Origin of the sequence: Halalkalibaculum roseum (assembly GCF_011059145.1) — a bacterium.
Classification (GTDB): domain Bacteria; phylum Bacteroidota; class Rhodothermia; order Balneolales; family Balneolaceae; genus Halalkalibaculum; species Halalkalibaculum roseum.
The window spans coordinates 576,716-807,401 of sequence record NZ_JAALLT010000001.1 but is presented as its reverse complement, the minus strand read 5'-3'; the positions used below and the strand labels follow the sequence as shown (position 1 = coordinate 807,401).

At 43.6% G+C, this 230,686-nt stretch carries 195 protein-coding genes and 5 tRNA genes (1 of these 200 only partly in view); 112 read left to right on the top strand and 88 right to left on the bottom strand.

All coding sequences use genetic code 11. The annotated features are described in order from the left end of the window. Window positions 1–868, top strand: partial view of a cyanophycinase gene (locus G3570_RS03315; protein ID WP_165139132.1) — the 3' portion only. 17 nt of this gene lie to the left of the window's left edge; the window shows 868 of its 885 coding nt (coding positions 18–885); its start codon lies beyond the left edge, outside the window; its stop codon occupies window positions 866–868. Here the strand turns inward: G3570_RS03315 and G3570_RS03310 are convergent. Then, entirely contained in the window at window positions 852–1,772 is a 921-nt protein-coding gene (locus G3570_RS03310; RefSeq protein WP_165139130.1) for an isoaspartyl peptidase/L-asparaginase family protein, read from the bottom strand. The genes G3570_RS03315 and G3570_RS03310 overlap by 17 nt on opposite strands. Before the next feature lie 333 nt (window positions 1,773–2,105). Between G3570_RS03310 and G3570_RS03305 the strand changes: the two genes are divergently transcribed. The 6 genes from G3570_RS03305 to G3570_RS03280 all read left to right on the top strand — a co-directional run bounded on the left by G3570_RS03305 (window position 2,106) and on the right by G3570_RS03280 (window position 7,798). Next, window positions 2,106–2,564 (top strand): sll1863 family stress response protein, encoded by a 459-nt coding sequence (locus G3570_RS03305; RefSeq protein ID WP_165139128.1) that lies wholly within the window; start codon window positions 2,106–2,108, stop codon window positions 2,562–2,564. 24 nt (window positions 2,565–2,588) lie between these two features. Beyond that, on the top strand, window positions 2,589–2,744 hold the full coding sequence (locus tag G3570_RS03300; protein ID WP_165139126.1) for a lmo0937 family membrane protein: 156 nt from the start codon (window positions 2,589–2,591) through the stop codon (window positions 2,742–2,744). Between the two features lie 159 nt (window positions 2,745–2,903). Then, entirely contained in the window at window positions 2,904–3,185 is a 282-nt protein-coding gene (locus tag G3570_RS03295) for a YtxH domain-containing protein (RefSeq protein WP_165139124.1), read from the top strand. Window positions 3,186–3,588: 403 nt separating this feature from the next. After that, on the top strand, window positions 3,589–4,683 hold the full coding sequence (locus G3570_RS03290) for a DUF2914 domain-containing protein (RefSeq protein ID WP_165139122.1): 1,095 nt from the start codon (window positions 3,589–3,591) through the stop codon (window positions 4,681–4,683). Window positions 4,684–4,905: 222 nt separating this feature from the next. Then, window positions 4,906–5,574, top strand: a complete 669-nt coding sequence (locus G3570_RS03285; protein ID WP_165139120.1) for a hypothetical protein — start codon at window positions 4,906–4,908, stop codon at window positions 5,572–5,574. 802 nt (window positions 5,575–6,376) lie between these two features. After that, window positions 6,377–7,798 (top strand): CARDB domain-containing protein, encoded by a 1,422-nt coding sequence (locus tag G3570_RS03280; protein ID WP_165139118.1) that lies wholly within the window; start codon window positions 6,377–6,379, stop codon window positions 7,796–7,798. Between the two features lie 457 nt (window positions 7,799–8,255). Here G3570_RS03280 and G3570_RS03275 read toward each other — a convergent pair whose 3' ends face one another. Then, window positions 8,256–8,453 carry an endonuclease V gene (locus tag G3570_RS03275; protein ID WP_165139116.1) on the bottom strand — a complete coding sequence of 66 codons (198 nt, stop codon included), beginning with the start codon at window positions 8,451–8,453 and terminating at the stop codon, window positions 8,256–8,258. A 249-nt stretch (window positions 8,454–8,702) separates the two neighbouring features. Then, window positions 8,703–10,052 carry an OmpA family protein gene (locus G3570_RS03270; RefSeq protein WP_165139114.1) on the bottom strand — a complete coding sequence of 450 codons (1,350 nt, stop codon included), beginning with the start codon at window positions 10,050–10,052 and terminating at the stop codon, window positions 8,703–8,705. Between the two features lie 502 nt (window positions 10,053–10,554). Here G3570_RS03270 and G3570_RS03265 point away from each other — a divergent pair. Continuing rightward, window positions 10,555–10,932 (top strand): hypothetical protein, encoded by a 378-nt coding sequence (locus G3570_RS03265; protein ID WP_165139112.1) that lies wholly within the window; start codon window positions 10,555–10,557, stop codon window positions 10,930–10,932. Window positions 10,933–11,091: 159 nt separating this feature from the next. Beyond that, window positions 11,092–11,256: a lmo0937 family membrane protein gene (locus tag G3570_RS03260; protein ID WP_165139110.1), complete on the top strand. Its 165-nt coding sequence runs from the start codon at window positions 11,092–11,094 to the stop codon at window positions 11,254–11,256. Window positions 11,257–11,330: 74 nt separating this feature from the next. On the opposite strand, the gene G3570_RS03255 is transcribed toward G3570_RS03260, so the two are convergent. Then, window positions 11,331–13,145 (bottom strand): SLC13 family permease, encoded by a 1,815-nt coding sequence (locus G3570_RS03255; protein WP_165139109.1) that lies wholly within the window; start codon window positions 13,143–13,145, stop codon window positions 11,331–11,333. A 523-nt stretch (window positions 13,146–13,668) separates the two neighbouring features. On the opposite strand from G3570_RS03255, the gene G3570_RS03250 reads away from it, so the two are divergent. The 3 genes from G3570_RS03250 to G3570_RS03240 all read left to right on the top strand — a co-directional run bounded on the left by G3570_RS03250 (window position 13,669) and on the right by G3570_RS03240 (window position 15,445). After that, window positions 13,669–13,881, top strand: a complete 213-nt coding sequence (locus tag G3570_RS03250) for a cold-shock protein (protein WP_165139107.1) — start codon at window positions 13,669–13,671, stop codon at window positions 13,879–13,881. 101 nt (window positions 13,882–13,982) lie between these two features. Beyond that, a complete protein-coding gene (locus G3570_RS03245; protein ID WP_165139105.1) occupies window positions 13,983–14,882 on the top strand; it encodes a class I SAM-dependent methyltransferase in 900 nt (299 codons plus the stop codon). A gap of 476 nt (window positions 14,883–15,358) precedes the next feature. Then, window positions 15,359–15,445, top strand: a tRNA-Leu gene (locus G3570_RS03240). Between the two features lie 77 nt (window positions 15,446–15,522). On the opposite strand, the gene G3570_RS03235 is transcribed toward G3570_RS03240, so the two are convergent. The 10 genes from G3570_RS03235 to G3570_RS03190 form a co-directional block, all read right to left on the bottom strand. Next, on the bottom strand, window positions 15,523–16,584 hold the full coding sequence (locus G3570_RS03235; protein WP_165139103.1) for a hypothetical protein: 1,062 nt from the start codon (window positions 16,582–16,584) through the stop codon (window positions 15,523–15,525). Window position 16,585: 1 nt separating this feature from the next. Next, entirely contained in the window at window positions 16,586–17,827 is a 1,242-nt protein-coding gene (locus tag G3570_RS03230; RefSeq protein ID WP_165139101.1) for a hypothetical protein, read from the bottom strand. A gap of 56 nt (window positions 17,828–17,883) precedes the next feature. After that, on the bottom strand, window positions 17,884–18,714 hold the full coding sequence (locus G3570_RS03225) for a reverse transcriptase family protein (protein ID WP_165139099.1): 831 nt from the start codon (window positions 18,712–18,714) through the stop codon (window positions 17,884–17,886). After that, window positions 18,711–19,019, bottom strand: a complete 309-nt coding sequence (locus G3570_RS03220; RefSeq protein ID WP_165139097.1) for a helix-turn-helix domain-containing protein — start codon at window positions 19,017–19,019, stop codon at window positions 18,711–18,713. Before G3570_RS03220 ends, G3570_RS03225 begins: the two co-directional genes overlap by 4 nt. 687 nt (window positions 19,020–19,706) lie before the next feature. After that, on the bottom strand, window positions 19,707–19,964 hold the full coding sequence (locus G3570_RS03215) for a hypothetical protein (RefSeq protein ID WP_165139095.1): 258 nt from the start codon (window positions 19,962–19,964) through the stop codon (window positions 19,707–19,709). A gap of 198 nt (window positions 19,965–20,162) precedes the next feature. Beyond that, window positions 20,163–20,327, bottom strand: coding sequence for a hypothetical protein (locus G3570_RS03210; RefSeq protein WP_165139093.1), 165 nt, complete (start codon window positions 20,325–20,327; stop codon window positions 20,163–20,165). A 24-nt stretch (window positions 20,328–20,351) separates the two neighbouring features. Further along, window positions 20,352–20,744: a rolling circle replication-associated protein gene (locus G3570_RS03205; RefSeq protein WP_165139091.1), complete on the bottom strand. Its 393-nt coding sequence runs from the start codon at window positions 20,742–20,744 to the stop codon at window positions 20,352–20,354. A gap of 303 nt (window positions 20,745–21,047) precedes the next feature. Beyond that, window positions 21,048–21,326: a helix-turn-helix domain-containing protein gene (locus G3570_RS03200; RefSeq protein ID WP_165139090.1), complete on the bottom strand. Its 279-nt coding sequence runs from the start codon at window positions 21,324–21,326 to the stop codon at window positions 21,048–21,050. 112 nt (window positions 21,327–21,438) lie between these two features. Then, window positions 21,439–22,368 (bottom strand): hypothetical protein, encoded by a 930-nt coding sequence (locus tag G3570_RS03195; RefSeq protein WP_165139088.1) that lies wholly within the window; start codon window positions 22,366–22,368, stop codon window positions 21,439–21,441. Between the two features lies 1 nt (window position 22,369). Beyond that, window positions 22,370–23,608: a site-specific integrase gene (locus G3570_RS03190; protein WP_165139086.1), complete on the bottom strand. Its 1,239-nt coding sequence runs from the start codon at window positions 23,606–23,608 to the stop codon at window positions 22,370–22,372. 305 nt (window positions 23,609–23,913) lie between these two features. On the opposite strand from G3570_RS03190, the gene G3570_RS03185 reads away from it, so the two are divergent. Continuing rightward, window positions 23,914–23,987: transfer RNA gene (locus tag G3570_RS03185), tRNA-Ile, on the top strand. 278 nt (window positions 23,988–24,265) lie between these two features. Further along, a complete protein-coding gene (locus G3570_RS03180) occupies window positions 24,266–25,417 on the top strand; it encodes a tyrosine-type recombinase/integrase (RefSeq protein ID WP_165139084.1) in 1,152 nt (383 codons plus the stop codon). A 37-nt stretch (window positions 25,418–25,454) separates the two neighbouring features. Here the strand turns inward: G3570_RS03180 and G3570_RS03175 are convergent, their stop codons facing one another. From G3570_RS03175 to G3570_RS03145, 7 genes are all read right to left on the bottom strand, one after another. Then, window positions 25,455–25,805, bottom strand: a complete 351-nt coding sequence (locus G3570_RS03175; protein ID WP_165139082.1) for a hypothetical protein — start codon at window positions 25,803–25,805, stop codon at window positions 25,455–25,457. Window positions 25,806–26,500: 695 nt separating this feature from the next. After that, window positions 26,501–27,328, bottom strand: coding sequence for a hypothetical protein (locus tag G3570_RS03170; RefSeq protein ID WP_165139080.1), 828 nt, complete (start codon window positions 27,326–27,328; stop codon window positions 26,501–26,503). A gap of 1,241 nt (window positions 27,329–28,569) precedes the next feature. After that, window positions 28,570–28,815 (bottom strand): hypothetical protein, encoded by a 246-nt coding sequence (locus G3570_RS03165; RefSeq protein WP_165139078.1) that lies wholly within the window; start codon window positions 28,813–28,815, stop codon window positions 28,570–28,572. 180 nt (window positions 28,816–28,995) lie between these two features. Then, complete coding sequence (locus G3570_RS03160; protein ID WP_165139076.1) at window positions 28,996–29,265, bottom strand: hypothetical protein; 270 nt, start codon at window positions 29,263–29,265, stop codon at window positions 28,996–28,998. A gap of 195 nt (window positions 29,266–29,460) precedes the next feature. Next, complete coding sequence (locus tag G3570_RS03155; protein WP_249066617.1) at window positions 29,461–30,138, bottom strand: hypothetical protein; 678 nt, start codon at window positions 30,136–30,138, stop codon at window positions 29,461–29,463. 149 nt (window positions 30,139–30,287) lie between these two features. After that, window positions 30,288–30,974: a DUF6090 family protein gene (locus G3570_RS03150; RefSeq protein WP_165139072.1), complete on the bottom strand. Its 687-nt coding sequence runs from the start codon at window positions 30,972–30,974 to the stop codon at window positions 30,288–30,290. A gap of 40 nt (window positions 30,975–31,014) precedes the next feature. Beyond that, a complete protein-coding gene (locus G3570_RS03145) occupies window positions 31,015–34,566 on the bottom strand; it encodes a two-component regulator propeller domain-containing protein (protein WP_165139070.1) in 3,552 nt (1,183 codons plus the stop codon). A gap of 923 nt (window positions 34,567–35,489) precedes the next feature. Between G3570_RS03145 and G3570_RS03140 the strand changes: the two genes are divergently transcribed. From G3570_RS03140 to G3570_RS03130, 3 genes are read left to right on the top strand one after another with little or no spacing between them, the layout of a single operon-like run. Beyond that, on the top strand, window positions 35,490–36,578 hold the full coding sequence (locus G3570_RS03140) for a sensor histidine kinase (protein ID WP_165139068.1): 1,089 nt from the start codon (window positions 35,490–35,492) through the stop codon (window positions 36,576–36,578). Continuing rightward, window positions 36,575–37,021: a response regulator gene (locus tag G3570_RS03135; RefSeq protein WP_165139066.1), complete on the top strand. Its 447-nt coding sequence runs from the start codon at window positions 36,575–36,577 to the stop codon at window positions 37,019–37,021. Before G3570_RS03140 ends, G3570_RS03135 begins: the two co-directional genes overlap by 4 nt. Then, window positions 37,011–40,661: a PAS domain S-box protein gene (locus G3570_RS03130; RefSeq protein WP_165139064.1), complete on the top strand. Its 3,651-nt coding sequence runs from the start codon at window positions 37,011–37,013 to the stop codon at window positions 40,659–40,661. Before G3570_RS03135 ends, G3570_RS03130 begins: the two co-directional genes overlap by 11 nt. Before the next feature lie 432 nt (window positions 40,662–41,093). Here G3570_RS03130 and G3570_RS03125 read toward each other — a convergent pair whose 3' ends face one another. The 3 genes from G3570_RS03125 to G3570_RS03115 form a co-directional block, all read right to left on the bottom strand. Further along, window positions 41,094–43,463: a tetratricopeptide repeat protein gene (locus G3570_RS03125; protein ID WP_165139062.1), complete on the bottom strand. Its 2,370-nt coding sequence runs from the start codon at window positions 43,461–43,463 to the stop codon at window positions 41,094–41,096. 443 nt (window positions 43,464–43,906) lie between these two features. Beyond that, window positions 43,907–45,082 (bottom strand): cystathionine gamma-synthase family protein, encoded by a 1,176-nt coding sequence (locus tag G3570_RS03120; protein ID WP_165139060.1) that lies wholly within the window; start codon window positions 45,080–45,082, stop codon window positions 43,907–43,909. Window positions 45,083–45,093: 11 nt separating this feature from the next. After that, window positions 45,094–46,230 carry an amidohydrolase gene (locus G3570_RS03115; RefSeq protein ID WP_165139058.1) on the bottom strand — a complete coding sequence of 379 codons (1,137 nt, stop codon included), beginning with the start codon at window positions 46,228–46,230 and terminating at the stop codon, window positions 45,094–45,096. A gap of 2,028 nt (window positions 46,231–48,258) precedes the next feature. Between G3570_RS03115 and G3570_RS03110 the strand changes: the two genes are divergently transcribed. Together G3570_RS03110 and G3570_RS03105 are read left to right on the top strand one after the other, a co-directional pair. Continuing rightward, window positions 48,259–49,470, top strand: a complete 1,212-nt coding sequence (locus tag G3570_RS03110) for a sensor histidine kinase (protein WP_165139056.1) — start codon at window positions 48,259–48,261, stop codon at window positions 49,468–49,470. Further along, window positions 49,460–49,894: a response regulator gene (locus G3570_RS03105; protein ID WP_165139054.1), complete on the top strand. Its 435-nt coding sequence runs from the start codon at window positions 49,460–49,462 to the stop codon at window positions 49,892–49,894. The genes G3570_RS03110 and G3570_RS03105 overlap by 11 nt, the downstream gene beginning before the upstream one ends. Before the next feature lie 12 nt (window positions 49,895–49,906). On the opposite strand, the gene G3570_RS03100 is transcribed toward G3570_RS03105, so the two are convergent. After that, window positions 49,907–50,992 (bottom strand): hypothetical protein, encoded by a 1,086-nt coding sequence (locus G3570_RS03100; protein WP_165139052.1) that lies wholly within the window; start codon window positions 50,990–50,992, stop codon window positions 49,907–49,909. A gap of 262 nt (window positions 50,993–51,254) precedes the next feature. On the opposite strand from G3570_RS03100, the gene G3570_RS03095 reads away from it, so the two are divergent. Both G3570_RS03095 and G3570_RS03090 read left to right on the top strand, forming a co-directional pair. After that, window positions 51,255–51,434, top strand: coding sequence for a hypothetical protein (locus G3570_RS03095; protein ID WP_165139050.1), 180 nt, complete (start codon window positions 51,255–51,257; stop codon window positions 51,432–51,434). Between the two features lie 455 nt (window positions 51,435–51,889). After that, window positions 51,890–55,870 carry a PAS domain S-box protein gene (locus G3570_RS03090; RefSeq protein WP_165139048.1) on the top strand — a complete coding sequence of 1,327 codons (3,981 nt, stop codon included), beginning with the start codon at window positions 51,890–51,892 and terminating at the stop codon, window positions 55,868–55,870. 157 nt (window positions 55,871–56,027) lie between these two features. Here the strand turns inward: G3570_RS03090 and G3570_RS03085 are convergent, their stop codons facing one another. Beyond that, window positions 56,028–56,402 carry a response regulator gene (locus G3570_RS03085; RefSeq protein WP_165139046.1) on the bottom strand — a complete coding sequence of 125 codons (375 nt, stop codon included), beginning with the start codon at window positions 56,400–56,402 and terminating at the stop codon, window positions 56,028–56,030. A gap of 291 nt (window positions 56,403–56,693) precedes the next feature. On the opposite strand from G3570_RS03085, the gene G3570_RS03080 reads away from it, so the two are divergent. After that, window positions 56,694–57,266 (top strand): hypothetical protein, encoded by a 573-nt coding sequence (locus G3570_RS03080; protein WP_249066615.1) that lies wholly within the window; start codon window positions 56,694–56,696, stop codon window positions 57,264–57,266. A gap of 70 nt (window positions 57,267–57,336) precedes the next feature. Then, a complete protein-coding gene (locus G3570_RS03075; protein ID WP_165139042.1) occupies window positions 57,337–58,557 on the top strand; it encodes a GAF domain-containing sensor histidine kinase in 1,221 nt (406 codons plus the stop codon). 53 nt (window positions 58,558–58,610) lie between these two features. Here G3570_RS03075 and G3570_RS03070 read toward each other — a convergent pair whose 3' ends face one another. Beyond that, window positions 58,611–58,982, bottom strand: a complete 372-nt coding sequence (locus G3570_RS03070; RefSeq protein WP_165139040.1) for a response regulator transcription factor — start codon at window positions 58,980–58,982, stop codon at window positions 58,611–58,613. A 337-nt stretch (window positions 58,983–59,319) separates the two neighbouring features. Between G3570_RS03070 and G3570_RS03065 the strand changes: the two genes are divergently transcribed. The 3 genes from G3570_RS03065 to G3570_RS03055 all read left to right on the top strand — a co-directional run bounded on the left by G3570_RS03065 (window position 59,320) and on the right by G3570_RS03055 (window position 61,546). Continuing rightward, window positions 59,320–60,060: a hypothetical protein gene (locus tag G3570_RS03065; RefSeq protein ID WP_165139038.1), complete on the top strand. Its 741-nt coding sequence runs from the start codon at window positions 59,320–59,322 to the stop codon at window positions 60,058–60,060. A gap of 98 nt (window positions 60,061–60,158) precedes the next feature. Next, window positions 60,159–61,094, top strand: a complete 936-nt coding sequence (locus tag G3570_RS03060) for a YqaJ viral recombinase family nuclease (protein ID WP_165139036.1) — start codon at window positions 60,159–60,161, stop codon at window positions 61,092–61,094. 20 nt (window positions 61,095–61,114) lie between these two features. Continuing rightward, on the top strand, window positions 61,115–61,546 hold the full coding sequence (locus G3570_RS03055; RefSeq protein ID WP_165139034.1) for a phage replication initiation protein, NGO0469 family: 432 nt from the start codon (window positions 61,115–61,117) through the stop codon (window positions 61,544–61,546). A gap of 438 nt (window positions 61,547–61,984) precedes the next feature. Here G3570_RS03055 and G3570_RS03050 read toward each other — a convergent pair whose 3' ends face one another. After that, window positions 61,985–62,194, bottom strand: coding sequence for a YgaP family membrane protein (locus G3570_RS03050; RefSeq protein ID WP_165139032.1), 210 nt, complete (start codon window positions 62,192–62,194; stop codon window positions 61,985–61,987). Between the two features lie 427 nt (window positions 62,195–62,621). On the opposite strand from G3570_RS03050, the gene G3570_RS03045 reads away from it, so the two are divergent. From G3570_RS03045 to G3570_RS03020, 6 genes are all read left to right on the top strand, one after another. Continuing rightward, a complete protein-coding gene (locus G3570_RS03045; protein ID WP_165139030.1) occupies window positions 62,622–65,192 on the top strand; it encodes a family 20 glycosylhydrolase in 2,571 nt (856 codons plus the stop codon). Between the two features lie 162 nt (window positions 65,193–65,354). Next, window positions 65,355–66,554, top strand: a complete 1,200-nt coding sequence (locus tag G3570_RS03040; protein WP_165139028.1) for a YaiO family outer membrane beta-barrel protein — start codon at window positions 65,355–65,357, stop codon at window positions 66,552–66,554. 446 nt (window positions 66,555–67,000) lie between these two features. Continuing rightward, complete coding sequence (locus G3570_RS03035; RefSeq protein WP_249066613.1) at window positions 67,001–67,381, top strand: response regulator; 381 nt, start codon at window positions 67,001–67,003, stop codon at window positions 67,379–67,381. 77 nt (window positions 67,382–67,458) lie between these two features. Further along, window positions 67,459–69,495, top strand: a complete 2,037-nt coding sequence (locus G3570_RS03030) for a M1 family metallopeptidase (RefSeq protein WP_165139026.1) — start codon at window positions 67,459–67,461, stop codon at window positions 69,493–69,495. A gap of 161 nt (window positions 69,496–69,656) precedes the next feature. Continuing rightward, window positions 69,657–71,354, top strand: a complete 1,698-nt coding sequence (locus G3570_RS03025) for a sensor histidine kinase (protein WP_165139024.1) — start codon at window positions 69,657–69,659, stop codon at window positions 71,352–71,354. After that, entirely contained in the window at window positions 71,344–72,048 is a 705-nt protein-coding gene (locus G3570_RS03020; RefSeq protein WP_165139022.1) for a response regulator transcription factor, read from the top strand. The genes G3570_RS03025 and G3570_RS03020 overlap by 11 nt, the downstream gene beginning before the upstream one ends. A 109-nt stretch (window positions 72,049–72,157) precedes the next feature. On the opposite strand, the gene G3570_RS03015 is transcribed toward G3570_RS03020, so the two are convergent. Then, window positions 72,158–72,718 (bottom strand): NADPH-dependent FMN reductase, encoded by a 561-nt coding sequence (locus G3570_RS03015; protein ID WP_165139020.1) that lies wholly within the window; start codon window positions 72,716–72,718, stop codon window positions 72,158–72,160. 236 nt (window positions 72,719–72,954) lie between these two features. On the opposite strand from G3570_RS03015, the gene G3570_RS03010 reads away from it, so the two are divergent. After that, complete coding sequence (locus G3570_RS03010) at window positions 72,955–74,382, top strand: ammonium transporter (RefSeq protein WP_165139018.1); 1,428 nt, start codon at window positions 72,955–72,957, stop codon at window positions 74,380–74,382. 448 nt (window positions 74,383–74,830) lie between these two features. Here the strand turns inward: G3570_RS03010 and G3570_RS03005 are convergent, their stop codons facing one another. From G3570_RS03005 to G3570_RS02995, 3 genes are all read right to left on the bottom strand, one after another. After that, window positions 74,831–76,210 (bottom strand): replication-associated recombination protein A, encoded by a 1,380-nt coding sequence (locus G3570_RS03005; RefSeq protein ID WP_165139016.1) that lies wholly within the window; start codon window positions 76,208–76,210, stop codon window positions 74,831–74,833. Between the two features lie 129 nt (window positions 76,211–76,339). Then, window positions 76,340–77,890, bottom strand: a complete 1,551-nt coding sequence (locus tag G3570_RS03000) for an acyl-CoA carboxylase subunit beta (RefSeq protein ID WP_165139014.1) — start codon at window positions 77,888–77,890, stop codon at window positions 76,340–76,342. A gap of 72 nt (window positions 77,891–77,962) precedes the next feature. Beyond that, window positions 77,963–79,732, bottom strand: coding sequence for a midas domain-containing protein (locus G3570_RS02995; RefSeq protein WP_165139012.1), 1,770 nt, complete (start codon window positions 79,730–79,732; stop codon window positions 77,963–77,965). Window positions 79,733–79,882: 150 nt separating this feature from the next. On the opposite strand from G3570_RS02995, the gene G3570_RS02990 reads away from it, so the two are divergent. Beyond that, entirely contained in the window at window positions 79,883–80,518 is a 636-nt protein-coding gene (locus G3570_RS02990) for an ABC transporter ATP-binding protein (protein WP_165139010.1), read from the top strand. Window positions 80,519–80,881: 363 nt separating this feature from the next. Here G3570_RS02990 and G3570_RS02985 read toward each other — a convergent pair whose 3' ends face one another. Together G3570_RS02985 and G3570_RS02980 are read right to left on the bottom strand one after the other, a co-directional pair. Continuing rightward, on the bottom strand, window positions 80,882–81,778 hold the full coding sequence (locus tag G3570_RS02985; protein WP_165139008.1) for an MBL fold metallo-hydrolase: 897 nt from the start codon (window positions 81,776–81,778) through the stop codon (window positions 80,882–80,884). 249 nt (window positions 81,779–82,027) lie between these two features. Beyond that, window positions 82,028–82,402: a co-chaperone GroES gene (locus G3570_RS02980; RefSeq protein ID WP_165139006.1), complete on the bottom strand. Its 375-nt coding sequence runs from the start codon at window positions 82,400–82,402 to the stop codon at window positions 82,028–82,030. A gap of 138 nt (window positions 82,403–82,540) precedes the next feature. On the opposite strand from G3570_RS02980, the gene G3570_RS02975 reads away from it, so the two are divergent. After that, window positions 82,541–83,392 (top strand): SDR family oxidoreductase, encoded by an 852-nt coding sequence (locus G3570_RS02975; RefSeq protein WP_165139517.1) that lies wholly within the window; start codon window positions 82,541–82,543, stop codon window positions 83,390–83,392. Between the two features lie 22 nt (window positions 83,393–83,414). Here G3570_RS02975 and G3570_RS02970 read toward each other — a convergent pair whose 3' ends face one another. After that, the gene (locus G3570_RS02970; protein WP_165139004.1) at window positions 83,415–84,227 is read right to left on the bottom strand and encodes a tetratricopeptide repeat protein; all 813 of its coding nucleotides are present in this window, start codon (window positions 84,225–84,227) and stop codon (window positions 83,415–83,417) included. Between the two features lie 138 nt (window positions 84,228–84,365). Then, window positions 84,366–84,863, bottom strand: a complete 498-nt coding sequence (locus G3570_RS02965; protein ID WP_165139002.1) for a hypothetical protein — start codon at window positions 84,861–84,863, stop codon at window positions 84,366–84,368. Between the two features lie 560 nt (window positions 84,864–85,423). Between G3570_RS02965 and G3570_RS02960 the strand changes: the two genes are divergently transcribed. The 3 genes from G3570_RS02960 to G3570_RS02950 all read left to right on the top strand — a co-directional run bounded on the left by G3570_RS02960 (window position 85,424) and on the right by G3570_RS02950 (window position 86,637). Then, window positions 85,424–85,606, top strand: coding sequence for a hypothetical protein (locus G3570_RS02960; protein ID WP_165139000.1), 183 nt, complete (start codon window positions 85,424–85,426; stop codon window positions 85,604–85,606). Between the two features lie 99 nt (window positions 85,607–85,705). Continuing rightward, window positions 85,706–86,128: a hypothetical protein gene (locus G3570_RS02955; RefSeq protein ID WP_165138998.1), complete on the top strand. Its 423-nt coding sequence runs from the start codon at window positions 85,706–85,708 to the stop codon at window positions 86,126–86,128. A gap of 47 nt (window positions 86,129–86,175) precedes the next feature. Next, complete coding sequence (locus G3570_RS02950) at window positions 86,176–86,637, top strand: hypothetical protein (protein ID WP_282958215.1); 462 nt, start codon at window positions 86,176–86,178, stop codon at window positions 86,635–86,637. 668 nt (window positions 86,638–87,305) lie between these two features. Here the strand turns inward: G3570_RS02950 and G3570_RS02945 are convergent. The 15 genes from G3570_RS02945 to uvrA all read right to left on the bottom strand — a co-directional run bounded on the left by G3570_RS02945 (window position 87,306) and on the right by uvrA (window position 103,650). Continuing rightward, window positions 87,306–87,382: transfer RNA gene (locus G3570_RS02945), tRNA-Pro, on the bottom strand. Between the two features lie 312 nt (window positions 87,383–87,694). Further along, window positions 87,695–88,099 (bottom strand): methylmalonyl-CoA epimerase, encoded by a 405-nt coding sequence (gene mce / locus G3570_RS02940; protein WP_165138994.1) that lies wholly within the window; start codon window positions 88,097–88,099, stop codon window positions 87,695–87,697. Window positions 88,100–88,172: 73 nt separating this feature from the next. Further along, complete coding sequence (gene serA / locus G3570_RS02935) at window positions 88,173–89,768, bottom strand: phosphoglycerate dehydrogenase (RefSeq protein WP_165138992.1); 1,596 nt, start codon at window positions 89,766–89,768, stop codon at window positions 88,173–88,175. 12 nt (window positions 89,769–89,780) lie between these two features. Beyond that, a complete protein-coding gene (gene yihA, locus G3570_RS02930; protein WP_165138990.1) occupies window positions 89,781–90,371 on the bottom strand; it encodes a ribosome biogenesis GTP-binding protein YihA/YsxC in 591 nt (196 codons plus the stop codon). Next, window positions 90,371–91,873, bottom strand: a complete 1,503-nt coding sequence (gene purF, locus G3570_RS02925; RefSeq protein ID WP_165139515.1) for an amidophosphoribosyltransferase — start codon at window positions 91,871–91,873, stop codon at window positions 90,371–90,373. The genes yihA and purF overlap by 1 nt, the downstream gene beginning before the upstream one ends. 201 nt (window positions 91,874–92,074) lie before the next feature. Then, complete coding sequence (locus tag G3570_RS02920; RefSeq protein WP_165138988.1) at window positions 92,075–92,758, bottom strand: hypothetical protein; 684 nt, start codon at window positions 92,756–92,758, stop codon at window positions 92,075–92,077. Between the two features lie 872 nt (window positions 92,759–93,630). Next, window positions 93,631–93,702 (bottom strand) — tRNA-Gly (locus tag G3570_RS02915). Window positions 93,703–93,897: 195 nt separating this feature from the next. Beyond that, on the bottom strand, window positions 93,898–94,356 hold the full coding sequence (locus G3570_RS02910) for a cupin domain-containing protein (protein WP_165138986.1): 459 nt from the start codon (window positions 94,354–94,356) through the stop codon (window positions 93,898–93,900). A 12-nt stretch (window positions 94,357–94,368) separates the two neighbouring features. Then, window positions 94,369–95,472 carry a RuBisCO large subunit C-terminal-like domain-containing protein gene (locus tag G3570_RS02905; RefSeq protein WP_165138984.1) on the bottom strand — a complete coding sequence of 368 codons (1,104 nt, stop codon included), beginning with the start codon at window positions 95,470–95,472 and terminating at the stop codon, window positions 94,369–94,371. A gap of 74 nt (window positions 95,473–95,546) precedes the next feature. Beyond that, window positions 95,547–96,824, bottom strand: a complete 1,278-nt coding sequence (locus G3570_RS02900) for an adenylosuccinate synthase (protein WP_165138982.1) — start codon at window positions 96,822–96,824, stop codon at window positions 95,547–95,549. A gap of 73 nt (window positions 96,825–96,897) precedes the next feature. Further along, window positions 96,898–97,251, bottom strand: a complete 354-nt coding sequence (locus G3570_RS02895; RefSeq protein WP_165138980.1) for an STAS domain-containing protein — start codon at window positions 97,249–97,251, stop codon at window positions 96,898–96,900. A 33-nt stretch (window positions 97,252–97,284) separates the two neighbouring features. Beyond that, entirely contained in the window at window positions 97,285–98,199 is a 915-nt protein-coding gene (secF, locus tag G3570_RS02890) for a protein translocase subunit SecF (protein WP_165138978.1), read from the bottom strand. A 39-nt stretch (window positions 98,200–98,238) separates the two neighbouring features. After that, window positions 98,239–100,065: a protein translocase subunit SecD gene (gene secD, locus G3570_RS02885; protein ID WP_165138976.1), complete on the bottom strand. Its 1,827-nt coding sequence runs from the start codon at window positions 100,063–100,065 to the stop codon at window positions 98,239–98,241. Between the two features lie 93 nt (window positions 100,066–100,158). Further along, complete coding sequence (locus G3570_RS02880) at window positions 100,159–100,707, bottom strand: hypothetical protein (RefSeq protein ID WP_165138974.1); 549 nt, start codon at window positions 100,705–100,707, stop codon at window positions 100,159–100,161. Window positions 100,708–100,800: 93 nt separating this feature from the next. Next, complete coding sequence (gene uvrA, locus G3570_RS02875; protein WP_165138972.1) at window positions 100,801–103,650, bottom strand: excinuclease ABC subunit UvrA; 2,850 nt, start codon at window positions 103,648–103,650, stop codon at window positions 100,801–100,803. Window positions 103,651–103,791: 141 nt separating this feature from the next. On the opposite strand from uvrA, the gene G3570_RS02870 reads away from it, so the two are divergent. The 6 genes from G3570_RS02870 to G3570_RS02845 all read left to right on the top strand — a co-directional run bounded on the left by G3570_RS02870 (window position 103,792) and on the right by G3570_RS02845 (window position 110,738). After that, entirely contained in the window at window positions 103,792–104,451 is a 660-nt protein-coding gene (locus G3570_RS02870; RefSeq protein ID WP_165138970.1) for a hypothetical protein, read from the top strand. 124 nt (window positions 104,452–104,575) lie between these two features. Then, the gene (locus G3570_RS02865) at window positions 104,576–105,613 is read left to right on the top strand and encodes a WG repeat-containing protein (protein WP_165138968.1); all 1,038 of its coding nucleotides are present in this window, start codon (window positions 104,576–104,578) and stop codon (window positions 105,611–105,613) included. A gap of 210 nt (window positions 105,614–105,823) precedes the next feature. Further along, window positions 105,824–107,206, top strand: a complete 1,383-nt coding sequence (locus G3570_RS02860) for a class II 3-deoxy-7-phosphoheptulonate synthase (RefSeq protein WP_165138966.1) — start codon at window positions 105,824–105,826, stop codon at window positions 107,204–107,206. Window positions 107,207–107,451: 245 nt separating this feature from the next. After that, complete coding sequence (locus tag G3570_RS02855; protein ID WP_165138964.1) at window positions 107,452–107,880, top strand: Hsp20/alpha crystallin family protein; 429 nt, start codon at window positions 107,452–107,454, stop codon at window positions 107,878–107,880. 179 nt (window positions 107,881–108,059) lie between these two features. Next, on the top strand, window positions 108,060–109,541 hold the full coding sequence (locus G3570_RS02850; protein WP_165138962.1) for a DegQ family serine endoprotease: 1,482 nt from the start codon (window positions 108,060–108,062) through the stop codon (window positions 109,539–109,541). 177 nt (window positions 109,542–109,718) lie between these two features. Beyond that, window positions 109,719–110,738, top strand: a complete 1,020-nt coding sequence (locus G3570_RS02845; RefSeq protein ID WP_165138960.1) for a DnaJ C-terminal domain-containing protein — start codon at window positions 109,719–109,721, stop codon at window positions 110,736–110,738. 212 nt (window positions 110,739–110,950) lie between these two features. Here the strand turns inward: G3570_RS02845 and G3570_RS02840 are convergent, their stop codons facing one another. Next, window positions 110,951–111,325: a DUF2784 domain-containing protein gene (locus G3570_RS02840; RefSeq protein ID WP_165138958.1), complete on the bottom strand. Its 375-nt coding sequence runs from the start codon at window positions 111,323–111,325 to the stop codon at window positions 110,951–110,953. 101 nt (window positions 111,326–111,426) lie between these two features. Here G3570_RS02840 and G3570_RS02835 point away from each other — a divergent pair, with 101 nt between their 5' ends. Further along, window positions 111,427–112,191 carry a S1/P1 nuclease gene (locus G3570_RS02835; protein WP_165138956.1) on the top strand — a complete coding sequence of 255 codons (765 nt, stop codon included), beginning with the start codon at window positions 111,427–111,429 and terminating at the stop codon, window positions 112,189–112,191. A gap of 226 nt (window positions 112,192–112,417) precedes the next feature. On the opposite strand, the gene G3570_RS02830 is transcribed toward G3570_RS02835, so the two are convergent. Beyond that, window positions 112,418–112,954, bottom strand: a complete 537-nt coding sequence (locus tag G3570_RS02830) for a macro domain-containing protein (RefSeq protein ID WP_165138954.1) — start codon at window positions 112,952–112,954, stop codon at window positions 112,418–112,420. Window positions 112,955–113,067: 113 nt separating this feature from the next. Beyond that, complete coding sequence (locus tag G3570_RS02825) at window positions 113,068–113,355, bottom strand: hypothetical protein (RefSeq protein WP_165138951.1); 288 nt, start codon at window positions 113,353–113,355, stop codon at window positions 113,068–113,070. Window positions 113,356–113,533: 178 nt separating this feature from the next. Between G3570_RS02825 and clpB the strand changes: the two genes are divergently transcribed. Next, the gene (gene clpB / locus G3570_RS02820; RefSeq protein ID WP_165138949.1) at window positions 113,534–116,173 is read left to right on the top strand and encodes an ATP-dependent chaperone ClpB; all 2,640 of its coding nucleotides are present in this window, start codon (window positions 113,534–113,536) and stop codon (window positions 116,171–116,173) included. Between the two features lie 58 nt (window positions 116,174–116,231). Here clpB and G3570_RS02815 read toward each other — a convergent pair whose 3' ends face one another. The 3 genes from G3570_RS02815 to G3570_RS02805 all read right to left on the bottom strand — a co-directional run bounded on the left by G3570_RS02815 (window position 116,232) and on the right by G3570_RS02805 (window position 123,896). Next, window positions 116,232–117,332, bottom strand: a complete 1,101-nt coding sequence (locus G3570_RS02815) for an aminopeptidase (protein WP_165138947.1) — start codon at window positions 117,330–117,332, stop codon at window positions 116,232–116,234. A 142-nt stretch (window positions 117,333–117,474) separates the two neighbouring features. After that, window positions 117,475–121,950, bottom strand: a complete 4,476-nt coding sequence (locus G3570_RS02810) for a translocation/assembly module TamB domain-containing protein (RefSeq protein ID WP_165138945.1) — start codon at window positions 121,948–121,950, stop codon at window positions 117,475–117,477. Continuing rightward, complete coding sequence (locus G3570_RS02805; protein WP_165138943.1) at window positions 121,947–123,896, bottom strand: BamA/TamA family outer membrane protein; 1,950 nt, start codon at window positions 123,894–123,896, stop codon at window positions 121,947–121,949. The genes G3570_RS02810 and G3570_RS02805 overlap by 4 nt, the downstream gene beginning before the upstream one ends. A gap of 181 nt (window positions 123,897–124,077) precedes the next feature. On the opposite strand from G3570_RS02805, the gene G3570_RS02800 reads away from it, so the two are divergent. The 6 genes from G3570_RS02800 to crcB all read left to right on the top strand — a co-directional run bounded on the left by G3570_RS02800 (window position 124,078) and on the right by crcB (window position 128,504). Next, on the top strand, window positions 124,078–125,364 hold the full coding sequence (locus G3570_RS02800; RefSeq protein ID WP_165138941.1) for a M14 family metallopeptidase: 1,287 nt from the start codon (window positions 124,078–124,080) through the stop codon (window positions 125,362–125,364). A 59-nt stretch (window positions 125,365–125,423) separates the two neighbouring features. After that, complete coding sequence (locus tag G3570_RS02795; RefSeq protein ID WP_165138939.1) at window positions 125,424–125,900, top strand: hypothetical protein; 477 nt, start codon at window positions 125,424–125,426, stop codon at window positions 125,898–125,900. Window positions 125,901–126,079: 179 nt separating this feature from the next. Continuing rightward, complete coding sequence (locus G3570_RS02790; RefSeq protein WP_165138937.1) at window positions 126,080–127,003, top strand: cation diffusion facilitator family transporter; 924 nt, start codon at window positions 126,080–126,082, stop codon at window positions 127,001–127,003. Beyond that, window positions 126,994–127,608: an SCO family protein gene (locus G3570_RS02785; RefSeq protein WP_165138935.1), complete on the top strand. Its 615-nt coding sequence runs from the start codon at window positions 126,994–126,996 to the stop codon at window positions 127,606–127,608. The genes G3570_RS02790 and G3570_RS02785 overlap by 10 nt, the downstream gene beginning before the upstream one ends. 51 nt (window positions 127,609–127,659) lie before the next feature. Continuing rightward, window positions 127,660–128,118, top strand: coding sequence for a copper chaperone PCu(A)C (locus G3570_RS02780; RefSeq protein WP_165138933.1), 459 nt, complete (start codon window positions 127,660–127,662; stop codon window positions 128,116–128,118). A 2-nt stretch (window positions 128,119–128,120) separates the two neighbouring features. Next, entirely contained in the window at window positions 128,121–128,504 is a 384-nt protein-coding gene (crcB, locus tag G3570_RS02775; RefSeq protein WP_165138931.1) for a fluoride efflux transporter CrcB, read from the top strand. Window positions 128,505–128,555: 51 nt separating this feature from the next. On the opposite strand, the gene pafA is transcribed toward crcB, so the two are convergent. Further along, window positions 128,556–130,205: an alkaline phosphatase PafA gene (gene pafA / locus G3570_RS02770; RefSeq protein WP_165138929.1), complete on the bottom strand. Its 1,650-nt coding sequence runs from the start codon at window positions 130,203–130,205 to the stop codon at window positions 128,556–128,558. A gap of 378 nt (window positions 130,206–130,583) precedes the next feature. Between pafA and G3570_RS16525 the strand changes: the two genes are divergently transcribed. Next, a complete protein-coding gene (locus G3570_RS16525; protein WP_165138927.1) occupies window positions 130,584–131,297 on the top strand; it encodes a phosphatase PAP2 family protein in 714 nt (237 codons plus the stop codon). A 137-nt stretch (window positions 131,298–131,434) separates the two neighbouring features. After that, a complete protein-coding gene (locus G3570_RS02760; RefSeq protein WP_165138925.1) occupies window positions 131,435–132,007 on the top strand; it encodes a DUF3124 domain-containing protein in 573 nt (190 codons plus the stop codon). Between the two features lie 98 nt (window positions 132,008–132,105). Here G3570_RS02760 and G3570_RS02755 read toward each other — a convergent pair whose 3' ends face one another. The 3 genes from G3570_RS02755 to G3570_RS02745 all read right to left on the bottom strand — a co-directional run bounded on the left by G3570_RS02755 (window position 132,106) and on the right by G3570_RS02745 (window position 136,569). Further along, window positions 132,106–134,517 (bottom strand): TonB-dependent receptor, encoded by a 2,412-nt coding sequence (locus G3570_RS02755; RefSeq protein WP_165138923.1) that lies wholly within the window; start codon window positions 134,515–134,517, stop codon window positions 132,106–132,108. A gap of 106 nt (window positions 134,518–134,623) precedes the next feature. Next, a complete protein-coding gene (locus G3570_RS02750; RefSeq protein ID WP_165138921.1) occupies window positions 134,624–135,886 on the bottom strand; it encodes a sensor histidine kinase in 1,263 nt (420 codons plus the stop codon). 2 nt (window positions 135,887–135,888) lie between these two features. Beyond that, window positions 135,889–136,569: a response regulator transcription factor gene (locus G3570_RS02745; RefSeq protein WP_165138919.1), complete on the bottom strand. Its 681-nt coding sequence runs from the start codon at window positions 136,567–136,569 to the stop codon at window positions 135,889–135,891. 195 nt (window positions 136,570–136,764) lie between these two features. Between G3570_RS02745 and G3570_RS02740 the strand changes: the two genes are divergently transcribed. From G3570_RS02740 to G3570_RS02710, 7 genes are all read left to right on the top strand, one after another. Further along, complete coding sequence (locus G3570_RS02740; protein ID WP_165138917.1) at window positions 136,765–137,091, top strand: ArsR/SmtB family transcription factor; 327 nt, start codon at window positions 136,765–136,767, stop codon at window positions 137,089–137,091. A gap of 3 nt (window positions 137,092–137,094) precedes the next feature. Continuing rightward, a complete protein-coding gene (locus G3570_RS02735) occupies window positions 137,095–137,919 on the top strand; it encodes an arsenite methyltransferase (protein WP_165138915.1) in 825 nt (274 codons plus the stop codon). A 410-nt stretch (window positions 137,920–138,329) separates the two neighbouring features. Continuing rightward, window positions 138,330–138,749: an arsenate reductase ArsC gene (locus tag G3570_RS02730; RefSeq protein WP_165138913.1), complete on the top strand. Its 420-nt coding sequence runs from the start codon at window positions 138,330–138,332 to the stop codon at window positions 138,747–138,749. Window positions 138,750–138,791: 42 nt separating this feature from the next. Then, window positions 138,792–139,040: a hypothetical protein gene (locus G3570_RS02725; RefSeq protein ID WP_165138911.1), complete on the top strand. Its 249-nt coding sequence runs from the start codon at window positions 138,792–138,794 to the stop codon at window positions 139,038–139,040. Window positions 139,041–139,081: 41 nt separating this feature from the next. Then, window positions 139,082–139,666, top strand: a complete 585-nt coding sequence (locus G3570_RS02720) for a gluconokinase (protein ID WP_249066611.1) — start codon at window positions 139,082–139,084, stop codon at window positions 139,664–139,666. 2 nt (window positions 139,667–139,668) lie between these two features. Continuing rightward, window positions 139,669–141,123 carry a decarboxylating NADP(+)-dependent phosphogluconate dehydrogenase gene (gnd, locus tag G3570_RS02715; RefSeq protein ID WP_249066609.1) on the top strand — a complete coding sequence of 485 codons (1,455 nt, stop codon included), beginning with the start codon at window positions 139,669–139,671 and terminating at the stop codon, window positions 141,121–141,123. A gap of 6 nt (window positions 141,124–141,129) precedes the next feature. Further along, window positions 141,130–142,482: a GntP family permease gene (locus tag G3570_RS02710; protein ID WP_165138909.1), complete on the top strand. Its 1,353-nt coding sequence runs from the start codon at window positions 141,130–141,132 to the stop codon at window positions 142,480–142,482. A gap of 76 nt (window positions 142,483–142,558) precedes the next feature. Here the strand turns inward: G3570_RS02710 and G3570_RS02705 are convergent, their stop codons facing one another. After that, window positions 142,559–143,383 carry a sterol desaturase family protein gene (locus tag G3570_RS02705; protein ID WP_165138907.1) on the bottom strand — a complete coding sequence of 275 codons (825 nt, stop codon included), beginning with the start codon at window positions 143,381–143,383 and terminating at the stop codon, window positions 142,559–142,561. A gap of 270 nt (window positions 143,384–143,653) precedes the next feature. On the opposite strand from G3570_RS02705, the gene G3570_RS02700 reads away from it, so the two are divergent. The 3 genes from G3570_RS02700 (at window position 143,654) to G3570_RS02690 (ending at window position 145,730) form a co-directional block, all read left to right on the top strand. Continuing rightward, window positions 143,654–144,286, top strand: a complete 633-nt coding sequence (locus tag G3570_RS02700; RefSeq protein WP_165138905.1) for an ABC transporter ATP-binding protein — start codon at window positions 143,654–143,656, stop codon at window positions 144,284–144,286. Window positions 144,287–144,347: 61 nt separating this feature from the next. After that, window positions 144,348–145,139, top strand: coding sequence for an ABC transporter permease (locus G3570_RS02695; RefSeq protein WP_165138903.1), 792 nt, complete (start codon window positions 144,348–144,350; stop codon window positions 145,137–145,139). 189 nt (window positions 145,140–145,328) lie between these two features. Continuing rightward, entirely contained in the window at window positions 145,329–145,730 is a 402-nt protein-coding gene (locus tag G3570_RS02690) for a hypothetical protein (RefSeq protein ID WP_165138901.1), read from the top strand. 78 nt (window positions 145,731–145,808) lie between these two features. Here G3570_RS02690 and G3570_RS02685 read toward each other — a convergent pair whose 3' ends face one another. Both G3570_RS02685 and G3570_RS02680 read right to left on the bottom strand, forming a co-directional pair. After that, window positions 145,809–148,301, bottom strand: coding sequence for a heavy metal translocating P-type ATPase (locus G3570_RS02685; protein WP_165138899.1), 2,493 nt, complete (start codon window positions 148,299–148,301; stop codon window positions 145,809–145,811). A 190-nt stretch (window positions 148,302–148,491) separates the two neighbouring features. Then, on the bottom strand, window positions 148,492–149,076 hold the full coding sequence (locus G3570_RS02680; protein WP_165138897.1) for an AraC family transcriptional regulator: 585 nt from the start codon (window positions 149,074–149,076) through the stop codon (window positions 148,492–148,494). 68 nt (window positions 149,077–149,144) lie between these two features. Between G3570_RS02680 and G3570_RS02675 the strand changes: the two genes are divergently transcribed. The 22 genes from G3570_RS02675 to G3570_RS02570 all read left to right on the top strand — a co-directional run bounded on the left by G3570_RS02675 (window position 149,145) and on the right by G3570_RS02570 (window position 173,262). Further along, a complete protein-coding gene (locus G3570_RS02675) occupies window positions 149,145–149,573 on the top strand; it encodes a hypothetical protein (protein ID WP_165138895.1) in 429 nt (142 codons plus the stop codon). 130 nt (window positions 149,574–149,703) lie between these two features. Continuing rightward, window positions 149,704–153,489, top strand: coding sequence for an efflux RND transporter permease subunit (locus tag G3570_RS02670; protein ID WP_165138893.1), 3,786 nt, complete (start codon window positions 149,704–149,706; stop codon window positions 153,487–153,489). Between the two features lie 12 nt (window positions 153,490–153,501). Then, the gene (locus tag G3570_RS02665; protein WP_165138891.1) at window positions 153,502–154,896 is read left to right on the top strand and encodes a TolC family protein; all 1,395 of its coding nucleotides are present in this window, start codon (window positions 153,502–153,504) and stop codon (window positions 154,894–154,896) included. 76 nt (window positions 154,897–154,972) lie between these two features. Next, a complete protein-coding gene (locus G3570_RS02660) occupies window positions 154,973–156,784 on the top strand; it encodes an efflux RND transporter periplasmic adaptor subunit (protein ID WP_165138889.1) in 1,812 nt (603 codons plus the stop codon). A gap of 160 nt (window positions 156,785–156,944) precedes the next feature. After that, the gene (locus tag G3570_RS02655; RefSeq protein WP_165138887.1) at window positions 156,945–158,969 is read left to right on the top strand and encodes a heavy metal translocating P-type ATPase; all 2,025 of its coding nucleotides are present in this window, start codon (window positions 156,945–156,947) and stop codon (window positions 158,967–158,969) included. Window positions 158,970–158,982: 13 nt separating this feature from the next. Further along, entirely contained in the window at window positions 158,983–159,324 is a 342-nt protein-coding gene (locus tag G3570_RS02650) for a P-II family nitrogen regulator (RefSeq protein WP_165138885.1), read from the top strand. Between the two features lie 34 nt (window positions 159,325–159,358). Next, complete coding sequence (locus G3570_RS02645; protein ID WP_165138883.1) at window positions 159,359–159,844, top strand: hypothetical protein; 486 nt, start codon at window positions 159,359–159,361, stop codon at window positions 159,842–159,844. 10 nt (window positions 159,845–159,854) lie between these two features. Continuing rightward, complete coding sequence (locus tag G3570_RS02640) at window positions 159,855–160,067, top strand: SHOCT domain-containing protein (RefSeq protein WP_165138881.1); 213 nt, start codon at window positions 159,855–159,857, stop codon at window positions 160,065–160,067. Between the two features lie 60 nt (window positions 160,068–160,127). Then, the gene (locus tag G3570_RS02635) at window positions 160,128–160,514 is read left to right on the top strand and encodes a DUF302 domain-containing protein (protein ID WP_165138879.1); all 387 of its coding nucleotides are present in this window, start codon (window positions 160,128–160,130) and stop codon (window positions 160,512–160,514) included. 41 nt (window positions 160,515–160,555) lie between these two features. Continuing rightward, complete coding sequence (locus G3570_RS02630) at window positions 160,556–161,761, top strand: permease (protein WP_165138877.1); 1,206 nt, start codon at window positions 160,556–160,558, stop codon at window positions 161,759–161,761. Window positions 161,762–161,992: 231 nt separating this feature from the next. After that, window positions 161,993–162,397, top strand: coding sequence for a cupredoxin domain-containing protein (locus G3570_RS02625; protein WP_165138875.1), 405 nt, complete (start codon window positions 161,993–161,995; stop codon window positions 162,395–162,397). A gap of 238 nt (window positions 162,398–162,635) precedes the next feature. Then, entirely contained in the window at window positions 162,636–163,709 is a 1,074-nt protein-coding gene (locus G3570_RS02620) for a DUF2231 domain-containing protein (RefSeq protein WP_165138873.1), read from the top strand. A 17-nt stretch (window positions 163,710–163,726) separates the two neighbouring features. Further along, a complete protein-coding gene (locus G3570_RS02615; protein ID WP_165138871.1) occupies window positions 163,727–164,176 on the top strand; it encodes a c-type cytochrome in 450 nt (149 codons plus the stop codon). Window positions 164,177–164,350: 174 nt separating this feature from the next. Next, complete coding sequence (locus tag G3570_RS16470; protein ID WP_165138869.1) at window positions 164,351–164,560, top strand: GDCCVxC domain-containing (seleno)protein; 210 nt, start codon at window positions 164,351–164,353, stop codon at window positions 164,558–164,560. After that, on the top strand, window positions 164,561–166,648 hold the full coding sequence (locus tag G3570_RS02605; protein WP_165138867.1) for a heavy metal translocating P-type ATPase: 2,088 nt from the start codon (window positions 164,561–164,563) through the stop codon (window positions 166,646–166,648). 7 nt (window positions 166,649–166,655) lie between these two features. Continuing rightward, window positions 166,656–167,276 (top strand): class I SAM-dependent methyltransferase, encoded by a 621-nt coding sequence (locus tag G3570_RS02600; protein WP_165138865.1) that lies wholly within the window; start codon window positions 166,656–166,658, stop codon window positions 167,274–167,276. Window positions 167,277–167,406: 130 nt separating this feature from the next. Continuing rightward, window positions 167,407–167,880 (top strand): DUF411 domain-containing protein, encoded by a 474-nt coding sequence (locus G3570_RS02595; protein ID WP_165138863.1) that lies wholly within the window; start codon window positions 167,407–167,409, stop codon window positions 167,878–167,880. A 50-nt stretch (window positions 167,881–167,930) separates the two neighbouring features. Then, a complete protein-coding gene (locus tag G3570_RS02590) occupies window positions 167,931–168,206 on the top strand; it encodes a hypothetical protein (RefSeq protein ID WP_165138861.1) in 276 nt (91 codons plus the stop codon). After that, entirely contained in the window at window positions 168,196–168,768 is a 573-nt protein-coding gene (locus G3570_RS02585; protein WP_165138859.1) for a TlpA disulfide reductase family protein, read from the top strand. Before G3570_RS02590 ends, G3570_RS02585 begins: the two co-directional genes overlap by 11 nt. A 10-nt stretch (window positions 168,769–168,778) precedes the next feature. Continuing rightward, window positions 168,779–169,420, top strand: a complete 642-nt coding sequence (locus G3570_RS02580; RefSeq protein WP_165139508.1) for a methyltransferase domain-containing protein — start codon at window positions 168,779–168,781, stop codon at window positions 169,418–169,420. A 136-nt stretch (window positions 169,421–169,556) separates the two neighbouring features. Next, complete coding sequence (locus G3570_RS02575) at window positions 169,557–170,912, top strand: Na+/H+ antiporter NhaC family protein (protein ID WP_165138857.1); 1,356 nt, start codon at window positions 169,557–169,559, stop codon at window positions 170,910–170,912. Window positions 170,913–171,072: 160 nt separating this feature from the next. Beyond that, entirely contained in the window at window positions 171,073–173,262 is a 2,190-nt protein-coding gene (locus tag G3570_RS02570) for a TonB-dependent receptor (protein ID WP_165138855.1), read from the top strand. A 125-nt stretch (window positions 173,263–173,387) separates the two neighbouring features. On the opposite strand, the gene G3570_RS02565 is transcribed toward G3570_RS02570, so the two are convergent. The 3 genes from G3570_RS02565 to G3570_RS02555 form a co-directional block, all read right to left on the bottom strand. Beyond that, on the bottom strand, window positions 173,388–174,050 hold the full coding sequence (locus tag G3570_RS02565; protein ID WP_165138853.1) for a metal-dependent transcriptional regulator: 663 nt from the start codon (window positions 174,048–174,050) through the stop codon (window positions 173,388–173,390). Window positions 174,051–174,128: 78 nt separating this feature from the next. Beyond that, entirely contained in the window at window positions 174,129–174,638 is a 510-nt protein-coding gene (locus tag G3570_RS02560; RefSeq protein WP_165138851.1) for a thioredoxin family protein, read from the bottom strand. 75 nt (window positions 174,639–174,713) lie between these two features. Beyond that, window positions 174,714–177,326, bottom strand: a complete 2,613-nt coding sequence (locus tag G3570_RS02555; RefSeq protein ID WP_165138849.1) for a PP2C family protein-serine/threonine phosphatase — start codon at window positions 177,324–177,326, stop codon at window positions 174,714–174,716. 166 nt (window positions 177,327–177,492) lie between these two features. On the opposite strand from G3570_RS02555, the gene G3570_RS02550 reads away from it, so the two are divergent. After that, window positions 177,493–178,278, top strand: coding sequence for an NRDE family protein (locus G3570_RS02550; RefSeq protein ID WP_165138847.1), 786 nt, complete (start codon window positions 177,493–177,495; stop codon window positions 178,276–178,278). 36 nt (window positions 178,279–178,314) lie between these two features. Here G3570_RS02550 and G3570_RS02545 read toward each other — a convergent pair whose 3' ends face one another. Together G3570_RS02545 and gltX are read right to left on the bottom strand one after the other, a co-directional pair. Then, entirely contained in the window at window positions 178,315–180,048 is a 1,734-nt protein-coding gene (locus G3570_RS02545; protein ID WP_165138845.1) for a Na+/H+ antiporter NhaC family protein, read from the bottom strand. Between the two features lie 172 nt (window positions 180,049–180,220). After that, a complete protein-coding gene (gene gltX / locus G3570_RS02540; RefSeq protein WP_165138843.1) occupies window positions 180,221–181,708 on the bottom strand; it encodes a glutamate--tRNA ligase in 1,488 nt (495 codons plus the stop codon). A gap of 163 nt (window positions 181,709–181,871) precedes the next feature. Between gltX and G3570_RS02535 the strand changes: the two genes are divergently transcribed. The 3 genes from G3570_RS02535 to G3570_RS02525 all read left to right on the top strand — a co-directional run bounded on the left by G3570_RS02535 (window position 181,872) and on the right by G3570_RS02525 (window position 184,227). After that, complete coding sequence (locus tag G3570_RS02535; protein ID WP_165138841.1) at window positions 181,872–182,285, top strand: GxxExxY protein; 414 nt, start codon at window positions 181,872–181,874, stop codon at window positions 182,283–182,285. A 35-nt stretch (window positions 182,286–182,320) separates the two neighbouring features. After that, window positions 182,321–182,992: a WbqC family protein gene (locus G3570_RS02530; protein WP_165138839.1), complete on the top strand. Its 672-nt coding sequence runs from the start codon at window positions 182,321–182,323 to the stop codon at window positions 182,990–182,992. A gap of 74 nt (window positions 182,993–183,066) precedes the next feature. Then, the gene (locus tag G3570_RS02525; RefSeq protein WP_165138837.1) at window positions 183,067–184,227 is read left to right on the top strand and encodes an aminotransferase class V-fold PLP-dependent enzyme; all 1,161 of its coding nucleotides are present in this window, start codon (window positions 183,067–183,069) and stop codon (window positions 184,225–184,227) included. A gap of 41 nt (window positions 184,228–184,268) precedes the next feature. Here G3570_RS02525 and G3570_RS02520 read toward each other — a convergent pair whose 3' ends face one another. Next, window positions 184,269–184,925, bottom strand: coding sequence for a copper resistance protein NlpE N-terminal domain-containing protein (locus tag G3570_RS02520; protein WP_165138835.1), 657 nt, complete (start codon window positions 184,923–184,925; stop codon window positions 184,269–184,271). 274 nt (window positions 184,926–185,199) lie between these two features. Here G3570_RS02520 and G3570_RS16465 point away from each other — a divergent pair, with 274 nt between their 5' ends. Then, complete coding sequence (locus tag G3570_RS16465) at window positions 185,200–185,322, top strand: hypothetical protein (protein ID WP_282958214.1); 123 nt, start codon at window positions 185,200–185,202, stop codon at window positions 185,320–185,322. Between the two features lie 5 nt (window positions 185,323–185,327). Then, window positions 185,328–187,067 carry a sodium:solute symporter family protein gene (locus tag G3570_RS02515; protein ID WP_165138833.1) on the top strand — a complete coding sequence of 580 codons (1,740 nt, stop codon included), beginning with the start codon at window positions 185,328–185,330 and terminating at the stop codon, window positions 187,065–187,067. A 264-nt stretch (window positions 187,068–187,331) separates the two neighbouring features. On the opposite strand, the gene G3570_RS02510 is transcribed toward G3570_RS02515, so the two are convergent. The 3 genes from G3570_RS02510 to G3570_RS02500 form a co-directional block, all read right to left on the bottom strand. Then, window positions 187,332–188,186 carry a sterol desaturase family protein gene (locus G3570_RS02510; RefSeq protein WP_165138831.1) on the bottom strand — a complete coding sequence of 285 codons (855 nt, stop codon included), beginning with the start codon at window positions 188,184–188,186 and terminating at the stop codon, window positions 187,332–187,334. 207 nt (window positions 188,187–188,393) lie between these two features. Beyond that, window positions 188,394–191,621 (bottom strand): VPS10 domain-containing protein, encoded by a 3,228-nt coding sequence (locus G3570_RS02505; protein WP_249066607.1) that lies wholly within the window; start codon window positions 191,619–191,621, stop codon window positions 188,394–188,396. Window positions 191,622–191,884: 263 nt separating this feature from the next. Beyond that, window positions 191,885–194,368 carry a zinc-dependent metalloprotease gene (locus tag G3570_RS02500; RefSeq protein ID WP_249066606.1) on the bottom strand — a complete coding sequence of 828 codons (2,484 nt, stop codon included), beginning with the start codon at window positions 194,366–194,368 and terminating at the stop codon, window positions 191,885–191,887. Between the two features lie 238 nt (window positions 194,369–194,606). On the opposite strand from G3570_RS02500, the gene G3570_RS02495 reads away from it, so the two are divergent. Beyond that, window positions 194,607–195,209 carry a class I SAM-dependent methyltransferase gene (locus G3570_RS02495; RefSeq protein ID WP_165138829.1) on the top strand — a complete coding sequence of 201 codons (603 nt, stop codon included), beginning with the start codon at window positions 194,607–194,609 and terminating at the stop codon, window positions 195,207–195,209. Between the two features lie 1,099 nt (window positions 195,210–196,308). Here G3570_RS02495 and G3570_RS02490 read toward each other — a convergent pair. The 3 genes from G3570_RS02490 to glmS form a co-directional block, all read right to left on the bottom strand. Beyond that, window positions 196,309–196,635, bottom strand: a complete 327-nt coding sequence (locus tag G3570_RS02490) for a phage holin family protein (RefSeq protein WP_165138827.1) — start codon at window positions 196,633–196,635, stop codon at window positions 196,309–196,311. 58 nt (window positions 196,636–196,693) lie between these two features. Next, window positions 196,694–197,056 (bottom strand): Hpt domain-containing protein, encoded by a 363-nt coding sequence (locus G3570_RS02485; protein WP_165138825.1) that lies wholly within the window; start codon window positions 197,054–197,056, stop codon window positions 196,694–196,696. Between the two features lie 505 nt (window positions 197,057–197,561). Further along, on the bottom strand, window positions 197,562–199,400 hold the full coding sequence (gene glmS / locus G3570_RS02480; protein WP_165138823.1) for a glutamine--fructose-6-phosphate transaminase (isomerizing): 1,839 nt from the start codon (window positions 199,398–199,400) through the stop codon (window positions 197,562–197,564). A gap of 126 nt (window positions 199,401–199,526) precedes the next feature. Here glmS and G3570_RS02475 point away from each other — a divergent pair, with 126 nt between their 5' ends. Beyond that, window positions 199,527–200,723, top strand: a complete 1,197-nt coding sequence (locus tag G3570_RS02475; protein WP_165138821.1) for a putative sugar nucleotidyl transferase — start codon at window positions 199,527–199,529, stop codon at window positions 200,721–200,723. Between the two features lie 37 nt (window positions 200,724–200,760). Here G3570_RS02475 and G3570_RS02470 read toward each other — a convergent pair whose 3' ends face one another. Further along, a complete protein-coding gene (locus G3570_RS02470; protein WP_165138819.1) occupies window positions 200,761–202,212 on the bottom strand; it encodes an SLC13 family permease in 1,452 nt (483 codons plus the stop codon). 290 nt (window positions 202,213–202,502) lie between these two features. On the opposite strand from G3570_RS02470, the gene G3570_RS02465 reads away from it, so the two are divergent. Continuing rightward, window positions 202,503–202,718: a cold-shock protein gene (locus G3570_RS02465; RefSeq protein WP_165138817.1), complete on the top strand. Its 216-nt coding sequence runs from the start codon at window positions 202,503–202,505 to the stop codon at window positions 202,716–202,718. 219 nt (window positions 202,719–202,937) lie between these two features. After that, a tRNA-Leu gene (locus tag G3570_RS02460) sits at window positions 202,938–203,021 on the top strand. Between the two features lie 758 nt (window positions 203,022–203,779). Here G3570_RS02460 and G3570_RS02455 read toward each other — a convergent pair. From G3570_RS02455 to G3570_RS02440, 4 genes are all read right to left on the bottom strand, one after another. Then, a complete protein-coding gene (locus tag G3570_RS02455) occupies window positions 203,780–204,250 on the bottom strand; it encodes a hypothetical protein (RefSeq protein WP_165138815.1) in 471 nt (156 codons plus the stop codon). 330 nt (window positions 204,251–204,580) lie between these two features. Continuing rightward, a complete protein-coding gene (locus tag G3570_RS02450; RefSeq protein WP_165138813.1) occupies window positions 204,581–205,966 on the bottom strand; it encodes an FAD-binding oxidoreductase in 1,386 nt (461 codons plus the stop codon). Between the two features lie 335 nt (window positions 205,967–206,301). Continuing rightward, on the bottom strand, window positions 206,302–207,306 hold the full coding sequence (locus G3570_RS02445; protein WP_165138811.1) for a tetratricopeptide repeat protein: 1,005 nt from the start codon (window positions 207,304–207,306) through the stop codon (window positions 206,302–206,304). A gap of 3 nt (window positions 207,307–207,309) precedes the next feature. Next, window positions 207,310–209,109 carry a helix-turn-helix domain-containing protein gene (locus G3570_RS02440; protein ID WP_165138809.1) on the bottom strand — a complete coding sequence of 600 codons (1,800 nt, stop codon included), beginning with the start codon at window positions 209,107–209,109 and terminating at the stop codon, window positions 207,310–207,312. Between the two features lie 208 nt (window positions 209,110–209,317). On the opposite strand from G3570_RS02440, the gene G3570_RS02435 reads away from it, so the two are divergent. Next, the gene (locus G3570_RS02435) at window positions 209,318–210,067 is read left to right on the top strand and encodes a VOC family protein (RefSeq protein ID WP_165138807.1); all 750 of its coding nucleotides are present in this window, start codon (window positions 209,318–209,320) and stop codon (window positions 210,065–210,067) included. Window positions 210,068–210,247: 180 nt separating this feature from the next. Continuing rightward, the gene (locus G3570_RS02430; protein WP_165138805.1) at window positions 210,248–210,466 is read left to right on the top strand and encodes a hypothetical protein; all 219 of its coding nucleotides are present in this window, start codon (window positions 210,248–210,250) and stop codon (window positions 210,464–210,466) included. A 78-nt stretch (window positions 210,467–210,544) separates the two neighbouring features. On the opposite strand, the gene G3570_RS02425 is transcribed toward G3570_RS02430, so the two are convergent. Next, window positions 210,545–211,750, bottom strand: a complete 1,206-nt coding sequence (locus tag G3570_RS02425) for a serine hydrolase (RefSeq protein ID WP_165138803.1) — start codon at window positions 211,748–211,750, stop codon at window positions 210,545–210,547. 355 nt (window positions 211,751–212,105) lie between these two features. Here G3570_RS02425 and G3570_RS02420 point away from each other — a divergent pair, with 355 nt between their 5' ends. The 9 genes from G3570_RS02420 (at window position 212,106) to G3570_RS02380 (ending at window position 218,488) form a co-directional block, all read left to right on the top strand. Beyond that, window positions 212,106–212,828, top strand: a complete 723-nt coding sequence (locus tag G3570_RS02420) for a CPBP family intramembrane glutamic endopeptidase (protein WP_165138801.1) — start codon at window positions 212,106–212,108, stop codon at window positions 212,826–212,828. An 89-nt stretch (window positions 212,829–212,917) separates the two neighbouring features. After that, window positions 212,918–213,262: a hypothetical protein gene (locus G3570_RS02415; protein WP_165138799.1), complete on the top strand. Its 345-nt coding sequence runs from the start codon at window positions 212,918–212,920 to the stop codon at window positions 213,260–213,262. Window positions 213,263–213,391: 129 nt separating this feature from the next. Next, window positions 213,392–214,012 carry a hypothetical protein gene (locus G3570_RS02410; protein WP_165138797.1) on the top strand — a complete coding sequence of 207 codons (621 nt, stop codon included), beginning with the start codon at window positions 213,392–213,394 and terminating at the stop codon, window positions 214,010–214,012. 161 nt (window positions 214,013–214,173) lie between these two features. After that, a complete protein-coding gene (locus G3570_RS02405; RefSeq protein WP_165138795.1) occupies window positions 214,174–214,656 on the top strand; it encodes a YbaK/EbsC family protein in 483 nt (160 codons plus the stop codon). A gap of 581 nt (window positions 214,657–215,237) precedes the next feature. Next, a complete protein-coding gene (locus G3570_RS16335; protein WP_249066604.1) occupies window positions 215,238–215,651 on the top strand; it encodes a CPBP family intramembrane glutamic endopeptidase in 414 nt (137 codons plus the stop codon). Between the two features lie 163 nt (window positions 215,652–215,814). After that, on the top strand, window positions 215,815–216,189 hold the full coding sequence (locus G3570_RS02395; protein WP_249066603.1) for a putative quinol monooxygenase: 375 nt from the start codon (window positions 215,815–215,817) through the stop codon (window positions 216,187–216,189). Window positions 216,190–216,406: 217 nt separating this feature from the next. Continuing rightward, window positions 216,407–216,883, top strand: a complete 477-nt coding sequence (locus G3570_RS02390) for a nucleotidyltransferase family protein (RefSeq protein ID WP_165138791.1) — start codon at window positions 216,407–216,409, stop codon at window positions 216,881–216,883. Between the two features lie 289 nt (window positions 216,884–217,172). Continuing rightward, window positions 217,173–217,979 carry a TolB family protein gene (locus G3570_RS02385; RefSeq protein WP_165138789.1) on the top strand — a complete coding sequence of 269 codons (807 nt, stop codon included), beginning with the start codon at window positions 217,173–217,175 and terminating at the stop codon, window positions 217,977–217,979. Beyond that, window positions 217,976–218,488, top strand: a complete 513-nt coding sequence (locus G3570_RS02380) for a GNAT family N-acetyltransferase (RefSeq protein ID WP_165138787.1) — start codon at window positions 217,976–217,978, stop codon at window positions 218,486–218,488. Before G3570_RS02385 ends, G3570_RS02380 begins: the two co-directional genes overlap by 4 nt. A gap of 58 nt (window positions 218,489–218,546) precedes the next feature. On the opposite strand, the gene G3570_RS02375 is transcribed toward G3570_RS02380, so the two are convergent. From G3570_RS02375 to G3570_RS02365, 3 genes are all read right to left on the bottom strand, one after another. Continuing rightward, complete coding sequence (locus G3570_RS02375; protein ID WP_249066600.1) at window positions 218,547–219,158, bottom strand: YybH family protein; 612 nt, start codon at window positions 219,156–219,158, stop codon at window positions 218,547–218,549. 67 nt (window positions 219,159–219,225) lie between these two features. After that, complete coding sequence (locus G3570_RS02370; RefSeq protein ID WP_165138783.1) at window positions 219,226–219,444, bottom strand: helix-turn-helix transcriptional regulator; 219 nt, start codon at window positions 219,442–219,444, stop codon at window positions 219,226–219,228. Window position 219,445: 1 nt separating this feature from the next. Then, window positions 219,446–219,898 (bottom strand): hypothetical protein, encoded by a 453-nt coding sequence (locus G3570_RS02365; RefSeq protein WP_165138781.1) that lies wholly within the window; start codon window positions 219,896–219,898, stop codon window positions 219,446–219,448. 553 nt (window positions 219,899–220,451) lie between these two features. Here G3570_RS02365 and G3570_RS02360 point away from each other — a divergent pair. From G3570_RS02360 to G3570_RS02345, 4 genes are all read left to right on the top strand, one after another. Continuing rightward, entirely contained in the window at window positions 220,452–221,075 is a 624-nt protein-coding gene (locus tag G3570_RS02360; RefSeq protein ID WP_165138779.1) for a hypothetical protein, read from the top strand. A gap of 144 nt (window positions 221,076–221,219) precedes the next feature. Continuing rightward, window positions 221,220–222,065, top strand: a complete 846-nt coding sequence (locus G3570_RS02355; protein ID WP_165138777.1) for a LytR/AlgR family response regulator transcription factor — start codon at window positions 221,220–221,222, stop codon at window positions 222,063–222,065. Window positions 222,066–222,148: 83 nt separating this feature from the next. Beyond that, window positions 222,149–222,829 (top strand): peptidase associated/transthyretin-like domain-containing protein, encoded by a 681-nt coding sequence (locus G3570_RS02350; RefSeq protein WP_249066598.1) that lies wholly within the window; start codon window positions 222,149–222,151, stop codon window positions 222,827–222,829. A 62-nt stretch (window positions 222,830–222,891) separates the two neighbouring features. After that, window positions 222,892–223,062 (top strand): hypothetical protein, encoded by a 171-nt coding sequence (locus tag G3570_RS02345; RefSeq protein ID WP_165138775.1) that lies wholly within the window; start codon window positions 222,892–222,894, stop codon window positions 223,060–223,062. A 225-nt stretch (window positions 223,063–223,287) separates the two neighbouring features. On the opposite strand, the gene katG is transcribed toward G3570_RS02345, so the two are convergent. Continuing rightward, window positions 223,288–225,522: a catalase/peroxidase HPI gene (katG, locus tag G3570_RS02340; RefSeq protein WP_165138773.1), complete on the bottom strand. Its 2,235-nt coding sequence runs from the start codon at window positions 225,520–225,522 to the stop codon at window positions 223,288–223,290. A gap of 269 nt (window positions 225,523–225,791) precedes the next feature. On the opposite strand from katG, the gene G3570_RS02335 reads away from it, so the two are divergent. Beyond that, complete coding sequence (locus G3570_RS02335) at window positions 225,792–227,213, top strand: PP2C family protein-serine/threonine phosphatase (protein ID WP_165138771.1); 1,422 nt, start codon at window positions 225,792–225,794, stop codon at window positions 227,211–227,213. Window positions 227,214–227,271: 58 nt separating this feature from the next. On the opposite strand, the gene G3570_RS02330 is transcribed toward G3570_RS02335, so the two are convergent. Then, window positions 227,272–229,542 carry a TonB-dependent receptor gene (locus G3570_RS02330; RefSeq protein WP_165138769.1) on the bottom strand — a complete coding sequence of 757 codons (2,271 nt, stop codon included), beginning with the start codon at window positions 229,540–229,542 and terminating at the stop codon, window positions 227,272–227,274. Between the two features lie 157 nt (window positions 229,543–229,699). Then, a complete protein-coding gene (locus tag G3570_RS02325; RefSeq protein ID WP_165138767.1) occupies window positions 229,700–230,467 on the bottom strand; it encodes a hypothetical protein in 768 nt (255 codons plus the stop codon). Between the last annotated feature and the right edge of the window lie 219 nt (window positions 230,468–230,686).

The following is a 230,686-nucleotide window of genomic DNA, read 5'->3' as shown; positions in this document are numbered from 1 at the left end:
AACGCTGATTGCCATTGGCGGTAATGAACAAAAGAGATTTAAAAAAACAGATGAGAGTTTCCATTCCCATTTTGGGGAGGGTTTCATCCTTCAGGATATCATTAATAATTCCGAAATCTCTAAGCCACGAATAGAGGTGATCACCAGTGCCTCTGAAATACCTGAGATTGTAGGTGAAAAATATAAAGAATCATTTTTGATGCTTGGAGTTGATAATGTCGGTATTTTAGATATCCGGGATCGACACGAAGCTGATGAATCCTCCACCCTGGATCGCATTAACAAGTCGGATATTATTCTTTTTTCAGGGGGAGATCAAAGCAAGATCAGCCGGATCATAAAAGACACCTTGACCCATCATTTGATTTGTAAGCGCTATCAAAATGAAAAATTTACCATAGCGGGAACCAGTGCCGGGGCGGTTGTAATGTCTGAAGAGATGATTTCAGGGGGGCGAAACGGCACTGTTATAAGAAAGAACGATCTAAAAACAGGAAAAGGACTTGGTTTGATGAGTGAGGTTATTTTTGACAGCCATTTCATCAAAAGACATAGGTTTGGCAGGCTTGCCGAGGCTGTTGCCCTTCACCCAGATAAACTCGGTGTGGGTCTGGGGGAGGATACCGGTGTTATAATCAGAGAAGGAAATATTTTAGAGATTGTCGGGTCGGGAATAGTTGTTATCTTTGACGGCAGCCATCTTATTTATAATCAATATGGCAAATTGAAGGACAGAATACCGATCTCTCTTGCCAATTTAACGGTTCATATTCTAGCTACTAAAGACAGGTACAACATCCGGGAGAAGGTTGCCAGGATTCACTATGATATGAGACATCATAAACCACCATTCAAAGAATCCGGGTAAAGGTGTGGGTTTTGTTTTTCATCCCTCTGTACATCCCTTCGGTATTAAAAGGCATACAGATATTTCCTGAAGAATCAACAGCGATTAAACCGCCCTCACCGCCCATCTGTTCCATTTTTTCATAGATCACTTTATCCGTGGCCTCTTTAAGGTTCTTGCCTCCATATTCCATCATGCATGAGGCATCATAGGCGATAACTCCTCGAATAAAATACTCCCCATGTCCCGTGCAAGATATGGCACATGTTCTGTTGTTTGCGTAGGTTCCTGCTCCAATAAGAGGGCTGTCGCCAACTCGACCCCATGCCTTGTTTGTCAATCCGCCTGTGGATGTTGCAGCAGCTACATTCCCTTCATCATCCACAGCAACAGCTCCCACAGTGCCAAATTTAGCTCCCTCCCCGGAATGATCCAGCTTCACCTCTCCACTGCCCCGGATCTCCTGCCACTGCTTGTGCCGGAGCTGCGTATAGAAATAGGAATCCGGCTCAAATTTGAAGTCTTTTTGGCGCGCATACGCAATCGCTTCTTCTCCCGCAATCATAACAAAGGGTGTATTTTTGAGAACATCATAGGCCAATAAAACGGGATTTTTTACTCCTTGCAGCCCCGCCACTGCCCCAGCTTCAAGGGTCTTTCCATCCATAATTGCCGCATCCATCTCATGTTGTCCCTTTGCAGTAAATACCGATCCCTTTCCTGCGTTGAACAGGGCACAATCTTCCAGGACCGCAACCGCTTTACTGACACATTCCATGGCTGAATAACCATGTGCCAACATTTCAAAACCCTCATCTAAAGCGTTATCTAGAGCTTCCAGATATTGTTTCTTTAACTGAGAATCTTTGAGATTCGAAGCGATCGTTCCTGAGCCGCCGTGAATAGCTATGGCCGGTAAATTCATGAAGTTCTAATTAGTGGAATTTTACTTTTGGACAACCTCTGAAGAAAACGTTTTCTCAATGCCTGTTACTATCATTATTAAGTAAAGCAGAAGAATCGATGAAACAAAAACAAAGAAAATGTACGGGCCTTATTGTTTCTGGTCTTATGAAATTAACCTAAAAAGGAAAGAAATCCTGACAACCTGTTAATTATATAACTTCGCATCGCCTCCTTATAACACTTATCAGCTTTTTTTATCACACCTTGTAGATGTAGAAATACTTTAACCCCTATTCCTGCAAGCTGCAGGAAAGAGGCTTAAAATTAACAACCCAACAAAACTAAATCACTTATGAAATACTCAATAGGAATACTAACAACCGTCTTACTCGTTATGGCAGTTGCTCTTTCAGGCTGTGATAACAAGTCTGACAATGTAGATAGGGCTGAATCCAACGTTGCAGAAGCAGAACGGGATTTGGAAATTGCAAAAAGTGAAGTGGAAGCTGAACTTCGGGAATATAGAGCAAATAATACAGAACGAATTAAGGAGTATAATCGAAAAATCAGCGACATAGAACAAAGAATAGAGAACGAAACTAATGATGAAGTCAGAGTAGAACTTGAGGAAAAGCTTGAGGAATTAAAAGAGACCCACAATGAACTTAAGCGCGAAATGAATAATTATCAGGCTTCAGGGAGAGATGACTTGGAAGAATTCAAAGACAGTTTTACCAATAAAATGGATGACCTTGGTGATTCATTGGATGAATTCTTTTCGTCTGACGCTACCACTTCGACCAGAAATTAACCTTAATCTAAATCATTAACTATCATGGGAAATCTATTATACCTCGTAGCCGTCATTTTAATCATAGCCTGGGCAGTGGGGTTTGTTGGATACAGCGCCGGAGGACTCATCCATATCCTACTTGTTATAGCTGTAATTTCAGTTTTATTTCAGTTGATATCAGGCAGAAAAATAGCATAGCGTTGCAATGTGAAAAAGAAAAATTGCGCGGAAGGCCATCAGAAGGATGTCGGGTCAAGAAATGATTATTAAATCACTGCTTAGGCCCGAGATTCTACGGCTTTAAAAATAAGTAAAAGATAGCATTCACCCACCCAATAAATTTAAAAGGAAAACATTATGAAAATTTCATCGATTATTATAACCGGTTTATTTGCAGGAGCCGCAGGAGCTATAGCAGCAACATTATTTGCACCCACAAAAGGGTCAAAAACAAGAAGTAGAATTGCTAAGAAAGGTCAAAAATATAAAGATTCTGTCAAGGATAACTTAAATGAATTTACCGATACTATTTCCCATCCATTTGAAGACATCGAAGATAAGACCATACGCATAAGCCAAAAAGCTTTTGACAAAGCGAAAAAGGTTAAGGCAGAAGTTAGTCAAAAATTAAACTCTTAAAAATCATTAGGCTAAATGATTTATTTAGACAAGACCATCTTTGGGGGTATAAACTAAATTAAACAGACCTTTAAGCGGAGATAAATAATTGCATAACAATTATAAGCAGTAAAGTGGGATATCCATTGTATCCGGATGTGAAATTCAGGAAGTATTGCAATCTTAAAAGCCAACCCTGAATTTAATTGCATTTGGCAACGGCAGAAGAGTTCCTGGGGCAGAAATAACAACCTACAGTAAACCGAATTTTGGCAATGAAAGGTCACCAACGATTTCAGATAACGCTTACAAAAAGTTTGTCTTTTCAGCTGAAACAAACTTTGTTATGGCAGTTGAGATCCCTGCCAATGTTCAGATGGTGATTGCGACGATAGTAGAGTACTAATATTAAACGGATCTTTTGATGATAGCCTCGGTAAAAGCTTTTCTTTTCGAACATAAAAAAATTGCCCTACTCCTGTTCTTTACCGGTGGTTTTACATGGGACAGTCTCACGCTTGGAAGCATTGACGGCTGGTACAGCAACGTGGTGCTATTTACTTATCTGTGCTGCCTGACGGTGACAATCTATATATTCAATCGCACAGACGATAATGCCTGGAACGGAACCACTATAGAGCCATATGTTGAATATGCTCCCTATGCTATCCAATTTTTTCTGGGTGGCCTCTGCAGTGCCTATGTCATCTTCTTTTTTCAGAGTGTTTCCCTGACAAAAACCATGGTTTTTTTCCTGCTGCTGGTTGTCCTTCTTTTCTCCAACGAAATCCTGAGAAATCGAATCTCCAATAAATACCTGCAATTCAGCGCCTATTACTTTGTAAATTTTACTTTTTTCACTTTTTTTATTCCCATTCTGGTCGGTGCTATGAATACCTTTTGGTTCATCATTTCGGGACTGCTGAGCATTGTCAGTACGCTGTATCTGATCTTCTTTATTTATTATAGAAGTCCCTCCACTCGGAAAGAGATTAAAAAAATAAGGATCAGTAGTCTTATCCTGGGAATTTATGTTTTTATAAATACATGCTACTATTTCAATCTCATTCCGCCAGTTCCACTCTCCCTTCAAGAGGGGATTGTTGCCCATCGTGTGCAGAAGCAAGAAGGAAATTTTATTGTTACTTACGAAAAGGCACCCATCCATCTTTTCTGGAAGTCATTTGACAACACCTTCGAACTCGGACCCGGTGACACCGTATTTGTGTACACCTCTATCTTTGCTCCCACTAATCTTGAAAAGGAGATATTCCATCACTGGCAGTGGTTTAACCAGCAGAGAGAAAGCTGGCAAACAAGCGACAGTATTTCCATTAATGTTTTAGGTGGCCGCAGGGGTGGATTTCGCGGGTACACCTTTAAGGAAAATGTATCACCCGGCTACTGGAAAGTCGATGTAATTACGAAAGAAGGGCTTGTGCTGGGGCTACTGAAATTTAATATCCGAGAAGACAGTACTCATTTCAGGGAAAGAATTACCACCCGGTTATTTAAATAGGAAGGCCTCACTCATTCGCAATGCCGGTTAGTACTGCCAAGACCTCCCGAAATAGCAATACATACCGGTTAGCGGCCTCCAGCTACAATCAGGGCATGTAAAATATGTAACCTTTGCTCAACTGCATGTAACGGATATAATATGAATAAAGCTCATCTTTCTATTGTGAAATACGTTCACAATAAACCCTTATTCGGGGAACAAAAATAAAAGGAGCTTCTAATGAAACCTGTTACCAATTTTAAAATCTGTCTCATTGCAATGACGGTACTCTTTAGTACCTCATGTGAAAAATCGCTCACCGGATCGGAACCTGATCTTACGATAACACTTAAATCTGTTGAAGAAGTGCAGTTGATTTCAGGTGGAGAGAACACAACAATAACGGTGAATAAAAATAACAACGAATCTAATTTTAGCATCTATTTCAGTAATATTGATGCAAATAACGTGATCGAAAACGGGACCCTCGAAGCATGGTGTATAGACTGGACGAAACATATCGGCAGTAATAACACTACTTACCAGGGTATTAAGCTTTACTCAACAGATCGTGTGGAGAAATGGGAAAAAGTAAATTATCTACTCAATATTAAAGACCAGCTAAAAAATGGGGACCCTAATATCACCTGGCGTGAATTTCAAGTCGTAATTTGGTCACTTCGGGCTAATCCTGAGTTTGACCTGGACAAGATTGAAGTAGAAGACCTTCCTAGCAGTATGCTGACTAATGGACAGCCGAATTTCAGCTATGACAAGGTCAAGGAGATCCTGCTCATTCTGGAGAACGGTTATAAAGAGTTCGTTTTTTCAGCCGGAACAAAATTTGCCGTGATTGCTGCAACCCCTGCCGATGTTCAGACGGTGTTTGGAGTGGTTGAAAAGAAATAGGTTTATATTCGATCCCACTTCCCGGTTTCAAAACTCATTAACCGGTAAAATATCCTGCTGGATATCTAATGGTTTTTCAACATTATTGTCTTAACGCAGTGGCATATTCTCACCTAACAGATTTTGGAATGGATACTTACTGTCTAAGTACAACACCAATTTGGTACAGGTAATGCAGGAATAAGAACCAGAAGTCAACTGATACTGCAGATAATGACCTTCATGTTTTTGTTGCAGTAGGAAGAAGCAATGACCAAAGCTTTAAAAGCTAAAAGGTCAATAGGTGGCTTAAAAATGCAACTGTCAATGGGATCAATACCCTCTCTCGTAATTATAGTAATTAATAATACTCAATACCCCTCTAATCAACCTGCCGATTTAGTTCTGCCTCTCTGTTGATCTGTAAAATTTATAACACTTTTATAGCAGCATGTAACATGTATTCGATTAATAGTACTGATCTTGATAAAACAAAGAGTTATCAATTGAATCAGTTCAGAAAATCGATCTTAAGTTCTGAATTAAATACTTAGTGAACAACGCCAGGCACCTCTGTGATATAGGTGTAAAAGAAATAAAGCCAAAAGCTTCCTTTCCAATGATTTGCTTTTGAAGCAATTGGGTTCTCAAAGTACAACTTCAAGAAAATTTCGAAAGGGAAAGGTCAGCTTGAATCCTTGATTTAGAATGAAAGGCGTCAGGCAATAGAAAGAGCATAAATGGCGAAAATGGGCAACAGCATCTATATACTACGCTATATGGTATCGGAATTGAAGTATAATCTTTATTGGTAAAGTCATTAATGGAGAAATTCACATTTATATTATTTGCCACTTTGGCGATTGCATCCTGTGATCTTTTATATAATCAGGATTCTGATTCATCGGCCCCTCTTAATGACATTTCGATCTCAGCCATTGAAACTACTTCCTTTGCAAAACAGGGAGAGATCATAACAGTTGGTATTACCGTGACGAATTCAGGAACCAGTACCATAGATGAAGAATTTGAAATTTTGCTTAATAATCAAAGCGAAGGGGTTACGATCGGTAGCAAATTCCTAGACACAGGCTTGGCACCAAAAGATTCTGTCAGAGTCAGTTATAGTTGGAATACCGGTAATGTTGCCCCCGGAACGAAGACTCTTGTCGCAAAGCATACGTTTGAGGATGATAATCCTGCAAATGATTCCCTGCAATCGACTGTAACAGTGAACGAGCCTGATATCACTGATATCGCTGTTACTGACGTCAGGCTCCCTGATACGATAGAGGAAGGCAAAGTTGTTGACGTAGAAGTTGATGTGAAAAATATTGGGAATCAGGACGTAAATGAGACAATTACTATTACGTTAGATGACTTAGCTGACGGAAAAACCATAGGTACCCAAAAAATAGATGGCGGACTCGCAATAGGGGATTTTACAACCTTTACTTATAGCTGGGATACTCAGGGATATTCCATAGGAGATCACCAGCTTTCAGCTAGCCACGATTTTGCTGATGAAAATACGGACAATGATACCCGTAAGGCCAGTGTTACCATCAATGAAGCTCCCATTACTGATATTGCCGTTATCTCACTTGAAGCTCCCTCGGAAGCTACCCAAGGAGATAATGTGCAGGTAAAAGCAAAAATTGAAAACCTGGGCAACCAGGATGTTGGCGATGCTATAAAGATTACTCTTGTAGATCAAAATGATGGTACGACTATAGATTCAAAGTCTATTAGCGGAGGTTTAGCTACCGGAGCGGCAACATCAGTAACCTTTAACTGGAATACCGATGGCGCCTCCACAGGGAAACACAAATTGGAAGTGCGTCATGTTCTTAGTGATGATATTTCAAAAAATGATAGCAAAAGCATTGAAATCGTAATCATCGAAGCCATATACCTGGACATTGCTATAACCACGATTAAAGCACCCGATAATGTAGAGACAGACCAGAAAGTAACGATTGAAGTGACGCTCCAAAACTTGGGTAATCGTGATGTTAACGAAAATATTATGGTAACCCTTGCAAATCAAACAGAGAACAAGAACATTAGCGTGGAAACGCTGAAGGGAGGATTGAAAATAGGTAGCTCTAAAACTTTGAAGTTTGAGTGGAATACCAAGAGAGCAAGAGAAGGCAATCATACGTTGACAGTAAGTCACAATTTCGCCGATCACAATTTGACCAATAACTCTCGTACTTTTGAAATTGAGGTTGAAGATGACTAGTGTTAAGTCAATGGTCTACTTTTAGGTCAATGCTTAGGGTAGTGAAGTGACAAAGTAACAAAGTAGCAGAGTGAAAGAGTAGGCTTGCAGTTCTCAGTCTTCAGCTTTTTGTGATTTGCCAATGTTTTCGGGACCAGTCCCACAGGGATGCGATGGCAAACTCCCTCAAAACGGTGATTGTGTTATTACGTGAGTCAACACTCTAAAATTCTATCTCCGGTCTTCTTTCCTCCGTTCTCCCGTTTTCCTTTTCTCGCGTATACCGTATAACCCTTACCAAAATTCCTTTCGAAGCTCTGCAAAAGATTTCTCGTCACAAGGCCATTATCAAAAACCATGTACACCCAAAGTTGAGGAAGCTTGTAATTCGGCTTACAAACTATCGGCCGGTTATGGGGCAAGCAGCCGGGGCCGGTATAGAACTCAAAAGCAAGGCCGCTATATTTCTCTGTCCGGTTTATGGTTGTACCAAGACCAGGTAGTCAAATTGACTCATGAAGATGGGAGGCTTGATCCTAACCAAAGCACAGGTGCCGGCCCCGGAGAAAGAGATGGGCAGAATGAGGCCATCGGAGAGTTCGAAACCAATGTATGGTTCCGGCAGACGATATAAGACGAGCTCTATGCGGTGACCTACCGACACTAAATATGCCATACGATTCGAGCAGCAACCTAATCAAGATACGCCTCTGGATTCTACCGCTATAACACCGAGCGAACCCACAATGGAAAGTATTGTTACGATAAAATATTGATTAACCGATTTGTGATAGCGAACATCTGGCATAAGAAAAAATGTTGGACATAGGTGTCTAGCCGATATACCTTTAGCTGCTGAACTGAGGAAGAGGTATACTTCTTCCCCTCTGAAAATAGCAGAAGTGTAGCCTGAAGCTATCTTAGGTTACTGATAATACAGGTGAAGCTCAATCCTGCTATTTTTCACTTGTTCTCTACCGTCCTGGGAATCATTTGAAATTTCAGGTCTTGTATCGCCATAGCCAAATGCTGCAATTCTATTGGCTTGAATCCCTTGCTCAATCAAATAATCTTTTACTGCATTTGCCCTGTCAACAGACAGCTCTAAATTTTGAGCGGCACTTCTCGAGGTATTTGTATGTCCTCTTATTATTAAACGAAGATCAGAATCACTTTGCATATAATCCGCCAATTGCTTCAGGGCATCATAAGCTGTAGAATCAACTACGGAACTGTTGTCTTCAAACTGGAGCAGAGAACCTAATTTCTGTAAATTCTCCTTCATATTTTCGGTTAGCTGCTTTTCCTCTTTTTGGGGGCACCCATTGTTTGCGGCAGTACCTGCTTGTTGGGGACAATCATCTTCGGCATCTGTAATTCCGTCATTATCTTCATCTAAAGCACGTGGGCAGCCTTCATTTTCAAAAACACCTGCCGTTTCCGGACATTTATCCCGACTATTAACTATTCCGTCTCCATCACTGTCGGGACATCCTCCTAATACAGACCGCCCGGGGTTGTTAGGGCAAGCATCTTCATTATCCGGTATGCCGTCACTGTCACTGTCAGGACAACCCCAAAAAGAGGTACCATAAGTATCAGGGCAAAGGTCATTTTTATCAGAAATACCGTCTCCATCTTTATCCCTGGTTTTGTTAATACTAATTTTAAAGCCTACCGAATAGACGATAAAATCATCGTGATTAATGCCATCCATATCTAATGCTTCCCCAATTCCATCTAAATCATCAGAAAGACTGCGATTATAGCGAGCTTTGAGTCCTACGGCCATATTATCATTAAGCTGGTAGTCAAAGCCGACTTGAGCCGGCAGATGAAGTGTAACTCCGTTTTCTGCTGATGCACCGTTATTAAAAAATGGAGAAATACCAAAACCTGTACCAAGATATGGTTTGATGTGATATTTAGAGCCCATAGGCTTCACATTTAACATGATGTTAGCATTTATTATAGTCGTGCTAAATGCATTTGTATAATCAAGCTCGGCGTAATCCATGGATAATTCAAAGTCGAAAAGGTTACCTAGATACTGGTCGAGCTCGAGACCGAGCGTCCAGTCATAGCCAACTTCAAAAGCAAGGATTTCATTACCGAAATCACCATTGTATTCTTGGTGGCCAACTGAAAATGTTATCCAGGTTGGCCGGTTTCTTGATTGAGCCTCTGCCTGCCAAACCCCATTCAGTGCAAAAAGACATGCGAGAATAATAATGCGAAGCCACTTTAGAATCATTTCGAATATAAGTGTAGACAATGTATAGAGATGATACTATCTCCTGAATTATTTCGTGAAATTTTTTCTCTTTGACGATAATTACCTCTTACCCATCTCAGAAACCTAAAAGCTGAAATATTGGGAAAGGGCTTATCTGTATCTAATGATCATAAAATTTCCAATCAATTGCCCGATTAATCATAATTAATATGCGTTTAAATACAAATTTTAAAACGTGCAACCGTTACAAGCTCATAGAAAAAAATTACATAATTCACAGATCTGAAAAACGTAACCTTGAACCTGATATGTAGAGATAACTCATAGAACTGTGATATATGTAAGTTGGGGAATGAAGCATGTAAAGCAAGTTACAGTAAAAAGTGTAGATTTTAATAGACAAGCAGTAGTCAAGGAATCCCCACCATTCAATTAAGAAAGTATATTACCTGAATAGGTGGGGAAATAAATTGCGACTGAGAAGGAGAAAACCAATTCCGAATTTTAAAAAGAAGATCAGGTACCAAGCATCATTCCTCAAATGAAAACAAGAACTTTTCTAATTACATCTGTCTTTGTTGCTACTCAGCTTATATCTATGGCCATCACAGGATGTGGTAAAGATGAGAAGGCTATTATAAACACCTACTGGCAGGTTGAGGAACCCAGAGGAAGTTCATCGCACTATATTCGATGGGAAGTCACGGCAAATGCTGACAGTCTGCAATTTATCTATTTTTGCGGCGACGACACTACCTATTCGGAGATTAAATATAGTTCATCCCGAATTTTTAAAGACTTACATGTATCCCAATGTACTTTAGAAACAAAAGTCATTATAAATCCTTTCGTAAAAAATCAGCAATATTTTGAATACATAAATATTCCATTCATAACATCGCTCCCTGATACTCTATGAAAAAGACAGCGACATGAATCACAGATACATGCATACAATGGTGATGGATAGAAATAGTGGTAAATCTTAAGAGCTGAATATTATCGCACTATGGTTTCCTCGATGAAGCCATAGAGGATGAAACAGCTATAAATTAGTAACTAATTGAACCTAAAAATTATGAAAAATCGATTGACCTATTTAGCAGCCATATTATTCATTTTATGGGTAGTTGCATTTTTTGGTTTCGGAATCGGAGGCTTCATGCATTTGCTGCTTGGTGTGGCCTGTATCGCCTTGATACTGCGACTGGAAGAACCCATCTTTCTGCCCAAGACAAAATAGCAATTATTTACCCTGCACTGTAAATAGGGACAGCTACAAATATTCATTCCCCATTTCCCCGGTATCCTCAGATTTTACATCGGCCAAAAGATGGGAACCAGTATAATAACCACGGACCAAAGTGTGACCTGCAAGAGAAATCCAACCTTAAAGAAATCGGTAAATCGATAATTTCCCGGTCCGTATACCATGAGATTTGTCTGATAACCGATGGGGGTGATCAGAGACATGGAGGCTATCACGGTGATGGCAATAACTAAGCCGCGGGCATCAATCCCCTGAGACTCCGCGACAGACAAGGCAATCGGAAACATGAGGGCTACCGCCCCGTTGTTTGTGATAAGCTCGGTAAGCAGTCCCGTCACAATAACCACACCCGCCAACACCGCCCGTTGTCCGTAAGCGCTGGTCAGTTCTGCCATATACCTGCCGATGAGCTCGGCTGTTCCACTCACTTCCATTGCCTTACCCAGACCAATAGCGGCGCCAATCACTATCAACACGGTCCAGTCAATGGATTTTCGGGCTTCACCGGCTTTAATAACCTTAAAACCCAGAAGCACCGCTACACCCAGAATACCGGCCAGCGCGATGTGAACCACTCCCATGGCGACCAATGAGACAATAGCCAGCAAGACGGTTACCGAAACATATAGATCTTTACCTCCAGTTCGGTATTCATCGAGATCTTTTTCTGCACCGGCAGCTTCGCCCCCTGCGGCACTGGTAAGGAAGAAATCCTTAGTATTCTCATAGGCTTCCCGGAACCCGCGATGCGTATCAAGCAGCAACACATCCCCGGAATGCAGTACAAACGGTCCGAGAGGCTGCTCGACCCGCTTCCCCCTTCTGCGAACACCGGTCACGGCGGCACCGAATCGTTCCAGGAGCTGGGCTTCTTCCAAAGCAGCACCCACTAATGGCGACCCCTCCTTTACAACTACCTGATGCAATTCACGGTCTTTTTTTTCCCTGCTGGCAATATCCCTCGGGGCATGAAGAGCAAGCCGCAACCCAGGGTACCCTTCCAGATCGGGCTCATGGGCGGCAATACCATCCCGGGCAGCGTATAGCAGATGATCTCCCCGCTGCAGTTTCTCGTTTTTATGGACCGGCGCTATCTCCTGTTCATTGCGATTTATACGGGAAAGATAAAACTCGGGAAAGCTTTCCAGCCCTGATTCCCGTACGGTTTTTCCGATGACCTCAGCTCCCTCTTCAATTTCATACTCCACCAACAGCTTTCTCTTTTGTTCCTCCTCATACCGGATATCCCGTCGGGCCGGGGTCAGCAATGGAGATATAAAGACGAGATACATTAGCCCGACAATGGCACAAGGTACGCCCACCCATGCCAACTCAAAAAAGGAAAGGCCGGCAAATCCATGGCTTTGCAGTAGTCCATGGGTAATCAGGTTGGTGCTGGTTCCTATTAAGGTACAGAGCCCTCCCAGAATAGCGGCAAAGGAAAGCGGCATCAACAACTTTGAAACGACTATATTATTTTTTTGAGCCCAGCTTCTGATCGCGGGAATCCCCATAGCTACCACCGGGGTGTTATTTAAAAAGGCTGAATACAGAGACACGCTGGGACACAATCGCAGCAAAATTCGCCGAATGCTCCGGGTCTCGCTACCAAGGATAATTGCACTGGCCCGGTCCAACGCCCCACTCTCTCGCATCGCTGCCGATACCACGTATAAACTGCCCAGGGCAATTATGGTAGTATTTGCAAAACCCTCAAATGCCTGCTCCAGGCTCATGACCCCGCTTACCGTAAGAAGAGCCACAGCCGTCAGTAGGATGGCATCAGGGCTCCATACATCCATTGCCAAACCGATAAAAGCAAATAATAAAACAGCAATAATGAACAGTTGCTCAAATTCCATGTAAAATTGACAATATTAAGGTTACCGGAGTAACAGCGCCATCAGCTACTCTGTTAGTTACTCCCTGACAAATGGTATGTTACCACTTTAAGAGCAATCTGAATTTCAATAATTGAGATTTTGCCTGTTGCACCGGTCAGGAAAATCGGTATAACCAGTGTTTTATTCAGGCCACAACGTACTCACATCCGGTTTAAGCTGTACTAAATAACGTAAACGTGTAGAGAACCGGGCCAAAATCAATCAGCTTACATAACGTACACCCGATAAAATTAATTAAAAACTTATATACGGATGAGTGGTTTAATATACCACAGGTATTCCGATTAAAAAGAGTAAATATTATCAAGGCATAATGGAAATTAAACAGTAAGTATATAATAAATAGGTATATACCCTAAATAACACTACCTTTACATGTTATACTTAATTCCCCACCTGAGAAGTGTACTTTTTGGAATGATGCGTTAACCCAACTCCTTTCACATGACGAAGCCAACAGGTGCTTAAAACACAATACACTATGTCACAACAAGGCAAAATAAAATTTTTCGATTCACAAAAAGGATTTGGATTCATCGCTCCCGAAGAAGGAGGAGATGACATTTTCGTTCACAAAAACAACGTCGAAAGTCTTGGTTATGGCCAGGGTTTTGAAGACGGTGAAGCCGTGGAATTTGATATTGAAGATACACCGAAAGGCAAAAGTGCAATTAACGTACGAAGCCTGAACTAAGAATAGTTAGAAGGTATTCAAACTCGAATTAAAAGCCTGCTTCATTAAGTTGAACAGGCTTTTTTTAGTTTCTGAATTCATTTAACTCATATATAAAACTTATGGCCGACAAACAAGATCTCAATTTTACCTATAGTACCATTGACCGGATTTTCCGGCTAAGTATGGGGGAAATGGCTGATTTCAGCGGAGCCATGTACAACGGGGATTTCTCCATGACCCTCGAGCAGGCCCAGGAAGCGAAGCATCGGTTTATTGTGGAACAGTTGAATATCACCCCCGAAAGCCGTGTGCTGGACATGGGATGCGGCTGGGGTCCTTTGGTCAATTATATTGCCAACGAAGTCGGTGCATCGTGTATTGGCCTTACGCTCTCCGACGCCCAGGCCGAAACGTGCAGAAAAAACGGGCTGGAGGTCTATAACAAGAACTGTTTGGAAGTAACATCGGATGATTACGGAACATTTGATGCCGTGGCTTCGCTGGGTGCCTTTGAACATTTCTGCTCGGTTGAGGAGTATAAAGCGGGAAAACAGGAAGAGGTGTATCGCCGGTTTTTCCGTACGGTGTACGACCTGATGCCATCTGGGGGTAGGATGTACCTGCAAACAATGGTATTTAGCAAAAACATGATCGAGTATGAACATATCGATATTAAAGCCAAAAAAGGTTCCGATGCCTACATATTAGCATTGATGGAGAAACAATTCCCCGGATCATGGTTACCCTATGGATCAGAGATGGTGGTTAAAAATGCCAAACCCCTTTTTAAACTGATAAGTAAAAGCAGTGGCCGATTAGACTATATTGAAACGATAAGCCAGTGGGAAAAAAGATACCGGTCGTTTAACCTGAAGAAATTCGGCTTTTTACTTACGCTCTTACCTAAATATCTTACCGACATTAATTTCAGGGCACTGCTCAGTACCGGTCCAAACAAGATTTGCTTTGAGCGTGAAATATTCGATCATTACCGTATGGTATTTGAAAAGACCGATTGATAGTACGCTTACCAATAATATGTTATCACTCGATTAAAAATTAGACATGGAAATATTTGCAAACGACTGAATATCGATTGCATTATCTTGAAATATTTCCACTATAAGGCTTTTTATAAATTTATTACCAATTTTCGGATCAACTTTTTGTTAAACACTCACCTATTAAAAAAATTACAAAGCAGGTAATCTAGCGATCTTCACACTTTGATAGAGCCTGGTTTTAAAATATCCAAAGCTTCAAGGTTTAAGTAAGAAAACTAAATTGTAAGATTACTTTGTAGAAGTACTTCCCAATCCCTTATATTTGCAGTCTCAATTTCATGAGTGTTCAATTACATATTGTTGACAGGACTTTGTTACCTGTTTGTTACCAAAATGGGGTAATTTTATCCTGGAAAAGTACGATATGGAAGCAAACTGAAAACTGGCAAATTTTGTCCTAAGTCGTTGTCAGGCAATTGATTTCAAAAATTGCCCGAGTGGCGGAATTGGTAGACGCGTCGGACTTAAAATCCGATGATGGCTAAACCATCGTGCCGGTTCGAGTCCGGCCTCGGGTACTTACACACTTGTCTATGTTGTTTATTTACAACTACTTAGGCTGGCTATTTAAGATATTGGTACAACGATAGTACAACTATTTAACTTCTTTTGGAGCAATCCCAAAGAAATCTTTTCTAGAGATTTGACTGAAATCAAGATAAAGAGCCAATAATCCCTTCAAATCACTTTCCAGTTTATCAGGGTGAACCACCTCTTTTTTAAAGCCTACAAATTCAAATCTTTTCGCATAATCAAAGAGATGATTTGTGTTTGAAGTGTTTGAAAAGAATTCAGATAGAACCTCTGTAGGTATATCTTTTGATGTTGAGTCTAAATCTTTTTTTATCTGTCTTATAATCTTATCTCCATCAGTAACATACGCTGAAACTAATTTACTAACTATACCCAAAATGTGATCAGTCTTTGCCTTTCCTTGGGTACCATGCTTAAAACCTTCATTTAATAAATCCAATTTTTCTTCTTGGCTCATAAAAGGAATTGAACCAATTATATAATCAATAATCACTAAAGAATGAGATATTATTAAATAAAGATATCTTAAGTAATAAGCAGATTTTGTTGGGTGCGATATTATGTCCTGAAAGAGTAATTTTATGTCTTCTAAACACTGATTGAATCCTGAAAAATTTAGACCAGATATTAAGCGTGTTTTTGACATCTCATATCTGCTCCACCAGTCTCCCAAAAACTTATTTAACTCATTTTTCGAGAGCTCTTCTTTTAAATATTCTTCGCTAACTCGATCAATTTTAAAATCTCTTCTTTTAAGTTCAGACAAAAAACTTCCATCTAATACAACAACATCCTGTTTTTTTCCAAACTCGGTCACTTCCGGTCTACTATCACTTGTTGCCACAATGCACTTGTCTAGACCTAAGTTGTTTTGAATACCTTTAGTCCAAAATATTCTTTCGACTGCTTTAGGCTTCTTTTTGTCTTTTATATCAACATTTATTCTCTCTTTGCTAAAACTAGAATTTTTATTGTATAGTAATAGATCAATATCTGTAATATTTACATTCTTATAATTAACCTGAACACCTCTAACAACGTAAAAACCTAGACCTTTGAAATAATATCTGAGAATCTCCTCGGTTTTATTACCTTTTGATAAATCCTTAATATTCTTTGGCATACTAATTTTCTGTTCTAATAGAGTTTAAAATTTCTCTTAGATCTAAATTTTGATTCTGCTGCTGTTTTCTAAGAATTGATCTATTTTGCTCAGGTGGAATATAGTTTGTGACTGGTGAACCAGGAAACCTATCAAGCGATTTCTCACTAGCATCTCCTTCCTGAATAACCTTTAAAGCAATTTCTCCAATTTCTTTTTTTAACAGTTTCATTGAAAAACCGTAACCTTCCCTTTTAACCTTAACCACTTTCTTCGTTTCAAGAATTCTATAGTCTTCTCCAATTGCTTTAGCTGGGCCAACCCATTTACCTCTAAGTAGTTTCTGCATTAATAATTCTACCATTCGAATCCTACCATCCTTAGCACTTCTTCTGTTAATACCATAAGTAATCGAAGCAACTAAGCTTTTTGCTAGATCAAAAGTATCAGTATTACTTGGATCTTGAAATTTTACAAACGCCTGAGGCCTCGTTACATAAATAACACTTTCGGAATCATTACTTACTTGATTTAATTCGTACATGCCGATTGATAAAAGTTTTTCAAAAAGATCTTTTCCCAATAGCTTTTCCAAATCTTTCGATTCGACACAACCAAATTTTTCTAAATATTCATTTGCTTCTACAACTTTTCTATTTTCTGCATCTGATAAAGAAGCTAATACAGCATTAATTTTGGGAATCGATTCGTGTTTAAATAAATAACCATTAAAGTAGATTTTATTTTCATTGGATAATTGTTCAAAGTCAGTAAACCCAATTTCTTCTGAATTACTTAAGAGCTTGGTTGATTCTTCATTTGATAATTTATAGGTATCGGAAACATACTCTTTAGCTTTAGTTTCCAATTGGGGTCTATCTGAACATAAGTCTGCCAATTCAAGGCTGGCACGTTCTAATCTGGAGGGTTTAAGCTCTTTAAAAATATCTGAGGTTTGTGATAAAACTGCACTATTTGTTAAGCCTAATACTTCTATCCCATTCTGATTTCTCTCAATTAAGTGATTATTTTCTAATACTTCTAATAGCCTCGGTAACTCAAAAGTAGTATCAATATTTGATGAGGCTGCTAGCGCCTCCAATTTAGTATTAGTAATGGAGGAATCTTTATCTTCAGTTATTGCAGAAAGAAGTGTACCACACTTACCAGCGACTTTGATATTCTTAAATTCGGGACTGTGAATGTATCCATCTAGCTTGTTAGAATGATGAACGACCCATGAACCAATTGATTTTTTCTGCATTATTAACCTCCAAATGATAGCCTTTAAAGATGATAAACTATAGTGTAAACGCTAATTCATTTTTTTGAAATTGCCTTTATATGCCCTCTCAACCCAATAGCCTTTTTTGAATTTTGCTTGAGCTTCTCCAGTTTCTGGAATTTCCTTTCAGGTGCAACTAAGCCATTATTTTTTACCAAGACTCCCGTGACTTCCGTTATTCCAATGTTCGTTTTCGTCTTACGAGGATGAAATTTAAATGGGGAATGTCTTATTACATCAAGGATATTTTGAATTACCGCTTTTGGTATAAAATTTTTCGAAGAAAATGTTAAATCATCAATATAGCGTGTATATGTTAATTCATGCTGCTTACATATTTTGATGATTTTAGAATCGTAGGGCAAAAAAACTAAGTTTGAAATTGCCGGGCTTGTAGGTGCACCTTGTGGAATGCAACCCTTATATGTAACAAGCCTTGTAATCAAACTTGCCACTTCAGGAGAAAAGTCTAACTTTATTAGTGCCTCATAAACTAAATTATTGTTTATTGTAGGAAAGTAATTCCGCAAGTCGGTTAAGAAAAAATATTTATTACCTTGATGTTCACGGGCATTAGTTATGCAACTTTTTTCTCTGATAGATCCATGTAGTTGCGGGGGAAAATCTATCTGCGAAAAAATTCTAGAATTAATTAATTTTTGAATGCCCTTTAATTTACCCTTGGGAGGAATTAAGACCCTGATTTCAGGTTCTCCGTTTTGATCAGTCTTGACATTACCAAACTGGTCTAATTTCTTTACCTCTTTTCGATAATAAAAATCAGAAATATTATTTTTTATTTTCTGATACTCTTGCCGATCTGTCTCAATTATATTTTTAAAAAATGTTTCTGCTTCCCAAATCATCTATCTACATCTCCACCCTCATCAAATATCTGGAATAACATGTCTTTAATTTGCGGGTAAACTAATCTAAAAAGTTCACGTTTATCATTTTTAACATCTTCTTCGGAAATGGAATAAAAAAGCAAAATTGGTAACGGAATATTGATACTGTTACTTATTTCTTCCAAGAGCTTAGTACTAGGTCGCTTCTTATTATTTTCCAATAATGATAAGTATGACTGATCTACACCTATCAATTTAGAAAATTTATCCTGTGACATATTCTTTTGCTTCCGAACAGTATAAATTGCATCTCCAAACTTCATAAGTACCTACATTATATTTTTAGAAAAAAAAGGAAGCCAGATTACTACTGTAATATCTAACCGCACTTGCTATTCAAAAACATCAAAAAGTCTCATAACCAACTCAACAATTTTAACACTCCGATTTATAAAATCGATGTGATTCTGGGTTGGATCATTCAACTTTTTTAGTTCATCAATAACTTGATTAATTAGTATTACATCTTCATCTGTCAGGTTGCTACGATTCTCTGAAAGGAACTCTTGAAGCTCCTTTACTAATTTGTAAGGCTCCATATTATTCACCTTGCATTTTAATTTGGGAATTATACTACGGACGGTGAATCTCACCGGCCTCCCAAAATGTGATCTCACGCCGTAGTTCGTAGGAACCTGTGTTAACTTCCTTTTTCTGTCCTAGTGGTTATGTATATGTGGTTGGTCTCCCACCAAATTGGCCCTCCCGGGGTTACCCCAGGGGGGATTACTCATTGTGGGGACACAACATTTAGGCCACCGAAAGCGGATTAATCCGCACCTCCAATTGCAATACTGAAGGCAATTAAATTAATAGCGGCTAGAGATATCACTTAATCAGTATATCAGAGAACTACACTATCAATATACAAAAAATATTACTAAAAGTCAATAAAAAACCTAATATATTTACCTTTTAGACAATTAATCCTGCTCTATTGGCTTAAAAAGCTATTTAATTTTACCAAATATCAGTAAAGTTAAGATTGTAGTAGTTATTCCAGCTATAAATTTGAAGGTCACTCCAAAATTACTTTCCGCCAATTTCTCTCTACGAATTGACTCAGTTATTTCTCGCCTCCCTATTTCATGCTTATGTCTTGCATGAGAAGTAAGCCCCCTATAGTCTTGAAATCCTTTTCCGCACTCAGGACACGTTAATTGGTCATCTTCTTCCAGTTTTTTTGGTTTTTCAATTTCTTCTATCATAATCCTAAGATTAGTTTAGTTTACAGTTTTACGTATTAAAAAGGCTGAGAACCCATTTTCAACGCTTTTACTTGTCAGTAAATACGTTATAAAAATGGATTCCCAGAAAGCGTAAAACTTCCTTTTTTAGCCTTTAAAAGGATATTTATACAGGTTTAGAAATCCTCACTCCATTGGCATAAACGTTGGAAATGCCTTTTAAACACTCCAGATGATATTCATACCAATGGTTCCCACTGGAATCGCATATATTGAAACCAGCAGATTTATCGTCTCCCAAGCTATTACCACACTTGGAACAAACATCAGATCCAAATGAATGGGGAATATCTCCCCACCATAGGCCAGCATCTCTATAATCAAGTGCTAGCTTCTTTTCTTCCGACATCATACCAGGAAGAAGGTCTCATCCTTCATCTGTTTGGTTACGTACTTACAGCAGTAGCTTGAGACCGCTTCTGCGGAGTCAATCTCTTCCACTTTGGCACGTCCGTAACGGTCAAACCACCAAGACCAAATAGTTCGAGCTGATGGCCGGTGACCTGGACGGAAACGTAACAGGCCGTGCAAATGGACTTTTCCATAGAGTTTTCCCGACTCGATGAAAAGAACACCAAGTTCAAGGGTCGTGAAACCTCGAAAAAAGCGTTGAGCGCACCTGCGTGAGCCGTTAACAGAGATATTTTCATATCTGAAGGTACCAGTGAAGAAATAATCCCAGCGTTCGTTAGATAGCCAGTTTGCGTACTGTTGTTGGGTTTCGTAGTTTTCATTTCTCATTATGATTTAATTAAGAATTCACGTTCTGATTAAATTTATAGGCGCACAGGGTGTATCGAGCACCCTGTCCGCCTTTTTTTATTCCCACTTAGTGCCTTTAAGGCGTACCGGGGGGACAAGGATAGACCCCCCGGTACGCCGAAATTTGCCTTTTCTAAAGCAAGTGCACGTAAAAGGATCTACCTTTGAGTTTCCCACACGGGAAGTTTAGGAACCCAGGGAAGAGTGCTGTTCCCTGGTCTTTCCCATGTGGTCGGGGTGCTCTCCAGCATTGCCCGAAAACCATACCATTCCCATTAATGATTATTCTACTTTATGATCATTTAGAAAGGCCTCAACATCTTCAATGTGATATCGAATAGTTCGGCCATTTTGTGAGAATGGAAGTTGCTTACTATCCCTGAGATACTGAACGTGTCTTCTGGAACATTGAAGCATTTCCATAACGTCATCAGTAGTTAACCATTCATTACGCGTGGCTTTACGTATTGCTCCTGGCAAGACTTCATTAACAGTCTCTCTAGTAACTCTGGAAATTATATCTTCCAGTTCTTCTTTAGTTGGGATATAAGCATGTTGCATAGTGAAAATTCCTTTGTTGTATTTTCATTTCACTACACAATAAGAAGGAAGGATAGCTTGAAACAATAAGTGGAAATAGGTGGAAATAGCTTGAAATGGGAAGTAGGCCGTATTATTTGCGTTTTATACCAGCCTTTTGATCATAAAACTCTATCCAATTTCTTATAGAATTCTTTGCTTTACCTTTAGGCTTAATTTTTTGTGGACACTCAGGATGATCTTTTAAATCTCTGATAAGTTTTGAAATTGAGACAACCTCTGGATTATCTCTTGCATACTTCATTACATGTATATATTCCTCTTTAGAATATTGTGTCCTTGTATTTCTTGATTGCTTTATAAATGCATTAGCTGCATCCTCAGGATCAAGAAGGGAGTTGGTATTACTTGAAACGCCAGGTGCTTCTAAATCTTTAAGCTCATTAAGAAATTTGACATACACGGCAATATGGTAATAATCATTCCTGACATAATTATTTAGATTAAATGCCTCACTACTTTTTGGCAAATCTACTTCTGGAAAAAGTTTCTCTGTAACCATATTTACCAATCCCGCAACGTGTTCAAGACCTCTTTCCCTAAGGTTATCATCAGGTATACTAGAAGGATTTGCAATATGGATTATAGTCGATTCACCTTTCAACTCCTCAACTAACTTATAGATTCGATGATTGATCCCAGATGAACTCCATCCACCTTTTAGGACCTCTCTATAATCATGATTAGGGGCATTATCCAGATAGTCATTTAATAGCTTTTTTTCTTCTAGCAATAGGGCTTCTGGATCAGGAGAGATACGTAATGATTCCTTAAAATTCTCAATCAGTGCATTAACAGTAATATCGACTGCATTAAAGAAGGTCTCCTGCTGTGCTTGTTTAATCTTATCTAACTCTGCTTCAGATACATGACCAGCCTTGTATACCTTATCAATTAAGCGCCCAAAATCATCTGATTTTACATTCTCAATAAACCCATTTTGATAATCAGATTCGATTATTCCATTCTTCCAATCTTTAAATGTGTATTCCTTTTTACTCATGTTAAAATACCTTTTTCATTGCTTCATCTGCTAGTTGCTCATCGAGACCTTTCAAATACTTCTGTGTGGTTTCTATCTTCGAATGCCTTAATGTCTGCATCAACTCATACATGCTTAATCCTTTCTTAACAGCATGCTGAGCGAACGAATGCCTTGCAATATGAAATGAAATACCCTCAATCTTGGGTGTATCAGATACTTCCTTTTCTAGTTTAGCATTTACCTTTTCAGCTATCTTTCCAAGCCATTTGTTAACCAAGGCGTTTTTACTACTAATCCTTTTTCGCAAATAGGTAGAATCTGAATAATCTTTATAGCTATTAAGGATTGGGAAAATGAAATGTTCCGATTTATTATCCTCGGAATAGAACTCTAAAATATCTTTCTGGTGCTGATTTAGCTCAATAGTAAATGCCTTCTTATTCTTATTCATCTGATAGGAAAGGCGACCTTCTTTAATATCTTTCCATCTGAGACAACACAAATCTCCAAAACGAATTCCTCCACTATAAAATGAGAACATAAAATAATTTCGAGTATGCCAAAGATTAGAACCCTTTTCAAAATTGAATTCCTCAATAGCCTCAATCTGTTTAATAGAAAGTTTAGTTTTGGGCTGTGGTTTCGCCCGTTTAGCACCTTCAAAAGTAGCAAAGGGATCAATGGGCATTAAATGCTTCTTTAGTGCCTTCTTAATAATCCCTCGGATAGCACGAAAGTTTTTACTTATGGTATTTGGATGATTATCGTATTCCTGTTTTAAGAAGCGTTCAAAGCGTTCCAACCACCCCGAATCAATATGTTTTAAAGGAAGAGATCGACCATCTTCAAAGTCCTCTACTTTTCCAATAGCTACCTTTGCATTTTTATGTGTGTAATAGCTTTGAGTCTTTTCAACCTCTTTCAGATACTCATCAGCTAAGTCAAAGAAATCTCCGGTTTGTCTTTCTTTTAAACGCTCCTGGATTGCCTTTGCTGAATCCTTGCCATGTCTACTTAATTCCGCTTGTACTATTTCTGCTTTAACCTGTTCTTCCTCTAGGATACTATTTAACGCTTTATAATTTCGATGATTCTTTCGAACCTCTTCTTTATCCGGATTCCAATTTTTTTCGGGAACATATACACCAGTGCTCACATATCTTGATTTACGATTTTGCGTAATTCGTAAATAAATCGGACATTTGCCGTTGTCTCTTTTTTTATCTTTGCGTAGATAGAAGTGATAAGTAGTCGCCATATTGTTGTACTTGTGAATGTTTGGTACAACAAAGGTACAACATTTATTTGATTTGCACACATTTTGAAACTGACCTAATCACAATAAAATGGCCTTTAATGCTTATAAGGTCAATATTTCACATTAGACAAGACCCGAGATGAATAGAGAAGGAGTCCGGCCTCGGGTACTTATTTGAGATATGCTACCTAGTGATTTTCAGAATGGTGCATTTATAAACATTCTAGTAACTCTGAAACATCCGGTATTACCTTGTAATAAGGGGGCCAAACTGTTATGTTTAGCGCCTTCTTAAGAGCATACCAGGGCCCGTAGCTCAGTTGGTTAGAGCAGTCGACTCATAATCGATTGGTCGGGGGTTCAAGTCCCTCCGGGCCCACTTTTTTATTCCCTCCTTTTTATTCAATAAAATCGTTGTTTAAAGCTCATATTTGGCGATTTTGGCAAATTTGTAATATTTCATGCCAAAATTTTCTCCGTGAAGACTATTCCCTTTTATTCCCAATTTTTGTAAATAGTTGGTACAAAAGTTGGTACAGTGAGCAATTGTACCACTACCCCCAACCGTATTTTGAAAAACTCTCCTGCTTTATTGGGTTTACAGAACACGAAGGGACAAAAATCAGACTCTATCTACTAATTTTAATTGTACCAACTATGGCAGGACTCAGAAAAAGAAAAGGGATCTATTATATACGCTTTTTTAAGAAAGTGGACGGTAAAAGGAAGCAAAAGGCACTCAGTCTAGGAACTAAAGATAAGAGACAAGCCCAAAAATTTCTTTTAGAGTTTGAGGATAAGTTTAATCGGGGAGAAATTGATCCATTTAATGGATGGACCCCACAGATGGAAGCTGAAAAGAAGAGAAAAAAACTAAAGGGAAAATATCTTCCTTTGGATAAGGCAGCTGATCAGTTCGTCGATCTTCGGAGTCAGGCAAACAAGACTACCAAGAAAAATTATCGACGCCACCTAGAGATGCTCATGGATGCCTTGGGACGAACTATGCCAGTCACTGAAATAGTTGAGCAGGATATTCGAGACTTCTGCTTCCGAAGTGATATCTCTATTGCCACACAGGCCAGCTACCTTAGACATCTTAAGGTCTTTTTCCGATGGTTGCATGAGAAGGAGATTATCAGAGAAGATCCTACCGCCGATATAAAACCTCCAAAAGTACCTCAAAAAATTACGCAAAAGACTCTCACCAAAGAAGAATTGGAAAAGGTATTTGAAGCCTTTGATGTATACTACAAGGAGTTGAAGAAAAAGGGATTTGCTACTAAGCCTGAACAAATGCGTTTATGGTTTAAGCCGATGATAATGACCACCTACTTCTGTGGCCTACGGGCAAAAGAAGCAGTTAACTTGACCTGGAAGAACGTCAGCTTAGATGAAGGTTTTATTCGGATAACCAATTCGGATAACAGCAATACCAAATCGGGCAAGGATAGAACACTGCCCCTCCGTGACGATCTAAAGCCCTGGCTTGAGCAATGGCATAAGGATCAAGGAAGGCCTTTGGATGGATACGTATTCCCAAGTGCAACCGGCGTTAATGAATGGTCACAAATGGATTCCTTATCACTATCTAAATCTTTCAAGAAATTTGCTAAGCTGGCCAACCTACCTGATTCCATAAACCTCCATGGACTCAGGCATTCTTGCGCAACTGATCTACTACGAAAAGGGGTGCCAATAACTCATGTATCTAAATTTTTAGGTCACTCATCTGTCACCGTTACCCAGATCTATGAACACCTTGATGAAAATGATTTGAAAAATTCAATCAATAAATATGATAAATGAACAGGACCCATAGTTCGAGTCCTGTTCAAAAAAGCTATCAATTTACAGATCTTAATTGTTTTAGATCAGCAATTATTATTGATTGGTCAAAGACTTTAAGGATGGAGTAATCAAGTAGTTTTTTTGTTTCTAGGGATTCAAGTAACTCTACAAGATAGTCATCCTTTACTTCCATTTCTGCCAGATAATCTAAAGCATGGTACAGATCAACTGCTATTATGTTGGGATTAGTGTGTGACCAATATTCATTTGTTAATAGTAACATATACATTGCTAGTTCGTCACTATTTAAAATGCATTTATTTGGTGCTTTCCAATTCCAAACCCTTTCAAATACAGCTCTTTGATCAAATTTAGATATGTCAGTTGGGATATTATTTAGCTTCATATAAGTAGTAATTAAAGTGTTGGTTGTTTTGGGTATCTAATTATAGAGCCTCCCTTTCCCTGGCTTTGTTTGAAAAACCAATCTTACGCCTGGCTTGGATATACCTCTAGCAGGTGCTTTGATCAAAAGCGAATTTATTGGATTCAAATTTTTATCAGGGAAAAAGGGAGGGATTATGTAATGCTAAACTGAAAGTAATTTCTAAAGAATTCCGTAAGAGGACTCTTAATTCATATATTCTCAGTTATTGTTTAGTCGGAAAATTCTCTCGATAACTTTTCTTTCGAAATATTTTCTTCGACTGTTACCGAATTGAATAGAAGGAATATACCTTGGGTGGTCTTCGGCATAATTAGATCTATTCAATATGGTGCGTTGATCTAAACCAGTAAGGTTCTGGACCTCACGGGCAGTTATGTATCTTTTCTGATTTATCCGATACATGTTACTGTTAAGTAACAGATCAATTTTCATTTCTAGCCTTTTAAACAAAGCTTCTTGATTTTCTACTTGCTGCATTGGCTTCCAAATTTAGGATTAATAGATTAACTGCATCTGATATTTTTGACTTCTTAAAAAATTAAATAATGCGATAGCATACTTACTTAATTTTTTTATTTAAGAGGTTATAATTTTAAGGTTTCTATTTAATTGGTTTTACTAGTGTTTTTATTTACAGTTTATATTTAAAGATTCTATTTAAGTCTACGTTGTTGATGCTCAACCTTGTTCTTGATTATTGACTTGAGGTTACGCAGATCATCTTCGTACTGTTTCTTTAATTCAAAGTATTCCACACTTCTAGATTTAGAATCAGCTACTAGTTTAAAGAGTTCATTTATATCAAGTCTAACTGAGTAATATTTTAGCCTTCGTTTATAAACCAGCGTGGTAATTAGACATTTCTCTTCAAGCTTTCTTACTGCATATGCGATCTTGCGATCTGAAAAGAAATCATACTTGCCCCCAACTAATCGTTGATATTTTATGAACTTAATTTTAGAACGAAAGCCAGCCGCACGGTACTTTATATGATCATAGCTTATTCTTGCAAACTTCTTTCTACCCATTATGCTAAGAATAGCACAAAATACTCTGAACTGACTATCAGAAATTTTCCCCATCCGATAGTCATAAAGAATATCGAAACGGACTCTAATCTTTGGCTCTTTCGAACCAAATGCTTGCTCATCCTGACCTATCTCTCTTGCTCTGCTTTTATAGGTTTTGGTTATGTTCAAGATCTCCAGCTCATCCAGACCAAAGTCTAAACCCATTAATGCATAATTTTGTAGATTCATCTCAGTCCCAAAATAGCCCCTAATGGGTTCTAGTACTGAAAGGTCACATTGCTCAAGAAGCCTCCTTTTTATGAAATGGAAACGTTTACTCTTTTCATTATTGGTATACGAATCGTAATAATACAAGAGTGTGTAGCCAGTTATCATTCGATAAAGTTCCTCTCTATCTTTTGATTTTGATAAGATATTTAGAGGGAACTGGACATAAGTAGAATTTTTCATTTATCACGAAATTTTATTTTTGTTTTTTTTTCAAAGAACGATGTAGTCATTTTCTATTCTTTGGGAATAGATATGTACTACTAAACTATTGGCACATCCCGTGCGTATTGTAGATCGAACTTGTGTCAGATCTTCTGAAATAAATTTACGCTGAAAATATTATATGTCATATAAAAATATACACTTACATATATGTAATAATTGTCAATGATTATTGACAAAATAATTTTTGTGAATTTACGCACCTATGTTTTTCGAATAAAAACATGCCTTTAATTCTGAAAACTTACCTACAGGTAATTCCTGAAAATCTGCGCTAAACATCGGTTATTTTGATAACATCTAATTCTGTGCGCGAACTATAAAAATCGGAAGAATCTAAATCTAACTTATGGCGCACTAGGGGAAAGGGCATCCAATGATAAAGATCCAATTACATGGTGAGAACTGTCCTAAACAGTAGTCCTAGATTGATCAAATTTGACCCAAGACGATGCATCTTTACATACTTATATAGATTCATACCTTTGGAATTGTAAGCTTTCCAGTGGCAAATTTCGGGCTCATATTTTTTTCATATTAACATAGGTAAGTTGTGGGGTGACACCTTTCAGAAAAATATCTCGCGTTGAAACGCGCCTTAAGTGCCTCTTTTAAAAACCCATTTTGAAGGGGTACCCCCCCTTAATGGCCAGTATTTCTAAGCTTTTTCACCTTTACATTGTAGCCTAAAAGCCCAGTCGAAATGGCAGGAAAAGCGAGTTAATTTCTGGGATAAGCTAAAGGTTAAAATAAAAGAGCGTTTAAATTATCTGGAGGGCTATTTATATGTCGCATAATTGTTAATTATGTAAACTACCTCTAATTCTTTAATCACTTATTACAAATAATTACAACGAGCCCATTTGAGGTAGGATGTAACCCAAAGTTACACGTATCAACATTTCCGAGCCTCAGGACGGTTTTACTCTTGCAACGGGTAATTATTGGAAATGTTAATTGAATTGTAGATATGTTTCTTTTTTATGTGTTACAAAGAACGTTACAGGTGTCATTTGTTATACCCGTGGCCAAACTCGAATCTGTCATTATATCTAAAGCACTAACTAAGTTAGTCCAATGTTGGGAATACTTACTTAAAAACCCTTCCGGGAAGTTCTAAAATAATCCTGCAGTCGATCTTCAGTCGATATTCCCACATTAGATTCGAGTGGTTATTATAAACGAAGGAAATTGTTCCATTATCGAAAAATTTTCACATTAAAACCTGGAAAGTGCAGCACCTCAGTAATTAGTTTCTCCTTGCGCTCGTTCATGTAGGAAAAGTGGACGATGCTGAAGACCTTGTTGGTATCTTTCCGGATAATACTCTTGTAATCGCTGGTCAGATAGGTGTTTTCGTTGCCCAAGTCCACTTGCTCACTGTGAAAATCGTCCACAGTTATTTGGCGCTCGGCTACGGGGAAGCAAAAGTCTTTCAAGTTCATAAGAACCTCCTTGGTTGGTTAAGAGTTGGTGAGGCTAAAGGCCTCATTCACTGTTCTTATACCAAGAAATTTGGGGTACTGAGAAAAAGGAAATCCAGTTCTGAGATATTTTTTATGGAATATTTGAGGCGCCCAAAAGGGCGAGGCGCATCCGCTTGATGCACTTGTTTTGCACATTGATTAATTAACCAACTCCTCTAACCGTTCTCTCGTGCGATGGTCATCGGGCTTAACTTTGGGCCTATTTCTGAATATTTCTATAGCCTCATCTGTTTGACCGACTTTCACCAAGGTTTCTGCATAATTTAAATGAGTAAACCACGGATCCGGATACAAATATTTATTCAGTCTTAAGATTTTTAACGCATCTTCTATCTTTTGCTCTTTTTGGAGCGCAAGGCCAAACAAGTTAATAGAGATTGTATCTAATGCATATTCAGAATTTTTCAAATCCGATTTTTGAATTTTAGTGAGGATGGAATCAATATCAACTCCTAATTCATACAGGTATATAACTCTGTCTTGTTCAATGTCGCCGCATAGGCTATTGGATCTGAAATAAGAGGCAAACCTATTTCTTTACGCTCTTTGCTGGAATAAAAGGTGGTATCCAAATCATATAACTGATACTTCCCGGTGCTTTCGTTATTTAACCACCTCTTTTTCTTCTTTCAGGATAGAAAGGATTTCATTTGAAAGCCTTTCTAACAAAATAAGATCAAACCTGAGAGATTCATTCAATACCTTATGCGTCTGCATGGCGGCTATGGCTAAAGGAGAAGTCATTAAGTCGTAGTATTCCTGGTGTGTTTCTGTGTTAGATTGTACCCAGAAAAAGGATGACGAACTGTCTTTTTTAAGGTTGTTTATCGAACCCACGCTCTTTCTTAATTCCCAAATATACCCGGTAGAATAGCCCTGAAGAAAATTGTCCATCAGTTTCTTTTGCATGGTATTTCGATCTTCAAACTGATTAACTTTTACAAAGAAATCTTTGGATTCTAATAATTCCAGATCCCCATTATTTTTTGCTTGACTATAAAAAGTTAAACTGGGTTCAAATGATATCATTCGAAAAAATGCCGTTGCCAAAGATTTTAAAGAATCTACCGATACCTGATTTTTGCTTTGAAGTAAATCTGAAAATAGATCCATGTTTTTAATAAGCTTATCGGTTTCTTTCAGAGATTCTTGAGACTTGGTAAGCGAAGTTTCAAAATCAATAATCAGGCTATTGATCAATTCCTGTCTTTTAATTTCGCGCTTTCTTTCCTCGTTCAAGTTATTCACTTGAAGAGCGATCAATATCCCGATAACAACCAATAGAATTTCCCCGGTAGCATATTTGATGTAGTTAGCCGTTTTGCCTTGTACAATCGAATTCAGTCTGATTTTTTGAAAAAATTTCATCATTGGTTAGTTGTTATTTTAATTCAAGACTATTCAGTCTTATGCTTATAAAGATTTAGTCCTTAATTAACTAACTCAAATTTATAATGCTCTAGTCGCTCCAATACTTCTTGGTTTTTGTTAAATAATTTTTCCACCTGAGTCAATACATTTTTTAGCCAGGTATTAGAGAGCATAATATGGCTTTGTACTTTCGGGGTTTTCAAAAAATCCTGCATTTCGTACAAAGTAGAAGTGGTATCGTAATTTTTCAGAGTTTCATAATACTCATGATGAAGCGGTAAACTATAGTTTAGCGTATTAAAATTTGCTATTTGAATAGCTTTATCCATCATGCTGGATAAATGGGAATACTCCATGAGTTGATCTCTCAGCTCAAGATCATTAATTTTTTTAAAGTCTTCTAAATGGTTACGAATTAAGTGCGTTCCATCGTTAAAAGTGGAGTATATTGGAAGCCACCCAGAGAATTTTTTTTGTTTTAAGGAATCTGCCTTGCCTTGACCGACAGCTAAGTAATCCTCAATGTTTGAGATACGACTTTCAAAAACTTTAATGCGATAAGACAGTAAAATTGAGTCGGCTTCAGATTGTTCTATCATTTTACCAACTATTTCGTATTCGTTTTGAACAGCTTTTCTATTTTCATTCCAGTTGTTGATTTGAAGGGCAATTAAAATCCCAATTACTACCAGCAGGATCTCCCCAACGGCATACAGGATATACGTGCGGACTTTATTCTGTTCCATAAGTTTCTTTCGGATATTACGGAAGAAGCGAAGCATGTTGTTACCTGCTGAGTGTGATAGTGAACACTGTTTTGCCAGGCTCTGACTCAACATCCAGGCTGCCACCGTGGGCTTTAATGATATCGTTGGTGATACTCAGTCCCAGCCCGGTTCCGGCAGTCCCTTTTTTGGTCGTGAAAAACGGCTGCATGATTTTATCTTTTACCTCCTCGGGTATCCCGGGCCCGTTATCTTCGATAGAAATAGCAACTTCCCGACCAGTATTTTGGGTCCGCACCGTTAATCGTGGTTTGTAGGAGTCTGTTGATTCGGAATGTTTATCCAGAATCTTTTCTCTCATCGCATCGAAGGCATTATTACACAGGTTCACAATTACGCGACTGAAGTCTTCCGCATTCATTTCTACTTCACCGACACTATCATCCATATCTAATTGGATGTCCACATCTATAGGGTTTTTGCCAGCGCACATTCCATGATAGGCCAGATTCACGTATTCTTTGATTAACGGATTCACAGGCGTTGGTTCCATTTTACCGTCGCCACCCCTACTGTGCTCTAGCATTGACTTCACAATACCGTCCGCGCGCGAGCCGTGTTCATGTATTTTTCGAAGATTAGTCTCTACATCGTCAAGTATGGCTAAAGTATCTTTTACACTATCCGCGTTGCCATTTTCATTCTTAAGTTCCAGTCTGGCTTCTTCAATCAAATCGACAGAGAGGTCCGAAAAATTATTTACGAAATTCAGTGGAGTCTTGATTTCATGGGCAATACCGGCTGTGAGCTGTCCCAGCGAAGCCAGCTTTTCCTGTTGTACGAGCTGATCCTGGGCGGCAGTAAGTTTTTGGAGAGAATCTTCAAGTTTGGAGTAGGCTTGTTCAAGTTGATGAGAGTGTTTCTTCTCTTGTTCTAACTCACGGTCACGTGCCCGTTCACGTTCTTTGGCAATTAGTCTGTTTCGCTGAAAACGGTCCACTGAAAACACACCGGCCGCAAAGATCAACGCATACAACCCATAGGCCCACCATGTTCGCCACCAAGGTGGAAGAATCGTAACGCCAAGAGCTGCCTCTTCCGGACTAACTCTACCTCGATCGTCAATTGTTCGGACACGAAAGCGATACTCTCCAGGTGGCACACGTGAATAACGAGCACTTTGTTGAGTTCTTGCATTCACCCAATCTGAATCATATGGTTCAAGCTGATACTGATATTCAATCTGATTGAAGTTTCTGTATGCAAATGCTTTATAATCAAATGTAACCTCATTTTGACGATGCGTTAACTCAATTTGATCCTCCATATAGATCGGGCGGTTCAAAACTCCACTTGTTGTGGGTGTGATCGCTTCATTTGAAAGTTGTAGTCCAGTCAGTGCAATTTTTGGAGATGTAAAGGTTGGGTCTTGTATCATAGAGGGATCAAAAAACGTAAACCCACCGATACCACCAAAGAAGAGTAACCCATCGTGTGTTTTCAACGCAGAATAATAAAACCCAATCTCTGGAAGTCCCTCTTGTGATGTAAAATTTGTAACCTCACCTGTATTCGGGTTAAAGCGAGTGAGTTTGCCATCAGATGGATTATTCGATTGCCCTTCTACCGTAGCAATCCAAATGAATCCAAAATCATCAAAGATTAGTGAAACTACAGTATTGGTAGGAAGTCCATTTTCTGATGTGTAGTTGACCCACCGCCCGGTTGATGGATCCAGGTGAATGAGTCCGTTGGCTCGTGTACCAACCCAAATCTTAGAATTTTCATCTTCTAAAATAGTGTTTATCTGCAATCCTTGAAGAAAACTACGTATGGTAGGTTGGTTGGATTGATTTTTTAGAGAGCGTTCAATAACGTTTAGTCCGCCCATAGTTCCCACCCATATACTACCTATGTTACTTTCGTAAATTGTGGTAATTCTGGTGTCAACCAGGCTGTTCGGATCATTTACGTTATTGCCATAGTGATTAATAATCGATTGAGACTCGGAATCAATGTGGTAAAGACCTGGTCCAAGGGTACCGACCCACAACTGCCCTTTACGGTCAATAATAATTTCCGTACTGGTATTAAGGTTCTCGTCGTCGCTGAATAATCGCCGAAAGTTATTTTCAGCGTTATTATATTTACTTATCCCCCCGGAAAAGTGTGATATCCACACATTACCATTTGGGTCAATTGCTGTACTATTAATGTAATTTGAAACAAGACTGTCAGGATTACTTTCTTGAGATTGAAAGTGAGTGAAGATGCCAGTCCTTCGATCGATTCTAACCAGTCCAAAATCATAATAAGAAACCCAAAGTCTATGATCTAGATCTTCTTGAATTGTAGATACAGAGTTATTCATACCCAAAATAGATATGAAGTCATCATTACCTAATAAGAATTGAGGAAATAAATTCACTGGAGCATTGACTTTGTACGCACCACTCCATGTACCCACCCATAGTGTTCCGTCATGGGACTCATGAATAGACCAGACTTGATTATAAACAAATCCACTATTATTTGCATCATGGTGGCTCATAGCGCCTGTTTTCAGGTTGTATCGATTTAGTCCTCCGTAAAGTCCACCTACCCACATCATCCCATTTTTGTCTTCGTGGATAAAGGTAACTCCGCCACATGGGAATCCTACACAATCACTTGATAGTTCGCTATCACTATCCAAAAAAGGGCGACTCACCTTTGTTTGGTCAGTAGAATCGAACCAATGTCGGGTGAACGTGCCCGACGCACGATTCATCGAATGTAACCCATCCCCAAGAGTCCCAACCCAAAACGTTCCACGGGAATCTTCATATATGCTCATCACTTTATTGTTGATCAGGCTTGTCGAGTCGGCCGGGTCATGCAGGTAACGTGTAAATGTTTGTGATTCAGGATGAAAGCGGTTTAGCCCCCCTTCTCCCACAGGAGTTTCAGTTGGGGCCGGACTCCCGGTGCCGACCCAGAGTGTACCCCGCGAGTCTTCATATAGTGCTCGCACCTGATTATTGCTGAGGCTGGTAGTATCATTCGATTCATGAAGATACCTGGTAAATTCGCCGGTTGATTTGTCAAAACGGTTAAGACCACCATGCGTTCCAATCCAAAGGGTACCTCTGCTGTCCTCCAGCATAACCGTTACCGTATCCTGACTGAGACTTGTTGGGTTTTCTGCATCATGGGTAAAATGTGTAAATGTATCCGTTACAGGATCCAGTTTATTGAGTCCCCCGCCGAATGTACCAATCCACAAGTAACCATCGGAATCAGCGTATAAACTCTCTACCCATGTTTCTGACAATGAGGTAGAATCAAGTGGATCATGCTGGTAGTGAATAAAGTCACTCCCATCGTAGCGATAAAGACCATTATTGCCTCCAAACCACATAAAACCATGAATATCCTCTGTAATGGTTGTTCCTGGTGCATTTATGGGTGTAATTTCAACAGGTCCTAGAGCTGGAATCTCCGAATCCTTACCAAGTAAAAGGATGGCATTATCCACTTCTTGACTGCCATGCTGGGCTTTTGAATTATCTGGAACGAAGCAGAAAAAATATACCGCAAGTACTAAGAATGCTGAAATTTTTTTTACATTCATAAAAGTTTTTGAAGAGATTGTAGATGCAGACTCCCTAAATGCGTAAAAATTCTATACATATACCAATGGAAAAGACAGCGTTATATTAAGGATTTTAGCTAAATTGGTACTGGTTTCAAAATCGAAAAAGATGCTCCGAATTGAATCACTCCATGAGTTGATAATTGACTGTAGATTGATACTCGCGAAGCAGGCTGCTAGTGCTGCTAAAATCAAGCTAACATACACTTGACAGCTACATTCCCCTCTCCTAACAAGCCAATACGACAGAAACGACATCTTTTTGAAAACTTAGTAGGAAACTTTACTCAATACCGTTTTACTTAAAAGTTTTTCAGAAACGTGTCGTGATGTCGGTGCCCTCCTTATGTATTAAACCATTAATATTTCAAATCTTATCTTGCCGGAAGGGGTACCTTTAAAACGGCGGGTGGTAGGAAGTCAGATTGAACCAGCGTGGATGCATACTATTAAAGATCTGCTATTTGATTAACACCGAAACTGAATCTGTAATATTTTTCTGGATTTTTTTGAAGCGCCTGCTTTTAGGCCGGTCTTATCCGCGTGAAAAATAACCTATCTCAAAATTTCCAAATAACAATTAACCCTTTAAGTAAAACTATTCTGATACGGTAAAAACCGGAATTGTGAGACAGTACCTACCATTATGCCTATTTCTAAAACAGCATAGATAATAATAGGTTCAGGCTTATGATAGCCGTATCTTGCTATGCTGTAATTAAAACCGCACAAGGAAATATGTTGAGGTTCCTTGCCATCTATAGGCAACATGAAACTTGGATATCGGAGCTTCTATTCGTAATCAGATTCACTGATACCACCCTTCTTAAAAGCTCTTAAGCTTTACTTGCCTGTCATTTTATCCGAGTTTTATGAATTTGTGCTCTGACCTTGATCAAAGTATGTTTGAATCTTTTCCATCAGGATTGCTGGTATTGGAATTAGATGATACCTGTACTCCTCCTTCCTTCCGACAAGTCAACGTTAATGAAGCCGCTTGCCGGGTTACCGGTATGGAAATGAAATCCAATAATGGAAAGCCATGGAGGGAGATGTATCCGGGGCTTGCCCAAACGGTCTTAACAGACATCATACTGGATACTATTTCAACCGGTAAGACGAAACATTGGGAGGTAGAGCGGGAAGGTACCGGGAAGTCAGGCAAACAAGTAGGCGGCTTTGTCTGGTTTATTTCAAAACAGGTGGTAGGTATTACTTTTAATGACATGCCTGGAGAAGAGTCACAAAAAAAAGGATTGGATAAAGGGTTTGTAAGGCAGAGTGTGCAGCTTGAGTCAGCAATTGATGAGTTAGAATCCTTTACCTATTCGGTAGCGCACGACTTGAGAGCTCCTTTGAGAAGGCTCGATGGGTTTAGTCAGGAATTGTTAAACGAATACAGCGAACAACTTGATGAAACAGGCAAACACTACCTGAATCGCATTCGAGTTGCCGCCCAGAAAATGGGCAGTCTTATCGATGACCTTCTGAAACTATCCCGAATTTCGAAAAAAAATATCGAGACCGAATACTTTGATCTTGGAACTTTGGCACTGGAACTGGTCGAGGAGTTGAGAGAGTGGGATACGGAACGCGAGGTAGCATTTCATAACGAAGGGGATCTTGGGATTCATGCCGATAAAGGGCTGTTTCGCTCACTGATGCAAAACCTGCTCTCCAATGCCTGGAAATTTTCATCCGACCGGAAACCGGCTCAAATCAAGGTGGGCTCTACAGTACATAAGAATCGGAAAACATATTACGTTCAGGATAACGGAGTCGGTTTCGATATGAAATTTGCGGGGAAACTCTTCAGGGCATTTCAGCGACTTCATAGCGAAAAAAAGTTCGAAGGAACCGGCATCGGCCTGGCTACGGTTCAGCGCATAATCAACCGGCATGGGGGACGAATCTGGGCTGAGAGCAAACCGGAAAAGGGAGCAACCTTCTATTTTTATCTAACAGAAAACAAACCGCAGGAGACCAAGTGAAAAATCAGGAACCGTATATACTACTGGTGGAAGATAATCCCGACGACGTCGAGCTGACCATGCTGGCATTCAAGAAAAATAATTTTGCCAATGAAATTCATGTTGTTGAGGATGGTGAAGAAGCATTGGCTTTTCTTTTTGGTAATCATTCCGAAGGAGTAGACAAAAGAGGCCTGCCTATGATCATATTGCTTGATTTGATGCTCCCGAAAATTGACGGTCACGAAGTACTGAGAGAGATTAAAAGTAAAAAACCTACAAAATTGATTCCGGTAGTGATTCTGACTTCTTCCAAGGAAGAAGAAGATATTTTAAAAGGTTATGAACTTGGAGCCAACAGCTATGTACGTAAACCGGTGGATTACAAGGGTTTTGTTGAGGTGGTAAATAACCTGGGAGTCTATTGGCTGGCTATAAATCAACCCTACTTAAATGACAAATAAAAACTATACCGTCTTAATCGTTGAAGACGATAGGGATGACGCCGAGCTAATCAGGCTTGAGCTAAAAAAATCGGATTCGATCTTTGACTTTGCAATTGTTGATTCCGTCGAAGACCTTAAGGCATTCCTGGACAAGGCTATACCCGATATCATAATTTCGGATTACAATCTGCCTGGTTTTACGGGCTTAGATGCCTTAAAGATTGTCCGCGATAGAATCCCTGACATACCCTTTATCCTATGTTCGGGTTTTATAGGCGAGGAGCAAGCCGTTGATGCCGTTAGAAAAGGGGTGAATGATTATTGCCTTAAAAATAATCTCGGAAGGCTGGGAATATCCGTTGAAAGAGAGCTGAAAAACTACGAATCGCAAAGAGAGAACCAGCTTAAACACCAGCTGGTTCTGGCTACGTTTAATGCTTCCGGACTTTCCGTAGCCATCATTGATAAAGACGGAAAATTCACCAAGGTAAATAACCAATTTACGGAACTGACAGGTTACTCGGATGAAGAATTGGTCGGCATGTCATATCTGGACCTGAATGAGAAGGAGAAATTAGTCGAGGCGGAAAATGTATTTAATAGAATTATTTCGGAGGGCGGGGTCTTCACCAATGAGTGGAAACTGATACGCAAGGATAACAGGGATTGCTATGTAAAGTCAACGATAACACAGATTGAGGATGAGAGGTTCGGGAATTACATTATCTCCTATGTTCAGGATATATCAGAGCGGAAACGGCTTCGGGCGATTCGGAAACATTCGGAAGTAATGTCTAATGTCGGTGGATGGGAGTTGGACCTCATGCTTGACAGAATCTATTGCAACGGCTTGGTACTTGATCTCTTTGATCTGCCTGATGGTTTGGAGCTGGCTGGAAAAACGCTGATCGAAAAATTGGATACCGAATCACAGGAAATATTCAAGTGCGCTATCGAAAAATCCATCAAAGATGGACTTGCCTTCGATAAAATTCTTCAATCTTCAAGAGATAACGATGCGAAGAAGCTGATTCATGTTTCAGGAGTGCCACAGCAAGTAGAGGGAAGAACCGTACGCATTTATGGAACCTTTCGTGATGTAACTGAGGAGGAAAGCAGAAACGAGGAGATTAGAAAACTTTCGCAGGTCGCCAGCAGGATGCACAACGGAGTGATCATATTCAACGATAAAATAGAAGTGGAGTGGGTAAATGATTCCTTTTTAAAAGCCACGGGATATGAATCCAAGGATTTCATCGGTACGGGCTTCGGAGAATTACTGGCGGGAAACGAGACCGATGCTGCGTCAATTCAAGAGGGCATTTCCAGCTTCAGGCAAGAACAACCATTCAGGCAGGAATTTTTAATATACACCAATGAAGGCGAAAAAAAATGGTTTGAAATTGATGTTAACCCGTTCTACGATAAGGTAAAGGAAAAGCAAAAATTCATTGGGATTCAGGAGGATATTACCAAAAGAAAGCTTTTGGAAAAAGAACGGGAAGAGGCACTGGTGAATCTGCAAGAACGGATTAAGGAGCAGACCTGCCTGTATAATATTTCTTCCCTTGGAGGGACGTCAATTCAAAAACTGCTTGGAAAAGCTGTAAGCCTTCTGGCACCGGGCTGGCAGTACCCACATATAACCGCCGCATCCATAGAATTTGGAGAACGGGTATACCAAAGTAACGAATATCGTGATACCGATTGGAAATTAGAGATTGAACGGGAATGTTTAAATGGGCTTCTACTCAAAATAAGCGTTGTTTACCTGCAAGATATGCCTGTATTAGACGAAGGTCCCTTTATCAAGGAAGAGGTAGCACTGATAGACTCTATTGCCAGTCATTTGGTATTAAAAATCAATCACTTGATGAACAGGCGGGAGCTGCTGGAGAAAGAACGCAGGCTGGATAAAATGAGTCAGATTTCTCGAATCGGCTATTGGGAATTGGATTTGGATAAGTACGTGGTGTACTGGTCTGACATGGTGAAACAAATTTTCGATGTATCTGAAGATTATCTGCCCGATTTGGAAACGGTCTTTTGTTTTTACAAATCCGGCGAAGACAGGAAAACCATGACCCGATCCGTTGAAAATGCTATTAACCATGGCAAGTCTTTTGATGTGGAATTGCGGATTAATACGACTAACGGGGAGGAGCTTTGGACCCGATCTATCGGTGAGCCTGAAATGGATGAAGATGGGATTTGTAAACACCTGAGCGTGAGTTTTCAGGATATTGATAACCAAAAACGAACTAAAATTGCATCAGAGCGAAGTCGGTTGCTGCTAGAGACCATCTCCGACAAGACGGAGGCGGCGATCTGGGTGCGTGACCGTGAAGGCAGGCACCAATTTGTGAATGAGAAGTGGAAGAAGATATTTGAACTGAGCGACAAGCAGGTAATCGGGAAAACAGCTTTTGAGCTTATTGATAAAGTAACGGCCAGGGAGTTTCAAAAAAATGATAAAAAAGTATTGGATACCAACCGGCCAATTAAATATGAAGAGAAGGTCTCTACCCTCCGGGGGGATTGCCACTATCTTACCAATATGTTTCCCATGGGCGAGATCCCGGGAGTGGGAAAATCTACCGGTGGGATAGCTACGGATATTACCGAGCGCAAACAAGTGGAGGAAAAGCTAAAGTTTAACTCCCGATTGCTGAATGAAATAGGAGAAGCAGTCATATCCACGGATCCGGATGGAAAAATTATATATTGGAATCGTGCGGCCGAACAGCTTTATGGCTGGTCGACAAAGGAAGCGCTGGGCGAAAATATTATTGATATCACTCCTTCTATAGCCTCGCGAGAACTGGCTTCTGATATTTTTTCCAAATTACTTGCCGGAGAAAGCTGGTATGGTGAATTCGAAGTGAGTCGTAAAGACGGATCCGTTTTTCTGGCCATGGTAACCAATTCTCCCGTGATTGATGAAACGGGCAATTTGGTAGCTGTCATCGGGATATCTTCTGATATCACCGAACGCAAAGCTAACGAACAAATAATTAAAAAGTCACTAAAAGAGAAAGAGCTGTTACTTTCTGAGATTCACCATAGGGTAAAAAATAACCTGGCTATTATCTCTGGTCTCATAATACTTCAATTAGAGGATATTGAGGACCAAAAATTCAAGGAGATCCTTAAAAAGAGTAGTAACCGAATCCATTCCATTGCAATGGTGCACGAGCTGCTTTATCAGTCGGATAATTTTGCAGACATACCCTTCGAGGAGTATATCAAAAATCTTGTATCAACTATTGAGGATAGCATCAGTTTTGATAATAAAGAGGTAGTCATGAATACGGAAGTTAATCTGGACAGTTTGAATATTAACCAGGCAATTCCATTAGGCCTAATGTTAAATGAGCTTATCACAAATTCATTAAAATACGCCTTCGCAAACAATGAACGTGGAGAAATTACGGTCAACATCACACGCTCGGATCATAACATTAACGTCATTTATGAAGATAATGGAAAAGGATATCCTGATGACATTGAATTTACAGGTACCGCCGGTCTAGGACACACCTTGATTCATACATTGCTGAAACAGCTGGCTGGTGATTTTAATGTTCAGACCAAAGGAAAATTCAGATTGGAGTTTCAATTTGAAGAACACATACAAGGAGCCCATTCCAACATTTGAGGATAACCCTTTAATTCATAATTGTCGATAAAGATAATGAATGATGGGTTGGGCAAATTACGGTTACGACAGGGAGCGATTTTTTTGCCTGAATATGCGCGTTATGGTTCCGTCCTTAGACGTGCCAAGAAGCTGGCCGGCAGCTTTAGCAGCTTTCAAAGCTCCACCGTGTAGATACTCAAAGCTGCTGTTTAACTAAGTCTGCTTATGCTGCTAAAGCTGCTGACATGAAGACCTGGTCCGCCTCCAATTGTCCCAATTTTAAACAACTCTTCACCATAGCCGGTAGGTATAAATTCTACAATCTTCTATAACAATCTGGTATATAGACTGTATCTGCCAGCAATTAGACCATAAAACCTTTACATCCGTCCATTCTAAGGGCTTATACTTTTTTTGATGAATGGTTAAATGGGAGAATAAGTCTTTCTTTTAAACATTAAGTATTATTTTAAAGACTGTCTTTCCTGGCTCTGATTCAACGTCCAGACTTCCACCATGAGCATTAATTATATCATTGGTGATACTCAGTCCAAGACCAGTTCCTTGTGCCCCTTTCTTAGTTGTGAAGAAAGGCTGCATAATGTTATTCTTTATTTCATCCGGAATACCCGGTCCGTTATCTTCGATCTCAATAACGATACTCTCTGAATCCGATAATCGAGTTCGGACACACAGTTTTGGACTAAATTCTTCTGAATTTTGAATACTCAATTCTGAATTCTGTTTTTCCCTCATCGCATCAAACGCATTATTACACAAATTTACGATCACCCTACTAAAGTCTTCGGCAATTAAGTCAACCTCTCTAACCTTCTCATCCAATTCCAGCTCGATATCCACATCCATCGGATCTTTCCCGGCGCGCATTCCGTGAAATGCTAAGTTGGTGAATTCTTTTATCAGGGCATTCACATCTGTCGGCTCCATTTTACCCGATCCGCCACGGGCATGCTGCAGCATGCCTTTGATAATTGAATCCGCGCGCTTGCCGTGATGATTGATTTTTCCGAGGTTAATCCGGATGCCTGTCAATATCGCTCCAACCTCTTCACTATTCCCTTCTGCCAACTCTTCAGCCGCTTCATCGACCATCTCTTCACTTACTTCCGCGAAATTATTGACAAAATTCAAAGGATTCTTGATTTCATGGGCAATTCCGGCGGTAAGTTCACCCAAGGACGCCATTTTTTCCGAATGAATCAGCTGTCTTTGCGCTGACTGTAAATTTTTCACCGTGTCGTTGAGTTTGTTGCTTAGTTTTTTCTTTTCTATAAACCTGAAAAAAGTAATCCCGACCAAGATGACGGCAAATATCATCCCGCCCAGAAAGATATTTCGAATAAATTTTCCCTCGTTAATCTCAGCCTGCTTAATGGCCAGCATTTTCTCATTGTTCTCTCTCTTAAGCGCCATTTCATTTTCGAACTCCATAAGACTTGTCATCCGGCTAATCTGTGAAAGGTTTTCAGCTGCTAGCGCAGAATCTTTCACTTCCGAAAAGATCAGGCTGTTCGTGTAAGCCTTTTTGTAGTCACCGAGATTGTAGTAGGTTTCCGCAATCTCACGGTACAAGCTTTCCCTGATTCGCAGATTTGATTCCGGAGCTGTTTGTTCGGCAAGCAGGAGGTGGTCAATGGCATTTTTATAATCATCTTTTGACATAGCCACTTGTGCCAGGCCCATACGGGCTCTCGACATTCCCGTTGTATCTCCTACCTCAGTACTTAATTCTAAAGCTATGTTGAATTTTTTCTTTGCATCTTCGAGATCAGATAACATTAAGTAGTTATACCCTTGTCTCAAATTAGCAGCCACTATTTCTGTCTTGAAAGCAATTTGATCACCATATGTAAGGGCTTTATCGTAGAACTCAATAGCACCGACAATATCGCCCTGATCGGCCAGTATATCTGCAATGTAGCTGTAGCTCGAAAACGTGTCGTAACTATTATTTAACTCGAGACGCATCGCCAATGCCTTCCGGTGATGCACTAGCGAAGAATCTATATCGCCTTTCCGATAGTAGGTTACTCCCATGTCGTTGTGAATACGTGCAATCCCCCACTGGTTATCAGCTACCTGATATAGTTTAAGTGCCTCCTTCTGACTATCAATTGCGTCACTCCACTTTTCCACGTACATATAAACAAAACCCATAGCAAGCAGCGATTCGACAATAGCCGTGCTGTCATTTAGTTGCCGACCGGAATTAAGTGATTCAATAAAATATTCTAGTGATTCACCATAGTTGCCCAAATTTCGCAAAATCAGCCCTGTACTCGTGAGTTGGTGCATATAGCTGTACTGATCACCGGAAGCCTCAAACGACTCTAACGCCTTATTGCTATAATTAAGCGCTTTCACATCCTGTCCCATTTGTGTATAGGTATCTCCCAACTCTGAATAAATTGCCCCCTTTTCAGAATCATCAATCTTTTGAAAGTATTTCATTGCCGCGAATAGTGTATCCTCAGCACCCTTTATGTCAAAAGTTCTGTATGCCTTTGCGAAGATTGCATAGCTTTCAATAGTTAAAGTCTGAATTCTGCCTAATTCCTCCTCATCTGCTGTAGCTGCCTGAGAATGGAGCAATTGTTTTGATAAGCTTAGTGCCTGAGTCGCATAAAGCAAACTGCTATCTGCCTCAGACTCATTGTAGAACCGGTGAGCTTGATCAATGGATTGAGCAATCAACGCGGTATCGACCGGGTTCTTCATAAACAGGTCTGAAGCCTGAGATGCGAATCCAAGAACAGGCCATATGAAGATCATAAGAGTGATAAAGAGCTTTTCTATCATGATGGTAAAAGTATTTTTGTTTACCGTTAGGATTTCCTCGCTTCTGAGATTGAATCCGATTCTATAACGGTTTCTTCAATATTCGCTTCAACAATGCGCTTGGTGAAGTACACTGCTGTGAGTATCAGTATAAGGAGATGTTGGTACGGACTATATTCTGTTCCATTAATTGTTTGCGGGGGCGGCGGAAGAAGTGAAAAATTGGCTATTAATGAATTATTTTCAGCAATATAGCCATAAACCCCAAAATGACAAGAATAAGATTTGTATAAAGTAACTTCAGAAGTTCTAGCAGCTTTCACAGTCTCTGGATATTAAACTTAATTATATGCTATAAAGCAGGCATAACTTAGCTACAGAGAAAGAATCCAATCTGAAAGCAAACTATTTTATATTGTGTATTGTAAACAGTTATGTTTTCAATTTTTCAATTGCATTCATTATTAGATTTTTAAAAGTGCTTGATCAAAATCAGCAATAATATCTTCAATATTTTCTATCCCCATCGCACAGCGTATTAAGTTTTCAGGAATACCCAACTGTTTTCGTTCTTCAACTGTAGTTTCAACATGACTTGTTACTTTTGGAGGACCGATCAAGGTGCTTACTGAACCCAGACTTGCGGCTAAATGAGCCAGTTCCAGACTATTCAGAAATGCTTTTACCTTGTCGAAATCTCCTTTAACAGAAAACGCCAATACTCCTCCAAACCCTGTCATTTGCCCCGATGCGATTTTGTGTCCGGGATGTGATGCCAGTCCTGGATAAAAGACCTGTTCAACTTTTTTATGTTTTTCCAGATGTTCTGCCAGCTTAAAGGCATTTTCATTTTGCCGCAAAACTCTTAATTCCAACGTTTGAATGCCCCTCAATAACATATAGGCCGTATTTGCATGCAAGCTGGCTCCGTTGATTTCCCGGTAATGGAATATTTGTTGTATTAAATCCTTATTACCGCAGACTACTCCTCCCATTGCATCTGAATGACCTCCCAGATATTTTGTAGCGCTGTGCAAAACCAGATCAGCGCCAAGCTCCAGAGGATGTTGGTTGATAGGAGTAGCGAATGTATTGTCTACAATAACCAATGCCCCTACTTCGTGTGCCGATTTAATGAGTCTTTTTAAATCCAGTATTTTTAAGGTTGGATTAGTAGGAGTTTCCAAGTAAAGTATTTTACAGCCCTTTTGTACTTCGGCTTCAATTTCTTCATGATTTGTGGTCTCACAAAGGCTTACCTCAATTCCATTTTTAGGAAGAAATTCTAAAAATATAATACTTGTACCACCATACGTGTCTTTGATAGAAACAACTCTATCTTCTTTTGATAAAAAAGTTGACAAGGTATTACTTATTGCGGCCATTCCCGTTGAAAAGCTGGTAGCTGCTTCGGCATTTTCAAGAACTCTTACTTTTTCTTCGAAAACTGCTACAGTTGGATTGGTGTTTCTACTATAGATGTATCCTTCTTTTTTCCCAATGGCCACGTCAAACCAATCATCTACATTGTCATATCCAAATGTTACACTGTTTACGATAGGAACCTGGGTTGCTCCTTGATAAAATAATTTGCTTTGTCCTCCCCATACCGCATTTGTTCCTTGTTTTCTATTTTTCATTTTGCTGTTCTTTATTGCGTTAATACCCTTTTAATTATTCCATTGAACATAGTCATACCCGTCTCTATGATTTCATCAGGGAAGTCATAATTAGCTTGATGCAGGGCCGGGGATTCTAATCCGGCTCCTATGCCAAACATCGCTGCCTTGTATTTTTCAGAAAACCAGCCAAAATCTTCTCCAAATTTAAAAGCTGAGCTTTTCTCTATTACTTCATAATTACAGGCTTTTGCCGTATCCATAATAACTTGGTTACAGTACCCGTCATTAACTACGGCAGGAAAATAATCGAACCATTTTACTGTTTGAGGTAATTTGTATTTTGAACAAACTTCCAATAGAATGCCGTCCAGGTCCTGCTTTAGCCTTTCCATTTTCTCTATACTTTTGGTTCTTAACGTGTAATGTATCTCGCCAAAACCTGCAGAAATACCATAGGACTTCACTCCCATCTTGGAATAAATTGGCACACATAGCCTGAAATCTTCTTTAGCAGGATCATTAATATTTAATTTATCAAATTTTTGTATAAGCTCAGCAATGCACAATGCCGGATTCACTCCATGCTCGGGCTCAGCAGAATGCGACTCTTTACCTTTTAAATGGATAGATACACTCTGGACAGTAGAAGAAAAATTATCGTTAAGTGTAATAATAGAATGGAGCGGCTGACAAGGAATATTATGCAATGCAAATATAAAATCCGGATGTATTTCAATAAACCTATCATCGTTTAAAACATCAGGTGCACCGGCACCTGTTTCTTCAGCGGGTTGAAAAAGTAAGATCACTTTTCCTTTCTTAAAATCCTGTTGTTTTAACCAAAAGACCAGTCCAGCCACAATGGCCATATGACCATCGTGGCCACATTTGTGGGCTATACCATTGTTTAAAGAACGGTGCTCAAAATCATTTACTTCTTCAATGGGAAGTGCATCCAATTCGCAGCGGATTACAATAGTGGGACCGCTATTTGAAAACTCATAAATAACCGCTAATCCATTTCCTCCAATATTTTCAATGATTTTGGTATAATGGTGTTTTTCAATGAATTTCTTAATCCGTCCAGCTGTTTCTGTCTCTTGCCCCGACAGCTCAGGAAATCTATGGAGTTCTTTTCTGAACAATTTTATTTTTTCGATGATCATCTGTTTCACTTTTTCTGCTCCCTCTCATAATTGTTAACAACATTGGCATATCACCAACGCTGTTTACGTTATCCTTGCTTCATATAAAGATTTATGGTTGATACTATAAAATATGGTCAGAGTAATAATAAAACCGATTTCATATCAAAATACCCTCAGAACATCAACTTGCTTTAAAGAATTACATATTCAATGTTATAGGTAGGACAATATAAAACCATATAACATGCTACTAAGTGGATCATGGATATTATCTGGTTTCCGGGTAACATCCAAGTAGTTAAGGCTGCTAACATAAAACTAGCATCCACCTGACAGGTTATATACACTCCTGACAAGCCAATGCGACAGACACGACATCTTTGGTAAAAACTTAGTAGGAAACTTTACTCAATACCGTTTTACTTAAAAATTTTTCGGAAACCTGTCGGGATGTCGGTTATATCCCTTGTCAAAAAAACCATTAAAATTTCAAACCTCATCTTACCGGAATGGGTACCTTTAAAGCGGTGGGTGGTAGGAAGTCAGATAAACTAAGCGTGGATATAGCCATTCAGAGGCTCACTAAATAAATCAGACAGAATCCGGATCTGAAATATTTTTTCTAAAAATTTTTGAGGTGTCCTATTGGGCGATCCCATTTCAGGTTACACAGAAAATAATCGCCGGATCAAGCAGTAAAACTCAAACCTCTGATATGCCTCATAGGCTACAAGTAGTGACTCCAAAAAGCTAGTGCCTGCAGCTCACTCAACCTCTCTTGAAGGTGAAATAATTTTTTAAGTCACCTTTGTAAAATAATCCCCCCGGCAAGGACAGCACTGAGGGTGTACTCTATATCAACTGGTATCTTGATAGGACCGTTGAAAGCGTTTTCCTTAATACAATTTTATATTATTCTGCAATGGGTAATAAGAGAAGTACTAAGCATAAAAATACCCTGACCCCAATCAAAGGGCCAGGGCTAATGTAAAGTAAGCTCTCACCCTTACTTGTGTGTATAAACAGTACGATTACTTATCTAACTGCGCTCATAGTTGTTCTCATGCTCTTTAATCAATTCTTGATAGTTGGGAATCATATCTTGTAATGATACCGATAAAGGCTTGAGGTCATCTTTTCTGATTTGGTCTTTGTATAGATTTTCACCTTCACTCCTGTTATTGCGTTAGTTGTCCATGATGATATTTATATGTTAGTCATTGAAACTAGTCAGGTTTCTTTTGCTTGAGTGAAAGTAAATGAAACTCTTCAAAAATTGGAATTAGGATATTTTTAAATAAAAAACCCCGACCCCAATCAAGGAGCCGAGGAAATGGAATAGTTCATTCGCGAGGAAATCTCGCTCTCAGGGGATATGACTATCCTAAGCATGTATGGTTACATTAGTATTGTCTAAGCTGTTGCTCCATTTTCTTTAGGCTAGTAACAAGCTCACTACTCACAACGCTACACCGATTACCGGTGAAGTCATAGGTAATTAATTCAACCCTTCCCCCTAAGTGATTTATTTTTCTAATAATAAAATCTTTGTAGGAATACAGATCAGGGGTAATAAGCTTATTCCAGCCCTCTGGTAGTTTCACCTTCTGTGGATTCATGCAGAATTGTACAACATTAAGAAACATGTTTCTGTAAGGGTTTTGCCCATTTTAAGTGTGGGGGACATGACTATATAAAAAAGTCCAGGCGAATCATCTAAACACCTGGGGCATATCTGCAGTAAGTCATGCCAAACTTACTATCGTTCTATTTGTTTTTTAGACTATTGAAAGTCTTGATGGTTACAAAATCATATATAAAAATCCGACCACTATTTATAGCCGGATAACCTGATAAACGTACTAAGTTGGCTTTTAATTACGCTATTTATAAATCCCAAGATTTATGATTAACAATATAAGCTTTACCCGACAGTAGTATACCAATATTAAAATGAGGTATTATTAATGTGCCTTTATTCTTTATTTTATAAATTGGTGACAACATAAAGGCTGTCCAGAGTAATTATCGTTTACAGAGCCCTCAATGTCAGAGAATAACAATTACAGAAGTGTATTTCGATATTTACCCATAGCGTCACTTGTTCTACGTCCGGTCAGCAACGATTATGCGATAGAAGATGCTAATGAAGCTTACCTAGAGACTACCGGAATTATTCGTGAAGAGTTATCTGATATGTTGTTTTTCCAAAACCACCTTCCGGCAGTACTTCAGAAACCCGATGAGCAGATACCACTTTTAAGAGAAACACTTCAAAAGGTATTGGAAGAAAATCAGCAGCAGAAAGCTCACGGGATCCAATGTCAGATCAAAAAAGCTAAAAATGGCCACCAGGCTTTTAGGCAGCTTCGCTTTATTCCAATAAGCGATGATCAGAATGCGGTTGAATCGGTACTTGTTACCCTGCATTCTGATAAGACTTCAACAATCTCCTCAAATGTGCCAACGGACAAAAAGAAAATTTCAGAAGTGTTTTTTGAGCTGAAAGAAAGCAATAAAGAGTTGAACTATCTTATCAATCAAAAAAGCGCACAATTCGAAGCGGCCAGTGAAGATCTAAAAAATTTCCTGTATTCAGTTTCTCACGACCTTCGAGCTCCCCTGCGCAGGATTGACGGTTTCAGTAAGGAACTCTTGGATGAATATGCATCACATTTGGATGAGACGGGCGGACATTATCTTAAAAGGATACGACAGGGCACGCAGGATATGGGTGATATTATCGATTCCCTGCTCAAATTATCTCGCACTTCAAGGACAAAAATTGAAGTTAAGGAAATTAATTTAAGTGAGATTGTAAAAGAGGAATTCTCGAAATTGTTAAACTACGGAGACTATTCAAAAGTAATCTTAAACGTACAAGAACAGGTAACAGGGGTCGCAGATCCGGGACTTACACATGTTTTGATAAATAATTTGCTTTCGAACGCCTTAAAATTCACTTCGAAAGTAGACTCTCCGGAAATTAGTTTTGGCACGCAGACAACCGAATCAGGGACACACTATTTTATTAAAGATAATGGTGTTGGATTTGATACGGCTTATTCGGATAAGCTTTTTAAAGCTTTTCAAAGACTTCATGCGCAGAAACAGTACCCCGGTACAGGTATAGGCCTGACTACTGTAAAACAAATCATTACCATGCACGGCGGCACCATCTGGGCAGAAAGTGAACTCGGCAGCGGCGCCACATTTTATTTTAATTTCAAATATAGTCATGAGCAGTATGAGCAATAAAAACAGTTACATATTATTGATCGAAGACAATCCTGATGACATTGAACTGACTAAATTGGCATTTAAGAAAAATAATTTTGCCAATGAGATTAAAGTCGTTGAAGATGGAGAAGAAGCCATCAACTTCCTTCTCGGGAAAGATTCAAATGGCGTAGAAAAATTTGGGCTCCCCGAACTGATTTTACTTGATCTTATGCTGCCTAAAGTGAATGGCCACGAGGTGTTAAGAAAAATCAAAAGCCAGGATAACATAAAACGAGTCCCGGTTGTGATACTTACCTCCTCACAGGAAGAAGAAGATATTGTAAAAGGCTATGATTTCGGCGCAAACAGCTATGTGCGTAAACCCGTTGATTTTCAGGATTTTATGAATGTTGTTAACAATATGGGTATTTATTGGTTGGTAGTAAATAAGGCGCCATAGCTCATATAGTAGTTAATCAAAGGTGGCTACCAATTTGTATTTGTTCTGTTTGACCGCCAAAGCAGCAGCTTTTTGGGCATAACTTTTTGCGGTACAATCGTATTGCAGGCTAAGATTACCGGAAATATTGATATCAATAATACGATCAAAAGTCGGGGTGTTACCAACCAGAGCCGACCCCCTAATCGTTGGTGTTCCGGTCCCGTCAAAGTCATAGGCATTCTCAAATATTACCAACCCATTAAATTCAAAGTTTCCGGCTACATCCAGTTCCACTCCTGAACTATCTTCATATGCCATTTCCCCTCCAGAACGTATTACTAAAATACCATACCCTTCTGAGATGCCTCCCGTTAACCTAGCTTGATCTTCGACGAAAAATACCCCCGGATTATTTTTGGTTCCCAAATCGCCTTTATATGTGCCGGAAATGTTTTTTGTGTACTCCATTCCTTCCAGACGTTTAATCAAGTCATCGGTAGGCTGATAGGAAAGCAGGGAATCGGTTTTAACGGGCGGATCACCCGTCAAATCATTAGCAGTATGGTTTTCTATTAAAGCTTTGGAATAGCTATCCATCACGGTTATTCCTGGTTTATCCGTGCAACCAGTTCCGGAATCATCAAATCCATTGATACTGGAACTTCCACCGGATGAGTAGCTGAAATTAGTAGTTGCGATAGTCAATGGTGATTTAAAATCAGGGATATAATCAAAAGAGTTTATCTCATAAACACTTACAATCTCAACAGGCAACGACGAGTTTTCCAACTGGGAGGTAGAATACAGTCTAACGGTATCCGGTGACCAAAAGTCCGGGCTGTCATGAATATATTCTGTATATAACAAAAACGAATTTCCATTAATACTGCCCATCCATGGATTGTCAGCATCATGAGTTGATGCCCAGGTCGAGTCATCATTCATCTTTTGCATGGCCATCTGTATGGCCATATGAGCCGTATTTTTGGCATTCACAAACTCGGCATACCCGGCGTTACTTTTGGTTAGCATACCAGCCTGGTTCATTGAGCTTATATTCCATGAACCCATCGCTACCATCACCCCTGATACAATTATTAGCATTGCACGTCCCATAATACCTCTCTATTGAGTTAAATATGTTTGTACCCGAAAACATTAATTTCATTAGAATTTCTTAATGTTCTGATAGTGGGACGATACTAGTACATAAAGGTTACAAAATTAAATATTTATTTTTGATTAAAGCCTCTCAATTGATCTAAATACACTTTTTTCTTTTTACAAATATTAAATATTAATATTTTCTAATCTTTATTAGGATTTTTTAATATACCGATTATATTACAAGTGTATCATCTACACAAAATCTATCATTATGAGCGAAGAACTCGATTTCAGTGATTATCCCAATTTGCACCTGGAACTCATGATTGACGATTATCAGGAGTTGCTACAAGAAGCCAAAAGGCGTGAGTGTGAAAAGATCGTTCAAACACTTAGGCGTAGAACGAAGCCAAAAAATCCTGCTAAGAAGAAGGTTTTGGTGATTTGCTAAAAAAGGACATGCAAGAGTGCCGCACAGTATTACAAAGGGTTACTCTTTTCTACCACATTTCCTCCAATGCTAAATCTCTTATGCTTTTGAGTGTGACAGCTCTTAAGCTTTTCTCAACTTCAGATACCGCAATATCTGCCTATCTATAGCGGTATCTTTTAAACAGGGTTCCCTTTCTCATTTAAGTTCATGAACATTAAAAAAACCTAAAGTTTAAAGAGTTGGATGTCTTAAAATTGGATTTTAATGTGAAAAATATAACTTGTATAAAATACTTGTATTAAGAGTACATTTTTATTCACATCATTAAATAAAAATGAACCACACAAAATGACTCGAAATATGAAGGGTTGACTGCTATCAAGATAAAGTTTTCGGGAGTTTAGCATGTAGAGTTATAGGCTATTACTTTTTCTTTATTTCGGTTTCTATACCTTTAAAATCTTATAACTCATATGGCTAACTCTTATCAAATAGTATTGCTCGAAGATGATTCTAGTGACGCTGAGCTCATTCAATTACATCTCCAAAAGGTCGAGCAGAGTATTTCAGTAACTGTTGCCACCAACAAAGCGCAGTACCTACAAGCCTTAAAAGAAGTCACCCCGGACTTGATTATTTCAGATTATAACTTGCCTGATATTAATGGTATAGAGGCTTATGAGATCACCAAAGAAGACTTGAGATACATTCCCTTCGTGTTGATTTCCGGTTACATAGGCGAAAAGAAGGCAGCAGGGGCTATTAAAATTGGGATCCATGATTATGTAATGAAAGATAATTTAGACCGCCTTCCCACGGTTGTTTATCGGCTATTGGCCGGACTTTTTGAAGCCCGACTACAACAACAAAAAGACCAATTTTTTAAGGCCATCTTTAATACCGGGGAGATAGGAATTGCCATTATTGATGAGTCATTAAACTATACGATGGTTAATGATTCTTTTGCGGAGTTATCAGGGTTTACTGAAGAAGAACTAATGGGCATGAGCGCCTTAGAGCTCAATCTTTCCGAAAGCCACCAAAACGTGCAGGATAAAATGGAGTTGGTTTTCCAGGAAAACGCAACCCTATCCGGTAACTGGCTGCTGCAATGTAAGGATCAAGTCCTACGAAGTGTTCACTCTACTTTGAGCTTGCTACAACTAGACAATGACACAAAATATGCTCTTTCTTTAGTAAGAGATATCACCAAGGAGCAACAAGTATCACGGCTTCGCAGGCAGGTGGAAGAAATATCGGGGGTTTCAGGATGGGAATATGATGTCATTTCCGGGGAGACCTATCATACTCCTATGGCGGGCCAAATCTACGAACTTTCCCCACGCCAGATGAATATTTCTGCGGACAAGTTCATCGAGAAATTTGATGAGTCGTCCCAACAGTTAATTCATCAATCGATGGGAAATGCCATCGAATATCAACAGCCATACGATATAGAGGTAGTCCTCCGCACCCCGTCCAACCAGAAAAAAATAGTAAATATTACCGGTAAACCTATTGTAGCACACGGAAAAACCTTGAAGATATCGGGTACGATGGTTGACATTACAGATAAAGTTGAGTCCGAGCAGGAACTCAAGAAATTATCGATGGTGGCCAGCCACACCCAGAATGGGGTGATCATTACCGACAAACATAAAAAGATTGACTGGGTCAATAAGGCTTACACAACTATGACGGGCTACAGTTTTGAAGAATCCGTGGGCAGGAATCCCAGTGAATTGCTGCATGGTCCGGAAACCAACTTGGAAACAAAAAAGCTAATTTCAGAAAAACTAAAAAAAGAAGTTCCCTTCACTGAAGAGGTCTTAAACTACAGGAAAAATGGAGAGAAATACTGGATTAATTTAAACATCACTCCGGTGCTTAATGATCAGGGGCAGCTAGCGCAATTCATCGCCATCCAGGAAGATGTTACCGAACGAAAGAACGCGGAGCTGGAGCTGTTGCGTAGTGAAGAACGGCTCCGAGAGGCACATCACATTGGCAAACTGGGCTACTGGGATTTTAATGTTGCAACCGGGGAGGTCTTCTGGTCAGATAACATGTACGAAATTTACGAACGCGATAAAGACCAGGGAGTACCCTCTTATGAAGAAGTTATGGAGCACTACCCGGACGAGAAAGAATTCCACAAGAAAGCGGTAGAAGAAGCTGTACAGGAAGGCATACCCTACCGTTTTGACATCAAAATGGTAACACCTAAGGGAAACACAAAGTTTTTACATGTAGAAGGATTGCCAATTACGGATAACAATGGCAACGTTACCGATCTACACGGGGTCGTATCCGACATTACCGAACGTAAAATAGCGGAGAATGAGCTGAAAGCAAGCGAAAACAAACTCAAGGAAATACTACGTAATGTCGACGGTATGTTTCAGGAGTATAAGATTTACCCGGATGGTAGTGATGAGTTGATTTACGTAAACGGAGCCGTTGAAAGTTTGCATGAGCTAACTGCCGAGGAGGTTAGGGTCTCCACGGATAAGCTATGGAAGCAGGTCATAGAGGAGGACAAGCAAAACTTAAAAGAGTCAATACAACAGTCGGCCAAACACTTAACTTTTTGGGACCATAAATATCGTATTGAGACCCCCAGTGGGAAACGTAAGTGGATCCAAGGGAGAGGCAAACCCCAGCTGCAGGAAGATGGCACGGTGCTTTGGGATACCTTAAAGATAGATGTAACCGAACAAGAAGAGGCTAAAGCAGAGCGCGAAGGTCTCTATCACCTGATAGAGCAGAGCGTTAGTGAGATCTACATTTTTGACCAGGAGAACCTACAATTTCTATACGTCAATGAAGCTGCCATCAATAACCTTGGATATACGCTCGAGGAATTGAACTCGATGTCACCGTTAGATCTTAAAACTGACTTTTCAGGGGAATATTTCCTAAAGTTAATCAAACCTCTCAAGGATGGTGAAAAAGAAGTAGTCGAATTCGAAACAATACATACACGAGCTGATGAAAGCAACTATCCGGTGAGTGTTTATATCAGAAGTGGTGAGTATAAAGGCAAATGTGTTTTTGTAGCGCACATTATTGATGAGACCGAAAAGAAGACTGCAGATGAAAGGCTGCATTCCCTCATTGAAATTGCCCCCATGCCTATATTTATCGAGTCAAGTGATGGTAAGGTAACTGGCCTGTGGAACGAAGCTGCGGAAAAGGTGTTGGGCTTTACCAAAAAGGAGGCGCTGGGCAGTACATTACCACATGTCAACACCGTAGGCCAAGTAGATTCTTATAAGCAATTACTCAAAAAGATACAGGCCGGGAAAAAAGTACAGGGTGCAGAAGCTGAACGCATGAAGAAAGACGGTACGATTTTTCCTGCAAGAATCCACGCAAGCCCCTTTTTGGATGCAAAAGGTGAGGTGGACTCTATTCTAGTCATGCTCGAAGATGTTACCGAGGAAAAGAAGATTAAAGATAACCTGCAAAACCAGGTTCAGTTCTCCAGGCAAATACTAGATAGCATGCCCGGCCTATTTTATTTGATGAATAGAGATCTGGAATTCGAACTATTGAATAAAAATGCCTATGAATTTTTTGGTATATCCGAGGAGGATTTGCAGAATATTAGCCCTTATGACTTGATAGCTCCCGAAGTGCAAGATGACATTGCCGCGAAGATTCAGGAAGTGCTAGCCACAGGGTATGCCGAAATAGAAACCGTTATGGTTGCAGGTGGTGAAAAATATCAATTTTTCATTAACGGATCGCTAATGGAACAAAACGGCGACAAGTATATTCTCGGAAATGGAATCAATATAACGGAGAGGGTAAAATCTCAAAAAAGGAATGAAGTACTAATCAAAGAAGTGCATCACCGGGTAAAAAATAATCTTGCCATCATTTCGGGTATGTTAGAGCTAGAGCTATTTGATTTAAACGATGGTGATGAAAAGATAGCACTGCCTATTCAGCGAAGCCGTAGCCGCATACAGTCTATAGCAAGAGTTCATGAGCTGATTTACGGTACCGAAGACTTAAGTTCCGTAAACCTGCATAATTATATAAATACGCTGTCACAAGATTTAAAAAAATCCATCATGCCCCGCGGACTTGATATACGCATTGAGACCGATATTACCCGAAGGGAGCTTAATATTAACAGCGCCGTTCCCCTCGGTCTACTGCTCAATGAATTAATGACCAACAGCATGAAATATGCCTTCGAGGAAAAGGGGAAAATAGAGATTACCATTACATTCTTGGAAGACAAATGCCAGCTTGATTACAAGGATAATGGCAAAGGTTTTGAAGAACCCTTTAATTTAGAAACGGCAAGGTCTACGGGTATGGTTATCATGAAAACGCTGATTAACCAACTTGGCGGTGATTACGAACTTGATACCAAAGGTGGATTTCACCTAAGATTACGGTTCGAACCGAATACAAGAGGATCGCATTCTAATTTATAATCTTAGTCGATTAAGACTTATTACTTTAAAATAAGAACGGTAAATCCATTATTACTTTCTTGTAATCCAAACCCATGTTCAGACTACGGCTGGGGAATCAAAATCAGAATCAATTACTGTAATTATCTCTAAATAAACTACTGATTGGCAAATAAAATTAGCTGAATATTTGATCAACTGCCTCTGATAGGTCCTGCGAAGTGAAAGGCTTTGAAATTTTAATTATCGGGCTGGATAGCTTGCTAATCTCGTCTTCATATTGCTTAATATTACCCGATATAAATATTATTGGTACCGAAGGTTCGGATTTCCTAACCTGTTGACTTGCTTCAACGCCATCCAACTTTCCTTCCAGAGCGATATCCATAATGATTAAATCAATATGCTGATTCCCAAAAACATCAACAGCCTCTTCGCCGCTTGTAACCGTTTCCGATATTTTGAAACCTAGATTTGTTAACATTCTTTGCTCCAGCATTGATATGAGCAAATCATCTTCTACTATCAGTACCTTTTTGCCATTTCCCTTCATGTGACCTCATTTCTGTATTTGGCACTACTATTTACCGATTAAAAATCGATATCAAATGAAATATCCGTTAGATGAAACAGTTCTAATCCGCGATATTGTTGTTAATTTACAGTTAATAAGTAGTTGTTTCTAAAAGAGAAATATCTAAACAAAATTCCTTTTGACATTTACATTAGAAAATATTAATGTTTGTTAAGGAATCTTAACAAAGAGAGTATGACAGGATGTAAATTCATTCTGTATAAAGTCAGCAAAATAACTGGCTATCAAAAATCATTAATCATCTACATCATGATTTGGGTTAAAACGGCATTACTATCGCTAGTCTATTTCATTACGTATGTTGCTTTTACAGGAAACAATTCCCATGAAGTAACATCCGAAAAACCAGAAGGACACGTGGTTGATAATTTTTCAATCGAAGAGTTGATAGCCGAAAAAAAAGCAGACTACAAAGAAGCCCCAATAGCATCTCTTAAACTTAGAAGTACTTGGATATATGAGAAGGGGGCGGGAATTACACCTGAGGGTTCAATTCGCCGTAATTATAGTGATTTATTCTCCCATTATGATAGTAGATTTATTTGCTGGGAAATCACCTTGGAACATCCCAGTTATGACACTAATCGTAATTTAGATTTTACCTTCCAACTCTTTGATCAAGCAGGTAACCAAGTAACCAAAAATAAAGCCGATAGTTGGATACCGGCAAATTCCGAATTTAGCGACCATTCTGCCTGCTGGGGATGGCCTTACCCGAATAACTGGTCTCCAGGCAAGTACACCTTCGATGTCAAAACTATAGTAAGCTCGTCGTCTCAGTCAGATGATTTTTCTGCAACTATTGACTTTACCATGTACTAATTATTGCATAATAGACAGGATCAAGCAATGATAATGATAAAACAGCAACTTGGTATAAATAGGATACGAAATGGATACAATTACTGTCGATGAACAAGCACCTAAAACAGACAAAGAATGGCAGCGCCTCGAAAAGCTTGCCAGCCTTGATTTGGATTACCAAGAACTTGAGCAACATCTCGGTGATCTAACCCGTCTGGCAGCAAGGATTGCTGATACCGAGATATCACTTATCAATCTGATTGATAACTTTACCCAATGGACTGTGTCGTCTCAAGGGCTGCAATTAAACCAAATGCCAAGGGAGGAGTCGGTCTGCCAATTCACCATACTAGAGCCAGATCAGCTTGAAATAAAAGATCTTTCCGAAGATGAGCGTTTCAAGGATCGTAATTATGTAAAGAAAGGGCCGGGTCTGCGCTACTATTATGGAGTTCCACTTAAAACAAGTTCGGGCTTACCTATCGGTGTACTTTGTGTAATGGACAAACAGCAACAAAGCATTTCTTCTAATAAAAGAGAGTTACTAACACTCATTGGTAATGAAGTCGTGCGACGCCTTGAGATGATTAGTGAATTGAAGACTAAACAGGATAATATTAATGCGCTGCGAGAGATCAATTACAAAATAAGTCATGATTTACGAAATCCGATTTCCGGGATGATAGGTGTTGCAGATCTGATCGAAGAAGAAATCGCAGAAGAAAATTATGAGAGCATATTAGAGCTTGTCTCCATTATCAAAGATGGAGCAGAATCCGTGATCGCAATGGTCGAAAAAATAATGGGCGATTGTACAAGTCAAGATGATAAAGAAAATGGCCCTAAATACAGTTGCAGCTCATTCTGTGAAAAACTAATGGAGCTTTATCATCCACAAGCAAAATCCAAAGGGGTTGACTTAGACATTTCAACCAGCGTTAAAACGGAGGTAATTACATTCTCCAGATCTAAATTACTACAAATAGTAGGAAACTTGGTATCCAATTCCATAAAATTTACTCCAGAAGGCGGAGAGGTTAGCGTTGAGCTGCATCTTAATGAACAAGTTGAGTCAGAACACGAATTAGTTGTCAATGTCAAAGATAGCGGCGTAGGGATGGATCAGGAGACAATTGATCAGATCTCTCAGGGTACAGCAGTATCAACACATGGTACCGTTGGGGAAAATGGTTATGGATTTGGGTTAACACTTGTCAAGCATTTATTGGATGAGGCCGGTGGATCCCTGCATATTTCATCTTACAAACATGTTGGCACTGAATTTAACGTCACTATCCCGCTTAATTAGCCAACCAATTAGATTGTTTTACTATTATCTCTTATCCTTTTATAGTACTCAAATTATTCTTTTAGAATTTTATTTATTCTTAGTAATAATTCCTGAGGTTTAAATGGTTTGGCCAAATAATCATCAACCTCAAAAGCAAAACCTTTTTCAAGATCCCCTGTGCGATTTTTACTGGTAAGCATTATCACTTTTACTTTTTCTAGTTTGCTGTCTTCACGCATTCGGCGCAAAATCTCAAAACCGTTCATGCTTGGCAGCATAACATCTAAAATGACAAGGTCTGGAAGCAATTCTTTGATGGCATCTAATCCTTCTTTGCCATTTTTTCTATGATCAACGCGATATCCACTTTTCTTTAGTTTATGAGCCACCATCTTATATATTGACATCGTGTCTTCAATATGCAGGATAAGAGGTTTTGCCATATTAATTAATGTGGTAATTTATTGCTAATATGCTAATTCTAGCCATGTAATGCTACCTGCGGTGCAAACTACCCAGATTACTAAAAGTTGCTTGTATAGTTAAGCAGTATTTACAATAATGCTGAAAGTTACCCGTCCGATGATACTAGCAGAGCGATCGAAATGACATCTTTTTTGGTAGATTAGCACCAAAAACGGCCTACCTATACTTCTTATTCCAATAAAAGTTTTGGGTTTGGGCGCGTCCAGACGTCCAACTATGCTAATTCCATAAATATTTTGGCATAAGAACTCTGAGAATTATCTCACCCAACATTAATTCAATACGGAGTTCATTATGAGCCAACTACTAACCCACTGTGGTTCAAAGCGGTGTTCATTAGAGCAGCTTTTGACTATACCGGAGCCACAACAAACTAACACCTATCAACCTTTAAACCACTACGACTTTGCATGTAATGTGCAGCAGGTAGCATCAGACCTACTGACAGACTATCGTTTTGATAGCCAGCAATATGCCTTCAGCAAGGACGGCCAAAAAATGTTTGGCTTAATTACCTACATCAATCCTTCATCTGAAAATGAGGTTCTAAAATATGCGATAGGAATCAGAAATTCCTACGACAAATCGATTTCGGCAGGGGTTGCTGCCGGTAATGGTGTTATAATTATTTGCGATAATTTGGTTATGTCTGGCGATATAGTAGTCATGCGAAAGCATACCGGGGAAAACATGCATGAGGACCTTCATGATCAGATTGTTACGGCCATCTACAAGTCCCAACACCAATTCAGCCGCCTGTCTGAAGACGTAACCAAGATGAAGCAGATTCCAATGGCCATCCAGGACAAGTTTAAATACCTGGGACTACTGACCGGGGAAGGCATCCTCTCGCCTACCCAATCCTCAAAAGCCTACCGAGAGATCTGGGAGCCAACGCATGAGGAGTTTGCAACCGACACCCTATGGAGCGGATATAACGCAGCTACGGAAGCTCTCAAAAGCAGCGCGCCGCAGAACATTGTAAAGATGCATACGAAGCTTCATTCCATTACTAAAGAATTATATCTGAATTAGTATGGACAGGCTAAAAAAGCTGCTGGGTGAGCTGCTGCAGGAGGCTATCCTGTTTGCACTCGGCTGGCTGATCAGCAAAAGAAAGAAAGGAGGTCGCCATGATTGACACGAAAGATATTAGCCACGAGCAATGGCTTGAAATTAGACGTGAAAGTATTGGCGGTAGCGACGTAGCCTCAGCACTCGGGCTTTCCAAATACAAGAGCCCTTACATGCTGTGGCTAGAAAAAACGGGCAGGTACGACTCATACGAACCCAGCCCAGCTGCGGCCTTTGGAACGTTTATGGAGCCACATATTCGAGATCATTTTCGAAAAGTTACAGGCTTAGAGGTTCAAGATGATCCTCATATGTATTTTCATAAGGACTATCCATCAATGCTCAGTGGAAACATTGACGGGCTTATTTCCCCGTCAAACGGCAAGGGGCACGGTGTTCTAGAGATCAAATGTTCGACCTCCAGGCGCGTCCCCAGACTGGATACCCTCGACGATGTGCCTATCTCGTGGCGCCTGCAGCTGTTTCATTATATGGGCGTGCTTGGTCTGGATTACGGGTACTTGCAAGTATTTCTGCGCGATACGGCTGTCTACTTGCAACCTCTCAGGATTGAAGCTGACCATAAGGTCATCCAGGCTAACAACGAGAGGCTTGCCGATTGGTGGGATAAATATATCACCCGAGACCAACCCCCTCCCCTGAGCTGCCTGGATGATGTAACCCTGCGGTGGCCTTCCGGGGCTGCAGGAAAAGCTGCTAAAGCTGCCCCGGATACCGTAAATAGATACTACGCCCTCAAGCAGGTCGAGGAGCGGTTAACGGGTCTAAAGCTGCTGAGGGAATCCTTGCAACTAGATCTTAAAAAAGCGATAGGCGATGCGGAGCTGCTGGTTGGCGATGACGGCCAGAAACTAGCCAGCTGGAAGAACCAGTCCCGCAACCGTTTCGATACGGCGCGCTTCAGGCAAGATCATCCCAAGCTCTACAAAGAGTACACAAAACAAAATACTACGAGAGTCTTTCGGCTTTCATAACCAAAATAAAGGAGGCAATTATGTCCCTAGTTATTCAATTAGAATCCAAACAAAAAGAGCTGGCGCCTACGGGGCTTCAACCAGCCGCCGCGGTAGATGTTATTGACCTGGGCGTGCAGGATACGCCCTTCGGCGAGAAGCACCAGGTCAGCATTATCTTTGAGCTTGAGGCTACCAGTAGGGACGGAGAGCACTTCATTCTCTCAAAACGCTATAGCAAGAGCCTACACCCGAAGAGCAATCTCCGAGCAGATTTAGATCGGTGGCGTGGACAACCATTCTCAGATGAGGACCTACAGGAAGGCTTTGATCTGAATAAGATAGTTGGCCAACCGTGCATGCTCTACCTGGAGAAGCGGGATAATTTCATAGCAATTGAAAGTATTTTGCCTACCGATCCGGAGCGGGTACATCGACCAACTGGACAATACACAAGAGTAAAAGATCGGTAGATCAGGAAAATCAGGGCTTGCCGGTCCTGATTTTTTTAGCTTAATTACATTTTAAATGGGAAAAACAATTCCTAAAAAGAAGAAATTGTTTGAACAAATGTTTGAACAATTTAAAAAAAATGTGCTTTAAATTTACTAAAAGGCAGAATATCAATTGACTCATAATCGATTGGTCGTGGGTTCAAGTCACACCTAGGCCACCATTTCATTCAAAATAGACGAAGCTCCGCAGTACAGGCACTTATCTTGAAGTACAAAGCCTTCGAAGCTTTAAAGAAAGAGACCCTCCCGATGCACTTTTATTCCTTCCCATCGATTGGTCGTTTTGTTATTCACTGATAGTAATTGGGAAAATGGAATTTGAAAATTCCACCTGTATTTAAACTCACACCTCCAAGGTTTTCTGAACCTTGGAAGTGTGTTATTTCAACTGAGATGTCAGCCCATAGCTGCCGGTTTCTTTTCGGGCATCATTTTATCTAGCAAAAAGTAAACCGGACAAAAACCGGTGAACATGCTCAATATCTGTAGCACGGCAACCGCGCCGGCCAGATAGAGCCACTGCTGACTTACATATACAGACAATAGTATACTGGCCAGGTAGATCATTCCTACTATCCCATCATGTATTTTGGTCTTGGATTTCATAGCTAACACACCCCATGTCGGTTTAATTATGGTTTGTAAAAGTAATCGAATCAAGAATCTTCAAGAGCACACCTATGCCTAAACTATTAAATATCAGCTACTAATCACAAGTCGGGTAGATATTTTAATAAAACACCTTCACAAGTGATAAGATTGATTATTAGAGACATGATCAGACATAGATCAATTAATCTTAGGGATCATACAATTACTAATAACCCGTTATTTCTGTGTAGATCTACGTTCTATTTGTCTAAGCAGGTAATCGTAACTTGCAGGAACAAAGCTCCTCTGATGCCGGTACGAAGAGACCTAATTACTCCTCGAAATGGATTTGCAATTCAGGGCGCGTACCCTAAATTACGCGCAATAAGAAAATAATTTTGATTCCGGTTAAGCCGGCCAACTAAAAATACAACGGGATATCATGAAACGATGTAGATTTACAGTACTACTTTTAATGCTGGTCTTTGGATTATCGCTTACGGCTATGAGCCAGAACGATCGCTTTGATCCTGCCTCCCTGCATGTCACCTGGGAGCTTCTGGATAACCATCACCAGCAAAGTAACAGCTACCTTTCCAGTCTAACCTTAATTAATAATGGCGATCAGACCCTGCCGGCAGAGGGTTGGAGCCTCTACATGAATAATCTTGCCGGTGAAGACCGCACCTCCAATTTCTATATCGAACGGGTCAATGGGGATCTGAACCGGCTCTACCCTACCGCTTTTTTTGAAGGCCTGGAACCGGGCGATTCCGTTAGTGTGCGTGTGATTTCCCCGGGGTCGGTACTTAATATCTCAGGTGCACCCATTGGACTCTACTGGGTCTGGGATTCAAATACAGAAGAAGGACTTCCAATCGGCTCCTATAAGGTCAAGCCAGTGAATGATCCGGATGTGCTGAATCGCGGTCCGCAGGACCAGGTCCCTGTAGCTACACCGGAAGTCGTTTTTGAACGAAACAAAGATATTCCCAACCTAAATGAAGCCGACCTCCCGAAAGTATTTCCTACACCTGTTGAGTACAGCACATTTAATGGTACTTTTGCACTCAACAGTGATGTAATTATCGATTATCTTCCGGAATTTGAAAACGAGGCACGATATTTATCGGGTGAAATGGCAAGAATACTCGGTGATTCTCTTGCCATGTCGACCGATAGCCGGGGCGGACAAGGCCGTAAAATCCTGCTGCGTCGTGCAGAAACCGAACCCGAGGGCTATAGGCTATCCATCCGCCCTAGAACCGTAACAATTTCGGCTTCAGATTCAGCCGGCATCTTTTACGGCATCCAGTCGCTTAAAACAGCCATCCCACCGGAAGCATGGACAGCAGATCAGCCCTCGGTTGCGGTACCGGCCATGGAGGTCAGTGACCACCCCCGTTTCGGCTTCCGAGCCTTCATGCAGGATGTCTCCCGTAATTTCCGTTCCAAGGAACAGATCCTGAAAACGCTGGATCTGATGTCTCTGTATAAGCTTAACGTGTTTCACTTTCACTTTAACGATGATGAAGGATGGCGCATCGAGATACCCGGACTACCCGAGCTTACCGAAGTGGGAAGCCGCCGGGCGCATACGCTCACCAATGAGGAGCACTTGCAGCCCTCTCACGGTTCCGGGCCGAATTCAAACTATCCCGGAAGCGGATACTACACAACCGAAGACTTTATTGAAATTTTAGAATATGCTACCGAGCGTCACATTCGTGTGATCCCTGAAATTGAGACGCCCGGCCATGCCCGAGCGGCCATCAAATCGATGGATGCTCGCTATCGACGCCTGATGGAGCAGGGGCAAGTGGAAGAAGCTCCCCGTTACCTGTTGCGTGATCTGCGGGATCGTTCTGAATACCGGTCGGTACAGGGCTGGGACGACAATGTGATTGACGTATCGCTGCCATCAACTTATCGTTTCCTTGGCAAAGTGATTGATGAGCTCCAAGCCATGTATAAAGAAGCAGGTGCTCCCCTCGATCGTATCCACATGGGCGGGGATGAAGTGCCGAATGGCGTTTGGGAGCTCTCACCATCGGTTATCAGATTCGTTCGCGATAACCCGGAGGTAGAATCGGTGGGCGGACTTTGGAGCTATTTCTTTAAGCGGGTGAACAACATGCTGAAAGAACGAGGCCTGTCCCTGTATGGCTGGGAAGAGATCGGAATGAAAGAAGCACTGTGGGGTGGGGAAAGCCACCATGTAGCTGATACCGCTTTTGCCAAAGAAGATGTGCAGGTTGATGTATGGAATAATGTGATGGGATCGGGTGCTGAAGACCTGGCTTACCGTTTGGCCAATGCCGGATATAAAGTAGTGCTATCAGGTGTATCAAACTTTTATTTCGACCTTGCTTACGTGAAGGCCTTTCCAGAGCCCGGACTCTATTGGGGCGGATTCAACAGCCTGGATAAGCCATTTTCTTTTATACCATACAACTATTATAAAAATGCAAAGACCGATCTGCTGGGTCGTCCCCTTGCGGCCGACCATTTCAATGACATGGTACGTCTGAGCGAAGAAGGAAGAGAAAATATCGTAGGGATACAGAGCTTGCTCTGGGCTGAAAAACTGATCAATGATGAACGTCAGGAATATATGCTGACGCCGAAATTGCTGGCGATGGCCGAGCGAGCCTGGGCACCGAAACCAGAGTGGGCAGAGGGAGATTGGAGCTCTGAAAATGAGAATCAATATAATGAGGCTTGGTCTCAATTCCTGAATAGTGCCGCAAAACGGGAACTGCCACGACTGGATAACTATGCCGGTGGATTTGCCTATCGCATTCCGACTCCGGGTGCGGTAGTACAGGATAGTATGGTGCATGCTAATGTACAGATGCCTGGATTCGTTATTCGCTACACAACCGACGGATCGGAACCGACCGCTGAGAGCACCAAATACACCGAACCTTTCGCCTTACCGGAAGAGACCGTTGTTAAAATGCGAGTCTTCAACCACGCGGGACGCGCGGGACGCCCTATTACGATTGAATAGAACACTGACACAACGGTGTAGGCGGATTTGCGCCGCTTGAAATTTTATTACAATATTAAACGGCGTAAATCAGCCTAATCCGCATTATTCGCGTTCTATCATATGCTTTCAATATTCAGGTTTAATTGCCATAAAATCAGATATTATCTACTCGCAGTACTCTTGCTATCAGTATTTCCAAGTGCTGTAATAGCGCAAAATGAAGAGCTGACCGTTGACCGGCAGTTTGAACTGGCACGCCAGGCTGCTTTCGAAGAAGAAAATTATGATAAGGCCCGCAAGTACGCCTATGCGGCACTCGAAATAAGTCCTGATTATCACGGAATTCGTGTTTTTGTCGCGAGGCTTTATGCCTGGGAAGGAAATTACAGGAAAGCACGGGAGGAGCTTCATTATGTACTGGATAAAGATCCGGATAACCATGAAGCCCTATCTGCCAGACTGGATGTGGCCTCCTGGTCAGAAAATTACCGGGAGGGCCTTGAATGGGCCGAGCAGGCCCTGCAACATTTCCCCCAAGAGGAAGATTTTTTGCTGGCCAAAGCGAGACTTCAGCAGAACCTGGAAATGGCGGAAGATGCCGAACAAACCTATCTCAACATTCTGGACTTGTACCCTGGCAGTCAAAAAGCCAGGCAGGGTTTGCAATCTTTGAATCTGAAACAGATGAAATATCAGGCCACCCTGTCTTACCGGCACGACCGCTTCAGTGAAATCTTTGAGCCATGGAACTTTTGGGAAGTTCAACTGAGTCGACAGACAACTATCGGCTCTGTAATCGGCCGAGTGCAATATGCCAATCGCTTTTCCACTAACGGAGTGCAGGTTAATGCGGACGCCTATCCTTCTATTACAGAAGGCCTATATTCGTATGTCAGTGCAGGTTTTTCCAATTCATTCGTTTATCCTGATTTTCGTTTGGGTCTATCTCTCTATAAAACCCTACCCTCTTCTTTCGAGGTGGAAGGCGGTTTTCGATATCTTAACTTTTCTTCCTCCAATACTTCCATTTATATACTGGCATTAAGCAAGTATTGGGGCAACTACCTATTTACCGGACGGACGTACATTGTACCATCTTCGGCGGGTAACTCACAATCACTTAGCCTGCTCACGCGCCGGTATTTCAGTGATGCTCAAACTTACCTTGGGATACGAGGAGGATTCGGGACGGCTTCAGCCGACTTTCAGTTTTCACAGGATATTCAACGCCTCGATTCCTGGTCATTTTCTGTAGAGGGACAGTATCCGATCAATCGCAGATTTAATATCGGTGGAAATGCCGGTTTCGACTCTGAAGAGTTTGCCAATTTCACCCGCGATCGGTTTAGCTTTAAATTGTATCTCTCATATCGATTTTAAACAGGAACTACTTTAAAAAAACAACCCTCCAAGGGTCGCCGACCCTTGGAGGGTTGTTCTATACTTTCTACTTATCGCATAAAATATGCGTTCCATGCCCTAGGCTGGCATAGCCGGATAAAAGTGCGTATCAAAAATCGTAACCTTCCGTCATGACTTAAGATAAATCAACACCTTCAAAAGGAGTAATATGAGGAGAACCAGGAAAATCAGCATGTGTAACCATCTCTCAGAATTTTGACCGTCTGTACCGTATGATATTATTATTAGTGTACTTCTGTGAAAAGTAAATAAACAGATTGAAATCAAAGTTGCTTTATTATTAGCCCATCCTAACCAACATTATAGAAATCAAATCGGTATCAGGCACGAGAAAGTAGCTAAATTCTATATTGAAAAAAACATGCTTATAGTTATCTTGCCTTTAAATTAATCTACAGACAACTATGAGCGGTATTCGAAAAGTAATGATCGTGGAAGACGATCTGATACTTAATCTCCTCTATGAAAGCTACCTGGAACGATTGGGATTTGAAACCGAAGGTGAACTGGTATACGGTAAGACGGCCATTGAAACTGCAAAGAACCTGAATCCCGATTTGATCATCATGGATATCTCCCTGGAAGGGGAAATCGACGGGATTGATGCCATGCTTGAAATACGCAAATTTTCCGATGTTCCCGTTATCTATATCACCGGTAATTCGGACCCTTATCATGTAAATAGAGCTGAAGAAACCGGCTATATTGATTACCTTTCCAAACCTATTGAGTTTGACGACCTTAAGATGGCTGTGAAAGCTTATTTCCGGGATGATGTAATTTGAATAACAGACTCCATCATCTTAAGCCGAACTTATCTTTTATGCTTCTGCCAAGCATTAACATTGATTTTTAAGAACCTATGAAACTTCGATTCAATCCTCTTTTCTCCGCAACAGCAATCCTAGGCTTAATTCTGATCGCCGGTTGTGCGACGACTAAGACCGGTTCTGATCCTGCTCCGAAAGATAATACCGGGAATACGGTAAAAACCAATGAGCAAGCCTCACCCTTTGAAATAGACCGGCCTGTACCCAACGATATTGATGAGGAAATTCCCAATGCCTTCTATCAAGCCTATTCTAATGGTACGCGGACCTTTTCAGGTAAGCCCGGCAGCGAATACTGGCAGCAGTACGCTTCCTATGACATGGATGTGACACTGAATCCGGACAATAAAACCGTTACCGGCAACAGTACTATCACCTACTACAATAACTCTCCTGATACGCTTGGACAGCTTTTTCTTGAGCTTTCCCAAAATGTACATAAAGAGGGAGTGGTTAGAAATGAGAGCGCGGAAGTGACAGGCGGTATTAATCTCAAAAACATGGTCTATGAAGGGGATACCCTTCAGGTCATCAGACGCTACGGAGATCGAGGATATTATGTAGACGGAACCGTCATGACCATACTGCCTGACCAACCCCTGGCACCCGGTGATTCTGTGACAATGAACATTGACTGGAATTTTAAAGTCCCACAGGAAGGAGCCGGCGGTCGTATGGGTTACAGCGAGAAAAATCTTTTCTATATTGCCTACTGGTATCCACAGATGCGAGTCTATGATGATGTAAACGGATGGTTCACCGATCCTTTCCGAATCAATGCTGAATTTTACCATGGCTTTGCCGACTACGATGTTCGAATAACCGCACCCGATCAGTGGGTAGTCACCTCCACCGGTCAGCTTCAAAACGGAAAAGAGGTTCTTGTTTCCTCTGTTTACGACCGGATGATGAAAGCCTATTCCGGTGACGAAGTCGTAAATGTAGTCTCATCAAGTGATTTTGGAAATATTACCCGTACGGACGGAGATAATACCGCAACCTGGCACTTTACTGCGGAAAACATTCGCGATTTTGTCTTCAGTGTTACCAAAGAATCTATCTGGGATGCAACCCGTGCACCTATAGGTGACCTTAATGACGATGGCAATACCGATTATACCGAGATTAATGCCCTTTATCGCAGCAGTGCACCCCTCTGGAAAAATGCTGCCAAGTTTGCCCGGCACTCTACTTCTTTCCTATCAGAATATACCGGTATAGACTATCCATGGCCGCATATGACCGCAGTTGAAGGCGGCGGTATTATTGGCGGTGGTATGGAATTCCCTATGATGACCATTATCGGTGCCTACAGGGGTCGGGCAGCACAATCATTATATGCCGTGATAGCCCATGAGATTGCCCACATGTGGGTACCAATGATGATAAGTACCAATGAACGGCATTACAGCTGGATGGATGAAGGTACCACGACATTTAATGAAAACCTGGCAAAATTGGATTACTATCCCGACGGTCCGGACTTTGAAATCGCAGATTTTCAAAGCTACCTTCAGATAGCCGGTACCGATTATGAAGGTGAAATCATGCGATGGTCAGACTTCCACTATAACGGCCTTGCTTATAGCCGCGCATCCTATTCAAAACCGGCCTCAATGCTAGTTACTTTGAGGGGGCTTCTTGGAGAAGATGTCTTTGAAGAAGCCTATCAAACATTCCTGAAAGAATGGGAGTACAAGCACCCATATCCATGGGATCTCTTCAATACCTTTGAGGACGTAAGCGGAAGAGATCTTGACTGGTTCTGGAGAAGCTGGTATTACGAAACATGGACACTTGATCATGCTGTAACAGATGTTACCCAATCAGAAAACGGAACGCGCATCATTATTCAGGATTTGGGTCTGAGTCCGATGCCGGCCGAGGTACAAATAACCCTGCAGGACGGATCTGTCATCAACAAAAAAATTGATGTGGATACCTGGCTAAGCGGTGCCACAGCAGCCATTTTGGTAATTGATAATACCTCACCGGTCCAAAAAGTGGAGATTGATCCGGATTATCTGTTTCCTGACGTAAACCGGGACAATAATATTTGGGAACAATAACATTTACATATATAGCTTTAAATTTAACAGGAAAGACTAAACGGGATGTTCTTACCTGCTTCTATTAAAATCCGTAAAAAGAAAACCGGGATCTTGCCTGACTTTTTAAAAGATATGGACTTTGATATATTACCGGATGATTCTTATTACCCATTAACGTTATGAAGAAAAATTTCAGCACTATCAGATGGATATTATTGGCCGCAGGTATAGTTGCTATACTAGGCCTGACGGGCATGAATGTGTATTCTCTATATGCGCTCCGTAATCAATCCATCGATTCCCAAAAAGAAAATAAAAAGCTGCAGGTTGCAGAATTTGCCGACAAGGCTCGTAACCGCTTCCGTACTCCTTTCAACGGATTGCTTTCCAAAGATATCGAGAAACTGGAAGAGACCTACCGGCAAACTGGTCAGTTTACTCCGGAAGTCTTTACGATCCTGCAAAATGCAGCTTCCGATTCTATATATGAGGGAATCTATTTTATTCCAGCCAATACTACCAACTGCCAAAATATAGATCTCTTTCAAAAGTATGATGCAACCAGCAATAGGTTGATTATGGCACCCGGCAAAAATGATATTATCTGTGATGGAATGGGAATGGCACGAACCCGTATGAGAGTGTTGATGGAAGAGTACAACTACAACAATAAGATTATTTTTGATACCCATCGCAGTATGACCATCGCATTGGTCAACCTTAAGGATGATTCAGTGTTTGGTTATCTTACGATGCCTACCAACATGGAATACTTGATAAGCAGTTATCTGCAGCCCACCTTAGACCAAAAGTTCGGCACCGAACAGAATTCGGGCATTACAGTGTGGTTGCGTGACTGGACCAAAGAAAAGATTATAGCTTCCAGCGATCCAAGTACTTCCTATGACCGGCAAAAAGTACAGTTTACCCAGAAATTTCCCGATCTATTTGACGACTGGTATTTGGCGGTTGCCTTCACGACCGATCCCATGATCGCGGCATCCAATAAAACACTTTTTAAGAATCTGATTGTATTAGGAGCTGCCTTCTTTTTACTGCTTGGTGCGCTAATTTTTATGTTTATCACAGCTCAACGGGAACGAGAGCTGGCAGAAAGACAGGCAGGGTTTCTTGCTAATGTAACTCATGAATTGAAAACACCACTGGCTGTCATGCAAGCTGCCGGAGAAAATCTGGCAGATGGACGCGTCGACAACAAGGAGAGGTTAAAAGCATATGGCAATCACATTCATTCGGAATCCATCCGTCTACGTAAAATGATTGAGAAACTGCTTGATGTAGCCAAAGCCGACACCAACCAATCTCTCATTGAATTGCAGCCGGTTCATCTGAATACCCAGTTACAGAAATACATTGAAGAGCATGCCGAATTTATTAAAGAAAAAGGCTTTACCCTTGAGACTTCCATTTCCGATGATGTAGATATTGTGATGATTGACACAGACAGTTTTGAAACAATTATCGGAAACCTCATGGAGAATGCCATCAAGTACAGCGGGGATGAAAAATATATCGGCATATCCCTGGAACAAAAAGGTTCAAAGGTCGAGCTTCGAGTGAAAGACCGCGGTTTGGGTATCCCCAAAAAATCGATGAAGCATATTTTTGAAAAGTTTTATCGGGCAGAAGATGTACTTACGGCAAATACCAAGGGGCATGGCCTGGGGCTTTCCATCGTCAAGAATCTTGTAGAGCAAAACGGTGGTGAAATTTCAGTTCGAAGCGAAGAAAATAAAGGATCCTGTTTCACTATTCGTTTCCCGGTTGCACACGAATCGGACATCGAGGAATATTATCTATCCAACCCGGTTGAACCGGACAAACTAACTCAAGATTCATCGGAATATGTCGGATAAATCTAAAAAAATTATTATCGTCGAAGACGAGCCCAGCCTGGTATTCACCCTTCAGGATACCCTTGAAAATGAAGGATACGAGGTATTTGTTGCCGAAACAGGTCAACAAGGCGTAGATATGGTGAAAGAACACGACCCGGACCTGATGGTTCTCGATCTTATGCTTCCCGGCATGAGCGGTTTTGAAGTGTGTGAGAAAGTGAGAAAGATGAACTATACCTTTCCCATTCTCATACTTACCGCAAAAGATCAGGAAATTGACAAAGTCACCGGTCTGAATATCGGAGCAGATGACTATATGACGAAGCCCTTCAGCGTAAAAGAGCTGCTTGCCCGGATTAAGGCTCGATTACGTCGTTCTGAAACCTACGGAAAGACAAAACCGATTAATGAGGTAGAACTGGATCCGATTCATATTGATTTAAAGAATGCCATTGCCCGACATCCCGAAAATGGAGAAGTAGAGCTCACCACACGGGAAGTAGAGTTGATACGGTATCTTGTGTCGCATGCCAATGAGCCGGTATCCCGTGACGCCCTATTGGAAAACGTGTGGCGTTATGAATACAGCACCAATACACGAACTGTGGATGTTCATATATCCAAACTTAGATCAAAGATTGAGGTTCACCCTGACGATCCCAACTACCTCGTCACCCTCCATGGCGTAGGCTACATGCTAAAGATGAGCTGATTGAATAGGTTTAGTACACTTAATGAAGTGTACTAAACCTTGGTAAGGCAATGAAAATCTCTGTGTCACTCTGCACTTCTTTGAGTAGCTCTGTGTAACAGTGACCTCTCTAAGTTTCCAGGCTATCCTGAAACTTCAGGTTCTCTACAAACCCAATAAAGTTCTTGATCTGCTCCTGCAGCAAATCCTGTTGAAAGGGATCGGTAATACCCTCCTTATCATCAAAGTTTTTACCGATACGCGGTATAAACACCCGCTCAGGAAAAACATGCGCATTTCGGTATCCTACCACATGTTGAAGCTGCTCAACAGCTCGCAGACCACCGAAAGCCCCATTAGCATGACCGATAAAACTGATCGGCTTTTTATTCAGAGACTCCGGAAAGGGTAAATAGTCAATAAAAAGTTTGAGTATGCCGGGATACCCGCCGTTATACTCCGGGCAAACTATGACTATTGCGTCGGATTCAAGTACCGGCTGAATAAATGCCTCAACCTCTTCCGGTTTGTCAGCATACCTCCCGCCTTCCACCGCTGAAGTAGGGAAATCCTGCAGATTTACAATATCTGCATCCACTCCGTGCTTACGGTATTCTCCTTGCAGATAACGGGCAATTCTCAGGGAATTGGAGTTCGGCCGGTCAGTGCCGCTGATGATTTTTAGATTCATATTGTTCTAGCAAATTTGATTGATCTTTCCATACCAACTTTCTCCCGAAATAATTCCAATAAAGCAGAAATAAACTTAAAAAATTAAGGGCATCCGTGCATTTAACTCATATTGTTATTGAATTTATATTTATCCAGTTATTTATTTTGTCATTTTATCAATTATGACTTATTCTTGAAGCTGATTTTAATTAATAACCTAAATTTAGTAGTCAAATGCACCGTTTTGCTAAAATTATGTTCGTTACCCTTTTATTCTTATTTGTAATAACGCTTCCATCGCTGGCCAATGAAGCTACTACCCTTACCTCAGCGCTGGAAACCATTAACTCAGCCTCAGATAAAACATTCGCCGACCTGCTATGGATTATGATCGCCGCTTTCCTGGTGTTCTTTATGCAGGCCGGATTTGCGCTAGTTGAGACGGGATTTACCCGCGCCAAGAATGTGGCCAATATTATGATGAAAAATATGATGGATTTCGGTCTTGGCACCATTGTATTCTGGGCGGTTGGATTCGGACTTATGTACGGTACAGACGTCTTCGGACTACTGGGATTCAGCAATTTTTTCCTGTCGGATGCCATCCTTCCTGACGGCTCTATGGATTCATGGGCCTATGCCGACTGGTTTTTCCAGGCAATGTTTGCCGCTACTGCCGCAACAATCGTCTCCGGTGCGATGGCGGAACGAACCAAGTTTACCGGCTACCTGATCTACACTGTTTTTATTACGGCTTTGATATATCCCATAGTAGGCCACTGGGTATGGGGCGGAGGCTGGCTGGCTGACCTTGGCTTCTATGATTTTGCAGGATCAACGGTAGTACACAGCGTGGGTGCCTGGGCCGGACTGATCGGTACCTACATTCTCGCACCGCGTATCGGAAGGTTTGTGAACGGTAAGGTGCATCAGATCCAGGGTCACAGTGTAGCACTCGGTACCCTCGGAGTATTTATTCTATGGCTGGGCTGGTTTGGATTTAACCCCGGCAGTACACTTGGAGCAGATCCTTCTTTTGCCCGGATAGCTGTGACTACCAACTTAGGTGCAGCCGGAGGTGCCGTTGCGGCGATGCTATTTTCGTGGATTCGTACCGGCAAGCCGGATCTTGGCTACACACTTAACGGGGCACTGGCAGGGCTGGTAGCGATAACAGCAGGCTGTGCCGTTGTCTCACCCGGATCGGCATTGATCATTGGAATGGTAGGCGGCATCATCATGCTCTACGGAACTCGTTTCCTTGAAATAGTAAAGATCGATGATCCTGTAGGAGCCATACCGGTTCATGGATTTGCAGGAATGTGGGGCACCCTTGCCGTGGCTCTTTTTGCACAGGCTCCGTATACGACCCAGTTTACCGGACTGTTTTTCGGAGGTACCGGTTACCAGCTACTCATCCAGTCGGTAGGTATATTGGCGGTATTTCTGTGGACCACAGCTACAGCCTTCCTGGTATTTAAAACAATCAACAAATACCACGGTCTGCGTGTCACGGAAGCCGAAGAGATAAACGGGCTGGATCTCAATGAGCACGGTACCACAGCCTACCCGGAATTTTTTGGGGTAAATGATGCACGAAGCATCCTTGACCTGGATGATGAGCAGGAAATAGAATTGCTCAAGCGTGGAAAATTGAGCATCGATCTGGAGATGAAGCCGTGACCGGTAACTCAGATATCAAATTCTAACTCCATTGGGGAGTTACCATAGTAGCCCCCGGCTTTTGGCCGGGGGTTTACTGTTTTCAAAAAAATGCCTAAGGCGTCAGACTGTGCCAATTCTTCATATGTTCCGAAGGGCACGCAATGAGCCCTAGAAAAACTAAGTAGGAATTAATCATAACTGTGAGGGAGTTGTACTCCCGAGGATACTGCCTTAGTAAACGGGAGTGCAACTCCCTTTGAGCAAAGTTTTAATTCGAAAATAAAGACACGTAAACATCGTCGCTTTAAGGGAGTTCTGTTACCGACTAAATGACTGGTCTCTGTAATAAAGCAGTTTTCCTTCTGTAAACCGCGTACTTTATAAATTAATGTATAACTGAGAGGTTAAAGAAAAATAAAATATAGCTCATTCAAGCGTCCACGCTTGAATAAAAAATTGACACTGACTACTTACGGCTCTTTCGGTAGGCTTTTTTTATAGCTTCAATACGATCAGCCAGCTTCTGTTCCCTTCCTATATCGCCGGCTTCATACCAACTTTTCGAATTCACATCATCGGGCAGATATTGCTGTTCCACCCAGTGATGGTCGTAAGAATGCGGATATTTATATTCATCTGAGGCATTTTTCACATCCAGGTAACGAGCCTTCTTGGAATTGGCCGTCTTATCCTGCAGGTGAGCGGGTACCGGTCCGATACCGTTATTTTGAATTTCACTACGCACCGAAAAAATGGCTCCCAGGCTGTTGCTTTTTGGTGCCAGAGAAAGATAGACGCAAGCATGCGACAGAAAATAAAAACCCTCCGGCATCCCACATTTTGTAAAAGCTTCGTGAGCCGCATTGATGACTGACAATGCATGTGGATCAGCCATTCCCACATCCTCAGAAGCCAAAATCAGCATACGTCGGAAGATGAAATTCGGATCATCCCCACCTTCCAGCATGGCAACCATCCAGTACAAAGCCGCATCGGGATCAGAACCACGCATAGACTTGATAAAGGCTGATGCATAATGATAATGCTCATCGCCGGTACTGTCATAGCGCACGCTGCGTTTTTGGATGCATTCCTTGGCTATGTCCAAATCGATATGAATAACGCCATCCTCATCGGGTTCACTGGAGAGTACTGCTACTTCCAGAGCATTGAGGGCATTACGAATATCGCCGCCTGCAAAATCAGCCAGATGTTTTTTGGCTTCAGGCGTTACCTCAACATTCTTGTTGCCCAACCCGCGCTCTTTATCCTCCAGTGCTCGATCAATCATCGTAAGCACATGATCTACGGTGAGATCGTAGAGTTCAAAAAGCTGACAGCGTGAAAGCAAGGGACCTACCAGAGAGTAGAAGGGGTTCTCAGTGGTTGCACCAATCAATGTAATGACCCCTGATTCAAGATGAGGCAGTAGTGCATCCTGCTGTGCTTTATTCCAGCGATGGATTTCATCCACGAACAGAATAGTCTTACGCCCGTTCATCTGTTGAATCTTTTCCGCCCGGTCAACCACCTGTCTCAAATCTTTGATGCCATCCAATACAGCATTAAGGATCTCAAACTCGGCATTAATCTCTCGCGATATCACATGGGCAAGCGTAGTTTTGCCGGAGCTCGGCGGGCCATAAAAAACAAGCGATCCTATCACACCACTTTCAATCATCCTGCGAAGCATCATTCCCTCGCCGACGATGTGGTCCTGGCCGACAAATTCCCCTAGCGAACGAGGTCGCATGCGAGTTGCCAGGGGCTCGTGGGGGTTTACTGAGTTCCGCTCTTTGCCTGAACCGGTTTTGTATTCCTGATCTTCCTCTTTAAAAAGATCCATCTGGAAACTTGGAAGTTAAAAATTAGGAATTTTACTAGACGATAGTTGCACCCTGATAATTTAAGAAATGAGGAGGTTAAAGTACTCTTCAGTACTAAATTTTTAAATCCTAATTCTTAATTTTTCTTTCTACAAGGGAAGATTATCATGCTTTTTCTTCGGTACGGTGTCCACCTTATTTTCACTGATTTCAAGCGCTTTAATCAGTTTTTCCCGAGTCTCCTCAGGTAGAATTACATTATCGATAAAACCTCTGGCAGCCGCTTTATAGGGATGGGCAAACTGCTCTTTGTAATAATCAACCAGTTCCTGCTCTTTGGCTTCAGGGTCATCCGCTGCATCGATTTCTTTCCGGAAGATTATTTCAACAGCTCCCTTCGGACCCATTACCGCAATTTCAGCGGTTGGCCATGCTACATTAAAATCGGCACGAATATGCTTGGAGTTCATCACATCATAGGCCCCTCCGTAAGCCTTACGGGTAATAACAGTCATCTTGGGTACGGTTGCCTCACAAAAGGCATAGAGCAGCTTGGCACCGTGCTTGATGATGCCGCCCCACTCCTGATCGGTTCCGGGTAGAAATCCGGGTACATCTTCAAAGACAACCAGCGGAATATTATACGCATCACAAAAGCGTACAAAACGCGCTCCTTTTAGAGAGGCATCGATATCAAGTACGCCGGCTAGAGACAAGGGCTGGTTGGCCACTATCCCAACGCTACGACCGTCAATATGGGCAAAACCCACTACAATGTTATCGGCATAGTGCTCGTGAACCTCCATAAAAGAGTCTTTGTCCACAATACCCTCAATTACCTCCTTAATATCGTAGGGCTTGTTGGGATTAGCCGGTACGAGTTCGGGCAGTTTATCCGCCTTCGCTGAATCGGGCTTCTTTGATTTTTGACGTGGAGGCTTCTCTTCGCAATTCTGTGGAATATAGTTAAACATCTTTCGTATTTGCTGCAGGCAGATCGCATCGTTCTCCTCGGCAAAATGGGCTACACCCGACTTGGTACTGTGGGCACTGGCGCCGCCCAACTCTTCGGAGGTTACCTCTTCGTGAGTCACTGTTTTAACAACATTCGGACCCGTAACAAACATGTAACTGGTATTCTTGACCATAAAAATAAAATCGGTCAATGCCGGACTATAAACTGCGCCACCGGCACAGGGACCCATTACGGCAGAAAGCTGTGGTACAACGCCAGATGCCATACTGTTTCTCCAGAACACTTCGGCATAACCGCCCAGGGAAGATACTCCTTCCTGAATACGTGCACCCCCTGAGTCGTTGAGACCAATGATCGGAACACCATTTTTCATGGCCAGATCCATTACCTTACATATCTTTTCAGCGTGTGTTTCAGAAAGAGATCCGCCGAATACGGTAAAATCCTGGCTGAAGACATAAACAGGCCGGCCATGAATCTTTCCATAACCCGTAACCACCCCGTCACCCGGAATCTTATTCTTCTCAAGTCCAAAATCGGTACTGCGATGAGTAACAAATTCATCGAGCTCTTCAAAGCTGTCGTCATCCAGAAGCAGATCAACTCGTTCACGGGCCGTCAATTTACCCTTGTCGTGCTGTTTCTTTATTCGCTTCTCTCCACCACCCTTTTTTGCTTCTTTTCTTCGCTTCTTAAGCTCTTCAATCTTCTCTTCCTTGCTCATGTAAACGGGTTTTCTTTTAAGTTAAACTTGGTTTGAGAATTCTTTTAGGATTGATTCTAATTCCCGGTAAAATCATTCAGACTGGCCATTTTCGATAAAGTAGTTATGGAGGCGGTCTGTGAAATCCACTGCCTCTTCAGAGTACATATCGATCATATTTCGTTTAAAAACTTCTTTTTCGATAAACCGACTGGCATCGCGCCACCCTTTTTTTGCAGCAATCTTTTCGATGGCCTCATCATAGGCCCTTTCCGAACCGCCGAAAATCTCTTGCACAAAATAACTCTGTTTATCCTGCAGGACACTGCGTAAATGAGCTATTTCTTCTTCGGTAGGTTGCTTCTCCATCGTCAGGTCGAAAATGGGCTCCTCTTCATATTCTTCGAACTCATCATTATAACTGCTCTCCTCTTCCTGTTCAGCGAGCTCTTCCAGTTCTTCCGAACTCATGAACCGTTGCCACATTGGTGTCTCCTTTTTCTCTTCGGCCTTAATTTCGAAGTCGCTCTCCTGATCATCATCGACCTTTTCTTCTACCTCTGAATCAGTAACCGTATCCTCACTGTATTCTTCCTTCGACTCATCAAACTCAACAGGTTCATCCGACTCTTGGTCTGCGTCATAAGCCTCCTCGGTTTCAAATTTGTCATGTAGACCACTCTCTGATTCATCCTCCTCTTCGTAGGCAATTTCATCTTCTTCATCATCTGCATACTCATCTTCGAAATCATTGCTATCCTCTTCCGTATCACCGGCAAAAATAGTATTAAGTGATTCCTCCTCATGCTCGATTTCAACATTGCTCTCCCGGGATTTATTGGTCAAGGGTACCGGTTCTTTAACGTCTTCATCCTCTTCACGAGTAACGGCTTCGTCTTCCTGCAGTGATTCGGATTCGGTATCTTCAAATGACTCTTCGGAAGAGTCATCTTCTTCAGTTACCGCTAGATCTTCCGGCTGCCTGTCTGTTTCCTCTTGCTGTTCTTCTTCCGATTCGATGTCTGACTGCCGGGGTTCACTCTGTTTCTCATCCTCTTCAACACTCTTGTCACTTTCATCAATTGATTCCATTCCGGAAGCTCCAAAAAGATCGGATTGATCTTCTTCAAAGCCTTCCATATTCAGAGATTCGGGAGATGAGAGTGTCTCAATAAGAACAGCTCGGTTAACCGGTTTCTCCATGAAATCGAATTTCCTTGCAATGCGTGGCATCTTCTTATCTTCAAAGAAGAGACGCAACAGGCTGCTCTCTATCTGTTCGTTGAGCAGTTTAAAAAGCGGTTCCAGCATCTGAGCCCAATTGAGCGGGGTATACCGGGAGGTGACTTTTTCATCGGCTTTTTTGATAATTTCAGCGCAACGCTCTCTGTTGAGCTCATCAAGCTCTTTTTTCTCCATGTATCGGGGAAGCAGTCGTGCAAAATGCCGGTAGACTACCAGGTTTTTGAGGCGATCCCGAAGTTCTTCACGAGTGAGTGTATCTTCAGCTCCGTAGATAGCCTGGGGAATATTCTTTCTCGGCTCTACCAACATCTCCAAAACGTCAGCTACTGCCGTTTCTATGACGGTTCGGGCATAACTGGCCGGAAGCCAGGCTTCATTTCGTATGGCACGAATAAACTGTTTCCAGACTTCCTGCACTTCCGATGACTGCATATTCGCCCAATCGGTCTCTGGCAACCTCATCGACTCGGCTAGATTACGCTCGAGTTCGACCTGTATGCGTTTCACTATAAAATTGGGAAAACCCCAGGAACGCAAATTCTCGGGTTTATAATACTCTTGGCTTTCAGGAAGCAGCCCGGTTAACTTTTCCGTGACAAGTTGTATAGTTCTATTCATAGATGTCAGAAAATTTCATTTCTCAAAGCAGGCAAAGCATCTGTTACAGGTGCTAAACATAGTTAAAATTTTTCATGATCACACTTCCAAAACCTACCTTATTGCAATGATTTCAATTTTGGTTTTACCTAACCCTTTGTACTTTCCAGCATGATATCACTGCACGTTAATGAATTATCAAAATATTTCGGTAAGAACCTGGTTTGGCAAAACATTTCTTTTGATCATGAAAGAGGTGTTTTGGGCATTGAAGGTCCTAATGGATCCGGCAAATCTACACTCCTGAAATGCCTGTCCGGCCTCTTGTCACCAAGCTCGGGAACTGTTTCTTGGGAAAATTGCGGTCAGCAACTGGAGATCCAGACCGTCAAGCATAACATCGGTTACGCAGCTCCTTATATCTCCCTGTATCGCGAACTCTCCATTATTGAGAATCTGCAATTTTTAAGCAAGCTCAGAAAAATTACTATTAAAGAAGGTCAGCTTAACCGATTACTGGAACGAGTTGAATTGGATCAAGCCACCGACAAGCCTTATGGAAATCTTTCCACGGGTCAACAGCAACGAGCCCGCCTGGCAGCTGCGCTGTTTACAAATCCTCCTGTTTTGATGCTCGACGAACCGGGTTCCAATCTGGATGAGCAGGGCCGATCGCTGGTTTCCGATATTGTAGCCGGAGCCCGGGAAGAAAAGAAACTGGTTATCCTGGCCTCCAACAATCCGGATGAATTGGCCCTGTGCGACCGCATTTTCTCAGTTAGAAAGGAGGAAGTGGTCGGCCCTTAGGTTTTTGGTTGGATTTGAGCTGAGGGCTTCGTTTTGAAATAGGGGAATTAGGTATAAGGTATAGGGTATAAGGGCCTCAATTTTGCAAAGAGAAACCTTTCACCTGTCTCCGGTCTTTCTATCTACCCTGATTGAATTTTCATAAAAAACTCTGCAACCAATAAAGCCTCTTATGTTGAGTCTGTCATGCTACTTGAACTTTCGCATTGCTCGCCGCGGCAGCATTCTTCCGTGTTGATACCGCAGTTTGCACATTGCCCATGGCCGTGTACCCATACGATACCGGAATTTGAGCCACAGTAATGGCAACGGAACTCCTGCTCCCCTTTAACATTATGTGTCTTATTAGATTCCATGAATTACTTATCGCTCCATGACCTCCTGATAAACGACATCCAGATTCTGTGACAAGGTCCACCAGTCAGCATATTGAAAGTTGTCAAAACCTTCCAGCGCTTCGAGATCGATGATTTCTTCTTTTGACATACCGGCTTCTACTCCCTGTTCCACGTGCTCAACCATGGCGGAAAGATAACTCCGCATTACGGCCACATCACTCTTATCGCCTGTAACCCCAAATTCGGGTTTTCCGTGACCGAATATATAGATGGCATCTGCCGGATACTCTTCTTCTACTTCGGCTAGAACCTTAATCCAATTATGTATCGAAGCTCCTGCCGGACGGTCGGTATAGGGATTCATCCGATTAAAGACCAGATCACCCATGTGAACTACGTTGGCATTTTCAAAATAAATTACAGAATCACCGCTGGTATGAGCATTCCCGTAGTATTTGGCGTGAACGGTTTCCGATCCCATGTCTGCTTCCCAGCTGTCCTCATAGGTAGTAGTCGGGTAGGCCAGTTCGGTATCGCTTTCACTCTCCTCATTAGCTTTTTTCATCAGGGCGGGTACGTTTTCATGCGCCACGATAGTTTTTGCCACCGGCTGAAAAACAGAGTTCCCGCCTGTATGGTCCCCATGGTGGTGGGTATTGATAAGCATATCCAGAGCCTGAGATGTTTTATCCTGCAGGCCTTCCAGGCAACCCTTCGCCGTCTGCGGGTACTGGGAATCGATGACCACAAATCCGTCATCCGCGACCAGCCAACCGATGGTACCGCCCCGGTCAGTAAAGTATCCTACATTTCTCCTGAGGTCTGTAAATGTCCCCGCTTTAAATGCAAAAAGCTTATTAAAAGGAAGAAGAGTAGCCGCAGTGGCCATGGAAGAGCGAACTAAAAATTGACGGCGATCCATAGTGTATGTGGTTTAGTGATGTTGTTGTTTTAGGATATTAGAAATAATAAGCTCCGGCAAAGCCGCAAGTCGGTCGGTAAAAGAATTCAGAATACAGGAGTCAGAATCCGGAATGGTACTTACCTCGTTTATATAATAACCTACTTGGCTATGTCAAAGAGTTTCTCAAAGTAGCGCAGAGTTTCACAGAGGCTTATCAAATTTTACAAAACATTCTGACTCCTGAATTCTGAATTCTGACAACCTGCCCTATACCCTTTCCTCATCTCGTATCAGTAACAAAATAGACCCGTGTGGCACTATAACATACTTTTCATTTTCAAACTCAATTTCGTGTGAGCTACTTTTCAAAAATATGGCTAAATCCCCCTCCTTGGCCTGCATACCGATATAGCGAGTCTCATCAACATTTTCCTTCCATGACTCATCCATTTCATTTGAGGGAATCGGATATCCCGGTCCGGTTTTAATGACGTATCCGCTCTGAATTTCTTCCTTTTCTTTAACAGTAACCGGCAGAACCAGACCGCTCTTGGTGCGGGTCTCCATATCACGAGGCTTTAACAGTACCCTGTCACCAACTACAATGAATTTGTCAACGGTATTCAAATAATCCTGAATCATTTGATTGCTACAACTTGTTAAGAATTAATGCTTAATGTAAGCTTGTTTTACGACAATTTGAACATTTTAGTTCATTGGACGTACAGCTCAGCATCAACTACGTAGTCAACTAATTAGAAAAAACGGTCGTTCATGAATATGCAAAATAAATTGTGCATGGTCACCGGTGCAAATTCCGGCATAGGAAAAGCCACCGCTATGAAACTGGCTGAACAGGGAGCTTTTGTTGTGATGGTTTGCCGGGACGAAGAAAAAGCGAACAAAGCACGCGACGAAATTATTAATAAAACCGGCAATACCGGAGTTGAAGTAATGCTGGCTGATTTTGCCTATCAATATGAAATCAGGGAGCTTGCCGACCATTTCAAAAGTAAGTTCGACGAGTTGGATGTGCTGGTAAATAATGCCGGTATGATCGCCTCACATAGAGAGGAAACTATCGATGGTATCGAGAAGACTTTTGCCGTCAATCATCTGGGCCCTTTCCTGCTAACCAATCTCTTACTAGAACCGCTTAAAGCTGCTGAAGAATCACGCATTGTAAATGTATCTTCTGAAGTCCACCGGCTTGGGGCTTCTGTCTTTGACCTTTCCGACTTGCAGCTGACGCAGGGTTTCACGCCGATAAAAGCCTACGGTGTCAGCAAACTCTGTAACATCATGTTCACGCGAGAACTGTCAAAAAGACTTGAGGATGATGGGATAATCGCAAATGCTCTTCATCCGGGTGCAGTCAGCACCAAATTGGCTGAAGAAGCGAGCTGGCTCATGAAACTGTTTTATTTTATCGGTACACCTTTTATGAGATCACCCGATAAAGGCGCCGAAACGCCTATTTACCTGGCGACCTCCGATGAGGTCAAAGAGATCAGCGGCAAGTATTTTAAAAATAAGAAACCGATACAGCCTGCCGGTAAAGCCCTTGACGAGGACCTATGTCACAAACTTTGGGAAATTAGTGAACAACTAACCGCGCTAAGAAATAATTAAAGAATAATTAAGGCAGCCACTCTTACATCCCAAACTCTTGCTCCAACAATTTCTGCGCCCTGTACTTGACGTACCGGTCAGGAATTAAGAAATCCCGTCGAGGTTCCATCTTCATGATATGTTCCAGGTGATTCCTGGCTTCATTATTTCTGTCAAAACTCATCAGGATTTCAGCAAATAAGAGTCTATTTGTTGGATGTCCGGGAGCAATTTTCATGGCTTTTTTTACAAGCTCAAGAGCTTTTTTATCCGACGGCCATCCCATAAGAATCGGGATTTTTGGAGTATGAAAATAAGCTTGGGCCAGAATTCTGTAACCTCCGCCTCCCTGGTACTGCTCGTCCAATTCAATAATCTCTTCCCCAAGATTCCGCACCTTCTTTGCCACTCCGCTTGTAGCGGCAGCCATAAATCCGTGCACCTTGGCCCATCGCCCCAAGTTTGCGGCATACCAAAATTTAATTTCAAACGCTTCGGGATAGCGTTCTGCCAGCTTCTCACCCAAGTCTCTGCCCTTATCATATATCTCCTTTTGCCGGTCTTCATCAAGTCCCAAAAACATGCCTTTGAAGTAATACGATTTAAGTAAAAAGAGTCCCGCCTGTTCAGGTTTTTGATTCTGATTATAGGCTTTCTCAAAAGCATTAATGGCGTTATCAATGTATTTGGGTACCGCACGGAAAGAGTCAGCTTCGACAGCGCGTTGTTCGTACCATTTCATACCCTCTTCAAAGGCGCTGTTTTGTGCCTGCAGGAATTGAGGAAAGAGCACTAGAATACTTAGTACAATAGGAAAAATGATTCCGGAAAGCCGTGAGGAAAGTCCTCTTGTCATAAATTCTCCGTTTCTGTTGTTGGAATTACTTCCATTATCATTAAAAACAGGGAATAAACCGCTATCATTTACTAAAATTATTCTATAGCAACATCACCCGTCGTCAAGACAAGCACTACGCCAGTACGCAATAAAATTTTAGAAAAACCAGAATCGTTTGAAGCGAATCAATTTTGAACGTCTGGAGAGGTTCTTAAGCTTATTGGAATCCAAACCATATTCGGAGGGGTCATGGCCGAGTTCCTTTAATAATTCTTCTCCCTCTTCCACACCCAGGTTATCTAAAAACAGGGAGAGTTGCTTACGATCATATGAGCGGTATCTGTCTTCCACCAGTTCAATAATGCGTTCCCATTTATTAGGGTTCACCGAAAGTTCGATGCCGAGTCCGATGGCATTCTCCCTTATGTCACCCTTCAGGAAGGTATCCAACCGGTCTTCCAGCTTCTCTGGAACCGGTTCTGTACGCAAAATCTTGGGCCCGGGATCATTTTCTGTGGCTTTGGGGAAAAAGCTTTTCCACATCTCATTGGTCGAGGGATGGTGATAATAGACCACCCAGTTCTCTGCATCCTTACGCAGCTGGGTCATCTCGCGAATCAAATTTAACTGCTGATTATAGTCTAGAATATACATGTGCAAAAGGGTATTGATGGAATCTGCATATTTAGACTCAAAGTCTAACAAAAGGTTCCCTGTCAACCAACAGGATGAGAAAATTGTAATGGAGGGGTCGAGGAGGGAAGTATCGATCACTAATTATTAGCCCTTAGAACAAGAATAATTGTGATTAAATAGGCACTATCAGTAATTATATGGTATTCAAGTTACGGCAAAGTGCTAATTAAACAGCCTGTTGCATGCATGCTCAAGATTAATTCGGATGATTACGTGTTTAAAGTAAGATTTCCTGTAACTTCTTAACATGAAGAGAGAAATTTTATTGATCGGTAGAGTACTAAAATTTATAGGTAAGACAGTTCTATTGACACTGTTGTTAGTATTCTTAAATATATTACTTCTATATCTGACAGAAATTACCGGTTTATATGTGACCAGTCCAAATTCCCTGTCGAAACCCTATGTAAACCATTTCAAGAACATCTACAGGACATTACCTTTTTTCATTGTGTATGTGGGATGGTTACATTTTTTAACTATCATAGTCTATCATTGGATCGCAAAAAAACAGCTCTATGAGTCGATTTTGGGAGTATGTAACCGGCATTTCAATCGTGCTCTTTCTTTTTCTTTGCTATGCTATAGTGGTAGAACGAGATTTAGAAATGTTATACCAGGGACTTTTGGTATACCCGCTGTTGGGAATATTTATGGTATTACTTCATAATATGTTTTGGAAAAATAAGGCCATTGAATAATTCTGACTGGAATATTTAATTCATGAATGAATATTGTTGCTAATCGATAAATCATATTACCTGAGGCTGAGGCTCCCATCAGTACACATACTGGTCTCAGTGCTATTCCTGATTGTATTCAACAATGCTTCCTACGGACAAGATAACGAGGAATGGAAACTGGAGAAGGTTATAACAATTTACTCTGAGGAGGGCGAAGAGAATACCGTTATAAACTTTAATGAAGATTCAACCCATGCCTTCTTTCGTATAGTGAACAAGGGAATGGAAACAGAGGAAAAGCGCGATCATGCCATAAAGCGTCATAAAGAGAGTCGGTTGCCCTTTCCCAATTTTTACACTGACTTATATACCATTTCTAAACCCAAAAATATTAATTCATTAGAAGGAATAGATTATATAACGGTAGAGGAGTACAGAAATGGCGGCTATTACCTGTCTAATTCAGTAACTCTAATTTGTGAAATGAAGAATGGTACATTCTTAAAATGGGAAAATGCATATCATATGGCATATGAATAAAATCAGACTATTTGTTCATTAATCAGACCTTCAATTGTTGATTCGATATGAAAAAGCTTTTCAGCAAATCACTGTTACTCCTTTCGGTTACTGTATTGTGTTCATACTCGCTAGCGTTGGCTTGTGATTGCATTCCACACAGTATGGAAGAAGATTTTGAATCGGTTGATTTCGTCATACAGGGCAAGGTAACAGATATCAAAGATCTTGATTACTCAAATATTGAATCTACCCTGGCATACAGGCTGAATCCCGAATATGTGGATTCCGCCGGGTACTATGTAGAAATAAATGTCAGCCAAAAGTTTAAAGGATCCGTACCGGATACAATCATCATTACACCCAGTTGGTCGGGTTGTGATTTCTTCTTCAGGATAAATTCGGAGTATGTAATTTTTGGGTATCGTAATTCAGATGGACATTATCACACAAATATCTGTACAAAAACCTTCAAATTGGATGACACAAAACTGAATAGGTTCAAAGCAGTAATTGAAAAGGGTAATTGAAGTTTCCAACCTGAATAAATTGAGAATCAAATTAACTTTCACAGACTGTCAGAAAACAGCCATCAGCCTATTCATCAATCTAAAAGACGAACAATAACAATCAGAAATAGATGGGTAAACTATTCGCGAAAACATGCCTATTGGAAATATTCATAGTATTTATAAATGGCTGTGCCTCAAGTAACTTGAATAGTCAGAGTACCAATTCATATGCAATTGAAAGGTATCAATCGGAGGATCGCGCATATTTAAGCCTCAATTTTTACGATTTTGATAATAAAATGACCCAATACCTGCATTTTTTCATATAAACGGAATAGTATTTGGCCCAAGTGACAACTATCAAAATCACATTATTCCTGTGATGCCTGGTACTTATTACATAAAGAGTGGGTATGTTGGCAAAGAATGGTCGAATGCTGAAGTTACTGTAGAAAGGAAAGAATCCGTTGTAGTAAAATTTTATTTAAAGGATAATTCAGAACCTCTCTACAGTTTCAATTAGCGATGTTGAAATAATGCGGTACACTTTACCAACCTCATTTAATCCCTTCAATTATTCACTTTACCCATTATTAGGACTGCGTAAATCAATTCAATCCGTGTCATCCGTGTTCTATCAAATAAAAAACCCTTGCACAGCTCAATGCCATGCAAGGGTTTCATCGTGGTCGGGACGACAGGATTTGAACCTGCGACCCCACGACCCCCAGTCGTGTGCGCTACCGGACTGCGCCACGTCCCGATTTAAAATTCATCCTTCCAAAGTTGTTCAAATAACCCAAGATATAGCCATCTAGATAGATGCTTCGTCCGGCAGGCCTTACTGCGCCCGTTCATCGAAGCTTTTGCGTAGATGAACCACGTCCCGATTAAAATCTCAGAAAGATAACTTGAAATGAGAGTTCACAAACGTTAGGGGTTCTCATTTCAAGACTCCAAAGATAGGGCTGCAGAGTTCAAAACTCAACCGATATCATTGTCTGATCGACAATTAATTCAATCACAAGACATTTCAATTTTTGCAAAACAAGGTATGCCTGAAATTAGCTCCTCATTATGTGCTCTGGCAAATCTCTACCAAGACTCCATTATTGTCTTTAGGATGTACAAAAGCTACCAGCTTATTATCAGCCCCGCGAGAAGGTTCGTCACTCAGTACAGTGAATCCTTCTTTCCGCAGACGCTTCATCTCCGCGTGAATATCCTCCACCTCAAAAGCCACATGATGCATCCCCTCCCCCTTCTTTTCCACATATTTAGCGATAACCGAATCATCAGCTGTTGCACCAAGCAACTCAATCTTCGACTCCCCTGTCTTAAAAAAGGCAGTATTCACCTTCTGGGACTCAACTTCCTCCTGCTTGTAGCATTCCGTTCCCAAGAGCTTTTCGTATGTCGCGATTGCTTTTTCAAGATCTTTAACCGCAATACCTATGTGATCGATATGTTTATTAGCCATGAGTGTTGAGTCGTTAGTCTTGAGAGTTAAAACTTCTCACTTTTGCCATTTGCCTTCTGCCTTCTAACTATACTTAGTTCTCTGACAGGCTGATATACCTCAACGACTTCACCCCGTCCAGATTCAAAATAGGTTCAAGTTCTTTGTCAGACATCTTCTTATCGACAGAAACCGCTGTGATAGCATTGGATCCTTTTTGCGATCTCCCGAGACTGAGTGAGGCGATATTTATATTCTGCTCGGCCAGCGCGCCGCTTACGGCAGCAAGCATACCCGGCTTGTCAAGGTTCTGATACATCAGGATATCGCCTTCAAGCCTGAGCTCAATACCATAGCCGTCAATTTCCACGATCCGGTAGTCATCCTGACCAAATACCGTAGCGGAAATATTTTTGTAATCCGACTTTCCATTCAGCTTCACGGTTATCAGATCATTGAACGTTTTGGTTTCACTGGCCATAGTCTCTTTGATTTTAAAACCACGATCTTCGGCATATACCCTGGCATTGATAAGATTTACCGCTTCACTGACATGCTGACTCAACATCCCTTTTAGAATGGAATCAGTTAATACTTCGGCGTATTTAGCACAGGCTCCTGAGTATTCAAAAGCAAAGTCACTGGTATGCTCCGGTGCCAGCTGAATAGCCAGATTACCCAGCTTCTCTGCTACCTCCAGATAGGGTTGCACTTCTTTGTTGGTGATTAGGGAAATGGACTTGCCGTTCAGACTGCCTTTGAAGCTTTTTTTCTCCAGGGCATCTGACATCTGTTGCGCTATCTGCTCGGCCACCTTTTCTTGTGCCTCCTCAGTGGATGCACCTAGATGCGGAGTGCAAATAATTTTTGGATGCTTTATTATTTCATAGACTTCATCAGTAGGCGGCTCCTGGGAATAGACATCCAATGCTACACCATCGACATAGCCCTGATCAATTAATTCCGGCAGATCTTCTTCCTTGTATATACCGCCTCGCGCACAGTTAACCAGGCGTACTCCTTTTTTAAGTTTGGATGCCGATTCCAGAGAAATTAGGCCTTTTGTTTTTTCCGTCAGCGGGGTATGAACGGTAATATAATCGCTGCTGCCCAGTAATTTTTCCAGCTCTACCAGTTCCACTCCGAGTGACTCAGCTTTCTCTCTGGAGGCAAAGGGGTCATAGGCAATAACATTCATACCAAACTGCTGCATCCTTTTGGTTACTTCGGCACCGATTTTACCAAGTCCGATGATCCCCAGTGTCTTGCTGTGAACCTCGGTGCCCATATATTTTTTACGGTCCCAACCGCCGCTCTTCACTTTTTCAACCGATTGGGGAATGTTACGGGAAAGAGCCAGAATCATACCACAAGTATGTTCAGCGGTCGAAATCGTATTCCCGTCGGGCGTATTCATAACCAGAACGCCCCGCGTGGTTGCCGCATCTATATCAATATTATCTACACCAACACCTGCCCGGCCGACAACTTTCAGATTTTTAGCAGAAGCCAAGAGTTCAGGCGTAACGGTTGTGGCACTGCGGACCACAATTCCATCGTAATCGGCAATCTCTTTATGCAGTTCATCTCCGCTGAGGTTGGTCTTGCGAACCGGTTCAATCCCTCGCTCTTTGAATGCTTTTTCACAAAGGGGATCAACGTTGTCTAGTAGCAATACTTTGAAAGACATGATAGATAGTGTTTAATAATTAACGAATTCATTGATTAGATCCTGAATCTCTTCAATACCATTGCGTTTCTCTGAAGAGACAATGACGATGGGAACCTGTATATTCATTTCGTCCAATATGCGTTCCAGTCGAAATTTGGACTGATTCTGTTTGTTTCTGTTCAACTTATCAGCTTTTGAGAGCACTACGCAAAAAGGCATCCGATTGGTCCCCATCCAGTAAAAAAAGTCTTCGTCGAGCTGAGATGGCTTGTGACGGATATCAACCACGTGCACGATCAGCCTTAAGGTGCTTCTTTTGAGCAGGTAATCCCGTATGTCACGTCCCCATCGCTCCCTCTCTTTCTTGGATACCTTGGCATAGCCGAATCCCGGCAGGTCTACAAAATAAACTTCATCGTCTATCTTGTAATAGTTCATCTGCTGGGTTTTGCCCGGCGTATTACTTGTTCTGGCAAGATTTCCATGATTCATCATCGCATTGATCAGGGAGGATTTGCCTACATTCGATCGACCTGCGAACGTCACTTCCGGTAATTCCGGAGGCGGACACTGGCTCAAGGTCGGTGCACCGGTTACAAATTCAGCCTTCTTAAACTCCATCAAATAATCTCATTCTCTTCTTTAGCAATGCCGAAGTTCACGGGCACCGGATATTTTTCCGTAAAACAGGCCGTACAATAATCTTTGTCAAAGGGGTTCGCCTCTTTAACGGCATTAACCAGTCCATCTGCCGATAAATAGCGCAGGCTGTCTACCCCGATTTCCTCTGCCATTTTGGATATATCACGATTGAACCGATTGGCCATCAGCTCTTCCGGATTCGGGAAATCCATGCCGTAGTAACAGGGGCTGATGATAGGCGGCGAGCTCACCAGGAAGTGTACCTCCCGCGGATTTGCTTTACGAATCATATCCACCAGGTAACGCGAGGTGGTACCTCTAACGATAGAATCATCCACAATAATCACTGAACGCCCTTCTATGACTCCTTTAACCGTATTGAATTTGGTGCGAACTTTCTGCTCTCTGGATTTTTGACCGGGTGAGATAAATGTCCTGCCCACATAGTGATTACGAATCAGTCCGATTTCAAATTTGCACTCGAATCCAAGCTTCTGATTTTCATGTACATACCCGAGAGCTGCGGTATTACTTGAGTCAGGCACCGATATAACAATAGGCTTCTTATCAGCCGGTGCTTTTTGAATTACCTCTTTAATGGGATGCTCCTTGGCCAGATACTTGCCAAGATTGCGCCTGACTTTGTCCACATTTTCTCCAAAGATCTTGCTGTCAGGCCGTGAAAAATATACATATTCAAAAATGCATTGACTGGACCCCGTTCCATATTCCGGTTCAAGCTTATAGGAAGTCGGTTCTTTACTGTCAGTCGCTTTTTGGTCAATAACCAGTACCTCTCCGGGCTCTACATCCCGTATATATTCCGCATTGATAATGTCGAAAGCACAGGTTTCACTAGCCACGCAGTAACTTCCATCAATCTTTCCGAGAGCAAGGGGACGGAATCCATTGGGATCACGTACCGCAATTAACTTATCGTCGGTAAGCATGACCAAGCTGTAGGCCCCTTCGATCTGTTCAAGGGCTTCCAGAATCTGCTCGATCTGGGTATCTTTCTGGCTGTGCGAAATGAGATGTAATATCAGCTCGGTATCTGAAGTACTCTGAAACAGCACTCCCTCCTGCCTGAACCGGTCTCTAAGCTGTTTGGCATTGGCAAGGTTACCATTGTGTCCGATAGCAATATTGCCGTTGCGATAGTGCACCCTAAAAGGTTGAATATTTGCAGGGTTTTTGGATGATCCGGTCGTGGAGTAGCGGTTATGTCCGATAGCGGAGTTTCCGACCAGCTCATTTTTAAAAATGTTCTGATCGTCAAATACACTTAGAACCAACCCAAAATCCTTATGTGCCGGCATCGTCCAGCGCCCTTTCTCTTCATCGTAACTGGAGGTGACGATTCCTGCCGATTCCTGGCCGCGGTGTTGTAGAGAGTGCAAACCGTAGTAGGTCAGCAATGCAGCATCCGGATGATCATAAACGCCGAAAATGCCGCAATAATCGCGAGGTTTGTCAATCATTAAACTGGGTCGCATTGAGATGTTTTTTAGAAGAGAGCAAAGTTAAGAAAATCAATTGCTAATAGTAACTATAATTCGATGTCCGTGTTATATAAATAATAACCCTAAATATATGAATCTGCACTCTTTATAAGACCATGATGAGGAAGAAATTACCCGGCAACCTATTGATAGGAGATGAAAATAGGAATGGACTCAAATTTAAAACTTATAGGTCATACCCAGGTGAATGGTCAGCAGATTCGTGCCCGATCGGGACTCATCAAAGATCAAGTTGCCGCCCCGGTCTCGGGTTATCGATCCCGGTTGCAAGTAGCTGGCTTCTGATCCAAACAGGTACCGGGCTTTCAGGTTTACCATATAGGAATCCCGTCCCCCGTCATAAACTTCAACCTTTATGCCGCCACCTGCTCCATAGCTAAACGAGCTGTCGTCGTAATTTGTGGTGCTTGCAATATCCTCTCCGAAACCGTCGTCGTCACGAATGCTCGACTCAGTGAAGAGATATTTGATTCCTACCAGGCCATCCAGGTAAGGTCTGATACCATGAATTTCAGGCTCGAGGCGAAGAAACAAGTGACCGGTAAAAATATCGTAATCTGTGCGTACCTCCAGCAAAACCTCCGGTATATTGGTACTGATCGGCTCCAGCCTGCGATCCCTGCCATAGGTCATGATACCCAGCTCGAGCCCCGCATGCACAGGAAGCCTTGGTATCCTGAAGGCAATGCTGCCGTTGAGTCCCAGCGCGTTTCTATCCAGACTCTCCCTGAAGTCTGATTGAGGGATACCGAATAGAATATTGATGTCGGCATCAAAGTTCTGGGATTGTGCCGGAAGCGAAAATATGAAAAGTACCGGGACAAGGAGTAATGTTTGTTTCATAGCCGCAACTTATTTGTTTTGAGCAAATTAGTATAAATTTTTAGAAAGTACAGCAGGGTATTTGACAGGCCGATCATGCCGCACCGAGGTGTTGGACACTTGGGAAGCGTACTACAACTTAGTTGGGTAATATAGTCAAATCCAATGCTTCCGCAGCAGAGCGGCGGAAGCAGGAGACGAAGAACGTTATGCACTAGTTTGTCGGGAGTACAAATCCCTCAGAGCGCAAATAGGCTTTGAAATTTGCCTATACGTGAATGGACGCAGAGCGGCCGGGATACACGTTAACCGCGGAGCGATTGACGTGGCATTAATCGAAGCCTTGATTTAGATCGAGCCACCCAGAGGTGTAGTACACTTGGCAAGTCTGCTACACCTTAGTTAGGAAATATAGTCAAATCCAGTGCTTCCGTAGTGGAGCCACTGAAGCATGGATGACTATTTAATGATGTTTATCTTACTACGACATTAGCCCCCGGCTTCAGCCGGGGGTAGCGAACAGAGCTAAAAGCGGGCCCAAGATAAGTTAGTGGAATGGTTCGTAATCGAACCGCAGGGCCGGCAAGATCTCGGAAAAGCGTCAAGGATAGGATATATAACTAGTATTCTACTGCAATTTACCGTCTTATCACGCAAGGTATAGTACACTTTGCTAATGTACTGCACCCGTGTTGGGGCAAGATAATTAAATCCATTACTTCCGCAGCAGAGCGGCGGAAGCAGGAGGCAAAGAACATTAAGCACTAGTTTGTCGGGAGTACAACTCCCTCAGAACTATTCTCTTTTAGAGAATGGTTGAAAAACAAAAAAGCCACCACAAAAATGTGATGGCTTTAAGATTGAGCTCGCTCGCCGAAGCTTAAGCGAAGGTGAGCGGGAAACGAGATTCGAACTCGCGACCTTCTCGTTGGCAACGAGATGCTCTACCACTGAGCTATTCCCGCAAATCAGTTTTTCAAAGAGTCCCAAATATAAGACTCATGCCGCATACATATCAACAGTAATTTGAAAATAATTTAGATGATCATCTGCCCTTAGGTGTAGGACACTATATGCCGGCAAAGTCCTTTTGAGCTTATTATTCAAAAAATTATTGAACTGCTAAAAAGCATTTATGAAAGTGTACTATACCTTTGTGACTACCTCTTAATCTTCTCCAGAACTTTCTTATCACTGATTTCACGGTTCACTGACTCATCATCGGGAAGCTCGGGTTTGTCCCGGTACCGGTCTACAATGCAGATGAAGCCCAGCGGATCCTGCTTATCGGCGTGGAACTGGTGCATGGTATTGGGGGAGATAAAAACCACATCATGCAAGTCCAATTCGTGCAGCTCATCCCCTAATACTACCGATCCGGATCCACGGATGATCACCACGGAGTGCGGGTGTCGGTGTCGTTCAAAAGAGGTGTAGCCCCCCGGTTTCACTTCAAAGTATCTTGTCTGAAAATTGAGCTCCTGCTCATCCTCTCCCTCTCCCAGCAGGGAATAACGAGAGACACCTTCATAACACCCGGGGGTATCTTTATACTCTTTACGTGATACCGAATCCCACCGGTATTCACTGTTCTTAATCACTTTCGAATTATCAGACATAGCTGTAAATGGTTACTTCAACATTCCGGATAGTTCTTTTGCTGCTGCTCTCGGTCCATCCGGGTGTTCATAAAGACTGGTACCCAGCAAAAATACAGTGTCCGGCCCATAGGTTTCAAGCCACTTTGGAATATTCGACCGCTTTAAACCTCCGCCGGGCATTGGAAACGAACTCTTAAACGGCAGCCTTTCATTGCGTGCTCCTTCATTTATAGCCTGACATTCCTCAATGCTAAAGGAAAAACGACCGCCGGTATTGGGATACACCAGAAAATCGGCACCCAGTGCTCGCCAGAGCTGTCCGTATAAAAAGTCCGGTGTCAGCCCCTGCTTATCATTGGTCGTGAGTCCACCTGAAAATGCCGGATGCGCAATGATGGGAAGGGGCAAATCCATGCGCGCAAGCTGATGCATAGTTTCCATACCGGCAATATGAGGACAAATAAGTACTCCATCCGCTCCCAGTTCAGCGGCTATCTTATATCGTTCTACCGCTTCCGAAGCCAGAGCTGTAATATGTGCAAAATAATAGGCCCGGTGCCCTGTCTCTTCTGCCGCTTCACGAATGCCTTGCACACAATAGCTTACCCGTTCTTCAAATGGAGCATACGATTGATTGGTTATCCCGTGATCATCCTTGATAACATCCAGTCCCCCGGCCGCAAACTGGTAACAAAGTTCGCCGATGCCATGACCGTCGGTCCCCAACGGCTTAAGAGAGGTGCCGCTGAGCGCCCTATCTTTGACTCCATAAAGCTCACGTAGCTTCTCAATACCAAATGAGGGTCCGCCAAAAAGAGTCTCCGGCAGTTGTTTCCATTCGACATCGGCAATCCTGATCCCTGGCTGCATCGAGATATTGCCATATAAAATATTCAGAAATTGTGAGATATCGTCACCGACATTCTTCACAGGCCAGCTTATACTGATATCATATTGTGAATTATCCAGCTGTTCTTTGGAAGAAAGCTTACCAACCACTTTGGTCTCAACCTCTTCGGATAACACAGACCGCGGCAATTCCACGCTCTGCTCCAGACATATTCCTTCAATCTTTTCATCTATGTTCTCTCCCTCCTGAACAGTAACACGGTATGAAATATCGAAGGTGCTCATGATTGCATTTAGTTTAGGAATTGTATCCGCAAAGTCCTTTTCGCCGGCAAATTATTAACCAGGCCCTGATGCGACTAGGATACTACAATGGTTTCCGTACGATTAGGACCTGTGGATAGTATCTTGAGATCCACACCCAGGTAATCTTGCACAAAACGCAGGTAATTCTTTGCCTCTTCCGGTAACTCATCAACCGCACTGCAAAGGTTGATATCTTCCTGCCAGCCGGGCATAGTTTTGTAGACAGGCTTTACCGCTTCAATATCTGAGAGATCAAGCGAAAATATTTCCGTGTGCTCTCCATTGATATCATAGCCGGTACACAGCTTAATCTCTCTAAAATCATTCAGCACATCCATTTTGGTCAGAGCAAGCTCATTGATGCCGTTGGTGCGCACGGCATATTTAAGTGCAACCAGATCGATCCAGCCGCAACGGCGAGGTCTTCCGGTAGTAGCCCCGAACTCCTGTCCCTTTTCTCTCAAAAGCTCTCCAAATTCATCATTCAGTTCTGTAGGAAATGGTCCGTTCCCGACGCGCGTACAATAGGCTTTGGAGATACCCATAACCTTGTCAATGGCCGTCGGGGGTATACCGGAACCGGTGCAGGCTCCTCCTGATGTGGGGGAAGAAGAGGTGACAAACGGATAGGTACCGTGGTCAATGTCCAGCAGACTTCCCTGTGCACCTTCCAGCAATATACTTTCTTTATTCTCTATGGCCTTGTGAAGAATATGACTGGTATTGGCTATATAAGGGCACAATTTATCAGCAGCTTCGAGGGCATTATTCAGAATCGGCTTGGGATCTAGCGGCTCTTCCCCGTAAATGTGTTCTAGTGCTTTATTAATATCCGAGAGATTGCTTTCAATTTTTTCTTTCAATACTTCCGGATGAAACAAATCACCGGCACGAATTCCTACCCGTGATACCTTGCTAACGTATGCCGGACCGATACCCCTTCCTGTGGTGCCGATAGCGTCATCACCGCGATGTTTCTCTTTAATCTGGTCTAGTGTCTGGTGATAAGGAAGGATGATGTGAGCGGCGTTACTGATGAAAAGACGCCCCTCAAGTCCGAACCCCATCGATTCAATATTTTCGATCTCTTCCAGAAGTGCATGTGGATCAATAACCACTCCGTTACCGATAATGCAGGCGGCATCACCGTTGAAGATACCTGAAGGAATAAGATGCAACACAACCTTTTTGCCGTCGAATTTCAAAGTATGACCGGCATTGGCGCCACCCTGGTAACGGACCACATAATCGGCTTCTTTACTGAGGTGATCGACAATTTTACCTTTGCCTTCATCTCCCCACTGGGCACCTACAACAACTCTTATAGACATAGTGATAGCAATAATATTGCACAAAAAAAGGGGTGTACTACACCCCTCTTTCGCTAATTAAAATTTGATTGGATTACGCTGATTCACCTTCGGAGTATGATTCAATAGCTTCATCTACTGATTTGTAATGTTTGAAGACAGTGATCAACTTGGTGATGACCAGCAGGCTCTCAATCTTATCTGTTGCATTGGCAATTCTGAGATCGCCGCCTGCTTTTCTCATGGTTGTAAGGCCACCTATCAACATCCCGAGACCCGAAGAATTCATAAACTTCACTTTACTGAGATCTACAACAATATTTGTCTGATCTTTCTCTATAAGTTCATGAAGTTTATCGTTAAGGCTGACCGCATCCGGTCCGCCCATCACATTTCCCTTAAATTCTATTACTACACAATTATAACGCTCCGAGACATTAAAATTCATCTTTTATACCCGATTAGTTAGATGTTAATCATTTTATGAAGCTTGTTCCTTTCTCAGCTGAAGTTCAACGACGATGGCACTTGCAACGAACAACGAGCTGTAGGTACCGATCATCACTCCTAATACCAGTGCAAAGGAAAATCCTTTCAGCACTTCTCCGCCAAAGATAAATAGCACGGTTACCACAAACAAGGTGGTAACTGAAGTAATAACAGTACGGCTCAAGGTGTCATTTAAGCTCTTGTTGATCATCTCCGTATAGTCCATTGTCTTGTACTGCAGCATGTTTTCACGGATACGGTCAAACACTACCACGGTATCATTGAGCGAATAACCGACAATGGTCAGGAACGCCGCGATGATAGCCTGGTCGATCTGCATGCTGAATGGAGCAATATCATTGAATATGGTAAATACCCCGAGTACAATAAGTACATCATGAAATAAGGCTGCAACAGCACCCAGCGAGAAGGTCCAGTTCTTGAACCTTATGAGTATGTAAATAAAGATCACAATGAGTGCAAAGATGATGGCGTTTAAAGCCCCGCTTTTTAAATCTTCCGCGAATCGGGGACCCACTACATCGGTTTTAATCACCGTATTCCCGTTCTCGGGATATACGTCATTCATCGTTGAAGTGATGATGTTCTGTACGGTGCTGATCTCATCAGGATTATCCGTACGGATCAATATCTCAACATCAGAACCGAACTTTTTTACTTCCGGTGCACTGCCCAAGGGTTCGGACAACGAACTTCGTACCTCAGTTACTTCTACCGGCTGCTCGAATTGGAGAACAAATTCTTTACCTCCCCTGAAATCGATGCCATATTGCAGGCCTTTGCCGATAATGCCGACAAGAGCTGCCACTAGTAATATGCCGGACACGACATAGGCAATCTTGTGACCTTTTATAAAATCAAAACTTGGTGTTTCAAACCATCTCATAATAGTAATACCTTAATTTTTACAATGTTAAATTCTGGATTATCCGAAATTCAGTTCGGCGGATTTATCGCGCGTCAAGTAATCGACCACCACCCGGGTAATAACAATAGCACTGAAGAGTGAAGCTACGATACCCGCCATTAGGGTGACGGCAAAACCTTTAATCGGTCCGACCCCGAAGCTATAAAGGATGATACCTACGAAGAACGTGGTAACGTTGGCATCCACAATAGCACTCATGGCATTCGAATAACCTCCGTCTATTGCCGCTCGCAAGGTTTTCCCTGCTCGCTGTTCCTCCCGAATCCGGTCGAAAATCAGTACATTGGCATCCACCGCCATACCAATAGTCAATACAATACCCGCAATACCGGGCAATGTGAGCGTGGCTTTAAAAGCCGCTAATATTCCCAGAATAAACAGGATGTTTAACATTAGTGCCAGATCAGCAATAGCTCCACCGTTGCGGTAGTATACGATCATAAAAATAGCCACAACGACTAGTCCGAATACGGTTGAATAGAACCCGGCCTGTATGGATTCCTCACCAAGGGTGGCTCCTACGGTACGCTCTTCTATAATATCAAGTGGAGCCGGTAGTGCACCTGAAAGCAGAATATTCACAAGGTCTTCCGCCTCCTGCACATTCTCAAGGCCGGTAATGGAAGAACGGCCGCTCGAAATCTTGGTTTCTACATTCGGGTAGGAATAGACATAACCGTCCAACACAATGGCAATCGGCTTGCCGATGTTGGCTCCTGTAATTCGTGACCAGCGTCTTGCGCCTTCACTGTTCATGTTCATTGAAACGCGCGGCTGGTTGGTGGCCTGGTCAAAGTTGACCGTGGCCTCTTCTATCACGTCACCTGTCATTTCAACCTGTGAACGGACTCCGATTAATTCATAGAGTTCGACGCCCTGCTCGGGTAGCTCCTGGAAAGGTGCGGCTCCCCACATCAGTTCGGTGTTGCGAGGCATCATTCGCTGCACCTCAGGTTGATTAATCAGTTCGCTAACCCTAGCCGTATCAGTACTTGCAGCATAACCGAACACGTACTGGCTTCTTCCTCGTGGATTCAACACTTGGGTCAACGCATTGGCGCCGGACTGTTGCTGAACTGAGTCAGCGGTATCTGCCTCAGCTGCCTGCTGGTTGAAATAGTTGATAATCTGCTGCTTCGAGGCATTGAGCTCATCGGCATCGGCAGCCAACCGGAATTCAAGTCGCGCCGTACCTTTCAGAAGGCTACGAACCCGTTCTTTCTGGGCCACGCCCGGAAGTTCAACAACAATGCGGTTGTTACCTTGCTTAAGTATGGATGGCTCATTTACCCCATAACGGTCAACACGGGTGCGAATAACCTCCATGGCCCGATCTACGGCGCTGTCACGCTGTTTTTTTAGATAAGCCTGAATCTCTTCATTGGTAGAACGACGAGTAATATTCTCAGCATCTGAGCGATAATACCGACTTAAACGGGCATCCGGATCACGCTGCTGAAAAACCTGCACCATTTCGTCAATGAAATCGGTTCCATTTTCTAAGGCCTGCTCTTCTGCAGCATCAATGACATTAATAAGTGTACTGTCAGCATATTCACCGGCAAGCTCTCGTACCAGTCTCGGTGTTCCTACTTCCATAGTTACGTGCATACCGCCCTGAAGGTCAAGCCCGAGAGAGAGCGAATTTTGCCGGAGTTGTTGAATATCACCCCGGTTTTCTTCCATGTACTGAACACGTTCAGCCTGAGGAAGATCTTCTATATAATTTTGCTCTAAATAAAAAGCCGCTGTTGGCCAGAGATAATAAATAGATATCGCCAGGAAGGCTGCTATAAATACAATTTTTGTTCCGTTACCTTGCATAGGAAATTACGTTTTTGAATGATGTTTAAGTTCTTCGAAAAGTGCTATTCCGTCAAGAGGAATAGACATAATTTGATAAAGAGAAAGGAAATGTTACGGAGCTCCGATAGCAATTCCGGTAATCATCGGCTCGAAGCTATTACTGTAATGAACCGGACTTTGATTGATACCTGAGTAAGAGATAAAGAAATTTTCTTTGTGCCCCGGGGATGCCGATTCAAAGGAGATCTTTCCACTTTTTTCGACAGAATAGCTTACCAGCTGTTTACTTATTTCGGGGGGAGGCACGTTGGCCATACCGTTGCCCGTATTGAAATGATTCCATTGCTGTAATAACACCTGATAGATATGATGAGATGCTTCAGCAGAGGAATAGGGCAAATCAACCTCTTTTCCCTTTTTACTCATAACCCGGGAAGCGTGCTCCATGAGTTTGTAAACTGTGGCACCGGATTCACTCAAACGCTCCAGCTCTTCTTCGAGCTGGGAATTATCCTGCTGGTCAACCATAGTACTTAACCAGCTGGAAAATGCACGGGTTGACTGCTGCGCATTGGCAGGACGTGCCAAATACAAACAAAGTCCAGCACATATCAGAGATATGAGATACGATTTAGCGATATGAGAACGCAGCTTCTGCATGAGTGGCAGAAAATAGGCAGAAAGTCACTGCAGGACAAACAATTTTTTAGCTATCGTGCAACCATGATTAACATGATGCTAAAAACCTATGGACTATTCGGCGGTCACTTTCGCTTGGTTTTCACGATCTAGCTCCTGTTTTAAATACCGGCCGGTGTAGCTATGGTCCATTTCAGCCACCTCCTCGGGGGTACCTTGAGCAATAATTTCACCGCCCTCATGCCCTCCTTCCGGACCTAGATCAATAATCCAGTCAGCTGCTTTAATCAGGTCAAGATTATGCTCGATCACAATAACCGTATTGCCTTTATCAACTAGTTGCTGGCATACATCCACCAGCATACGAACATCCTGGAAATGGAGCCCGGTGGTTGGCTCATCCATAATATATAATGTATCTCCGGTTCCCACCTTGGAAAGCTCTCGGGAGAGCTTTATGCGCTGTGCCTCACCACCTGAAAGGGTTGTGCTGGATTGGCCGAGCGTCAAATATCCCAATCCTACATCACAGAGAGTGCTAAGAATACGATTGATAGCCGGTACCGAATCAAAGAATTCATTGGCTTCTTTGATGGACATCTCAAGCACGTCGGCAATATTTTTGCCTTTGTAATAAATCTCCAGAGTTTCCCTGTTGTAACGATGCCCGTTGCAGGTCTCGCAGGTGACGTAAACATCAGGCAGAAAATTCATCTCGATCTTGCGAACACCATCTCCTCCGCAGGATTCACACCGCCCTCCTTTGACGTTAAAAGAAAATCGCCCCTGATCGTAACCTCGAATTTTCGACTCAGGCAATTCTGCAAACAGTGACCGGATGTGGTCAAAGACCTTGGTATATGTTCCCGGATTGGAACGAGGTGTTCTGCCTATAGGACTTTGATCAACCGAAATAACTTTATCCAGGTTGTCCAGACCTTCAACCTCATCGAAGGGCAAGGGTACGGATTTGGAGTTATAAAAATGCCCTGAAAAAATTGGCTCCAGCGTCTGGTTAATCAGCGAGCTTTTCCCGCTACCGCTGACTCCGGTGACGCAGATAAACTTACCCAACGGTATTTCAACATCCTGATTTTTTAGATTATGTCCTCTTGTTCCGCGCAGTTTCACACTTTTGCCATTTCCCTCCCTTCGTTCATCGGGATAGGGAACGAATTCCTTGTCCTTCAAAAACCGGTCGGTCATGGATTTGGGGTCCAGTTCATCGGGTTTTCCTTCTGTAACTATGTGTCCGCCGTGTTCTCCTGCACCGGGACCAAGGTCCAGTACATAATCGGCATGTTCTATCGTTTCTCGGTCGTGCTCTACGACAATGACACTATTTCCAAGATCCCTGAGCGTTTCAAGTGAGCGAATAAGTTTGATGTTGTCGCGCTGGTGTAGACCGATACTTGGCTCATCCAATATGTAAAGCACTCCAACCAGCTGGGTCCCGATCTGGGTTGCCAAACGTATTCGCTGGGCTTCTCCTCCACTCAGTGTTTGTGCTTCGCGATCAAGTGTCAGGTAGTTCAAGCCTACGTTCAATAGAAAGTCAACCCGGTCCCTGACCTCTTTCAACACCTGGCTGCCGATTTTCTGCTGGCGCTCATTCAGGGTCAAATTGTTGATGGTATCCCGAAGCTTCCTGATATCCATTGAGACCAGCTCATCGATGGAATACCCGTCAATCTTATAGGAGAGAGCTTCTTTATTCAGGCGACCTCCCCCGCACTCCGGACAGGTTACCTTGCTCATATATGCTTTCGCCTTATCGCGCTGCTTCTTGGATTTGCTATCTTCATACTGCTCACGGATCATTTTCCGCAAGCCTTTAAAGGAGTGTTTGTAAGTTACGTTATCATTGCGAAAGTCATAATTCACATTGTACTTCTCATCCCCGCCGCCTTCCATGAGCACGTGCATGGCTTCCTCAGGAAATTCTTTCAGGGGAGTTTCAAAATCCAGATCAAAGGTATCCAGAACTGCTTTCAGCTGCTTAAAGGCAAAGATGTCACGTGGCTCTCCAAGAAAACGTATGGCTCCCTCTTCAATGGTCTGCTCCATATTGGGCATTAGCAGATTGGGATCCACGTCATAAGCATAGCCCAGTCCGTCACATTTCTGGCAGGCACCGTAGGGAGAGTTAAACGAAAAGATATTTGGAGCCGGATCTTCGTAGGCCAATCCGCTCTCGGGATCAAATAAATTCTGAGAGAAAAGGTGGTCCTTGTACTCTCCTTCCTCCTGTGGTACCGATAGTATTACGTTGCCGTCGGCCATCTCCAGGGCAAGGCGTACGCTTTCTGCTATGCGCTTATGACTCTTTTCATTAATCACAAAGCGATCCACTACAACTTCAATATTGTGGGTCTTATAGCGATCCACCTTCATATCCTCTTCCAGGTCCATGTATTCCCCGTCCACTCGAACCTGCACAAATCCCTGTTTCCGGGTTTGCTCGAACAACTCACGATAGTGACCTTTACGTCCCCGCACGACCGGAGCCAGGCAGTAGGCCTTGGTGCCCTCAGGCATATCCATGATGGTACTCACCACCTGATCGGCAGTTTGCTTGGCCATCTTGTTTCCAGTTTTCCATGAATAGGGAATTCCGATGCGCGCATAGAGCAGCCGCAAGAAGTCATAAATTTCGGTAACTGTACCAACTGTTGAACGAGGGTTTCGGTTGGTTGTCTTTTGATCAATGGAAATAACGGGGGATAATCCGTCAATAAAATCCACTTCCGGCCGTTCCATCATACCCAGAAACTGACGGGCATAAGCAGAAAGAGATTCCAGGAAACGGCGTTGACCCTCTGCATAGATGGTATCGAAAGCAAGGGATGATTTGCCGGATCCTGAGATGCCGGTTACCACGACCAGTTCTTCCCGGGGTATGTCAACGTCAATATTTTTAAGGTTGTGCTCGCGGGCACCGCGGATGACTATGTTTTTGCGCAATGTGATGCTTTTTTTGGATTCTGAATAAACTCTTTAATTTAAGGAATTTTGAAGACTTTGTAAGGAATTGGGAGCACGAAATGTGTTACCTTTGAAAATTCCAACTACCAAACTGATTAACATCTACAATCATTCATCTGCATGCAGCAACAGCAGCGTACCATTGACATTCAGGCCATCTATAAATACAGCTACCGGCAGTTCAAGAAATATGCCTCGTTTTTAATCGGAGTAACCGTCACCTACTATGTATTGGCCGTAGTTCCGCGCATCTATTTTTACTTCCAGACTCCCGAAGAGCCTACCGGTGAGGCGCAGCTGATTTCTATGATATTGACCATGGTCCAATTATACCTCGGGCTTGGCTTCACCAGGGTCGTCCTGTTGCTATTGGATGATAACTTTGCCGAAGTATCAGATATGTTCAACGGGTTCAGAATGTTTATCAGCTATTTTGTAGCGAGTTTTCTATACGGAATAGGAGTACTGGCAGGTCTCTTCCTTCTAGTGGTTCCCGGGATATATGTTGCCATCCGGTTCCAGTTCTATCCATACTATATTATTGAACAGGGAGATTCGGGCATTATCGCTTTACAAAAAAGCTTTCAGGCCACGAAATACCTGACTATGGATCTGTTTCTTTTCGGCATCACCGTGGTAGCCGCCAATGCCCTGGGCGTGGCATTACTGGGAATCGGTATTATCTTTACTTATCCAATCACTACTATGGCAACAGCAATTATCTATAAAGGTTTACTTAATGAAACTCAGCATCTGCCGGAGGAGCGGTATAAGGTATAGGGTATAGGGTTAAATATTGAGATGACACCTGCTCTATCGAAACATTTTCAGTCTTTTACTGTTAACAGCACATCAATAAAATCTGTCTAAATCAGCTCAAACCGCGTCATCAGTGTTCCAGAAAATGAGATTATTAACAGTTCTTCTACTTTCCATCACGCTCTTTTTCGTCTCCTGCAGCAGCCTGTTGAAAGAAGATAAAGAAGCTGCACCCCTCCATCCCTATGTCGAAAATAATAAGGTCGGCTTCCTGGATGAGAAGCTGAATCCAAAGATAGCCCCCAAATTTGCATTTCAGGAAAGCAAGAACTGGCCATATCGATTTTCCGAAGGGCTGGCGGCCATTTCCATGAACGGGGAAGCCGGATATATTTCACGGGATGGTAATATTGCCATTGAACCGGGCTTTGAAGAGGCTAATGCCTTTTCGAACGGTCTTGCACTGGTCCGCTCAGGAGGCAAATACGGGTTCATTAACAAAAGAGGACGATTTGAAATCCAGGCACAGTTTGAAGAGGCCGGCTCCTTTCAGAGTGGTCTAGCCCGGGTGAAAGTATCAAACGGGCGATGGGGATTCATCAACGGTGAAGGAGAATATGTGATTGAACCAAAGTTTCTGAATGCCCTTGATTTTAGCAACGGTATGGCAGCCGTGCAAACTTCCGAACACCGGGAATGGGGATACGTGGACTCGCTGGGTACAATGACTATCGAGGCTCAGTATCCTAGAGCCAAATCTTTTTCAGAAGGACTGGCCGCTGTTCAACTGGAATTTCAGCAATGGGGATATATCGACACCATGGGCCGTGTTTTCATAGAGTCCCGGTTTCTGGAAGCCGGTCCATTTTCGGAAGGCAAAGCAGCTGTGGGCATGCCAAAAAACGAAAACAATCTGGATCAGGCACAATACGGGTATATCAACAGGCGTGGACGTTTCATTGTAGAGCCACAATTTAAAAACGCCTATCGCTTCTCCAATGATGTAGCACGAGTAATGGTCGGCGGTAAATTCGGATACATCGATGAAAACGGCCGGTTTATTGCAGATCCGATCTATGATAAGGCCTGGGATTTCCACGCGGGTTACGGACTGGTCAAGCTCGGCAGCAAATATGCCTACATTGACAAGCAAGGTATTTTTGTGCTGGAACCTCTAAGTTGAACATTGTAGTCATTTATTTTATACATCGAACCCCTTCAATTCAGGACTTGCAAGTTTAACTTAGGTCATCACACATCTCACTTAAAAAGGATAACTGCGTGAAAAACCGTATGATTCGAGGTCTATCAGATGACAAATTTGATATTATACCTTATCAATTTTTTGGCTTATCTTTAGCGGTTCATTTAATTTCAGAGCAGAATTTGTTTCATGTTTAAAGAAGATACCGTGTCACCTGAAGTAGTCAATCCCAAAGACTGGTCGCCTGTTTCCTGGAAGGATTTCCCAATCAAGCAATTGCCTGATTATCCTAATCAGGAAGAGCTGGAAAAGGTGTATAAAGAACTCAGTGAATATCCACCGCTAATCACCTCCTGGGAAGTAGCAGCATTGAAAAAGAAACTGGCTGATGTGGCCGCCGGAAAAAGCTTCCTGCTGCAGGGTGGCGACTGTGCGGAAAGTTTTGATGACTGCAAGGCGCCCAAGGTAGTCAACCTGCTGAAAGTATTGCTTCAGATGAGTTTCATCTTGATTCATGAAATGGGTATTCCTGTGCTGCGTGTCGGACGTATTGCCGGTCAATATGCCAAGCCGCGTTCCCGCAACTATGAAACTGTCAATGGACAGAAAATTCCTAACTACCGTGGCGACCTCATAAACAGCATTGAACCTAAGCTGGAAGCCCGAATTCCTGATCCGAACAGACTTCTGGAAGGGTACAACAAATCTGCCCTCACACTCAACTTCCTCCGCGCACTGGCAGATGAGGGATTTGCCGATCTGCATCACCCGGAGTACTGGGAGCTGGATTTCATGAAACAGAATACCTACTACCAGGAATACGAGGCAATGGTTAATTCCATACAGAAAGCAGTTGGATTTATGGAAACCATCACTCCGAATGAATTCAGTACAGTTCAGAAGGTGAATATCTACACCTCTCACGAGGGACTGAACCTTCATTACGATTCTGCACAAACTCGCAAAGTACCTAGACGCGACGGATGGTATAACCTGAGCACCCACCTTGTCTGGTTGGGTAATAGAACGCGCGAGATTGACGGGGCACATGTAGAATACCTGAGGGGAATCAGAAATCCGATCGGTATAAAAATCGGTCCGAATTACGATCTCGATGAGACCATGCAACTCATTGAAAAGCTAAACCCTATTCACGAAGCCGGTAAGATCGTACTTATTACCCGCTTTGGGAAAGACGAGGTGAGTGAAAAGCTTCCCAAGCTCATTCAGAATATCAAAAGAGAAGGCATGCCGGTAGTCTGGAGTTGTGACCCAATGCATGGCAATACCTTCTCCACCGACAGCAACATTAAAACCCGAAACTTCGACGATATCATCGAAGAGATTCGCAAGACTTTTGACATACATCGAAGCCAGGGAAGCTACCTTGGAGGTGTGCATCTCGAACTCACAGGTGATAACGTAACCGAATGCGTCGGCGGAGCACGTGGCCTCGGAGAAGGTGAGTTGCATCAGAATTACAAAAGTTACTGCGACCCCCGCCTGAATTACCAGCAAAGCCTGGAGATGGCTTTTCTCATTGCCAAGGAGTGGAACCAGAGCTATAAATAATCTTACCACTAAGGCACTTAATGCACTAAGTGTCTTAGCGGTAACCCGCCTTTTTTACAGCCTCCTGCCGCTTTGACTTTTCGGGTAATGACAAATTTTTCCTCTCTTTTTGGTGACCTGAAAAAAACGCAGACCTCTATTGGCTGAATGGCAGAATATGCCACTCAATAAGCCTTGGCATAGCCCTTGCAGCCATTAATAGTGAGTTTTTGAAATCATTAAACCAAAATCCAAGAGGTAGCATTATGACTTTAGTAAGATATAATCGTCCGAACAGAGACCTGATGTCTAAAAACTTTTCCGACATCATGGATGAATTCTTCAACGATGTAGTACAAAACAACCGTGACACGTTTGTTCCCGGAATCGATATTTCCGAAACCGATAACCAATTCGAAATTACTGCTGAACTGCCAGGCATGAGTAAAGAAGATATCGACATCAGCCTGGACAATGGAAGACTTTCCATCAGCGGCGAACGCAAGTTCGAGAAAGAAGAAGAAGGCAAGAAATTCCATCGCGTCGAAACACGTTATGGCACCTTCAATCGTTCTTTCCAACTTCCCGATAATGTAGATGAAGAAAGCATTCAGGCAACTTATGAAAATGGCCTGTTGAACATCACCATTGATAAAGCTGAAGACAAAGTTAAGAAGAAGATAGAAATCAGCTAATAAGTATCCCGTTGACAGATTATCACCATCACATGATAATCAACGCCGAGGATGCAGTGAAGTGCAACCTCGGCTTTCTTTTTCCTTTTATTTTTTGAGCAATATTTCGTGGCACTCACGTGTTTATTCTACATGAAAAGATACACAGAATTCACTCATCATTATTAAAGTATTAGATCATGAAACGTTTTAATCCAACCTATTTACTATTTGCGATTCTGGCAGTATTGCTAGTTGGTTTTTACACAATAGATACCGATACAAATGAAGCCAGCCTAGCTTCACTTCCCGACTTTACAGCAACATCAGAAGTAAAACCGGCAGAAGAAAAACCGGTTAATACGCTTAAAGATCTGAACGATGCCATCGTCAATATTGCGGATAATGCTACACCGGCAGTGGTTACAATTCAGGTCAAGCAGACTGTAGAAGTTTCCAATCCATTCCAGCGTTTCTTCGGTGATCCAAGAGGTGGTGGAGAAGAACGAACCAGACGCGGACTTGGATCCGGCGTTATTGTCTCACAAGACGGTTACATACTTACCAATGCCCATGTTGTTGAAAATGCAGATGAAATCACCGTTGGGCTTAGCAATGGAAAAGAGTATGACGGCAAGGTAGTCGGTACCGATCCTCGCACAGACGTTGCGGTAGTCAATATTGAAGCTGAGGGACTTTCAACTATCAAGATCGGAAACAGCGACGAAGCCCGCGTCGGAGAAATTGTACTGGCAATCGGCAGCCCGCTTGGACAAGATCTCGCACATTCTGTGTCAATGGGAATTATTTCGGCAAAAGGCAGAGCAATAGGAATTATTGATCAGGGAGCCGGATATGAAAACTTCATCCAAACCGATGCAGCGATTAATCCCGGTAATTCCGGCGGCGCTATGGTCAACATGGACGGAGAACTGATCGGAATAAATACGGCCATTGCTTCCCGCTCTGGCGGTAATGACGGTATCGGTTTCGCCGTTCCCTCTAATCTGGCTAAGTCGGTTATGGAATCCCTGATCAAAACCGGTAAAGTGTCCAGGGCTTATCTTGGCATTTACGGAGGTAACATTGATAGAACCATGGCCAGAGCTTTGGATATTGATGAAGCACAAGGCATACTGGTGAGTGAAGTTCAGGATGGTACACCTGCTGCCGAAGCCGGACTGCGAGAAGGTGACGTCATTAGAACATTAAATGGACAGCAGGTTGAAAATTATTCAAAGTTTAGAACTTCTATCGCAACCCGTGAACCGGGTTCTGAAATTGATCTGGGTATCATTCGTGAAGGAGAATCAATGAACGTTACGGTTACCTTGGGTGAACTACCCGATGAACAAACGGCTTCATCCACTCAGGAACCGGACAGAAATCTGGAAGAACAGCTTGGCTTCCGGGCCCAGAACCTGACTCCTGATCTTGCAGAGCGACTCGGACTTGAATCCGCCCAGGACGGTGTAGTTGTTACCGCGATCAGCCGTGGCAGCAATGCCTACCGCCAAGGGCTTCGTGAAGGTGATGTCATTACCAGCGTTTCAAGAAATACCGTTGAGAATATGTCCGATTTCAATAGGGAAATAAAGCGAATATCGGATAGCGGTGATGATGTCGTTCTGTTACGAATATTGAGAGGCGGAGTGAATCAATTCATAGCATTTGAACTATAACAAAGAGTTCCCCTTAGGTTAAGGCGTCCTGATTTCCCTCAGGGCGCCTTTTTTTATGACAAGGTGACCAGAAACTGCAATATTTCTTGTCAAATCGTAACATTTTGATGCATGGCATCTTATTTGCGGCATAAAAAATAGAGTTACCGGTAAAGATGCCCAAGCTTCGAAAAGATTATGGATTATAAAGATTATTACGACATACTAGGCGTTAGCAAGAGTGCTTCCAAAGATGAGATAAAGAAAGCCTATAGAAAAAAAGCGGCAAAATACCACCCTGACAAAAATCCTGATGATCCTTCAGCTGAAGAGAAATTCAAGGAGGTAGGAGAAGCTTATGAAGTGCTCAGTGATCCTGAAAAAAGAGACTTGTACGACAAGGTGGGGAAAGACTGGAAAAAGTATAAGCGTGCCGGAGACCAGAGCGGTTTCGACTGGTCGCAATATGCCAACCAGGGAGCAGGACGCGGAAGAGGCGGCCAACAGTCTTATCGCATCAATATGGAAGATATTTTTGGAGGAGGGTCCGGTAGCGGTGGACAAGGAAGTCCTTTTTCCAGCTTTTTCGAAACCATATTCGGTGGTGGGGCAAGCGGCGGAGACCCGTTTGGACAGCGGACCCAATCACAAACGCGAGGCTTTCAAAGTAATGCCCGACAGGGTGGTGCCCAACAGGCCCGAAGACAGCGCGCCGCTAAAAAACATCTGAAGGCTACCGTTAATATCTCCTTAAAACAGGCTTATGAAGGTACATCCCGTACAATCCGTGTCGGTGGCGAGAAAATGAAGGTGAAAATTCCTGCCGGAATTGAAGACGGACAGCAACTTCGACTGAAAGGTAAAGGTAGTTCAACGGCTCAGGGTGGACCCAAAGGAGATTTACTGTTGAGCATCAAAGTTGATGTACCCGACCGGTACGAGCGAAAGGGTAATAACCTGTATTACGATCACCCGGTTGACCTTTATACTGCGGTACTCGGAGGAGAGACCGTTGTTGATACCTTTGCAGGCAAGGCCAAACTGAAAATCCCGGCCGGTACTTCCGGTGGAAAACTCTTTCGTTTAAAAGGTATGGGCATGCCGGAATTCAGAAATGAGAGTAATAAAGGTGACCTGTTCGTGCGTCTGCAGATTCAGATACCTGAGAAATTGTCGGATGATGAAAAAGAACTCTTTGAAAAACTGGCTGACAAGTAAGGTATAGGGTATAAGGAATAAGGTATAAGGTTGTTAGGAACATAAAACGGAACTCTACATTCTTGTCTCATTTAAAGTTCAAGCGTGGACTCTTGAACCAGCCTATTTTTATTTTCCCATTGATTCTTACTCCTTGTCGTCCCTTTCCCCTTATACCCTATACCTTATACCTATTATTCTTACCAAGCTTTTAGAAATTTCAACGCAATATTTTAATTACGACTTCTCCCCCTAACCAGGTTTACATACAGTGAAACCACAAAGGCACTAAAAAATAAAATACCGGTCCACAGGTCTACGGTGAAAGCATCGAAGTTTAGCCTCACCAGTTCATCCAGCAAAAACTTAATGTAGGAATTTGGCATGTCGCTATACCCCAGCTCCCTCCTCACAAGCCAGTGCCAGTGTGTACAGGGACAGTAACCGAAACCATACCAAATCCCCAATATGATCCATGAGAAGGCTGTTGCTGAGAGGGTCAGCAGATTCCATTTTCGTGTGGCCTTCCAGATCCAGCCAAACAGGTTAAACAGAATGAGGCAGGTATGAAAAACAAAAAAGAAGATATCCAGAAACTGATACATCATCAGCGAACGTTATTGGCATTAAAAATTGGTAAAACCGTTTAGCATCTTAGAAATAATTACAGATATTTGACCTGTTTTAATAAAAACCCATTAGTAAAACTATGAAGTTACTGTTACTTATTCTCTCCTTTTTACTCTTCACCGGAGCAGGCGATAAAAAGTGGGGCAAGAACGGACATCGGGTAGTTGGCGATATTGCTGCCGACTATCTGGATGACGAAACCCGTGATGCCATCGATCGTGTACTGGGTCCGGAATCAATGGCCATCGCAAGTACCTGGATGGATGAAATAAAATCAGATTCAACCTATGATTATACTCACGACTGGCACTGGGTTACCATCCCCGATGGGATGCCCTACGCTGAAACAGAAAAGAATCCGAACGGTGATCTCATCAAAGCGATACGCGATATTACAGCTGACCTAAAGTCAGGAAATTTGAGCACTCAAGAAGAAGCAAATAAACTGAAGATGCTTATTCACCTCATCGGAGATATTCACATGCCCTTGCACGTAGGAACCGGCGAAGATCGAGGAGGTAATGATGTACGTGTTGAGTGGTTTTGGGATTCTTCCAATCTCCATCGCGTGTGGGACAGCGGCATGATCGATGAAACCCAGCTCAGTTACACGGAACTCAGCAGGAGTATCAATCATCCTACAAATGAGCAGATCGTAAACTGGCAAAACTCCGGGGTGCTACACTGGGCACGGGAGTCAATGGATTTACGGGAAGAGGTCTATGACCTGCCAAAGGACAAAAGCATCAACTATGAGTATATGTACCGAAAGTATGACATCGTTGAGAAGCGTCTTCTGCAGGCCGGTGTACGACTGGCGGGCGTGTTGAATGAGATTTACTAATTGTTGTTTATTTGCATGTTCAAGGTGCCAAGCGTGGACGCTTGGCATAGCTTATTTATTCTTTTCACTTCGCCCTATAAGCTAGGTCAAGCTTCCACGCTTGACCTCATTATTTTACATAATTGAAAAATGATATGCTCGATTCCTGGGCTTCCGCAGCAGAGTGGCGTAAGCAGATTACAGAGTAGTTAGGCGGTCCATCCCAAATAATCTTAGTCAGCCGACCTTACTCAAATATCTCTTCCATAACCTTTTGGTGAATGTTGTAGTCGTCTTCTCCAAAAAGAACAAAACGAATGGTATTCACAGACTCTAAATGCTCAGCTTCCTCTTGTATCGTAGATAAAGCCACTCTTGCAGCGGCCTCAGTGGGATATCCGAATGCACCCGTGGAGATGGCGGGAAAAGCAATGCTTTCTACATCTTCCTCTTCGGCCCGTTTCAATGCATTCTTGTAGCAATTCGCCAACAGTTCATCTTCGGGCTTATCCCTGCCATAAACCGGACCCAGGCAGTGAATCACGTACTCATTGGGCAGGTTGTGACCGCCCGTGATGACAGCTTCCCCGGGTGAAATAGGGGCTAGCGGACGCGTTTCTTCGGTCAATCCGGGTCCTGCCGCCCGGTGAATGGCGCCTGCAACGCCTCCGCCGGTTTTCAACTGTGCGTTGGCAGCATTGACTACAGCCTGTATGTCATCTTGGGCAGCGATATCGCCTCGTTCAATCTCCAATGTGACTCCTGATACTGTTATCCGATCCATAAGAAGTGAAATATTTTTGCTTGATTTGGAATGAACTGCACCTAAAATAACAGCCGGCTCTGCGAAAAAATTCGAGTAATCTTACCATAGAGGTACACAAAGAAGACCTTGAGCTACACAGAGAAATCAAGTGCGATAATTGTGATCACCAGAATAATAATGAACACCGAATAAAGACTTTGGTAGATTATCCAGCGTTTGAAATTTTTGATGAGACCAAAACGGTATCGTGCATAGAGTTGCTGACTTGTTCCTGCAAAGCCTCCAAGTAAACCGAGTACGACTAAAATCTTACTCAGCCATAACATCCCAACTATAAGTGCAACTGCACTGCCAATACCAATCCAGCGAGAGAGTGCTTTCAGTGCATCGTATTCTTTTTTCTTTTCCGCTATATCCATGATGAATGTGTGCAAGAATCTACGGTAAGTTATACTATGATAATTCAATACTCAGAATTATACCAGATTACTGCCAAAAATTTGTTAAAGCCCTGTAAATACGTCAGATCATCGAATTCGGTACGATATTGGTCTCTTTAATAGTAGAACAACAAAAAGATATTAAACCCATACAGATATGAATCTGAATAAATTCACTTTGAAAGCACAAGAGGCCGTTCAGGCTGCTCTTGATATTGCTTCCGGCAACAACCACCAGGCCGTGGCTCCTGCCCACGTTCTGCTGGCATTACTGAATGACACAGATAATGTTGTCAATACTATTCTTAACAAATTAGGAGTGCGTACTCCCCAGCTGAAGAGCAAGCTGGAATCCATAATTGACAAACTACCCGTCGTTAAAGGAGCTTCCGTCTCCGGACAGTATCTCTCCAACGATTTAAAAGAGGTTTTTGACAAAGCTCAGAAGTCAGCTGACAGCCTGGGAGATGAATACATCAGCTCAGAACATGTGCTGATCGGCATGGTCGATGCAAAGGGAGAAGCCACCTCACTGCTGAAGGAACAAGGAGTCAAAAAAGACGATATTCTTAAAATCTTGCAAGACGTTCGCGGATCCCAGAAGGTTGACGATCCAAATGCAGAGAGCCGCTATAATGCCCTGGAGAAATACGGGCGCGATCTCAATGAGATGGCTGAGAAAAACAAGCTGGATCCGGTAATCGGACGCGATCATGAAATACGGCGCATTATGCAAATTCTATCCCGGCGTACCAAAAACAATCCGGTGCTCATCGGGGAGCCCGGCGTCGGTAAGACGGCCATTGCCGAGGGCTTGGCATTGCGTATCAACCGTGGCGATGTACCTGAAAGTTTAAAGTCCAAGCATGTTGTTGCACTCGATATGGGCGCCCTGGTCGCGGGGACCAAATTCCGCGGGGAGTTTGAAGAACGACTCAAAGCGGTTGTGAAAGAGGTTATTGACTCCGACGGACAGATTATCCTGTTCATTGATGAAATCCACACCCTGGTAGGCGGAGGATCGGCCGAAGGTTCCCTTGATGCCGCCAATATCCTGAAGCCTTCACTGGCACGTGGTGAACTGCATGCTATAGGGGCAACCACATTAGACGAGTATCGAAAATACATTGAAAAAGACCGTGCACTTGAACGACGCATGCAGAAAATTCTGATTAACGAGCCCTCCGTTGAGGATACCGTATCTATTCTTCGGGGACTCCAGGAACGCTATGAACTGCATCACGGTGTGAAAATCAGGGATGAAGCACTGGTCGCTGCTGCCGAGCTCTCTCACCGGTATATCGCCGACCGTTTCCTTCCCGATAAAGCTATTGACCTGATCGATGAGGCCGCCTCCCGACTTCGGCTTGAAATAGACTCAATGCCGGAAGAACTGGACCGGATCGAGCGTCAGATCCGTCAGTTGGAGATCGAGCGTGAAGGTCTGAAACGCGACCAGGATGAATCGAAAGTCCAGAATATTGAAAAAGAACTGGCTGACCTGGAAGAGCAGCGTAAAAGCATGCGCACCCAGTGGGACAATGAACGGGATCTCATCCAAAAAACACGGGACCTTAAACAGGCTATTGAAACCGCGCGTAACCGTGCCGATAAAGCCGAACGGGAAGGTGATTACGAAAAAGTAGCCGAATTGCGCTACGGTACCATCAAACAGCTTGAAAAAGATCTTGAGGAGACCCAGGAAGAACTTGATGAGATTCAGGAAGGCCGCGCCATGCTCAGTGAAGAGGTTGTTGCTGAAGATATTGCAGATATCGTTTCACGATGGACGGGTATTCCTGTCAGCAAGATGCTGCAGAGCGAACGGCAAAAACTGATTCACCTCGAAGATGAACTGCACAAGCGAGTGGTCGGCCAAGACCAGGCTATTGAAACCGTATCTAACGCGGTACGGAGGGCTCGCGCGGGGCTGCAGGATGAACAGCGTCCTATCGGATCGTTCTTCTTCCTCGGTTCTACCGGTGTGGGTAAAACGGAACTGGCACGATCGCTTGCAAACTTCCTCTTTGACGATGAAGATGCTATGATTCGCATCGATATGAGTGAGTATATGGAACGTCACAGCGTGAGCCGACTGGTAGGTGCCCCTCCGGGTTATGTGGGTTATGATGAGGGCGGACAGCTTACCGAAGCCGTGCGCCGCAAACCTTATTCGGTGATCCTGCTCGATGAAATTGAGAAGGCTCACCCCGATGTCTTCAACATGCTGCTGCAGGTTCTGGACGAAGGAAGACTCACCGACAATAAAGGCGTCACAGTCGACTTTACCAATACCATCATCATCATGACCAGCAACATCGGTTCGCACCTGATTCAGGAACGTATTGAGGAAACCGGTGGAGAATTTACCGATAAGGTTTACAATGAGCTGCAGGATGAACTGATGGATCAGCTGAAGAAAAGTATACGTCCTGAGTTCCTGAACAGGGTTGATGACATCATCGTCTTCCATCCGCTTACCAAGGAGCACATCCGTGATATTGTTGACATCCAGCTTAAGCGGGTTCACAAGATGCTTGAAAAACGAAATGTGAAACTTAATGTCAGCGACAATGTCAAAGATTGGCTGGCCAGCCGGGGTTACGATCCGGTCTATGGCGCACGTCCGCTGAAGCGACTCCTTCAGACCAAGATTGTAGATAAGCTTGCTACCGAACTCATCAAGCGCGAAGAGGATACCAAGGTTGAATTTGAGGCTACTCTCTCGAAAGACGGAGAGTCTATTGAGTTCGCCGAAGTCTTTGAAGACGCTGAAGAGTGGGCGGAAGAAGTGTAACCAACTAATTTTTACCACTTAGGCACGAAAATCACTATGTGCCTAAGTGGTATATCTTTTAAATCAGGTTCTCGGGATTCAGAACTTTCAAATCATCCGTGATAAATTTTCTGCCTTCACGAATCTTTTCGCCATCCAGGTATACATCGGCACCTATGCAGACCAGGTCCCAGTGGATGTTGCTCTCATTGCCATTCGGGGCAATTTCATAATCATTACCCAATGTCAGGTGATTGGAACCGTAAATCTTCTCATCAAATAAAATGTCATGCATGGGTTTTTCGATGATGGGATTCAACCCGAAACTGAACTCTCCAAACTGACGTGCTCCGGCATCGGTATCGAGAATCTCCTCGAGCTGCTCGTTATTGGATGAGTCAAAATCTACCACCACTCCATCCCGCACTTCCAGCTTCACATAGTCGAAGGGCTTGCCCTGGTAAACCGAGGAGGTATAGGTGATATGCCCATCGACCGATGAAAGAATAGGAGAAGAAAAGAGCTCCCCGTCCGGAATATTTCGCTTGCCGAAACAAGGAATCCAGTTTTGCCCTTTCACGGAAAACTGTATGTCGGTCCCCTCTCCTTTCAACTGAATCATATCCGTATCACGCAGCCGCTCCTCCAGAGGTTTCATGGCTTCAGCCAGCTGACTGTAATCCAGCAGGCAGGCCTTGTAGTAGAACTCCTTGAATTTTTCGGTAGGCATCTTTGCGTTCATCGCAAAGGCCGGTGACGGGTAGCGAAGCACAACCCAGTTGGTATTGTTCACCCGCTCTTCGAAATGCACCGGCTTCAGAAACTCATTAGAATAAGCCTCATTGGCCTTCTTGGTTGCCTCCGACTGCTCGTAGATATTCTGTGAAGCACGTATTCCGACAAAAGCATCCATCTGCTTCATGAGGGGGAGTTGATCGGCTTCTGCCTGTCTTTTCCAAAAATCCTCATCTCCCTTTTCTACGAGCATACGCTGAATGTCAGTATCATTGATCTGAATAAATGGATGCACCTTCAACTCGCGCGCCGTTTCCACGAGGGCACGCATCAATTCCACTCCGTTCAGTCCGGTGAGCTGCAGCATTACATTCTGACCTTCCTTCAGTTCACAGCTGAAGTTGAGTATTTTCTCTGCTAATTCCTTGTCTTGCTGTTTATACATAATGATGAACTTAGAATTTTTAATTTACCTGAAAATACAATTTTAATCGAACACGGGTAACACCGATTAAGCGGTCAAATTTATCCTGATCTTCGAAACATATAATTACATATCCACCTCTTCCGCGTATTCCGTGTTTCATCTAATAATCGTAATTCCATTTGATGTCCACCCCCTGCCGGGCATCATTGCCCTGTGAGATGATCAGCTTCAAATTCTCAAGGAGCATATATTCCAGCAAGAAACTGGTCTCCGGAGAAGAGCCGCTAATAATATTTTGGATGGCAAAGAATACCTTTGGATTGATGTACCAACCGGTAGTAATGGAAGTGCCTGACTCGCCTCCGACAGTGGTATTTTCTATTTTGACCACATCGATACCCAGACTTTGAGAAGCCAGCGTTTCTATACGATCTGAGAATAACTCCAGGGCCAGGCCCGTTGCTCCAGCGTTCGAACCCGTGGAAGCGAGGGCCTGTTTCCATGATTCAAGGGCAAAGCAGGGTTGTCCAAAGAGTGTATAACAGAGAATATCTTCCAGCTCCATAGGTGGAGAACTCTCGTATTTGAATTGGGGATCCTCGACATTCCCTTCAATGATATACCAGATTTTTACCTCCTCTTCCGGCTGCACCGGTTCAAAAATGGTACGAATATTCAGGTTCGGATTCGTCGGATTACCCGAGAAGGTTATAATACCCTCCTCCAGTTCAAATCGTTTGCCAAGCGGACGCGCGTAACCGTTGACCGCTTCCAGGCTTCCAAACATTTGAAGGTCGCTGCCTGCATCTTTCAGCATATCCACCGCCCCGTCAAGTTCTACTTCCATCTCAAGGTATCGCTGGTTACGAATGTAAAACCTTCGGTTGAAGGCTATATCCATATCTATGGAGAGAGAATCATAAAGGGCTACGTTGTTATCTGATTGTTCTGTGGAATCAAGCTGTACATCTTCCACAGATTTCTCTCCAAAGTTATCCAGCTGCACAAACCCGTTTAAGATGGTAAGTTTTCCGCTCACATTTGGACGGGTCATCGAACCGGTCAATTTGGTATCCAGATCAATTGATGCGTTATACTCGGAGGTATTGGCCACTCTGAAATTTCTTGCCCTCATGGAAAGATTCAAATCTCCCGGTATCAACTCTTCCAGTGCAACGCTGCCGTTCATAGTCAGCGATCCGCTTCCACTTCTAGCCGTGAAATCGGTTACTGTTATGAGATCAGGTTCAAATACAATTCCGGTCGTAATGTTATCCACCGTGATGCCTGTCTCTACAATCCGCATTGCACCTTCACTGATCTTCAGCGTTCCATCAGTTAGCAGGTCAGCCGGCGTACCGGTTGCCTGTATCCTTCCATTAAGCTTACCCCTGATATTTCTGATGACCTCCCGGTCCACAAAATCATTCACCGCTGACAGATTAAAGTCGTTGGTTACAATATCAACCCGAATACTGTCTTCTTCTCCGGGCGGTGAAATCTCTCCCTGTCTTAAATCAATATTGAAGGGTACCTGGCCCTTTATTTCGGCTACTTTCTGTTTCAGGCTATTAACCGTAGCATTCATCCTCACCGAAGAAAGTTGGTGTGAATAATCAAGGTTGGCCGTAATGGAATCTATTTTAACTCCGGAAACCGAGGCACTGTCTAATGAGAATCTGGCCTTAAATTCCGGTATGCCTGCAGTTCCTGAGAGATCCGCCTCAACATGCAGAATTCCATCGGTATCTCTCATACCCATCTCGTTTAAAAGATTCCGGAAGCGATTTAATGCGACCCGTTTAACCCTAAGTGACCCGTCAATTTGATGCTCAAAAAATGACTCGTCAAACTCCTGTGGGTCACCCAACCTGAAAGGTACATTCAACCTACCGCTCAACAGTTCGTCTCCCTGATCCCTTACCGATATAAAGCTTTTAAGCTGCTCTTCTTCCAAATCCAGTTCCAAAGTGACAGAATCCATGGGTACCCCACGGTACGATACTTCCGATACCGACAGGTTACCTAAAGCTTTCAGGCTGGTATCTGAATTCGCGACAGAAACTTTACCGGTTAGCATACCATCGAAATACGATTCACCAAGCAGAGTATTTTGTAGAACCGACAAGTTTATATTGTTGCCACGTAAATATCCCCGTTGGCGTAGCGAATCGGCATAAGGTACAGCAAGCTCCAGCGAGGTTCCATCGGCAGAAGAGAGGCGCAGAGTATCCATGCGAACTGTATTGGCTACAATGCTGACGTCAAAGGGTTGCTGCAAGGATAGTGTATTCACTGAGCTGACCACATCCAGACGGTTTGTCAATATTTTGATGCTATCTGGCGAGATGTGATACCCTCCGGCATGAATGAGCTCGCTCTGTTCCGGACCGACAAATTTAAGACTGAAGGTCCCGTCTGTGACATCCTCAACCACCCTACCACCGGTATTCATCACTAAATCCTGCAGTCTGACAGTCGAAAATCTGGGCGAATCTAAGAAAAGATCAGCAGTGTACTCGGGCTCCTGTTTTAACAGTATTTCAATATTTCCGTTTGCTCCTTCTGACGCAAACAAATCATCAAGCTGTAAATTACCCAAGTCAACATTGCCGCTAAATTGAAGTTCCCTACTTTCTGCCGGCACCAACTTGCCGGTTACCGAACCCTCCGCTTGCAAATTTTCAGCGCCTACCAATGGAGCTACAGATTGAAGGTCTTTTAGAACGAGGTCCAGATCTAACCTGTTCGCGGTATCATACCAATCGTTTAGGTTGAGCCTGGCACCAAATATTACTTCAGCAATAGTGCTCTGCATGCCGGCTTCTGTAACAGTGGCAATGGAGTTTTCCAGTTGAAGATTTGCATGCAGCTGATCAATGCGCTCACCATTCACAACCGAGGAATCAATGGCAATTGCTGAGTTTATGCTGAGGTTTGCCAAATCTGATCCGCTTCCCTCCCCTTTAACATCCAGATTCAATGAAGTTTTGAAATCATTCAGGAATACTATCTCAGAAAGATCGAATCCACGGGAACTCAGTTCGTAAGTGAAGGCCGGTGTTGCCCGATAATTAGTAAGCACAGCATTTAAACTTACCTCACTTTCGCTCAGCTTTATACGACTGTTACCGGTAATCCTTTGTGGATTAATCTTCCCGCTGAGAACTGCTTCACTATATTCCTGCTCGTATACCCTTCCTTTACTCAGATCTAACCTGTAATCCCAGGATGAGTCATCCAGGCTCAATCCGCTTCCTTTGAGCGTCCCGTTGAAGCTGATGGTACCTTTGAACTGTTCATCCTGCAGCCAGTACCCGGGATTAATACCTGATCCACGAATAGCGTAATTAACCTGCGGATCGGTAATCCAAATATCGCTGATCCCGGCTTTGGCAGTGACCCTTTGCTGTTGCCGACGAGTCGCTAGAGTGGCACTCAGTTTGCCTTTATCCGAAGAAAAATCGGTTTCCAGGGTATCCAATCTATAAGAGTTGTACAAGATGCTACCGGTATGCAGGGAACCTTTGATACTGCCATTCTCAACCGAGGTAAGAGGGACTGCGCCTTCGGAGCTAAAGTCAACTCGCGTTATATCCGGCATCGAGGAGTCATTGAAAAATGCCATTAAATTCAGCCTTTCGGCCGATATATTAGCACCTGTTAGTGTAAAAGTAGTATCTCTTTTGAATGAAGCAGAAATTTGGAGATCGTCAATACCTTTAGAACGAACACCGAGGCCTACACTAAAATCATCCAACCTGCCCTTTAGCTTCAGATCCAATCCAATATTTTGCTCCACAGCTGATTGATCTACAAAGGCGGCAATATCCCTCCATGATAGAGGCTGTGCCTGCACATCAAGACTGGCAGAAGAATCTTCTAAACTGAAGTTTCCGGAGCTCTGTATTAGAGAGCTCCCGCTTGCCAGTACCAGCTTCTGTAGACTTATTGACTGTTTATTTGCAGATAACCGGCTCTCAAAAGAGACTTTTTCATCCAAAGCCGAACGGATAACGTCAAAAGCAAACTCGCTTATCTCGACCTCATAACCCTCTTCAAGAAGTGCAAAACTGCTCCTTATCTGAAGATTTTCAACTGTAAATGCAGAGTCTTTAGGCATCGCCTCGATCATAGCATCGATTCTTCCTCCATCAACCTGAATACTTTCAAGCCTAAAAAAGAATGGGTCAGATGCGACCGTACCGGTATCAGCAGGTGACGATTTAACCCAGTGTGAAAGATTCAACTGCCCATCCTGCTGACGCACTTTTAGGTAAGGTCCTGAAATAGCAATTTTAGGAACCTCCAGCACTGAGCTAAAATAGCTGAGTAAATTATAACGAAGCCTGAGGCTATCTACCCCGGCAACCGTATCCTGATCATTTTCTTTCAATGTGATGTCTTCCAGCACAATCTCTTTCCAAAGATCACCCTTCAACCGGTTTATAGATAGCTCGACAGTCAGCTGATCATTGGCCGCAGATACAACCCGGTCTTTGACGATATTTCGTATATAATCTGTTTTCAGGGATAAGCGCAGCAGGGCAACCAAAAGTATAAGAATCACAAGGACCACCCATGGCCACCTGAATCTTCTTTTCTTTTCGTTATGTTCTGAAGCTTGTTCCGTCAAAATGCTTGTCCTATACTGAAATGAATTGCTGCTTTGTCCCAGAAACCGGGCGACCCATTATCCCCGTAGATGCCGAGATCTTCATCGGAGGGATTTAATTTATAACCCAGATCAATTCTGATGGGACCTATGGGTGACTGGTAGCGAAAGCCTCCTCCCGCACCGAACTGAATGGGCCTTTGAGAGAGTGTATTTACACTTCCCCAGACCTGTCCACCGTCGAGGAAGGCAGAAATCCCAAATCCGTCCAGTAATTTATTCAGATCCTGTCTTAACTCTATGTTAAATCCAAACTTTGCCCTTCCCCCAACCGGTACGTAACGATCAAAAGTAGATACCGTATCTCCTTCAACAACTTGAGTACGAAAATTTGCCTGTTTGGGTCCTAAAGACTGACGATACCAACCTCTCACTGAATTGGTTCCTCCTAGAAAGTAGCGAATATTACGTGGCAGAGAGTCCGATGAGGCTTTAAGGATTCCGCCGGCCTGAACCCTAGTTGCCAGGATAGTGCTCTTGGTAATCCTCGTAAATCTGCGGACGTCTATCGATGCCTTTTGAAACTTATAGGTAGCGATATTCAAAAATCCGGACAATTCCAGGTAGGGTTGAACGACCCATCCCAGTTGTTCTCTACCATATCCCTGGCTGAAATAACCATTAAACTGCAAGGAGGACAAATCGTAGCGATTGGTACTGTCAGGCAGGTCGATATTCCTTTTTTCCGATCGTTCTATATTTTTTGTGGCTTCATAAGAGATAGTACCGGTCAGATTCTGATTGTAACTGTAGATATAACTGTTAGTCAAGCCCAGAGTAAACAGTTCGAAACTTTCCTCAAGCTGATGCTCCCCGAAAGGTGAGATAACGATGCTGCTTTTGTTGTTATAGAAATAGGGAAAAAGATAATCAAGGCTTACCAGCTGCTGTATAAATGATGCCCTACCCGTAGCAGTAAAGCGATGACCTTTTCCGAAAGCATTGCGATGAATCCAGCTCAGCTGACCTCTAACCAGATCGGATGTTCCAAACCCGAGTGAGGCCTCAATGGTGCGAAGTGGGGCTTCTCGAACCCTCATTTGTAGGTTTAACGTGCTGTCCTGTTGCTGTTCGGGTATCCCGATAGTGACAAATTGAAACAGGTGATGGTTGAAGAGTTCTCGCTGCGCTTCCTGAATTTTGTCATGACTATAGGTCTGTCCGATCTTTAACCCTGACTCCCGAATTACATACCTGTCGGAAATACTCTTCATGCCTTCCACATTAATTTCAGAAATAGCAGCCTTGGGACCGGTATTGGAAATGATACTTAGGTCTGCAGACAGGCCTGCGGTGTCCACTTCTGACTCTACAGAAACCTTTGCATAGGGAAATCCCTGATTTCTGACAACATCCTTAACCTGGCCTACAACATCCGGAATCATGATTTGCTGAAACCGTTCTCCCGATTGAAAGGGAAGCCTTCTTTGCATCCGCTGAAAAGCACGTGTTTGTCTGATTTGATCCGCTTTGGCAGAATCGGTCTGGAATACAAAATTAATCTTGCCTATTCGTATAGCTGCATTCTCGTTGATCACAAAAACGAGCTTTTTTTTCCACTCTTTACCTTTTGTTTCAACCCGGTAGTCTACATTGACATTATAAAAGCCCCTGCGGCGGTAAAAATTGCCCAGACGAATCACGTCTTTCCGAACAGTGGTAATATTCAGCTCATGTCCGGTACGCTTCCAAAAACGAAGCTTGTTCCAAAATGAGTGGGCTTCTGAAGCAATTTGTTCTTTCAATACTATAGAGCTGAAAGTATCATTACCCTCTATTTCAAGTTGCCAGATTTGGTCCTCCCTGACATCCTCCTCAGAATCTGCCTGCCAGGCCAGACTACTTCCGAAAGCCAGACACCAAATACAGAGTGTTATGAAAGCTATAGTCGACTTTTTAAAATGCACTGATATTTCTCTATGGACAGGCACTGATGATTAATTATGATACGCAATGATAAGATTTTGACTGCATCCCTCAAAGAAATTGAACCCATTGCCGGTAAGCTCAATTTTATCTCCTATCTCTATTGGCCAAACAGTAAAATTGACTTATACTATCCATAAATCTGTAAAAGCTATACTTTTTATGTTATCCCATTTCAAAGCCTCCTCACATTGTGGAGTCCTTTTTATTATCGCATTGGTCGCGACTTCCTGCTCTTCCAGTGAGAAGTTTACCGGATTCTCTTATGATCCCGAGGGTGCGACTGTCACAACCGACAAGGAGATCACACCCCAGCATGAACGGACTATAGGCATCTCTTCCGACGGTGTCTGGCTTAGCAATGAGTTCGCGGGAGCCCGAATGAATGATTTTTACAAGCTCAATGACTCCCTTTACCAGGTCGTACTGGAGCCCGAAAATTACCCTATCAACAACAGTCCATGGTATGCATTCAAGGTATGGGCGGATTCGGCTAAAACCGTTCGTCTCAGGCTGAAGTATCAACATGGGGAGCATCGCTATTATCCGGAATTAAGCCATGACGGAAGCAGCTGGTCGGCCATTGACTCGGCATCTTATTCTCAGGATACTCTTCAGGGTACGGCTACACTGAAGCTTGATCTCTCTGAAAAGCCCTTGTGGGTCAGTGCTCAGGAAGTACTTACAATTGATGATTATGTAGTGTGGGCTGATTCCCTATCCCGAGAACCTTTTGTGTGGCAGGATACCGTCGGATTCTCCCACCAAAACCGACCTGTGAAGAAAATCGTAATCAATGAACTCGAAGATAAAAATAGGCCACATGGGATACTTCTGATAACCGGGAGAATGCACCCACCCGAAGTCACCGGGGCTCTGGCTAGTCTCTATTTTATTGATGAATTGACTTCCGACACTGAGACAGCCAATAAATTTCGCAGTAAATTTGAAATTCTAGCCTATCCGCTTGCCAATCCCGATGGGGTGCAAAACGGGCACTGGCGTCACAATGCGGCCGGAGTGGATCTCAATCGCGATTGGATTGCCTTTAACCAGCCCGAAACCCAAGCCATTAGGGACGATATACTGAAGCATGTACGCTCAGACTCGCAAAAAAGGATATACTACGGCATTGACTTTCACTCAACGAACGAGAATATCTTCTATCCTATTAACCGGGAAATCAAAACATTTCCGGAAGATTTTACCTATAAATGGGTAGATTCTCTGAAGAATGCCTTTCCGGATACCGAATTTTCCGTTGAACCTTTTGATACCAGTTCTCCTATTGCCAAAAACTGGATTTACCGGACCTTCGGTGCGGATGCCGTGACCTATGAGGTCAATGACAGTGAGAACCGTGATAAAATTGAGGCTATAGCAAGAACATCCGCGCGGTTGGTCATGCAAAACTTACTGGAGGAAATGAAAACCGAAATGAATAAATAAGGCTGTATATTTCATTTTTTCTAATAAATAATTAAAATATCACAAAAATATACGTCTATATGGCTCGCAAACTGAACGAAAATGAACGCATTATGCACGAACTGGTGCTCAACTGGAAGTTGAGACTGGTAGCGAGTGCCCTATTTAGCATGCTTGGACTTGCTTTTCTGACGGGCACCGTAAGCGGCTTTTTTGTGGAACTGAGTACATTGGATAAATCCATTGTAGGTGTGGCCGTTTTTGTTGTGATGATCCCCATCTATCTCATCATTGCTGACCTGCCGAAAATTGACGAGTTCACGATTGCTTCCATGCTAAATGAATCCGTTCCCGAATTTGATAAACAGGCGGAGCTGGTTCTGAATCCGGTAGAGGAACTCAGTGAACACGAAATGGAGAAGCGTAAGGAACTGGAAGAGGTACTTAAGGAGAAAAAACTCTATCGCTTTCTGCCAAACCGTCCCATCAAACAGGCAATAGCTGTGATGCTTATATCACTTTCCCTGACCGCCGGCAGCTATTTTATCATGATGTAGTTTCCAAAATCAGTCTTTCAAACACCTTTCCTGTCCATTCTTTCATAATTCTCAAGTAAAAGCATTCATATCTCCTTTATTTTAGGATTATATGCTTATCTTATTCATTTGGCTGAGTAAATTGACACTTATTTTAGCCGGTATCGATTTCTTTATACAATTACCTACTTCAAGCACTTATGGCACATTCGCATAATCATGGGCACCATCACCACCACGCTCATGGAGATGATCAGACAGAAGGACGTTTATGGATTTCAATTTTTCTGAACCTGATTATTACGCTGGCCGAATTTATTGGAGGCTTTATATCAGGTAGTTTGGCCCTTTTGTCGGATGCCCTTCATAATCTCAATGACACCACCTCTCTGGGTATCAGCCTGTTTGCCCGTAAAGTTTCAAAAAAGGAAGCAAACAAAGAGAAGACCTTTGGTTACAAAAGAGCCGAGATCATCGGAGCTTTCATCAACCTGATCACCCTGGTCATCATCGCCCTTTTTCTCATTAAGGAAGGCATTGAACGGTTCTATAACCCGCAACCCATTGACGGGTTGGTGATGTTCGTGGTTGCAATTATCGGTCTCTTGGGCAATGTAATCACTGCCGTGCTGCTATATCGCAGCTCCAAGGAAAACATAAATATTCGCAGCGCCTATGTGCATATTATGTCGGATGCCCTCTCTTCCGTAGGAGTGATCGTAGCCGGCTGGCTGATACTTAAGTATGAGTTATTTATTGTCGATACAATCCTGACGCTGATCATCGCAGGATATATTCTTTGGCAAAGCTATTATATGCTTCGTAAAACTATCGACATTCTCATGGAGAGTACCCCGAATGAGATTCAGCTCGAAGAGGTCACTCTTGCCATGCAGGAAGTTACCGGGGTACTGGATATACACCATTTGCACGTCTGGAGGCTTGATGAGAGTAATATCCTCCTGGAAAGCCATGTAGTAATTGATGAAAGTGATATGGCCAATATGGAAACCATCAAATCATCGTTGAAAGAGCTTCTCAATAACGGTTTCAATATCCAACATTCCACTCTTGAATTTGAATTTGAACCTTGCGGGGAGAAAGTGAAAAGCCCATGCCTGTAAGTTTAAACTTTGTAGCCAAGCAGTTAAATAACATTATTGTGCCGGCGGCTCTCAGCATACTGCTCCTGACTACGGCCTGTAATTCTCCTGAGGTAATTAACGACCTTAGCGATGATTCCTTTGCCCTAGTGAACCAGGACAGCACTTCGATTGCATTTCCCAAAGACTTCAGAGGTGACATTCTAGTGGTCGGATTTATTTATACCCACTGTCCCGATGTCTGTCCAATTATTACGGCGAAATTGAGCAATATAAACAGGGAACTGGAGAACAGTGAGGGAGTTCATTTTGCTGAGATCAGTTTTGATCCTGCTAGAGATACCCCATCAGTGCTGAAAAAGTATATGCAGAGTTTTAACCTGGACCCGGAAAAATTTACCATGCTTACCGGTGATTCCGTGACTGTCGATTCTGCTCTTAACAAGATGGATATACTTGCCAAGATCTCTTATGTGAAAAACAGTGAGGAGGGGCAGCAGTCATACCTCATGAATCATACCAATAGGATACTGGTAATGGATCAACAAGGCCGGGTTCGATTTGAATATCCGGGCAGCGTGGTGCCTGAGAAGAATGTTATTGAGGATATCAATAGGCTGAGGTAGATGAGGATTCAGAATACAGAATTCAGGAGTCAGAATTATTTTAGAAACATTATGAAAAATTTGTTGCTCTATGGTTCCATTTTGTTGCTGGGTGTTGCCTGCAGTTCCGGGGAGACTGACCAAGAGACTACCAAGGTTACGCTAAGCGGTACAATTGAAGTAAGTCAACTAACAGCCCGGCCGGTTTCACAAGGACAGAACAGCGCTGCTTATTTCACCATCATAAATGGACTGAAATCGGCAGATACGCTGACTACCATGGAATCGCAGTTCTTTGAAGGAGCCGAGCTGCATGAATCATATACCACTGAAGAGGGACTATCGGGCATGAGGCCGGTAGGAAATATTGTTATTCCGTCCGGTGACAGCCTGGTACTGAAACCGGGCAGCTACCATGTGATGCTGATGCGAGCGAAGAGAAATTTTGCTGCGGGCGATACCTTGCCTTTAATCTTGAACTTCTCACAGAGTGGAAAAAAGAGCTTGAACTTACCCATCAACCGGTTTTAACCATGATTAAAACACTATTACTGATCGGTACAGGCGGCTTTGCAGGCAGTGTCAGCCGTTACCTGCTTACCAAACTAATTTCTACCAAATGGCCCATGGCTTTTCCATGGGGTACCTTTGGAGTGAATATTTTGGGGTGTTTCCTGATCGGGATAGTAATGGGACTGTCTTTCCAGTCGGCGATGAGTACTCAGACCCGGCTGCTGTTAGCCACCGGTTTTTGTGGCGGTTTTACGACCTTTTCAACGTACTCACTCGAGATCTTTGAGCTCTATCAGCGAGGTGAAGCCGGAATAAGCATGCTCTACCTTTTTAGTAGTATAGTGGTAGGTTTTATGAGCGTGGGCCTAGGCTTATGGCTGGTAAAGGTGTTTTACCAAAACTGAACTTAGTGCCTTAGCGGTATAAACCACTAAGGTCACAAAGAATATAAAGTACTACTCGAAAATCAACGGTTTAGCTTCAGAGCCATTTGGTAACGGAATCTGTAAAAGTTCTGATATTGTTGGGGCCAGTTGGGTGACCACGGTCTTCTTAAATGTACCTCCCTGTGGGATGCCCCAACCGTACATCAGCATAGGTACATGGGTGTCGTAGGTGTAAGGCGAGCCGTGAGTCGTACCGGTCCGCGAAGAACTAATCAGCCATCCCGGTTTCAGCTGAATATAAACATCACCGGAACGCTGATATTGAAACCCACGCTGGTACATCCCCTGCAGGCTTTCCTCATACTTTTCTGTGGCAAAATTGGCCGCTGTATTCGTAGACAATACCCCCTCGAATTGAAGCAGAAAATTCGCAATATCTTGCTGCATTGCTTCCAAATCTATCTGTTTCTGTTTAATCAGCTCGCGGTCCAGATAAACCTGCTGGTTTGACAGTGCCCGAATCCAATTTTGCTTGCCGTATTTATCGGTTAAATAGTTTAGCAGAGCTTGCGTGGCGCGGTTGGTATTGAAATATCCACCCGGTTGTCCGGTCTCTTCCAATTGCGCAGGTACATCTACAACCCCATGATCTGAAGTTAGAAATACCATGTAATTCCCCTCACCTACTTCTTCATCCAGTGTGGCAAAGAGATCGGCAAGATCCCGATCCAGACGTATGTAGGTATCCTCTATTTCAACCGAATGCGGACCGAATTGATGACCGATATAGTCGGTGGAGGAAAAACTGATAGCCAGCAAATCAGTACTTTCATCCCCGCCCAGGTTCTCATTTTGAAGAGCACGCTTTGCCAGATCCTTCACTAGTGTATTCCCAAGAGGCGAACTCTTCACGGTCCAATAAACTGAATCTCCCTGGGCCATTGCCATTTCGTGGGGAAATACCGGACTCTCTTCCCAAGGAAAAGCCCCTTCATAGGAAGAACTATCCGGATCACTGTTGGTGTACTGATCCATGGGCAACAGGGTATTCCATGTTTGGTTGCTATAGGCACGGGCATCACCCTGCTCATTAAACGCACTAACCCATTCCGGTAACTCTTGCGTATACCAGGTGCTGCTTACAAAGTTACCACCGCTGTCGTCATACCAAAGGGCAAGGTTACCCATATGACCAACGGGTAGAATAGCACCACGATCTTTCAATGAAATCCCGATTATCTTTGAGCCACTACTCACTTTCTTCAATTCATCACCAAATGTAGAGCTCAACAGGCTTTCCGGGGACATCTGTCCAACCGCTCCGGCACCCCCAACAGTTGATACCGAGGTATCCTCCACAACATATCTATTCCGGTTGGCATCACGGTCGAACCAGGAATTACCGACAATTCCGTTTACCGAAGGCGTTGCCCCGGTGTAAATTGCTGCATGTCCGGGACCGGTATAAGTTGGGAAATAATTAAAATGGTGATTGGCAAAATTATAGCCTTCGTTCACCAATCTTTTGAAGCCATCCTCCGTGTAGTGCTCCCAGTAGCGCGTCAGGTAGTCATATTTCATCTGATCCACTACAATACCAACAATCAGTTTGGGTTGTTCTTCAGGATCGAAATCTTTTTTAGAATCCTGGGCATAACCTGCGGAAAGTGTAATTGATCCCAGTAACAAGAAGAGTAATAACCTTAGTGACCATTTCATATCTGATGCCTGTCTGTATTTGTATGTTAATCTAAGCTAATTCCCTAACGTCTAAGAGTGAACGATCATTTTATTTAAATCTGTCACCCTCATTTTAAATAGATAGTTTTTAGTGCCTCTCAAAATATTTACCGCCAAAATAGGTTATATATTGAGTGCGCATGACGTTATATATGTTAAAATACGTTTAAGAATGGAACAAAATAACGCATTTTGGATAAATATCGATGATCTAAAAAATTTTAAGAAGTACTACTTTGACTTTTACGGGCAATTGAATGATATTTTTTGAGTTAGAATAAATTTTTTGGGCTTTTGAAAACACTATACAGACTTCCCCTCATACTATTTTTTTTGTATGCTCTTTGCCCTCTTTGTGTGGCTCAACAGAAGACGGACTTCAGTCGATTTGCCACGTGGGCGAAAGAGGATCCGGTGGCGATGTTCCAAAACATAACTATTCAACATGCAATTGGTGTCGGTACAGCGGGCCTGACTTTTGCAACTCTTTCCACTTTTGACGAGCCTACTTCCAAAAATATTCAGGAGCATTACAGACAGTCAAAATTTTTAAATATTACCAACGAGTTCGGTAATAAATTGCTTATTCTTCCGGCATCTGTAGCCTTATTTGGCAGCTCGCTCTTTACCGATAATACTAAGTTTCAGGATGCTGCCTTCACATCCCTGCAATCGGTACTGATGACTTCTCTGACGGTAGGAGCCGGTAAATTTATATTTGCCCGTGAACGTCCCTATATGAATGAGGGAGCCTATGATTTTGAATTTATGAGTCCGGGACAAACCTCTTTTCCATCCGGTCATACTGCCCGGGCATTCTCATTTATAACACCATGGATCATGTATTATCCCGGACCAGTAACATATTCTCTGTTTGCTCTTCCGGCCGGTACTGCCATCGCACGAATTGCAAAAGGTAAGCACTGGTTGAGTGATGTTGCGGCAGGTGCTGCAATTGGATTTTCCATGGGGTATTACCTTTCCAAAAGACATCTGGGCACACAAAATATTCAGGTAACACCTTCCTTCGGCAAGGACCTTGCTGCACTTTCCATTAATTTTGAATTCTAGATCAGTTTCGACGCTCTTTGCAAGAACCTCCTTTCTCTCCAGAAAACTGCTCTATAAATAAATTTTAGAAAGTTTGTCCGCAGAATATATCTTGAACATAGCGTCAGGTTATAATTATTGAATTCTAAAATTTAGAAATGCCAAACAGAATATTATATATCCTACTTATCCCGATGCTTCTTGCCTGTGGCAGTGAGGATGTGAGTCAACCTGCGGAGCCAATGGACTCAAAAGGTTCAGAACGTGAAACGGCAGACTCCCTGATGCAAGATAATTCTGATTTTGTCAGGCTAAACACTTCTTTAGGACAGACTGTGTATGTGCCGGTTTACTCTCATATCTATCAACTAAACCAACAAAAAACCTTCAATCTGACAGCAACCTTGAGTTTCAGGAATGTGGATCTGAACCGAACCCTGACTCTTACCAGGGTGCTATATTATGATTCTCAGGGTATTATTGTTAAGAATTATCTTGAGGAGCCCAGAACCATCAACCCACTGGCTTCTACCTCTTTTGTGGTGGAAGAGAATGATCTCAGAGGAGGTGTAGGTGCCAATTTTATTGTTGAATGGGAGTCAGAGAGCCCGGTATTTCCTCCCGTAGTGGAAGCTGTAATGATCAGTACATCACAGCAACAAGGTATCTCATTTGTTAGCGCCGGGAGAGTTATTGAAGATACTGGCGGCCAAAGTGACAGCAGCCCATAGAGAAAGTAAAATTCCGCGGGAGTTAGTCCGGGGACATAATGAATGCTGCCAGGCTGACTAGAATATTCTTGAGATTTGCAACTATTACAAATCAATCATTAATAATCTCCACCGCCTCGTTGTCCCCCTCCACGTTGCTCCTGTTCGCCAAAGAAGTACTGAAAATTAAGTGAGGCTGAACGGGATGACCAGCTGAATTCTCTCTGGGAATAGAATTCCGTATTCGGATTTCCATCCGTATTAACTGTATTGTTGAAATTCTGGGCATTCAGCAAGTCGCGTACATTCAGGGATATCAAGGCTTTTCCATCCATAAACTCTTTAGAGATCCCGGAGTCGATCATGGTCATACCTTCACGGGTACCCTGGGTAGTCTCACGCGGTCCCTGATACCGCATGGAGGTCTGAAACTTCCAGGTATCGGTTACATCCCAGCGAAGCTGCAGGCGACCCTGTGCAATTTCCGCCTCGCTGCTGAAGACTTGTCCCTGGTAACTGCCGTCGGAATTCGACCGGAAAAGGTTTGCATTAAGAGATAAATTCAGAGCATTGGCAATTTCCTGGTCGGCTGACAATTCGATGCCCCAGGACTCTTCTGTAGCCAGATTAATAGGAAAGATTCTTATCACACCCTGGTTTTGCTCAGTTATCCGCTCAATAACATCCGTTCGATAGCGATAGTAAAAACTGGTAAGCAGTGAACCGGAGTCCCAATAGTGCAGGTAGCCGAATTCATAGGAGTTGCTGAATTCCGGTTTCAGATTGGGATTGCCGGTAAACTGACTCCGCGGATCATCAAAATCTACGAAGGGAATCAGAGAACGCGACCAAGGTCGTGACAACCGGCGACTGTAACTAACCTGTATAGACTGCTCATCATTGAAAGCGTAATTTAGAAATGCACTCGGGAACAGGTTCACGTAATTCTGATCATTGACCTGACCCGTGCTTTTCACCTCTGTGCGGATGCGTGTATTCTCAAGCCTGAGCCCCAGTTGCCCTGAGAAGTTGCCCCACTCCGAGCCAAGGATGGCAAAAGCCGCATTCACATTTTCCAGATATTCAAAATTATCATTAAACGCAGGCAAGGAAACCCAGTTTCCGTTCTGTTGCTCCTCTACGTTATAGGAATTATCCATCCATTCGGTATCGCTTCGAATACCGGCCTCAAGTTTACCGTTCTCTCCAAGAGGACGAACATATTCAGCATTGATGCGCAGATCTTTCTCATCTTCCCCATCGGAAATTCGCTGAAAAAGCGGATCCGTGGTACCTTCCCTGATGGTTTCCTGAATATCAGTGTCGGCTGTTTCATTACTGATATCGAAGCTTGCATCAGCTGTCAGTTTATGTTCATCTCCCTCAAATTTGTTTTCATAATCCAGATTGAAATCGAAGTCCGTTTCATTCGACACCTCTTCATTGTCACGTACAATTTCTTCAATTACGGGTCCGGTGAACTGACCTGCCCGGTACTCATAATCCGTATAGTTGATGTCTTCGTTGTTTTCTTCACGCTCCCCGCTTACGTAGGCACTGGCCGTAAGTACTTCGTTTTCTGATAAGTAGAAGTCGGCTCCGAATCGAAGGTCTCCATCCAGCTCAGACTCCTGTGCATCGGTTTGTTCACTGTACATGTAGGTTGTGTCGGGACCGGAGAAACGCTGAAAGGAGCTTCCGTTTTCCGGTTCGGTCCTATAATCAATACCGCCATTGAAAAAGAAATTTATATCATTGACACGGTAATTGAGGTTAGTTGATCCTTCATACTCTTGAGGCAAACCGGTTCCAAGGGAAAAACTTCCGTTGACTCCTCTTTCGGTCTGTTTTTTCAAAATGATATTAATGATACCTGCAGAACCTTCGGCTGAATACTTGGAAGAAGGATTGGTAATAATTTCGACCTCTTTGATCATGTTGGCAGGAATACTCCTGAGGGCATCTACATTACCACCGCTCACCCTGCTGGAAGGCTTGCCGTTTATTAATATCCGTACAGACTGGTTTCCCCTGAGGCTGAGATTGCCGTCAATGTCAGTAGCCAGAGAAGGCACATTGTCGAGTACTTCAACTGCCGAACCGCCCAGGCTGGTGATATCCTGACCGACCTCAAATACCCTTTTGTCAAAACTCATCTGCATCTGGGAGCTCTCAGCCCTCACATACACTTCGGACATTGTTTCAGCTGTAGGACTGAGTCCTATATTCCCCAAATCAACCTCCTCACCTTCTGAAACACTTACTTCTTCAGTGTATGACTGATAGGAGACAAAGCTGATCTCTACCACGTAGTTGCCGGGGCTTACTTTGACGGAAAATACTCCGGCAGAATCGGTGGTGACACCGGTTATGATATTAGTTTCAGAAGAATCATATACCGCTACAGAAGCCTTGGGCAAGGGATTATCTTCTTCATCATAAACCTTGCCTGTAAGTATTCCTTCAGATTGGGCAAATAGTGAAGTAAATGAAAATAATGAGAATAGCGCAGTCAGAAGTAATTTCTTCATACAATCAGTTGTTTCGATTCAATACCTTCATTAATTCCTCGTCCTAAACATATGGACCGAAGCTATCTGAACCTTGTAACAAATCTGAATGAAAGTTGAAGATGTCTTAGTTATCGAACCTGACTTCAATAATATGCCTGGGTTCATGGTAGGAGTAACTGAGGCCAAAGTTATTTTGGTCGGCTATACGTTTAACAATAGATAGGCCGAGTCCAATTGAATTGGAACTGGTATCGGCCTTTTTAAACCGGCCGAACAATTCTTCAGTTGGCATGTCGATAGGTTCCCCGGTGTTTGAAATTTTTAGCCTATTATCGCCAAGAGAAATTCGAATACTTCCCCCTTTTACATTATGCTTGATGGCATTCTGGAAGAGATTTGTCCATAATATGTCAGCCAAAACCGGGTGCATATCTACTTTCACTTCTTTCAGGTCTTTTTCCACCGTTAGTCCGTTCAGTTCAATAAACTCTTCAAAAGACTTGGTACTCTCTTCCACCAATTCCGTAAAGTTTATCACTTCGGTATTGGTGAACTCATGATTTTCGATCTTTGTAAGCAACGCCAGAGACTCACTGAGCCTTGAGAGTTTTTTAACCGAACGGTGACTGGCTTCCACATATTCATATTGCTCGGGCGTGAGATCAGTCTCCGTTAGCAGTTCCAGTTTACCTTTGAGGATTGCGAGAGGTGTCTGAAGTTCGTGAGAAGCATTTTCGGCAAATTCTTTGAGATTCCTGTAGTCGGAAATTGCTTTTTGAGTCATCAATTCAACAAACCGGTTCAGATCATCAAACTCTTCTACCCTGGTCTCTTCCGAACGGATCGGCTCTTTACTTTGGAGGTTGAAATTTTTGATCTTTCTGAGCGTCTCCCTAAACGGCTTGAACAAACGGCTGGAAACAATGTAACCTACCCCTATAGCACCGATAACCTGCATTCCGAGAATCCAGAGCAGAATTTTGACTACTGCCTCCGTAATGTCATCTGACTCTACAAGAGCGCCGTAAGTTGAAATATAGTAGGAGGTGTCTTCCACGGTGCGATAGGCAGACACTTTCAAGTTGGGTTCCATCTGCTGCAGCCGGCCATGGTAGACCGAGGTATCCTTGATTGAAGTGCTGGGCTCTACTTTTTGAGGAAGGGCTCGCACAATCAGGTTTTGATCATCGGAACCTATATTACCTGCGCTGAAATCATGTCCCTGCTCCAACAGGTACGTTACCCGTTCGATGCGATCCATGAACCGGAATTTCAGTTCGTTGTTCAGCTCATCCTGGATGATGAAATAGGAAATGTAGCCTCCTATACCCAGCACAATCACGGTAACGGTTAGATAGATGAGTATAAATTTAGAGATCAACTTCATGATCAGTTGGTTACTTTAAACTTATAACCGATGCCATAAACGCTTTCTATATAATCTTCTGCCCCTACCTCTTCAAGCTTTTTACGCAAGTTTTTTATATGCTGGTACACAAAATCGAGGTTCGTGAGGTGATCTACATAATCGCCCCACAGGTGTTCGGCAATCGTCTGCTTTGATAATACATGATTTTTATTGGATGAAAAGTAAACAAGCAGGTCATACTCTTTGGGCGTAAGATCTACGGTCTCCCCATCAACCGAAACTTCCATAGTTTTGGTATTGATGGCAATATCATTCACATTGATAATTTCCTTTCCATCCCTCTGCTGACGCCGGTTGACAGCTTTGATCCGTGCATGAAGTTCAGGGAGCTGAAAAGGCTTAGTGAGATAGTCATCCGCGCCCAGCTCCAGGCCTTCAATTTTATCATCGAGTGCATTCTTGGCAGATATGATGATAGTGCCCGTTTCGGGATTTACAGATTTTAATTCGCGCAATACCTGCAGACCCGAGCCGCCCGGAATCATAATATCGATCAGTACCACATCATAGGTATACGACATCACCTTGTCGAATGCCTCGCTGTAGTTCATGGCTGACTCACAGATATAACCTTCACGCTCCAGGTACGTGCGGATATTCTCCAGCAAGTCTTCATTGTCTTCGATGATCAAAATTTTCATACGATTAAAGGTAACAAGAGAATTTGAAGCAAAACTGAAGCCTTAAAAGACTCGGGTAACACTCATATATAGCGATCAATCGGCTCATTTTCATGTAAAACCCATCTGAACATTCAGCAAGATTTATTTTAGGATATCCTTTGCAATTAAGGCTGAGTATTTTATATTAATCGTAAATTTACGATATACGATTATATGGCACTTACCAAAGCACACAAATTCAATACTACACAAAAAAGAACTGCGGAACTGGCTAAGGCTCTAGGGCATCCGGCACGGATCGCTATCATTGAAATACTTACGCGGCGCAATAGCTGCATCTGCGGCGATATTACAGATGAACTGCCCCTGGCACAATCAACAGTATCCCAGCATCTAAAGGCATTAAAAAAGGCCGGGATTATAAAGGGTGAAATTGATGGGGTCCGCACCTGTTACTGCATTGATGAGCAAGCTTGCCAAGAGCTTAAAGAACTGCTGGGTACGTTTATAAAACAAATTCAAACTGAAAACTGCTGTTAATTTATGAAGACACGACAAAAATCATCTGAGGAACTGAAACAAACGGTAAAAGAAAAATATGGTCAGATAAGCGAACAGAGTCGGGAGAAGAACGCCTCTTCCTGTTGCGGAACGGGTTGCGGCTGTGACACGGTCGATTACTCGGTATTTGCCGATGACTACTCCGATATGGAGGGTTATAATTCCGATGCCGATCTGGGACTAGGATGCGGCCTCCCCACTGAATATGCCCACATCAAACAGGGTGATACGGTCGTTGATCTTGGTTCAGGAGCCGGAAATGACTGTTTTGTTGCCCGGCAGCTGACGGGTGAGAGCGGTAAGGTGATCGGGCTGGACATGACCGAAAAGATGGTGGAGAAAGCCCGCAAAAACGCTGAAAAGCTAAATTTCAATAATGTCTCGTTCTTACTCGGTGATATTGAAGAGATGCCGCTGGATGACAATATTGCTGATGTGGTGGTTAGCAATTGCGTGCTCAACCTGGTACCGGATAAGGAAACAGCTTTTAGAGAAACCTACCGTATTATCAGGCCCGGGGGACACTTCAGCATTTCTGATGTAGTTATCCGTGGAGATCTTCCGGAGTCACTGAAAGAAGATGCCGAAATGTATGCCGGCTGCGTGGCGGGAGCAATAGATAGTGATGAGTACCTTGCTATAATCAGGGATACCGGGTTTAGAAATGTAACCGTACAGAAGCAGAAAAAGATTACACTGCCTGATGAAATTTTGGATAAGTACATGAGTAAGGAGGAGATCCAGAATTTTAAGGACTCTGAGACAGGCATTTTCAGTGTAACCGTATACGGGGAAAAACCGGAGTAGGAATATGAGTGACAAGCGTGGACGCTTAGCACACCAAGATTGTTTTGTCATCCCGAGCTTGTCGAGGGATCTCATCCATAATGAGAGGACTCAAATTTCTGAACGGATGAGATCCCTCCGCTTGCGGTCGGGATGACACCTTTATTCTCTCGTAAATCGCTCTGCGGTTGACGTAGATTCGGACGCTCAGCGTTACTTTATCCGATTGCAACAAAAAGCGCCCTTGTCCATAGCAGAGCGAGGGCTAAGTTAAGGTTGTAAATTTAATATAGGTACTCGTTAATCGTACTATGGCTACTCCAAGCGTCCACGCTTGGAGCTGTTTGGTGCCAGACGTAGACTACAGCACAGCTTAAAAGGACGATCCCGTCCAGAAAAAGATTTAAATTCTAAATTCTAAACCCAACTTCATGACCAACATTCTAATCCTCTGCACCGGTAACTCGTGCCGGAGTCAGATGGCCCACGGCTGGATGGAGCATTTGGATATAGGCAACCGATTAAATGTTTACAGCGCAGGCATTGAAACGCACGGGGTTAATCCCAAAGCAATACAAGTCATGAAGGAAGCCGGCACGGATATCTCGCATCATACCTCCAACCATATTGATGAATACCGGAAGATTGACTTCGATTATGTGATTACCGTTTGTGATCATGCCAAAGAGCATTGCCCCTATTTCCCATCCGATGCGCTTCGTATTCACCAAAATTTTAAGGATCCGGCACAAGCGACAGGCACGGATGAGGAAATCCTTACCGATTTCAGGCGGGTCCGTGATGAGATCAAGGAGTTTGTAGAAGTATTTGTGAAGAACAAGATATCCTGAATTTTCTGGTCTATACTTTTTATGCCCATCTGTATATTGTAAGTGACAAGCGTGGACGCTTGTCACAGCCTGATTTTTTTCATCCCGATCCGCCAGCTGGCGGAAGGGATCCCATCCATTCAGATATGTTATGATTTCTTCGCAGCGGATGAGATCCCTCGACAAGCTCGGGATGACACCTTTTCCCTCTCGTCAATCGCTCTGCGTCTGCTCATTCTATTATCACTTAAGGTACCCCGCCCACCGCAGAGCGGGTATAGCCTGCGGCGCCGCAGAGCGACGGCTGAGTAATTAATTGCTGGCTGAAGCTATTTCAAGCGTCCGCGCTTGGAATGTATAAAGTTCACTACTCTCTGAATCAATCTCCATTTGGAATTTCACGACTCTTTGTAGTATTTCCATTAAACATTAACAGCAGGTATACGAACATGATCTACATTGTGATGGGTGTCAGCAGTTCGGGCAAAACCCTGATAGGTCAGAAACTGGCCGAAGAGCTGGATTTTGCCTTTTATGATGCCGATGATTTCCATCCCATTGAAAATGTTGAAAAAATGGAAAGCGGTCAGCCGCTTAATGATGAAGATCGTCTTCCCTGGCTGCAAAAGATCCGAAGAAATATGATGCAGTGGGAACAGACCGGAGGAGCGGTTCTGGCCTGTTCTGCACTTAAAAAATCATATCGTGATATACTGAACCCTTCCGATATTCCGACCCGCTTTATCTACCTAAAAGGTTCGAAAGAGGTAATTGCAAAACGCATGAAGAAACGCAGTGATCATTTTATGCCCGAATCCCTGCTGGATTCACAATTCCGAGCCCTCGAAGAACCTCAAAATGCCGTCACGGTAAATGTTGATCAGTCCCCTGCGGATATCGTAAAAGAGATCCTCGCTCAATTAAATTATACCAAATAGCAATGATGGGAAAAGGGAATATCGGGGTGTATGGATTGGGAGTTATGGGGCGCAACCTGGCCCTTAACCTCGAAGAGCATGGCTACAGGGTTTCCCTGTATAACCGCACGGTTCCGGGCAAAGAAGAAGATATAGTTTCATCCTTTCTGGAAGAAGAAGGCAAGAACAAAGATTTTGTTGGCACCGAATCCCCGGAAGCATTTATCGGTTCTCTGAAACCGCCGCGAAAAGTATTGTTGATGGTCAAAGCCGGTGATGCAGTCGACAAGGTTATCGACCAGTTGACGCCTCTTCTTTCGCCCGGTGACATCCTGATTGACGGCGGTAATTCTCACTTCAAGGACACCGTCCGTAGAGTTCAGAAGCTTCAGGAAATGGAAATTCACTTTGTCGGTATGGGCGTTTCTGGCGGTGAAACGGGCGCCCGTCGGGGACCCTCTCTGATGCCGGGCGGTTCCAAAACAGCCTGGAAAAGTCTTAAACCCATATTGCAAAATATTGCGGCTACCGACCCTGAGGGCAAACCCTGTTGCACCTGGATTGGTACGGAAGGCGCCGGTCACTTTGTTAAAATGGTGCACAATGGCATCGAATATGCCGACATGCAGCTCATTGCCGAGTGCTATCACTTTATGAGGGAAGTGCTAGAGATGCCAATCCGCGAAATTGGCACCGTCTTTGAGAGTTGGAATTCGGGAGAACTAAACTCTTATCTGCTAGAAATCACTTCCAAGATTCTTAAAGTCACAGATGACAAGGGTGAACCGTTGGTAGAAAAAATATTGGATTCAGCCGGCCAAAAAGGCACCGGTCTTTGGACATCGGTTTCGGCACTGGAGAGCGGGACTCCTTTACCAACTATCACGTCCGCAGTATTTTCAAGGGTATTTTCCAGTTTCAAGGGGCTTCGAATTAACCTATCCCAAAAGCTAGGCGAGCCTTCACAACAACCCCTTGATAGTGGAGAAGCTTCCCGGTTCGTTACCGCTCTTGAAAAAGCTTTGATTGCCGGAAGAGTCATCACACTGGCTGAAGGATTCTTTTTTATAAAGCAACTTTCGGAAGAGAAGAATTGGAACATCGACCTTGCTGAGGTAGCCCGTGTTTGGCAGAACGGTTGTATCATACGGTCGGAATTACTGATACCGGTGCGAAAAGCATTACAAGCCGAAATAAATAGTTCTCATCTGCTTAAAACTGAACTTTTCAGCATGAAACTCCTTGATTTGATTCCCGAGCTTAGGAATGTAGCATCAACCGCTATACAATACGGAGTTCCAGTGCCGGCCATGAGCAATGTCCTTGCGCAGTATGATATGCTGAGGTCGGAAAAGCTGCCTGCCAACCTGATACAAGCCCAACGCGACTTCTTCGGAGCGCATACCTACGAACGGGTAGACCGGCCTCGCGGCGAGTATTTTCATACAGACTGGAGTAACGCAAACGACAAAACCTAATCGTCTATGGAAACGCAACTTTTGCTGGCAACTCTTGGGGGAATAGCATTGCTGCTGTTCCTGGTTACCAAATTAAAGATAAACGCGTTTATCTCCCTGCTGATCTCAAGTATTTTTGTCGGGATTGCCTCAGGCATGCCGGCATCCTCAGTCATTGATAGCATTCAAAACGGTATGGGAGGCACGCTTGGCTTTGTAGCCACCGTCGTAGGACTGGGAGCCATATTCGGACAAATTCTGGAACACTCAGGAGGAGCTGAAGCCCTGGCACAGACCCTGCTCAAAAAGTTCGGACGAGAGAATGCTTCCTGGGCACTCATGATTACCGGATTTTTTGTTGCTATTCCTGTTTTCTTTGATGTAGGTTTTATCATCCTGGTGCCGCTGGTCTATGCCTTGGCTCGCGACACCGGCAAATCCCTGCTTTACTATGGCATCCCGCTGCTTACCGGTCTAGCTGTTACCCACAGTTTTATTCCGCCGACACCGGGTCCTATTGCAGTTGCGGAAATAATTGGTGCGGACCTCGGCTGGATCATCCTGTTTGGCTTCATAATCGGAATCCCTGCAGCTATTCTTGCCGGACCGGTATTTGGGCGGTACATCAGCAAAAAAATTCATGTGGGTATTCCAGACTACATGAATGTTGAAGATACTGCCGATGAGGAATCAACTCTCCCGTCATTCGGGCTCATTTGTGCCATAATAAGCATTCCTTTAATTCTGATTCTCAGCAATACCCTTACAGATGCACTGGTGGGTGCGGATGTGCTTGAAGAAGGTCCCTTGACTGGATTTTTCACTTTTGTCGGACATCCCTTCGTTGCCCTTATCATTGCGGTATTAATGGCTCTCTATTGGTTGGGGACTAGGCGCGGTACCGACCGCAGTCAGCTATCTGATTTAAGTATGGAGGCCCTGAAACCGGCCGGTGTAATTATTCTGATTACAGGGGCCGGCGGTGTATTCAAACAGGTGCTGATTGACAGCGGCATCGGTGAAATGATGGCCGACAGTATGGCCGATTTTGGATTACCTGCGATCGTGTTGGCCTACCTGATAGCCTGTGCCGTGCGTATTACCCAAGGTTCGGCGACTGTCTCCATGATCACTGCAGCCGGTATCATGTCACCGATTATCAGCGAGTTTACCTTCTCGGAACCTCATAAGGCACTTATCGCACTTGCCATTGCTTCAGGAGCCACCATCCTGTCGCACGTAAACGACAGCGGCTTCTGGCTGGTCAATCGCTACCTGGGTCTCTCTGAAAAAGAGACTTTGCAGTCATGGACCGTGATGGAAACTATTATTTCAGTGACTGGATTTGTACTAGCGCTGGGCTTGAGCTTTTTCTTTTAACTTGTTTTCCAAATGTGGTTCCCGGGAAGAGCCATTTTAAGCTGAAGTATGGTAATTGACAAGCAGCTAATCATCATTACTTATCCTTTTTTTCTTCCCCCTCCCGAAAAGGCATGGTGAATAAACCTTTAACCTGCTGATCTTCTTCACTGTCAAACTCATCCAGACCCATACTTATAGTCTCTAAGGGATCATGCAGGCGGAAGGTACTATTGATTCGATCCCAAAATGAAAAAAGAGAGGTGTAATTGGAGTCCGTTTCGGGCTGCCAACGTGAGTGGTGCACTTTATGCATGGCCGGGGTCACAATGACAGCACGCAGCATTTTATCCAGCTTTTCTGGTAGGGCGATATTTGCGTGATGAAACTGAACCACCACTACCAGTAGGGTACCATATATCAAAAGCTCCCAAAGGTGCAGCCCGATCAGCATGATAACGGGAATACGCAGTATGGAAGAAAAAATAATTTCCCCGGTATGAAAACGGCTCGCGGTGGTGACATCCATATTCGGATCAGCATGATGTACCCGGTGAAAACGCCAGAAAAATGGCAACTTGTGATTCATCACGTGCCACCAGTACATCCAGGTATCCATCAGCAGAACCGCACCGACAGCATGCGCCCATACCGGCAGATCCAGCCAGTTCAGGATTCCAAAATCATGCGTATTGGCCCAGCTGGCAGCCCATAACCAGGCCACCGCAAAAAATACCGAAGTAATTACCGCATTGGTAATACCCAGCGTCATATTAGCCAGAAGGTGTATCCCTTTCTTTTTTATAGACCCATGAAAGAAGTCAAAAAAAGGATGTATATGCTCAATCAGTAATAACAAGACCAATCCAGTTACCGCCACAATGGATTGCGTCTGTTGAAGTTGTCCGATTAACGCGTCCATATTCTTCGTTTCTGAATTTTGTCAGTCGCTGCTCTTACAGCGACAAGCACTTATTGGTTCCATTCTAAAACCAAATATGCATCAAATATAACTCCTCTGAAAATATACCTATCTACAGGCGACTAAAGGTACGAGACAAAGTTTATTTGTTCACCAAAATGAAATTCATTATCTAATTTTACTTTGTATAACTAAACTGTGGTAGAGATAGGACTTTTATCATACTGTTCCGGTTTCTGAGAAATCAACTTCAACTAATAAGAACCGAGGATGCCTCTCAGCATCATTTCTTTTAAAAATGTCACCTTCACCTATCAGAAGGAGGCCGATACGCAGATACGCTCCTGTTCTTTTGAGTTAAACGAAGGTGATAGGATGGCCATCAAAGGAGAATCAGGTACCGGGAAAACCACCCTATTCCGCCTGATCCACGGTTTTGAGCAGCCGGAGAGCGGCGCTATCTACTATAAAGGGGATGAACTCACCATCCCGGTAATCAAAAATCTGAGAAAAGAATCGGCCTGGCTTCCCCAGGATCTTAACCTGGGCAAGGGTCAGGTACGCGAAGTACTTTCATATCCCTTTGAGTTTTCAGCCAACCACGCGAAGGTGACACAAAGCATAGAATTTGAATCAACATTTAAAGAACTGGGCCTGGAAAAGGAATTGTTGGATAAGGATTTTTCCGACTTATCAACCGGCCAGCGCCAGCGGGCGGGTATTGCGCTGTGTTTATTGCTCGACAAACCCCTGATGATGCTGGATGAGCCGACATCTGCGCTGGACAGAGCCTCGAAACAAAAAGTTGTAGAGCTCTTATTCGATAATTCCGGACGTACGATATTATCTACTTCACATGATCTATTCTGGATTGAACAGTGCAATAAAGTCATTGAATTATAGCCGCAGGTTATCGCAGATTTATTCATATTTATCAGTGAAAATCTGTTGCAAAAAAAGAAATATGGAAATTATCGATCTTAGCTGGTGGCAACTGGGAATCGGATTTATCATCCTTATCATCCCCGCATACATCCTATGGAGATACAAAACCGGTTTGAATAAAAAACTGGGTATTGCCACCCTGCGCATGACGCTGCAGCTGCTGTTTGTAGGGTATTATCTTGAGTACCTTTTTGAACTGGATAATGCGGCAGTAAATACGGCCTGGATTCTGATTATGGTGGGTGTTGCCGATTTTGCCACCATAGATCGCAGTGAACTCAATCGCAAGAAATCTCTTATTATCCCCATTTTTGCAGCCACTTTTTTCGGAATCATTGTCATTGATCTATTCTTTCTGGAACTGGTTATACAGCTGCCGAAGTTTCTATCCGCCCAGTATACCATACCCATAACCGGGATGGTGCTCGGAAACTGCCTTCGCAGCAATGTGATAGGCATCAATGCCTTCTATTACAGTCTCAAGGAGCATCGAGAGCGATATCGATTCTACCTGGCTTGCGGCGCCACCCGAAACGAGGCGGTATTCCCCTTTTTCAGGGAGGCCTTGAAAAAATCAGCTAATCCCACCCTCGCAAGCATGGCCACTATCGGACTCGTCTCATTACCGGGCATGATGACAGGTCAGATATTAAGTGGCAGCTCTCCTCTTATTGCCATCAAGTACCAGATTATGATTATGCTGGCCATTTTCTCAGGAACCGTATTGTCGGTATATCTTGGAATCAAATTATCAAACAGGAGTGTATTTCATGAAAATGATGTGCTGGATGAGTCTATTCTGAAAAGTTAAGTTGCCGCAGATATACACTGATTTTTACAAATACCAACTAAATATGATATTTGTGTTCGATTTCTTATCTCTGTTCCTATCAGGTAGATTAAAAACAGGGTTTTAAATGAGCTGACTATTTCCTATCTATATATGAAGAAGCAAGAGTGAAAGTATTATGCCATATTCAACAATAAAGGGGGATTAGCCATGTGGAAATATCTATGGGCCGGATTCAAAGGAGCTCTGCTGCTGATTGGAGTTATGTATGCCATGGAATACTACGGTTATGCCGGTGATCCGGGTTACCTGGCGGTTTATTATACCGTAACCGTAGAAGTAAACGTCATTTTTGATCATGTAATGGCCGGCTTTCTGTTTGCATTAAGTGGCGGACTTTGGGGTGTGCTTTTCGTCTTTGTTTCTAATCCCAACGCCTGGAAAGGCATGCTCTATGGACTACTGCCCTCTCTGTGGCTCTGGCTCGTGGTGATTCCCTATACCGGAGGAGAGATTTTCGGAGGTTTTGAACAGCGGGCAATCATTCAACCTCTTGTATTCAATTGCCTCATATGGGGTGCTTATGTAGGCAACAACGTCAGCAAGAGCTAGATGATAGGGATTGAAGGATCCTGTGTACCACTCTGTGTCTCCTCTGTTAACTCTGTGTCATAACCGTCCAGCTAAAATCTAGATACGCTTCTTTCGCAGCCGTCGAGAATTGGTCACAACATTCACCGAGCTGAAGGCCATGGCTGCTTCAGCAAGCAGCGGGTGCAACATGCCCAAAATAGCCAGTGGAATCATTACCACATTGTAGAAGAAGGCCCAGAACAGGTTTTGTTTGATCTTAGTGAAGGTGGCCCGGCTTAGCCGCACTGATTTGACTACCGCACTCAGATCTCCTTTCACCAGTACGATATCCCCGGATTCAATAGCTACATCCGTACCGGTACCGATAGCGATTCCGACCTGGGCCTGCGTCAATGCCGGCGCATCATTGATGCCGTCACCGACCATTGCTACAATCTTACCTTCGCTTTGTAGCTGTTTTATTTTGTCTGATTTCTGATCAGGCATCACTTCCGCCAATACTTCCTCAATGCCTACTTCTTTGGCAATGGCTTCAGCCGTACGTTTGTTATCACCGGTCAACATGACCGGATTAAGTCCGAATTTCTTGAGCTCTGCAATTGCATCTCTGCTGTCTTCCTTGATCCGATCGGCAACAGCGATGATACCGATGACCTTGTAATCCAGGGCAACCAGCATGGCGGTTTTTGCCTCATTTTCCAGAGCGGTCATCTTCTCTTCAACCATGCCATTCACAATGGCTCCTTCCTGAATCATGAGCTTCTTACTTCCCACCAGGACAGACTTCCCATCAAGAACAGCTTTGACACCTTTACCGGTGACCGCTTCAAAATCATCGGCATCCTTCCAGCTGAATTCTTTTTCCCGTGCCTCCTGTACGATAGATTCTCCCAGAGGATGTTCCGAACCGCTCTCCGCGGCTGCCGCAATCTTTAGTAGTTCCGATTCTTTAGTGTCGTTGAATGTGATCACATCCGTGACCCCCGGCTTACCCTCGGTGATGGTTCCGGTTTTATCCAGTACTATGGTGTCCACATCTTTCATGATCTGAATGGCCTCTCCTTTACGGATTAGCACCCCGTTTTCGGCCCCCATCCCGGAGCCTACCATTAGAGCCGTTGGCGTGGCCAGCCCAAGTGCGCAGGGACAGGCGATAACCAGCACTGCTATTGCAGCATAAAAAGCGAGGGCTACCTGACCCATACCGGGATTAATCCACGGCAGGTAGGCGGATGCCCATAGTGCTATTTCACCGAAAAAGGATGGAAATATCAGCCACAATGCCAGTGTAAGAAGTGCGATTCCCAGTACTACCGGCACGAAAACAGCCGTAATTCGATCGGCAAATTCTTGTATGGGTACCTTAGTTCCCTGAGCTTCTTCAACCATTTTAATCACCTGGTTCAGAAAAGTATCCTTACCAACCTTGGTGGCTCTCACCTTGAGAACCCCGTTTTTATTCAGGGTAGCACCGATCACTTCATCCCCTTCTGACTTATCTACAGGCATGGATTCACCCGTGGCAATGGATTCATCCACACTACTTTTTCCTTGTATCACTTCTCCATCTGTGGGTATTTTTTCACCGGGTCTGACAACCATGATATCCCCCGGCTTCAGATCTTGCACCGGCACTTTTACTTCCTCACCGTCACGTTCAACGGTGGCCTCTTTGGCTTCCAGCGTCATCAATTTCTGTATGGCTTCCGAGGCCCTGCCCTTCGCTTTCGTTTCGATATACCGACCTGTCAGGTGGAATGCCATGATCATACCGGCGATACCTGCAAAGCTGTGAAAATCGGGCGCCAGTCCAAACTGGTGCAGCAAAGCTACAAGACCTGTTGATAGTGCTGCCAGGGTACCCATAGCAATGAGCACATCCATATTCGGAGTCAGGTTCTTAGCGGATTTCAATGCGCTTTTAATGGTCTCCCAACCCGGGGCAAAAATTACCACTCCGGAAAGGGCGATCATCCCAATTTCATACCCGAGTTCTCCCAAAAAGGTATATCCCCAAATCATTTCGGGGATCATCCAAAGAATTATGGGGATCGTTAACACCCAGGACCACCACATGCGCGAGTAGGCTTTATCCAGTTTCTCCTGCTCACGCTGTTTCTTGGTCTCGGCTATTGTCTGGCCGGTTTCGCTCTCCTCTTTGATCAGGCTGTAGCCGGCACGTTCTACCGCCTTTGCAAAATTATCCGTGCTGAGGTCGCCGGAATAGGTCACCTTAGCCGATTCACTTGCCAGATTTACGTTCACTTCCGTTACCCCATCAAGGTTCTTAAGTGACTGCTCTACTGAGTTGACGCATCCGGCACAATGCATACCGTCAATCTTCAGCATGCGAGATTCGGTCTGCGCATCCGCAACAGCATAGCCGGCATCTTCAATCGCTTGCCTGAACTCCTCTACGCCGGTCTTATTGTCATCATAGGAAACTGTAGCCGTTTCGGTTGCAAGGTTCACCGATGCCTCTTCCACACCTTCAACCCTGGACAGCGATTTTTCCACTGCGGACACGCAACTGGCGCAGTGCATGCCCTCTATGTTTAATGTTTTCTTGGTAAGTTGATCCGTTGCCATAACTGGTTCATTTAACTAATTCTAAAATGTCAGAAAGACACATATTTCACATGTATCATTATTTATGCGTAAGGATAAGCCTAGGGGATTAAAAAACCGTTATAAAATTCTTGGCGTTTCTTACAAAATTTTAGATCGCCTGACGAGTACCTAACTCTTACCTCTCAATAGTTTCGGTAAGTTCCGGGCTTCACTTTTCAATGCCATCCAGGGGTTTACGAAATGACTCCCTCGCTTTTTTATAATCGGTAACCGACATCCCCGTTATTTGTTTAAACTGTGCAGAAAGATGGGCGACGCTGCTATAATTTAGTTTCCAGGCTATTTCACTAAGCGTTAGTTCACCGTAAGAAAGCAACTCCTTTACGCGCTCAATTTTAAGATGAATCACATATTTTTCAATAGTGATATTTTCATTTTCGGAGAATGCGGAGCTTAAAGAAGAGTAATTTTGGTTCAACTCTTCGGAAAGATATTCGGAGAGTTTAGGCAGCTGCTCCGACTCCTCCAGTTGTTGCACGTATTCGATAAGTCGCGTTTTAATCTGCTCCACCAGCTGTTGATTCTTGTTTTGTATCAGTTCAAAACCATACTCCTTCAACTCATTATCGATTTTTTCATAAGGAATGGTTTCTTCAGCTTCAATTTCCACCCTGCCCAATTCAACGTCAATAACTGATAAACCTATGCTCTCAAGGGTATCCCGTACTACCATGACACACCTGTCACAGACCATATTCCTGATATGAAGCTCTTCTTTTTTCTTTTCAGCCATAGCGGTTTGAAATTAATCTGTTTTGCAATGAATGAAATTTTTGTAGCTTTAACAACGTTTTCAAAGCCATGATTATAAAATCTACTACATATCGCTTCTTTTCAGCACTCATGCTGATGTTGTTTATGGGCAGTATCGTGTTGCCTAGCGGACTCTCTGCGGCTACGCTGTTCTGTGATATGCCTATGGTTGAAATGCACAATAGCGTAGAACACTGTTGTGATATTGACCAACCAGAAGACACGGCACATCACAGGGATAACACTGAAGATGACTGTCATAGCGAAAAAGTCTGCCTTCACATTCTTTCCCCGGATCAGACAGAAGTAGAAGCTGTAGTAATCCAGCAGGCCAAGGAGCTCACTGTCATTGCAAGTACCTCCGATATATTAATCGATGCTAACAGTGGTGGAAGTACACCTTATCAATCACTGTCACACACAATTCCCGATTCCTCCCCTCCCCTCTTTTTGCTAAACAGCACCTTTCTAAATTAGTCGTTAGTCAACATTTAGCCTCAACCCTTCCCGAGGTAATTAAATACGCATTACCCATTACGTAATACGTATTTCACGATCCATATTTTGACGTTCTCACGACTCATTACTCATGACTCACGACTAAATCATGCTTAACAAAACCATTCGTTTCTTTCTCGAAAACAAGCTCATTGCGGTCCTCCTGTTGCTGACAATGGTAGGCTGGGGTGTAGCCGTAGCACCATTTAACTGGGATATCAACCTGCTTCCGAAGGATCCGGTAGCTGTGGATGCCATCCCTAACCTGGGACAAAACCAGCAAATCGTGTACACGCGCTGGAGCGGACGCTCTCCACAGGATGTGGAAGACCAGATTACCTATCCCCTCACCACCCAACTGCTCACCGTGCCCGGTGTTAAAACGGTTCGTAGCACCTCCATCATCGGCATGTCCAGCATCTATGTGATTTTCGAAGAGGATGTGGATTTCTACTGGAGCCGATCACGTATTTTGGAAAAATTGAATTCTCTTCCTTCAGGCACACTCCCCAGTGGGGTACAACCGGCCCTGGGTCCCGATGCCACAGGACTCGGGCAGATATTCTGGTACACCCTGGAGGGAAGAGATAGAGACGGGAACCCTGCGGGCGGCTGGGACCTGCAAGAACTCCGAAGTATACAGGACTTTTATGTGGGTTATGGCCTCTCTTCAGCAGAAGGAGTTTCAGAAGTGGCCCCAATCGGAGGGTTTATCAGTGAGTACCAGGTGGATGTTGATCCGGAGGCCATGCAGGAGTATGGCATATCGTTGACTGAGGTCTTCAATGCGGTTCGAAACAGTAATGCTGAAGTAGGCGCCCGAACCATTGAGATGAATAATGTAGAATACCTGGTAAGAGGACTTGGGTATATCAAGAATCTCGATGATCTTGAGCAGGCGGTAGTAAAAGTGGTAGATAATACCCCAGTTCGCATCAGTAATGTTGCAAAAGTAAGCCGGGGTCCGGCTTTGAGAAGGGGTGCGCTGGACAAAGCCGGTGCGGAGGCGGTAGGTGCGGTGGTCGTTGCCAGGGAGGGCGCCAATCCAATGGAGGTCATTGAAAATGTAAAAGGTAAGATTACCGAAATATCAGCCGGTCTCCCTTCCAAGACCCTGGATGACGGTACGGTTTCTAAAGTTACGATTGTTCCCTTCTACGATCGAGGTGAATTGATACAGGAGACGCTGGGTACTTTGGAAGAGGCCCTCACCCTTGAGACACTGATTACCATTATCGTGATTGTGGTCATGGTACTTAACCTGCGAACCTCCTTCCTCATATCGGGGATGTTACCTGTAGCCATACTTATGACCTTTATAGCCATGAAACTGGCAGGAGTGGATGCCAATATTGTCTCTCTTTCAGGGATCGCTATCGCAATCGGTACCATTGTGGATATGGGTATTGTATTGTCGGAAAATATGCTGCAGCATATGCAGCGTGCCGATGAAGACGAGTCACTGCTCGAAGTCATCTACCGGGCCACGACCGAAGTGGCTCATGCCATTATCACGGCAATAACAACAACTATTGTCAGTTTTCTACCCGTATTTACTATGGTGGCAGCCGAAGGGAAACTGTTCAAACCGCTGGCTTTCACCAAGACCTTTGCACTCGTTGCTTCTATTATCATTGTAATTACGCTCATTCCGCCATTTGCGCACTGGTTTTTCTCTATCAATATCAGGAAGCGTATTTATAAACTGATCTGGAACAGCCTGCTGATCGTAGGAGGACTGGTTGTTGCCATCGCTTACATACCATGGGCAGGACTGGTCCTCATAGGGTTCGGTTTACTCAATGGAGCAGCACTTTATAGCAGCGAAACATACCGTAAATGGTTACCGACACTGAATATGGTGCTCATTGTCCTTGCCGTCACCTGGCTGTTAACACGAACCTGGCTGCCGCTTGGGCCGGGAGTTTCCTTCTTTGGCAACTTTATTGTGGTAGTCCTGTTACTCACGGTCATCATGGGCAGTTTTTGGCTGGTTATCTATTATTACGAACCCATTCTGGACTGGTGTTTGCGGAAAAAAGCACTCTTTCTGTCCATACCTGCTTCACTTTCTGTACTGGCAATTGTAATCTGGCTCGGTTTTTCAACCGTCTTTGGCTTCCTGGCAAGCGGTTTCGATACTATCGGTGTCAATATTAGAACTACCACTCCCTGGCAAGCAGCACAGGCTGCCTTCCCGGGATTGGGTGAAGAGTTTATGCCTCCACTGGATGAAGGCTCTTTCCTGTTGATGCCTACCACCATGCCTCATGCCGGTATTGAAGAGACCATGGACGTGATGCAAAAAATTGACATGCGGGTGTCATCCATACCCGAAATTAAGAGTGTGGTGGGCAAAATGGGACGAACCGAATCGGCCCTCGATCCGGCTCCTATCTCCATGTATGAAAACCTTATCACCTACAAGACCGAATATAAAACCGATGAAAGTGGGCACCGTGTACGTTTCCAAACGGATTCAGAGGGTAACTTTGTAAGAGATGAAAACGGTGAACTGATACCCGACGACGGCGGTAAGTATTTTAGACAGTGGCGGGATGAAATCAATTCCCCGGATGATATCTGGAATGAAATTGTTAAAGCGGCCGATATACCCGGTACAACTTCAGCTCCAAAACTACAGCCCATACAGACCCGACAGATCATGCTGCAATCCGGTATGAGAGCTCCAATGGGTATTAAGGTCAAAGGTCCGGACCTGGAGACCATTGAAAACTTTGGTCTCCGTCTCGAGGAGCTGCTGCAGCAGGTACCGGGAATTAAACCTTCTTCGGTATTCGCCGACCGTATTGTCGGTAAACCTTACCTGGAAATTGATGTAGACCGTAACCGGATTGCGCGTTACGGCATATCCATGCAGCAGATGCAGAACTTCATCGAGGTTGCTCTGGGCGGTGTTACACTCACCAATACGGTGGAAGGGCGAGAACGCTACCCTGTTCGTGTGCGCTACGCCCGCGAGCAGCGCGATGATCCGGAAAAGATTAGAAGGATGTTGGTTCCGACGGGTATGGGTACCCAGATCCCGTTGGCCCAACTGGCCGAAATTAGATACCGTCAAGGTCCCCAGGCCATCAAAAGCGAGGATACCTTTTTAATAGGATATGTAATCTTTGACCGCACAGATGGTATCGCTGAAGTCGAAGCCGTGCGTAATGCCCAAAACTTTTTACAGGAAAAGATTGACGCAGGTGAACTGGCAGTTCCCGCAGGCATCAGCTATGAATTTGCGGGAAGTTATGAGAACCAGGTCCGTGCTGCCGAGAGACTAGCGATCATCTTACCGATTGCTCTTCTGCTCATATTCCTAATCATCTACTTCCAATTCAAATCAGTACCCACTACCAGCATGATTTTTAGCAGCATTTTCGTAGCCTGGGCAGGCGGTTTTATTCTCGTATGGTTATACGGTCAGCCTTGGTTTATGGACTTCAGCCTTTTTGAGACCAATATGAGAGAACTCTTTCAGATGGGTACAGTGAACCTGAGTATTGCCGTCTGGGTCGGATTCATCGCCCTGTTTGGAATTGCCGCAGAAGGAGGTGTTGTTATGGCCACTTATCTCGACCAGGTATTTGACCGTGACAAACCGGGTTCCCTACAGGAAATTACAACCGCTGTTAAAGAAGCAGCAGGACGTAGAATCAGACCTACCATGATGACGACAGCTACCACTATTCTGGCCCTGATACCGGTTCTTACTTCTACAGGTCGCGGTGCCGATATTATGGTACCGATGGCTATTCCAAGTGTAGGCGGCATGTTCCTGCAAATAATCACCCTATTCGTGGTACCGGTACTCTATGCTTCCTGGAAAGAGTGGCAGCTCAAACGCAACACCGCTGCAACCGATACAACGAACTTCAACGCCTAGAAAAAACAACCGATGAATTTCTATCACTTATTAAATAACACAAAATGTAAATATAATGCCTACCAGTTAAATGGTAGCACTGATCGCATTTACAATAGACATGAACCTGAGAATTCCGGTATTCGGCATTCAGCCTTTTTACTGATGGTGGCGATGATTCTGGCGGTTTTGCCCTTGCTTTCCATAGCCCAGCAACCTGAAAACTACTCTTCACCGGTCGATCAGTACCTCATGCAAGCTGCAGAGAATAATCCTTCTCTGATGGCCGAATACCGAAATTACCTGTCAAGCCTTGAAAAAGTACCCCAGGTGACGACCCTGCCCGATCCGGAACTCTCTTTCGGGTACTTCATCAATCCCATAGAAACTCGGGTAGGCCCGCAACAAGCCCGCTTAGGGCTTACCCAAATGTTTCCCTGGTTCGGAACACTGGGAGCACGAGGTGATGCCGCTGCTGAAATGGCAAAGGCCAGATTTGAAGCCTTTCAGGAGGCACGCAACCGGCTGTTTTATGAAGTGCATAAAAAATGGTATCAGCTTTATCATATCGAACAGAGCATTCGCATCATGCGCGGAAACATCAGCATACTCGAAACGTTCGAGTCACTAGCGATGAGAAGATATGAGGCAGGACAGGTCGGACAGGTGGATGTACTTCGGGTACAAATAGAAAAAGAAGATTTAAAAACCCGGCTGGAACTTATGGCAGACAACCGAAAGGTAGCCCTGCAAGAGTTCAGGGAACTCCTCAATACAGATTCCGGGGAAAACATTCGTACAGCCGATAGCCTACAAATGCGTGATCTGGAATTAAGCTTTCAGGAAATTGAAAATCGCATCATGGACCAGAATGCGCAACTTTCCAGATTGGATTTTGAAGCTGCATCTGCCAAAAGCACTATTGAATTGGCACGTAAAGAGGGGCTTCCAAAATTTGGATTGGGAGTAGACTACGTGGTTACAGGCGAACGCGACATGGTACTGACAGATAACGGTAAAGATGCCTTTATGGCCCGTGCCGGGATACAGATTCCCTTGTATCGAAAAAAATACAAGGCCAAAGAAAGAGAGGCGGAAATAAACCTTCAATCGGTGCAATACCGACAGGCTGCAACGCAAAACCGACTTATTTCACAACTCGAGCAGGCTATGCGAGATTACGATGATGCCCGGCGCAGAGTGCTTCTCTACCGGGATGTACAGATTCAAAGAACTCGTCAGGCTATCAACATACTAACAGAAAAATATGCCACTTCAGCTACCGATTTTGAAGAGCTGTTGCGCCTGCAGAGAAAACTATTGGACTATGAACTGGCAAGAGAAACCGCAGTGGTTGATCAGAATACCGCTGTTGCATTTATCGAGTATCTCTATGGAAAATACAATATCAATCCTGAAGAAATTTAACACTGTACAAAGTAGAAAGTCTTAAGTCAAAAGTGCTTTCTACTATATACTTTTACTAATTACTAAATACAGAACCATGAAGAAACAAATCGACTTTCAACAAATAGCTAAAATTGCCGGCGTCTTGCTTATCGGACTTTTCCTGGGCTGGCTCTTTTTCGGCGGATCCACCGAACAACCGTCAAGCACTCAGGAGCATGTGGAGCAAGCGCATACCGATACAGAAGGTAACATTGTCTATACCTGCAGCATGCATCCAAATGTCCGAGAATCCGAACCGGGCAACTGCCCCATTTGCGGTATGGAACTTATTCCTGTCAACAGCGCATCGTCTGACGGCGAAGAAAGTCCTTACGAGCTCACCATGACACAGGCTGCCATGAAGCTTGCTGAGGTACAGACTACACGTGTAGTCACAGAAGAGGCAATCAACAGCATTCGCATGCCGGGGAAAGTAGTAGTTGACGAGCGGCGCATTTCAAATGTTACTGCCCACTTTCCGGGACGCATCAAGGAACTCTATGTTGACTTCACCGGGGAACGGGTACAGGAGGGAGAACGGCTTGCATCCATCTATTCTCCGCAGCTTCTTACAGCCCAGCGTGAACTGCTGGAAACCAGTAAACATAAAGAGCAGAATCCGGCCCTTTATGAGGCAACGCGCCGTAAACTAAAGCTGTGGGAACTTCCTGAAGAGGAGATAAACCGAATTGAAAACAGCGGTGAGGTTATGACTGATATAGACATTGTGTCACCGGCTGAAGGATATGTACTTAATCGCAATATTTCGACTGAAGATCATGTCATGGAAGGTACGGTAATGTACAAAATTGCCAACCTCTCTAAAGTTTGGGTGGTTTTCAATGCCTATGAGAGTGATTTGGCCGGAATCGATGTGGGAGATGACGTCTCTTTTAACGTGGATGCCTACCCGGGAGAAACTTTCAACGCACAGGTCACCTATATTGACCCGGTACTAGATCCTCAATCGCGAACAGCGAATGTACGTGCCGAAGCCGTTAACAACGACCGGCGGCTAAAACCGCAAATGCTTGCAGAAGGTATCATATCCTCTAATATCTCGAGAGGTGAAGGCCAGTTATTGGTACCTAAATCAGCAGTTCTCTGGACCGGCGAACGCTCCGTTATTTATGTAAAAAAACCGAATACCGAGCAGCCGACATTTGAATTCCGCGAGGTGGTTTTGGGTCAGCGTGTAGGCGATCGCTATGTGGTGAAATCGGGTGTTAGCGAAGGGGAAGAAGTGGTTACCAACGGTAACTTTAAAATCGACAGTGCTGCCCAGCTATCGGGTAAAGCAAGTATGATGAACCGTGAGCCCGATGGAAGAAAGCCTGCCAGACATGATCATGGGTCTATGGAAATGAACAATGGACAAATGAAATCTACCCAAGAACCAAAGACAGAGAAATCCGATACCACGGAGCATCGCCATATTTCACATCTGGACAATCTCCTGAATGAATATCAAAATATGAAAGAAGCACTGGCAGATGACCGGTTGGATGAGGCAAAAAAGTACCTTCACTCCTTCAGACAAGAAGCTGTGCAAAGTTCCCAGATGACGGACCATTCAGCACATGCCAATACCCATGAGGATCACCATTCCGCTATGCTTGCTTCCATAAAGGAAGCCGAAAATGCACAAAATGCAGAGTCTTTTCGCCGGGCCTTTGCAGGCATTTCCGAACACCTCACTAAAGCAGTGCAGAACCAAGGTTATAATGAACAGTCCCTGTTCCTTCAGTACTGCCCAATGGCCATCGATGGAGAGGGTGCCACCTGGCTGAGCACAACCCCTAAGATCAAGAATCCCTATATGGGTCAGAAAATGCCGGGCTGCGGGGAAACCAAAACCGAAATCTAATTCTACGGTGCATGATAATTGTATAAATAAAAAATATTATAACAACTATCCGTAATTATGTAACGCAATAGTTTCCAAGCCTGCCTAGGTTTAGCACAGATACTGCCGGCAAACGGGATCTGCCGGCAGTAATAACTATCAACAAATTGTGATAATGCATATGAACGGAGAACATAACAAACATAATCATTCCGGTGCAGACCATGGTGGTAAGCAGGAAAAGGGACACTCAGGCAACCACCATAAGCACATGGTCGAAGATTTTAAAAAGCGATTCTGGATCTCGCTGATTGCCACAATCCCCATCTTGCTGTTCTCTCATATGCTGCAAGATCTGTTGGGTTTCGGAGACCAATTCCATTTTAGCGGTGATCTCACGATCTCTTTTATCCTATCTACCTTCGTTTTTTTCTATGGAGGATGGCCCTTTCTTAAAGGCCTGTATGAAGAGCTGAAGAAAAAGCAACCGGGCATGATGACCCTCATAGGCATTGCCATTACGGTGGCCTATGCCTACAGCACAGTAGTTGTTTTTGGAGTGGACGGTCAGGTCTTCTTTTGGGAGCTCGCCACCCTTGTTGACATTATGCTGGTCGGCCACTGGATAGAGATGCGATCTGTGATGAGTGCTTCCCGCGCCCTGGAAGAGCTGGCAGAATTGATGCCTGGGGAAGCACATCGTATTAATGATAATGGTGAGACCGAAGATATTCCTTTACAGGAACTGAAGAAAGGAGACCTCTTGCTGATAAAACCCGGAGAAAAAGTACCGGCAGATGGTTTGGTTATTGAGGGCAAGTCCACAGTTAATGAATCACTGATGACGGGTGAATCGAAACCCGTAAGCAAGACAGTAGATGATGAGGTAATTGGAGGATCCGTCAACGGTGAAGGATCAATAACCGTAGAAGTAAAAAAAACCGGAGAGGATTCATTCCTTTCGCAGGTTATCAAACTTGTGAAGGAAGCTCAGGAGAGCAAATCCAGAACTCAGGATCTCGCAAATAGGGCTGCCTTCTGGCTGACTCTGATTGCACTTGGAGCAGGCGCTCTCACCTTTTTTGGATGGACATATTGGTCAACCCAAAGTTTTGTTTTTGCACTGGAACGTACCGTTACCGTAATGGTCATCACCTGTCCCCATGCTCTTGGGCTTGCCGTACCGCTGGTTGTTGCAGTTTCCACTTCCCTTGCTGCTCGGAACGGCTTTTTGATACGCAATCGAACAGCATTTGAGCAGGCCCGAAATCTGGATGCCATCATCTTTGATAAAACCGGTACCCTGACCGAAGGTGAATTCGGAGTGACAGATGTTCTGACATTTAATGATCAATACGAAGAAACTAAACTGCTTAGTCTTGCAGCATCTGTGGAACAGAATTCAGAACATCCGCTTGCAAAAGGAATACTAGGTGCCGCTGAAAAAAAATATGACGTCACAAATTTCAATTCCATTACCGGCAAGGGTATTGAGGGCACCGTAGAAGGAAAGCATGTTAAGGTGGTAAGTCCGGGATACCTCAGAGAGCACGATATTGAACTACCCAGAGAGGATTATGAAAAGCTTTCAAGTCAGGGCAAGACCGTAGTATTTGTGTTAATTGATGAACAGCTGGAAGGTGCTATTGCTCTTGGAGATCGCATCAGGAAAAGCTCCTATGGAGCAATCAATAAACTCAAAGAGATGGGTATTCAATGCATGATGCTTACCGGCGACAACAGGCAAACAGCAGCATTTGTGGCTGAAGAACTGGGATTGGATGATTTCTTCGCCGAAGTTTTGCCCGATGAGAAAGCTGACAAAGTAAAAGAGGTTCAGAGAAGAGGTTTAAATGTGGCAATGACCGGTGACGGAGTAAACGACGCCCCGGCCCTGGCCCAGGCGGATGTTGGAATCGCTATAGGCGCCGGATCTGATGTAGCAGTTGAGACAGCTGATATTATCCTGACCGACAGCAATCCCGATGATGTCGCTGCAGTCATTCAGCTGGCCAAATCAACCTATAAGAAAATGATTCAAAACCTGTTCTGGGCCACAGGATATAATGCCTTTGCCATACCGCTGGCTGCAGGCGTAATGATAAACTATGGAATTATTCTAAGTCCTGCCGTGGGTGCCGTACTAATGTCAATGAGTACGGTTATTGTGGCTATAAATGCCCGTTTCCTGAAAATCGAACGCTAAATATGAGTCTATTATGAAACTTATAAAAGCTTTTATCAGACCCGAATTGCTGGAAGAAGTTTACATTGCGCTACGCAGAGAGGGATATCCCTCCATGACTGTTTTTGAAGGTGAGGGAACGGGCCGATTCAGCGACCCCGAGAGCAGTCACGGTTCCCTGGATTTCCCGGCTATGCACAACAGGATCGTTAAAATTGAAATTGCAGCTCAAGATGCGAATTGCGATTCCATTATCCATGTTATTAAAGAACAGGGGTGCACCGGTGGGAAAGGAGATGGTGTGATATTCGTATCACCGATTGATCAAGCACTGCGCATCAGGGATGGGAAAAAAGGGCCTGAAGTACTTAACTAAAGGAATATTTTTAATCAACCAAGAGGTGAATATTATGAAACGACTCACGCTAATAACAACCGCATTTTTACTTTCTTTCTTACTGTTTGCAAACGAAAGTTTTGCCCAAAAAGGACAAAATGAAATGGCACAACAAAGACAGCAAATGATGCAGATGATGCAGGACTCCACCATGCGATCCATGATGATGCAGCATATGGCTCAAAACCCTCAAATGCGTCGCCAGATGATGCAACATATGATGCAAAACATGTCGGCCGACAGTAGCGGAATGATGGATATGGGTAATATGAATCAGATGATGAACAACCCGCAGATGAAAGAACGTATGCAGCAGCATATTCAACTGATGCAAGCGATGTTAGACGGTGATATGGACCATTCAGAAATGATGTCTAAGATGAATGACTCAGGAATGATGAGAATGCACATGATGTGTATGCAAATGATGCAGGGAAATATGATGAATCAACAAGGTTCCATGCATGGCAAAATGAACCCTAATCATCATAAACAGTAGTATAACAATTATGCATTGGATGGATGGATTTGGAGGCGGATGGATGATGATCCTTTGGTGGGGCATCATCATTGCCGCAATTATCGTAATCATAAAATTCTTTGTTTCCTCCGGCAGGCCGCAAAATCAGAAATCTGCCATGGACATACTGAAGGAGCGTTATGCCCGGGGTGAAATAAGCAAGGAAGAATTTGAAGAGAAGAAGAAGGATTTACTCAGCTAATTCACTTGCTAATGAGCTTTCAATAAATGTAACTGCCAAATAAATAATTAGGAGATTTCAATGAGTTATTACGTTTCTAAAACAGTTGACTACACTTTTGAACAGACCATAGAAAAAGCCACTGACGAACTCAAAAAAGAAGGATTCGGAATTCTGACTGAAATAGACGTCAAAGATACCCTGAAAAAGAAGCTCGACGTGGATTTCAAAAAGTATCGCATACTGGGTGCCTGTAATCCGGAGTTTGCACACCAGGCGCTGCAGCATGAGGATAAAATCGGCACCATGCTACCCTGCAACGTAATCGTAGAAGAACATGAAGACGGAAGCGTCGAGATTTCGGCCGTGAATCCCATGGCATCCATGCAGGCAGTGGAAAATGCCGAATTGGCGGCCGTTGCAGGCGAAGTCAAATCAAGATTGGAAAAAGTTATTCAATCGATATAACTGCGTTTAACTGTTCTTTTTGATTTCAATGTATCTACGCTATGAGTTTTCTTGAACTCTATGCGGAATCCGCAAAAACCGCTCTCGGATTTTTCTGGAAGTCAGGCTGGGCATTTGTACTGGGATATTTTGTAAGCGGTATGATTCAGGCTTTTGTACCCAAAAATGAGCTTACCCAATATATGGGAGAAGCCGATATTAAAAGTGTTTCTCTCTCCACTTTTTTCGGTGCTATATCCTCTTCCTGTTCCTTCGCTGCACTAGCTGCAGCCCGTTCTCTGGTAAAAAAAGGTGCCCACTTTATTGCCGCAGTGGCTTTTATGTTTGCCTCGACGAACCTTGTTATAGAGCTTGGTATTCTAATTCTCATTTTTCTAGGCTGGCAGTTTCTGGCGGCTGAAATTGTCGGGGGACTAATTTTAATTGCGATCAGCAGTGCCCTCATAAAACTGACCTATCCTGAGAGCTGGCTGGAAGCTGCACGTGACAAGGTGGAGAGCGAAGGCGACGAACTTACTGAAGATTTCGATTGGAAGAAACGTATTAGAAGCAAAGAGGGCTGGCAACTGGTCGGGCATAAATTTGTTAACGACTGGAAGATGGCCTGGGAGGATATTCTGATCGGATTTACCATTGCAGGTTTTGTCGCCGTACTGGTTCCTGAATCGTTTTGGACCGCCCTTTTCCTGGCTGATGCCCAACACCTTCCCGATTGGTTGGTTACCCTCGAAAATGCGCTGGTAGCACCATTTGTTGCAGCAGCAACGTTTATCGGGTCAATGGGCAATATTCCTTTGGCAACCGTGCTTAATGAGAATGGAGTACTCTTTGCCGGTATCATGGGATTCATCTATTCCGACCTTATGGTTCCGCCATTGGTACATATCAATGCCAAGTACTACGGTTGGCGAGTAGCTTTATATATTGCCGGAGTCATGTTTGTGAGTATCGTAATTACAGCACTTATTCTAAACGGACTCTTCTCTCTGTTGGGAATAGTGCCTGAAAGCCAACGTGCTATAGCTGAAATAACACAGTTCAAGATCGATTATACCTTCTGGATGAATCTTATCTTTGTCTGGATTGCCGCCTGGCTGGCCTGGCAAAACAGAAAATATCTACAGGATCATGACATGAAAATGATGAAAATGGAAGGCGGTGGCTGGCTGAAAAGAACTATCGTTTATCTCTTCATTTTAGTGTTGACAGCAGGTCTTACAGCTTACCTCTTTACGTCTATCATTTAGTTTCCTCCCCTGAAAGTGATCTGCTTACAGGTTGTGTTAGACTTATTTTGAGGCAGGATAACAGATCCCTGCCTCATTCCTTCTTTCCGGGTACTTCTCTTTTCTCAAATAAGTACTCCTGCTTAGGCAACCATCCCTATCATTTACCTGTATAGGCTGATGAAACAGGTAATATAAATTCGCTTGATCTGAGTCATACTTAAAGAAAAAAATGAAATAAGGTGTTAGTTTATGAACAGGCAAAACAACATTTCACAATTTGCCGCTTATTCGATCATTACAATCCTTGTCGCAGTCACTCTTTTGGCATGCGGTACCGAAGCCGAACGTGGCACAAATAAGCTATTTGACAGCGGAAACATACCGGCCGGTGAATCATTCAGCTATACTTTCGGAGAAGAAGGCTCCTTCAACTATTACTGCGAGATTCACGCCCCGAACATGCAGGGCAATGTTCAAGTCACTGCGGGTGCTACCAGTACCGATCCGGATACCGTTGAGATGATTAATGATCAATTTAGTCCGGAACAGATAACCGTGTCGCCAGGAACCGAAATTGTCTGGATTAATAGAGGTACTGAATCTCATACCGTCATCAGCGGTACCCCCTCCACAGGTAATGGTGATATCTATTAACAACTTTTTGCTCTCTGATCCTTCCTTCCCTCCTCCCCCGACTGACTCCATAATACCAACACGGGGGAGGTATTTTAAAATCAAAAACCTGTTTTATTTACGTTTAGATATCCGAAAATAGAAACGAGTATGGATATTGTCCTACTGACATTTACTATCCTAATGGCTTTTGCTTATTTTTCGTTAATCCTGATTATTCGTTTAGATATAATCTTTTTTCAATCAATCCTGATACTGAATGAGCATTATACCGGAATGGGCCCCAAACATTCACCCGATTATTGTTCACTTTCCCATTGCCCTGATATTTATGGCGGTTCTAATGGATCTGCTGAATCTCTTTTTGCCTGATAAAAGGTGGGATGATCTCAAGTCGACCATTCTATACGGCGCAGGGACTCTTGCCGCTCTGATCAGTTATTATACCGGTACATTGGCGGGTGACAGTGTATTTCTGCCATCAGAAGCACAATCGGTTCTGAATAGCCACTCTGAATGGGCCTGGTGGACCATCTGGTTCTTCGTTGCGTACCTGGCACTAAGATTGATATTTCACAGGCTGGATATCATTGACCAATTTAAATTCAGGGTTATCATTTTACTGACAGTGTTACCCGGGCTTTTTATGCTATATGAAACAGGCGAACATGGGGCCGAAATGGTATTTGGCTACGGTGTCGGCACCGGTCAGCTGATCCAAAAGGAACAAAAAGAGATCACATCAACGGATAGCCTGGAAGCTACCAACCAAGGTACCTTCACCGTAGAGGAAAACGGCGACTGGTCATGGCGCATGAGTCCGAATGCCGTCAGTTCGCTTCTGGAAAACTTCCGGTGGATGAAAGGTTCTGCACAGTCCCTTAATCCTTCTGTTGTACAAAGCGGGGATTTACAGTTACTTTCAATTAGCGGTGACTCTCTGAGTAGTTTTTTCACCACTACGAATAGTTATCAAAATGTACAGGTAGATTATTACCTGAACCTTACGGATTTTGAAGGTGAGATAATGCTGCTCAATCATGTAAAGGATGCCCAAAACTATGATTTTGTGAATTTATCTACGGATGGCACCATTACCCAGGGGCGAGTGACTGATGGAAGCCGGGAAGTGTTTGCCGAAGAATCTTATTCCGCTTCAGGCATGTTGTTTATCCGCACCGTCGCTAACGGCACTCATTTCCGTGGCTACATCAACAAGGAGATGGTAGTACACGGACACGGTGATGCACCGGAACCCGGAGAGGTAGGTATGGCCATCGATGGAAGCGGCACCTTGTTAATTGACCGGGTGGAACTTACTCAACTACAGTAAACCGGTATTAAAACACTATGCACTCCTTATCTTACCCGGTACTGATATTGCTGTCACTCACTTTTTTAGTGGGTTGTAACTCGAACAATCAGGCTGAACCCGAATATGTAGTACAAGGGCGCTGGTTTAGCAAACAGCAATTTGAAACCGGAAAAGTGGTCTACGCCGAAAACTGTGCACGATGTCACGGAACCTACGGGCAGAGCACCGTTGCAAACTGGAAAAAACCAAATCCTGACGGTTCTTTTCCGCCTCCACCCTTAAACGGCTCGGCCCACACCTGGCACCATCCCTTTGAAGTTCTGGTGCGAACCATCGATGAAGGAGGGGCACCAGTTGGCGGCACCATGCCCGCTTTCGGAGATAGCCTGAGCGATGAAGAAAAGATTGCTGTTATTGCCTATATCCAGAGCCTCTGGGATAATAAAACCTACGAGCGATGGGTTGATATGAATGCACGGCAATAAATAAAACCTGTAGTAAGTATAAAGGCAATTAAGTATTAACTTCCCGTGATTCACTATTTAATTGAAAATGTGAAATGATTATTTCACAGAGTTGCACAAAGTGAAGCAGAGGTGCACAGAGTAATAACATGGATGAAACAGACAAGAATCTTTAATAAATAGAATTACAAGTTTATGAAAGAGGAGATCGCATTAAACTCTACAGTAACCTGTCCCGAATGCGGACACCAATCCAAAGAAACAATGCCGGAGGACTCCTGCCTCTTTTTTTGGAAATGTCCAAATTGTGAAGAATTGATAAAACCCCAAAAAGGCGATTGTTGCGTATATTGTTCTTACGGGGATACCCCCTGTCCACCCGTACAAAAATCAGGATGTTGCTGAATGGAAAAGAAGGAACTGGAAATAACTGTTAAAGGCATGGATTGTGCCGGTTGCGTACGCAGCGTCAAAAGCGCTCTTGAAGATATGGAGGGTGTGGATTCTGCAGAGGTGTTGCTCTCTTCAGAAAAGGCGTACCTCAAATCAAATTCCTCACTGCCTGATTTGCAATCATTGAAGAAAAGGGTTGAGGATATTGGATACCGGGTAGTCGATATTCAGCATGATAAATCGGGGGATACTCAACAGGCCGAGGATCTCGCAAAAAAATCTTTCCGGCTCTTCGGACTCGTTTTCGGAGCCATCCTGACAGTGATCGTGGCCGGTGAGTGGCTTGGTCTTTTTCAAACCGTCACCGATTATATCCCCTTTTGGGCCGGTACACTCTTTGTAGTGGCTATGGGTTATCCCGTATTTATTCAGGTTATTAAGGCTGCCATAAACAAACGAGTAACGCCCCATGCGCTTATGGCACTGGGTGCGCTTGCGGCACTGGCAGCCGGAGAATGGGTAACGGCAGCTATTGTCGTCTTTTTTATGCGGACAGGTGACTTTATAGAAGGGTACACTACCGAAAAGGCACGCGATTCCATTCGCTCCCTGACCAATCTGGCACCAAAGCAGGCTACTGTAATCAGAGACGGTAAGGAACAGGAGGTAGCAGTGGATGATGTTCAAGTTGGAGACACAATTCTGGTAAGGCCCGGCGGCAGTATCCCAGTTGACGGTACGGTGATAGAAGGAACTGCAACGATAGATCAGTCACCTATTACCGGGGAATCCATGCCTGTTGAGGTATCTGATGGCAGCCAAGTTTATGCCTCGACAATTGCTCAAGGAGGACGAATTCTGGTGAAGGCCGAAGCTATCGGGCGCGACTCCACCTTCGGTAAAATCATCCAGATGGTTGAAGAAGCCGAGTCGAAAAAAGGAAGAGTGCAGCGCATTGCAGATCGCTTTTCAGCCTACTACCTGCCGGTTGTGGCGGGTATTGCCCTGCTCACCTACCTCTTCAGCGGTGATGTGATGGCTACCGTAGCCGTGATGGTCGTAGCCTGCTCGTGTGCCTTTGCCCTGGCAACGCCTGTAGCCCTGCTGGCATCCATCGGTTCCAACGCCAAAAGAGGCCTGCTTATTAAGGGCGGGAAATATATTGAATCGCTGGCGAAGGCCGATGTATTGCTGCTGGATAAGACAGGAACCCTTACTTTCGGTGAACCTTCCATTGGCGAGGTCATACCATTAAACGGATGCTCGAGGGAAGAGCTCTTAAAACTCGCCGCAAGCGCCGAATTTTATTCCGAACATCCCCTGGGCAAAGCCATAGTAACGGCTGCCAGAAATGAGCATCTATCACTGGAAAAACCGCAAGATTTTGAATCTTTAACCGGTAACGGTGTCAGGGCCAAGGTTCAACAGGGAATAATAACAGTGGGTAATGAACGAATGGTTGAATCCACTGAGGATTATGAAAACCGTATACAACAATTGAAAAACCGGGGTGACACCATCATCACCGTTCAGAAGGATAACGAACTGATAGGCCTGCTGACTGCCCGTGATACGGAACGGAAATCTGCAGGCGAGGCAATAGACCATATCAAAAAATTTGGCTTCTCACACATTGAACTGCTGACAGGTGACAATACCGAAACTGCCCGGGACCTCGCCGGAAGGCTCGGTATCAATTACCGAGCCGAATTGCTTCCTGAAGATAAAATCGGAATTGTCAGGGAGTTTCAGTCTCAAGGCAAGGTCGTGGTGATGGTCGGCGACGGTGTCAACGATGCCCCTGCCCTGGCTCAGGCAGATGTTGGTATTGCCATGGGGACTACCGGCACGGACGTAGCCATTGAAACCGCCGATATTATTTTACTGCGTGATGACTGGTCGCTAATTCCCAAACTTTTCGAATCGGTACAAAAAACCATGACGGTCATTCGATGGAACTTTGGATTTACCACAGCCTATAATATCGCAGGCCTCTCCCTAGCCGCCTTTGGCATCCTTCCTCCCATTCTCGCTGCAGCAGCCCAATCCCTGCCGGATATCGGAATTATGGCAAATTCATCACGGCTGCTAAAGAAATAGACCTGATTTGACTCATTATAGTGAAGAAGCATTCAATCGTAAGGCTAAAAGGTATGAACACAGATGGGAAGCCTACCTCAACCATACCCATGAAATCTTTCTAAAGCATATCGAAATTGAGGAAGGAGAAACCCTGCTGGACGTCAGCAGCGGAACCGGACTGCTAGCTTTAGAATTGACGGAGTTGGATGCCCCTTTTGAAAAACTGGTACTCAATGATCCCTCGAAGACAATGCTTGAATTTGCACAAAAACGATTGGCAGATCACCCAAAGATTACATTCAGCAACCAAACGGCAGAAAAACTTGAATTTGACGACCGGCATTTTGACCGAATTTTTTGTTTAAATGCATTTCACTTTTACAGCAACCAAAAACATGCGCTTGAACACTTTCACAGCCTATTAAAGCCGGGAGGAAGAGTGTATATACTCGACTGGAATCGATCTGGATTTTTTCGTTTTGTGAATAAGGTAATTACATGGTGGACCACCGAAAATATTAATACCCGATCATTCGTTGAAATGCAAGACCAGCTGAATGAGTGCGGTTTCCAAATGATTAACGTTTTGGAATGGAGCTGGCGTTATTGGAATTTCTTCTTTATCGAAGCAAAACTGAAAACGTAAATTAAAAAGCTATAAACAGTCATAATTCTAACGCCGGGCCAACCGGTAAAGACCATACTTTTCGTTTATTTTACTCCTTAAAACACATTATCTTTGAGTCCAATAAAAAAGTCCTAATTTTATCTGTACTATGAGAAAGTTAATTCACAATACCCTGTTTGCAATGTTAATTCTGGGTTTGGTATCTGCCTGTTCCCAAAACCGATCCGATAATTCCGGAGGTGCTGAAAAAGCCAGCTTCACTATGTATAAGAACGAAGGCTGTGTGTGCTGTGCGGATTGGGCAAGCTACATGGAAGCCAATGGCTATGATGTAACCGAACAGCCGATTGACAACCTTGCCGCTTTTAAGTTCACTAATAAGGTACCCAACGACATGAGCTCATGCCACACCTCAATCATAAACGGTTATGTAGTTGAAGGTCACGTTCCGGTTGAAGATATTGAGCGACTTCTAAATGAGAAGCCCGATGCCAAGGGCATTGCAGTACCAGGTATGCCCATCGGTTCGCCGGGCATGGAAAATCCCAACAGACCTGATGATGCCTATGACGTAATGATTTTTCAGGAGGACGGATCACGCCAGGTTTATGCAAGCCACTGATTGCCCAACCTGAACATCTGACTTCCGCTTAATATGAAGCAAGCAGAATCATGACCTCCAAGAATAAACTCAAATACATTTTCATTGTTCTGGTGATAGTCGCTGCGGGTTTTGCCCTATCCGATGCCCTCGGTTTCTTTAACCCGAAACCCTACACCGCTGTCTCTCATGGGGCACATTTTCATTACGTACCTGAAGATCGTGACCCCAATGTAGGTATTGATAAATTTCCACAAGAAGAACCCGGTCCCGGCGAAGTCATCACTCCAACCGGACAAATTATGAGTAAATCGGAATGGGAAAAGCAAAAGGCCGATGAACAGTAGAGACTCGTTAATTTTGCTTCTTGGATTCCTGGTAATACTGGGTTGTTCCAATGAGAATAAAAATTCAGATACCAATTCCGGCGTGGCACCGCAACCCGTAGAACAGCTGGACCCTTATTCGGCAACCCTCTACCCGGCAAAGAAAGAAGCCAAAGCTCAGGATTTTACCGTTACTCTTTTGAACGGAGAAACCTTTACCCTATCTGAACAGCAGGGGAAAGTGGTAGTAATGAATATTTGGGCAACCTGGTGTGCCCCCTGCCACGACGAAACTCCGGATTTCGTTGACCTGTACAATCAGTACCGTGAAGAGGGACTGGTGATACTGGGTGTTTCTATTGATGAACAGGGCAAGTCAGTAGTCAAGCCTTTCATGGAAAAATATGAGGTAAACTACCCAATGTTCATAGACGATGGCAGTGTCATGGACAAATACGGTCCGACAATGGGCATTCCCACAACCTATATCATTAATAAAAAAGGAAATCTGCAGTATTTTGCCGTTGGGGCACTCACCCAAAAAGAGCTGGAACCAAGAATAAACAGGCTGCTTAACGAGTAGGGAGACCGTTATCAGGGAATCGGAAAATGAAACATACAGTCTCATCTCCCGCCTTAATGCCTGGTTTCTGAATAGGGGCACGCATACCTACAACAAGCTTACCCACCGATTCAAAAAGGAGCTGTTTTCCGGTCTTTCGGGAAGCGTACTTGAAATCGGGGCCGGAACCGGAGCTAACTTTGACTACTACCCGGAGAATCTGGATCTATGGATGCTTGAACCAAGCCCCTATATGCGTGACTATCTGCATGAAAAGGCCGTAGAAGTCGAACAGGATGTTCATATCATAAGCGGGTATGCTGAAGAAATTCCCTGTCAGGATAACAAATTTGATGCAGTGGTAACTACCCTTGTGCTTTGTACGGTAAATGACGTTGAGCAGAGCCTGTCAGAGATTTACCGTGTCCTAAAGCCCGGTGGTGTTTTTCATTTTATCGAACATGTAGCCGCATCGGAACAGAGCTGGCTGAGAACCCTGCAAAACGGCATTACTCCTTTTTGGAAGATCATGGCTGACGGCTGCCATCCTAACCGGGAAACCGGGGAATGGATTCGGAAAAGTGGGTTCATGGATATTAAACTGGAGCGCATCAACGTAAGCATCCCCGTTGTCTCCCCACACATCATAGGCTCGGCGTTCAAGCCCGAATAAAGCCCGACAATTCTATTTTGATGATTCATGAATAAATGGTAGGATTGGTCTCTTAATTATGCTAAACCATTGGTTGCCCGGGCAGATTCTACTGTAATGCTGATTCCGGGGCTCGGCCAAAAATCATTCAGGTAACATGGATTGGATTGTCATACTTCCTCCCATACTGGCTATAGCTGTTGCTGTGTGGAGGAAAGAAGTAATTATTGCCTTGGTGCTGGCTCTATTCTTTTCGGAGGTAATCATCGCCGGCTGGCATCCCGCACTGGGATTTACCGGTGCCATTGACCGTATTGTTGCAGTTTTTGAAAGTCCGGGAAATACACGGGTGCTTCTTTTCAGTCTGATCGTGGGTGCACTGATTGAATATATTCAGGTGTCGGGAGGAGTTAGTGCTTGTGTAAAAAAGCTGACCGGCATGGGCCTTACGAAAACACCCAGACAGGTTGGCCTGCTCACCACATTTACCGGACTAATTATCTTTATTGAAACCAATCTGAGTATTCTAACCGCAGGAATCCTGTCTCGCGGGCTGTTTGATAAGTTCAAGATGAGCCGGGAACGTCTGGCATATATCATTGACTCTACCTGCGCGCCTGTAGCTGTGCTAGTGCTCCTCAACGGCTGGGGGGCATATCTTCTGGGACTCATTTCAAACTACGAGCTATCTGAACCGGTCTATACCCTTGCCATGACTATACCGTTGAATTTCTATGCAGTTGCAACGATTGCGTTTGTATTTTACACCGTACTGACCGGCAAAGTATATGGACCGATGAAAACCGCAGAGACTTTCCAAACCGAGTCCGAACTGGATGATCCCGAACCGCCAACCAAAGCACGCTATATGCTGGTGCCGCTGGGTTTTATGACCTTTGGAATCGTATTCTTTCTCTGGATAACCGGGGATGGCAATATAATGCAAGGTTCCGGATCTACCTCGGTACTTTGGGCAACCGTACTGGCAGTGGCGGTTGGCTACCTGATGCTCATTGGTGAAAAAGTATTTACTCACCGCGAGATGATTGACATCACTTTTGACGGCATGAGCAACCTGCTGCCATTAGTAAGCATTGTGCTGCTTTCACTTGCACTAGGTGCCAGTTTGCAGGCTCTTGGTACAGGTTCTTTTGTGGCATCCATGATCGGACAATTTCTACCGGCTATTACCATAGCACCTCTCATTTTTGTTGCCGCCGGAGTTATTGCCTTTACAACAGGTACCTCATGGGGAACCTTTGCCATTATGGTACCAATTGGTTTGCCTCTCGCTTTTAGCATGGGCATTCACCCTTCGCTGGTACTCTCGGCACTTATAGGGGGCGGAATTTTCGGTGATCACTGCTCACCTATATCGGATACAACCATCATCTCTTCGCTGGCCGCAGGCTGTGACCACTATGACCACGTGCGTACCCAACTACCCTATGCACTGGTTACCGGCACCTTTGCTGTTCTGCTATACTTTGTAGCCGGTTTCTGGCTGGTATAATCTCTGCGCACCTCCGTGCTTCTTTGTGGTACTCTGTGGTATAACTTTTCAGGGCTATTTCACAGAGTAAAGCAGAGATACACAGAGTATAATTTAGCCTTGGCTAAATATATTTTATGTCTTATATTAATTTTAGCTTTGTCTAAATTTATTATAAGCCATGAAAAAATTATTATTGTTCTTATTTCTTTCATCCTCTTTAAGTGCCCTGGCACAATCCTCCGACGGACGAATAGAAGGTTCCGTTACTCACAATGGAGAACCTGTACCCGGAGTGAATGTTGGCATCGAGAGCCTGCAAAAAGGCAGTGCTTCAGATAAAAAAGGGAAATTTGCCATTCAAAACATCTCCCCGGGAACCTATCGGCTTAGGGCATCAGCAGTCGGCTACAGGCCGGTTACCAAAGATGTCGCGGTGCAAGCAGGCGAGACAACACAAATCACCCTGGAACTGGAAGAGTCGCTGCTGGAACTTGACCAGGTGGTTGTAACCGGTACCATGAAAGAAACCTATGTTAAAGATTCTCCGGTAAAGGTTAATGTGGTATCCAACAAATTTCTCGAAAAGAATCCATCCAACAACATTATGGAGTCTGTAGGATTTATCAACGGACTTTATAATGAGGTCTCTTGCGGAGTCTGCGGTACCAGCAGTATACGAATCAATGGTATGGAAGGTCCTTATACTTCGGTACTGATTGACGGCATGCCGATTATGGGTTCCCTCGCTTCGGTTTACGGTCTGAACGGCATCAATCCCGGGATAATCGAAAGTATCGAAATCATCAAAGGTCCGAATTCTACACTCTATGGCTCGGAAGCAATGGGCGGGGTTATCAATGTACGCACCAAAGATCCGGCTACGGCATCACGTTTGAATCTTAGTGGATATACCAGTTCTCATCTGGAAAATAATCTGGATTTCTCTTATTCGCCTCCGACAGAAGGGTTTCAGACGTTTTTCAGCGGAAATGCTTTTTACTTTGACCGGTTCCTGGATCACAATAATGACAATTTTGCCGATGCTACAAAACGGAAGCGCATATCCCTGTTTAATAAATGGAGTATAACCAGACCACAGGCCAGACGTCTGGATATTGCTCTAAAATATTACTTTGAAGACCGACTGGGCGGCACCCCCGAGTATTCAAAAGAGCTACGTGGAAGCGATACTGTTTATGGTGAATATATAACTACTAATCGCCTTGAAGTAATCGGTACCTATGAGCTTCCTTTGGAGGAAACGATTCGATTGGATTATTCCTACAGCTATCACGATCAGGACAGTTACTATGGGGATTACCGCTACCAAGCCGGCCAGCAGATATTTTTCACCAATCTGGTTTGGGATAAGAGGTTCCGCTATGATCGTCAGCTATTGCTTGGAAGTACCATTCGCTATGATGCACTCGATCAGACATTTGATGAGCAAAGGCTCGATGACGGCTCCGAAGACCGTCGCTTTACACCGGGAATTTTTGGGCAATATGAACACATATTCAGTGAAGTGGCCAGAATGCTGGCAGGTTTGAGAGTTGACCACTACAGTGATCACGGCTTCATATTCTCTCCTCGTTTTAACCTGAAATTAAGCCCAACTCATCACACTACTATTCGTTTTAATGCAGGTACGGGTTTTCGTATTGTGAACCTGTTTACGGAAGAGCATGATATACTGTCCGGTTCCCGTCAGGTAGTCATCTCCGAAAGCCTCGACCCTGAAAAGTCCTATAATGGTACAGTCAATATAAACCAGATCGTGGATATCGGAAATTCGGTCCTCAATATGGATTTCGATCTCTTCTATACCCGTTTCAGCAACAGAATTATTCCCAATTATTCCAATCCCAACGAAATTCGTTACAGCAACTTGCAAGGGCACTCTGTCTCGCAAGGACTTGCTTTCACCGCTGCCCACAATTTTCCCGGACCGTTGCAATATTCAGTGGGGATTACCTTTCAGGATGTTTACCAGGATACAGGAAATGGTAAAGACACTCTGCCCTTTGCACCTAACTTCACGGGCAACTTCTCTATCTCTTATGGTATCGAATCAATTGCTACTTATTTTGACTACACCGGACGCCTAGTTGGAAGTATGGAATTGCCGGAATATCCCGATGCTGTTAATAAATCCGAGATCTATACCGAACAAAATGTGAAAGTCAGCAAAAGACTTTCTGAGAATATCGAAGTTTACGGATCGGTCAAAAATATTTTCAACTATACCCAGGAGAATCCGTTAATTGCACCTGACCGTCCCTTCAGTGATGATTTTGCAACGGACCATGTGTTCGGGCCGATACAAGAGCGTCGGTTCCTAATCGGAATAAATTTCAACCTGCGATAAAGTAATTCCTCTGTATAGCTCTGTGGATCATCGTGCAACTCTGTGCTTCTCTGTGCCCATCGGTGTAACAACTGCTCAAGGCTATTTCACAGAGTTGCTAAGAGGGAAAAAGAGGTGCACAGAGTTTATTCCGGGAGTTCGGCAATTAGGATGTGTTCTGCCACTTCATGGCCCAGCACCTGTTCACTATTTTCTATCAACAGTGTGATTGGTCCTCGGAAAGGCCCCTTATCCTTGATCTCCAGCTTCGCACCGGGGAGCAGTCCGATTTTCTCAAGATACCGCAACAGCTCCGGGTCTTGATTCTTCACACGGCTTACAAGGTAGAGTTGCCCCTCTTCGGCATTCACCAGTGATTTAGCATCCATTTCAGGCATGATACCCTCTTTGGTAGGAATGGGATCACCGTGGGGGTCATGCGTGGGATTATCCAGCAACTCTGCAATTTTATCCTCAAACTGTTCGGAAATATGGTGCTCCAGCTTTTCGGCTTCATCATGCACTTCATCCCATGAATATCCCATCACTTCGAGCAAATAGAGTTCCAACAGGCGGTGATGGCGAATTATTTCCAGGGCTATTTTCCGTCCGGATTCTGTAAGATTGGCTCCCTTGTAGGATTTGTATTTTACCAATCCCATATCTGACAGGCGCTTCACCATGTTGGTTGCGGAAGCCGAGGAAACATCCAATGCTTCAGCTATACGGGTTGTAGAAGCGCCTTTTTCCTTAGTCTCGAGTTTGTAAATTGCTTTTAGATAGTCTTCGACAGACTGGCTTAAAACCATATCATTAGGTAAAGTGGAAATTCCTTAACTGGTTAGATTGAAATATACCAAATGGGTAAAATTATTACACACCGGGTATCAGTTTTTATTCTCTTCGGTATACTCTTCAAAAGATACCCTTTCGTGGGCATCAGACCCAACAAAAGCGAGTAGATTGGTAAACACGTCAGGGGGAATATAACCCGGCTGGGCGCCTAATATATTTCCTCCTTCGTCAATAAAGAAGAACGTCGGTGTGCCCTGAACCCGGTACTTCTGTGCAAACTGGCTGCCCGTCAATGTCTCTTCATTAAATTCATGTTTCTTGTCCGATTCTATATCCACTCGAACCGGATAGTAATAGCGGGCAATGGAGTCTATTACTTCCTGTTTTGGGAAGACCTCATTCTCCATTTTCTTGCAGTAGGTACACCAAACGGCTTCCGCGTAGACCAGTACTTTCTTGTTATTTTCGGCAGCAAGATCCTGGGCCTCCTTCATGGAATACCAGGTAATTCCTTCGGCTTCCTCCGCTTCATCCCCGTTGTAGGCACCAAGTGCTACCAATGCCACAAGAGGAAGCAAAAATAAAAAATACTTCAATTTCATAACTGATTTTATTCTAGAATCACTGTTCGGTCAGAGAAACGTTACAATTCTTGTTTTATGATTAAGACCCTAAATTTAGTGTTTATTCATTTTAATAACCATCATGGTCATATCATCATGCTGTTTGGCCGAACCGATAAAGGAAGATACATCTTCTGAGAGAATATCTATTATTTCCTGTGAGGACTTATTTTTCTGGTTCTTCAGCTGGTCCAGTAACCGGTTTCCTCCGTAAAACTGGTGGGTCTCGTTTAAAGCTTCCACAATACCATCGGTGTATAGCACCAGCATATCGCCTTCGCCCAGCGCAAGCTGCACTTCCTTTATATTATCATCAAAGGATGCAGTTTTAGTAAGACCTAAACCAAGTCCGTTCGGCTGAAGTTCATTTAACGTGCCGTCTTTGGCCTTGAGATGCAATATTGGATTGTGACCCGCCCTGGAAAATGTAAAGGTCTTATTCTTCATATCCACAATGCCGTAGACAAGAGATATAAAGGTCCCTTTACTGGCATTATCACAAAACAGGCGATTGGCTTTTTTCAGCAACTCAGCGGGAGATTCGGTTTCCCTGCATAGAGAGTGTAGAATCCCTTTGGTAAAAGTCATATAAAAGGCGGCCTGAATTCCTTTTCCACTCACATCCCCGATGGTAACAGCCACACGGTGATCATCCAGCTGGATGAAATCATAATAGTCACCCCCTGTTTCATAGGCCGGCTGGCAAAGCGCAGCAATGTCCAGGCCTTCAAGTTCAGGTGTCTTCGTAGGTAGAAATGAGTTTTGTACCCCCCGTGCAATCTGAAGCTCCTGTTTGATGCGTTCTTCCTGGGCAAGTTCTTCCACGTATTCCGGCACGTAGCTGGGCAGGGACTTTTCCTCTTTACCTTTTACTATGGAAAATATCGCCCATCCCACAATAAATATGAGGAAGATGATAAAGTTCACAAAAACATAAAGGTCAGGAGAAGATCCAACCAGCCAGCCCCCGGATACAAGAATCAGTGTGATAAACAGATAGTGTGAAAACAGAAGGGTCAGAAAATCCCATTTCAGATAGATCAGAGCCATTCCAAGGCCCAGTATGCCAAGTACAATAAACTGCTCCAAAACCGGCCCATAATAAAAAGGAATCGGAACGATCAGTGCAAAGGCTATAGCTGTGAAGAGCGCAAACACCCACTGATTTTTCAAACGTGCATAAACCAAAGAGCCCGCTACCAGATAGATACCCAAGATATTGATCAGGCTATACCAGGTATTATCGAGCAGAACGAATAAGGGTGCCCATGCGGCTTCATAATTGAGAAATGTTTGTTCAAGACTGAAATAGAAGTTGGGGAAAATCCATAGTAAGAGGGACCACAATCCCGATAGCATTAACATCAATACAACCGAGCGAAGTAGCACTTCACCCACCGGCCGATTGAAAAACATGCCCTGCCGGAGGTAATCATAACAAACCAATTTCTTTTGCCAATGCTGACGTGTTATTGAGTCGCCAATAGAAGCCAGCACAAAAAAGCCCACTGATCCTATTGCTCCAAAGAAGGCCATTTGGATGGCAATGAAAATAAGGCCGGGCCAAATTGCTCCTCCTTCAAACAAGTTGAAGGAATCCAGATTTTGCAAAAAGATAACTGTGGGGATCAGGAGCCCGCCAATGATACTGATCACCAGTGAGGATTTTGTATCTACAGCACGTGCTCTCATTCTAAAGAAAAAGGTGAATAGTGCAACTACGCCGAAGATGAACAGTGCAGCCAGGATGACCAACTGTCTCACTCCCGGAGTGGAAGAAGACTCTGCAGACGGGTTATAATCGGACTCCAAATTCAGAACCGAGCCCGTTGGCATCACTGTGAGCTCAAGGCTTACCTGCTGGTCCAGATCCAAGGCAGTAGTCTGAAAACTGAGAACCGCAGCCCTGATTTCATTTAGTGTTGTAATCTGAACATCTTGAAGTACTAATTTATCCGGATTCCATGCTGAGTTGTTTAGATAGTATTCCCCCAATCGCTTGAGTTCAAACAGGGAAAATATATGGGCCTGATCTTCTGACTTCTCAGCTTCAGGTAATCCAAGTGAAGTAACATCATACCCGTTCTCCACATCAAAGCTTAATACTCCGTCCCAGGCGGAATCTGGCACAGTTTTCCATAGATCCCTGCTGCTGTCTTCCTTAAATGCATATTGTAGAGCTTCACGATTAAGTTGTCTCTGTGGTAATTTTTCTCCCTCGTTATGGAGACCCATCCAACGACCTTTACTATCCAGTTGAATCACCAGAGAGTTCTCATCATTAGCGCCGCCAACCTCCATGCTTTCAGTCTCTTCCGAGTTGTAGAATCGCAGATTCCAATAAAATGGAAATACCTGGCTATCCGCTGAGTCTTTCATCGATCGGATGGCTACCTGCCTTCCCAGATCTTCCTGCAGGCTTTCCAGCAAATCACTATACACTTGAAAATCGGCCAGCGTACTCAACTGATCCGTAGAATAGCCAAAATTGTTCAGGACCTCGGCAGCTTTTAAGGTCGCCGATTGCTCATTGTAGGAGGAATCCATTGCGCTTCTGGGATCCTGTGATTGATACGACAGGAAAAACCAAGCCCCTGTAAGAATACCTGCACAAAGGAATAGATAATCCCAAAGCCCGAAAGCATGATTTTGTTTAATAAGAGACATATGCCCTATTACATTTAATTTTCACCCAACATAACCTCACGAGGAATATGCCAATTTGTTTCGAGAAATTCCGTTATGTTCACTCTGTTTGAAGTCAGGTATAACATATTCGTCTGCTAATAAACGTTTAGCCTGAATTCTAATAACATCAATCAGCATAACCGACATGTGTCTCCTGGTATTCTCTTACAAGCAGCATCCAATTTATGATTTTGTCTTTGCCACCAATCGTGATGAATTTTATGATCGGCCTACACGTCCCGCCAAATTTTGGAGTGACCATCCGAATATCCTGGCCGGCAAGGATTTACAAGCCGGCGGAACCTGGCTTGGGATCACCAAAAACGGAAAATTTTCAGCACTTACCAACTACCGGGACCCCTCCATTCAGAAAGAAGATCCTCCAAGCAGGGGCCATCTGGTTCTCGATTACCTGAAGGAAGGTAAAACAATAGATCAATATTTAAAGGATGTTGATAAAAAAGCAAATCAGTATAACGGCTTTAACTTGCTGAGCGGTAACCTAAGTGATGGTGAGACGGGACTGATGTACTACTCGAATCAGCAGAATGAAATTCGGAGACTTGAAGCCGGTCTTTACGGGCTTAGTAATAAACTGCTGGATACACCGTGGCCTAAGGTTACGAGAGCTAAAAAGGCATTGGATACTTTGATACGATCCGGCGAGGTTTCGGAAGAAAAGCTTTTTGACTTGTTGCAGGATGATACACAGGCCTCGGAGGAGGAGCTGCCGGATACCGGAATACCGCATGAGCTTGAGAAGGCTGTATCGCCAATTTTTATCAAGACGGATCGATACGGTACGCGCAACTCTACAGTAATTCTCGTAGAAAAATCAGGTAAGGTTATTTTTGAAGAACGACGGTACCAAAACGGTAGCATGGAAGTAGAAAACACAAACCGCTACGAATTTTTTATAGAACACGGATGACGCGGATCTGTTCAACCTGCGTCATATGTGTTCCATTCACTCTATACGTGTGACGGCAGGAGCTTTACCTTCGGGAGTGTAATCGGCAGGATCGGGTACTTTACCGAAGGTATAAATGATTGTCACAATGGCTACCACACCCATCGGATAAATGATCCACCACGGTATGCCAAGAACCAGCATTCCGATCATGCCTATAACACTTATGGTACCGACAATCATCGCATAGGGCAGTTGGGTGTTGACATGCTCCACATGATCGCACTGGGTAGCTATAGAGCTCAAAATAGTGGTATCGGATATAGGTGAACAGTGATCTCCCCAAACCGATCCTGCCAGAACGGAACTTACGGAAGCGTAAATAATTTCATGGGTCACTTCAAAAGGTAATCCGCTGTTATTACCGATCTCCCAGGCCAGAGGAACGACCAGCGGCATCAGGATACCCATAGTGCCCCAGCTGGATCCAGTGGCAAAAGCAGTTAGTGCCGAAAGTATCAGCACCAGCGCCGGCAACCAGAAGGGATTCAGTGTCTCTCCGAAAACTGACATCAAATAGTCTGCAGTACCCAATTCAACAGTGACTGCACTCAGTGACCATGCCAGTACCAAGATCAGAAGACCGTCGAACATGGTATGCATGCCCTCCAGCATGCCCTCCAGCATTTTCTCAACACTTAGAATTTTTTGTACCAAGGTCATGATTATGGCCACGGCAATCGATAAGAGTGACCCCCAAAGCAATGCCTTATACGAATCAGCCGTCTCGATAATCTCCTGAATGGTATTCCCTTCACCGGTGATTACAAGTCCGGCAATGGTACCAAAAACAAGTGTGAGTATTGGCAGAGCTGCATTTACCCAGTGGGTAGTTTTTTTCTCTTTCTCATCCTCATCAATCTTATCTTTCCAAAGGTTATAGGTATCTAAATGCGGATCATGCTTGGCCTTATAAAGGTTGATACGAGACTTTAGCATGGTTGAAAAGTCTCGACCCGACCATGCAATTAGTATTACAAAAAGTATGGTAAAAAACGCATAGAAGTTGTAGGGCAGAGAATTAATAAATACTGCGTAGGCCGCCTCATTGAAGTTCGGCATTTTGGATTCCGCATCCGCGATAAAGCCAACCATTGCACCGATCCAGGTACTGACCAGTGCAACTGTGGCGATAGGTGCTGCCGTAGCATCCACCAGGTAAGCCAGCTTGGCCCGTGAAATGCGCAACCTGTCGGTAAGAGGTCGCATGGTGTTGCCAACTACCATGGTATTGGCGTAATCATCAAAAAAGACGATAAAGCCCATCAGCGCAGTAACCAACTGGCCCTGCACCTTGGTCTTAATAAATCGTGTGATTGCCCGGATGACCCCTCGCGTTCCACCATTGTCGGTTATAATTCCGACCATTCCACCGATCAGTATCGTAAAAATCATGATGCTCATATGACTCTCATCGGCAGCAGCAGGAACAATATAGTCAGTGAGAGTGGTAAAGAACGTATTGAAGATATTGGCAAAGCTGAAGCCGGTTGAGAGCAGCGCACCTGACCAGATGCCAAGAAACAAGGCAAAAAGGACCTGCTTGAAAATCAAGGCAATGCCGATAGCAACCAGCGGAGGCAGGATGCTGGTCCAGGAAACCTGACTTCCGGAGGCCTGTTGAGCAGTCTCTTGGGCAAGTTCTGCGGTCTCCGGAGCAGCGAATCCTGAATTCACCCAAATAAGTATGGCAAAGGCACAGAGGCCTAAGAGTAAAAATTTTTGCTTCATAAGATCACATGCCTAATTAAATCAAATGACAGACCAACAATACATAAATGATCTTAGAAAATACAACACCGTTCACAGATTTTTATAATTGGGCCGGTTATCGTCTGGTCATTTTACTTAGCCATTTAACCTTTACAATCAGTTAAATCTGTGTCACCCGTGTTCCATCATATTAGCCCAGTTCTTCAACAGCTCGTTGAATTCTTCGGATGGTGGTCTCCTTGCCCAGTAGCTCCAGCGAGGGGAACAGATCGGGTCCGTGCCCCATCCCGGTTGTGGCAATTCGCAAAGGCATCATCAGCTTGCCGAATCCAACATCGTGGGCATCAATGACCTCTTTCAGATTGGATTTAAGCGTATCGGCTTTGAAATATTTGTCATCAATATCTTCCAGCTTTTCCAGATAGGCTTCAAGCAGTTCCGCGCTGTCGTCTTTCCATTTCTTTTTAGCCTGCTCTTCGTACTCCTCAGGATCTTCGAAAAAGAACTTACCCTGGGTAATGAAATCCTCAATCTTGCTGACCCGCTCCTTCATTAGTGGGATGATCTCAAGCATATAGGCTTTGTCAGGAGTGATGCCATGCTCTTCGGCGATGGTTCGTATTTTCGGATACAGCTGCTCTGCCGGTTTTTCCCGCAGGTAGTGCTCATTATACCAGATCAGTTTTTTGTAGTCGAATACAGCCCCGCCCTTGCTGACGCGATCCAGACTAAACATTTCGGTCAGTTCTTCCAGGGAATGAATCTCGGAATCGTCGCCCGGACTCCACCCCAGGTAGGCCAAAAAGTTGACCAGTGCTTCGGGCTCAAACTTCTGTTCGATATAATCCCGGGTATTAATGGGAATGCCCTCAGTCTCAGCTTTTCGCTTCGAAAGCTTGCCCCCGCTAGGTGACATAATCAAAGGAAGGTGAGCCATTTTGGGTGGCTCCCAGCCGAAATACTCGTACATCAAAATGTGCTTGGGTGCACTGCTGAGCCACTCTTCACCGCGAATCACGTGGGTGATTTCCATCAGATGATCATCCACTACATTCGCCAGGTGATAGGTCGGCATGCCGTCAGATTTCAGCAGTACCTGATCGTCCAGTCCCTTGCTTTCAAAAGACACAAATCCACGGATCTCGTCTTCAAAACGGATGGTTTCACGACGAGGTACCTTTAGGCGTATTACATATTCCTCACCCTCTTCGAGCTTGCGCTCAACTTCCTCCTGCGGCAAGGTGAGGCTGTTTTTCATGGACATGCGGGTGATGGCATCATATTTCGGAGAAGGATTGCCCGACTTTTGAAGACGCTCGCGCATCTGGTCCAGTTCTTCGGTAGTGTCGAAGGCATAATAGGCATTGCCCTGCTCTACCAGCTGTTCGGCATAGTCTTCATAGATATCCTTGCGTTCGCTTTGACGGTAGGGGCCGAATTTTCCGGGCTTGCCGGGACCTTCGTCGAAATCCATTCCCGCCCAAACCAGGGAATTGACGATATCCTCTTCGGCTTCCTCGACGTATCGTGATCGATCAGTGTCTTCAATGCGCAGCACAAAAACTCCGCCCGGATGACCTTTAGCAAACAAATAGTTAAACAGTGCGGTTCTTAGTCCGCCGATATGCAACATACCCGTCGGCGAAGGGGCAAAACGTACACGTACAGTGCCTTCCATAAATAATGTTTGAAATGTTTTTCGAATTACTTTTTAGCGTGGTCAAAAATAAAGCTTCTGAGGCATAGGTGCTAATAAGTATCATTTAAATAAATGTAAGGAATCAGCTCATCATCGGTCATACAAATAACCACTAAGGCACCATTGGTCACTAAATATTATTATGAAGGTCACTCAAAAGTATGTTAATCAGATAGCTTATGATGTAGTTGGCTGTGCCATTGAAGTGCATAAAAATCTTGGTCCGGGACTGTTGGAGTCTATTTATGAAAAATGCTTGATTGAAGAGATAAAAGAACAAGGTTTAAAAGTCATATCTCAGTTAACTATTCCAATTTATTATAAGAGCAGACTTCTGGATCAAAGTTTAAAATTAGATTTACTTGTCAATGATTTAGTCATTGTAGAGTTGAAAGCTGTTGAACTAATTTTACCGGTTTTCAAAGCACAGTTATTGACGTATCTTAGGCTGACTCAAAAACCAAAAGGGTTGCTCATCAATTTCCATTGCGAAAATATAGTACATAATCTGGTACCGCTTGTTACAGAAGAATTCGCAAAACTCGATAAAGAATAATAAATGCTAAGTGAATTAAGTGTCTTAGTGGTAATATGAAACTCGCACTCTTAACCCCGCAATTTGCCCCGAATTTGTATGACCTGGCCATTATTCTGCAGGCCGATCGGGTTGTATTGCAGGATGTCGAGCAGTGGTCACGCAAGAGCCGGGTTCACAGGACTCAAATCAGAACACCGGAGGGCACACAGTGGATCAATATTCCCATCCTCACCGAAGATCGTAAGAAAGCCATTAAAGATGTTCGTATTGATCATAGTGAAGACTGGATCACTCCATTGTTACGTAGCATCAGGTACAACTATCGCAACAGTGTGTATTATGATTTTTACGAGCCGGAAATCAATGCCGATTTCAGATCAGCGGGTGAATATAAATACCTGAAGCCTTTTATATTACATATCCAAAAACGATTGTTTCAGTTTATGGAGCTTTCTATACATTATGAATTCGCTAGCGATCTTGAAGAGTATACATCCAATCCTGATGAGCTTGTAAAACGTTTGGGGGCTAGCACCCTCTTCCAGGAGCACGACAGCCGACATTACCTGCGTCAGGCTGAGTGTAAAGCAGAACCGGATTTTAAACATCCCGAGTACCGGCAGCATTTTGACGGTTTTGAACCGTGGTGCTGCATCCTGGATGTGCTGTTTCAGTTCGGACCTGAGAGTTTTAAAATCACAGACAAGTTACATGTTGATAGTTGAAAGTATCATCTTGAACGTTTACTGTTCTTAACTACAATGCCTTAATCTTGTAACTTGAACCCTGAATTCTGACTATGGACTGCCAGAAACACCTGTTTTCTCTTCCTGAAGATCATCATTATCTGAACTGCGCATACTTTTCCCCGATACTGAAATCGGTGGAAGAAGCCGGGAAACGAGGCATTGAGCAGAAACGAACTCCGTGGAAAGTATCTCCCGAGCATTTTTTCAAAGACAGCGACCGCCTGCGCAGTCTCTTCGCACAATTGGTGAATGCTCCGAAGGCCAACCGGGTTGCCATCCTCCCTTCTGCCTCTTACGGTCTTTCAACTGTTGCTAAAAACCTCCCGCGAGATACCTCCAAAAAGATCATCGTAGTGGGGGAGCAATTTCCGAGCAATGTCTATCCCTGGATGCGGTATTGTGATGAAACGGATGCACAATTAGAAATCATCAAGGCCCCTGATAAACCGAAAGGACGCGGCAAGCGGTGGAATGAACACATCCTGGATGCCATCGACAAAAATACGCTGATGGTCGCCATCGGAAATGTTCACTGGACCGACGGCACGCTCTTTGATTTGATCTCCATTGGCAAAAAATGTCGTGAAATCGGTGCCTTCCTGGTTATTGATGGAACACAGTCAGTGGGAGCTCTACCCTTTGACATTCAGGAAATCCGGCCGGATGCCCTGATCTGTGCCGGTTACAAGTGGCTCATGGGACCGTATTCCATAGCCCTGGGTTACTTCGGACCGAGATTTCGGGAAGGTATCCCGCTGGAAGAAGGCTGGCTGGATCGCAAAGGAAGTGAGGATTTTGCCGGACTGGTCAATTATGTGGATGAATACCAACCGGGCTCTATCCGCTTTGATGTAGGAGAACGCAGCAATTTCATCCTCGTGCCAATGATGATCAAAGCTCTGGAGCAACTGCTGGAGTGGGAACCGAAAAATATTCAAAACTATTGCAAGGATCTCACCCAACAGCTGGTAGAAGAACTGCCACAATTAGGATTTCAGATAGAGGACACGGAATGGAGAAGCCACCACCTCTTCGGCATCCGTCTGCCGGAACACATCTCAGCCAAAGAACTGCAACAAAATCTCACCGATCATAATATTCATGTATCCGTCAGGGGCTCAGCCATTCGAATCGCACCGAACGTGTATAATGAGGAAGAAGATATAGAAGCACTTAAAAATATATTGAAATCATCCGGCTCCACTTCATAACAAAATCAGCGTAAATCAGTTTGTTCCGCTTCATCCGTGCTCTATTGAATAAAACCACCGCAACCGAAATACTTCTTCTCCCCTTGAGTTACAAATACTCGGTAATCATAGACCTTTCCCGACATGTTGTCCATGCAGCCGATGGGGTGCAATGCAATATTCAGGGAATCGTTATTCGGTTTACTTAAAAATGTAAGCTCTCCACCACTAGAATCAGCTTTTACATCAGCAATAACCACTCCCAACGAATCACCGCTGACTACTTTAAAAGTAATCAGCGAATCCCGGTCGATTTCAAGTCCCCAGAAAGGTTCATTGCCATGAGCCTTGAAATCGATAGATGTGCTATCATCGGCATGTATCGTTCCCATAAGAGACCTGTGATCGGTATTCCGCAACATATATCTTGAAGCAAGTTTACCTTCAATTTCTTCCCCTAACCGATCCAACAGCAGGAACTCTCCACCAACAACTTTTAATCGGCGGGAATCCCCTTCTTCCGGAAGCAGGGTAATGGTTGAATCTCCAGCCGTCTGCCAGGATCCTTCACTGATAAATGTCTTGTTACTTTTGCCGATGTACATAGATTCACTCTGAAAACGGCTATTGGCATAGAAGCTTAGGCTATAGGCAATTCCTTCGCAATCCGCACAGGGTATAACTCCACCGTAACTTTTTCCCGCAAGTAATTTTTCCATATTCTTTTGGGGAGAACTACAGGCGGCTAACACCATTAGTCCTACAACAAATAACACTGATCTTTTGACCATTCTTGCCATCATCAAAATTAAACTAATTGGTATTTCAAAGGGATTCTTATATAATCAAATGAAAACTGAGGATAAAGTTCCGGAAAAGCAGAATCCAGAAGTCTGAATTCAGGAAATAGAACCTTCTGTATACCATTCTGACTCCTGAATTCTGCATTCCTTAGTATATAACAGGATTTCTGCAACTATTTCACAGACCAACATGGAAGATAACAAATCAAAAAAAGAGATTGGGCCCCGCACCTACTGGTTCGTTTTTTCTTTAGGGCTGCTGTATATTATCTTGCTGGGCATTTTCACCTTCCTGTTTAACAATCCCATTTAGATCATATGCATTGGATAGACTGGGCAATTCTTATAGCCTTCCTGGCCTATACCATATGGGACGGTACCCGGCACGGTAAAGAGTCGAGTAACATTGAGGGCTTTTTCCTGGCAAACCGTTCCATGCCCTGGTGGGCAATGGGACTATCGGTTATGGCAACCCAGGCTTCTGCCATCACCTTTATCGGCACGACCGGTCAGGCTTATGTGGAAGACATGCGCTTTGTACAGATCTACCTGGCCGTGCCTTTTGCCATGATTTTGCTCTGCGTCACGCTGGTGCCTTTTTTCCACAAGCTTCAAAATTTCAGCGCCTATGAGGTACTGGAAGAACGTTTTGGACTCAAAACCCGCCTCTTTACCAGCCTGCTATTCCTGTTTTCCCGAGGGTTAGGCCTCGGTATTATTATCGCAGCTCCTTCATATGTACTGGCCCTGTTGCTGGATTTCCCACTGGCTCCTACGATACTCATCATAGGTATTACGGCCACATTCTACACCATGGTAGGCGGTATTTCCGGGGTGATTCATACCGATGTCAAGCAGATGACCGTGATGCTGTTCGGTCTCATATTCTCCTTTTACTGGATTATCACAAGCCTGCCACCCGACGTTAGTATTTCCGATTCCTTTTACCTGGCAGGAACACTCGGAAAGCTGGAAGCCCTGGATCTCAATTTTGACATCAGCGAGAAATACAATATCTGGACCGGAGTAATTGCAGCACTCTTTTTAATGCTCTCCTATTTCGGGACGGATCAAAGCCAAGTGCAGCGTTACCTGACAGCGGTATCACTAAAAGATGCCCGTAAATCACTGCTGCTTACTGCCTATGCCAAAATACCCATGCAGTTCTTTATCCTGCTGCTGGGAGTTATGTTGTACGTCTTTTATATTTTTGGACCGGCCCCGCTTACCTTTCGATCGGTGGAACCCGATACCGTGCAAAATTCAGAGATTGTAGCCGGTGAAGTGCTGGAACAGGAATACCAGGCCGCCTATCTTAAGCGCAAAGAAGCTGCCAGGGATTTGCTGGAAAGTAAGAACCAGAACAACGCCCAGGCTTTTGTTGAAGCCGACAATTACCTCAATGAAATACGTGATAAGGAACAAGAACGGCAGGAGCGCATCACCCAATCGAGTATCAACGATACCAATTATATCTTCCCCTATTTCATAGTCAATGAGATCCCTATAGGTATCATTGGTCTCATCATTGCCGGTATCTTTGCGGCGGCGCTCTCGAGTATAGACAGTGAGCTCAATGCCCTTTCTACGGTATTTATTGTGGATTGGTACCGAAGACTTAATAAAAATGAACGCAGTGAAGCCTGGTACCTGAAATCATCCCGCGCCGTAACCCTGTTCTGGGGTTTGCTGGCAACACTTGCCGCACTGGCCCTGGGAGAGACACGATCCATTATAGAACTGGTCAACAAGGTGGGCAGCTATTTTTACGGTTCCATTCTTGGCATATTCATCCTGCTGCTCTGGGTAAAAAAGGCCAACGGTTTTGGTGCTCTCACCGGACTGATCTGCGGCATGAGCTCCGTCTTTATTTTCGATCGCCTGTATGACAATCCGGAAACCGGTGTCTACCAGTTCGTCATGCCCTGGAGCAATATTCCGGAAGGATTTGAGAAAACCATTGAATATCTCTGGCTCAATCCCCTGGGTACCGGAGTGGTTGTTTCGGTCGGATTTTTACTGAGTGTGGTTTGGGAGAAGGTGAGGAGTAATGAGTAATGAGTAAGGAGTGATGGGTGTGAAGAATTCAGAACTCAGGAGTCAGAAGATGGAAGTTAGAGGTTGGAATCTGGATATGCTTCTTCAATTGTCTCCCTATCACACTATTGGTTTTGAGGGAGTTTTACTTCCGACGATAACGGAGTTATAATTGAAATATTAACCAAATGCCCATTCTTCGGTGGTACAACCACCTCGGAGCTAAGTCATTCTGAATTCTGACTCCTGAGTTCTGAATTCTATTTTCTTTCTACTCTTCCCTTCTCACTTCTCCAAATCATAATCATCAAACTTCGCGCCCTTCGGGGGGCGGTACTCCTGGAAAGGTATTTTCAATAGATTGCCCAGTCGATCATTCTCTTCGGGGTCCATATGGGTATCAATGCCATAAGTCAGTTCCTTGATATCATCTACCTGGGCAAAGGTGCCGAAGATCCGGTCCCAAATGGCGAAGATGTTTCCGTAATTGGTGTCGGTAAGCGGCTGGGTGTAGTGATGATGCACCTTGTGCATTAGCGGTGTAATGAAAACATAAGATAGGGCCCGATCTATTTTTCTGGGCATCTCGATGTTGGCATGGGTGATATGGGCAAAGAGGGCGGAGATACTCTGGTACAGAAACACGATCCAGATGGGGGCACCTACCATGATGACACCCAATATGGTAAAGAGCATCCTGAAGACCGCTTCACCCGGGTGGTGACGCAATCCCGTAGTGACATCAACGGTGGTATCGCTGTGATGCACCAGGTGAAACTTCCAAAGTATGCGAACCTTGTGTTCAATCCAGTGAATGAGGTACGCTCCAAAAAAATCAAGAAGCATAACCCCAACTACTGCCTGCAGCCATAAGGGCATGCTGATCCACTGCAAGACACCAAAACCTACTTCCGTTACATACTCGGAAGACCACAGCAGGATCCCAGCAAAACCCAGCCCGATCAGCACGAAAAATCCGGTGAGGACAAAATTCTTTAGAGCATGCTGTACCTTCCTATACTGAAATTCAAATAAGGGGAAAACACCCTCTATCACCCAAAAAATAAAGATCCCGCCAATCAAGATACCTGCCCGAAAAACAGTCGGCAGATCACTAAAAAATTCAACGATAGGTTCCATGACGTGATGTTGATTTATTACTTACTTTCAATATACATACAGCCACGAAAAATTGAAAAGTTGAGGTTGTGGTATTGAGTCGTGAGTCATGAGTCATGAGAAATGAGAAATGAGTAAGAAGTAAGAAGTGGCTCGATAAAATTAATCGACCTCTACTTTATACTTTCTACTAAATATTCCACTCAAGACTCACGACTATTACTAATTCTACTCCATTTCTACCGGTTCAAACTCCTTGAAGGGTGTCAAGTCGGCCTCTTCCATAGTCCGTCGGTATGCAGGCCACTCGGTATCAAAGAAACTGTTGATATTTCCAATCGCTTCATTGACCGCTTCTCTGGCCAGTCGCAGTAGGTTACGTTCCGTTTCTCCGGGTCCGTTGTAATCCTCGCCCAGGTATCGCAGGGGAGCATACAACCGGTTCATCACGGTAATATTGGGATTGTCAGTGATGCCCTGCCGGTCATCTTCTTCACCGAATACACTGTCCTGAAGAGCCGTAATCTGTTTTTTAATTTCCTCATTGGCTTCTTTGAAGGACTGCAGTTCCTCTTCACCTCGACTGTCATTTTCAACCAACTGTTCGTTGAATTCCACAATCTCCAGGGCTTCAGCCAGCGAGGTTGTAGACTTAGCCAGCCTTGCACGGAGCGTATCCACTTCCGAACGCAAATCAGCCGTAGCTCGCAGTGCTGACATCGGCATTTCTATTCTTGGATCGGTCTTGACGGTTACCATCGTTGAATCTGAGAAATCCCCATAGGTGAACTTCACTTTGTAATTACCGGGAAGCACCGTTCTTCCTCCGGGTTCTGAATCCCTCTCGCGTCGCAGTTCACGGCTGGGATTCTCAACACCCTTGCGTTCCAGGCCCCAGGTCGTACGGTTGATTCCGTCTTGATCAGGTGTTTCTTCCAGTGTCCTGATCTTATTGCCTGATGCATCGAAGATTTCAATAGTTACCTTCTCTTTCTCCTTCTCCATTGATTCATCTTCTCCATCACTGCCTTCTTCTGTGCCGGCCAGTACCTCGCTATTCACCGAATAGGTCAATCGTGCACCATCCGGACGGTTCTCACCGGAAAACATGCCATCCGCAGAGAACCTGGTTCCGGCCGCCTGCCGCATTTCTGCCAGGTAGGCATCCGGGGTAGCGAAAGCTTTGACGGCTTTGTCCAGTTCATCCGCACCGTTAGCGGCAAGGTCACGCAGGGGACGAATATCATCGAGCACCCAGAACGATCGTCCGAAGGTTCCGATCACCAGGTCGTGCTCGCGTGGATGAATCACCATATCGTAGGTGGAAACCGTTGGATAACCGTTGGTCCACTTCGTCCAGGTATCTCCTTTGTCTATACTCACATAGAGGCCTAGCTCGGTGCCTACAAATTCAAGATTTTCCTCTTCGGGATCTTGAACATAGGAGAGCGCATATCCTTCCATGCCTTTGTCTTTGGCAATATTGGTCCAGCTTTTACCATAGTTGGTTGTTCTCATTACATAGACTCCCCAATCGCCTCGCCGGTAATTGTTGATCACAGCTACTGCCTCACCGGGATTGAAATTCGAGGCTTTCACCTGTCCTACCCAGCTACCTTCCGGCACACCTTTGAGATTGCCGGTTAGATCGGTCCAGTTTTCACCGCCGTCGCGTGTGATATGGATCTTGCCGTCATCGGTGCCGACCCAAAGTAAACCCTGCTCCAGTGGACTCGGTTCAATGGCAAGTATAGTAGTAAAGTTCTCGGCGCCGGTGGCGTCCATCGTCAGACCACCGCTCTCATGTTGCCGCTGTTTTTCGGGATCGTCGGTAGTCAAATCCGGCGATATGATCTCCCAGGATTCCCCGCGGTCGGTGCTTTTGTGCACATATTGACTCCCGAAATAGATCGTCTCGTCATCGAAAGGATCAAAGTTTACGGCTGAGTTCCAGTTGAAGCGCAGCTGCTCTCCTTCGGGATGTGTCGGCTTCACAAATCGAGCGCTTCCGGTCTGCCGGTCTACCCTCCCAATATTACCCTGCTGAGACATTGCATAGGCATAGCGTGGATTGCTTTGATCTATTATTACATCAAACCCGTCACCGAAATAGAGCTCTTCCCAATAAGCATTTCGGATGCCGCCGCTACGCCATACATAGGCAGGCCCTTGCCAGGAACCGTTGTCCTGCATGCCCCCATAGACGTGATAGGGAATTTCCATATCCACATTCACATGATAAAACTGTCCGACTGGAATATTGGGAATGAACCGCCAGTTGTCACCACCGTCATAGGTTATGTTCAATCCCCCGTCATTCCCGTCAATCATAAAACCCTTGCTCTTCTCACTGAGCCAGAATGCATGATGGTCGGGATGCACCCAGTTGTAATAGGGATAGAGACTTTCAAAAGATTTGGCCCCGTCAATGCTTTCTGACATGTAAGTGTACAGACTGAATACACGGTTCTCATTGAACGGATCCACATAAATTTCAGCATAGTAAAAGGGACGATTGCCTACAGCACGGTCGTCTTCAAACTCCTGCCGTTCTTCCCAGGTATAGCCCCCATCGGTACTGCGATAGATCGCATTTTCCTCGGATTCAATAATGGCATAGACGATTTCCGGATTGCTGGGAGCTATGGCTACCCCCATTCTTCCCAGCTCTCCTTCCGGAAGGCCATCTTCTGAAGTCAGCTCTTCCCAGGTTTCACCCCCATCGAGTGTCATATAGAGTCCAGATCCTTCTCCACCGGATTCAAAAAACCACGGCCAGCGACGAAATTCCCACATCGCGGCTATCAGTTTGTTTGGATTTGAAGGGTCCATGACCAAGTCGCCAATACCGGTGCGGGTATTGTTATAAAGTATCTTCTCCCAGGTCTCTCCACCGTCGGTTGTCTTGTAGACACCTCGTTCTTCGGTATCCGCCCAGGCGTTGCCCTGAACACCGGCATAAACCACATCGGGATTATCAGGATGGATGATGACCCGATGGATACTCCTTGTTTTTTCAAGTCCCATATACTCCCAGGTTCTTCCCCCATCAATGCTTTTGAAAATGCCGGCACCCTGGCTCTGACTGTTTCTCGGGTTACCCTCACCGGTACCGACCCAGATAATGCTTGGGTTTTTCTGGTGGATATCTACAGCACCTATGGAAGCAGCCTTCTGCTCGTCAAAGATCGGCTCCCAGTCCACCCCACCGCTGGTTGATTTCCATAAACCGCCGGATGCAGAACCGGCATAAATGATATCAGGATTGGATTCCACGACATCAATGGCGGTGATACGTCCGCTCATACCCGCAGGACCGATACTCCTGGGTTCCATATCCTTGAATTTTTCCATGTCGAGTTGCTGGGCATTTCCTTCCGAAAATATTCCCAGACCAAGTACCAGTATGCATACCAGTTGCCAAAATGCTGCTTTTGTTATCCCTTTAAACGTCATAATACTGTTGATAGAGTTAATTAAAAGAGGTGAAGGTTTTAAACTGTTGACAGGTTATTGAATGGCACCGCTTTTATCAACAGGCAGATGTAAAAAGTTTTTAGGTAAGCCTGAGTGTGCCTTGTTGGTTGTACCACTGAGAGACACTGAGAAGTACTTAGTGTATCTAAGTGGTATAACATCAAAAATCTCTATCCATAAAAAAAGCCCCGACAGATGCCGGGGCTTTGGAAATAAGATTTATTGAAGTTCAGTTAAAGAACCTAGTCCTCAGGATTCAGTACTGCATCAATGCGGTGGGTTACATCCTCGAGGTGCGTACGTGTTGCCCGGTCACCCGAATTTCTGATGGCACCTTCCACATCATCCAGTAACAGTTCAAGCTGTTCCCGGACAATCGGACGGATATCCGACTGACTAACATCCACATTCAGACTAAAAAACTGTCTCCACTGCTCAGGGATGGTCGGCTCTTCGGTCATGAGATATTCCATGCGCTCGATATAGCCTCTCTGCAGGTTCCGGCGAAATACATCGATAGTCGGCCTGTTGTCATCCAGCTCTTTCCAGATGGCAACCCGCAGGTCATCCATTAGTTCAAACGGAGTATAGGTATCGCCATCCGTACGCTCTGACCATTCAATGAGTCTTCCCATCATTTGAGGAGAAGCTACATTGTTCAGCAGGCTCGTCTGTCGGCTTCGGATATCATCAACCACAGAACTTTCATTGATGCGATCAAGAACCTCGTAGTTCAGCATCCAGGTCGGTGAATTCCACCCGTAGTCTGCCAGCCAGTACATAGCTCTGCGCTGTCTCTCTTCGGGGACAAATTCGTATACCGGACCTTCCTGATCATAGGTCTTATCGTTGCGATAAACACCTCCTATGTTATTATATACATGACCGGTATAGCGACCCCATTGGGCCACAACCTGTCCGTATAGCTCTTCCAGCTCATCATAGTTGGCTCCGTCACGGGCTATCCACTCCATCATATTGTTGGTGATACGCTGCAGGTTGGCAACACCGAGTTCACTGGCCCGCATGGCGTCGTTGGTCAGGTCTTCGGTTTGCACACGGGGATCATCACCACCGGTACCGAAGAAGTATGCGGGATCATCAGCTCTTTCAAGCGTCCATTCATGCAGGGTCTGCTCGATCTCTTCCTTAGACATATCTTCAGGGAACCAGCTGTAACCCCATTTGGCGGCCCACTTGTCATACTCGCCGACTTGCGGGTAGAACTGTGTAACTCCGTCGCCGGGCTGAGCCACGTAATTAAAACGGGCATAGTCCATGATAGACGGGGCAGTTCCGTGCGTGCTTGTGAAGGTCGGTGATCGCAGGGAGTCAACCGGGTAGGCGTAACTGGAACCCATATTATGCGGGAATCCCAGTGTGTGACCAACCTCATGGGCAGATACAAATCGAATCAGCTGACCCATCACTTCATCATCAAACTCTACGCCCCTGGCTTCCGGGTTAACGGCCGCAGTTTGAACGAAGAACCAATTGCGCAGCAGGTTCATCACGTTATGATACCAGCCGATATCGCTTTCCAGAATCTGACCGGTTCTCGGATCGTGAACATGAGGTCCGTATGCATTCTGAATGTCTGATGCAAAATAACGAATTACAGAATACCGAACATCTTCCGGACTCCACTCGGGGTTCTCCTCTTTGGAAGGAGGATCCTTGGCAATAATGGCATTCTTAAAACCGGCCTCCTCAAAAGCTTTTTGCCAGTCAACAACACCCTGCTTCAGATAAGGGCGCCACTTTTCAGGTGTTGCGGGATCAATCCAATAAACAATGGGGTTCACCGGTTCAACCAGCTCTCCACGCATGTACGCTTCCTTGTCTTTTGGAACCAGTTCATAACGGGTTATATACCGTAAATCCTTCGCTTTTTGGACGTCGTCACCGTAGTAAGTTTGACGCACGCTGAAGAATCCGACCCGCTGGTCATAGGATCGCGGACGCATTTGCTCCTTCGGCAACAGCACCATGCTGTGATTCATCTCCATAGAGATGGTATTGGTCTGTGAATTGGAAGGAGGTTCTTGTGCCTCGTAAGTTAGTATGCTGCGTGCTTCAATATTGAGTGGATAACTGTGTATATGTTCGATAAAAGTCCTATCTGAGTCGAGCCGACGAACTCTATATGCTGTACGTCGGCGATCACTGAGGCCAAAAGAAGGCACGTCAGTATTGTAAAGTGAAGTCGCTTCAATTACGACACCCGAAGAATCCTTACCGAGAGTTTCTATAGAAAACGTTTTAATGATAGGCTCAAAATTTGAATTTTGAACAGCCTGATACACCGGCTCCGTGCTGTCAGCTACGTTTGAATAAGACACATGCCTCAGCAGCACTTTGTCTCCTCTACGCTGCCATCGAACGGTTTGTGTATTATTCTTTTCACCACCGTAACCCATATTATCGGCGGTTTTGGCAATACGAGAAATTACAAGCATTTCTCGGCCTAGAAGAGAGTCGGCAATTTCGTAGTAATATTTGTCTTCAATTTTATGGACGTCAAAAAGACCCTCGTCGGTTTCAGCCTTGTCGGTGATAACTTCGCTGTAAGCCTTCATTTCTTCTTTGTCCCCCGGCTTCGCAGCTTGCTGCGACTTGTCAGAGGATTTTTTAGTTGCTTTCTGAGATGATGCACAGCCTCCTAATAAAGTGAGGGCTAGTACAACGCTCAGAAATACTTTAATCCCGGGTGTTGAATTCATCATGTATGTCGTATTGATTGGTTATAAAATTATATGCTAAAGTGAGGTTTACTTTAGTCTCTGTCAAGCAGATACCCCGATATTTTTATGTAAAAAATCATTAAGCGATATCGGAATAGGGCCTTTATAAGTTAATCAACCTCTAAAATGGAAGGGTCTGGGAGATAGTTCATTCAAAATTAGCCAAATTGTATTTGCTTTATTACATTCGTGCTGTAGTTAGTAACAAACAGGAGTCTTGTTGGAACATCTTTTACACTTTATCAAGGACCTTAAGCAGGTTGGGGCCATAGCACCCAGTTCAAAGTTCTTAGCAAAGGATCTGGTAAAGCAGCTTAAAAAGGAACTCTTGTGCCAGGGATGCCCCCCTCTCAACATCCTGGAGATCGGACCCGGTACCGGCCCGCTCACAAAAGAGATTTCAAAGCATATCCGTCCGAAAGACCACCTGGATGTCGTTGAGATTAACGATCACTTTTTCGAAGTCGTGAAGAGCAAGTATCACAGCTCAAACATTTCAATCCATCACGAAGATATTATCCGTTTCAATAACGGGCGTTCGTACGACTACATTTTTTCGAGTCTGCCTTACGAAGCAATGCCCGAAGATGTGATCCAGAAGATCTGGAAGAAGAAGCTGGAGCTCTGCAGCCCGAAAGCCTACATCTGTTATTTCAAATATGTCAGCTTCCGCAAGTTCAAATGCAATTTTGAGGAAGCCGTAGTAGAGAAATACCAGAGTAATAAGAAGGTGGTTTTTTTAAATCTCCCTCCTGCCAAATTGTTTACCCTGGAGATCAATAACAATGAGGCGCCCGAATCCCTGATTGAGAATGTAGCCTGATTGGGTAATTGTTGTTATTTCTTCTTGTGATTTTCTATTCTCGTGTCAGGAATGTCATTTAATTTATTCCTACGAATAATCCACACGAAAAATAACACATGCCCCATCGGGGCATTATGAATCTCGACCCAGATTTTTTCTGGGGTATACGAATACAAATAAGAAAACCTGAACCCAGCCTTATAAAAAAGCATTTGCCCTACCGAGGGTTTAGCGCTGATTACAATTGGTGCTGCCCCTACGGTCCAATCAATATCCTTAACTAAATCAAGCCTCGGGGCTTTATCGTTGGGGGGATCTCTTTCAACCCCAGGCTAAAGCCTGGGGCTAATATCGGCTGCCATATATCGTACAAAAGCTCACATCAATCCCTAAAACAGGAAGAATAGCTAAGTTTGCCTAAGGAGAGTTTAGCTTATGTTATTTGCTGATAATTACAATCTCTTGCTAACTAGGAAATCACATCCTATGCCCCATCGGGGCATTATTAAAATAGCCTCGGAATTCATTCCGGGGTTAAGGTATACAGAAAAAAACCTGAGCCTCCGTCCCAAACAATGGCAATTACCCCACCGAATGTTGGTCGTTGATTACAATCCTTGCTGACCCTATGAGTAAATCTATAACCTTATTTAAGAAGAATCTTGAGGCATTTGTTTATAAATCCTTCAACCCAGGCTCAAGTCTGGGGCTAGTAACGGGTGCCTTTATTATTATCCATCATATATAAACTTACAGGAACCAATAGCATGCTGCTATATATCTACACCACAGCTTGAGGAATACCTCTTAAAGTAATTTCAATTGTGTTGTGGTCAACTTATCAGGGCATTTTCCCTGAATCTATACAAATAATTCTCAGAAAAACATCACATTGTTTAAATGACTTACGATCGTAACCAATTTCAGATGCCCCATCGGGGCATCATGAAGGTAGCCCCGGAATTTATTCCGGGGTTAAAGAATACAAGAAAGGAAACCTGAGCCTCCCTTACCATTAAAAGCTTAATCTCTTCGAAGGTTGGGCACGCTCCGTGAAAGGCGAACCGAATTGAGCTAATACGTAAAACCCTGCTTCTCGGAAATCACCACATGCCGACTAGAACAACCAGAAAAGAACCGCATTCAAAATCGACAATACGATAGCGAAAATCAGAGCCCAGCCAAAACTCTCCACCTTAAAATCCTCAAGCACGCTATCCACAATCATAATCATAAAAGCGTTGATGACAAGGATAAACAATCCCAGGGTGAGGATAGTAACCGGTAGGGTAAGAAAAACAATAACAGGTTTAATAAACGTATTAACCAGGGCCAGCAGAATAGCCACGATAATAGAACTGCCAAAACCGCCCACCTTGACGCCATCCAGAAGCTTGGCCGTGAGATAGACAGCAACGCTGTTGATGAGAATCGTATAGATCATAATAGTAAGCTAGGTTCATATGTATTCAACCCAAGCTTACGGAAAGGAAGGAAACAGGTTACGTTACATTCAAATTTTTCAGCTCCTGCTGTAGCTCGCCGGAAGCCTCCTCGCAAATAGAACTGAGCTCTGAAATAGTAGATCCGATATCGACCGGAGGCTCATTATTTTTTGCCTGCTCCTCAAGCTGCAGGATCTTTTCGGTGCCTTTGGAAATACCCATGTAGGCAAGATTGGGCTTAAACTTGTGAGCGCGGGCGCGCAATTCCTCCCAGTTTCCCTCCTGGTTGAGTTCACGCATATCGGACAGTGCTTCCCGGTACCCCTCCAGAAAAACTTCAATCATTTCTATGACCATCTGGTTGTCACCGGTTGAAATATCCCTTAAATAATCCAGGTCCGTAATCTTATTATTCGTCAATCTGATGATGTTTAATCTAAATTTATCTGAAACTACCTCTTTGGCAGCTATAGTTCAAAAAGTATCAGCTTGTTTAAAGCTTCCTAATATTAATCACAGATAAATATTAATAGCAAGCAGCAGTACCCTAAGAAATGTATTACCGGCAGAAAGAGATTAGCAATCTTAGCCGGTCAAAACTACAATGCCCACCAACACAAGCAATGTTATTTTAAATATGAGAGATTTCCAGTTCTTCATTGTTCCCGCGATTTATGATCAACTATTTTATTTGAGAGCTTTCCATATCTAATGATTCCGTCATTAAATATCAAGTTTTCCACATTATTTTTGTGGATAAGACAAGCCGTCTTGTTGTCTTTAAGCTATTTATATGAGTAACAAAGCGGGAATTTGTTACAAATTAGATAAGAAATGAAATTAAAACCTGAGTTATCCACAGGTTTTTCAACAGGAAATGTTCATAATGTTGACAACCTGCCTATATACCCTAACATATGACCCTTTATTCTACCGTAACACTTTTGGCCAGGTTACGAGGCTGGTCAACATTGCACCCGCGATTCACTGCAATATAGTAGGAGAGCAGCTGCAAGGGTATCACCGTAAGCAGCGGTGAAAGACAATCTTCAGTCTCGGGAATCGGGCAGCTGAACTCTGAAAGGTCAATGACCTCCTCGTTCTCTTTGCCGGTAATAGAGATAATACGTCCCTTACGGGCTTTCACCTCTTCGATGTTGCTGATCATTTTATCGTTGGTGTGATCAGTTGCAGCAATGACCACCACGGGCATCATGGCATCGATCAGGGCGATCGGACCATGCTTCATCTCCGCGGCAGGATAGCCTTCCGCGTGGATGTAGGAAATTTCTTTGAGCTTCAGTGCGCCTTCAAGTGCCACCGGGAAGTTGTAGGTTCGTCCCAGGTAGAGAAAGTTCGGAGCATAGGTAAAGAGCTCAGCCATTCTCTTGATGCTGTCGCTCTGTTCTACAATCTGCTTCACTTTACCGGGAATGCGATCAAGCTCTTCTATCAAGCGTTCGGCATACTCGGGATCAATGGTATTCTTCTTCTGACCAATCATAATAGCCATCATCGCGAGTACGGAAACCTGGGCGGTAAAGGCCTTGGTCGAAGCTACCCCGATTTCGGGACCCGCGTGTGTATAAACCCCCGCGTCGGTCTCTCGGGCAATCGTAGAACCAACCACATTACAAATGCCCAGTACAGTTGCTCCACGCTGCTTTGCCTCTCGAACAGCTGCCAGGGTATCGGCAGTCTCACCACTCTGGGAAATCACAAGCATCACATCATCCTCATTGATCAGTGGCTCACGGTAACGAAATTCGGAGGCATACTCCACCTCTACCGGAATCTTGGATAGGTGCTCGAAAAGGTATTCCCCTACGAGTCCGGCGTGCCAGCTGGTTCCGCAGGCGGCAATGATCAGTCTTTTGGCGCCGATCAGCTTATCCATCACATCAACCAATCCACCAAGCTGAATACTGTGATTCTTCACGTCCAGTCTTCCGCGCAGGCAATCAGCTATAGAGTTGGGCTGTTCAAAAATTTCCTTCAGCATGAAGTGCGGGTATCCGCTTTTTTCTATCTCCTCTACACTCATGGCCAGTTCATGAACCTCTTTGGTGAGGCTGACATCGTCAATAGTCTTTACTTCATATCCGTCTTTGGTAACAATGGCAATTTCACCGTCATCCAGGTAAACCACCTTTTTGGTATGTTCGATGATTGGGGAAGCGTCAGAAGCAATAAACATTTCGCCATCACCAAGGCCCAGCAACAGCGGTGATCCTTTCCGTGCTATGATGATACGGTCAGGCGTTTCACTATGAACAATGGCGAGACCGTAGGTACCCACAATTTGCTTAAGGGCCAGACGCACTGCTTTCTGGAAGCTCACATTCTGACCATCCTGGTAAATCTCCTCAATCAGCTGGGCGATCACCTCGGTATCGGTATCCGTGTGGAAGGTACGACCCTTGTTTTTCAGCTCTTTCTTCAGGGAGGTGTAATTTTCAATAATACCGTTGTGGACCAGTGCAATTTTACCCGATTCACTGGTATGCGGGTGGGAATTGATATCGTTCGGAGCACCGTGGGTAGCCCAGCGGGTATGTCCGATGCCTACTGATCCTTTTACCGGTTCTTTCTTAAGTAATTTACGCAGGTTATCAACCTTTCCCTTGCCTTTCTTTATTTCGAGCTTGCCGTTAAATAGAGCAAGGCCGGCTGAATCATATCCGCGATACTCAAGCCGCTGCAGACCCTTAATGATGATATCACTGGCCTGCTTATCTCCTATATAGCCTACTATTCCGCACATAAATCTATTTCCGCAAATTAAGGTTGATTATTATCAAAAAAATCTCTCTGTTTGACAGTGACGAAATTTATGATACTCTAGTGAGGATTAAAACTTAGAATTTACCAATATTTACAGCCCGCATCTATGCAAATCTGCTTTTTTGAGGACAAACATTTCTCCAATTTTCACCCGCTCACCCTTACCCGTCCGGTGGATGATTTGCGGGTCGGCATATTCACTATAGCCGAAAAATGGCAAAAGGCTTTGCAGGCGAAAAATACGGCTCGCATCCTCAGAAAGGAACTCAAAGAGGTATTCGAAGAGGGTTCTATCAATGAAAACGATTCCTGCCTCTGGATCAATGCCCGCTACCTGCCCTCCTCTTCGCTGCTCAAGGAGGTGGAAGAACTGGGTGCCGGGAATTGCCTTCAGTCCGAGGGGACCGTAATTGCCGCCCGCGCCGACGGTTCTTCTTCCCGGCAATGGCTGGAGCAAGGCAAGCCAGATTTCAACTCCCTGTTCGTGCTGGAGTCAGCTGATTTCAAAGCCATTGAACACCTGTGGGATCTCTTTAAGATCAACGGATCGGAAATCAAAGCTGATATTCAGCGGGCAAAACCCGGTCGCGGGAGCAAACTGAATATTTCCTCCCATGCCATACTGGTTGAAGAGGAAAATATTTACATCGCAACAGGAGCCACCCTGGAAGCAGGTACGATCATCAATGCCGAAAATGGACCGGTATATATCGGGGAAGGCGCCCACATCAAAGCAGGATCGATCATCTATGGTCCGACCGCAATCTGTTCGAAGGCCACCGTGAATGCCGGTGCAAAAATTTACGGAGACACTACTATCGGACCGGTCTGCAAAGTGGGTGGAGAAGTGAACAACGCCATCTTTCACTCCTATTCCAACAAAGGACACGAAGGCTTCGTCGGAAACTCTGTATTCGGACAGTGGTGCAATCTCGGTGCCGATACCAATACCTCCAACCTGAAAAACAACTACAGCACCATACGCATTACCGATTGGAAAACAGAGCAGGAGATAGAAACAGGAGAACAATTTTTCGGTACGGTGATGGGAGATCACTCCAAGACTGCCATCAATACACAGCTGAATACCGGGACCGTTTGCGGTGTAAACTGCAATATCTTCTCGGGTGATTTCCCTCCCAAGTTCATCCACTCCTTCAGCTGGGTGGGATCAAATGTCATTCAAAAATATCGCCTCGACAAAGCCTTTGAAACCATGGAAGCCATGATGGCACGCAGGGGTGTGAGTCTCACAGAACCTTACAAGAAGATGATGGAAGCCATTTTTCAAAATGCCCGATAACAGGCACGCTTACCTACTATATACTAAACAATAAAAGCTACATCGCGAAAATGTAAGGGCCTACGGTGTAAGCCGTTAGGCTCAACAGTACGATAAAAATTAGGTTCAGCCATAAACCGGCCTTGGCCATCTCGGGTATAGTAATACGATTACTTCCATAAATGATAGCGTTTGGCGGAGTGGCCACCGGCAGCATGAATGCGGAGCTGGCAGCCAAAGCAACCGGAAGTGCGAAGAGCATCGGATCCAATCCGATGCCCACTGCCACGGAACCCATGATTGGCAAAAAGGCAGCGGCTGTTGCCGTATTACTGGTCATCTCTGTCAGGAAAATAATCATTGCCACCAGCAGGAAGAGCAGCACTAAAACCGGCCAGCTTGCTAATCCTTGCAGGCTCAGCCCTATCCATTCAGCCAGACCGGTATTGTTGATGGCCGATGCCAGGCTCAATCCGCCTCCGAAAAGAATCAACACCCCCCAGGGCAAACCTTCCACATCATTCCACTCGAGGATGCATTTTGTCTCTTCCGATTTAACCGGAATCAGGAAAAAACTCAGGGCCGCGGCCATGGCAATGCCTGTATCGGAAACCCCGGGGAGCAGTTCTTCAAATAAGGGACGAGTAATCCAGAGCAATGCGGTAAGGGTAAATACCAGCGCAATTTTTTTCTCAGGTTTTGAAATACTACCAAGAGCCTGCAGGGCTTCCTCAAACAGCTGGCTGCCGCCGGGAAGTTGCTCCATCTGCAAAGGATAGACCAGGCGGGTCAGCACAAGGTATACGATAGGGATGCAAATAACTACCAGGGGCAGTCCGAAGAGCAACCACCGGGCAAAGGAAATTTCGATGCCGTAATTGTCTGCCATAAAACCGGCCAGCAAGGCGTTGGGCGGGGTACCGATCAGCGTACCCATTCCGCCGACATTGCATCCATAGGCCACCCCAAGCAGCAAACATAAACCAAAGTGACGGAACTGCAAGCCCGAGTCCTCTTGCTGCCGGTCAACCAGCCGGATAACCGACAGGGCAATGGGTAGCATCATCAATGCGGTTGCGGTATTGCTGACCCACATACTGAGAAAGGCCGAGGCAAGGATAAAACCCAGGACGATCGCATGCGGACGGGTACCGACAAAACTAACGATATTAAGGGCGATGCGCCGGTGTAGCTCCCACTTCTCCATGGCAATGGCAATGATAAACCCACCCATGAACAGGAAAATCAGCGGATGCGCATAGGGCTCGAGGGTACTGTCGATATTGGAAATGCCTAGAAACGGAAATAAAACCACTGGTACCAGCGCTGTAGCAGCTATAGGAATAGCTTCTGTAATCCACCAGGTCCCCATCATCAGGGCCACAGCCGCCGTACGCCAGGCGGCTTCAGACAGTCCCTCCGGTGCAGGAAGAACCATTAACACTATAAATAACAGGAGTCCGGTCAGAAATCCTATGATTTCCCTACCGGTGAAAGTGTTCTTCGACATGGTCGGTTGCTGCTTTCTAAATTTCCCGCTTTAGCAGATATATTTGATGAAAATCGTACAGGGACTATACAAAAGATATGCCGTATTTTAAATAGATATCCTTACAAACAGCTATTAAACCTGATAAACCCGTTTCAAATAATTAATAGGTATTCCACGATATTAACCGTACCTTATCGCATTACATTTAATTACCCACCTATCACGTATATTTTTTAAGAAAGTCGCGTTAACCCAAACCTTTCCTGAGATACCACCTTTAGGTGCACTAACACAATACCATTACCATTATGAAGCAAGGCAAAATAAAATTTTTCGACACACAAAAAGGATTTGGATTTATCGCACCTGACGAGGGTGGCAAGGATATTTTCGTACACCGTAACAACGTTGAAGGACTGGGACAAAACCAGGGACTGGAAGACGACGAAGCTGTTGAATTTGAAGTTGAAGAAACACCCAAGGGACTGAGTGCTACAAACGTACGCAGCCTCGACTACAAGTAATTTTGTACGTCATTTATGAAGAAGCCCTCCGGCAACGGCGGGCTTTTTTTATGAAAGAAATTTTACCTGGGATACTCTTTGAGCCAACACGCATTTTTTCTCAAAATTGTTGTTTCAAATTAGTTCTTCAAACCCATATATTTAGCAGCCGAGTTAATTGGTGAATTGTTTTTAAGGTTATTTACCAACTCAATCCCTCAACAATTCATCAATTAACTCGCCCAAGTGGCGGAATTGGTAGACGCGCATGCTTCAGGAGCATGTGAGCTTCGGCTCGTGAAGGTTCGAGTCCTTTCTTGGGCACATTAACCCTTGTAAGTCATTGGCTTGCAAGGGTTTTCTTTTTTTGGAACAAAGATTGGGACTAACAATCCATGTACCTAAGATAGGTCACAAACTTTCATAACAGTTTGTGACCTATCTTTTTATCAATATAAATTCATTATTCATATCGACTTATATGCAAATGATAAAATCATCCATATAAAAAATAGATCTTCATAAAGAAATGATATTCGCATCCCTATACCACTACAGTACAAATCCATGATATCAGGTCAGTAACTGTTAAAGAAGATGTTTGATAAAGGGAACCTCCGCCACAGAGGCTCCCTTTCATTTGTTCTAACCTAAGGGGAAAGAACAAAGATTAGTCATATAGAAACCAGGTCAAGTACTGGAAGTACTAAATATCCGTGTTGTTATTCTGCCCCACTGTGTACCCAGATATTCCAACACAGTGAGGGCGGGGAATATTGGTCTTCATCCAGCAATAAAGGTTTATTACGAGTCATCCACGAGATTCATCTTCATCTTTCATACTTCCTTCACTATGGATGTCAGATACAAAACAAGCCATTGCACATCTTTACTTTAGGACAACAGTTGCTAATTCTTCATGAGATACCGGTTTAATCATTACTCAGAAATCACAACTACTAAGTATCAAGCTTATACATTGCTTATGCTTATGACTATAGGTTTTCATGTTTTTCACCATATTGTCATATGATGTATTGATGTAGAATTTCTATGATATTGGACAAAGAATTTTATTCCTATTAATTCGTTTTGACATAAATTTCTCGGTTGATGCCCCAGAAGAGGGTATCCCCGTTCGCACTGATGCTATAGTCAACCTCTGTTTCCGAGACCTGAGGATTCTCAATCACTATACCACACTGCCTGGCGATCTCACTTGTCAATTTAATCTTGGAATTTTCTTCCAACTGATCCCAAATCCACTCATTGTCAAAGGCCAGCTCATTACCGTTATTACAAGTACCACAAGCGTTAGTTTTCGTTCTCAAGTTGGCTGGACGCGAAACCAATATAGTATCCTGTTTTGCATCGCAAGTGGGTGTCACCCACAGACCATACAGCCTTCCATCTTTTTCTAAGCAATCTATATTATTTGGATCCGGGCATGGGTTCACCGGATTATCACCATCATTACATCCTATAAATACCAGCAGTGAAGCCAGTGCAATAAAAACAAAACCATAAATAGTGGAAGCTGATCTGTTGTTCATAATTTCCCCCTTAAATTTTGTATCAAATTTGTGCAACATCTTATCACTGTTGCTATCTATAATTAAGAGGTCAAATGCTCGATATTCTAACACTCATGACTCAAAGATTAACACAAATCATTCATTTCTGAAGGGAAAGTTGGTATACCATATTAGGATAGATCGGGGTATTAAGTAGGCTTAGACAGTCTTCAAAATCTTCCTATCCAGGCAAGTTCTTATAAATAGTAAGCATTTCAGGTAGTAATTCAATTGGATAAGAAGTCGTATTCCTATATGAACATCTAAAATAAATTTTAATTTGTGTCAATAGCACTCAGTAAAGAACTATTATTCCTTGGGCTTTATATTTTGATTGACACTGAAGAAATTATTGGGATCGTATTTAGTCTTAATATTGACTAGACGGTTATAATTTTCTCTATAGGCAGCCTTTATTCTCTTGTTCCCCTCATCCCTCATTAGGAAATTTATATAAGCACCGCCTGTAGAATAGGGATGGACCGCCTCTTCCCAGTATTTTTGTGCCCAAGTTATAATTTTTTTGCGATTGGAAGGATTTGCATCCACCCCAACAATATTTTCCACCCAATGGGCATCACGGTGGCTCCATGCCGTTTCATCTTTGTCAACACCGTGGGCAGCACCGTTAACCGGATAAAGATGCATTCCAGAAAGAGGTGTGGGTATAGTGGACCCGTATTTTATATTTTTTGAAATCGACTCATCACTCCATTCTTTAAGGTAACCCGCTTTCCAATACCAATCGAGCCCGGGAGGATACAGGTCATCGAACATGCTCTGCAAATCAGGTAAAGGCATGGGACCGACTAAATCGAGCGCTACATTTCCTACCTTACGGATGGGCCTGAAAACCCGTTCTGCTTTATCCAAATCACCAGCATAACACCAAACGATACCACACATATTTTTACCCTGCAGATGATCAGGAAAAGGTGCCACCGAAGGCACGATGAGAAAGGCAAAATAACCATTGATGGAGTAATCAGCACTAGTAATAAACTCCCGGTACCATTGCATTACTTCATCTGCCTCTTCCATTTCCCATAACATGGGTCCGGCATAAACGGTTGACACTTCATGCAGCCTGAACTTAAAGGATGTCGCTATTCCAAAATTACCTCCTCCCCCTCTTATTGCCCAGAAAAGGTCGGGATTCCTATCCTTATTTGCAGTAACAGTACTGGTATCCGCTAATACAATATTGACCTCAAGTAGATTGTCAATGGTCAAACCGTAGGTCCGAGTCAGATTACCCAGTCCTCCACCAAGCGTAAGCCCTCCGACCCCTGTAGTCGAAAAGATACCGTTAGGTACCGCAAGTCCATAGGCATGGGTGGCACGATCTACATCACCCCAAGTTGCGCCGCCACCAACAGTAAGAGTTTTTTTTACAGGATCGATATGAGTAAAATTTATCCTTGAGAGATCGATTACCAATCCGTCATCACAAACACCGAGCCCTCCTGCATTGTGACCTCCTCCACGAACTGCGGTCAATAGTTCATGCTCATGGGCAAATCGGACAACGTTTATAACGTCGGTTGTATTTTCACAATAGACTATCGCTTCCGGTTTCTTATCAATCATACCATTATAAACCCTGCGGGCTTTATCATATCCCTGATCATTACGTCCAATAATATCACCGCGTATATTTTTTCTTAAATCACTTAAAGCTGCTATTTCAGGCATAATTTTTAAGGGCTAATGTTCATATTATTTTTTATCATGAATCGAAAGCCGACTGTTAGCTGCTTCGATTTTATAGCGCAAAATCTTTATGTGACAACTTTAGATCTAGTCTTTACTAAGAACACAAAAGCTTATCACAATTATTGATAGCATGATAAAATGGTTATATGTCTTAATAGGATAAAAGCCAACGAATTTTCTTACAATCTTAACTAAATACAAAAGAAGGACTCGTTCTAACAAATACTATGCAAATATTAACACAAATCATTCAAATTTAGGACCTGATGTCAGATACCACCAGCCAGTCCGGTCCTCCAATGATCTGTATTTATTCAAATAAGATTAGAAAATTGACCCAATTCCATCGCCTTGGCTTCATCCCATATTCTTTGAAATTCCCCAGCCTCAAGTCGTTTTTTACAGCTCAATCTAATGCTTTTATACTTTTTATAGAATCTGGGTGGAAGAGGTGCTTCGATTTCATCTCGGAGAAAGCAAGCACCGGAAAGAAACAGTATGGATTTTCGGTAGTCTTCTTGAATAAAAAACAGAGCGGCTATAGCTTCAAGCGATTCACATATTACCGTTTTCAAATTAAGTTCTACCCTTGTCTCCAGCGACTTTGAGTGAAGTATTTTAGCTGCCTCTATATTGCCCGAATACAATTCCCATTCGGCATTGCAGTAATCGGTCAATGAATTATATTGTCTGCAGCCTGTCATACTATTTCTAAGCTCCTCTGCATGGTTGATATATTTTCTGGATTCATCAGATTTATCCATCGATATTAAGACGAGACCTAATAATTCACTGGAAAGGCTCATCCCCCATTTTCGTCCTATATCTGACCATCCTTTATAGGCAATATTTAAAAATTCATGTGCCTTACCCGAATCATCTAAATAGTAGCAAATTAGCCCTTTGAAAGTGTAGTGTAAGCTTATTAGCTGAATATCATTTATTTCCTGTAATATCTCGATTGCCAGATCCAATAAGTCCAAAGATCTATCATAGTTTCCAAGACTGAATTCAACTCTGGCAAGACGAATAGAAAGATATGATACACCTCGTTGATCACCGCACTCCTGTCTGAGCTTCAATGCTTCCTCGTATCTTCTTTTTGAACTCCTGAGGTCTCCCCGCCAGTAATCTGCTACAGCATGATTGCAGAGAGATACGGAAACTCCTCTTTTATTGTTTAATTTTTTATTAAGCTCCAAGGCCTCCTTACTTACGGCCGTCCCCTTTTCATAATCAAGCCAGGCAGCGATCAATGCCCAGCTATAATGATTTAAGTTGAGGGCTAAATTTTCTTCAAGACCCAGCTTTCGAAACACGATTCAACTCTGTAATAAACAAGCTGCTCCCTCCTCAATATTTTCAGAGTGGATTACCTGGGTTATACCGAGTACACTCAGGGCATTGCCTTTCAGTTCATAAAGTTCCGAGGTCAGTTCATGACTCTTTAGCCTGTCAGCAAGTCGAATAACTTTTTGGAGCCAACTTATCCCCTCTTTAATCATATTCTGCATATTCCAGTAGCGCCAAAGAGCGTTAGCAAGTTGAAGACCAAACCTCACCTCTCGGTGTTCTAGCAGATAGGCCATTATCCCCCTGAAATTATCCCGCTCTCTGTTGAGGTGGTTTATCCACTCGTTTTGCTCGGGGCCGTTTAATCTAACTTCAGCTTTGCGGGCTAGTTTGACATAGTATTCAGCCAGTACTTTTACTATCTGATGCTCTTTTTCGCTTTCCCGCAATTTCTTTCGGCCAAATAATTTTAGTGTTTCAAGTATTTTAAAACGTATTTCTCCATCCTCTTCAAATGACTGTATTAAATTATTATCAATAAGTGATTGGATATGCACTATAAAATTCGTCCCTATATCCTTTACCCATAATGATTCCGCTATATGTAGGCCAAAACTATCCGGTATAAGGCTGAGGCGTTGAAAATAAATTTGTTCCTCATTACTCAACAGATCGTAGCTCCACTCAATCGCATTCAGCAGACTGTCATGCCGTTTAGATCGTTCCAGTTGCCCGGATTTAAGTATAGATAAACCGTAATCCAGTCTATTAAGCAGATCTTTTGGAGCAATTAGCCTTAGTTGTGTAGCGGCCAGCTCCAGAGCGAGGGGCAAACCGTCTAGTTTATAGCAGATATCTATTATTGTTGAAATATTACCTTTGGTCAGATCAAATTCGCTATTATAATTTTTGGCGCGATCTATAAAAAGATGAATGGCGGGATACGATTTAATCCGGTCAAGATTCTCAAGATTTACTTCCTTAACCGGTGCAGGAGTAGACAACGGTTGCAATAGATACTGAATTTCTTGTTTTAATTTTAAAGTAGTCCGGCTTGTAAGAATTATTCTCAAGTGATTGCACTTCGCCAAAAGCTCTTCGATAACAGATCTCGCCTCAATGACATGCTCAAAATTGTCAATTAATAATAGAAGTTCTTTGCTTGCCAGATAATCTACCAGAGTCTTCATCACACTTTTATTGGGATGGAGAGGTATACGCAAGGATTGTTGGATGACTGAGGGTACCAGTTCCGGATCATTAATGGATGTCAAATAAACAGCAAAAGATCCGTCTCTAAATGTATCTCCGAGATCTTTCATAGTCACGGTTCCCAGTCGCGTTTTCCCTGTTCCGGCAGGGCCAATCAGGCTCACTAATCGGTTTTTAGTAATTAGTGTTTTAATTTCCAACAGCTCTTCTTCGCGCCCTATAAAGCTGGTGTGGTAACCGAAGGAATCACTTCTTGAAATGCGTAATTTGGAATATCTTGCGGGATTTACACCAAACTTCTCTCTAAAGCATTTAGAAAAATAAGAAAGATTGTTAAAGCCCGACTCGTAGGCTACTTCCGAAACATTTCCATAGTTCTTCGAAAGCAGATCTACTGCTTTTTGAAGCTGTAGGTTTCTGATATATTCAACCGGAGAGTATCCCGTGATTGATTTTACTTTTCGGTAAAAAGTAGATGTGCTTATCCCCAATTCTCTGCTGATATTTTCTACCGAAAGATCTCCTTCAGTAATATATTCTTCTACTACTTTGTTTAACTTTTTAATAAAAAGGCTATCCCGGGAACTTCTTTGTTTTGAATGAAGAGCAGAACTCATTGACCACCCCACAAACCCCTTTTATAATGAATATTATCATGTGATTATCCTTAATTAACATAGAATATTTATTTAACTTCGGCTAACAATTTTATTTTTTAAGGATTTGGCGTCTGCCGGTTATGCGGTGGTTCGTTAGGCCGACTGGGTTTTGGATATCAATGCGGTCCCATTTCACTGCTTGTGCAACTAATTATATGAGGTAATCATGCGAAATCCATATTTCCACGGTGTCGGCGGAGTTCTAAGCGCAGATATTGCAGTACCGCATCATGAGCGGGAACTCGATTTCTATTCGAAGGTTCTTACGACGGGATCGTCGCCGCTCTGGCGAGACGATCTGACCAACAACGAAGGTACGCCGGTCATCGGTTTAGGGGCACGTTCCCCTGAGTACGAAGCCCTGCCATTGCAATGGATGCCGCACTTCCAGGTTTCCGATGTTGCCGCCAGCGCAGAGCGTACACTCAAACTCGGAGGCCGGGAGCTGATTCACGCCAAAGGCGATGACGGACAAAGTCAATGGGCAGTTCTCGTTGATCCCGCCGGTGCTGCATTCGGCATAATCCCTGTCGTTGTCGATGAATCTAGTGATACTAGTCATTCCGAAAGAGTTGGCTGCATCTCTTGGCTCTCACTAGTGGTCTCGGACGTTTCTTCAATGTGCGAATTCTACGAACAAGTTGTCGGGTGGTCGGCAGCCTCTGCTACCATTGACGGTAGGCGCGAAATGCTGAGACTTGATGGTGTCGCCGCGGCGGAAATCATTCCTACCAATAAAGAAAATGAGGGTATCCCTTCCGTCTGGTTACTCAGTCTGCCCGTCGACGACTTCGCGGAGAGTCTTAGGCAAGTTCGCGAGGGCGGCGGTGAGATCGTTGGGGAGTTAGCAGGTGCCGGACACACCGTCATTCGGGACCCGGTCGGTGTCTACATAGCCTTGCAGGTCGGCAATTAATGCGCAGCGGCCTAAACCACGCTTTAACGGACGTGCCTGGTCGGAGTCTGCCCGTTTTGATTTTAATGACAACAAATTGTAATCTGGAAGTGGAATGAATACTAATTTGTACGCCCAATGACCGTCAGATAGCTAAGTGCAGATTAACAAGCGTCAAGTTCGATTAAATCTCATTGAGTTATGAATTCAGGAGACAAAGCCCTAAAAGTAATCAACATCATTGTCGTTATTAGTTTTATCATTGCTCCCATGCTGCTAGCAGGCAACTTTTTTATCCAAGGTGAGTATGGACTCGGAGCCACTTTTGCGGGTATACTGGCTGTATTTTTATTTATCTACTGGAAAGTAGGGATTAGCTATTTTGAGGTTACATGGCTGCAAAAGTATAAAATGCAGTAACCAACTGAACGCTTACAATCGTACCTACACCTAACCTGTGTTCTTCCGTGTTCCAAAAAAACGCCAGAACGTAATTTCTCACTCTGAAATAGCTACGGAAGAGTCTGATCTGAAGTGATTAAAGAAGTCCGGTATGACAGTTAACGGGTAGCTGGAGGAAGTATTTATGAGTATACATATGCCAATCTCATCCTCCGGGGCGAATGCGATTTCGCTGCGGTAGCCGTTTACATATCCCCCGTGGTACACAACCTTTTGCCCGTGATTGTCCAGCACACGCCACCCCATGCCATAATGTGATTCCGGTACGCCCTTCCAATGCCGGCTGAAGCGCCGGTTATGGATGGTAACCAAAGGTTCATAAATTTCTTCAAGAGTCTGTTCGGAAATAACCTCAGGATGGTGCCCGGTTAACAACAGCAGCCATTTCCCCATATCCGAGGCAGAAGCATTGACGCCGCCCGAGGAAACGGCATTATAGTATTTTTCCGAAATGGAGATGGGCACCCGCCCCCGTCTTCGGGAATGATATACATGAGGCAGAGCCGTATTCCCGGAATGCCGTATGCTGTCATAACTTGCAGAGGCATTTCCCATTGCCAAGGGTTTCCACAGCTCTTCTTTTAAAAGTGACTTAAAGTCCGTTCCGGTTTGTGCTTCCAGCACTTTCTCTATCGTGGAGTAAGCCGCATTCTGGTAGGCAAGCTGCTCGCCTTCTTTCGAGATCAGGGGAACTTCTTCCAAACGCGGGATGATGCGATCCAGGGGAAGTCCGTCCTCCACCAGATTGGTATAGGTATGACGGGGCAGCCCGGAGGTATGTGACAACAGGTGCCTGATCTGAACCCGATCGGTCTGCGCCGGGTCATTCATCCTGAATTCTGACAAATAATCGGATACCGAATCATCCCAATCTACTTCTCCCTCTTCCACCATCACGCCCGTCAGGACCGAGGCGAAGCCTTTGGATACACTTCCCAGTCTGAATACGGTATGTTCATCCACTTTTTTGGAGGTTCCGCTCTCCCTTAAACCATAACCTTTTTGCAGTATCACCCGTCCATCCTTTACAATGGCCAGTGCCGCGCCGGGGATACGTTTGTTCTTGAGTCCTTCTTCGAAATCTTTTTCAAATTCTTCCAGATAGCTCGCCAGTGCATCATCCATCTCCCACTCTTCCGGTTCGGGCTCGGCAACCTTCGCCTCCGGTTCTGCACGAGTAAACGAGAGATAAGCGACGAAAACAGTGAACAGTAATAAAAGGGTTGAGAAATATCGATTCACAAATTATTGATGTGTAGGGTAATAGAAGGTTCCTGCTTATGACAAAGGTTTTAGGTAAGGATACTAAAAAACTTCCTCTGATATAAAGTTACGTTGTGTTAAAAAATTATATAAGAAATAATGTCTTCCGGCGAGATGAAAATATGGATACGGTATCCTATTTCGACTTATCCTTCCCCATTATTTCAGTCTCTTAATTTTAAGTACACTATTTACTGTAGATCAGCCTGAACCGGCACGCAACTCATGTACCTGGTCTTCATAGAGCTTCCGGGCAAAAACCTGCAACATAAAACGTTCCCGGACGTAGGTATGCCAAAACTTATAGTAATACTAATCATCTCGTATATCATCTATGCCATTCTTGCTTTTGCTGGTTATAATATTCATTGTTTTTAGTTGGCTATCCATCTATCTCCTTGAAAAAAGAAATATCTTTCGCTCATGGTTCACACCGGTTGTTCAACGGTTTAAGGAGTTTATACTTGGCTTTCTTCTCATGGGTCTGCTATGCATCATATCACAGCTATTACTATCTCATCTAAGTGGAATTAGCTGGACTCTATCTGAAGAGATCACGATCAGCACTTTTTTACAAGCTATTGCTTTTGATGTCAGTTCAGTGCTCTTCGAAGAATTACTGTTTCGGGGTGTACTGTTGTATGCATTAATTAAATACACGACCCAGCAAAAAGGAATCATTCTTTCTGCTGCAGCTTTTGGGGTTTGGCACTGGTTTAGCTATGGGGTACTAGGCAATACAATGGGAATGGCCCTGGTATTTCTTTCAACCGGCTTTATGGGATATGTTTTTGCCAAAGCCTATGTAAAGACGCAATCCATCATTCTGCCATTTGGACTACATATTGGATGGAACTGGATTCACAATAGCATTTTTTCAAACGGCCCAAATGGAGTAGTTCTCCTGGTCCCAAATCAAACCGTAGCTTTGGAAGGCTACTTTGCACTGATATCTTTTTCATGGTATATGATCATACCCGGCATGGCCCTGTTATTTCTGAGGACGGACATTTTTGATCGATTACGGTTACCTTCATCACTAAATCAGGCATCATAGACTCCCGATAACTTTTTGCTTTCGCCTAAAATTATTGCAAGCTTGCTTATTCGTGATAATCTAAGGTAATCAATACGAGAGAGGCCCTTATGAAAACCGAGTCTGATGTATCAATAACGCAGTCCCCATGGAAGCGATTCTTTACAGGCGTGGCCTGTCTAGCTATTCCCGTGGCATTAATTGCATGGTGGATTTACGTTGCTGAGACAACTATGGGAGGTCAAGCTGCAAGGGTTGAACGTTTCCTGAATATCTTTCCCTCCTTTCTCCAAAACGCACAGCTTGTCACCTGGATTCAGCTTGCCTTCACCGGAGCGGCCTTTATGCTTTTCTTCAGTGGACTCGTCCAGAAAACATTTCACAAAGCTCTGAGCATAGCTATGCTTGGTTTTTCCGGACTGATTGGTTTATGGTTGCTCTTCACGTTGATGTGATTGGAGATCTCTGATTATTATGACAAGGATATTCAATTGCTGAAGATGCACAAAAGACTCATCCATATAATCTTTATACCTCTCCTAATAGCTTGTCAGTCTGATAAAAATCAGACACAAATAGAATCATTGAATGAAGTTCAAACCGGTCCTGCTGTTCATAGTACCGGTGATTTCCAGTCTAATTTCATATCGGATACAACACTTACTAACAGAGATTCTATAGATGTGCTTAGCATTTCCAATGGATCAATGACAGAAGAAATTCTTGCAATAACTAATTGTGATAAAAATGCTGAAGAGAATACCATAAAGATACAGATCAGGTCAACCATACCCACAATAGCTGAATTGAAAGAGGGATCTACAGGTGGGAGAATTTTTATGGGGCTAGCTGGCTGGCCCAAAAAAGCACAGTTCAGATTCCTGACTTTTCATCTAAAAGACAGCACCATTGAGAAAGCCCAGCTCTTCTATAAGTCATTAGAAAAAGCGTACGATAATAGTGACTTTAAGTACTCAAATATTTCAAAGTACCAGCTTCGCATTTCTAAGTTTGATTACTCCATTGCATCTGATGTTTATGGCAGATACAACATTCAGCTACCTGAACCATTCGGTTATTTTGACAGTGATACCTTGTTAAGCGGTACATTTGTATGCAATAATTGGAGAATTGATTCTTTAGAGGAAATTAAAAACTGGGATTTGGAAGCGTTTTTTAGAAACAATCGAGGCTCTATTCGATAAATGTTACCAATCTTATATGGATGGCAGGTTTTGCCAACTATTGTCCGCCTATCAATAAATTGTTACACTATCAAAGAGACTTTAACCCTGTGCATCTTATGCGCAGATACATGATACCATCAAAGACTTTTATCGCCAATTTCATTTCTACATAAAAGACCATGAAAGATAAACTCAGCAAGAATGCGCAACGGGTTCAAGACGCTTTGAATGAGCATGGATTTGAATTTAAAGTTCAGGAATTACCTGATTCCACCCGGTCTGCTCAAGATGCAGCCAAAGCCATAGGTTGCAGTGTCCCTCAAATTGCCAAGTCAATCATTTTTAGGTCTTCTCAATCAAAAAATCCTGTTCTCGCCATTGTCAGCGGCTCGAATCGTGCGGATGTAAAAAAGATTGCTTCACATTTGGATGAAGCAATAGAAATTGCAAATGCGGATTACGTAAAAGAGCATACGGGATTTCCAATAGGTGGTGTTTCCCCCATAGGACATAAATCCTCTATTCAAACATTTATTGATGAAGATCTTCTTGAGTTTAATGAAATCTGGGCGGCAGCAGGCACTCCGCATGCTGTCTTTAAACTGGAATCTAAAACGCTACCTGCGCTAACGAATGGAATAGTTATTGATCTGAAAGAGTAAGTTCTGAATTAGATTGGTAATTCCACATTATACCTCCTACCTAAGACCAATTATCAGATGGATGGGACTAAGATAGATGGATAAAATGAACTCGAAGGAATACTTTACTATAACTCATCTCATATATCTTCGGGAATATATTTTTGAACTCAACCGAACTGGTTTGCATGATGATTATTCCACTCATGTCAGGGGTAGTGTAACTTCACCCCAATAAGTGCGTATTTAATAACTCATTATTTAACGTGATGAGATTATTAAATGATTACAAAAATGTAAAAATGAGCTACCTCGGAAGTTTGCTACATGAATCTAAGAGTGCCAAAATATTGGAGATTTGTGCTGTCTTCTTACCAGCCATTTCAATAGCAATCCTTGCTCATTTTTTTGCCGGTGACAATCCACTAATTCGGCAGTCCATAATCTGGATAGCCAATCTGCTCATGATATGCATAATTTGGTTAGGCCTCAGATTACGAGATCACAAATGGAAAGACTTAGGATTAGCATCAAGTAATATCAATGTAAAGTCGGTATTATTTTCCTTTGTAGTATTCATTGCTGCCGTACTTGGTTTTATTATGGGATCTATCATAATGGGCATGATTTTGGGAATTCCTGAAAATGCCGATTTGAGTGGATACAACTATATTCAGGATAATATACCCATGCTAATAATTGCTTTATTAGCAGTTTTTATTGCATCGTCATTCGGCGAAGAGGTTATCTACCGTGGCTTCTTAATTACACGCATTTCTGAAATCGGGGGTAACCGTAAAGTTTGGGTAAGAATAGCTGTAGTATTGAGTTCAATAGTTTTTGGATTGGTACATTTTGATTGGGGACTCATGGGCATCGTTCAAACCGGTTTTATGGGTTTGGCCCTGGGCATTTCCTACATTGTTTTAAACAGAAATCTGTGGGTACTGGTATTTGCCCATGCCTATATGGATGCCATTTTAATGGTCCAAATGTACTTTGGTGTTTCCGTTTGATGATAGTGTCGCAACATTAATTGAAAATTATACGGAAGTGCATAAATAACTCTCGCAAGTATTTTTATTGATACTTTTTTGCAAATTATCCTCATCCGGTGTGATCTGCAGATGAAATGTTATGCTGTAATAAAGCTATCGCTAAATAGGCGTGAAAAGATTAATGATTATTACGTTGACAGCCGGTTTTAGTTCTGCCCCTGAAAAGTTAATGAGCACTCATAAAACGAATACTAATATGTATGGATTAATAGGAAAAATTATTGTTCAATCAGAAAAAAGAGATGAATTGATTAGGATCATTTTAGATGGTACGGATAATATGCCAGGATGCCTTAGCTATATCATATGCAAGGATGCAATGAATGATAATACTATCTGGATTACAGAAGTCTGGGATAGTAAAAAAAGCCATCAAGCCTCACTTTCTCTTCCGTCGGTACAAGCAGCCCTCGGTAAAGGCCGACCTTTTATCGAAGACTTTGGGGAACAAATTGAAACTGTGCCGGTCGGCGGATATGGATTAATGAAAGCCTGAAATAGCACAAGCCCAATACTAATCTGAAGTCCAACCCAATAAATATTTTATTACTTCTACTCTGTTTGTTGTCATTTCAGTAAAATCATATTATTTCAGGCAAATTCTGAGCCTATGGACTTAGTGCGTAGGGCTTTTTCAATGAAATATGAATATCTCGATTAGCAAGTTACAGTAACCACATAACTTGCAAGGTCACGGAATGTAGTGGAAATCCATGAGTGAAATATCAAACGTTTATATAGCCTTGGAATGGATTACAAGTATTCTTAATCGATTGGATATTCCCTATCAGGTTGTCGGCGGATTAGCTGCAAAATGTTATGGTTCTACTCGTCCTTTGCATGATATCGATATCTATGTGCCAACTGAAGGCATGGATAAACTGGAACGTGAGTTGGAAGATTATTTAACTTTTGGACCTGCCCATCATCAAGACAAATACTGGGATCTGGTTTTTATGAAACTGAGCTTTAATGATCAACTGATTGAGATAGGAGATGCCGGCAATACCAAATATTTCGATTCCCTGTCACAATCATGGATTAAAGAAGTCATCCATTTTGAGCAATCTCAAATTATCGAGTATGAAGGCATTAGGTTACCTGTAATGCCTAAACAGAAACTGATCGCTTATAAACAAAGACTCAATCGAAAAGTGGATCTGATTGACATTCAAGAAATCCAACCTTAAGTGCAGGAGAAGTTTAACCCTGAACTTTTAAATAACACGTCTCACCTGATACCCTGTTTGTGGCTTCGAAAGAAGTATTTGTCTTTTTTTGTACCTCAAATACCATAATAGACGTATATTCACCCTAAGCGTCCAGTAACTTTTTAAATAAAGTGAAGTGTCACTATTTCAATAATAGGGAAATCAAATGGTTTTCAAATGCCTGAAGTTATTCACCTATCTCGCTCTTTTGGCAATCCTATCTTGCGGAAGATCAGATTGGTCACCCCAAGAAGCCTCGATTCTTTTTATGTCGAACAGAGATGGAAATTCAGAGATCTATCTCAAGCATGGTATGGATACCACCTGGATAAATTTGACGAACATTGAGGCGGGAGATAACTGGCCCAGCTGGTCCCCGGATGGTAAAAAAATCCTATTCCAAAGTTCCCGCAGCGGGAATCTTGATATCTGGCTGATGAACAAAGACGGGACAGACCCAATTCAGCTAACCGATAATACGGATCATGATTATTTGCCTTCTTTTAGTCCTGACGGCAATCAAATTAGTTTCACCTCCTGGCGTTTAGAAGAGGGAGATGAAGAGAGGACCCCGCATATTTACATCATGAATAGAGACGGTACAGGCCAGCGTCGTCTAATCCAAGAATCTTTGAATACCTCAGCAGGCGCCTCATGGCATCCTGGGGGGACGAAGTTTTTATATACCAGAAAAACCGGAGAAATTGGGGCAAATATTTATGAAGCAGATAACGAAGGGAGTTTTCTAAGGCAGGTAACCGATGACACGCTATACTCAGGTGGAGCAGAGTATTCGCCCGATGGGTCCAGAATCATTTATACCAGCGACTATGGGGACTATACAGAGGTTGTCTTGGCAGATGCAGAGGGAAACAACCCGGAGATACTGCTGAGCGGGGAACAAAACTACTACCCGCACTGGTCTCCGGATGGAGAATGGATTATTTTTACTAAGATAATTCCGGATACAGACGGGAAAGATTTGGACATCTATGCAATTTCTGTTTCGGACCCAATGAACCAACCACTCCTGATAAGCGGACCCAATCGCGAAGCTGAAGGACGTTGGAAATGAACTCTAGTATACACATCCGTCCAGAACATAAAGAAGATATAAAACATATCAGTCAGATTATTGAAGCTGCTTTTAAAGATCACCCGCATGGCAGTCACAAAGAGCATCTATTGGTCGATGAACTGAGAGCTGACAAAGCCCTCTCCCTATCGTTGGTTGCCGAATTGGATGGTGAAATTGTGGGACATATAGCCTTCAGCAAAGTAACCATCGGTGGGGAATTCGATTCCTGGTACGGTCTTGCCCCCGTATCGGTGGACCCCGATTTTCAGCAACAGGGAATTGGATCCAGGTTAATTGAATATGGACTCTCTGAATTACGAAAACGTGAAGCCAATGGATGCGTATTGGTCGGTGAACCCGGCTTTTATAAACGTTTTGGTTTTGAACACCTGGATGATCTTATTTACGAAGGTGTTCCTGATAAATATTTTCTGGTGCTCCCCTTCACTAAAAAAATTCCTAAAGGAAGGGTAAGATACCATAATCTTTTTGAGACCTATGGTTAGTTGGTATCCCTTATATTTGAACCGGAACAATACTCTTCCTTAAATTAAAAGCAAGGCTCTACTCACTCGCCATTATATCCGGTATCATACCGCTGGCCACTTCGCGGTGTACTTTCCAGCCGTCGTCTGTTCGCTTGAGGATAATCAGGTAGGTATCCCTCAGGGTGGTGGGACTATCAGAATCTGCGGCAGTATAGGTAATAACGGAGGTGCCCATCTCAAAGACCCAGTCATTGGAAATGACCTGTATTTCTTTCGGGGTAATACTGATTGTTGCTCCCGCCGGGAATGGTCCCTGGGCATTCGCGCGCATTGCATCCCAATCAGAAGTACCCGGCTGTACCATCAGAACATCTTGTGTAACCAAATTGGATAGATTTTCCATATTCCCGCTGTTAACGGCGCTTTGGTAACTGTTGCGAAGACTGTCGATGGAAGCAATAATGGCAGTGGTATCAACAGCAACTGCCTGCATTCCTGAATCTCCACGCTCCATAGGCTGGCAGCCAATTGCGAGAAATAGTGCCAACAGTGGAATAAGAAATGAGATCAGCGAGCGGGATGAAGATTTCGTTTTGATTCTCTTATGGATAGAGTTCATGTAAACAATGGATGAGTTTGAGAAGCTGCGGCTTCTTGTTTTAGATTCAGGTGCCTTATCAGTATACATCAATAGGCTCTTATCGACAACAAGGGAAAGAGACCGGAAATGTCTTACAAATATCTTAGATTTTCATTCAAGATTTCTTTCGATACTGAAATACATTTTCCAGCGGTTCATCGAATACTTTGGCTATTCGAAATGCCAATTCCAGAGTCGGGGAATACTTCGCCGCTTCAATGGCATTGATAGTCTGCCGAGTCACCCCTGCCTTTTGAGCCAATTCATCCTGGGTCATCTCCCCGTTTTGAAACCTGAGCACCCGAATATTATTCTCAATGCGGTAATCGTCCATGTTATACTCCACGCTGGTAGTAGAAAATTTGGGTGGCCGCCTTAATCAGGATAGCCGTAAAAAGTACGATAACCAGAACGTGAAGCGTCATAAACGGCATCGACAGCAGAACGGACTCCCCTGATGCCGTGCTCAGGAAATCACTGATAAATACATTCATAACTACCGATATAATGGCTACTATGAGAAAATAATAGGCATTTCGAAAAGCCTTGGATTCAATCAGCATATCCCGCTCGTCTTTCGCAACACCGCCCAGTAATGTAGAATTCAAGAGGTCCAGCCCCAGTTCTATCAAAAAGGCGAAGGCCAGCACTTTCCATAGAATACCGGTGATCTGCTCCTCGTAAGCTTCAATCCCGACCGGCAAGCCGAACACCGTTATGGTATAGTATCCCAGTATCGACAGGGTGATCCCCAAAGAACACCACGCGTAAATTTCTTTTCTAGACATAATCGTTTCTCCTCGTTAGTTATATGTTCTTTCTGTGTCTTAAGAACCATACGAGGATGTAAAATGAATGTTACATTATATAAAATATTTTTTACATGGAGGCCGGCTGTTTTTGTCTGCTTAATTGAAGTACAACATCAAATTATTGCGAAGTAGATGGAAACTCTCCCAAGTCATTAAAGTGGTGCCGGACGGGTTAGCAACCCGTCCTACGTAGTTAAATCGAGAGTGCGGTATCCTATTCCCCAATTAGCACTAAATCCTGATTCCGCCGCTCTGCTGCGGAATGCCGGTGCCCTACTTTACTTCCGGAGCAGAGCGCCGGAAGCAGGGATTGGAGTATAGTTCACACTAACCCTTCCTGAGTAGTGTCTGGGATGCAGAGATATATTACCTTATATATCATGGAGCACAGAATGAAAAGCACCACTTCCGGGCAACATCCCCAGAGTACAAACTTGACTTTAACTGAAAATTAGATCAGCTTTTTTAGAATGTATAGAGAGAAATTTTCCACTGAAGAAAGATGTCTTTTGAAATTCATCAAAATATTATGGGAGTCAAACAAGTGCTATGTTTTCTATTGCTAAACTGCCTGTTAGCAACTGCCGTTCAGGCTCAGATCTTGGATTCCTTCACGGCAACCGCTACGGTTAACGAGTCTATTATTTTCTCGGATGACAGAAATACTGTCAGAGATCCCCAGTTCGGTTGGGAAATTGGAGTTTTAGCCGAAAAGCAGATCGCAAGAAATATAGAACTATCTACCGGTCTGACGTTCTCCCGAATACGATTTGGTCTAAGAGATGTGGGAGACAGCCAGGTTACTTACCTTTCTCTGCCGCTGAATGTGAGTGCACTTCTGCCCTTTAACTTTTATGCTAAAACAGGTGTTAAACTGGACATCAAAGCTGACAGCCGTGATGCAATGGTACCTGTTGTCATCAACGGCTATTCCGGATATATGGGTGACGGATTTGCCTCGGCTTCTGATACTTATGTACCAGGGTGGTCGATCGGTGCCGGTAAAATATTTAATTTTAGAAATTTCAGGCCCTGGATTGAGATAAAATATACCCAGGATTTTAACAGCTTCTCCGGATATGATGGAATAATAAATATGGAAAAGAGAACCAGGAAAGTAAGTATCGGTATTCCTATTTGGAACGACAGATAAAGATCCCGGCATTTATGCTATTGGAATAATTGACTCTGGCAGAATTCTAAGCTGTTTCCCAGGTATACTTAAAATGTTGTAAGTTGGTAACTAAATATGTGTTACCTGCGTATATAAATTGAGGCTGCAAAAAACCTACTTACGATGAGTTCCACCTTCACATATCCTTCGGGTGGCATTACTTTTCAGAGCCCATTCAATAAAGGTCAGAAAAGGTTGTTCCTTGGATTTTGCGCCTTCTGGTTGTTCATAGCACTCCTTGAGCTGGGTCAGGATTATCTCAGCACCATGCTTAATGGCAACGCTTTTATGATAGGTGAGTCATTATCCTATAAGCTCTTTTGGCTGCTGTTTATTCCCTTTTCCCTTGTTCTTATTTATGGTTACAAAAAGGCAGAAAATTTGGTGTCGGGACCGCTCTTATATATTACCGGCTTTCTCATTGTATCGGCTTCCACAATAATTCATTTAACTGTTTTTTCAGTAATACTTTTCGGAATCTCAAACCTTATCCATGAAGAACCGCTAACGCTAGTGTTCCTCATATATGAAAAACTATCCACCCGGCTTTACATGGCTCTGTCTATTTACTTCATGCTATCCGTGCTTTACGTGATGTTTAAGAACAGGAGATCCGAACAGGACCAGAAGTCCGGACAACAAACCTACTCTTCAACCCTCACCGTAAAAAATGGTCGGAGAACGGTACTGGTGGAAGTTACAGATATCCGGTGGATTGGGTCCGACGGCGCCTATCTCGATATTCATACCGAATCCAAAAAACACGTGATACTAGACAGCCTAAAAGATATCATCAATAGGCTACCTGACAACTTCAAGCGTATACACAAATCAACCATTGTCAATATCGATCATATAAGTGAGCTAAAATCACGTGGAAACGGTGACTATGATGTTATAATGAAAGATGGTAGTGTTCTTAGACTCAGCCGGAACTACTCAAAAGCGCTGAAGGGCCTGTTTCTCTGATAAAGCTTACTCATCTTGTGGTATAAATGACTCAGCTCATACTATTCGCCACTTTTCATGTGGGATCAATTTTTAGGTTAGTAATGAAATGCATTCAAACCACTAACCGAAACCCCAAGGAGAATCCCATGCAACACTTCCGAATTATTTTGATGTTGGTAATTTTGACAACCTTTCCTTTTACGGGAATCGCACAACAAACAGATCTACAGAATGCCACACTCGTCGGCGGACCCTGTGAAGGGTGTGAGGCTGTACTTGACTATGGCAACAGGAACTTGACGGCAGTGGATACGCTTCCCGGATTCGCAGAGAATGAACCAAAGATTAAAGTAACGGGCACTATCTACGAGAACGACGGTGTAACGCCGGCAAAAGACGTCATTTTATTCGTTCACCACACCAATCGGGAGGGAAAATATCCCAAACGGGGAGACGAAAAAGGATGGGAGCGGCAATACGGTTATATCCACGGCTGGGTGAAAACGGGAGCCGATGGGAGGTATACGTTTTATACTTTTCGGCCGGGATCCTACAGCCGGAACCCGGCTCATATCCATCCCCTCATTCTTGAACCTAACGGAAAATACTACTGGCTGGGCAGCTACTTTTTCGAGGATGATCCGCTGCTTGGAAGGGAGCAGAGAAATCCTGAGTCGCCCCGTGGTGGAAGCAGCGGTGTGGTAAGCCTTGAGAAGGAAGACGGCATATGGGTAGGGCGTAGAGATTTTATCCTGGGCAAAAACGTACCGGATTATGAGTAAGTTCTTTTACCTTTTTCCCTCACCTAGCGGATGAGATCCCTTCCGCCAGCCGGCGGATCGGGATGACAACAACCGCGGTCCGGGGGTATTGCGGGAAAGCCAAGTTAGTAGCAACGAATGTGGAAGAGCACCTTATTCCTGCCAACTATTTCCAGAACAATATCTCAATACCCCCGGCGGCTTTTCTCATAGGGATGCCTATGGCAGGGTTACTTTTGGCCGGTCAAAAGTAACAACAGTATTAGTATTAAGAGCAGGGAATAAATAATTGTTTAATTCCCCTCCATATTGCTTCCGGAGCAGCGCACCGGAAGCAGGGGTGCAGCCGAGATGGCAACCCGTCCCACGGGGCAATAAAAAAGGCAGTCCCGATAGTATCGGAACTGCCTTAGTGTCTCATTCAAATATTACTGCTTCAGCGAGTACCTCCAAAAAGTAGCCCCTGGCAGTTATATTACTTACTTCTGATCGAAACGATCCAGGTTCATCACCTTAGTCCAGGCTTGAACGAAGTCGTTTACGAACTTCTCTTCGGCGTCTTCTGAAGCATAGACTTCAGCGAGCGCACGAAGCTCAGAGTTTGAACCGAATACCAAGTCGGCACGACTTCCTTTCCACTTAACGTCACCGGAATTGCGATCACGTCCTTCGTAGATACCTTCGGAATCGGACTTCTTCCATTCGATGTTCAGATCCAGCAAATTAACAAAGAAGTCATTAGTCAGTGTCTCCGGACTATCAGTCAGGACACCAAGATCTGAGCCTTCATAATTCGCACCCAGTGCTCGCATACCACCAACAAGAACAGTCAGTTCCGGTGGCGTCAGCGTTAACAGGTTGGCTTTATCTATCAGAAGCTCTTCCAGGCAGCCGGCATATCCGTTACCAAGATAGTTACGGAAGCCGTCAGCTTTGGGTTCGAGCCACTGAAAGGACTCAGCATCCGTTTGTTCAGCAGATGCATCTGTTCGACCCGGTGTGAAAGGTACGTCAATATCATATCCGGCATCCTTGGCAGCTTTTTCTACAGCTGCTGCGCCACCCAATACAATCAGGTCAGCCAGGGATACACGGACATTATCGGAACGTGAACTATTGAAATCCTCACGAATTCCTTCTAACACACCCAGCACTCTTTCGAGCTTTTCCGGTTCGTTGGCTTCCCACTTTGTCTGGGGTTCCAGACGAATACGACCGCCATTGGCTCCTCCACGCTTGTCGCTGTCGCGGTATGTTGAAGCAGAAGCCCAGGCAGCCCAAGCCAGATCAGAAACTGAGAGATCAGAACTTAGAAGCTGCTGCTTAAGTTCGGCAATCTCTGCATCTCCAATCAAATCGTAATCGGCTGCAGGTATTGGGTCTTGCCAGATCAGATCTTCTTCCGGAACTTCCGGTCCGAGGTATCGTGCCTTCGGTCCCATGTCACGGTGCAAGAGTTTAAACCATGCTCTGGCAAAAGCATCAGCGAACTCATCCGGATTTTCGTAGAATCGCTTGGAAATTTTGCGGTAATCGGGATCTACTTTCAGTGCAAGATCCGTTGTAAGCATCATTGGGGGATTCTTCTTGTTCGGATCATGGGCATCGGGTACCGTATTATCTCCTGCTCCGTCTTTTGGCTGCCACTGATAGGAACCGCCGGGACTTTTGGTCAGTTCCCATTCATATTCAAAGAGGTTTTCAAAGAAGCCCATATCCCACTGAGTTGGGTTACTAGTCCATGCCCCTTCTTCTCCGTCGGTAATGGTGTCTCCTCCTTTACCGGTACCATAATCGCTGGTCCAACCAAAACCCTGCTCTTCCATGGCAGCAGCTTCAGGTTCGGGACCTTTGTGTTCTACCGGACCTGCGCCGTGCGTTTTACCGATCGTATGACCGCCGGCAATAAGCGCTACGGTTTCTTCGTCGTTCATAGCCATACGCTTAAATGATTGACGAATGTATTTTGCAGATTTTTCAGGATTCGGGTCCCCATTAGGACCTTCAGGATTTACATAGATAAGACCCATGTGGTCGGCAGCAAGCGGCCCTATTAGATTTCCCTCTTCATCATGGCGCTCATCGCCAACCCATTCTGATTCGGGACCCCAGTTCGCAGACTTGTCGGGCTCCCAGTCATCATCTCTACCGCCGGCAAAACCAAAGGTCTCCAGACCCACGGATTCATAAGCACAGTTACCGGCCAAAACAAGCAGGTCAGCCCAGGAAAGTTTACGACCATACTTTTTCTTAACAGGCCATAATAGACGACGTGCCTTATCGAGATTGGCATTGTCCGGCCAGCTATTCAAAGGTGCAAAACGCTGCTGACCACCGGAGGCACCGCCGCGACCATCAGCCACACGATAGGTCCCTGCAGCGTGCCAGGACATACGGATGAAAAGTCCACCGTAGTGGCCCCAGTCTGCCGGCCACCAGTCTTTGGAATCCTCCATTACATCGTAAATATCCTGCTTGACGGCTTTCAAGTCCAGCTTTTTGAACTCTTCCGCATAATCAAAATCATCACCCATAGGGTTAGAGAGCGGTGAGTGTTGTCTTAAAATATCCAGGTTCAGTTTATCCGGCCACCAGTCGCTGATCTGGGTACCGCCATCGGTCTTCTGTGTTGTAGCCCCACTATGAAAAGGGCACTTACTTGCGCCATTTGTTTTACTTCCATTTGTAGAAGCGTGACTCTTTTCTGTATCCATACTAGTCCATTTTTACGATTTGAAATTTATCATTATAAACATAATAAATCGTTGAATGAGTTGGATGATTATCTGAATAGATATTTACTATTATGTTGATTAAGCTTAATTATGAGAGTAGTTATGTTTAGATAGAAACCTATCTGATTTTACCACTTAGTACACTAAGATACCTAGTGGTATAACACGCAGTTCTATTTTAGTCAGAAACTTTGTTTCTTTGCATATCGTAGCATTATCAAAGATAGCGCCAAAGACCAACATCACTTATGACCCTCTACCTTCAAATTTTTTTCAGTACCCTGGCGCTCTCCTTCGGCATCCTTCACCTAATTCTCTATTTGTACAACAGACGGACTAAGAGCAATCTATTCTTCTCCATCTTCCTTTTTCTGTATGCACTGAATATCTTTTTCGATTACCAGGCTATGCTGACCTCCGCCGACCAACATCTCTATTACCTGAGGTGGCACAGGGCTGTGATGCCTTACAATCCCATATTCGCTGTGCTCTTTTTTTACTATGCCTTCGATTTCAAAATTCCCAACTATTTCTGGGTGCTGGTTGCCGGATTAGCCATTACAGGTTCGCTTGCCGTCATGGAACCGATGGATAACTTCGTCCTCGTACAGGCTCCCCTGTTGCTGATTATTGGAGAGGCCATCCGGATTCTGATTGAGGCCATACGGCAGAGAAAAGACGATGCCTGGATCTTTGCTGCTGGATTTATCCTGCTTTTTCTTTTCTCCCTCTACGACCTGCTGATGGATCTAGGTCTTTATGATGCTTGGTACGGAATAAAGAACGGGTATCCCTTCGGTTTTGCCCTGCTCATTATCTGTGCTTCTATTTACCTGGCCCGTGATTTTGCCCGTGCCAACAAAACCATCCTCGAACAGGAACGTGAAGCAAAAGAGATGGAGATCACCCAAAAAGTTCTTGAGGCAGAAGACCGGCGCAAAGCTAAGGAACTGGAAGAAGCACGTGAGGTGCAGCTCTCCATGCTCCCGGAATGCAAGTCTGACCTGGGCCATTACGAATTCTGCTTTGAGATGCACCCGGCAACCGAAGTTGGCGGCGACTACTACGATTATGAAACGAATGGAGACAACAAGATTACGGTCGTGATCGGCGATGCCACAAATCACGGCATGAAAGCCGGCATGATGGTTTCCATCATGAAAAGCCTGTTCCTCTCCCATATCAACAAAATGAATATTCGTGAATTTCTGAATCACTGCTCACGGACTATCAGGCAGATGAAGTTGAAGAACCTTTTCATGGCGCTTATGCTGGTTAAAATTGACGGCGACAGGCTGGAGGTTTCCTCTGCTGGGATCCCTCCTCTTCTCATCTACCGTCAGGAGACCGATACTGTTGAAGAAATTAAGATCAAGGGTATGCCGTTGGGCGCTGTTGAGACCTTCCCTTATGAGACTGAAGAAGTAAAACTGAATCCGGGTGACACCGTACTGCTGATGACCGATGGATTGGCTGAACTGTTTAATCAGGACCGGGAAAGTTTTGGCATCGACCGGCTTAAGGAACGGTTCATGGAGAACACCGAAAAACCGGTGAATGAAATCGTGGAGAGCCTGTTTGCAGCCGGGGATGAGTGGCGTGGTGATGCCAAGCAGAATGACGATATCACCCTGGTGGCTTTTCGGTTGAATAGTGATAGAAATGTTTGAGCCAATTGATTTATACCACTAAGAAACACTTAGATACTTAGTGGTAAATTTTAAACACTTATTTACCCAACTTAAAAGAGAGATACGGCAACAATGGCGTCTGATCCACCCTCTGAATGGTATTAAAATCAAAACTAAACACATTATTGCGGTCATAGGTATTGATCGCTCCCAGCTGGGTATCGAGCTTCCAACCGGAGCCAATCTCGAAGGCACGACTTACTGAAAGATCCAGTCGATGATAATAAGGCAAGCGCTCCCCATACGGATGGCTGAACAACGTACGCGCCGTCCCGGGATCTACTGATGGATCCTCCCGGGGCACCTGCACCGATACATCAAAGCCAAAAATCTGGGTATAGGGCCTTCCGGTACCGAATTCCCATCGAGCATTGGCAGTAAATTTGCCGATCTCATAACTGAATACTGTGTTTAGCTTGTGACGCTGATCATGGGGCGGATTGTACTCAAAAATTGACTCCTCGATCCAGGCGCCCAGGTCCCCTGATACTGCCTCATACTCCACTTTTGACCAGCCGTAGCCCACTGACCCAAAAAAGCGATCACCATTAAACTGAAAGCTGAGGTCAAAGCCGTAAGCCAGCCCGTCGGCCAAGGCAGTCTCAATTTCAATACCTACCTCCGGGTCCCATTTTGAAACGGAAATATTTTCATGTTTTTTCACAAATCCTTCCAGGTTGGCGCTAAAATTACTGCCAAAACGCCGCTGATAGCCCAGAATGCCATGCAGAGCACTTGGGTAGGGGTCATTCTGTTCAATCGGTTTTAAAACCGTAAAAACCGTACCTACATCCCGTTCGTCGGAGATGCCGGACATCAGTTGGGCGTATTGACCTGCCGCCAGACTGATTTCCTGCCGGTCGGTTCCGTCAGGTCGCCATGCCATGCGAATACGAGGCTCAAAAGTGATTTGGAGATCAGTGCTCATCTGGGTTGCCAGACCTGGCTGAAGGGAGAAATAGGAATTCGGACTCCAGTCAAAAGAGCTGTAGAGTTTCACGATTGCCACCTTGCGGGCGAAGGATTGCAACGAGGTAAACCGCTCGGCGAGCTCAGTGTTGTAGAAGCGGAAATTGAGTCCTAACCCATAATCGACGGCCATTCCGAATAGCCGCTGCTGCATATCGATATTCATGAATATCTGGCCCAGTGATGAATTGCGTTCAGTACGATCGGGCGCTCCTTCCGAATTATTAAAATGAGAGTAGCCCAACGTGGCCTCCACCGGATAATTAAACTCCTCATCGAAACCTACACAACGACCGCCGAATACCGTATTGGACCAGGAGTGATCAATATTGCGAAGCGGGACTATCTGTCCCTTATCCTGCGTTCGCAAAGCAGTAAAGTTGCAGCTTACATTGCTCTCCTGTATGGAGTAGCGTCCCATGATATCATAGAACTGCACCGGAATATCCTCGCCCGTTAGTGTGGGTCCAAACTGCTCTATGGTTGAAAATCGTCCCAGTAGCATATACGACTGCCGGTTTTTCTTGGTCGGCCCTTCCAGCTGCAGACCCATCAGGTAGGGACTCGCCTCGACCCCGTATCTAGACTCCACCTTGTTGCCCGGTCTCAGATTCACATCAATAACTGCCGAGGTAGCACCGGTATACTCTGACCCGAAGCCGCCGGCAAACATGTTTACGTTCTGAATGATCTCATCCGGAAAGGCTGAATACAGGTTCGATATATGAAAAGGTTTGAAAACCGGCATGTTGTCGACCAGCACCAGGTTCTGCTCGGGCGTGCCGCCCCGGATAAATAGGTTACCGCCCCGGTCTCCGGCGGTAATCACCCCGGGTTCGGTTTGCAGGTATGAAGCCAGGTCTCCACCTACCCCGGGACTGGGAATTCGCGCAATATCCACATCATCGATTCGACGCACCCCGGCCTCACCCGTGGTAATGTAGCGGCGTTCTTCCACGCGCACCTCTTCAATCTCTGTCACGGCCGTTTCCAAGCTAATTTGCTCGATTTTCCGCTCTCCGGCTTCAAAACTGACAGATTCCCGGTAGGCTTTATAGCCCACAAAGGTTACCCTGAGCAGATAATTTGTACCGGGCCGGATATTGCGGATCTCACAGAGCCCGTCCGAGTCGGTGACGCAGTAGTAGCGGACTTCCTCTGTTTCTTCATCAATCAGCACCACATTAGCCCCGGGTAGCGGATTTCCATCTTCAGCCGCATTGACCACGGCCCGCAACAAGGTCGTTTGCTGCTGGGCGTAGACTTTCCCCGAATAAATACCCAGCAACAGAAGTGACAGTAAGACTACAATGGAAATATTCTTAAGAAGCAGGTTCATTAAAATGAAATTGTTTTTAGTGGTTACTCTGTTCTGGAAATCACTAATCACTCGTTACTTATCACTCGTTACTCTTTTCTCATCACTCGTTAATCGTTACTCAAACAATCCTACAGGTTGATTATCTACATTTTGATGCTTCAACTACTTTTGTATCTCATTGGGAGATATCGACAGCAACAGCTAGCGTATCGCGATAGTACGACCCAAACCGCTGTGTACTTGCCCGGATATCAAAGGGATCGTTTTCAATTTTCTCGTAGAAGTCCCTGCTGTAGTGGGCATAACTGATCAAAAAATCGTCATCATCCAGATCCGTGCAGTCCAGATCTTGTCCGTTGGTCACACTGCCCGGTATAAGACTCACCTGTATTTGTGGTGTAAAAGTATAGGTAATTCGACCTTCGGCGTTGGTATCTTCCCGTAATTCCTGCGGGGTAGCCCAGTAAATCGGACCCAGAACACTTTCAAAGGGTATCCCTAATCTGATCACAATGGTACCCCCGTTAGTAGGTTCAAAAGACACCGTGACGGGTGTGTTGCAAGCCTGGTTTTGAGGCCCGGCAACTGGCACCGGTTGTGTTGGCGTCAGTGTTTCAATGGAAGTCTGTGCCCCATCGGAACGCTTTGCCGTAACCGAGTAGGGTGTATCCGGACTTACCGGTTGATTCACTACAAAGTTATGCAGGTAGATATCTTCAAACTGAAGGCGATTGCTTGACAAGGTATCTATTTCCCCGGTTTCCAGGTTTTCCAGTGTTACGGTAGCATTGAGTGTATTAGTTGCTTCCGCCGTAAGCTCGGCATTTAGATCCTTGACACGGATATAGTTGGTTTGACTGTTCAAATCCAGTGCCCCATAGATTCCATATACACCGGCACCACGGTCAATAGGATCAAGATTAGCCTCGCAACCGGTTATCATGAAACCTAGAGAGGCTAATAAAATAACTGCAGATGAAATTCTTATACTCTTCGAGATCATAGTATCTATGTAACTACTTACCTGTTCGTATCAGGTATCCTGATTTCCTCTTTTTCAAATATTCTAAAGTTTTAGGCCTTCTTCAAAGATGCAGGATGTTTATATCAGGTAAAGGATTAAATTGTAAAATATCTTATAGTACGCTCAGTGCACCTCCGC

Excerpts from the sequence above, each read along its gene's own strand:
- glmS (WP_165138823.1), bottom strand. The coding sequence starts at position 199,400 with ATGTGCGGAATAGTAGGCTATATAGGAGATAAGCAGGCCAGTGATATC.
- G3570_RS02615 (WP_165138871.1), top strand. The coding sequence starts at position 163,727 with ATGCACTCCTTATCTTACCCGGTACTGATATTGCTGTCACTCACTTTT.
- G3570_RS02780 (WP_165138933.1), top strand. The coding sequence starts at position 127,660 with ATGAAAAATTTGTTGCTCTATGGTTCCATTTTGTTGCTGGGTGTTGCC.
- G3570_RS03030 (WP_165139026.1), top strand. The coding sequence starts at position 67,459 with ATGAAACTTCGATTCAATCCTCTTTTCTCCGCAACAGCAATCCTAGGC.
- G3570_RS02545 (WP_165138845.1), bottom strand. The coding sequence starts at position 180,048 with ATGAAGCAAAAATTTTTACTCTTAGGCCTCTGTGCCTTTGCCATACTT.
- G3570_RS03290 (WP_165139122.1), top strand. The coding sequence starts at position 3,589 with ATGATAGCCTCGGTAAAAGCTTTTCTTTTCGAACATAAAAAAATTGCC.
- G3570_RS02835 (WP_165138956.1), top strand. The coding sequence starts at position 111,427 with ATGAAGTTACTGTTACTTATTCTCTCCTTTTTACTCTTCACCGGAGCA.
- G3570_RS03285 (WP_165139120.1), top strand. The coding sequence starts at position 4,906 with ATGAAACCTGTTACCAATTTTAAAATCTGTCTCATTGCAATGACGGTA.
- G3570_RS03230 (WP_165139101.1), bottom strand. The coding sequence starts at position 17,827 with ATGCAGAAAAAATCAATTGGTTCATGGGTCGTTCATCATTCTAACAAG.
- G3570_RS03085 (WP_165139046.1), bottom strand. The coding sequence starts at position 56,402 with ATGAAGGGAAATGGCAAAAAGGTACTGATAGTAGAAGATGATTTGCTC.
- G3570_RS02685 (WP_165138899.1), bottom strand. The coding sequence starts at position 148,301 with ATGGCAACGGATCAACTTACCAAGAAAACATTAAACATAGAGGGCATG.
- G3570_RS02455 (WP_165138815.1), bottom strand. The coding sequence starts at position 204,250 with ATGAACAACAGATCAGCTTCCACTATTTATGGTTTTGTTTTTATTGCA.
- G3570_RS02720 (WP_249066611.1), top strand. The coding sequence starts at position 139,082 with ATGTATAAAGTTCACTACTCTCTGAATCAATCTCCATTTGGAATTTCA.
- G3570_RS03145 (WP_165139070.1), bottom strand. The coding sequence starts at position 34,566 with ATGAATGTAAAAAAAATTTCAGCATTCTTAGTACTTGCGGTATATTTT.
- G3570_RS02525 (WP_165138837.1), top strand. The coding sequence starts at position 183,067 with ATGGACTGCCAGAAACACCTGTTTTCTCTTCCTGAAGATCATCATTAT.
- G3570_RS02435 (WP_165138807.1), top strand. The coding sequence starts at position 209,318 with ATGCGAAATCCATATTTCCACGGTGTCGGCGGAGTTCTAAGCGCAGAT.
- G3570_RS02325 (WP_165138767.1), bottom strand. The coding sequence starts at position 230,467 with ATGATAACCGGTTGCGAGGCTAATCTTGATCCTATTGACCGTGGTGCC.
- G3570_RS02750 (WP_165138921.1), bottom strand. The coding sequence starts at position 135,886 with ATGAAGTTGATCTCTAAATTTATACTCATCTATCTAACCGTTACCGTG.
- G3570_RS03165 (WP_165139078.1), bottom strand. The coding sequence starts at position 28,815 with ATGAACTTGAAAGACTTTTGCTTCCCCGTAGCCGAGCGCCAAATAACT.
- G3570_RS02440 (WP_165138809.1), bottom strand. The coding sequence starts at position 209,109 with ATGAGTTCTGCTCTTCATTCAAAACAAAGAAGTTCCCGGGATAGCCTT.
- G3570_RS02705 (WP_165138907.1), bottom strand. The coding sequence starts at position 143,383 with ATGGACGCGTTAATCGGACAACTTCAACAGACGCAATCCATTGTGGCG.
- G3570_RS02665 (WP_165138891.1), top strand. The coding sequence starts at position 153,502 with ATGAATTTCTATCACTTATTAAATAACACAAAATGTAAATATAATGCC.
- G3570_RS03220 (WP_165139097.1), bottom strand. The coding sequence starts at position 19,019 with ATGAAGTTTGGAGATGCAATTTATACTGTTCGGAAGCAAAAGAATATG.
- G3570_RS02370 (WP_165138783.1), bottom strand. The coding sequence starts at position 219,444 with ATGGACGATTACCGCATTGAGAATAATATTCGGGTGCTCAGGTTTCAA.
- G3570_RS02845 (WP_165138960.1), top strand. The coding sequence starts at position 109,719 with ATGGATTATAAAGATTATTACGACATACTAGGCGTTAGCAAGAGTGCT.
- G3570_RS02630 (WP_165138877.1), top strand. The coding sequence starts at position 160,556 with ATGAGTTTTCTTGAACTCTATGCGGAATCCGCAAAAACCGCTCTCGGA.
- G3570_RS02700 (WP_165138905.1), top strand. The coding sequence starts at position 143,654 with ATGCCTCTCAGCATCATTTCTTTTAAAAATGTCACCTTCACCTATCAG.
- G3570_RS02420 (WP_165138801.1), top strand. The coding sequence starts at position 212,106 with ATGCCATTCTTGCTTTTGCTGGTTATAATATTCATTGTTTTTAGTTGG.
- G3570_RS03035 (WP_249066613.1), top strand. The coding sequence starts at position 67,001 with ATGAGCGGTATTCGAAAAGTAATGATCGTGGAAGACGATCTGATACTT.
- G3570_RS16335 (WP_249066604.1), top strand. The coding sequence starts at position 215,238 with ATGGGATCTATCATAATGGGCATGATTTTGGGAATTCCTGAAAATGCC.
- G3570_RS02740 (WP_165138917.1), top strand. The coding sequence starts at position 136,765 with ATGGCACTTACCAAAGCACACAAATTCAATACTACACAAAAAAGAACT.
- serA (WP_165138992.1), bottom strand. The coding sequence starts at position 89,768 with ATGTCTTTCAAAGTATTGCTACTAGACAACGTTGATCCCCTTTGTGAA.
- gltX (WP_165138843.1), bottom strand. The coding sequence starts at position 181,708 with ATGGAAGGCACTGTACGTGTACGTTTTGCCCCTTCGCCGACGGGTATG.
- G3570_RS03275 (WP_165139116.1), bottom strand. The coding sequence starts at position 8,453 with ATGGCATATTTAGTGTCGGTAGGTCACCGCATAGAGCTCGTCTTATAT.
- G3570_RS03005 (WP_165139016.1), bottom strand. The coding sequence starts at position 76,210 with ATGGATCTTTTTAAAGAGGAAGATCAGGAATACAAAACCGGTTCAGGC.
- G3570_RS03100 (WP_165139052.1), bottom strand. The coding sequence starts at position 50,992 with ATGGGACGTGCAATGCTAATAATTGTATCAGGGGTGATGGTAGCGATG.
- pafA (WP_165138929.1), bottom strand. The coding sequence starts at position 130,205 with ATGAAATGGTCACTAAGGTTATTACTCTTCTTGTTACTGGGATCAATT.
- G3570_RS02690 (WP_165138901.1), top strand. The coding sequence starts at position 145,329 with ATGTGGAAATATCTATGGGCCGGATTCAAAGGAGCTCTGCTGCTGATT.
- G3570_RS03225 (WP_165139099.1), bottom strand. The coding sequence starts at position 18,714 with ATGATTTGGGAAGCAGAAACATTTTTTAAAAATATAATTGAGACAGAT.
- G3570_RS02865 (WP_165138968.1), top strand. The coding sequence starts at position 104,576 with ATGAGATTATTAACAGTTCTTCTACTTTCCATCACGCTCTTTTTCGTC.
- G3570_RS02555 (WP_165138849.1), bottom strand. The coding sequence starts at position 177,326 with ATGTCTCTTATTAAACAAAATCATGCTTTCGGGCTTTGGGATTATCTA.
- G3570_RS03025 (WP_165139024.1), top strand. The coding sequence starts at position 69,657 with ATGAAGAAAAATTTCAGCACTATCAGATGGATATTATTGGCCGCAGGT.
- G3570_RS02360 (WP_165138779.1), top strand. The coding sequence starts at position 220,452 with ATGGGAGTCAAACAAGTGCTATGTTTTCTATTGCTAAACTGCCTGTTA.
- G3570_RS02395 (WP_249066603.1), top strand. The coding sequence starts at position 215,815 with ATGATTATTACGTTGACAGCCGGTTTTAGTTCTGCCCCTGAAAAGTTA.
- G3570_RS03140 (WP_165139068.1), top strand. The coding sequence starts at position 35,490 with ATGTTTGAATCTTTTCCATCAGGATTGCTGGTATTGGAATTAGATGAT.
- G3570_RS02335 (WP_165138771.1), top strand. The coding sequence starts at position 225,792 with ATGACCCTCTACCTTCAAATTTTTTTCAGTACCCTGGCGCTCTCCTTC.
- G3570_RS03055 (WP_165139034.1), top strand. The coding sequence starts at position 61,115 with ATGTCCCTAGTTATTCAATTAGAATCCAAACAAAAAGAGCTGGCGCCT.
- G3570_RS03075 (WP_165139042.1), top strand. The coding sequence starts at position 57,337 with ATGGATACAATTACTGTCGATGAACAAGCACCTAAAACAGACAAAGAA.
- mce (WP_165138994.1), bottom strand. The coding sequence starts at position 88,099 with ATGGCTAATAAACATATCGATCACATAGGTATTGCGGTTAAAGATCTT.
- G3570_RS02635 (WP_165138879.1), top strand. The coding sequence starts at position 160,128 with ATGAGTTATTACGTTTCTAAAACAGTTGACTACACTTTTGAACAGACC.
- G3570_RS03150 (WP_165139072.1), bottom strand. The coding sequence starts at position 30,974 with ATGGAACAGAATAAAGTCCGCACGTATATCCTGTATGCCGTTGGGGAG.
- G3570_RS03310 (WP_165139130.1), bottom strand. The coding sequence starts at position 1,772 with ATGAATTTACCGGCCATAGCTATTCACGGCGGCTCAGGAACGATCGCT.
- G3570_RS03305 (WP_165139128.1), top strand. The coding sequence starts at position 2,106 with ATGAAATACTCAATAGGAATACTAACAACCGTCTTACTCGTTATGGCA.
- G3570_RS03300 (WP_165139126.1), top strand. The coding sequence starts at position 2,589 with ATGGGAAATCTATTATACCTCGTAGCCGTCATTTTAATCATAGCCTGG.
- G3570_RS02710 (WP_165138909.1), top strand. The coding sequence starts at position 141,130 with ATGGAAACGCAACTTTTGCTGGCAACTCTTGGGGGAATAGCATTGCTG.
- G3570_RS02365 (WP_165138781.1), bottom strand. The coding sequence starts at position 219,898 with ATGTCTAGAAAAGAAATTTACGCGTGGTGTTCTTTGGGGATCACCCTG.
- G3570_RS02785 (WP_165138935.1), top strand. The coding sequence starts at position 126,994 with ATGCCTGTAAGTTTAAACTTTGTAGCCAAGCAGTTAAATAACATTATT.
- G3570_RS03215 (WP_165139095.1), bottom strand. The coding sequence starts at position 19,964 with ATGATAGAAGAAATTGAAAAACCAAAAAAACTGGAAGAAGATGACCAA.
- G3570_RS02475 (WP_165138821.1), top strand. The coding sequence starts at position 199,527 with ATGCAAATCTGCTTTTTTGAGGACAAACATTTCTCCAATTTTCACCCG.
- G3570_RS02905 (WP_165138984.1), bottom strand. The coding sequence starts at position 95,472 with ATGAGCACCTTCGATATTTCATACCGTGTTACTGTTCAGGAGGGAGAG.
- G3570_RS02350 (WP_249066598.1), top strand. The coding sequence starts at position 222,149 with ATGAAATGCATTCAAACCACTAACCGAAACCCCAAGGAGAATCCCATG.
- yihA (WP_165138990.1), bottom strand. The coding sequence starts at position 90,371 with ATGGAGTTTAAGAAGGCTGAATTTGTAACCGGTGCACCGACCTTGAGC.
- G3570_RS02575 (WP_165138857.1), top strand. The coding sequence starts at position 169,557 with ATGGATTGGATTGTCATACTTCCTCCCATACTGGCTATAGCTGTTGCT.
- G3570_RS02965 (WP_165139002.1), bottom strand. The coding sequence starts at position 84,863 with ATGTATATTCTAGACTATAATCAGCAGTTAAATTTGATTCGCGAGATG.
- G3570_RS03180 (WP_165139084.1), top strand. The coding sequence starts at position 24,266 with ATGGCAGGACTCAGAAAAAGAAAAGGGATCTATTATATACGCTTTTTT.
- G3570_RS02860 (WP_165138966.1), top strand. The coding sequence starts at position 105,824 with ATGTTTAAAGAAGATACCGTGTCACCTGAAGTAGTCAATCCCAAAGAC.
- crcB (WP_165138931.1), top strand. The coding sequence starts at position 128,121 with ATGATTAAAACACTATTACTGATCGGTACAGGCGGCTTTGCAGGCAGT.
- G3570_RS02815 (WP_165138947.1), bottom strand. The coding sequence starts at position 117,332 with ATGTATAAACAGCAAGACAAGGAATTAGCAGAGAAAATACTCAACTTC.
- G3570_RS02625 (WP_165138875.1), top strand. The coding sequence starts at position 161,993 with ATGAACAGGCAAAACAACATTTCACAATTTGCCGCTTATTCGATCATT.
- G3570_RS02590 (WP_165138861.1), top strand. The coding sequence starts at position 167,931 with ATGACCTCCAAGAATAAACTCAAATACATTTTCATTGTTCTGGTGATA.
- G3570_RS03020 (WP_165139022.1), top strand. The coding sequence starts at position 71,344 with ATGTCGGATAAATCTAAAAAAATTATTATCGTCGAAGACGAGCCCAGC.
- G3570_RS02960 (WP_165139000.1), top strand. The coding sequence starts at position 85,424 with ATGAGTCGATTTTGGGAGTATGTAACCGGCATTTCAATCGTGCTCTTT.
- G3570_RS02735 (WP_165138915.1), top strand. The coding sequence starts at position 137,095 with ATGAAGACACGACAAAAATCATCTGAGGAACTGAAACAAACGGTAAAA.
- G3570_RS02900 (WP_165138982.1), bottom strand. The coding sequence starts at position 96,824 with ATGTCTATAAGAGTTGTTGTAGGTGCCCAGTGGGGAGATGAAGGCAAA.
- G3570_RS02550 (WP_165138847.1), top strand. The coding sequence starts at position 177,493 with ATGTGTCTCCTGGTATTCTCTTACAAGCAGCATCCAATTTATGATTTT.
- secD (WP_165138976.1), bottom strand. The coding sequence starts at position 100,065 with ATGCAAGGTAACGGAACAAAAATTGTATTTATAGCAGCCTTCCTGGCG.
- G3570_RS02390 (WP_165138791.1), top strand. The coding sequence starts at position 216,407 with ATGAGTGAAATATCAAACGTTTATATAGCCTTGGAATGGATTACAAGT.
- G3570_RS03120 (WP_165139060.1), bottom strand. The coding sequence starts at position 45,082 with ATGAAAAATAGAAAACAAGGAACAAATGCGGTATGGGGAGGACAAAGC.
- G3570_RS03235 (WP_165139103.1), bottom strand. The coding sequence starts at position 16,584 with ATGCCAAAGAATATTAAGGATTTATCAAAAGGTAATAAAACCGAGGAG.
- G3570_RS02910 (WP_165138986.1), bottom strand. The coding sequence starts at position 94,356 with ATGTCTGATAATTCGAAAGTGATTAAGAACAGTGAATACCGGTGGGAT.
- G3570_RS03175 (WP_165139082.1), bottom strand. The coding sequence starts at position 25,805 with ATGAAGCTAAATAATATCCCAACTGACATATCTAAATTTGATCAAAGA.
- G3570_RS02330 (WP_165138769.1), bottom strand. The coding sequence starts at position 229,542 with ATGAACCTGCTTCTTAAGAATATTTCCATTGTAGTCTTACTGTCACTT.
- G3570_RS02430 (WP_165138805.1), top strand. The coding sequence starts at position 210,248 with ATGAATTCAGGAGACAAAGCCCTAAAAGTAATCAACATCATTGTCGTT.
- clpB (WP_165138949.1), top strand. The coding sequence starts at position 113,534 with ATGAATCTGAATAAATTCACTTTGAAAGCACAAGAGGCCGTTCAGGCT.
- G3570_RS02745 (WP_165138919.1), bottom strand. The coding sequence starts at position 136,569 with ATGAAAATTTTGATCATCGAAGACAATGAAGACTTGCTGGAGAATATC.
- G3570_RS03250 (WP_165139107.1), top strand. The coding sequence starts at position 13,669 with ATGTCACAACAAGGCAAAATAAAATTTTTCGATTCACAAAAAGGATTT.
- G3570_RS03095 (WP_165139050.1), top strand. The coding sequence starts at position 51,255 with ATGAGCGAAGAACTCGATTTCAGTGATTATCCCAATTTGCACCTGGAA.
- G3570_RS03065 (WP_165139038.1), top strand. The coding sequence starts at position 59,320 with ATGAGCCAACTACTAACCCACTGTGGTTCAAAGCGGTGTTCATTAGAG.
- G3570_RS02535 (WP_165138841.1), top strand. The coding sequence starts at position 181,872 with ATGAAGGTCACTCAAAAGTATGTTAATCAGATAGCTTATGATGTAGTT.
- G3570_RS02895 (WP_165138980.1), bottom strand. The coding sequence starts at position 97,251 with ATGAATTTTAATGTCTCGGAGCGTTATAATTGTGTAGTAATAGAATTT.
- G3570_RS16470 (WP_165138869.1), top strand. The coding sequence starts at position 164,351 with ATGAAAGAGGAGATCGCATTAAACTCTACAGTAACCTGTCCCGAATGC.
- G3570_RS03245 (WP_165139105.1), top strand. The coding sequence starts at position 13,983 with ATGGCCGACAAACAAGATCTCAATTTTACCTATAGTACCATTGACCGG.
- G3570_RS02920 (WP_165138988.1), bottom strand. The coding sequence starts at position 92,758 with ATGAAACAAACATTACTCCTTGTCCCGGTACTTTTCATATTTTCGCTT.
- G3570_RS03280 (WP_165139118.1), top strand. The coding sequence starts at position 6,377 with ATGGAGAAATTCACATTTATATTATTTGCCACTTTGGCGATTGCATCC.
- G3570_RS02680 (WP_165138897.1), bottom strand. The coding sequence starts at position 149,076 with ATGGCTGAAAAGAAAAAAGAAGAGCTTCATATCAGGAATATGGTCTGT.
- G3570_RS02385 (WP_165138789.1), top strand. The coding sequence starts at position 217,173 with ATGTCGAACAGAGATGGAAATTCAGAGATCTATCTCAAGCATGGTATG.
- G3570_RS03260 (WP_165139110.1), top strand. The coding sequence starts at position 11,092 with ATGAAAAATCGATTGACCTATTTAGCAGCCATATTATTCATTTTATGG.
- katG (WP_165138773.1), bottom strand. The coding sequence starts at position 225,522 with ATGGATACAGAAAAGAGTCACGCTTCTACAAATGGAAGTAAAACAAAT.
- G3570_RS02825 (WP_165138951.1), bottom strand. The coding sequence starts at position 113,355 with ATGGATATAGCGGAAAAGAAAAAAGAATACGATGCACTGAAAGCACTC.
- G3570_RS02975 (WP_165139517.1), top strand. The coding sequence starts at position 82,541 with ATGCAAAATAAATTGTGCATGGTCACCGGTGCAAATTCCGGCATAGGA.
- G3570_RS03130 (WP_165139064.1), top strand. The coding sequence starts at position 37,011 with ATGACAAATAAAAACTATACCGTCTTAATCGTTGAAGACGATAGGGAT.
- G3570_RS03200 (WP_165139090.1), bottom strand. The coding sequence starts at position 21,326 with ATGCAACATGCTTATATCCCAACTAAAGAAGAACTGGAAGATATAATT.
- G3570_RS02990 (WP_165139010.1), top strand. The coding sequence starts at position 79,883 with ATGATATCACTGCACGTTAATGAATTATCAAAATATTTCGGTAAGAAC.
- G3570_RS02645 (WP_165138883.1), top strand. The coding sequence starts at position 159,359 with ATGAAACGACTCACGCTAATAACAACCGCATTTTTACTTTCTTTCTTA.
- G3570_RS02760 (WP_165138925.1), top strand. The coding sequence starts at position 131,435 with ATGCCAAACAGAATATTATATATCCTACTTATCCCGATGCTTCTTGCC.
- G3570_RS03015 (WP_165139020.1), bottom strand. The coding sequence starts at position 72,718 with ATGAATCTAAAAATCATCAGCGGCACTGACCGGCCGAACTCCAATTCC.
- G3570_RS03000 (WP_165139014.1), bottom strand. The coding sequence starts at position 77,890 with ATGAGCAAGGAAGAGAAGATTGAAGAGCTTAAGAAGCGAAGAAAAGAA.
- G3570_RS03125 (WP_165139062.1), bottom strand. The coding sequence starts at position 43,463 with ATGATAGAAAAGCTCTTTATCACTCTTATGATCTTCATATGGCCTGTT.
- G3570_RS02880 (WP_165138974.1), bottom strand. The coding sequence starts at position 100,707 with ATGCAGAAGCTGCGTTCTCATATCGCTAAATCGTATCTCATATCTCTG.
- G3570_RS02570 (WP_165138855.1), top strand. The coding sequence starts at position 171,073 with ATGAAAAAATTATTATTGTTCTTATTTCTTTCATCCTCTTTAAGTGCC.
- G3570_RS03205 (WP_165139091.1), bottom strand. The coding sequence starts at position 20,744 with ATGAGAAATGAAAACTACGAAACCCAACAACAGTACGCAAACTGGCTA.
- G3570_RS02380 (WP_165138787.1), top strand. The coding sequence starts at position 217,976 with ATGAACTCTAGTATACACATCCGTCCAGAACATAAAGAAGATATAAAA.
- G3570_RS02675 (WP_165138895.1), top strand. The coding sequence starts at position 149,145 with ATGATTATAAAATCTACTACATATCGCTTCTTTTCAGCACTCATGCTG.
- G3570_RS02510 (WP_165138831.1), bottom strand. The coding sequence starts at position 188,186 with ATGGAACCTATCGTTGAATTTTTTAGTGATCTGCCGACTGTTTTTCGG.
- G3570_RS03255 (WP_165139109.1), bottom strand. The coding sequence starts at position 13,145 with ATGGAATTTGAGCAACTGTTCATTATTGCTGTTTTATTATTTGCTTTT.
- gnd (WP_249066609.1), top strand. The coding sequence starts at position 139,669 with ATGATGGGAAAAGGGAATATCGGGGTGTATGGATTGGGAGTTATGGGG.
- G3570_RS02650 (WP_165138885.1), top strand. The coding sequence starts at position 158,983 with ATGAAACTTATAAAAGCTTTTATCAGACCCGAATTGCTGGAAGAAGTT.
- G3570_RS02800 (WP_165138941.1), top strand. The coding sequence starts at position 124,078 with ATGTTATCCCATTTCAAAGCCTCCTCACATTGTGGAGTCCTTTTTATT.
- G3570_RS02375 (WP_249066600.1), bottom strand. The coding sequence starts at position 219,158 with ATGTATACTGATAAGGCACCTGAATCTAAAACAAGAAGCCGCAGCTTC.
- G3570_RS02530 (WP_165138839.1), top strand. The coding sequence starts at position 182,321 with ATGAAACTCGCACTCTTAACCCCGCAATTTGCCCCGAATTTGTATGAC.
- G3570_RS02755 (WP_165138923.1), bottom strand. The coding sequence starts at position 134,517 with ATGAAGAAATTACTTCTGACTGCGCTATTCTCATTATTTTCATTTACT.
- G3570_RS02730 (WP_165138913.1), top strand. The coding sequence starts at position 138,330 with ATGACCAACATTCTAATCCTCTGCACCGGTAACTCGTGCCGGAGTCAG.
- G3570_RS03110 (WP_165139056.1), top strand. The coding sequence starts at position 48,259 with ATGTCAGAGAATAACAATTACAGAAGTGTATTTCGATATTTACCCATA.
- G3570_RS02500 (WP_249066606.1), bottom strand. The coding sequence starts at position 194,368 with ATGATGAATTCAACACCCGGGATTAAAGTATTTCTGAGCGTTGTACTA.
- G3570_RS02830 (WP_165138954.1), bottom strand. The coding sequence starts at position 112,954 with ATGGATCGGATAACAGTATCAGGAGTCACATTGGAGATTGAACGAGGC.
- G3570_RS02855 (WP_165138964.1), top strand. The coding sequence starts at position 107,452 with ATGACTTTAGTAAGATATAATCGTCCGAACAGAGACCTGATGTCTAAA.
- G3570_RS02560 (WP_165138851.1), bottom strand. The coding sequence starts at position 174,638 with ATGAAATTGAAGTATTTTTTATTTTTGCTTCCTCTTGTGGCATTGGTA.
- G3570_RS02620 (WP_165138873.1), top strand. The coding sequence starts at position 162,636 with ATGAGCATTATACCGGAATGGGCCCCAAACATTCACCCGATTATTGTT.
- G3570_RS02995 (WP_165139012.1), bottom strand. The coding sequence starts at position 79,732 with ATGAATAGAACTATACAACTTGTCACGGAAAAGTTAACCGGGCTGCTT.
- G3570_RS02405 (WP_165138795.1), top strand. The coding sequence starts at position 214,174 with ATGAAAGATAAACTCAGCAAGAATGCGCAACGGGTTCAAGACGCTTTG.
- G3570_RS02640 (WP_165138881.1), top strand. The coding sequence starts at position 159,855 with ATGCATTGGATGGATGGATTTGGAGGCGGATGGATGATGATCCTTTGG.
- secF (WP_165138978.1), bottom strand. The coding sequence starts at position 98,199 with ATGAGATGGTTTGAAACACCAAGTTTTGATTTTATAAAAGGTCACAAG.
- G3570_RS02345 (WP_165138775.1), top strand. The coding sequence starts at position 222,892 with ATGACAACAACCGCGGTCCGGGGGTATTGCGGGAAAGCCAAGTTAGTA.
- G3570_RS02490 (WP_165138827.1), bottom strand. The coding sequence starts at position 196,635 with ATGATCTATACGATTCTCATCAACAGCGTTGCTGTCTATCTCACGGCC.
- G3570_RS02850 (WP_165138962.1), top strand. The coding sequence starts at position 108,060 with ATGAAACGTTTTAATCCAACCTATTTACTATTTGCGATTCTGGCAGTA.
- G3570_RS03195 (WP_165139088.1), bottom strand. The coding sequence starts at position 22,368 with ATGAGTAAAAAGGAATACACATTTAAAGATTGGAAGAATGGAATAATC.
- G3570_RS03090 (WP_165139048.1), top strand. The coding sequence starts at position 51,890 with ATGGCTAACTCTTATCAAATAGTATTGCTCGAAGATGATTCTAGTGAC.
- G3570_RS03105 (WP_165139054.1), top strand. The coding sequence starts at position 49,460 with ATGAGCAATAAAAACAGTTACATATTATTGATCGAAGACAATCCTGAT.
- G3570_RS02415 (WP_165138799.1), top strand. The coding sequence starts at position 212,918 with ATGAAAACCGAGTCTGATGTATCAATAACGCAGTCCCCATGGAAGCGA.
- G3570_RS02985 (WP_165139008.1), bottom strand. The coding sequence starts at position 81,778 with ATGGATCGCCGTCAATTTTTAGTTCGCTCTTCCATGGCCACTGCGGCT.
- purF (WP_165139515.1), bottom strand. The coding sequence starts at position 91,873 with ATGATTGACAAACCTCGCGATTATTGCGGCATTTTCGGCGTTTATGAT.
- G3570_RS03045 (WP_165139030.1), top strand. The coding sequence starts at position 62,622 with ATGAAACGATGTAGATTTACAGTACTACTTTTAATGCTGGTCTTTGGA.
- G3570_RS02840 (WP_165138958.1), bottom strand. The coding sequence starts at position 111,325 with ATGATGTATCAGTTTCTGGATATCTTCTTTTTTGTTTTTCATACCTGC.
- G3570_RS02790 (WP_165138937.1), top strand. The coding sequence starts at position 126,080 with ATGGCACATTCGCATAATCATGGGCACCATCACCACCACGCTCATGGA.
- G3570_RS02695 (WP_165138903.1), top strand. The coding sequence starts at position 144,348 with ATGGAAATTATCGATCTTAGCTGGTGGCAACTGGGAATCGGATTTATC.
- G3570_RS02970 (WP_165139004.1), bottom strand. The coding sequence starts at position 84,227 with ATGACAAGAGGACTTTCCTCACGGCTTTCCGGAATCATTTTTCCTATT.
- G3570_RS02595 (WP_165138863.1), top strand. The coding sequence starts at position 167,407 with ATGAGAAAGTTAATTCACAATACCCTGTTTGCAATGTTAATTCTGGGT.
- G3570_RS02795 (WP_165138939.1), top strand. The coding sequence starts at position 125,424 with ATGGCTCGCAAACTGAACGAAAATGAACGCATTATGCACGAACTGGTG.
- G3570_RS03080 (WP_249066615.1), top strand. The coding sequence starts at position 56,694 with ATGATTTGGGTTAAAACGGCATTACTATCGCTAGTCTATTTCATTACG.
- G3570_RS02605 (WP_165138867.1), top strand. The coding sequence starts at position 164,561 with ATGGAAAAGAAGGAACTGGAAATAACTGTTAAAGGCATGGATTGTGCC.
- G3570_RS02655 (WP_165138887.1), top strand. The coding sequence starts at position 156,945 with ATGAACGGAGAACATAACAAACATAATCATTCCGGTGCAGACCATGGT.
- G3570_RS02870 (WP_165138970.1), top strand. The coding sequence starts at position 103,792 with ATGCAGCAACAGCAGCGTACCATTGACATTCAGGCCATCTATAAATAC.
- G3570_RS03295 (WP_165139124.1), top strand. The coding sequence starts at position 2,904 with ATGAAAATTTCATCGATTATTATAACCGGTTTATTTGCAGGAGCCGCA.
- G3570_RS02505 (WP_249066607.1), bottom strand. The coding sequence starts at position 191,621 with ATGACGTTTAAAGGGATAACAAAAGCAGCATTTTGGCAACTGGTATGC.
- G3570_RS03070 (WP_165139040.1), bottom strand. The coding sequence starts at position 58,982 with ATGGCAAAACCTCTTATCCTGCATATTGAAGACACGATGTCAATATAT.
- G3570_RS02670 (WP_165138893.1), top strand. The coding sequence starts at position 149,704 with ATGCTTAACAAAACCATTCGTTTCTTTCTCGAAAACAAGCTCATTGCG.
- G3570_RS03050 (WP_165139032.1), bottom strand. The coding sequence starts at position 62,194 with ATGAAATCCAAGACCAAAATACATGATGGGATAGTAGGAATGATCTAC.
- G3570_RS02660 (WP_165138889.1), top strand. The coding sequence starts at position 154,973 with ATGAAGAAACAAATCGACTTTCAACAAATAGCTAAAATTGCCGGCGTC.
- G3570_RS03060 (WP_165139036.1), top strand. The coding sequence starts at position 60,159 with ATGATTGACACGAAAGATATTAGCCACGAGCAATGGCTTGAAATTAGA.
- G3570_RS02450 (WP_165138813.1), bottom strand. The coding sequence starts at position 205,966 with ATGCCTGAAATAGCAGCTTTAAGTGATTTAAGAAAAAATATACGCGGT.
- G3570_RS02465 (WP_165138817.1), top strand. The coding sequence starts at position 202,503 with ATGAAGCAAGGCAAAATAAAATTTTTCGACACACAAAAAGGATTTGGA.
- G3570_RS03010 (WP_165139018.1), top strand. The coding sequence starts at position 72,955 with ATGTTCGTTACCCTTTTATTCTTATTTGTAATAACGCTTCCATCGCTG.
- G3570_RS02515 (WP_165138833.1), top strand. The coding sequence starts at position 185,328 with ATGCATTGGATAGACTGGGCAATTCTTATAGCCTTCCTGGCCTATACC.
- G3570_RS16465 (WP_282958214.1), top strand. The coding sequence starts at position 185,200 with ATGGAAGATAACAAATCAAAAAAAGAGATTGGGCCCCGCACCTACTGG.
- G3570_RS02565 (WP_165138853.1), bottom strand. The coding sequence starts at position 174,050 with ATGGTTTTAAGCCAGTCTGTCGAAGACTATCTAAAAGCAATTTACAAA.
- G3570_RS03265 (WP_165139112.1), top strand. The coding sequence starts at position 10,555 with ATGAAAACAAGAACTTTTCTAATTACATCTGTCTTTGTTGCTACTCAG.
- G3570_RS03190 (WP_165139086.1), bottom strand. The coding sequence starts at position 23,608 with ATGGCGACTACTTATCACTTCTATCTACGCAAAGATAAAAAAAGAGAC.
- G3570_RS02950 (WP_282958215.1), top strand. The coding sequence starts at position 86,176 with ATGAAAAAGCTTTTCAGCAAATCACTGTTACTCCTTTCGGTTACTGTA.
- G3570_RS02980 (WP_165139006.1), bottom strand. The coding sequence starts at position 82,402 with ATGATTCAGGATTATTTGAATACCGTTGACAAATTCATTGTAGTTGGT.
- G3570_RS02355 (WP_165138777.1), top strand. The coding sequence starts at position 221,220 with ATGAGTTCCACCTTCACATATCCTTCGGGTGGCATTACTTTTCAGAGC.
- G3570_RS03170 (WP_165139080.1), bottom strand. The coding sequence starts at position 27,328 with ATGAAAAATTCTACTTATGTCCAGTTCCCTCTAAATATCTTATCAAAA.
- G3570_RS03115 (WP_165139058.1), bottom strand. The coding sequence starts at position 46,230 with ATGATCATCGAAAAAATAAAATTGTTCAGAAAAGAACTCCATAGATTT.
- G3570_RS02585 (WP_165138859.1), top strand. The coding sequence starts at position 168,196 with ATGAACAGTAGAGACTCGTTAATTTTGCTTCTTGGATTCCTGGTAATA.
- G3570_RS02520 (WP_165138835.1), bottom strand. The coding sequence starts at position 184,925 with ATGGAAAAATTACTTGCGGGAAAAAGTTACGGTGGAGTTATACCCTGT.
- G3570_RS02470 (WP_165138819.1), bottom strand. The coding sequence starts at position 202,212 with ATGTCGAAGAACACTTTCACCGGTAGGGAAATCATAGGATTTCTGACC.